This is a genomic window from Bacteroides ovatus, assembly GCF_001314995.1.
GTDB lineage: Bacteria > Bacteroidota > Bacteroidia > Bacteroidales > Bacteroidaceae > Bacteroides > Bacteroides ovatus.
This window is the reverse complement of sequence record NZ_CP012938.1, coordinates 5532885-5763570: the sequence shown is the minus strand read 5'-3', so window position 1 is coordinate 5763570 and position 230686 is coordinate 5532885. Positions and strand designations below refer to the sequence as shown.

Annotated in this window: 135 protein-coding genes (2 of these 135 only partly in view); 58 read left to right on the top strand and 77 right to left on the bottom strand. The window is 42.5% G+C overall.

Annotated elements, in window-relative coordinates; translation table 11 throughout:
* From Bovatus_RS21695 to Bovatus_RS25045, 5 genes are all read left to right on the top strand, one after another.
* A protein-coding gene (locus Bovatus_RS21695; RefSeq protein ID WP_004301593.1) for a SusC/RagA family TonB-linked outer membrane protein crosses the window boundary here: on the top strand, positions 1-129 show its 3' end. Its footprint begins 3003 nt before the window's first position; 129 of the gene's 3132 nt are visible here — the last part of the coding sequence; its start codon lies off the left edge, out of view; it ends in the stop codon at positions 127-129.
* Positions 130-148: 19 nt separating this feature from the next.
* Positions 149-1753 (top strand): RagB/SusD family nutrient uptake outer membrane protein, encoded by a 1605-nt coding sequence (locus Bovatus_RS21690; protein ID WP_004301592.1) that lies wholly within the window; start codon positions 149-151, stop codon positions 1751-1753.
* Between the two features lie 160 nt (positions 1754-1913).
* A complete protein-coding gene (locus Bovatus_RS21685; RefSeq protein WP_032848700.1) occupies positions 1914-2162 on the top strand; it encodes a DUF3791 domain-containing protein in 249 nt (82 codons plus the stop codon).
* A complete protein-coding gene (locus Bovatus_RS25580; protein ID WP_004301589.1) occupies positions 2159-2434 on the top strand; it encodes a hypothetical protein in 276 nt (91 codons plus the stop codon). Before Bovatus_RS21685 ends, Bovatus_RS25580 begins: the two co-directional genes overlap by 4 nt.
* Complete coding sequence (locus Bovatus_RS25045; RefSeq protein WP_074726648.1) at positions 2334-2540, top strand: DUF3791 domain-containing protein; 207 nt, start codon at positions 2334-2336, stop codon at positions 2538-2540. The genes Bovatus_RS25580 and Bovatus_RS25045 overlap by 101 nt, the downstream gene beginning before the upstream one ends.
* Before the next feature lie 98 nt (positions 2541-2638).
* Here Bovatus_RS25045 and Bovatus_RS21675 read toward each other — a convergent pair whose 3' ends face one another.
* From Bovatus_RS21675 to Bovatus_RS21625, 11 genes are all read right to left on the bottom strand, one after another.
* Complete coding sequence (locus tag Bovatus_RS21675) at positions 2639-3412, bottom strand: hypothetical protein (RefSeq protein WP_004301588.1); 774 nt, start codon at positions 3410-3412, stop codon at positions 2639-2641.
* An 82-nt stretch (positions 3413-3494) separates the two neighbouring features.
* Positions 3495-4775 (bottom strand): rhamnogalacturonan acetylesterase, encoded by a 1281-nt coding sequence (locus Bovatus_RS21670; protein WP_032848697.1) that lies wholly within the window; start codon positions 4773-4775, stop codon positions 3495-3497.
* 21 nt (positions 4776-4796) lie between these two features.
* Complete coding sequence (locus Bovatus_RS21665; RefSeq protein WP_004301586.1) at positions 4797-6401, bottom strand: fimbrillin family protein; 1605 nt, start codon at positions 6399-6401, stop codon at positions 4797-4799.
* Between the two features lie 21 nt (positions 6402-6422).
* The gene (locus Bovatus_RS21660) at positions 6423-7313 is read right to left on the bottom strand and encodes a fimbrillin family protein (protein ID WP_004301585.1); all 891 of its coding nucleotides are present in this window, start codon (positions 7311-7313) and stop codon (positions 6423-6425) included.
* A 31-nt stretch (positions 7314-7344) separates the two neighbouring features.
* Positions 7345-8295 carry a fimbrillin family protein gene (locus Bovatus_RS21655; protein WP_004320947.1) on the bottom strand — a complete coding sequence of 317 codons (951 nt, stop codon included), beginning with the start codon at positions 8293-8295 and terminating at the stop codon, positions 7345-7347.
* Between the two features lie 173 nt (positions 8296-8468).
* Positions 8469-9599 carry a glycoside hydrolase family 88/105 protein gene (locus Bovatus_RS21650; protein ID WP_032848694.1) on the bottom strand — a complete coding sequence of 377 codons (1131 nt, stop codon included), beginning with the start codon at positions 9597-9599 and terminating at the stop codon, positions 8469-8471.
* A 13-nt stretch (positions 9600-9612) separates the two neighbouring features.
* Positions 9613-10581 carry a polysaccharide deacetylase family protein gene (locus tag Bovatus_RS21645; RefSeq protein ID WP_004301582.1) on the bottom strand — a complete coding sequence of 323 codons (969 nt, stop codon included), beginning with the start codon at positions 10579-10581 and terminating at the stop codon, positions 9613-9615.
* A gap of 166 nt (positions 10582-10747) precedes the next feature.
* Positions 10748-15031, bottom strand: a complete 4284-nt coding sequence (locus Bovatus_RS21640) for a hybrid sensor histidine kinase/response regulator transcription factor (protein WP_004301581.1) — start codon at positions 15029-15031, stop codon at positions 10748-10750.
* A gap of 90 nt (positions 15032-15121) precedes the next feature.
* Positions 15122-15436 (bottom strand): L-rhamnose mutarotase, encoded by a 315-nt coding sequence (gene rhaM / locus Bovatus_RS21635; RefSeq protein WP_004301580.1) that lies wholly within the window; start codon positions 15434-15436, stop codon positions 15122-15124.
* Positions 15437-15454: 18 nt separating this feature from the next.
* A complete protein-coding gene (locus tag Bovatus_RS21630; RefSeq protein WP_004301579.1) occupies positions 15455-16864 on the bottom strand; it encodes a glycoside hydrolase family 88/105 protein in 1410 nt (469 codons plus the stop codon).
* 3 nt (positions 16865-16867) lie between these two features.
* Entirely contained in the window at positions 16868-18709 is a 1842-nt protein-coding gene (locus tag Bovatus_RS21625) for a rhamnogalacturonan lyase (protein ID WP_004301578.1), read from the bottom strand.
* 244 nt (positions 18710-18953) lie between these two features.
* Between Bovatus_RS21625 and Bovatus_RS21620 the strand changes: the two genes are divergently transcribed.
* From Bovatus_RS21620 to Bovatus_RS21610, 3 genes are all read left to right on the top strand, one after another.
* A complete protein-coding gene (locus tag Bovatus_RS21620) occupies positions 18954-20096 on the top strand; it encodes a glycoside hydrolase family 88/105 protein (protein ID WP_004301577.1) in 1143 nt (380 codons plus the stop codon).
* Positions 20097-20225: 129 nt separating this feature from the next.
* Positions 20226-21860 (top strand): rhamnogalacturonan acetylesterase, encoded by a 1635-nt coding sequence (locus Bovatus_RS21615; RefSeq protein WP_004301576.1) that lies wholly within the window; start codon positions 20226-20228, stop codon positions 21858-21860.
* Positions 21861-22572: 712 nt separating this feature from the next.
* Positions 22573-24333 carry an ATP-binding protein gene (locus Bovatus_RS21610; RefSeq protein WP_004301572.1) on the top strand — a complete coding sequence of 587 codons (1761 nt, stop codon included), beginning with the start codon at positions 22573-22575 and terminating at the stop codon, positions 24331-24333.
* On the opposite strand, the gene Bovatus_RS21605 is transcribed toward Bovatus_RS21610, so the two are convergent.
* The 8 genes from Bovatus_RS21605 to Bovatus_RS21570 form a co-directional block, all read right to left on the bottom strand.
* Positions 24314-27712 carry an exo-rhamnogalacturonan lyase family protein gene (locus Bovatus_RS21605; protein ID WP_004301571.1) on the bottom strand — a complete coding sequence of 1133 codons (3399 nt, stop codon included), beginning with the start codon at positions 27710-27712 and terminating at the stop codon, positions 24314-24316. The two genes, Bovatus_RS21610 and Bovatus_RS21605, sit on opposite strands and share 20 nt — an antisense overlap.
* Before the next feature lie 181 nt (positions 27713-27893).
* Positions 27894-29978, bottom strand: coding sequence for a rhamnogalacturonan lyase family protein (locus Bovatus_RS21600; protein ID WP_004301570.1), 2085 nt, complete (start codon positions 29976-29978; stop codon positions 27894-27896).
* Between the two features lie 80 nt (positions 29979-30058).
* A complete protein-coding gene (locus Bovatus_RS21595; protein ID WP_004301569.1) occupies positions 30059-31780 on the bottom strand; it encodes a RagB/SusD family nutrient uptake outer membrane protein in 1722 nt (573 codons plus the stop codon).
* A 21-nt stretch (positions 31781-31801) separates the two neighbouring features.
* A complete protein-coding gene (locus tag Bovatus_RS21590; protein WP_004301568.1) occupies positions 31802-34852 on the bottom strand; it encodes a SusC/RagA family TonB-linked outer membrane protein in 3051 nt (1016 codons plus the stop codon).
* Positions 34853-34898: 46 nt separating this feature from the next.
* Positions 34899-36911: a RagB/SusD family nutrient uptake outer membrane protein gene (locus Bovatus_RS21585; RefSeq protein ID WP_004301567.1), complete on the bottom strand. Its 2013-nt coding sequence runs from the start codon at positions 36909-36911 to the stop codon at positions 34899-34901.
* Positions 36912-36932: 21 nt separating this feature from the next.
* Entirely contained in the window at positions 36933-40112 is a 3180-nt protein-coding gene (locus Bovatus_RS21580) for a SusC/RagA family TonB-linked outer membrane protein (RefSeq protein ID WP_004301566.1), read from the bottom strand.
* Between the two features lie 59 nt (positions 40113-40171).
* Positions 40172-41788 carry a fimbrillin family protein gene (locus tag Bovatus_RS21575; protein ID WP_004308489.1) on the bottom strand — a complete coding sequence of 539 codons (1617 nt, stop codon included), beginning with the start codon at positions 41786-41788 and terminating at the stop codon, positions 40172-40174.
* A 54-nt stretch (positions 41789-41842) separates the two neighbouring features.
* Positions 41843-42856, bottom strand: coding sequence for a fimbrillin family protein (locus Bovatus_RS21570; protein ID WP_157452186.1), 1014 nt, complete (start codon positions 42854-42856; stop codon positions 41843-41845).
* A 399-nt stretch (positions 42857-43255) separates the two neighbouring features.
* Between Bovatus_RS21570 and Bovatus_RS21565 the strand changes: the two genes are divergently transcribed.
* From Bovatus_RS21565 to Bovatus_RS21555, 3 genes are all read left to right on the top strand, one after another.
* On the top strand, positions 43256-44434 hold the full coding sequence (locus Bovatus_RS21565; RefSeq protein ID WP_052588036.1) for a tyrosine-type recombinase/integrase: 1179 nt from the start codon (positions 43256-43258) through the stop codon (positions 44432-44434).
* Positions 44435-44937: 503 nt separating this feature from the next.
* Positions 44938-48069 (top strand): SusC/RagA family TonB-linked outer membrane protein, encoded by a 3132-nt coding sequence (locus Bovatus_RS21560; RefSeq protein WP_004301561.1) that lies wholly within the window; start codon positions 44938-44940, stop codon positions 48067-48069.
* A 24-nt stretch (positions 48070-48093) separates the two neighbouring features.
* Positions 48094-50175, top strand: coding sequence for a RagB/SusD family nutrient uptake outer membrane protein (locus Bovatus_RS21555; protein ID WP_004301560.1), 2082 nt, complete (start codon positions 48094-48096; stop codon positions 50173-50175).
* A 101-nt stretch (positions 50176-50276) separates the two neighbouring features.
* Here Bovatus_RS21555 and Bovatus_RS21550 read toward each other — a convergent pair whose 3' ends face one another.
* The 5 genes from Bovatus_RS21550 to Bovatus_RS21530 all read right to left on the bottom strand — a co-directional run bounded on the left by Bovatus_RS21550 (position 50277) and on the right by Bovatus_RS21530 (position 57425).
* Entirely contained in the window at positions 50277-50963 is a 687-nt protein-coding gene (locus Bovatus_RS21550; protein WP_004301559.1) for an SGNH/GDSL hydrolase family protein, read from the bottom strand.
* Between the two features lie 88 nt (positions 50964-51051).
* On the bottom strand, positions 51052-52437 hold the full coding sequence (locus Bovatus_RS21545; RefSeq protein ID WP_004301558.1) for an alpha-d-galacturonidase: 1386 nt from the start codon (positions 52435-52437) through the stop codon (positions 51052-51054).
* A gap of 44 nt (positions 52438-52481) precedes the next feature.
* Complete coding sequence (locus Bovatus_RS21540) at positions 52482-52847, bottom strand: hypothetical protein (protein ID WP_004301557.1); 366 nt, start codon at positions 52845-52847, stop codon at positions 52482-52484.
* A 38-nt stretch (positions 52848-52885) separates the two neighbouring features.
* Positions 52886-55036: a beta-galactosidase gene (locus Bovatus_RS21535; RefSeq protein WP_004301556.1), complete on the bottom strand. Its 2151-nt coding sequence runs from the start codon at positions 55034-55036 to the stop codon at positions 52886-52888.
* A gap of 31 nt (positions 55037-55067) precedes the next feature.
* Positions 55068-57425: a family 43 glycosylhydrolase gene (locus Bovatus_RS21530; RefSeq protein WP_004301555.1), complete on the bottom strand. Its 2358-nt coding sequence runs from the start codon at positions 57423-57425 to the stop codon at positions 55068-55070.
* A gap of 242 nt (positions 57426-57667) precedes the next feature.
* Here Bovatus_RS21530 and Bovatus_RS21525 point away from each other — a divergent pair, with 242 nt between their 5' ends.
* The 6 genes from Bovatus_RS21525 to Bovatus_RS21500 all read left to right on the top strand — a co-directional run bounded on the left by Bovatus_RS21525 (position 57668) and on the right by Bovatus_RS21500 (position 68211).
* Positions 57668-60544 (top strand): exo-beta-1,4-galactosidase, encoded by a 2877-nt coding sequence (locus Bovatus_RS21525; protein WP_004320954.1) that lies wholly within the window; start codon positions 57668-57670, stop codon positions 60542-60544.
* A 129-nt stretch (positions 60545-60673) separates the two neighbouring features.
* Positions 60674-61912, top strand: a complete 1239-nt coding sequence (locus tag Bovatus_RS21520; RefSeq protein ID WP_004301553.1) for a rhamnogalacturonan acetylesterase — start codon at positions 60674-60676, stop codon at positions 61910-61912.
* Between the two features lie 48 nt (positions 61913-61960).
* The gene (locus tag Bovatus_RS21515) at positions 61961-63496 is read left to right on the top strand and encodes a glycoside hydrolase family 28 protein (RefSeq protein ID WP_004301552.1); all 1536 of its coding nucleotides are present in this window, start codon (positions 61961-61963) and stop codon (positions 63494-63496) included.
* Positions 63447-64049 (top strand): DUF4450 domain-containing protein, encoded by a 603-nt coding sequence (locus tag Bovatus_RS21510; protein ID WP_004320955.1) that lies wholly within the window; start codon positions 63447-63449, stop codon positions 64047-64049. Before Bovatus_RS21515 ends, Bovatus_RS21510 begins: the two co-directional genes overlap by 50 nt.
* Positions 64046-65449: a rhamnogalacturonidase gene (locus Bovatus_RS21505; protein WP_004301550.1), complete on the top strand. Its 1404-nt coding sequence runs from the start codon at positions 64046-64048 to the stop codon at positions 65447-65449. The genes Bovatus_RS21510 and Bovatus_RS21505 overlap by 4 nt, the downstream gene beginning before the upstream one ends.
* A complete protein-coding gene (locus tag Bovatus_RS21500; protein WP_004301549.1) occupies positions 65446-68211 on the top strand; it encodes an alpha-L-rhamnosidase in 2766 nt (921 codons plus the stop codon). The genes Bovatus_RS21505 and Bovatus_RS21500 overlap by 4 nt, the downstream gene beginning before the upstream one ends.
* Before the next feature lie 346 nt (positions 68212-68557).
* On the opposite strand, the gene Bovatus_RS21495 is transcribed toward Bovatus_RS21500, so the two are convergent.
* Together Bovatus_RS21495 and Bovatus_RS21490 are read right to left on the bottom strand one after the other, a co-directional pair.
* Positions 68558-69730 (bottom strand): MalY/PatB family protein, encoded by a 1173-nt coding sequence (locus Bovatus_RS21495; protein ID WP_004301548.1) that lies wholly within the window; start codon positions 69728-69730, stop codon positions 68558-68560.
* Between the two features lie 184 nt (positions 69731-69914).
* The gene (locus tag Bovatus_RS21490; protein ID WP_004301547.1) at positions 69915-70904 is read right to left on the bottom strand and encodes a hypothetical protein; all 990 of its coding nucleotides are present in this window, start codon (positions 70902-70904) and stop codon (positions 69915-69917) included.
* A gap of 332 nt (positions 70905-71236) precedes the next feature.
* Between Bovatus_RS21490 and Bovatus_RS25565 the strand changes: the two genes are divergently transcribed.
* From Bovatus_RS25565 to Bovatus_RS21465, 6 genes are all read left to right on the top strand, one after another.
* Positions 71237-71383, top strand: coding sequence for a hypothetical protein (locus Bovatus_RS25565; RefSeq protein WP_004301546.1), 147 nt, complete (start codon positions 71237-71239; stop codon positions 71381-71383).
* 200 nt (positions 71384-71583) lie between these two features.
* Positions 71584-72369, top strand: a complete 786-nt coding sequence (locus tag Bovatus_RS21485; protein WP_004301545.1) for a Cof-type HAD-IIB family hydrolase — start codon at positions 71584-71586, stop codon at positions 72367-72369.
* Positions 72370-72371: 2 nt separating this feature from the next.
* Complete coding sequence (locus Bovatus_RS21480; protein WP_004301544.1) at positions 72372-74366, top strand: tetratricopeptide repeat protein; 1995 nt, start codon at positions 72372-72374, stop codon at positions 74364-74366.
* Between the two features lie 365 nt (positions 74367-74731).
* Entirely contained in the window at positions 74732-77260 is a 2529-nt protein-coding gene (locus Bovatus_RS21475) for an AsmA family protein (protein WP_004301543.1), read from the top strand.
* 19 nt (positions 77261-77279) lie between these two features.
* Positions 77280-77894, top strand: a complete 615-nt coding sequence (locus Bovatus_RS21470) for an L-threonylcarbamoyladenylate synthase (RefSeq protein ID WP_004301542.1) — start codon at positions 77280-77282, stop codon at positions 77892-77894.
* A 145-nt stretch (positions 77895-78039) separates the two neighbouring features.
* Complete coding sequence (locus tag Bovatus_RS21465; protein ID WP_004301541.1) at positions 78040-80166, top strand: GDSL-type esterase/lipase family protein; 2127 nt, start codon at positions 78040-78042, stop codon at positions 80164-80166.
* Between the two features lie 102 nt (positions 80167-80268).
* On the opposite strand, the gene nagB is transcribed toward Bovatus_RS21465, so the two are convergent.
* From nagB to Bovatus_RS21450, 3 genes are read right to left on the bottom strand one after another with little or no spacing between them, the layout of a single operon-like run.
* Positions 80269-81081, bottom strand: a complete 813-nt coding sequence (gene nagB / locus Bovatus_RS21460) for a glucosamine-6-phosphate deaminase (protein WP_004301540.1) — start codon at positions 81079-81081, stop codon at positions 80269-80271.
* Positions 81082-81129: 48 nt separating this feature from the next.
* The gene (locus tag Bovatus_RS21455) at positions 81130-82326 is read right to left on the bottom strand and encodes an FprA family A-type flavoprotein (RefSeq protein WP_004301539.1); all 1197 of its coding nucleotides are present in this window, start codon (positions 82324-82326) and stop codon (positions 81130-81132) included.
* 58 nt (positions 82327-82384) lie between these two features.
* Positions 82385-83362 (bottom strand): TIGR01212 family radical SAM protein, encoded by a 978-nt coding sequence (locus Bovatus_RS21450; RefSeq protein WP_004301538.1) that lies wholly within the window; start codon positions 83360-83362, stop codon positions 82385-82387.
* A gap of 476 nt (positions 83363-83838) precedes the next feature.
* On the opposite strand from Bovatus_RS21450, the gene Bovatus_RS21445 reads away from it, so the two are divergent.
* Positions 83839-88179, top strand: a complete 4341-nt coding sequence (locus Bovatus_RS21445; protein ID WP_004301535.1) for a hybrid sensor histidine kinase/response regulator transcription factor — start codon at positions 83839-83841, stop codon at positions 88177-88179.
* Positions 88180-88312: 133 nt separating this feature from the next.
* On the opposite strand, the gene Bovatus_RS21440 is transcribed toward Bovatus_RS21445, so the two are convergent.
* On the bottom strand, positions 88313-89080 hold the full coding sequence (locus tag Bovatus_RS21440) for a class I SAM-dependent methyltransferase (RefSeq protein WP_004301534.1): 768 nt from the start codon (positions 89078-89080) through the stop codon (positions 88313-88315).
* Between the two features lie 223 nt (positions 89081-89303).
* The gene (locus Bovatus_RS21435; protein WP_004320962.1) at positions 89304-91310 is read right to left on the bottom strand and encodes a family 43 glycosylhydrolase; all 2007 of its coding nucleotides are present in this window, start codon (positions 91308-91310) and stop codon (positions 89304-89306) included.
* A 338-nt stretch (positions 91311-91648) separates the two neighbouring features.
* Between Bovatus_RS21435 and xyl3A the strand changes: the two genes are divergently transcribed.
* Positions 91649-94240, top strand: a complete 2592-nt coding sequence (xyl3A, locus tag Bovatus_RS21430; protein WP_004301531.1) for a xylan 1,4-beta-xylosidase — start codon at positions 91649-91651, stop codon at positions 94238-94240.
* 723 nt (positions 94241-94963) lie between these two features.
* Here the strand turns inward: xyl3A and Bovatus_RS21425 are convergent.
* The 12 genes from Bovatus_RS21425 to Bovatus_RS21370 form a co-directional block, all read right to left on the bottom strand.
* Positions 94964-96538, bottom strand: a complete 1575-nt coding sequence (locus Bovatus_RS21425) for a glycoside hydrolase family 28 protein (protein ID WP_004320963.1) — start codon at positions 96536-96538, stop codon at positions 94964-94966.
* A 25-nt stretch (positions 96539-96563) separates the two neighbouring features.
* Positions 96564-98975: a pectinesterase family protein gene (locus Bovatus_RS21420; protein ID WP_004301529.1), complete on the bottom strand. Its 2412-nt coding sequence runs from the start codon at positions 98973-98975 to the stop codon at positions 96564-96566.
* A gap of 41 nt (positions 98976-99016) precedes the next feature.
* The gene (locus tag Bovatus_RS21415; RefSeq protein WP_004320964.1) at positions 99017-100873 is read right to left on the bottom strand and encodes a fimbrillin family protein; all 1857 of its coding nucleotides are present in this window, start codon (positions 100871-100873) and stop codon (positions 99017-99019) included.
* Positions 100874-100928: 55 nt separating this feature from the next.
* The gene (locus Bovatus_RS21410; RefSeq protein ID WP_004301527.1) at positions 100929-102581 is read right to left on the bottom strand and encodes a DUF5123 domain-containing protein; all 1653 of its coding nucleotides are present in this window, start codon (positions 102579-102581) and stop codon (positions 100929-100931) included.
* A gap of 20 nt (positions 102582-102601) precedes the next feature.
* Positions 102602-104503 carry a RagB/SusD family nutrient uptake outer membrane protein gene (locus Bovatus_RS21405; protein ID WP_004301526.1) on the bottom strand — a complete coding sequence of 634 codons (1902 nt, stop codon included), beginning with the start codon at positions 104501-104503 and terminating at the stop codon, positions 102602-102604.
* Positions 104504-104528: 25 nt separating this feature from the next.
* Positions 104529-107741: a SusC/RagA family TonB-linked outer membrane protein gene (locus Bovatus_RS21400; RefSeq protein ID WP_004320965.1), complete on the bottom strand. Its 3213-nt coding sequence runs from the start codon at positions 107739-107741 to the stop codon at positions 104529-104531.
* Positions 107742-107785: 44 nt separating this feature from the next.
* Positions 107786-110173 carry a BACON domain-containing protein gene (locus tag Bovatus_RS21395; RefSeq protein ID WP_004301524.1) on the bottom strand — a complete coding sequence of 796 codons (2388 nt, stop codon included), beginning with the start codon at positions 110171-110173 and terminating at the stop codon, positions 107786-107788.
* Between the two features lie 34 nt (positions 110174-110207).
* Complete coding sequence (locus Bovatus_RS21390) at positions 110208-112013, bottom strand: DUF5123 domain-containing protein (RefSeq protein ID WP_004301523.1); 1806 nt, start codon at positions 112011-112013, stop codon at positions 110208-110210.
* Between the two features lie 12 nt (positions 112014-112025).
* On the bottom strand, positions 112026-112910 hold the full coding sequence (locus tag Bovatus_RS21385) for a hypothetical protein (RefSeq protein WP_004320966.1): 885 nt from the start codon (positions 112908-112910) through the stop codon (positions 112026-112028).
* 395 nt (positions 112911-113305) lie between these two features.
* Positions 113306-114835 carry a pectate lyase gene (locus Bovatus_RS21380; protein ID WP_004320967.1) on the bottom strand — a complete coding sequence of 510 codons (1530 nt, stop codon included), beginning with the start codon at positions 114833-114835 and terminating at the stop codon, positions 113306-113308.
* Positions 114836-114953: 118 nt separating this feature from the next.
* Entirely contained in the window at positions 114954-115772 is an 819-nt protein-coding gene (locus Bovatus_RS21375; protein ID WP_004301518.1) for a LytTR family DNA-binding domain-containing protein, read from the bottom strand.
* A 3-nt stretch (positions 115773-115775) separates the two neighbouring features.
* Positions 115776-116570 carry a LiaF transmembrane domain-containing protein gene (locus tag Bovatus_RS21370; protein ID WP_004301517.1) on the bottom strand — a complete coding sequence of 265 codons (795 nt, stop codon included), beginning with the start codon at positions 116568-116570 and terminating at the stop codon, positions 115776-115778.
* Between the two features lie 346 nt (positions 116571-116916).
* On the opposite strand from Bovatus_RS21370, the gene Bovatus_RS21365 reads away from it, so the two are divergent.
* The 7 genes from Bovatus_RS21365 to Bovatus_RS21335 all read left to right on the top strand — a co-directional run bounded on the left by Bovatus_RS21365 (position 116917) and on the right by Bovatus_RS21335 (position 130657).
* The gene (locus Bovatus_RS21365) at positions 116917-120174 is read left to right on the top strand and encodes a SusC/RagA family TonB-linked outer membrane protein (protein ID WP_004301515.1); all 3258 of its coding nucleotides are present in this window, start codon (positions 116917-116919) and stop codon (positions 120172-120174) included.
* Positions 120175-120199: 25 nt separating this feature from the next.
* Complete coding sequence (locus Bovatus_RS21360) at positions 120200-122107, top strand: RagB/SusD family nutrient uptake outer membrane protein (RefSeq protein WP_004301514.1); 1908 nt, start codon at positions 120200-120202, stop codon at positions 122105-122107.
* A 15-nt stretch (positions 122108-122122) separates the two neighbouring features.
* A complete protein-coding gene (locus Bovatus_RS21355) occupies positions 122123-124042 on the top strand; it encodes a DUF5123 domain-containing protein (protein ID WP_004301513.1) in 1920 nt (639 codons plus the stop codon).
* 84 nt (positions 124043-124126) lie between these two features.
* A complete protein-coding gene (locus Bovatus_RS21350; protein ID WP_004301512.1) occupies positions 124127-125755 on the top strand; it encodes a pectinesterase family protein in 1629 nt (542 codons plus the stop codon).
* A 93-nt stretch (positions 125756-125848) separates the two neighbouring features.
* Positions 125849-127432, top strand: a complete 1584-nt coding sequence (locus Bovatus_RS21345; protein WP_004301511.1) for a polysaccharide lyase domain-containing protein — start codon at positions 125849-125851, stop codon at positions 127430-127432.
* A gap of 31 nt (positions 127433-127463) precedes the next feature.
* Positions 127464-129125 carry a polysaccharide lyase domain-containing protein gene (locus Bovatus_RS21340; RefSeq protein WP_004301510.1) on the top strand — a complete coding sequence of 554 codons (1662 nt, stop codon included), beginning with the start codon at positions 127464-127466 and terminating at the stop codon, positions 129123-129125.
* 35 nt (positions 129126-129160) lie between these two features.
* Positions 129161-130657: a pectate lyase gene (locus Bovatus_RS21335; RefSeq protein ID WP_004301509.1), complete on the top strand. Its 1497-nt coding sequence runs from the start codon at positions 129161-129163 to the stop codon at positions 130655-130657.
* A 144-nt stretch (positions 130658-130801) separates the two neighbouring features.
* On the opposite strand, the gene Bovatus_RS21330 is transcribed toward Bovatus_RS21335, so the two are convergent.
* From Bovatus_RS21330 to Bovatus_RS21315, 4 genes are all read right to left on the bottom strand, one after another.
* Positions 130802-135337, bottom strand: a complete 4536-nt coding sequence (locus Bovatus_RS21330; protein WP_004301508.1) for a hybrid sensor histidine kinase/response regulator transcription factor — start codon at positions 135335-135337, stop codon at positions 130802-130804.
* Positions 135338-135502: 165 nt separating this feature from the next.
* Entirely contained in the window at positions 135503-137251 is a 1749-nt protein-coding gene (locus tag Bovatus_RS21325) for a pectinesterase family protein (RefSeq protein WP_004301507.1), read from the bottom strand.
* 359 nt (positions 137252-137610) lie between these two features.
* Positions 137611-138582 carry a pectinesterase family protein gene (locus Bovatus_RS21320; RefSeq protein WP_004301505.1) on the bottom strand — a complete coding sequence of 324 codons (972 nt, stop codon included), beginning with the start codon at positions 138580-138582 and terminating at the stop codon, positions 137611-137613.
* Positions 138583-138591: 9 nt separating this feature from the next.
* Entirely contained in the window at positions 138592-139791 is a 1200-nt protein-coding gene (locus Bovatus_RS21315) for a glycoside hydrolase family 88/105 protein (RefSeq protein WP_004320969.1), read from the bottom strand.
* A gap of 301 nt (positions 139792-140092) precedes the next feature.
* Here Bovatus_RS21315 and Bovatus_RS21310 point away from each other — a divergent pair, with 301 nt between their 5' ends.
* The 3 genes from Bovatus_RS21310 to Bovatus_RS21300 all read left to right on the top strand — a co-directional run bounded on the left by Bovatus_RS21310 (position 140093) and on the right by Bovatus_RS21300 (position 144333).
* On the top strand, positions 140093-141499 hold the full coding sequence (locus Bovatus_RS21310; RefSeq protein ID WP_004301502.1) for a PTS galactitol transporter subunit IIC: 1407 nt from the start codon (positions 140093-140095) through the stop codon (positions 141497-141499).
* A 67-nt stretch (positions 141500-141566) separates the two neighbouring features.
* Entirely contained in the window at positions 141567-142487 is a 921-nt protein-coding gene (gene kduI, locus Bovatus_RS21305) for a 5-dehydro-4-deoxy-D-glucuronate isomerase (RefSeq protein ID WP_004301501.1), read from the top strand.
* A 328-nt stretch (positions 142488-142815) separates the two neighbouring features.
* Positions 142816-144333, top strand: a complete 1518-nt coding sequence (locus tag Bovatus_RS21300) for an MFS transporter (protein ID WP_004301500.1) — start codon at positions 142816-142818, stop codon at positions 144331-144333.
* A 396-nt stretch (positions 144334-144729) separates the two neighbouring features.
* On the opposite strand, the gene Bovatus_RS21295 is transcribed toward Bovatus_RS21300, so the two are convergent.
* The 5 genes from Bovatus_RS21295 to Bovatus_RS21275 form a co-directional block, all read right to left on the bottom strand.
* Entirely contained in the window at positions 144730-148251 is a 3522-nt protein-coding gene (locus Bovatus_RS21295) for an AAA domain-containing protein (protein ID WP_004301499.1), read from the bottom strand.
* Positions 148214-149050 (bottom strand): twin-arginine translocase subunit TatC, encoded by an 837-nt coding sequence (gene tatC / locus Bovatus_RS21290; protein WP_004301498.1) that lies wholly within the window; start codon positions 149048-149050, stop codon positions 148214-148216. Before tatC ends, Bovatus_RS21295 begins: the two co-directional genes overlap by 38 nt.
* Positions 149051-149067: 17 nt before the next feature.
* A complete protein-coding gene (gene tatA, locus Bovatus_RS21285) occupies positions 149068-149289 on the bottom strand; it encodes a twin-arginine translocase TatA/TatE family subunit (RefSeq protein WP_004301497.1) in 222 nt (73 codons plus the stop codon).
* 157 nt (positions 149290-149446) lie between these two features.
* Positions 149447-151987, bottom strand: coding sequence for a bifunctional UDP-N-acetylmuramoyl-tripeptide:D-alanyl-D-alanine ligase/alanine racemase (locus Bovatus_RS21280; protein ID WP_015532379.1), 2541 nt, complete (start codon positions 151985-151987; stop codon positions 149447-149449).
* A complete protein-coding gene (locus tag Bovatus_RS21275) occupies positions 151963-152982 on the bottom strand; it encodes a GSCFA domain-containing protein (RefSeq protein ID WP_004301494.1) in 1020 nt (339 codons plus the stop codon). The genes Bovatus_RS21280 and Bovatus_RS21275 overlap by 25 nt, the downstream gene beginning before the upstream one ends.
* Before the next feature lie 167 nt (positions 152983-153149).
* On the opposite strand from Bovatus_RS21275, the gene dxs reads away from it, so the two are divergent.
* From dxs to Bovatus_RS21260, 3 genes are read left to right on the top strand one after another with little or no spacing between them, the layout of a single operon-like run.
* Positions 153150-155054 carry a 1-deoxy-D-xylulose-5-phosphate synthase gene (gene dxs, locus Bovatus_RS21270; protein ID WP_004301493.1) on the top strand — a complete coding sequence of 635 codons (1905 nt, stop codon included), beginning with the start codon at positions 153150-153152 and terminating at the stop codon, positions 155052-155054.
* Position 155055: 1 nt separating this feature from the next.
* Positions 155056-156396, top strand: coding sequence for a Trk system potassium transporter TrkA (gene trkA / locus Bovatus_RS21265; RefSeq protein ID WP_004301492.1), 1341 nt, complete (start codon positions 155056-155058; stop codon positions 156394-156396).
* Positions 156397-156416: 20 nt separating this feature from the next.
* Positions 156417-157868: a TrkH family potassium uptake protein gene (locus Bovatus_RS21260; RefSeq protein ID WP_004301491.1), complete on the top strand. Its 1452-nt coding sequence runs from the start codon at positions 156417-156419 to the stop codon at positions 157866-157868.
* A 213-nt stretch (positions 157869-158081) separates the two neighbouring features.
* Here Bovatus_RS21260 and Bovatus_RS21255 read toward each other — a convergent pair whose 3' ends face one another.
* From Bovatus_RS21255 to Bovatus_RS21235, 5 genes are all read right to left on the bottom strand, one after another.
* Positions 158082-159464: an SGNH/GDSL hydrolase family protein gene (locus Bovatus_RS21255; protein WP_004301490.1), complete on the bottom strand. Its 1383-nt coding sequence runs from the start codon at positions 159462-159464 to the stop codon at positions 158082-158084.
* 49 nt (positions 159465-159513) lie between these two features.
* The gene (locus Bovatus_RS21250; protein WP_004301489.1) at positions 159514-160647 is read right to left on the bottom strand and encodes a glycoside hydrolase family 130 protein; all 1134 of its coding nucleotides are present in this window, start codon (positions 160645-160647) and stop codon (positions 159514-159516) included.
* 78 nt (positions 160648-160725) lie between these two features.
* A complete protein-coding gene (locus Bovatus_RS21245; protein ID WP_004301488.1) occupies positions 160726-162882 on the bottom strand; it encodes a GH92 family glycosyl hydrolase in 2157 nt (718 codons plus the stop codon).
* A 30-nt stretch (positions 162883-162912) separates the two neighbouring features.
* Positions 162913-165186 (bottom strand): GH92 family glycosyl hydrolase, encoded by a 2274-nt coding sequence (locus tag Bovatus_RS21240; protein WP_004320975.1) that lies wholly within the window; start codon positions 165184-165186, stop codon positions 162913-162915.
* Positions 165187-165461: 275 nt separating this feature from the next.
* Positions 165462-166766, bottom strand: a complete 1305-nt coding sequence (locus Bovatus_RS21235; protein WP_004301486.1) for a DUF5005 domain-containing protein — start codon at positions 166764-166766, stop codon at positions 165462-165464.
* A gap of 357 nt (positions 166767-167123) precedes the next feature.
* On the opposite strand from Bovatus_RS21235, the gene Bovatus_RS21230 reads away from it, so the two are divergent.
* From Bovatus_RS21230 to Bovatus_RS21205, 6 genes are read left to right on the top strand one after another with little or no spacing between them, the layout of a single operon-like run.
* Positions 167124-168968 carry a RagB/SusD family nutrient uptake outer membrane protein gene (locus Bovatus_RS21230; protein WP_004301485.1) on the top strand — a complete coding sequence of 615 codons (1845 nt, stop codon included), beginning with the start codon at positions 167124-167126 and terminating at the stop codon, positions 168966-168968.
* Positions 168969-168983: 15 nt separating this feature from the next.
* Entirely contained in the window at positions 168984-169439 is a 456-nt protein-coding gene (locus Bovatus_RS21225; protein WP_004301484.1) for a DUF5004 domain-containing protein, read from the top strand.
* 15 nt (positions 169440-169454) lie between these two features.
* Positions 169455-170522: a DUF4961 domain-containing protein gene (locus Bovatus_RS21220; RefSeq protein ID WP_004301483.1), complete on the top strand. Its 1068-nt coding sequence runs from the start codon at positions 169455-169457 to the stop codon at positions 170520-170522.
* Between the two features lie 33 nt (positions 170523-170555).
* Positions 170556-173387 (top strand): SusC/RagA family TonB-linked outer membrane protein, encoded by a 2832-nt coding sequence (locus tag Bovatus_RS21215; protein WP_004320976.1) that lies wholly within the window; start codon positions 170556-170558, stop codon positions 173385-173387.
* A gap of 14 nt (positions 173388-173401) precedes the next feature.
* On the top strand, positions 173402-175177 hold the full coding sequence (locus Bovatus_RS21210; RefSeq protein WP_004320977.1) for a RagB/SusD family nutrient uptake outer membrane protein: 1776 nt from the start codon (positions 173402-173404) through the stop codon (positions 175175-175177).
* Positions 175178-175183: 6 nt separating this feature from the next.
* The gene (locus Bovatus_RS21205) at positions 175184-178279 is read left to right on the top strand and encodes a SusC/RagA family TonB-linked outer membrane protein (RefSeq protein WP_004301480.1); all 3096 of its coding nucleotides are present in this window, start codon (positions 175184-175186) and stop codon (positions 178277-178279) included.
* Positions 178280-178534: 255 nt separating this feature from the next.
* Here the strand turns inward: Bovatus_RS21205 and Bovatus_RS21200 are convergent, their stop codons facing one another.
* The 10 genes from Bovatus_RS21200 to Bovatus_RS21155 all read right to left on the bottom strand — a co-directional run bounded on the left by Bovatus_RS21200 (position 178535) and on the right by Bovatus_RS21155 (position 197738).
* Entirely contained in the window at positions 178535-179332 is a 798-nt protein-coding gene (locus Bovatus_RS21200; RefSeq protein WP_004301479.1) for a KilA-N domain-containing protein, read from the bottom strand.
* A 384-nt stretch (positions 179333-179716) separates the two neighbouring features.
* Positions 179717-181861: a TIM-barrel domain-containing protein gene (locus Bovatus_RS21195; RefSeq protein ID WP_004301478.1), complete on the bottom strand. Its 2145-nt coding sequence runs from the start codon at positions 181859-181861 to the stop codon at positions 179717-179719.
* 1031 nt (positions 181862-182892) lie between these two features.
* Complete coding sequence (locus Bovatus_RS21190; RefSeq protein ID WP_004320978.1) at positions 182893-185574, bottom strand: family 78 glycoside hydrolase catalytic domain; 2682 nt, start codon at positions 185572-185574, stop codon at positions 182893-182895.
* A 9-nt stretch (positions 185575-185583) separates the two neighbouring features.
* The gene (locus Bovatus_RS21185; RefSeq protein ID WP_044918361.1) at positions 185584-186990 is read right to left on the bottom strand and encodes an SGNH/GDSL hydrolase family protein; all 1407 of its coding nucleotides are present in this window, start codon (positions 186988-186990) and stop codon (positions 185584-185586) included.
* Positions 186991-187035: 45 nt separating this feature from the next.
* On the bottom strand, positions 187036-190125 hold the full coding sequence (locus Bovatus_RS21180) for a discoidin domain-containing protein (protein ID WP_004301474.1): 3090 nt from the start codon (positions 190123-190125) through the stop codon (positions 187036-187038).
* Between the two features lie 48 nt (positions 190126-190173).
* Entirely contained in the window at positions 190174-192513 is a 2340-nt protein-coding gene (locus Bovatus_RS21175; RefSeq protein ID WP_004301473.1) for a GH92 family glycosyl hydrolase, read from the bottom strand.
* Between the two features lie 18 nt (positions 192514-192531).
* A complete protein-coding gene (locus Bovatus_RS21170) occupies positions 192532-195096 on the bottom strand; it encodes a glycoside hydrolase family 38 N-terminal domain-containing protein (RefSeq protein WP_004301472.1) in 2565 nt (854 codons plus the stop codon).
* 12 nt (positions 195097-195108) lie between these two features.
* On the bottom strand, positions 195109-195339 hold the full coding sequence (locus tag Bovatus_RS21165) for a hypothetical protein (RefSeq protein ID WP_004301471.1): 231 nt from the start codon (positions 195337-195339) through the stop codon (positions 195109-195111).
* A 77-nt stretch (positions 195340-195416) separates the two neighbouring features.
* On the bottom strand, positions 195417-195941 hold the full coding sequence (locus tag Bovatus_RS21160; protein WP_004301470.1) for an RNA polymerase sigma-70 factor: 525 nt from the start codon (positions 195939-195941) through the stop codon (positions 195417-195419).
* 192 nt (positions 195942-196133) lie between these two features.
* A complete protein-coding gene (locus tag Bovatus_RS21155) occupies positions 196134-197738 on the bottom strand; it encodes a DUF6377 domain-containing protein (protein ID WP_032852106.1) in 1605 nt (534 codons plus the stop codon).
* Between the two features lie 262 nt (positions 197739-198000).
* Between Bovatus_RS21155 and Bovatus_RS21150 the strand changes: the two genes are divergently transcribed.
* The 11 genes from Bovatus_RS21150 to Bovatus_RS21100 all read left to right on the top strand — a co-directional run bounded on the left by Bovatus_RS21150 (position 198001) and on the right by Bovatus_RS21100 (position 208526).
* On the top strand, positions 198001-198378 hold the full coding sequence (locus tag Bovatus_RS21150; protein ID WP_004320983.1) for a hypothetical protein: 378 nt from the start codon (positions 198001-198003) through the stop codon (positions 198376-198378).
* A gap of 118 nt (positions 198379-198496) precedes the next feature.
* Positions 198497-198847: an NADH-quinone oxidoreductase subunit A gene (locus tag Bovatus_RS21145; RefSeq protein WP_004301466.1), complete on the top strand. Its 351-nt coding sequence runs from the start codon at positions 198497-198499 to the stop codon at positions 198845-198847.
* Positions 198838-199440, top strand: coding sequence for an NADH-quinone oxidoreductase subunit B (locus Bovatus_RS21140; protein ID WP_004301465.1), 603 nt, complete (start codon positions 198838-198840; stop codon positions 199438-199440). The genes Bovatus_RS21145 and Bovatus_RS21140 overlap by 10 nt, the downstream gene beginning before the upstream one ends.
* Before the next feature lie 27 nt (positions 199441-199467).
* Positions 199468-201060, top strand: a complete 1593-nt coding sequence (locus Bovatus_RS21135; protein WP_004301464.1) for an NADH-quinone oxidoreductase subunit D — start codon at positions 199468-199470, stop codon at positions 201058-201060.
* A 112-nt stretch (positions 201061-201172) separates the two neighbouring features.
* A complete protein-coding gene (gene nuoH, locus Bovatus_RS21130; RefSeq protein ID WP_004301463.1) occupies positions 201173-202249 on the top strand; it encodes an NADH-quinone oxidoreductase subunit NuoH in 1077 nt (358 codons plus the stop codon).
* Positions 202250-202261: 12 nt separating this feature from the next.
* Positions 202262-202750 (top strand): 4Fe-4S binding protein, encoded by a 489-nt coding sequence (locus Bovatus_RS21125; protein WP_004320984.1) that lies wholly within the window; start codon positions 202262-202264, stop codon positions 202748-202750.
* A 2-nt stretch (positions 202751-202752) separates the two neighbouring features.
* Positions 202753-203265: an NADH-quinone oxidoreductase subunit J family protein gene (locus Bovatus_RS21120; RefSeq protein ID WP_004301461.1), complete on the top strand. Its 513-nt coding sequence runs from the start codon at positions 202753-202755 to the stop codon at positions 203263-203265.
* Positions 203266-203297: 32 nt separating this feature from the next.
* On the top strand, positions 203298-203606 hold the full coding sequence (gene nuoK / locus Bovatus_RS21115) for an NADH-quinone oxidoreductase subunit NuoK (protein ID WP_004301460.1): 309 nt from the start codon (positions 203298-203300) through the stop codon (positions 203604-203606).
* A gap of 55 nt (positions 203607-203661) precedes the next feature.
* The gene (nuoL, locus tag Bovatus_RS21110) at positions 203662-205551 is read left to right on the top strand and encodes an NADH-quinone oxidoreductase subunit L (protein WP_004301459.1); all 1890 of its coding nucleotides are present in this window, start codon (positions 203662-203664) and stop codon (positions 205549-205551) included.
* 13 nt (positions 205552-205564) lie between these two features.
* Positions 205565-207049 (top strand): complex I subunit 4 family protein, encoded by a 1485-nt coding sequence (locus Bovatus_RS21105; protein WP_004305342.1) that lies wholly within the window; start codon positions 205565-205567, stop codon positions 207047-207049.
* Positions 207050-207086: 37 nt separating this feature from the next.
* The gene (locus tag Bovatus_RS21100) at positions 207087-208526 is read left to right on the top strand and encodes an NADH-quinone oxidoreductase subunit N (RefSeq protein WP_004301457.1); all 1440 of its coding nucleotides are present in this window, start codon (positions 207087-207089) and stop codon (positions 208524-208526) included.
* Between the two features lie 140 nt (positions 208527-208666).
* Here the strand turns inward: Bovatus_RS21100 and Bovatus_RS21095 are convergent, their stop codons facing one another.
* Entirely contained in the window at positions 208667-211477 is a 2811-nt protein-coding gene (locus Bovatus_RS21095; protein WP_004301455.1) for a sensor histidine kinase, read from the bottom strand.
* Between the two features lie 235 nt (positions 211478-211712).
* Between Bovatus_RS21095 and Bovatus_RS21090 the strand changes: the two genes are divergently transcribed.
* Positions 211713-213374 carry an IS1182-like element ISBf3 family transposase gene (locus Bovatus_RS21090; RefSeq protein ID WP_004296258.1) on the top strand — a complete coding sequence of 554 codons (1662 nt, stop codon included), beginning with the start codon at positions 211713-211715 and terminating at the stop codon, positions 213372-213374.
* A 111-nt stretch (positions 213375-213485) separates the two neighbouring features.
* Here Bovatus_RS21090 and Bovatus_RS21085 read toward each other — a convergent pair whose 3' ends face one another.
* Both Bovatus_RS21085 and Bovatus_RS21080 read right to left on the bottom strand, forming a co-directional pair.
* Positions 213486-214694, bottom strand: a complete 1209-nt coding sequence (locus Bovatus_RS21085; RefSeq protein WP_004301448.1) for a hypothetical protein — start codon at positions 214692-214694, stop codon at positions 213486-213488.
* Positions 214695-214737: 43 nt separating this feature from the next.
* On the bottom strand, positions 214738-217452 hold the full coding sequence (locus Bovatus_RS21080; RefSeq protein WP_004301446.1) for a TonB-dependent receptor: 2715 nt from the start codon (positions 217450-217452) through the stop codon (positions 214738-214740).
* 456 nt (positions 217453-217908) lie between these two features.
* On the opposite strand from Bovatus_RS21080, the gene Bovatus_RS21075 reads away from it, so the two are divergent.
* Positions 217909-219474, top strand: coding sequence for an ATP-binding protein (locus tag Bovatus_RS21075; RefSeq protein WP_004301441.1), 1566 nt, complete (start codon positions 217909-217911; stop codon positions 219472-219474).
* Between the two features lie 26 nt (positions 219475-219500).
* Here Bovatus_RS21075 and Bovatus_RS21070 read toward each other — a convergent pair whose 3' ends face one another.
* Genes Bovatus_RS21070 through Bovatus_RS21055 form a run of 4 tightly spaced genes read right to left on the bottom strand, consistent with a single transcriptional unit; the run spans position 219501 to position 223724 of the window.
* Complete coding sequence (locus Bovatus_RS21070) at positions 219501-220397, bottom strand: AraC family transcriptional regulator (protein ID WP_004301439.1); 897 nt, start codon at positions 220395-220397, stop codon at positions 219501-219503.
* A gap of 34 nt (positions 220398-220431) precedes the next feature.
* On the bottom strand, positions 220432-221772 hold the full coding sequence (locus Bovatus_RS21065) for a mechanosensitive ion channel family protein (protein WP_004301436.1): 1341 nt from the start codon (positions 221770-221772) through the stop codon (positions 220432-220434).
* Between the two features lie 37 nt (positions 221773-221809).
* Positions 221810-222838, bottom strand: a complete 1029-nt coding sequence (locus tag Bovatus_RS21060; protein ID WP_004301434.1) for a DUF4435 domain-containing protein — start codon at positions 222836-222838, stop codon at positions 221810-221812.
* 22 nt (positions 222839-222860) lie between these two features.
* Entirely contained in the window at positions 222861-223724 is an 864-nt protein-coding gene (locus Bovatus_RS21055; protein WP_004301432.1) for an AAA family ATPase, read from the bottom strand.
* A 122-nt stretch (positions 223725-223846) separates the two neighbouring features.
* Here Bovatus_RS21055 and Bovatus_RS21050 point away from each other — a divergent pair, with 122 nt between their 5' ends.
* The gene (locus Bovatus_RS21050; protein ID WP_004301430.1) at positions 223847-224764 is read left to right on the top strand and encodes a DMT family transporter; all 918 of its coding nucleotides are present in this window, start codon (positions 223847-223849) and stop codon (positions 224762-224764) included.
* Between the two features lie 90 nt (positions 224765-224854).
* Here the strand turns inward: Bovatus_RS21050 and meaB are convergent, their stop codons facing one another.
* From meaB to Bovatus_RS21035, 3 genes are all read right to left on the bottom strand, one after another.
* A complete protein-coding gene (gene meaB, locus Bovatus_RS21045; protein WP_004320987.1) occupies positions 224855-225946 on the bottom strand; it encodes a methylmalonyl Co-A mutase-associated GTPase MeaB in 1092 nt (363 codons plus the stop codon).
* Positions 225947-225957: 11 nt separating this feature from the next.
* Entirely contained in the window at positions 225958-227025 is a 1068-nt protein-coding gene (locus tag Bovatus_RS21040) for a DUF1573 domain-containing protein (RefSeq protein WP_004301426.1), read from the bottom strand.
* Between the two features lie 236 nt (positions 227026-227261).
* Positions 227262-230686: the 3' portion of an alpha-2-macroglobulin family protein gene (locus Bovatus_RS21035; protein ID WP_004301424.1), read on the bottom strand. It continues 2311 nt past the right edge of the window; only the last 3425 of its 5736 coding nucleotides appear in the window; the start codon falls outside the window, past its right edge — the gene reads right to left on this strand; its stop codon occupies positions 227262-227264.

Sequence of the window (230686 nt, the reverse complement as noted above, 5' to 3'; positions counted from 1 at the left end):
CTGATGTGGGATAAATACGAAGGTGGTTTCTCACCTGAAGCTAACAATGGCGGTTCAACGGGAGACTATGACTACGGTTCATATCCGCAAGCCAGAGTCATTACGTTAGGAGTGAATGTTACATTCTAAATAAAAAAAGAAAGAAACTATGAAACTATATAAATATCTTATAAGTGGAGGATTAGCGCTGACATTGTCACTGTCCTCTTGTGAAAGTTGGCTGGAAGTGGAGCCTAACGACACACGTACCACGGACTATTTCTATTCAACTCCCAGTGAAATGGAACAAGCCATTATCGGTATCTACAACGGCCTGCTTCCTATTTCGGACTATTCCTGGCTTATGTCGGAAGTTCGTTCAGACAATGCGTGGGTGGATAAAACGACGGATAAACAACGTGACTATATCGATATAGGAACTTTCAATCCCAACATTTCTACCATCAGTACCCTTTCCGGAGCCTGGAATAATCTGTACGAGATTATAGCCCGTGCCAATATGTTTCTTAGCAAAACCGACGGGGTTACTTTCTCTTCAGAAGCTATCAAAAACCAGTTTATCGGCGAGGCCAAATTCCTTAGAGCATTGGCTTATTTTGACTTAGTACGCTACTTCGGACGTATTCCTATCGTATTGGAACCGGTATCTGTGAATGAAGCGATGACGATCAAACAGTCTGAACCGGTGGAGGTATATGAGACAGCAATCGTCCCGGATTTGGAGGACGCAGTAAAGAAACTGGTAGACACTCCGCTGAATTATATGGGAAACAGCGCTTCAGCCGGGCGTGCTACCCAAGTGGCTGCAAAGTCTTTATTAGGACGCGTTTATCTGACAATGGCAGGATATCCCGTACAGGATGCATCTAAAAAGGCGTTGGCCGAGGAACTATTTAGCGAGGTGATCGATTATTCTTTCGCCAACAATAAATATTGGGCGAGCACAGCCGACGAATGGATTAAAATATGGATCAGTGACAACGACAACAAATATCATATTTTCGAGATCCAGTATATTGCAGCCAAGAACTATGGTAATCCAATGGTATTCAACTCTGTACCGGCTGTCAACGATTCTTATACGAAGATACAAATGTCCGGTAACAGAATATGGTGTGAGAACCAATTGGACGGTATTTTCAAGCAAACCGACGAAACAGGTGCTTTCATTGACAAACGTTGTGCAGGAACTATCAATACAAGTGAATTTGTCGACGAAGACGGAACTCCATATACAGGAGGGGATTTCTTCCTGAAATTCTTCGAGCACAAAATGAAACGCAAACTTTTAGGATACGAAGACATCGATGACCAGATTGCCGACCGCACCTATTTCCCCATCAATTATCCACTAATTCGCCTGGAAGATGTGATGTTGATGTATGCTGAAATTGTAGGACCTACCGGCAAAGGGAAAGAAATGGTGAATAAGATTCGTACACGCGCCGGACTGGATGCTTTGGATGATGATATTACCATCGAGAATTTTGCAGACTCTGTAGATATTGAACGCCGCCGTGAACTGGCATCTGAAGGAATCCGCTGGCACGATTTGGTACGTCAGAACCGATATGTAGGTGTATTGCAGGATATGTTCAAGCGCAATGGTTCCGATGCCAACGGAGTAATCACCAAGCCGGAAACGTACGAATTATACAAACTGGTCACCAAAGACTCATACATCTACCCGATACCGGATTCACAAATGAAAGTAAAAGAAGGATTGTACGAACAGAATAAAGGATATAATTAAGCGACATAATACTATTTATAAATTTGTTTGAAGGTTAGTAGTGAAAGTCCTCCGGCGGCAGCTTGGAGGACTTTTACTTGTATATACAAAAAAGTTCCGGCAATGTTGTTTATTTGCCTGCCATCAAGTATCTTTGTTTATAAACTGAATTTTAATGCTTATGTGTAAACAACCAGATATCCTAGAAAGTGAAAAGATTCACTTTGCAGTCATGGCGATAGAAGCCGGAGCACGCGAAATGGGAATTTCTCCTATGGAAATGCGCCGACGTTTAGAGAAAATGAACCTAATCAAACGTCTTCTACTGGACAATTACGAAGTGATGCACACACAAAGCCTAAAACATGTAGGCGAGGATGTGGCTGAAGCTTTGAAAAACTGGGAAGCACAGGAGGGCGGAAAAGTATGAAAATAACACTTTATCATGGTTCCACCCTTTCTATAGAGCATCCTTTAGCCAAAGTGGGACGTGCCGATTTAGATTTCGGTAATGTTTGCTCAATCAGCAACTCATTGATACACAGCTACATTTTGATAAGAGTTTTCCACTGGATACAATGGACAGAAAAGGAGGTAATAAATGAGAGAACAAGTACTTTGGAGAAAAATAAGTCGTATCATCCTATTATTATCGGTCCGATTGGAGATAAGCCCGGAACGAGCATTAAATCTGTTTTATGAAACAAATGTATGTGCCATGTTACATGACTCCCGTTACGGTCTGCATCTAATGAGCGATACTTATATTATAAATGATGTATTACGTGAATTACAAGACAAGCAGTGATTCAAGAATATAATATAGCTTACCACAACTCAAAAAGGAGGAAAGTTGTCTACAATGCAACTCTCCCCCTCTTCTATTTAATAGATTAATATATTCTATTATTTTCCTATAGCGCCAGCCCAATCTCTGGCAAAGCGGAAATTACCGATATTTCCTTTAAAGCCACTGCGATTTCTAAACGAAATAGCTTTCAGACCAGCTTTCAATGCACCTTCTTCACCAGCCACTACAACATCGGCTTTCGGTTCATTCTGATTTAAATCAGGATCAACGAATAAAGAAACTTCATTCTTGTCATAATCAACTTTCAATACCAGCAGATGCGTTGTATTATAATCATATACCATAGGAGCTTCGTTACGTTCTTTCATCAAGCCTACAGCAAATTTGATTTTATCATTTCCTTCACGTCTGACATATACTTGACCACGATTTCCTCCGCCAACATAACTGGCACTGGCAGCCAAGATATCTGCCAAATTACTTGAACCGACTTTAGCAAAGTTCACCAGACAAGCCAGGTAATAAGTTCCTTTAGAGTAAACTTTTCCTGATTCTACCAAAGAATATACGCTGACACGGGAACCTTTCACACCTTGCGGAAAACCAAAATTGATAGATGATCCCGCCTCACTATATCCGTCATAAGTCAAAGCCTTTCCAACAGTAGGACTTACCACTCCTTCAACCGATGTCGTAGTAAATGCTCCACACCAAGTATCTACGTTAATAGGAGCCCGTTTATCATCATAAACCGTTTTCTCCAAAGTATCGCCTACCTTATAACCTTTCAACAGGTCATTCTTCAAAACTTGTGCCTGGCTTCCCAATGCAAGAACTGCCAACGCCATTGATACAAACACTTTTTTCATAATCCCTCTTCTATTTTATGTTTTTAATCTACGTTATTTATTGATATTGAACCGGAATAATCCGCTATTATATTTCCATTTATTAATTACCATCCGGTTTCTCTATCTCCGTAAACGGGCAAAGATTCCATTTAAAGTCTTCGAATCTGTCGGGATGGTCTGGATTGAATCCTTTATAATCCTTCCTCAAGAACTTCACCGCATCCAAATCAGCTTTCTTCATTCCTTCAATAATACATTTAGCCAGTTCATAAGCACCGAAAGTATTGGAGTGGGAATTATCTTTCAGTTCCTTTGTCTGTCCCGGATAAGTATTAGCCGGATAATGCACGAACGCATGTTTAGAGCCATCTTCGCCCATTGCCTCGTAAAGTGTACGACTTATTTCATTCAAATCAATCAAAGGTACGTTTTCTTTGGCTGCCAACCAACGAATCGCATCAGGATAATCAAGGTGAGTGTTTACAATCTTACCGTTCTTATCAAAACGACGACGTTGCGTCGGAGTCACTAATACAGGATACGCACCTCTGGAACGGGCTTCATCAATATAAATCTTCAGATTATACATGAAAGAATAGAAAGCTCCTTTGCCGGGTCCTTTCTGTTTCTGATCGTTGTGTCCGAACTCCATAAAGAGATAATCGCCCTTCTTCATCTGTGTCAGGGCTTTTTTCAAACGTCCGGCACCGATAAAGGTATTAGCAGATTCTCCGGATTCAGCATAATTGGCAATAGCTACCTGATCGGTGAACCACCGTGGAAACATTTGTCCCCAAGCGGCCCAAGGTTCGTTATCATAATCAACCACGGTGGAGTTGCCGCAAAGAAAAATGGTAGGCACTTTATCTGCACGTTCAATGACCAGAGAAGTGATACGGGGCGCATCACCATTAAATTCAATAGTCAGTTTTTCATCCCAGTTCAGTTTATTCTTTTCACGTGCCTTGATTTTGACTTTCTCTCTTTCGCTGATTTTCATGTTCCGCTTGTTGACAGTAAAAGATTCGGTAATCATTTCTCCCTTTTTAGTCGGAAGATTTTCAATAAACAGTCGGCGGGACTCGGCACGCACCGTAGTATTTCCGGCTGAATCCTTACTGCCAAGGGTGACGGTTACTTTATAATTGCCATCGGGAACATTGACGGAGAAGAAGAAAGGCTGATTACTTTTTCCATCCCATGCCGGTTGCAAATCATATCCGTAACCTTGTTCGTCATTGAACAAGGTTTCGGGTGTCACTTTAGTATATCCCTCTTTTACCTTTTTGTCGGAAGTAAAGTCGAATTTATAGACTTGCGCACGTACTAAAAGGCAACCGGTTACCAACAAAAGACTAATAAGAAATAGTATTCTCTTCATCATCATACAAATATCTTTAATTTAGAATCCCAGGAAAAAACGATAAGTGTAAGTATTGGTCTTGACACCACCGGTTCCTGCCGAGCCAGCTGTTTTAGAATAAGTAACAATGTACATATTCTTATTATTCCGTTCCGTACTACTCCAATAGGTAGCAGATATATCCATTGTTTTATCCGATACTTTTATCAACTTAGTATTCAGCTTACTCTCTAAAGAATTATCTTTATCCTGCAAAGCAACAAGTTCCCCACTGGAAGGCACATACCAACCGGTAGTTATAGACGGAGACGGGAAGCTACTTTCACAATCATCCTGATATTGGAAACATTCAAAATCTGTTTTGAAAGTATCGTAGTACAAATCTAATACTTCCGAGTTGTTATATCCCAAAAAGCGAAGAGGTTTGTTTTTATTATTTTCATTTGCATCATAATATCCGGTAACAGATACATAAGAAGAAGTAAACGAAGTAGTCATAAACCAGTCGTGTATACTTTGAGTAAGAGCAGGAGAGAATTTGCCCGTTTCTGTATAGAGGCTCATAACTAACCCATGAACACAATTGGGATGCGAACGGAGCAATGCATCATTAGTGGCAGTATAGGGAGTTCCCGCCACATCTTTATACAACACAGAAGGCATCGGATTTCCCACCCAACAAACGATTCCAATACAATTATCCTTTGCAGGTTCTGCTTCATTGCCACTTACCACACTTCCATCTGCATAATAATAATCGCCTACCTGCAGATGATGGGTCACCTCTTTATATCCACCATCGACAACAAAACGTTTGTATTTTCCTTCTTTCATCTTTTCAGCCGTATCAAGCGTACATTGCTTATCATTATAATGACCGATAATCTGATTTTCCGAAGACGGTTTTCTTAGCAAACGATATTCATCTTTCTTTGCGTCATAATAAGGAGAAATTTTAGTTCCTTCCTCCACATTATCAAGATAAAAAGCTACATCGACAGACATAGCAACATAAGGAGTTTCTTCCGGCATTGCCACTCCTTCGGCATCTGTAAAGATATAACGAGTGGAAGGCAACTTCACAACAACCAAGCTCATACGGTGTGTTAACTGAAAGCTCAATGAGTAGTTTCCGTTCTCACCAATCAATGCAGTTGCATTTGAGGTCATCAAATCCTGTTTCGCATATGCTTTCTGATCACTTTGTTCTGTTGTCAATTCCCAACCGGCTGCCAGAGGAGCAAAAAAATCATCACCTATCAAATCCGTTTTTCCTGTCATTTCCGATTGATAAGGATAGTAAGCATAGAAATTCACTCCCACCAGACGATCATCATACAATATCGGTTTACCCGACCAGCTCGAACCATTGAAAGTGAAAGGCATATTATTGATTTCGTCCAATATCGCACCGTCTTTCACGGCGAACAGTCCAATCTGGTCGCCTTGTGTAAAGGTCGTGACGAATCCCGTATCTTCTGTACGCGTAGACGGTTCATTGCTAATTATCCCTGTATCAGTCACGTTCAGTACAATCCCATTCCGTACATTTCCCGGAACTTCTTCCTCATTTTGAGAACAACCAGCCCAACCGAACAATAGGATTGCCAGCAAGGCCACTTGCATAAGTTTATATTGTTTCATCTTCGCTTCAAATTTTGAATATTATTCTCTATCAGTTCCTTCAACCTCTTCGTCATCACCGTCCCACGAAACAGAATCTTTTTCTATTGTCACTTTCAATCCCGGTTTACCAACTCCTACATTGTATGTATATTGGTGTCCACCTTCTAATATGCCTTCACCATTGCCCGGCGTATGACCGAAATTCCTGCCGTCTTTCAACGCAACTTTAAAGAATAATTTGCCGGACATATCCTGCGGAATCATCAGCAACTGAAAAGAATAAGCGTATCCTTCTCTGGCATTTTCCAACAAATAAGGTTTCATCACTGTCGCTTCAACTCCTGCGGCAGACTGTAATTTGCCTTCTGCCATACTGCCCTTTGTTACAGCACTTACAGTGAACACAATATCCTTCAAATCTTCTTCCGATACAGTGTCTCCGTCACCTTTCACGTTGATAATCAGCTTCACCGTTCCGTGATGGAATTTAAGCTTCCGCTCGCTACGGAATTTCATTTTCTCATAGGCATAAAGGAAATCCGAGTTTTTATATGATTCTTCAATAGTCTGATCGGAAGCTACGGTCCACTCTGTCAACAAAGTTTCCGAAGAAGGATACCAGGCAAACAAAGTCTCTTCTTCCGTCGTTGTATACCAATAAAGAGGATCGTTATTTTTAGCACTCATTTCTCCTGATTGAGAAACCTCATACAACTTTTGTGAGAAACCATCGTATAGGGAAACAAGCTCTCCTCCATCCCATTCAGTCTTCTCCCCGATGCTACGCGTGAAAGTTATAGCTGACTTTTCCGCCATTAGCTCCATCGGATATTTATTATTTTGAGACTCGTCTTCCACTACATTGGTACAAGCTCCGAAGAAACCTGCTACTGCCAATAAACAGCCGAGCCATAATTCATTTCTTTTCATATCATTCTTTTTTTGAATCCTTGTCAGTCGTTTATTCAGTAACCGAAGCAGTTACATCTTTATCATCTTCTACGATCCAGTCTTCTATTTCCGCTTTGGTGATTGTCATTGCAGGATTTTCGAAGGTCACATTATAAGGATAGGCATGTCCACTCTCCAGATTCTGAACAGGCATGTATTGCGTGTAGGTCTCATCATTCATTCTCACTTCCAGCAAAACTTTCTCCGGCATATCCTGTGGGAATAAAATAATGGATGCAGTCATTTCACCTTCTGCCGGTTTAGCAATATCCATGCTTAATTCTGAATTTGGAGTAGCACCGCTTTTGGCAACAGCCTCACCGGTAGTCACATTAAAAGAGCCTTCCAACTGCAGGCTTTTCAAATAGACTTTCATATTATTTAATGTAGCTCCGTTGGTTGCTTTAAACTTCAATATGATTTTAGTCATTTTATGTGAGAAGTCGAAGGTAACAGGAGACTCTGCACGAACTCCGGTAGCCTGGGCAAATAGAAAGTCTATTTGTGGCTGTTTGTCGGTTGTCTGGTCTGCTCCGCTGATTGTTTTTGCAATCACTCCTTCTGTACCCGGCAATGTACCATTCGCTCCCTGATACGGATAATAAGCATTCAAAGTAAACTCACCTTCTCCTTTCAAACGGATATTATTGTCTGTTGAGCCTTCGTTCACAACACGGAACGAACCTCCGGTTTCATTGCGATATTGGATATTAATATAGGTATCCACTGCATTAGCGGTCGCATTATCCTCATCCGCTTCAACAGTCACTCCAATCCGGTCGTCCGAGCCCCATGCCGCACCGACAGCACGAGTTTCCTGTACATTATTCACCACTTCATTGATATTTCCATAAATTTCGATGGGTTTATAAGCGCGATCCGCCTTTCCCGACTCTTCATCACTACAAGCAGAAAAAGCTAATGACACTACCATAGCAGCAGCTAAATACATGTTTTTCATTGATGTCTTCATTTTAAGTTATTGTTTTTTTTAGTTTTTTACTCCTGCAAATGTAGACGTACTTATTGAAGTATACAATGGACGATTGTACGCAAATACCTTGGCAATTATCCATTCAAGGGAAGTAAGGCTACCGGAGTATAATTACCCATGGAGAAGTGTATATTATTCTATTATTTCAGCTTGTACACTTCCGTTCCGGCAAGCAGGAAACAACCTACACCGTAATCTTCAAAGTCGGGTACACTCTTATAAGTAACCGGCTGACCGTCTTTGGGCTCCTTACCCGTACCTTGTACATATCCCAGGAATCCGTTCGGATGTACGGCATCTTTCACCATAGCGTTCCACGCTTTTAAAAGGATGGGAAGATATTCTTTACGGTCGAGCAGTCCGTTACGAACTCCCCAAGCCATACCGTAAACAAACAGTGCTGTGCCGGAAGTCTCTTTGCCTCCGAAGTTCGTAGGATCATGAAGGCTGACATTCCAGAAACCGTCTTCACGCTGACACTTCTTCAATGCCTTGCTCATGGTCAGGAAATCATTGACATAGTCCTGACGGTGTTTTTCGTCAGAGGGAATTTCATCCAAGACACGCACCAAAGCAGCATATACCCATCCGTTTCCACGACTCCAATAGCAATCCTCTCCATTAGGCTCCTTATAGGGAGGATTGAAATCCTGATCGCGCCACCACAGACCGTCTTTCTGATTGAACATACCGGTTTCATCGTGCTGACTGCGTGTATAATAGTACATATCCCACATCTTGTCGTAGTACTTCTGTTCCCCAGTCATCTTTCCGAATTTAGCAAAAATAGGCATTGCCATCTGTACAGCGTCAATCCACCACCAGTCGTTCACCTGCGGGGTGTTCACTACCATATCGATACTTGCTTTGATATTCCGGATCATGTTCGGGTCTGACGGACAAATATTATATAAGTCGATATACGTTTGTCCACAGCAATGGTCGTCGGCGTTACGGGTGGTATTGCCGTTTCTCATTCCCCATTTGTGAAAATCAGCCCAATCGTAGGCATACTTATAATAATCCTCACGCGGATAAATAGAATAGAGCGCCATCAGCCCCTCATAATATACGCCACGTGTCCAGATATTACTGGGACGTACACGACCATAAAAACTGGGGATAGTATAATCGGCATACTTTTTCATAAAGTAACCGTTCACTTTCTTCATGACCTCCAATGTTTCCTTTTGATCGGGCAAGTTTTGAGCATTTACACTGACAGCACCTGTCAATATGAAAAAGAGTAATAGTACTAATTTATTTTTCATGTACATTCTTAGATTATTTATTGTTGAAACTTACTTTAATTTTCCCTGCATACGGATTGAAATCGAAAAGAACTTTATCTCCGGAAATATGTGCGGAAAGCTGCTTTTTACCTTGTTTCACAGACACCTTTTCTACTGCTTCTCCCACAAGCACCATGGTTAATGGTTCTGTATATATTTTCTTGTCCAATGTCATTTCAGGAGTAATCGTCAATCCCCTCTTATGTGTGGAAACGTTTAATCGAATATCATCCCTCTCCCTTATATAAGCAGCCACTTCACGAAACGTACCTACCCAAATCTTATCTTCCAGACTTTTCACTTTATCCAAGTGTTCCCAAAACAACGAAGGTTCCTTAAAAGCATCATATCCGTAATTGATTCCATGCGTCATACCTACTCCCCACTCCTCTTTCGTCATTAAATCATCCAGCCATTTGGCAAATCGTTGAGGGCTAGATTTTCCGCCAATCGAAATCTGTTTGGTACGTGTTCCCACTCTGTTTTTAGAAGCCAGCGCAACGATCTCATCTGTCTTATAGTTATATGGATAACAATAAGTGACAGGCATCACACCTATATTGGCAAAAATCGCACTATCATTCTTCTCTATTTCAGATTTCACTTGTTCCAAGGTCAAACGCTTCGCATTCTGATGTGACCAGCTATGATTGGAGATTTCATGTCCGTTCTTTGCCATTTGCTTTAGTTCATCCCAAGTCATTCGAGGTAACTTGGATGATGCCCCTTGTTCCGTATAAAAACCGCAAACCCAGAAGGTTCCTCTAAAGCCACGCTTTTCCAATTCCGGCGCAGCCACTGTGGAATGTTCTGCCAAACCATCATCAAAAGTATAGGTGATAGCACAAGTTTTGTCCTGCTTATATTTGGCAACGTAAACTTTCCAATTGGCAGCTGATAGGGTACTTATACCCAAAATATAGAAAAAAGAAGTCAGAATAAATAAAGAAAGTGTTTTCATGATTCTATTAAATGATTAAAGATATGAATATGAAAGCCATAGTCACACACTATTTACCCTGCAAAGATAGGTGTACCTTCCCTATTGTACAATGGACTATTGTACACAAATACAAGGACTATTATTCAATATAAAGGTCCGGAAGCGAAATGGATAAAAATCTGTTCTACATGGAATCTCCTTCACTATTCACACCACGCTGATAAACCGATGGTGCTACCCCAAACTGTGCTTTAAAGCATTTACTGAAATAGAAAGGATCACTGATGCCTACCTTGTAAGAGACTTCCGCAACCGTCAGATTATCTTCTGACAGCAATAACTCCGCCGCTTTCTTCATGCGCACCACACGCAAATATTCATTAGGCGAATATCCTGTTACGCCGCGTAATTTCCGATAAAAAACAGTTCGTCCCAACTTCATAAGCTGCGCAAACTCGTCAATAGAAAATTCCGGGCGGGCAAGATTCTGTTCGAGAATGGCAGCCAAACGGTCTGCAAATTCTTTATCCCGGTCGGTAGTACACATAGCCGGACGCACAATACCCGGTTCACTGGAGAACTTCTCACGCAATTTATCGCGCTGCTCGATCAAACGGAATACACGTGCCAACAGCAGTTTAACGCTGAATGGTTTGGCGATGTATGCATCCGCACCTGCCTCAATTCCTTCCAGATGCTTTTCCGGTGAGTTCAACGCAGTCAGAAGGATAATGGGAATATGACTCGTATCAAAATCTGTTTTTAGTTTCTTGGTTACTTCAAATCCGGTCATACCCGGCATCAGAACATCACAGATAATCAGGTCGGCATCATACGTACGGGCCTTTTCAAATCCGGACGTGCCGTCGGCAGCCACTTCCACTTCAAAGTATGCGCCGATTTCTTCCCGTAGAAACTCACGGATATCATTATCATCTTCAATAATCAGCACTTTCCGTTTATTCAAAGGAGCAACCATCTTTTCCGGGTCAGGAAGCTCTTCCGAAAGCTGTAACAAATGATGTGCGTGACCATCCGCCTCTTTCAGCAATACGTTGCCCGGAACAAGGAAGTCTTTCTCCGAATACACCGTCTTATCTGTCGGAATACATACGGTAAATACAGAACCGCCACCTTCATTGTCTTTATATTCAATCGTGCCTTTATGTACCTGCACCAGTTCGTGGCTCAAATGCAGACCGACCCCAATACTGTCACCGGAGAAATTACTCTGCATAAACCGCTTGAACAATTCGTTCTGTTTCTCTTTAGGAATCCCCACTCCTGTATCCGAAACCTGAATTTGCAATGTTTGTTTCCCTTCGTCCACATTCACCGAAAGAATAATCGTTCCGTTGGAAGGAGTATATTTAAATGCATTTGAAAGCAGGTTATAAGTCACCTTATCCAAATTTCCTTTATCAATAAACATCTTATAAGATGGCACCGAAGGCAAGAAACGGAAGTTCATATTCTTCTGTTCCGCCACGTCGCCGAAACTCAAGAATATTTCATAAAGGAAAGAGATGACATCCGTTTCCTCTAAAGAGAGTGCCAGCTTATTATTCTGCATCTTTCTAAATTCCAGCAACTGATTGATAAGCCTCAACATACGCTGCGTGCTCTTATCCATTGTTTTCAGCGGATATATCAATTCACGCGGGATATCAGTCACACGTTGAATCTTCTCCAATGCTCCCTGAATCAAGGTAAGCGGAGTACGGAATTCATGAGAGATATTGGTAAAAAACACCAGTTTATATTCTGTCAACTGCTTTTCTACATTGATGCGGTTACGCAAGCCGTTAAAGTTACGAACGATACGGAAAGCAAAGTACAAGGCTATGATTAATAACAGCACATAACCCAGCATTGCCCAAGTCGTTTTCCAGAATGGAGGGACAATTACAATTTTCAGTGTAGTCTCGCTATCATTCCAAACACCTGATCCATTGCTCGACTTGACGTGAAGTATATAAGTTCCCGGATTAAGATACTTAAACGAAGCAAAATTCAGAGGAGAAGGAGCACTCCATCCCTGATCGTAATTTTCCAGCCAATACATATATTTGGTATGGCCGCTATCCGAATAATCAAAAGTAGAGAAATCTATCAAGAATGAGTTCTGAAAAAACTTTAGGGTTATTTCGTCCGAATAAGCCAACGATTGCTTTAACGGAGAGTCCTCCATCTGCGGATTCATCTGGGTTCCATTGACATATAAATCCGTGAAAACAACCGGGGAGAAAGTTTCGTTATCCTGTATCTTTTCAGGATCGATCACTATTAATCCGTAGTTTGTGCCAAAAAGCAGTTTTCCATCTTCGCGCATACAGGCACTATTCTCACTATACACATTTCCCAATGTATAGGAAGAAAAGAAATAGTTTTCAAAAGAATGGGTAGCCGGATTAAATTTGGAAATACCATATTCGGTGGCAACCCAGAGATTCCCCTTTTTATCTCCCAGAATAGACTGGATTACATCGTTAACCAATCCTTCGGAAGTTCCGTAATGTTCATATTTCAAAGAGCAATAGTTATCCTGCGGCTCACAAAGATTCAGTCCCGAACCGGACGTACCAATCCACATCCGCCCTTCCGTATCCCGATAGATACACTTGATTTCATTACTGCAAAACTTTCCGTTTGTATAACTGAAAAGATGATAATTATCAGCATCTGCAATCAATGAATCCGGATGAAAAATACAAATACCCTCACTGGTTCCTACCCACACCATCCCATTTGCGTCTTCTTCTATCACACGCACCATTCTCATCCCGAATGTTTGCTGGAAGAAATGACGGAATTTATATTTACCGTCGGGAGTAGGTTCAGCCAGTTCCAGCCCACCGCCAAATGTTCCTATCCACATGCGGTCTTTACGGTCGCGATAAATGGCAAAAACGTTATTATCGGATAAGGCTGTCAAATCAGAAGGATTATTATAATACCAGGTGTCCCCCACTTTGAGACCATTTCCACGAGTTCCCATCCACATTCGTCCCTGTTTGTCTTCGGTGAGAGCATAGATATTAGAATGGAAATATTGATTGGTCATTTTCGAATGAAGGCTCGAATCAAAGGTGTATAATCCCCCCTTACGCGTACCTACACAGATATCCCCATTAGACATTCTGGTAAGCATACGGATGGTGTTCGACCGGTCGAACAAATCACGGGATTCGGGATAGATACGGGAAGTTCCTTCATTCAATACGGAAATACGGGACAAGCCTGAATATTCCGAAGCTACCCAGATGCCACCGGCACGATCTTCCATCACATATTGCAGGAAATCCGAACTGATATGACTCTGGTCATTAATGTTCGCCACAAAATGCTCCAGTTTATCTTCGGCGGTATTATAAGCGAAAAGCCCATTTCCATAGGTCGAAATCCAAATAATTCCCCGAGAATCATGGACGATATGATAACGTTCAAAGTCGATATAACTTATCTTATCCTGGGGAATCAACTGGAAATCCTTACTCTCTCCGGTTTCGGCAAGCACGTATGTAAGCCGTCCCGTATGATTGTATATCCAATAATCTCCACGATTATCACGTATCAATTCTCCCTTTTTAATATTCAAACGAGGATCTGCGGCCATCTCTCCGGTAGCAAACTTATAAGTATATACTCCGGTAGTAGTCAGGATCACCCACTTATCTTTCAACAGGAAATTTCCGGTTGGCGATGTCGCCCCTGCCACAGTGGCAAGAGAAGCCAACTTTTGCATCTTTTGAGTAGCCTCCTGATAATAATAGATATCTCCATCTGCTGTAAGGAAATACATATCGTCCTTATAGGACAGCGAAGAAGTGAAGTGGATTAATCGGTCTTCTATCCGATATTGTCCGTTGGAGACAGAAACCAGTCCGCATTGAGTGCCGATCCAGATACGGCCACTGGCATCCTCATTCACAAATTTCACCCGGTTATCCGGCAGATTTCCACGTTCGGTCCTGAATACGGTAGATGTCATCTCACCATTTTTCTGATGTACCATCTTCCGGCAGCCATTTCCCGAATGGGAAAGCCAGACATCTCCGTTAGCAGCGACAAAAACCGTTGAATAATTCTGCCTTAACTCGCCACAACCGGTATAGTCCACAAAACGGGCACGTTGCAAATCATAGCAACTATATAATTCAGGTGTAGTAGAAATCCACAAAAAACCATCTTTATCTTCTGTCAGATCGTAAATACGGTTGTCTGCCAAAGATACCTCATCACCGATTTCCGGACGGAAAGTGAGAAAAGAGTTGCCATCATAACGACTTAACCCGTTCAAGGTAGCCAGCCACAAAAAACCTTTACTATCCTGATAAATATATCGAATAGAGTTATTGGGAAGGCCGTCACTCGTTCTCATTTGTGTAGAACGAAGCTCAATTGCACTATAAGCATTCAACACAAAACTAACAAGAAAGGTAAAGATCAAAAGGTGTCTTTGCATCATATAGATTCCAAGATTAATAATAAATGTTGGACAAAAATAGTCAAGATAGTTGAGATAATGAAAGAAACGGCTCACCTAATTACTAAAAAATCAATCCATGTGGAATACTTCCGGCAAAGGAATGGACACCGGTGAGTTGTCCGGATTCACTTCCATGATATCCGCCATATAGTCCCACCATTTCTGCACAATCTCCGTATTACCCAAGTCCTGCGAACCGGCCTCACCTTCCGTTTTCTGGAAAGCAAACAGGATATTGGTCTCCTTATCCCAATAAATCGAATAGTCCGACACTCCGTTTTTGGAAAGCAATGCTTTCAATTCAGGCCAGATGGCAGCGTGTCTTTTCTCATATTCAGCTTCACATCCGGGTTTTAAATACATTTTAAAAGCTTCTCGTTTCATGGTTCTATCTATTTAAAGTTAATCTTTCTTTTCTTCTGTATCGATGGCAAAAATAGGTGCAGTCGTCTTCTGTTTCACCTGATAATACTGAACGGCACTGTCATTCATCTGCGGGTACTGATTCTTCAATAGAGAGATCATTTCCGCACCTGCCCAAAGCACTGGTCCGTATCCATGTGCCGCATATACATTGACCGGACGATAGTAATAAAAAGCAGGATCGAAAGCCATCCCCGTACCCACACAAGTGCCTTCCACCTGACCTTCCGCATTGATCTTACCGGCCACGGCATGCCATCCCAAATGAGCGACAGGTCCATAAGCAATGGCATCAATCCAGCCTTTATTGATAGCATGCGCCAAACAGTATACGTAAATAGCCGTAGCAGACGTCTCCAGATAAGAATCATTCCGGTCGAGCAATTGATGCCAAAGCCCTTCTCCACTTTGCAAGGCAGTCACTCCGCGTACATGAGCCCGGAAATAATCCATCACTTTCGCACGTTGGGGGTAATCTTCCGGCAATACATCGAGCAATTCGCATGCTGTCAGCATAGCCCACCCATTGGCACGCGCCCAACAAAAGGCAGGATGATCGGTACTGCTTTCTACCCATCCATGACGATACAATCCTTTTTCAGGGATAAACATTCGGTCGGCAAATTGCAGGAATTGTCTCACCGCTTCTGCCAGATATTTATCTTTTTGCTCCTTGTCATAATAACTCATTTGTGCTACTGCCGGAATACCCATAAACATATCATCCAGCCAAAGTGTATTATGTTGCGGACGATTGCGGGCAAAAGTACCATCTGCCAACCGGTATTCTTTATTCTGAATAAAATCAAAATAGTTCTCAATTAATCCGTCTACAGGAAGTGAGCGGTCTTTCACACGGACTTTCACCATCGCTGCACACACAGCCCCGGCATCATCCAGGGCATGAGGAGTGAGGATTTGCAGCAGTTGAGGGTCTGTTGTACCTTTCTCTTCGTACACACGTTTAAAATGAGGCGCCACTTCCGCCAGAAAGCGGAAACGGTTCTGCACATAGTCCATGTAACGTTGATCGCCCGTGGCTTCGGCAGCTGCTATCAAGGCTGAATAGGTTACTCCCCATTCGTAACTTGCCAGACGGAAAGCACCACGTTCCAGTTGCGCTTCCTCTCCCATCGTGGTGTAGTCGGTAATCAGTTTACCTGTGTTCTTATCTACCACGCGTGCCGGAGTCTCCTTATCAATATAAGCAAATACACGATCTATATCTTTCTTGACCTGCCCGGGTGTCAGGTCACCATAAGTGCCCTGATAAGCAGGTTGCAGCAAATGCAAAGGAGTATTTGAATCATTCACTACCGTTTTCTTTTTCTGTGCACTAACCGGCAAAGTTGCCAGCAATAAAGCAATGGTTATGATACGAATATTCATAATCTATTTTTTAGGTATTTTACATCCTCTGAATACAGTGCCCTGAAGCTCCGGTCCGAAATAGAATCCGGGCTGTGTAGGCTGATTATAAGCCACATTCTGGGTAGCGATACTTATACGATAAATCGGATCTTCGAGGAAAGTATGAAAACGATAGTCGGTAGGAATAGTGGAGACGTAAAGCCGTAAAGCTGTATTATCAGCTGTACGCATCAGTATTTCTTCGCGCCAGTCACCTACGATATCTCCCTGAAGGCAAGGATTCGCTTTGGTTCCATTATTGGAAAGAGTTCCCTCAAAAATGGCTATGCGCTCACACACTCCTTTTTCCCAATTATATTTGCTGACCATATTTCTATCCAACAATTCACGCAACAAATCTCCATCCCACCAAACAGCCATATTACAGGATAAACCTCTTACCCGGTCTTTTACCACCTCTCCTTTCACATTCCTTATTCCTCCGGAAGCAACAGACCACATTTCAACGCCCGGTTGAGTCGGGTCAATATCAGCTGCCATACAACGCCCTACATCTGTATTGTCTTTAATCTGAAATAGAACTTCTCCGGTAGCTGCATCCCGATAGGTAGAACCATCACGTTTATTTTCATGACAATCCCATACTTGCAGCCCTTTACGAGAGGGGTCGAAATGAGTCAGATGAATGGCATCGCCGTGTCCCATTTTCGTGGTGTAGAGTCCTTTACCGTTATGGTCTATGGCGCATGAACCGTAGATGATCTCATCGCATCCGTCACCGTCCACGTCACCTACCCGCAGGTTATGGTTTCCTTGTCCGGCATAATCTTTACAACCGGGATTATTACTGTCGAATACCCAACGTTGTTTCAGCTCCTTTCCATCCCAGTCAAAAGCAGCCAAAACAGTACGTGTATAATATCCACGACACATCACTACGCTTGGGTGTATGCCGTCGAGATAGGCAACGCAGGCCAGAAAACGGTCGCTGCGATTACCACGACTGTCTCCCCAACCCATCAAGTCTCCTCTTACGGGCACATAATCAATTGTTTGCATCGCTTCTCCTGTCAATCCGTTAAAAACTGTCAGATATTCCGGTCCGGTCAGGATACGTCCTTGTTCATTCCGATAGTCAGCCTGCGCATCCCCAATCACTTTTCCTGTTCCATCCACCGTTCCGTCCGCGGTCTTCATCACTACTTCCGCTTTGCCGTCACCATCGAAATCGAACACCATAAACTGGGTGTAGTGTGCACCGGCACGTATGTTACGTCCCAGATTAATACGCCATAATAGTTTTCCGCTCAACTTATAGCAATCAACATATACTTCTCCCGTATAGCCGTCATGTGAATTATCATGTGCATTACTCGGGTCCCATTTCAGAATAATCTCATATTCGCCATCACCGTCCACGTCACCGATACTGGCATCATTCGGAGCATAAAAATAGTTTTGCCCTGACGGAGTCGTACCATCTTCGGGGCGGTTCAACGGAATATTCAGATAACCCAATGGGGCATTTGCCGGTAATTGATAGCTACTTTCCGTTTTACCTTCCCTTGCTTTCACGGTATAAAGTACAGATTCTGTCCCTGCATAGGCATCCTGAAAGAAAGTGGCATCCTTCAACGGGTGTTTGTTTATCTTTTCATCGTTCCTATAAATATCAAAAGATTCATTCATCGGGTCGGAAGACAAATAACGCCAGGAAACAGCCACAGTAGACGGATTCTCTCGGATAGCAATTACACCACGTCCCAGACGTTCGCGTTTCAACTTCGAAAAGTCATAGTTTGGCTGGGCTATCGAGAAGATAGCTATCAGGCAGAAACTAAAAAAAAGAGTTATGCACTTCATAGTTTTATCGATTAATCAAATTACAACACAAAAGTAAAGGACGCAGCCCATTGATAAAATAGAATATTGTACAGATATATGTAGAAATCATCATTAGACGTACTTTTAACACTATTTTCTGTCGTCTCGTGAACGAATTTAAAGACATTTGCACGGAAATCCATTGAAAAAGAAAAGAACGTCTCTTACCTTTGCCATAGAAATTAGTATAAACAGCAAATTAATAAAACAGAACTATTGTACCATGAAGAAACCACTATTCTTACTCTTTACAGGATTGCTTCTTTCTTGTCTGATACCAGTCCATACGGTCGCAGCACAAGAACTCCCGACACAAAAAGAGACTTTAGAGAATATCATAAAGGTTAATGACTACTTTATGAAAAAGTATGCCGATTACACTACTCCCAGTTTTTACGGTCGTGTACGTCCCAGCAATATATGGACGCGTGGTGTATATTATGAAGGATTGATGGCTCTCTATTCTATTTATCCGCGTGAGGATTATTATAAGTATACTTACGACTGGGCCGATTTCCACAAATGGGGAATGCGCAACGGCAATACTACCCGTAATGCGGACGACCATTGTTGCGGACAGGCGTACATTGATATCTATAAAATCTGCCCGTCAGACCCGAACATGATTCGGAATATCAAAGCAAGTATCGATATGGTGGTGAACACCCCGCAGGTGAACGACTGGTGGTGGATTGATGCTGTGCAAATGGCAATGCCTATCTTCGCTAAATTCGGAAAGATGACCGGAGAACAGAAATACTACGATAAGATGTGGGATATGTACTACTACACACGCAGCCAACACGATAAAACGGGTATGTTCAACCCCAAAGACGGCCTGTGGTGGCGCGATCAGGATTTTAATCCTCCATATAAAGAGCCGAATGGCGAAGATTGCTATTGGAGTCGTGGAAACGGATGGGTATATGCTGCCTTGGTACGTGTATTGGATGAGATTCCTTCTGATGAGAAACACCGTCAGGACTATATCAATGATTTCCTGACCATGAGCAAGGCTTTGAAGAAATGTCAGCGTGAAGATGGTTTCTGGAATGTCAGTCTTCACGACCCGACGAACTTCGGAGGAAAAGAGACTTCCGGTACAGCCTTATTTGTTTATGGTATGGCTTGGGGAGTCCGCAACGGATTGCTCGACCGTAAAGAGTATCTTCCCGTCCTTTTAAAAGCATGGAACGCTATGGTGAAAGATGCCGTACATCCGAACGGATTCCTGGGATATGTGCAGGGAACAGGCAAAGAGCCTAAAGACGGACAGCCGGTTACTTATAAGAGTGTGCCCGACTTTGAAGACTACGGAGTCGGTTGTTTCCTGCTTGCCGGAACAGAAGTTTATAAATTAAAATAACATACACAGTTTTTTCATTAGGTTTAAAGATAATCATTCATTAGGTTTAGTTAGAGGTTAGTTAGTAGCTAGTTCCCTCACTGACTGTTTAGACACCGGTCAGTGAGGGATTTCAAAGAAAACAGATTCATGAAAAACAAATTATTCCCGTATATATGTTGGCTGACAGCCATTACGTTCAGTTTGCAACTGCAAGCGCAAAATAAAGTTTCCGCTCCCATGGCAGATGTCAATCAGGTGGTTGACAACACGCTGGATAGCCTGAATAAAGCACGTACCTCGCGACCGGAAGCCGGTTCCAGCCGGAAAGGTGACAACCCTGTTCTGTTTCTGGTAGGTAATTCGACCATGCGTACCGGAACTTTAGGCAATGGCAACAACGGACAATGGGGATGGGGCTATTTTGCTGGTGAATATTTCGATTCCAACCGGATTACTGTTGAGAATCATGCGTTGGGAGGTACCAGCAGCCGTACTTTCTACAACCGTCTTTGGCCGGATGTAATCAAAGGTGTACGCCCCGGAGACTGGGTTATCATCGAATTGGGACACAATGACAATGGTCCTTATGACAGCGGACGTGCCCGCGCCTCTATTCCGGGAATCGGCAAAGATACGCTGAACGTAACCATCAAAGAGACCGGAGTGAAAGAAACCGTATATACATACGGGGAATATATGCGCCGTTTTATTCAGGATGTAAAAGCAAAAGGTGCTCATCCGATCCTATTCTCGCTTACTCCCCGCAATGCCTGGGAAGATAAAGACAGCACCATCATCACACGTGTCAACAAGACTTTCGGATTGTGGGCAAAGCAAGTAGCCGAAGAACAGGGGGTTCCTTTTATTGATTTGAATGATATCAGTGCCCGCAAATTCGAGAAGTTCGGTAAGAATAAGGTGAAATATATGTTCTACATCGACCGTATACACACAAGTGCTTTCGGTGCTAAAGTCAATGCGGAATCTGCTGCGGATGGAATACGTGCTTATGAGGGACTGGAATTGGCCAATTATCTAAAGCCCATTGAGAAAGATACTGTAACAGGTTCCAGCCGTAAAGATGGACGTCCGGTATTGTTTACCATCGGAGACAGTACGGTCCGAAATGAGGATAAAGACAAAAATGGTATGTGGGGTTGGGGAAGCGTAATCGCCGACGAGTTCAATCTGAATAAAATATCTGTAGAAAACCGTGCCATGGCAGGACGCAGTGCCCGCACTTTCCTGGACGAAGGTCGTTGGGATAAGGTATATAATGCTTTGCAACCGGGAGACTTCGTTCTGATTCAGTTCGGACATAATGATGCAGGAGATATTAATGTAGGAAAGGCCCGTGCCGAATTACGTGGTTCCGGTGACGAGAGCAAAGTATTTTTAATGGAAAAGACCAGTAAGTATCAGGTTATTTATACGTTTGGCTGGTATCTTCGGAAGTTCATCATGGACGTTCAGGAGAAAGGCGCCATTCCCATCGTTTTAAGCCATACTCCACGCAACAAATGGAAAGAGGGAAAGATAGAACGCAACACAGAGTCTTTCGGTAAATGGACACGTGAAGCAGCTGAAGCTACCGGGGCTTATTTCATTGATTTAAATAAAATTAGTGCCGATAAATTGGAAAAGGTTGGTATCAAGAAAGCGATTACCTACTATAATCATGATCATACGCACACTTCCTTGAAAGGAGCGCACATGAATGCGAAAAGCATTGCTAAAGGGTTGAAAAAGACCGATTGTCCATTAAAAGAGTATTTGAAATAATACGAAAGAGAATCCTGTAAAGATAGCAAAGGACTAAAGGGAAATATAGACTATCCGGACTGTTTAAATATTCTATCTTAAAAAAGGAATATTTAAGCAGTGCAGAATGGAGAAAACAGCATAGCAGATGAAGAAGAATAAAAAAGCTCCGACATTTGTCAACACGCAAATCCTCATTCTTATCATTTATAGAGTTTATCTAGCATTTCACACCTATTTTATCCTACAACACTTGCAAGTCGATATCGATTCAGGGATTAATCTTCCATTATGTTATTATTTTCTTATTCAAAAGTCCAGGTAAATCAGAGAAAAACTAGCTTAAAAAAGCACATTTATATCTTCCTCACCGATGAAGGACAAGTTCATCGGTGAGGAAGATAGCGTTCATCGGTGAGGATCACCCTGTTGGTTTAAACCTAACGAACTCTTTTTCCGTTAGAAAAGACGCATATTCTGTCTGATATTATTCACTTTTCGCCTATATTTCTGCATATTATTGCACTTATTTATGCAGTTTTTTCTCTGATTCATCAATTTCGCAACGGTTATTTTCTAATATAATCTTAAAAACAGAACATCTGGACAGGATATGTTCATCCCCATTCAAGGGAAAAATGAATGTTCGTATCCAACATAATACAGTCGCAAATCATTGATTTATTCCACGGAATAGATTAACTTTGCCTGTACAAATTAAAAGCCTGCCAATATGAGCCAAGTGAAAGGAATACCATACGGAATATCCGACTTCAACCGGATGCGGAACGAAAACTTCTATTTCGTCGATAAAACCATGTATCTGCCCCTTATCGAGGAAATGCCCAGTTACCTTTTCCTTATTCGTCCGAGACGTTTCGGAAAAAGCTTATTCCTAAGCATGATGCGTACTTATTACGACATAATACAGAAGGATAACTTCGACAAGTATTTCGGTGACTTATGGATAGGAAGCCGTCCAACCAAACAACATAACAGTTTCCAAGTCCTTTTCTTCGACTTCTCAAAAGCAGGCTGCTCACTGCCGGGAGCAGATTTGATGAGTAGCTTTAATGAATATTGCAGTATCATCATCAACCAGTTTGCCCATGCATACGCATCTTATTATGATGAAGATTTCAAGTCAACAGTAGAAAGCATTGAAAGCGCTAAAGCAAAATTATCATATATAGAAGTAAAGGCTAAAGAAAAAGGATATCCTCTCTATCTGATAATTGACGAATATGACAACTTTACCAACGTCATATTGAGCGAACACGGACAGAAAATGTTCCATGACCTGACTCATGCCAGCGGCTTCTACCGTGAATACTTCAAGCAGTTCAAAGGTATGTTTGACCGAATTTTCCTAATGGGAGTCAGCCCTATCACACTGGATGATTTATCTAGCGGGTATAATATTGACTGGAATATATCGACTGATTCCCGTTTTAATGCCATGATAGGATTTGATGAAACTGAAGTACGTGAAATGCTCCGTTATTACCAACAAAATGGAAAGCTGGTCGGTGATGTAGAAGCGATGATTACAGAAATGAAACCGTGGTATGACAATTATTGCTTCGCCAGAACATCTTTGGACAACGACCGTGTGTTTAATTGCGATATGACTTTATACTATTTACGTAACCAAATTGATTTTCACCGTCCACCCGAAAATATGGTAGACAAGAATATCCGTACGGATTACAGTAAACTGAAAATGCTGGCACGCATTGACCACGACAACACCCATGAGGGAAGCCGCATGAGTACTATCGAAGAAATTGCGGCAAAAGGTGAAATACTGGTAGACTTACATACTTCGTTCCCGTCAGAAAAGATAGCAGATATAGAGAACTTCCGAAGCCTGCTCTATTATTATGGTTTACTTACCATGTGCGGCACCCGTGGCGACCGTCTGAAAATGTGCATACCTAACAATTGTGTGCGCGAGCAGTACCTTGGATTCTTGCGCGACTACTATCAACAGGCCCATACCCTGAATCTTTCACATCTGAAAGACTTGATAGATGATTTCGCCTTCGATGGTCATTGGCAACCATTCTTCGAAACCATCGCCCGTGCCTATCGGGAGAACTCTTCCATACGTGATGCGATAGAAGGGGAAAGAAACCTGCAAGGTTTCCTAAAAGCCTATCTTGCCATTGCTTCTTATTATCTCGTACAGCCGGAACTGGAAATGAACTATGGCTATTGTGACTTCTTCCTATTGCCGGACAAAATGCGTTATTCCGATATAGAACACAGCTATATCCTGGAGTTGAAATACGCTACACGTACAGCTACCAATGCTGAACTTGAAGCCCAAGCAGAAGAAGGAAGACAGCAACTGTTGCGATACAGTAAGGATAAAGTTGTGCAGAAACTGGCTACTGGAACGACACTTCACCTATTATTAATTCAGTTCCAAGGTTGGGATATGGTGAAATGTGAAGAAATAAATGCTTCTGCTATTCATCCTTCGGAATAACTTCCTGCATATAAATAGCATCCAAGCTCCAAAGAGCAGCATCATTCGTGCTAATGCTCGTACATTCATCTAATGGAGACGGTACTTCCGGCGGAAGTATGGTAGTGATGCGGAAAGGCGGTGCAGGTGTATGTTCCAACCGGGTAAACAAATCTTTCCAGGCTTCTTCAGCCATTTGGGTATTGCGCAAGTGATAAGCTGCGTAAGCCATCAGACGGGAGACACGAAAACGGCTATGGCTAAGTTCCCATGCTTTCTTCTTGTAACGTGCAGCATGATCAAGCCAGGCGTCTTTCCATTCGGGTATATCAATCATACGCATCATTTCATTGGCTATCTCAAATCCGCCCATGATCGTCATTAAATGGTTGGTTGTTTCCAATTTGGGGTCACATTCGGTTGTGATGATTCCTGTTGACGGATCAAATCCTAGAGCTTTGGGGCCGGTAAAGAGGCGGTTAGGCAGGACGGCAATGCTTTTCATTCCTGCTATTATTTTATCACGATAAGCAGTGTTACCTGTGCGCTCCCATTCTGTCATCCAATTACCGGCATAAGCCAGCCAGTCGGGACCGATACGCAAACGGGCGGGAGCGGTACAAGGATATTCACTGCGAGGTTGGGCCAGGCGCATAGGGTCCAAGTCATAGAGTTTGTGGTCGGCATCCTTCACTTCAGTCATTAAATCACCGCAACGTTCGTCTGTAGTAAGGTAATAGTAGAAACGGTTCCAGGCGGCCTGGCTGATTCGCGCTTCTTTAGCTCCGCATCCCCAATGACTTACATTATGCCGACTGCCTAATCCGGCATTGGGACCGATATGATAGACATCCACTTCGCCTGTATGACGCGTCATAGCTTCTGCCATACGCCAAATATCAATACGCCCGGTACGGAGGAAATTATACCATAGCCACATATTAGAAGCCAGTTCCGTATTGTCCCAGGCAAATCCTCCGACATCGTAACGCCAGGTATGACGAACAGGGTCATAAGCGTGCATCACATCACCATAATTCCAGAAACCGTACCACTTGTTTTGTTCGATTGCTTTCTGATAGAAGTCAATGTAAGCATCCAAGCGGTCTTCTACACGAGTACGGAATGGAGTAGTACGGTCGGGGAGACTCCATATCCCGAAAGCCTGGCGGGCATGAAGATAATTCGGGGTTGGCATTAACAGACTAGGGCTAGAAAATTGTTTGGCATAATCAGCAAAAGCCTTTTTTCCGGCATAGCCACTTTGTGGGATCAGTGTCAACGTAGTTGTACGGGCAATGCCGTATGGCGTGCTCATACCTTCCTGGACATCTTCATAGCTGGCATTCAGGTCATGAGCTATACGATCATAATGCCGTAAATCCATAGGCTCGGACTCCGGACTCCACAACCAGGCGGTAAGGGTAGCTACCGGGGTTCGTGCGTCTGAAATTTCAATAGAAGAGGGATAAGACTGCCAAAAGTCATGCATACAAAGTCCTAATCCTCCGGTAATATCTCCGACAAAAATATATCCATCGCTACGTGTGCCGGAAAAGGTTCCTATCCAGGGATTATCGTTATTGGCACGTTTACGAATGGAGAAAGCATCGGCAGTGAGTTGAGACAGACGGTAGTCATTCCATGAAGCCCAGTTATCGAGCAGAGAGCGGTTCTTTTCATCGAAAGATTCATAAGGCGGAATACGTTTGCCTTCCATTTGCTGCTGTTGCAGGGAGGGTTCATCAGTCGGCATCTGTTGTGCATCTTTCTTTTCATTACTGTTTTTCTTATTATCTGTCTTATTTAAAGTGAGTATGCGACGCCCTACCAATGGTTGTACCGGCTCGCTCCACACTCCTCCATCTGCACACGAAAAAGCAATATGACGATTATACAGAGCTTCACGCATAGGAACATCGAAACGGATACCCAAACTACGAATGAAATCTTTCTTCTGATCTCCGTCATAGATGAAGCTATGTACCATTTTGATCTGTTCACTACCACCATAAAAGTAGAGACGTACCACAAAAGGAAGCCACTCACGGTTATTCCGTTTGTTCATATCAGAGTTATTCGCATAGTTCCCTTCCCCTTCAGAGTGATTCGTATCAATCTTCTTATTCCTGTTCCGATGTATCCCTTCCAACTTTACAAGTGCCCGTACAGAGCCCAGACGTTCTATGGTTACTGATTTTATTTCTCCTATGTAATGAGTAAAAGATATTTGAGATGTATTTTCTTGAATCGGCTCGTTTTGCGTATTACAAATCAGACGCGCTTTCTCTCCTACTTTAGTTCCCTTATATAATAGGCTATCAATCAGGAAATCTCCGCGTCGGGGAATAAATACGGAAATTAGCCCTGTTTCAATTTGAATATCTTCAGGCGTTTCAGTGATTGCAATAGAAGTATTAGGCTGTTTATTGATAGTTTTTGCTTTCCGGGGGGCTTTTTCTAATGTCAGTCTTTCTGTTCCGGCAGGAATGACTCCGGCAACTCCGCTCCATTTCACGGAACCATCCGGCCAGTAAGCCAATGGCCAAGTATCTACCGGAATCTCTTGATTTCTATCTGTTTTTAACCGCAATGAAGTTTCTGGAAATAGGTAGCCTTCATCAAAAGGAACTCCGAAGCTTACAGCTTTGTCTTGTTCAGGAGTATTGCCGATCCAATGTAAAGGAACAGTAGACGTTTGGGGCGGCAAACATTCATAGCGGAAGTTTGTAATGCGGGTACGGGATAAGGTGGTACGAAAGCCGAACCATCCTTCTGTCAGAGGTTCGGCATCGCGGAAGTCCACCAGTCGCTTGCCGTCTATGTAATAACTAACCCTATTATTTTCATTTGTTATCTTAATGTGATACCAGTGATTCGCTTTTAGCAAATGTTCGGTATCTGTATATTCTTTCAATATGGCAGGACGTACTTTGGGATCTGTGATTCCTGCTTCATTGCCGTCATAACGACGGAAGCGTGTAGTAGAGTTATAATTTCCACCATATCCCATGTAATAGAGTTGCAAAGAATAACAATTCAGAAAGATTCCGCTACGCCACTTCTCACGTTTCCATATATTATCAGGATGCTTGGGGTCCGAAGCCATCCAAAAGCAATTCAGGTCACTCAAACGGTCTCCTTCTTTTTCTACAACTACACACGCATCATATTCAATGGTTACCCGCCCGCTCATCTTTTCTTTCCTCCATAAGGTAAGGCCTTTAGGAGATAGTATTTCAGCGGTATCACCCTGAAATGTCACTTTATAATCCGGAGATTCCGACTCTACCTTCCAATATTTATGAAACTGGCGGGCGTTGAGGCCGGAAACTTTATTGTTTTGTGCGTTTGTTCCTAAAGTGATGAAGAGGAACAAAAGGATAAAGAGTTTTTTCATATGTATATTTGCTATCTCACCTTACAAAGGTAGGGAGAGCCGATCAATTAAGAAATAGAATATTATCCATATATATGGCGATTCGTTCAACTATGAAAAAAAGAACAACCCGACAGTTAGCCGGATTGTTCTTTTTCAACAAACTCATATCAAATAAGAGATTTCTTATTCAAAAACCTTTTTATTCTGCTTTTTTCAAAGTTTCAGCACCTACATAGTAACCTAAGTTAGTTCCCTGGTTATATCCCATATTCTGCATCGCTTGAGACATATCATAATTATGATCGGTCATCAAGTGAGGAAGACGGAATTCGGTAGGATGATTCGTGGAGAATATATAAATAGATTTCATGTCACTTGAACCCATTATTACTTCTTCACGATAGTCACCGAGAAAATCACCATAGTAACAAGGATTGTATTTGGTGCTATGGTTACCGTCATTGCTACCGTAAGTTCCAAAATATACCAAACGAGTCTTATTCGTCTTGTTTACATCAGGGTTCTCTTTATAGCTCACGACACAAGCACGGTCCAGCATTTCTCTTGTCGGCTGCCCGCTCCAATAAATGGCTACATTATACAAAACTCCACCACCAATACCTGTAGGATATGTACTGGATACCAATCCACTGCCACTACAACTGAATACCCCTTCCTGCAAAGAAGACCAGTACTCAAAATTCGGGCTATCCGGATCGATATCTGCCACAATACAACGACCGACATCAGTAGTCGAACCCGCTCCATGGCCGGTAATCAAGCCACCATCTCTTGCATCAATCACTTGACATCCATAACCGTGTCCTTGTCCATTATAATTGCCCGGTTCTTCAAATGAAGCAACAATTTGCAATCCTGAACGGTCTTTTATAAATTTGCCAACACATAAACAGTCACCATGACCGTTTCCGGTACACCACAATTCGCTTCCATCATCATCTATAGCCGCAGAACCATACAAGATTTCATCTTTTCCATCATCGTCCAAGTCCGCTACACGAAAACTATGCGAACACATGGACAACCATTTTGAAGAATGTTCGGCTGTATCAAACTTCCAACGGGTTTCCAGTTTATTCCCTTTCAAATCGAGTGCCCATACTTGCCAATTATGATAAATACCTCTACTGATGATCAGACTGGGGTTGCTTGTTCTCACTCCGGTCGCTTCGTCAGGTATACCATCCAGATAAGCCACCCCGATAAAGAAACGGTCCATGCGGTTTCCGTAATCATCTCCCCAATATTCACTCCAATATTTAGCACGCGACGCTTTTGAACCACTTCCACCACGAGGAATATTATCCACCCGGGTAATTTCACGTCCATCATATCCACGGCAAATAGAGATATATTCGGGACCTTCCATTATCAAACCGCAAATTGTATTAATACTTGCTCCCGAATACCAGCCCACAGCGTCAGTCTGACGAATTCGATAATCGTTCACATTACCATAAGCATCGGTAATGCCCTTACCATCCCCAAACTTTGTACCTTCTGAAGAGCGGAAAGCTATTTCACATAAACCATCTCCATCAAAATCGTATAAAATATATGAAGTATAATGTGAACCGGAACGAATATTGATTCCCAAATCAATTTGCCACAAAAAAGTACCATCCATCTTATAAGCTTCCAACAAGGTCGAACCATTATTCCATCCCCCCTGGTTGGCACCATCATACGGTTCTCTCTTCACCACAATCTCCAATTCACCGTCACCGTCCAAGTCACCTAGCTGAATATCATCAGGAGAATATGTAATCGACGCATCGGGTACATTCATGTTTAATCTAATCTCATGATAAAACTTTTCTGCCATTTCAGAGGTAAAGGTATAATCGCAAAGCGTTTCAGCCTGATTGGCAAGAGTGACCCGGTATACATTCGTTTTTGATACATCAATATCCGCATCCACCCAAGAAGTAGTATTCGAAATAGGTTTCTCATTCAATTTCACTTCCGTCTCGCCGTCTACCGACTTATAAATATCAAAAGCAACATTAGACGGATCGGTCTTCAGTAATCTCCAGCTAATCAATGCGGATGATATGCCGGAAGAGTTATTGGCGTCAACATTTGGTGCCGGGTCGTAACTAACCCACATTGCACGGCTACCCGTTATAACTTCAGTAGGCAGAGGCGGCAACTCCTCTTCCGTCTGATTGCCATTGTTCACTTCAACGACGGGGTCATTATCCGAGCAGGCAACTATGGCCAGCAGACAAAACAGCCCCAGTATTATATAATGTTTCTTCATTTCTTTCGTTTTTTTATTCTATAAACATCCGTTCTATGCAAGAATATCCTATCACTATTCATCAGCATTCCGGTTGTGGGTTACCACCCCGGATTCTGCTCCAAATTAGGATTCTTAGATTTTTCACTCTGCGGAATCGGGAAGAAATACATCTTATCATCCCAACTTCTTTCTTTTACCTTACGTTCATACGTATAAGTATCATCCCCATTCTTCGTAATCTTCATTTCAACAATGTTCTTGAAATGTTTGTCACCCTCCTTCCAACGACGTACATCCCAAAAACGATGTCCTTCAAAGGCCAATTCTACCATACGTTCATTCTGATATTTCTTCCAGAAAGCATCATTGGTCATCCCTTGAGGGAATCCGGGCATCTCGGCACGCGTACGAACTACTTTGATAGCATCCACAGCCGAAGTTGTAAATTCATTATCCGTTGCATACGGACTACCCAGATACTTATATACAGCTTCCGCATAATTCAAATAGAACTCTCCAAAACGGAATGTAATCCATGAATGATAGGTCTTTGAAGCTGTACCGGCACGTAAGTCTACTGCCGTCTGACAATACTTCTTCAGATAATAGCCAGTCGGAGTTCCGCCACTCAAAGGCTCCGCATTTAGTCCGCCCTGATAGGTTTGCAGAGGAACAGTATTCCAGTTAGGCCACTTTTCGTCCCCATTCTTGGCAATAGTCAGATAGAAACGAGGGTCGCGGTTGGTATAATAAGGATTAGCAGGATCATAGTTATCCAACTCGTCCGGACGCAACCCTGTATCCTTCATCTCATACGCATCCACCAGTGTCTGTGTGGGACAGTTTCCACCTTTACAATTTTCCAACCCTACCGGGAAGTTATATCCCTCAAAAGAATTAGTGGTAGTAGTGGCACGACGGAGAAAAATCAATTCATTAGTAGCGTCATTGTAATTGTCCTTGCTCCAAAGTGATGAATAATCCTCCACTAAGAGTTTTGCCTTTTCAGCAAACCCATTACTGTCATCTAAAATTTCCTTATTGGCTTTAGCTGCACGATACCACAGTTCTCTATTATCAGTCGGATTAAATAAAGGACTTGCCGCATACAATGCTGCACGAGCTTTCAAGGCCAATACCGTTTTACGGTTGGCACGTCCTGTTTCCGCCGGACTACTAGGCAATGCCATATCTCCCAGTTTACTGTAATCGACGATAATCTTATCTTTAATATCATCACATTCGGCTATGATATAATCAAAAATCTCCTGTGCCGGTCTGCGCGATAACGTATTCGATTCTTCGGCTGTTAATATATGGTCGCTAAACGGCACATCTCCATATTGCCGTACCAAGTTAAAGTAGAAATATGCACGAAGGAAACGTACCTCATACTGGTAATTGGTATAGCGGAACATCTGTTGTGCATAATCACTGTTCAAAGCCAACTCGGGAAATGTCAGTCCGGTAAACTTCTCCAGATATAAATTACAATTGGCTATCCCTTCATAACAGGACGTCCACATGCTACTTTTAGCATTCGACGGACTCCAAGAACCATTGTAAAAGTCTTCAATCTGATTTCCCGAATAAGCATATTCGGACTCATCGGTAGCAGAACCAAGAATTGCCCCGCTATAGTTTCCAAAGTCCACATCCATGGACAAATAGATATTTGTTATCAGCCCTCCTACATTACCGAAGTTGAGCTTCACAAAATCCTCATCATAATTATTGTACTCATGATATTCCATCTTATCTGAGCAGGAACCGAGTGCGGCTACACACATCATTCCGTAGATAATGTTTTTCAGTTTCATTCTTTCGCTTTGTTTTTATGATTAAAAACCAATCGTAACACCGACTACTACACTCTTATTCAGCGGAGTCGCTACACCATAACATTCCGGATCTGTCACATCAATATGATCTGAACAGAACAAGTCTGTTCCTCTGACATATAACTTGGCACTCCCCAATATCTTAGTCTTCTTCATCCATTCTTCCGGAAATCTGTAATACACCTCCGCGTTACGTAACTTCAAGAATGACCGGTCCGCCAACCAAACTGTATTAGCCTGATAGTTATTGGCATTACTCTGTGAACTCAAACGAGGATATTTGGCATTTTGATTTTCCGGTGTCCAACGATTCTCATAATAATGAGTAGAAAGTGTCGTATTATTTATCAACGGCCAAAACATACTCTTCGTATTCAAGACAGCAGAATAGTTACCTGTTCCCTGAAACATTACATCTACTCCAATCCCTTTCCATTCGGCTCCCAAATGGAAAGAATAATAAATTTCCGGAGCCGTCGTACTATAACCGATAGCTGTTTTATCATTGGCATCAATGATTCCGTCTCCATTCACATCTTTATATTTTATGTCTCCCGGCACTACCGTACTAAAGTTTTGCGGAAGGCTGTTTGCTATATCTTCTTTATCTTTGAAGAAACCTTCAGCTACCATTCCATATACTTGTCCCAACCGATTTCCTGTTTGCACAAGATTCTTATACAAACGCGGTTCTTCCAGTTGTTCCTTAATTTCATTCTTATTCCAAGCAAAATTACCGCCAAGGTTGAACACTACATCTCCTAACCGTTTCGTATAGTTAAGTCCTAGTTCCACGCCATAGCTATCAACGATTCCGGCATTCTCGAACGGAGCATCTACGCCCAACACATCGGTATATTTTCCTTCGGAAGAGACCCAAATATCTTTTCTCCGTTGGTAATAGCCTTCTGCCGTCACGTCCAGTCCATTGAACAACACGGCATCAACACCAACATTGTATTTATACGCTTTCTCATGTGTCGAATTAGCAGTTGCCAGGCGCCCGATAATAGTACTTCCGAATTCAGAGTCGTAACTACTGTTAAACTTATATTGCGTACCGGTAGTCGTATAAATCTGATCCCAATAGTCATATACGGTAGTACTTCCGTCTTTAGGCAGATAATCAACATTGATCACTCCAAACGAAGCGCGCAATTTCAGGAAGTTCACCCAAGACACATCTTTCAACCATTTTTCTTCCGAAAGCACCCAAGCAGCAGAAATGGTAGGCGAGAAAGCCCATTTATGCCCCGGTGCCAATAAACTGGAGGCCGAGCCAACCAATGCCAGATCCAAATAATAGCGATTAGAGAAACCTACATGATTATACCAGGATACATTTTGCCGATAAATAGTAGTGTTCAATCCGTATGAATCACGATACTCATAATCCCATTTGAATTGAGAATACACATCCCACTTCCGAAACGAGCGATTGTAATCGACACTACCTGCAAAGTTAAATTGGCGCGCCCAGTTGTCAATACCTGCACCCGAACCCATTTCACTGGATTCGCCACCTGAAATGGCAGTATAAAACGGACCGTTAGTTGTCCAGCTTGTTGCATAACCGGCATACGTATAAGTCTTGCTATGGTCTTCCAGAATATTGGAATAGTTGTCATAAGCTAAACGAAAGTTTGCTCCCAATCCTTTCAGCAAACCAGATAAATCTTGTGACAAGGTAAGGTTGGCAAACAAACTGCGAGAGTGTCCTTTAGAATAAGCAGCTCCCTGCGATTGTGCGACAGGATTCGATGTTCCCGCCCAAGTAGTACTTCCTCCCCAACTGTCATCTTCCGTACGAACCGGAAAAGCTGCAGAAGGAATCGAATAAATCATATCCCATAGGTTAACCGAAGCCCCCGGAATCCGAGATTCGGACAAGGTACCGAGAAGATTCAACTTCAATTTGGTAGTGGCGGTTAAATCAATATCCAGATTTGTACGCAAATTAGCACGTGAATACATATTCTGTGTAGAATATCCGTCATTTGCATTCGGGGTTTTGATAAACCCTTTGTCTGTTAATAAATTCGCCATAGTATAGTAGCGGAACTTTGCTCCTCCCCCACGGAATTCGATCGTATATTTATTAGAAACTCCTCTGTCTTTAAAGGTTTCATCAATCCAGTTCACATTAGGATAGAGATAAGGGTACATACGGGAAGCCCCTCCACTACCTACTCCATTACGGAAAGCATCGACTTCTTCCGGAGTATACCGAGCTCCCAAACCTTCATATCCACGCGCTTCATTCACTGCAGAAGCATACGTAGCTGCATCTACAAATTCCGGACGTCGAGACTGAGTGTTAATGATATGATCATACGTAAAAGTTATCTCTTTTGTTTTGTACTTACCACGCTTTGTAGTAATCAAGATCGCACCGTTCACCCCTTTGTATCCGTACAATGCCACAGCCGCGGCATCTTTCAGGATGGAAACGGATTCTACTTCTTCTGGGCTCACCAAGCTCATGTCTCGTTCCAAACCGTCAACCAGCACAAGCGGTGTACTACTTGACAAGCTCTGCAAACCACGTACATAAAAGGTAGGATCTGCCATTAACCCGGTACTGGCCGCATTCTGCAAAGTAGTAAGGCCCAATCCATATCCATATAAAGAATTGGATATATTCCGGGAAGACCGCTTATTAAACTCTTCGTTATAGGTGGTAGAAACAGCTGCTGTTGATTCATGACGACTGAATGTCCGGTTAGCTCCCACATCAATAGTCTGAGCTGCATATCCCATCACAATAGTCATCGGACCATCAGTCTTTGCCACAACTGTGGTAGAGCCTTTGTCGACAGAAACGACACTCAAACGTTGTCCTTTCTCGACCGCAATCTCGAATTTACCATCTTTATCAGTTTCAACCCGGGTCTCCACTGCGCCACCTTCCACATTAACGGACGCTCCATAGACTGGGTTTCCCGATTTATCAACAACAATACCTATAATGTTGTTGTCTGTATTCTGTGCTCTGACCGGAATGCTCAAACAAACCAGTAAAGCCAGTATCAGAATCTTATTTTTTCTCATATAAATCAATATTCAATATTGTTTTAATCTATTTCGCTGTCTCACATTACCAACCCGGATTCTGAATCAATCCATATCCTTTGTTAATTTCCGTTTGCGGGAATGGAGAAAGATACCATTTGGGATCAAATCCGTATGTCCACCACCGACGGACCGGCTTGGATAACTCAAACCTTTCATATTCAAAACGAGTAGGCTGCAATGCCCCCTTGTTCTTATCTCCTTCATTCCATTTAGCATTTCCCGTTATACGATTACCGGTATCATCCAAACGATAGGCGAGCAACCCGTGCAGGCGCTTCTCGAAACGATCGGCACGCTTGTAACGGACAAGATCAAAGTAACGGCTATCTTCAAGCCCCAATTCCCGAACACGCTCGCACAGCAATTCTTCCAATAAGGCTGCTTTGTCAGAAAGTAAATTCTTATCTGTAACACACTCCGCCAAATCTTTCTTCAATCCTACGCGGGCACGTACTATATTCATTTGGTCAATAGCACCCCGGTGATCATTCTTGGCTTGAAGCAAGGCCTCTGCATAAGTTAAATAAATGTCAGATAAACGAAGATATACCCAATGCGTATACTGACGTTGGTACTCTGTTCCCAAATAATATTTCATATTTTTATAACCAGTCGCATAGTTACCTGATTCAAGTGCAGCATTTTGTCCTTCATCGTATCCTCCGACCCACAATTCATAAGGTAAACCGGACATTGTTCCTGCACTCCAGTCTAACATCTTCGGCAATCCGTTTACCATGCAATGCTCATACAGACGAGGATCACGGGTTAATACGATTTCCGACAATAGTTGTTCTCCATTTTTGAATGTTCCGGTCAGGAACATTGCATCCAACTTACCTTCTGTTTCCGTCTTTTTCCAGTCAAACGGAGTACCGTCGGCCCATGGGAACATCTCCACATATTCCTGTGTAGGCGGATATTCGGTACGACAAAGTGACGGAACAGCCCAGGAATGCCACATATAAGAACTTGAGTTGAAAGCGTCCGACATATTCGTGCGGACAGAATGCAAGACCTCCTTGCTGTTCTGACGAATATATCCCATACGATATGCCTGCCGATACTGTTCCGGTGTTTCTTCCGAAGCCTTATTCAGGCTATATCCGCCTTGACTCTCCAGCTCTTTAAAGAATGCTTCACAAGCCTTCAAACAGTTATCCCAAAGTTCCGCATGGTAGCCGCCGTACCATACCAGATGCTGCTGTTCAGCCTCTGAGTTTCCTCCTGCATATCCGTTGACATCGTTAAACAACGGAGAAGCGGCAAATTGCCAGATTTTGCATTTCAATGCCATCGCACCGGCCTTTGTCCAGTGTCCGGCCTTGCTGGCAAGATCGGCATCAGCATAAGCCCACACCAATCCACCGGAATTGATAGCATCATCCAACATCTTTATCATGTAGTTAACAGTCTCCTCTACCGTAGCACGGGGGATTTCATAACCTGACTCCGTACCGGTGAATGAAGCATATAACAATGGAAGACCTCCATAATGACGGAACATATCAAAATAGCGTGCCGCAATCAGGCATTTAGCTTCTGCCACCAACTGAGTTTTTTCAGTGCTATCCATGCCCGGCACTCTATCTATATTTTCCATTAACAACCAGCACCAGCGCACTACTTCCCATACCATTTCCCGTGTATATGGGAAAATATTACCACGCGTGCCATAGTTGGCATTGAGAGAACCCAAATAATACTGCTGATATACAGTTGCGTCACTAAAATAAAGTGACCAGCAGTCTGTTAGCGCATCCTTCTTTCCTAAATAAGGACTGGAAGAATCAGGAATATTACCGTTACTGTCCGTATTATAAGGTAATCCGTAATACTGTCTACTGTAACAGGTATTCAAAAATTGGCGCGTATATTCCGCACTATTGAACACTGTGTCAATAGTAGCATTTCCGCCCGGTGCCTTATCCAAAAAAGAGTTTCCGAATTTAATTTCGTCCACACATGAAGTGGAAACCAAACAAACCGCCGCTCCCAACATCGCACCGATGAACCATTTATTTTGTAATTTCATTGTATCTTTCCTTTATCTATTTTAGAATCCTAATTTCAAGCTCAACGTATAAGTCTTGGACAATGGATAAGAAGGTGCATTAGTAGCTCTTGCCTCCGGATCACCCCACAAATAAGGTGTAATCGTCCACAAATTATATCCTGCAAAAGCCAACTGACATGTATTCAGTCCAAGTTTCTTCATTAATGGGAAGTGAAAATTGTATGCCACCTGAAGAGTTTTCAAACGCAAGTATTTGGCATCTTTCTCATATAAAGTGGAGGTAGCATAATTATTCTTTGCATTATCAATGGTAGCTCTCGGATACTCCGAAGATTGTGACGGATTTTCCGGTGTCCATGTATGATCCAGATGGTATGCCAACAATCCTCCCTGCTCGCTATTGGAAGATGAATAGAACGGCTGACGAAATACATCCGAAATCATACGGCTTACATTCCAGGCCCCTGTCCATTGAGTACTTATTTCCAGATTCTTCCAACTGAATCCTAAATTAATACCTAGCATATATTCAGGATCGTCTGTAAAGCCATAGTCATAACTTGCATCATTTGCATCAATCTTACGGTCACCATTCAAGTCAACATATACTGCATCTCCATTTTGAAGAATACTCTCGTGAGTGGGGAACGGACGATTAAATGTCTGCTCATATAGCGCAGGTGTATCCTCATCATAGAAGCGCCAGAAAACATATTGACTACGCGAACCGATACGGTGTCCCTTCTGATATTGATATAAATTATTCTGCGGTGCTTCCTTCTTTTCAAGAATCTCATTCTGATTATAAGAAAGGTTAATACCCGCCCAATAACGGAAATTATCGCCAATCTTATCGTTCCATTTTAAAGAAAGTTCCCAGCCCCAACTGTCTACACTTCCTAAATTTGAATAGGGAGTAATGAACCCTAACATTCCCGGAGCTGTACCGTCACGCAAAAGGATGTCATTACGACGTTCTTTATAATATTCAAAGGTTGTTTTCAGACGGTCATCAAGGAAGTTAATATCAACACCATAGTTCCGTTTCAGAGCTTTTTCCCATGTCACAGCAGGGTTATTCTTAGCTACCTCACGCGCACCCAGACTAACAGTACCATTATCTGTTCCGAATCCATATCCCCAGGCGTTAGTTGCTCCTCCACTTGCCGTTACACGATTTGCCAAGTCACCTAAACCGACATTATATGGATCAGCCATATACATAAACCGCGATCCTCCAATATTATCGTTACCTACCAAACCGACACTGGCACGTAATTTCAAGAAGCTAACCACCGACTTCAAAGGACGGAAAAACTTCTCTTCACTCATCACCCAACCTATAGAACCAGCCGGGAAATAAGAAAAGCGCAAATCGGACGCAAAGTTTTCCGAACCGTTATAACCCACATTAAACTCTGCCATATAGCGGCTCTTCCAATCATAAGTGACACGTCCGACTAATCCGACATATCCATGAGGAATGTCCGAATATAATTTCGGATAATACTCTTTCTGTTGATTATACAAAACTAAGGCTGTCACCGTATGATCACCAAAAGTACGATTATAATTAAAGCTGGCTTCCATATACCAATTACGTGCTTTGCCTGTAGTATACGAATACTTCACATCTGTATTCTCTCCAAACTTACGATAAGCAATACTACCGTCATCCATCAATACAGGAGTGTATGTAGCAATAGACCCACCAGAACCGACTTTATTAACTGTAAACGAGCTGTTATAAGATCCCTTCACTTTAAAAGAAAGTCCTTTAGTCAAGAAGTCCATTTTTTGATCCAGAATCACATCCACATTCAGCGAATTGTTGCTGGTCTGGCTGAACCCATTTCCATAATATCCCATACCTGTACCTCCTGTAAATGGTAATTTCAGTCCGTCTGAATAAGTCTCATCGCTCGAATTTACCAATTTTCCATCTATGATTCCCGGACTGGAGAAAGGAGTAGCATAATACATATTTTTAATCAATCCGGAAGATCCCTGACTCGTACGCGGTTGATCTGAATTATTCACATTACCACTAATATTGAATGACAAAGTAGTCGTTTTAGTGACATCCATATCCAAGTTTGTACGATAGTTAAACCGACGGTACTGATAGCTTAAATTATAAGGAAGATCAAACTCACTAAAAAGTCCTCCTTGCGTATAAGCACCTGCAGAGATGAAATAACGTACTTTATCTGTTCCTCCCGAGATGTTCAGATTATGCTGGCTCTGAAGCGTAGAGCTTTTCATAATATAGTCAGCCCATTGTATATTTGGGAAACGAATAGGATCGGAACCATCTGCAAATTTTTGAATCACGCCATCACTAAATAAGGCAGATTTGCCATCACCGGACATCATTTGATTATGAAAACGGGCATAGTCATAGGAACTTGCCTGTTCTACCATTTTTGTAGGCATCAATACAGAAGCAGAAGTAGTAAACGAAATTTTCGCCTTTCCTTCCTTTCCTCGTTTAGTTGTAATCAAAATGACCCCATTTGCTCCACGAATACCAAATACGGCTGTTGCCGAAGCATCTTTCAAGATAGAAATGGATTCAATTTCATTCGGGTCGATATCACTCATACTTTCACGATCCACACCGTCTACCTGAATTAACGGTGAAGAATTTTCCCAAGTAGCTTTACCACGAATAAAAATTTCAGCGGCATCCGCTCCCGGCTCACCGGAATATTGTACGGTAGTCAAACCTGTCATCTGCCCTCCTAATACATTGGAAACCGAACCTACAGATACACGGGTCAATTCTTCTCCCTTCACACTAGCGATAGCTCCTGTCATGGTCACTTTCTTCTGCGTACCATAAGCTACGATTTCCACCTCTTCAAGTGCTGTCACATCCTCTACCAGAATGACTTTCATGTCATTTTTCGCTACTACTTTTTTATCGGTATAACCTATAAAAGATACTTTCAATTTCGCACCGGGACGTACATTTATTCTAAATACACCGTCAATATCGGTAATTGTACCATTAGATGTTCCTTCCGCAAGTACACTTGCTCCAATTATCGGTTCGCCTTGGCTATCTACTACTGTTCCTTTTATAGTACTTTGCTGCTGTACAACTTCGATGGCTGCCGAAGCTGTTTGCAATCCCCATGCAGGTGCAAAAGTTGCTATAGTGAAAAACAGAGCGACAGGTAAGGTTGTCCCCTTTATAAAGTTTTTCTTATTCATATATGTATATGTTCATGATATAAGTATAATTTTAACGGACTTTATATACCGTCATTATTTTAGAATGCAAGCATCATACGGAAATAACCGGCACGCGAATCACGTTCACAAATTATGTGATATCTTCCACCAGCCATACCGTGTGTCCATTGGTTGGCTGGAGAACGCTGTGTGCTACTCCAATAGTGTCCACTGTTAGTTCCTGACTCGACAGAGGTCATCTCATCACCATTTACATTCTTGAGACAACGGTTAATAACACTCAAATTCTTAGCGACTGTATCCCAACACATTATAGAGGGCAAATACCAAGGAGTCACATTTGCCGGAATAGCTTCCGCTTCACGATAAGCCTTGATATACGCATAAGCATGGTCGCAAGTAGAAGGACTACCCATACCTTCGTAACACATAGTAAGTAACTGTGTATTATTGTATCCCATTAGTGCTGGGAAAACCAATGAAGCATCATTCTTGTTAACATCCTTCTCTGTGTTACAACCTACAAACTTGTTTGCCCAATTCTCATCTGAAGTAAACCAGTCTGAATAATAACCGGACTTACTTGAATGGAACATTTTCAAAGCAACATCATTTTGTTCACTATCTTTTACCACAGAATTCTTAATAGATAGCACTATACCGTGCGTACATGCAGGGAAATCGCGACGCAAAGCATCAACTTCTGCTGAATAGAGTTCAGTATGTGTTACACTGGGTTGTGAATTTCCTACATAACATACAATACCAATCACATTCTCCGGCACCGTTTCCGCATCTACTGAAACTATTTTTCCATCTGCACAAAAATAGTCTCCTACCTGCAAAGTATGGTTGATTTTACTTTTATCTTCGATGGTATACATTTTCGCCGTTCCTCCTTCCAGCGTACCTTTAGCTTCATATTCCATCTCACTTACTCCAGAATAAGTACCCTTAATTGAGAATTCCTTCTTCGGATTAACCAAGAAACGGTATGTATCCGTACTTTCCTGATAATAAGGAGTTGCTTGAGTATTGTTCACTGTAAACGAACCGGCTGTTAATGGTAACAAATAATCATCTATACCGCCATTTGTAAAGCTATAGGTCAAATTAGGCATCTTCACTACCGCAAGAGCCATCCGATGTTGCATAGTAAAAGCGATCTGTCCTTTCAAACGATCCCCCTGAACACTACCCGTACTCGTCATCAAATCATATTGTGTATAATTTCCTTCATTTTGTTCACTGCCTATTTTCCAATTGTTGACGTATGTTTCAAAAGGATCCACCTTCGTCGGATCAAAAGTCACATTCGCATTATACGGATAGTATGCATAAAAAGTCATCCGCTGAAATTGTGAACCTTTGTATTCAATAGGATCCCCTCCATCAGTCAATTCCCAATAGCCATCTGTCAGTGTGAATTTCCGATTCTTGATATCCTCTACCACCGTTTCTCCTCTTACCGCAAATATACCGATAGCATCTCCGTTAGAAAATCGGGTAGTATATCCATTCTCTGTAGCACGTGTCTTACCACTTTCGTCCATAAATCCTTCATCAGACACACTAATCTGAAATCCCTGCAAAGAATCCGGTGTTTCTCCGGTGAGTTCTTCATTTTGCGAGCAAGACGCAACTATGGCTGCGCCAGCCAGAAAAAGCATTGATATATAATTATATATTTTCATAAATCTCATGTTTATATTTTTAGCATTTTTATCTATATTAGATTGGTAAACAGATCACTTCACAACAGGCTGTGGAGTTACGGTTTCTTCTGTAATATTCCAACTAGGATTAGTTATCTCTGTTCCAGTTTCAGCTATACTCGGGTCGGATGTTATAGGATCGTGGTTTTCATCCTCCCATCCTATTATTTGCGTTTGTTCTGTAATTGTCAACACATAATTATTGTCCTCGTATTTATTTGTCTTGATGATGTAATTATAAGAAAATCCTGATTTCAATTCTGTCAAGTTAGCAAACTCGGCTTCATAAAGATAACCGTTCATTCTAGCTTGGATAGTTACTTTGCCTTGCACCTTCTGTGGCAGTAAAATAGCTTGTACTGTATAATTATCCTGCTCTCCTATTTTATCCCAATAAATATCATCTTTATCCGTAACAGGGTCTTCACTGACTGTTGTCTCCCCTGTTTTAGGATTAAATGTACCATTATTCTTAAGCCCAATAAGATAACAAGTTATATCTGCCAAGTCCACACCTTCGCCAGCTTGAAACTCCAATCTAATACGACTCATCACATGATTGAATGCTAATGTCACGTTCGGGGTTTGTGATGTAGCCTTCCCTTTGGCAAAAAGAAAATCTATCTTCGCACGTTCTTCTGCTGTAGCTTGATTTTCACTAGCTGTAGTCACTTCTAATGCAGGTTGTTCTTCACCTGATGTACCAGAAAATGGAGCGTATGCCACTACATCATACTCTCCGGAACCTAATACCCAAATTTCTTCTGCATTTCCTCCTTTTGCTGCAAAAAGACCATTGCCCTTGTATTTGTAATGAATATTCACTTGTTCCGTACCACAAGTGATTCCTACCGAGTCTTCTGCCTCCCAGTTTGTTTCCGTAGCTCTTGTAACAAGATTGCTAGCCTCATGATTGTTTATTACTGCACTAAAAGAAACTTTCGCTCCCGTATCACCGGTAAACTGAATATCAGTTTCTTTAATATCGTTGCTACATCCTGCTAAAAGTAGTAAGGCAACAGCAGTTGTGACATAGTTTTTTTTCATACCATGTTTTTTAAAGTTAAACATATTTTTGTTGATTAGTAAAATCGTCGTAAAGTAAAAAAGACAATGGCTGCATTCTTTTCCAACCAGCAATTGAAATAAATGAAGCCTTTTTTTTGTTGTTTTCCATATTCATTAGTTATATCTGTTAAGTTAAACAAAAGTTAGATTCTCTTTTTAAACATAACTTTTCACACTCTACCTGTGAAAAAGTGTTGCAAACATAACGACTTAATCAAGATATAGCAATGCAGAATCGTACAAATGCATGGAAAATACCGTCTTTTGCACGATATTCCATGCTGTGGGAGCGATTTTCGATTAGTTCCTAAGGACTATGAACCTTTTTGTTTCTATTTTATTGTATGGAAAATAGTAATTTATAAACCTAAAAATGATATGGCGAATTTTTCAATTGTAGTTGTTCCAACTAAAAAATTATCAAATGGCAGACATCGAATAAGGATAGCCGTAGCACATCATTCTCAAACCAGATATATATCTACCCAATTTACTTTGGATTCTGCCAGTCAACTAAAAAATGGTCGAGTAGTAAGGCATGAGAATGCAGCGAATATGAATGCTTGTCTTCGGAAACTAATCAATGAGTATGAAGAAATTATTACATCGATCAGCTATTTACCAGCAATTTCATGTACCGAGCTTATACGTATAATTACTTATGAACAAAAGAAAAAAGGTATAACCTTTCAAGCTGTTGCAAAAGAATACATGAATTTCATGAAAGGAGAAGAGCGGGAGAAATCTTATAAACTTTATAAGATAGCTTCCGAAAGATTAGTCAAATATATGAAAGGGGATTTTCCTTTAATTCAATTGACACCTATACATATCCAAGAATTTGCCAAAGTTCTTCACGAGGAGAATCTGGCAGATACAACTATCAGAATATATCTGACTTTGATAAAGGTGATATTAAATTATGCCGGTAAGATGAATTATGTATCTTACTCCATTCATCCTTTTGTCCTCTTTAAGATGCCGGCAAGTAATGTGCGGGAACTTGATTTGTCAATAGATGAACTGAAGAGAATACTTGATGTCCGGCTTTTAAAGCCTTCTTTATCCATGGTGAGAGATATTTTTATGCTTACCTATTATTTAGGCGGTATCAACCTGAGAGATTTATTAGTATATGATTTTAAAAATAAGAACGATATGCGTTATGTGCGTCACAAAACACGTAATAGCAAGAAGGGAGAAAATGAAATTGTATTTACTTTGCAGCCTGAAGCAAAAGTGCTCATAGATAAATATATGTCGAGAAATGGGCATTTGCAGTTTGGTAAATATTCATCTTATAAACAAATATATAGTTTAGTCTTCCGACATATAAATAAGGTAACAGAACTTTCGGGGGTAAAGAAAAAGGTTACTTACTATTCCGCCCGAAAGACATTTGCACAACACGGATATGATTTAGGCATTCAAATTGAAAAAATAGAATACTGTATCGGACACAGTATGAAAAATAACCGTCCTATCTTTAATTATATTAAGATTATGCAAGAACATGCCGATAAGGTGTTCCGTGCCGTACTTGACCAATTGCTATAGTATAGATAGTTTTTCACTGCTATTTTTAGTTCCTTCTTTTGCTAATCGATTCCATTCCGATCGCTATCCTTTTTTCGTTCCACTATAGTTATCCGCAAAGTACACTATAGTTACCCTTGCGGATAACTATAGTCAAACGCAAAGATAACTATAGTGGAACGAAGAAAGATTCGCATACCGGATAACTCATAATAGGTAAAAAAGATATTAATGGTACTAATTGTTCAAATCTTATCCTCAATTGATTGCTAGCTGTATGTAGTCGTTTGATGCGCAGGTAGTTATGTTTAAAAAGAGAATCTAACTTTTGTTTAACTCTATAATAAATACGCTATGTAAATATATTAATATCATACAATATATTATACTACTAAACCTCTATAAAGTACTACGTTACAGGAATATCCATATAAAAAGAAACAAAGAGTCTTCATTAGAGGATAAAAAGATAAATCAACAATAAAGGATCTATAAACCAATATTTATAACTTAATAATTAAAGTATGAAAAGCAACCAAAAAGGTAATCACCTGTATGCCTATAAGGATACTATCCGACGGCTATTTCTTCTCACTTTGTTCTCCTTTTTAATAGTAGAATCTTATGCCCAGAATAAGACAATTTCGGGCACAGTTACAGATTTTACCGGAGAACCGGTTATTGGTGCCAGTGTGTTGGTTAATGGTACTACTAATGGTACAATTACTGATTTAAATGGCAAGTTTTCTCTTTCCAATGTACCAACCAAAGGTACAATCACTATCACTTATATAGGATATAAAAAACAAGAAGTATCCGTAGCAGGAAATACCAACTTTAAAATTACTCTTCAAGAAGATACCGAGACCTTAGACGAAGTAGTAGTTGTAGGCTATGGAGTACAGAAAAAAAGTGACGTAACCGGTGCTATGGCTCGCATAGGTGAAAAAGAACTGAAAGCAATGCCTGTAAGAAATGCACTAGAAGGGATGCAAGGTAAAACAGCCGGTGTAGATATTACATCCAGTCAGCGTCCCGGAGAGGTGGGCAACATTAATATTCGTGGACAACGCTCTATTAATGCGGAACAGGGTCCACTGTATGTGGTAGACGGTATGGTAATTCAAAATGGAGGCATTGAAAATATCAATCCTTCCGACATTGAAGCTATTGACATTTTAAAAGATGCTTCAGCCACAGCTATTTATGGCTCACGTGGTGCCAACGGTGTGATTCTTGTAACTACCAAAAAAGGAAAAGAAGGTAAAGTGACCCTAAACTATTCCGGTACTGTCACTTTTGAAACGCTACACGATGTTACAGAAATGATGTCTGCCGCCGAATGGTTGGATTATGCCCGCTTAGCCAAATACAATGCAGGTTCTTATGCTTCTGCCACTCCAACTTATGAAGCCGATAAAGCTGCATTTGGTAGCGTAACTGCTTCATGGAAAAACATCGAAAAAGCATGGGTAAATGGAGTCTACGATCCATCTTTAGTAGGATCATATGACTGGGCTTCGCACGGTAAACAGACGGGGATCACTCACGAACATACCTTAAGTGCATCCGGAGGGTCTGACAAATTCCAAGGCTATGCCTCATTCGGTTATTTGGATCAGAAAGGTACACAACCAGGGCAAGCATATGAACGTTATACGTTAAAAACCTCATTTGATGTGACTCCTGTCAATTGGTTCAAAATGGGATCTTCAATTAATGCATCTTATTCCACTCAAGACTATGGATATAGTTTCTCCAAGTCTGTAACCGGTTCGGGTGATTTCTATAGCGCATTAAGAAGTATGATTCCGTGGACAGTACCTTATGACGAAAACGGTGAATATGTCCGTTATCCGAGTGGGGATGTAAATATCATCAACCCTATTCGTGAATTAGACTACAACACCAACCAACGCCGCACTTTCCGTGCTTCTGCCAGTTTGTATTCGCAAATTGATTTCGGTAAAATCTGGAAACCACTGGAAGGCTTATCTTATCGTCTTCAGTTTGGTCCTGAATTCCAATTCTACACTTTAGGAGTCGCTAATGCAGCAGATGGTATTAATGGAGATGGTAACAATGGCGCACAATACAAGAACGAACAAAAACGTGCATGGACATTGGATAACCTGATCTATTATAACAAAGCCCTGGGTCAACATAATTTAGGCATGACATTGATGCAATCCGCTTCTGCCTACCATTACGAGATGGGAGATATGAGAGCTACTAATGTAGCCTCATCAGATGAGCTCTGGTATAATATAGGATCTGCCGGTACACTAAACTCTTTTGGCACAGGTCTGACCGAGACTCAAATGGCATCTTATATGATTCGTCTAAACTATGGTTATAAAGATAAGTACTTATTGACAGCATCTATGCGTTGGGACGGCGCCTCTCAATTAGCCGAAGGGCACAAATGGGCAAGTTTCCCTTCTGCTGCTATCGCATGGAGAATGGATCAGGAAGATTTCCTGAAAGACATCAGTTGGCTGAATCAGTTGAAACTTCGTATAGGTATGGGTGTTACAGGTAATGCGGCAATCAAAGCATATGCAACTAAAGGCGCTATCACAGGCTTATACTATAACTGGGGACAGAATGAGTCATCCTTGGGCTATGTACCTTCAGATCCTTCACAGAAGGAACCCGCCAAAATGGCTAATCCAACTCTAGGCTGGGAAAGAACTACACAATACAATGTCGGTGTTGACTATGGTTTCTTTAATAACCGACTTACTGGTAGTATCGATGCATACAAAACGAAAACTGATGATTTGTTACTAGAAATGTCAATTCCTTCACTAACGGGTTATGTTTCTACTTATGCCAATGTAGGTAAAACATCCGGATATGGTATTGACCTACAAGTAAATGCAATACCTATACAAACAAAAGATTTTTCGTGGAGCACTACTTTAACATGGTCAATGGATAGAAACAGAATCGACGAATTGTCTAATGGTAGAACAGAAGATGTGAACAATAAATGGTTTGTCGGTGAGGAAATCGGTGTTTATTACGACTGGGTATATGATGGCATCTGGAAAACAGAAGAAGCCGAAGAAGCTGCCAAATACGGACGTAAACCGGGACAAATCAAAGTGAAAGATTTAAATAATGATGATACAATAGATGCCAATGACGATAAAAAAATTGTAGGTCACACACGTCCACGCTGGACAGGTGGATGGAGTAACACTTTCAGCTATAAGAATTTTGAGCTATCCTTCTTTATTTTATCACGTTGGGGATTTACTGTTCCACAGGGAGCTGTTACTCTTGACGGTCGCTATATGCAGCGTAAAATAGACTATTGGGTAGCCGGTACAAATGAGAATGCAAAATACTATTCACCCGGTTCCAACGGTGAAGGAGCCGATGCCTTTAACAGCGCAATGAACTATCAGGATGGCTCATACATCAAAGTTCGTAATATCTCATTGGGTTATAACTTTACCCCACAACAATTAAAGAACTTGGGTATCAATAATTTGAAGCTATATGTTCAAGCCATGAACCCATTCAATATCTATAAAGCATGTGACTTTTTGGATACAGACTTGGTAAATTATGACAATAATACCAAAACATTTGGTTCACCTACCACTTTGAAGAGTTTTGTAATAGGTGTCAACATCGGATTCTAATAAACAAATTAAAGTAAAGACATTATGAAATTAAATAGAATATTATTTGCTGCTTTAATAGCCAGCATAACAGGAAGCTCGATCACTTCGTGCAGTGAATCTTTCCTTGATGAGAATTTAACAACTCAATATAGTACCGACCGCTTTAAGACACAAGAAGGTCTTGATGAATTAGTGACTGGAGCCTATCAGAAACTGAAATTCAAATTCAACTATATATGGGGGATTCAGTGCTACAACATGGGAGTAGATGAATTTACTGATGCTAATAATGTTATTCCAGCATGGAATCACTATAGTCAAGATTTAAATTCATCTGAAAATGCCGCTAACCAACCTATCTGGGACAATTACTACGGACTGGTTGAACCCGCAAACATATTGATCCAAAACATACCTCAATATTATAACCAAAGTTCACCTACATACAACACACGCTTGGGAGAAGCACACTTTCTAAGAGCCTATGCTTATTTCGAATTAGTGAAGCAATTTGGTGGTGTGCCGTTGAAATTAGTTCCGTCTACAAGCGCGGAAACATATTTTACACGGAATTCTGCTGAAGAAATATACACACAGGTTATATCTGATTTTGGAGAAGCCTACAGACTACTTCCGGATAAAGGTGAATCAATCGGACGAATTAACAAATATGCTGCTGCCCATTTCCTTGCAAAAGCACATTTATTCCGTGCCTCCGAATTGTACAGCGATTGGAATAGTAATTATATAGCATCCGACCTCGATGCTGTTATTCAATATGGTTCGGAAGTTGTAGACGCACATCCGTTGTGTAATGATTATGTAGAACTTTGGGACTATGAACAGCCGAACGGAGCCAATGAAAAAGTAAGTGAAGTGATTCTAGCAGCTCAATTCTCTAATGATGAATCAACATGGGGACGTTATGGAAACCAGATGCATCTTTATTATCCGGCCGTATACCAAGGTAATGATATAGGTGGATGTAAACGTGACATCTCCGGAGGACGTGAATTCTCATACGTAAGTGCTACAGAGTATACCATGCAGGTATTTGACCGTGTCAATGACTCTCGTTTCTGGAAATCATTCATCACCTGTTATGGAGCCAACGAAACCAAAAGTGCTCCCACCTGGACAGCAGAAGATATGCCATACGCTCCGGCAGGTGTAAAAGAAGGTGACAAACGTTTCAGTGGAGGTGAACTCGGTATGAAATACATCGTGAATGACCCGGGAGACAATCGCTATGAGAAATATCCCAACGCTCCGGCATATACTGTTTTGAAAGATGGAAAAATGTGTAACACGTATACATATGTACGCTATTTCAAAGGACAGGAACACAGCTGGAATATAAATGAGAAAACAGGTAATTATTACGATATCATACCTCACAAGCGTTCAGTAGCTTTATCTAAATTCCGTGATGGTTATCGTGTTTCCATCGCATCTCAATTCGGTACTCGCGATGCTATCATCGCCCGTTCGGCAGATGATGTACTAATGGTTGCCGAAGCATATATTCGTAAAGGTGAAGCCAATTATGACAAAGCTGTCGAATGGATGAACAAACTACGTGAACGTGCCGGTTATAAAACTGGTGAAGACCGTAGTAAGAACGTAGATGGTGGACAAGCTTATAAGAATAATCCTTATTGTTCCGGGAAAGGAGGCGGTCACTCCTCCGAAGGTGCTATTTACTGGGAAGAAAACACCTATTATGAGTCAAACAATATCGAACAGGAGACTACTGCTTCTACCAAAACTACGATGAAATTAAATAGTGTGGCAGACGTTTATAACTCTACAGTCGACACTCCTATCTACAACGAACTGGGATGTACATCCAATGCTGACAAAATGATGTGCTTCCTATTAAATGAACGTACCCGTGAGCTTTGTGGCGAATTGCAACGCTGGGAAGATCTGGCACGTACCAAGACGTTAGACGCCCGCTGGCATAAATTCAACGACGGTGCCAGCAGAGGTCTTGGCGAATTCAAATCGGAGAAACATTACTATCGTCCGATCCCCCAAGCCTTCTTGGACGGTATCACCAATTCAAATGGTTCTGCACTAAGCAATGAAGAAAAGAAAGCAATGCAGAATCCGGGATATTAAGATAAACAACTAAACTTATTGCCACTTGGCACTCTTTGAAATAGTATTCCTAATCAAAGAGTAGCAAGTGGCAATATTATTTCTTATATTTCCGTTGTTTTTCACTTCGTCTTCCTCATAAACATCTTAATCTGTTCACTAATCTGCTCCATCCCCTTTATCGAAGGATGACCGCTCTTTTTGTCAATATCATGCAGTTCAATACAATCAATGTTATAGTGATTGCAGATAGCTCTGACTGATTCATTAAACTCTTCCTTTAAACCAGAGTTCAGCAGAAAGTAGATTTCAACATTAGGATAACGATCAATCATGTGGTCAAGCAGATATGCCATAGCCGGACGGAATGTATATAAATCTTCCTTGGTCCACCCTTCATACTTGTAATCCCCAAGCGGTGAGCCGGCCCAACAATCATTCGTTGCACCGAAAATAAAGATGATATCCGGACATCCCAGCTTATCCATACGGGTAATAAAAGAACGATCCGAATAATCAGCCTGATTATAACCGGTATTACAAATCGTTGCACCGGAAAAAGAGTTGTTGACACAAAGGCGGTAGTTATTCTCTTTGATGAATTTATGCCACCAGGTCTGCTTTACGGAAGTTACATCCGTTTGCTGTCGCGGAGAAACATAATACCAAATGCTATTGGTATCGGGTTGCAGGTATCCTTCAAATGTTGAATACGAATCGCCTAAAATAGATATAGATTTCAGGCTTTGAGCAAAGCTGATACTGCTATATAGAGTGATTAGCAGTAATAAATAAAAGGATTTCTTCATCTTAGCATAAAGTTTTCAATTTTGCTGCTAAGATACTACATTATACTAAAATTATAGCATGAAATTTTCTACTACTTTCAGGAAAGGGTCATTTCCCTTTCCTATCATAAGTCACATTCTTTTCCACTACATTCTCTACATTATTCACTTTCTTCACGAACTCCTTTACCTCTCCTACTTTTACATCCCTAATCATTACATTCTTAGCCGGAAGTTTGGAGTTACCTTTCAGTTCGTAAATAGCATCTGCCGATTCACAAGTCACCTTATCCATATAAATACCATCAATACGAGTAATTCGTTCTTCATAAGTAGGTACCAGATCTTTCCATTGGTATAACACTTCGGTATCTATTTCGAGTACACGTTGAGCCGTTCCTGCCTTTACATTCTTCATATAAACATTCTCTATAAATCCACCTCTGCGATGATTGGTTTTCACAAAGAAAAGGCGCATCACAGAATTCGGAGCAGTACAGTCATGCATATAAATATTCCGTATTCCTCCCGATATTTCGCTTCCGATACCAAGTAAAGTATGTCCTTTTAGAATCTGACAATTACGGATAACGATGTTTTCACAAGGAGTATTCAACCGCCAAGCATCCTGATTACGTCCGGCTTTAATCACTACTGCATCATCCCCCTGATCGAAAGAGCAATCTTCCACTAAAAAGTTACGGCTCATTTCAAAATCAATACCGTCATTATTATGTCCGTGTGCTTTTACATCGAGATTACGCACTAATCCCCCGTCACACATATAGAGATGAATGGTCCAAAACGGACTTTCACGAATCTTAAACCCATCCAATAAAACATTCTTGCAACGATTGAAATGAATCAAATGCGGACGAAGATGGTTCTCCCCTATTGCCATCTGACGTTCGATCACAGGGATATTAGTCGAAGCTTTTGTATACAACTCCTTCAATGCTTCCAAATGAGGCTGAGGACGTTTGAACCATACTTTCCAGGTATCCATCTTCGGCTGAAGAGTCCCTTTACCTGTAATCGCCACGTTCTCACATTCAAAAGCATAGAGTAATGGCGAATAATTATAACATTCCAAGCCTTCCCATGAAGTCATCACTGCCGGAAGATAATCAGAAGGATTATCCGTAAAATTCAAAACCGCATTCTCCTCCAAATAAAGATTCACATTACTTTTAAAATGAATGGGACCGGTCAGCCATGTACCTGCCGGAACAACAACACGTCCGCCACCGGATTGGTTACACGCTTCAATAGCACTAGTAATTGCTTTTGTATTATCTACTCTTCCTCCATTGACGGCACCGAAGTCTGTAATTATAAAGTCCTTATCAGGATAGATAAACACTTTAATAGGTTGCATCGGAAAAGGAGCGGTTACTTTAAGCACTTCATAGTTGCCATTTTTCGAAGTAAAAGAAGCGGCCAACAAATAAAAACAAGTACAAGTTATTAAACTTAGAAAATATCTTTTAATCATATCATTACTCTATTATCCAACATACCAAGATAAAACATTCTTAGCTATTTCACACTCTGAAAATCGGGAATTCGTTTCACATTAGCGCCTTTCATTACTCCCTTCTTTATTGCTTCATTTGTGGCAGTAATTTCTTGTTTTACTTTCTTATAATAATCTTTTGTTAACCCATTGGCTATGGCATCTGACTCTGTTGCCGCCCAGAAATATTGATAATCTGTCAATATCAGATCCGGTGCCACTTTTGCAAAAAAGACAGAATCTCCTTCAAATTTTTCACGTAAATCTCCTAAATAAATAGTATCCGCCGGATTTATTTTCTTATCATTTTGAGATTTATTACTCGAATTACCAACACAAGAAGCAATTAATATTCCTCCAATCAAAAAACAATAGTTCAACAGTCTCATAATAAATAATTTAATTGTAACATAATTCTTTTCAACACTTATTTCACTGAAAACACAAATACACCCGCTGTAGGAATCTCTGTAGTCCCGATCAATGCTTTGGCTCCCTTCGATAAGTTGAAGGTATAAGGCTGATCTGAATAGTTTAATACAATTCCCAACCCATTCCGGTATTCCATTGTCACGCCATAAGGCAAATCCATTACCGGGATATTCAGCTGTACATATAGCTTTTTCAATATATCTTTTTCCAATGCTCCATTGTGGCTGTCCACTCCTACATAGGTAATCGTACCTTTCCCCAGTTTGCGGAAAGTCACAGCCGGACTTCCTTCATAGAATTCGTTTTTATAAGTAGCCCATACTTGAGCATCTGCCGGAGGATTCAGAATCTCTCCCCATGTATTCCAAATATACTCTTTTCCGTCCATAACAACAGTACCGGGATTTTCGGGAAGCAGCAAATCATAAAAGTTCATTTCATTTCCGGTCAGCGGAGTAATCATAGAACCAAAGGGAGCTTCCGGAAGACGACCATAACGGTCTTTCTGTGCCGTACGACAAGTCAGAATGAGGTTTCCGCCGTTCTTTACATAAGTGATCCATTTGTCTACCAGTTCTTTATCAGCTAATTGATAAGTCGGTGCAATAACAACCGGATAATCGGACAAGTTCTTTGCTTCGGAAATAAAATCGACAGGTGCTCCGAATGATTTTAAGGTACGGTAATACTTTTCAATATGTGCAAAAGTATCCCATGTCCGGTTCTGTTTCTGTCGCTCAATGCTCCAGGAGTTTTCATGATTGAAAAGAATAGCTGTACGACGGGCAAGGTAATCGGCAGGTTTGGTTTCACGGGAAGAGCTATGTTTACGAAGTTCACGAATCTCCTTTATAAATGTCTCATATTCTCTTCCGCCGGGAGTAACAGTCACTCCGTCCGTGCCGACAATTCCGTAATGATATTGTTCCGTGCCGTAAAGAGGCTGGCGATAACGATAGGTGCAGATAAAATCACTTCCACCGGCAAACACACTCCACATCCACAGACGAACTGCGCCCGGAAGAGGTTGGGGATTGATACTGCCCCAGTTCACCTGTCCCGGCTGTAATTCCATCACCCCATAAGTTCCCTGTATCGGACGGAAAAAGTCATTTGCCCAAGCTATCCGCAACGGATTACCTACCCGGTAGCCCCGACGACCAATCCCCTCATTATCACCATATACCATATAACGGGTATAACTTTGAAAATCAAGCGAGGGGCTACCACCGATGTGACCTTCATCATAATTCGGTATATAATTCGTAGTCACCCATTGGTTCTTTGCATATTTCTTTATCAACAGACATTGTTCGTTCAGGAAATCATTGGTTTGTGATGCAGCAAAACGGCGGTAATCCAAAATTTGATGATGATTCATAAACATCTGTACGCGCTTGGGAAGCGTTATTTCATCAAAAGACGAATAAGCCTCACTCCAGAAAGCAGTGCCCCATGCATTATTTAAAAGTTGAATGTCATTATTGTATTTGGCACGGAGAAAATCACGGAAAGCAAGCTCCGCTTTCAGATTATAATCAAACTGTACAGCAGGTTCGTTGTCGAGTTGCCATCCGATAATACGGGAGTCATTGCCATAATGTTGCGCCAGTTTTTCAATCATCTTGTATGATAATTCCCTGTAAAGAGGCGAAGCAAATGAAGCATGCTGGCGAGCACCGTGGTCAAGTATCGTTCCATCCTCATTCTTCAATAGAATTTCGGGGTATTTCCGGCTCATCCATACAGGAGGAGTGGCAGTAGAAGTACACATGATAACTTTCAAATCATACTTGGCTGCCAAAGCTACAGCCCTGTCCAGCCATGCAAAATCATAGCGTCCCTCTTCCGGTTCCAGTTGCGCCCAGGCAAACTCGGCAAAATGGGTAAATTCAAATCCCAATTCATGCATTTTCTTGAAGTCACGTTCCCACTGGCTCTCATCCCAGTGTTCGGGATAATAATAGACACCCGTCAAAGTCAGGTCTTTATCATCAAACCAGGGAGAAGTTTCAATTACAGTCTTTTGAGCTTGCTTCTGTTGAGTTCCGGTTGCCAGTCTCTCTGCTGCCTGTATTCCGGTAGAAACGGTTAATAGACCGGCACAGAAAGTAGCCAGAATTTTACTTTTTACCATATACTTCATAAATTCGATTGATTATTAGCGTTATAAAACGTTATTCATATATTTTCCATTCCCACAAACCGGCATCTCCCCTACGAATATGAAGACGGAGATAACGTGTCTCTCCTATCTCCTTAGCAATATGTGGAGAGCATACTTGTACTTTCCCTTGTTCGGCACACATCTGCCAATGTTTTCCGTCGATAGACTTCTCCAGTCGCCAGGTATATCCTTCAGTGGGACGGGTAAAATAGAGCTGGCACTCCCCGACCTTACGGATTTCCTTTAAATCGACTGTAATAAACGGACTGCTATCCGTATCAGCCGCCATCCAACGGGTTCCATTCGATTCGTCAGCTACATGGGTAGCCTGATAAGTATGCGTGCGGGTATAGCTCTTCACCGAACCTTTTTCCGGCAACGGTTGATTGGGTTGCGTTTCGATATTGACCACGGAAGTACGGGGAGATTTCTCACTGGAAGCATAAAAATGCGACTGTAATGCCAGATTCGGCCGGGTCTCTTGGGAAGCAGCCAGATAACCTACACCACGCATATCGGGGATTAATGTCTTTATCGTTCCATCGTCATTAAATTCCATCCGGTTAGCATACACTTGACGGGTAGTTCCGCCATCTCCGTATTCCAGATAGAGAAAAATATATTCATCCGTTCCCTCGTCATAAAACATGTTGCCATGTCCCGGTCCCCACACTTGATTTTCAGGAGAAGAGAATAAAAAAATGTCGTTCCCCTCCGGCTTTACAAAACCCGTCAAAGGAGACTCGCGACTCATCATATAAGCATTGACATAATTCTGATGACCACTCAACGTATAAATATAGTAATAGATACCTTTACGCTTAAACATCACCGGACCTTCGGAATATCCCTGGCGGGCTGTTGCCAGAGTTACCGGCTCACCATCCAGATGAAGCCTGTCCGCAGAAAGCCGTCCCGCATTCCGGCGACGCCAGAAGATATATCCTGAACCATCGTCATTAATAAAAGGTTCTCCGTCAATATCATCAACGACAGCCGGGCTATCTGTTCCTTCTTCTCCGGGAGGCAAAAGCCCCTGTCCCGCAGTAAAATGGAAAGGACCATCCGGGCGATCAGCTACAAGTACATAAGTTCCCATCTTGTCATCCGGTTTCACAAACGTAACGTATAAATAAAACTTGCCGTCCTGCTCAATCACTTTTCCAGGCGCCCAATACCGGAAATAGCCCTTTTTCTTTTCACCTTTATCATTCGTGTAGTCATATCCTTTCGACCAGTCGAATCCACTGATATGGGAACCTTCGAAACTCCAGTTCACAAAATCTTTCGATTTCCATACGACAGGAGTTCCGGCACGTCCAAGTCCGTAATCCAGATCGGTAGTGCCATAAAGATAATAGGTATCACCAAATTTGGAGACAGACGGATCCGCCAGATTATCGGGAATAAGCGGATTATAGTTCCGGTCGGCAATCAGTGACTCCACAATGGAGACATCCACCGCAAACGCCGTTCCATGACGAATCCCCCTCGGAAAAAAGACCTGATCGGACACATCTTCCCATGTTTCACCATAGTCCAAAGAACGAACAGCTCCATAACGATGGTCACGGTATTTATCAAAATAGACATAAAGCGTATCACCTACAAAAAGAGGAGCCGGACCTTCCGCCCAATATTTTCCTGTAATAGGTGCCGATACTTTGGTCGGGAATCCTTTTTCTATCTTCTTTGTACGCGTCACACGCAAATTCTTTTCCGGCGGATTGGAATTTTCATTCTTGACTACCATTATCAAGTCTTCCCGCTTCGGGTCTTTCACAATAGCGGCATCAATCACACTGAAATCTGGATTGAAGAACATCTTCGTCTTTGAGAAAGTACGAAAATCCTTCGTTGTTACATAATAAATACGATGATTCAGTCCCTTCTCACTTTCACTGGTAGCCACTTCTTTGTGACGGCCGGGAATCGTAGTTGCCCAAAAGATATAATAAGTTTGTGAAGGTTCATCATAAAACAGTTCGGGAGCCCAACAGTTATGTGCATCCGGCTCGTGCATCATCACAGGGATTGCTTGTTGCTCACTCCAATGAACCAAATCGCGTGAAGAGGCATATCCGATAATCCGGTCCGTCCAACTGGAAGTCCAGACCATGTGAAAAGTGCCGTCCGGCGACTGGCAAATGCTGGGGTCACGCATTAATTTATCTTTACCAACCGCAGGGGTAAGATAAGAACGTCCGCCATGTAAAGGCAGCCAGTTCAATCCATCATAACTATATGCTAAATGCAGTCCGTCTTTACTGTCATTGATAAAATAAGAAAAGAGGTAAGCTGTCTCACCGGCAAAGACTGTCATCACCGACCAAAGACTTAGAGCTATCCAGATTACTACTTTTTTCATGGTTCCTTATTAAGATTAAAAAGTTTACCTTGCAAAGATAAGGCATCTCCGCCCCTCCTCAAAGATAAAGAGCATGGACAATATTTCAAATCCATGTAGTTTTGTACACGAACGCTTTTAGATGTCCATTTTGATACAATATTCTATGTATCTGTACATCTTTCTATTTACTAAACCCTTAAAAAGCTCTACTTTAGCGGCAGATTTTAAAAAGAATGAAAAACATATCAACTCTATATATCATGAAACGACTTTTAGTAAGTATTGCTATCGTATTTATCTCCATACTGACCGTAGCGGGACAAAATCACTCTTTCAGTTTATCCGGCAAATGGAATTTCCAGATAGACCGGGAAGATACCGGCGTCAAGGAACAATGGTTCAAAAAATCCCTCGACGATTCTATCAACCTACCCGGCTCCATGCCCGAAAAATTGAAAGGAGATGAAGTGACCGTCCGTACCCAATGGACCGGAAGCCTCTACGACAGTTCTTACTACTTCAACCCATATATGGAAAAATACAGGATAGAGGGACAAGTAAAGCTACCCTTCTTTCTGACTCCCGACAAACATTATGTAGGTGTGGCCTGGTATCAAAAGAAAGTGACAATTCCGGCTGACTGGAAAGGAGAAAGAATCACTCTTTTTCTGGAACGTCCGCACATCGAAACTACTGTATGGGTAAATCAGCAGGAGCTTGGTATGCAAAACAGTCTTTGTGTTCCCCATGTCTATGACCTGACTGCTGCAACCACCCCCGGAAAAACGTACCTGATTACCATCCGTATCGATAATAGAATCAAAGAAATCAACGTAGGTCCAGATTCTCACAGCATCACCGACCAGACACAAGGTAACTGGAACGGTATCGTCGGACGAATCGAATTACAAGCCACTCCCAAAGTTCATTTAGAAGATATTCAGGTATATCCCGATTTAAGCAATCAGAAAGCGCTGGTTCGCATGAATATACGGTCTGCTTCTTCCACCAAGGGAGAGATCACCCTTTCCGCTGCGAGCTTTAACACGGACATTCAGCACAAAGTGGCTCCCGTACATCAAAGTTTCAACATCCGTCCGGGAGATAATCCGGTGGAAATGGAACTTCCGATGGGAAAAGAGTTTCTGACGTGGGATGAATTCAGTCCGGCACTTTATAAACTGACGGCAAAATTGACCAACGGCAAGCAAACTGACACACAACAAGTACAGTTCGGTATGCGTGATTTCAAGATAGAAGGGAAATGGTTCTATGTAAATGGTCGCAAAACGATGCTTCGCGGTACGGTGGAAAACTGTGACTTCCCATTGACAGGCTATGCGCCGATGGATGTAGCTTCCTGGGAACGGGTGTTCCGCATTTGTCGTAACTATGGTCTGAATCACATGCGCTTCCACTCTTTCTGTCCGCCGGAAGCAGCTTTCATCGCTGCCGATCTGGTCGGTTTCTATCTGCAACCGGAAGGACCGAGCTGGCCGAACCACGGTCCGAGACTGGGTAACGGACAACCGATTGACAAATACCTGATGGACGAAACCATTGCACTGACCAAGGAATATGGGAATTACGCTTCTTACTGCATGCTGGCTTGCGGCAATGAACCTTCCGGTCGTTGGGTGGCATGGGTCAGCAAGTTCGTGGATTATTGGAAAGCAACCGATCCGCGTCGTGTATACACAGGAGCCTCCGTTGGAAACAGCTGGCAATGGCAACCTCACAATGAGTATCATGTGAAAGCCGGCGCACGCGGACTTAGTTGGGCAGGTGCGCAACCGGAAAGTGAATCGGATTATCGTGCAAGAATCGACACGGTGAAACAACCGTATGTATCACACGAAACAGGTCAATGGTGCGTATTCCCGAATTTCAATGAGATCCGTAAATATACCGGAGTCAACAAAGCGAAGAACTTTGAAATCTTCCGGGATATTCTGAACGATAACCACATGGGAAGCCAGAGTCACGACTTTATGATGGCTTCGGGCAAATTGCAGGCACTCTGCTACAAACATGAGATTGAAAAGACCTTGCGTACTCCGGACTATGCGGGATTCCAGTTGCTGGCTCTCAATGATTATTCCGGCCAGGGAACTGCATTAGTCGGTGTACTGGACGTGTTCTTTGAAGAAAAAGGATATATCAACGCAGAACAGTTCAGACGCTTTTGCAGTCCGACCGTACCTTTGGCACGTATTCCTAAATTTGTATATGCCAACAATGAAACATTCCATGCCGACATTGAAGTATCTCATTTCGGAGCTGCTCCCTTAGAAAGTGCAAAAACAGTATATACCATTAAGGATAAATTCGGAAAAGTATATGCTCATGGAACTGTCGGCACCCATCACATTCCCATCGGAAATCTTTATTCTCTGGGTAGTGTAGATATGACTCTGGAAGGAATCGATACACAGCAGAAACTAAATCTGGAAGTACGTATCGAAGGCTGTGATGCCGTAAACGACTGGGATTTCTGGGTATATCCGGCACAAGTGGAACTGGTACAAGGAACAGTATATACCACCGACACCTTGGACGCCAAAGCATTGGCAGTGTTGCAGGACGGAGGAAATGTGCTGATTACGGCTGCCGGAAAGATACAATACGGCAAAGAAGTCAAACAATACTTCACTCCCGTATTCTGGAATACTTCCTGGTTCAAGATGCGTCCGCCGCACACAACCGGTATTTTCCTGAATGAATATCACCCTCTTTTCCGCGAATTCCCTACCGAGTATCATAGCAACCTGCAATGGTGGGAACTGCTGAACAAAGCGCAGGTGATGCAATTCACCGACTTCCCGGCAACATTCCAACCAACGGTTCAAAGTATTGATACCTGGTTTATCAGCCGGAAAATTGGCATGTTGTTCGAAGCAAAGGTATTGAACGGTAAATTGATGATGACCAGTATGGACATTACTTCCCAACCGGAAAAACGAATCGTTGCCCGCCAGATGCACAAAGCAATCCTGAATTATATGAATTCGGATGCTTTCCGTCCGGCAGACAAGATAGCTCCGGAGCTAATACAAGCATTATTCACCAAAGTGGCGGGAGATGTGAAATCTTATACCAAAGATTCTCCTGACGAGCTCAAACCGAAAATTAACTAAATGGGAATTATCAGGCACGAATTACACGGATTACGCTGTTGCTTTATAAAAGCGTAATTCTAAAAACCGTGAAATCCGTGTAATCCGTGCCTAAATTCCATAAACAATATACATTAAATATCATTTTACATGAAAACTACGATCATAGGCTTGCTACTCTTAGCTACGGCAAGTGTCAATGCACAGGAGAAAGCCCAAACATACCAGTTGGCAGATGCTCCCCGCTACAGTGAGGAGACGGGATATGGATATGATCTCGTCGCTACTCCCGAAAAAGGCAGCAAGGCACCCTTCTTCTTTTCTGTCCGCGTGCCGGACGGTAACTATCAAGTAACCGTTCGCCTGGGAAGCAAGAAACAGGCAGGGGTGACAACAGTAAGAGGCGAATCACGCCGACTGTTCATTGATAACCTCGCTACTAAAAAGGGACAATTCGTAGATGAAACATTTATCATCAACAAACGCAACCCCCGCATTTCCGAAAAAGAATCCGTACGTATCAAACCCCGCGAAAAAGCCAAACTGAACTGGGACGATAAACTGACGCTGGAATTTAACGGCGATGCACCCGTATGCCAGAGTATCAGCATCAAGCCTGCCGATCCGTCGGTGATTACCGTTTTTCTATGTGGTAACAGTACCGTAGTCGACCAGGACAACGAGCCATGGGCAAGCTGGGGACAAATGATACCTCATTTTTTCGGTACGGACGTTTGTATCGCCAATTATGCGGAATCGGGCGAATCAGCCAATACGTTTATTGCCGCAGGACGTTTGAAAAAAGCATTGAGCCAGATAAAGAAAGGAGATTATCTTTTCATGGAATTCGGGCATAACGACCAAAAGCAAAAAGGGCCGGGCAAAGGAGCTTATTACTCTTTTATGACCAGCCTGAAAACATTTATTGATGAAGCCCGTGCACGGGGAGCATACCCCGTATTGGTCACTCCCACCCAACGCCGGAGTTTCGACGCAACCGGACATATCCGTGACACACACGAAGATTATCCGGAAGCCATGCGCTGGCTGGCAGCTAAAGAAAATGTTCCGTTGATCGACCTCAACGAAATGACCCGTACGCTTTATGAAGCTTTGGGAACAGAAACGTCGAAACGTGCTTTCGTACACTATCCGGCAGGCACTTATCCGGGACAGACCAAAGCTTTTGAGGATAACACCCACTTCAATCCATACGGAGCCTATCAAATAGCCCAATGTGTGATTGAAGGAATGAAGAAAGCCGTACCGGAACTGGCTAAACACCTGAAAATAGACCCGTCCTATAATCCGGCACAGCCGGACGATGTAAATGGTTTCCACTGGAACGAATCACCATTCACGGAAATTGAAAAACCGGACGGAAATTAAGAGATAAGTAGTAGGTATTAAGTATTAAGAATCAGGCATTAGATAAATATGAAAACCAAAAGCATCTTTCCCCTGTTCCTATTGGCAGGCACACTTTTGACAGCAGCTTGCGCCACCCCAACGGCTAAACAGGCAGGAAACAACAGCTTCGAATGGGGGCAAGTACCGCAACAACCGGATTTGTCATGGGCCGATAGTGTAGGCAGCCGGCAAATGCCCGGAAACCATGTAATTTTATCCGCTAATTCTTTTGGCGCAGTAGCAGACAGCACGGTGCTTAGCACGGAAGCTATCCAGAAAGCAATTGACAGTTGTGCCGTCATCGGTGGAGGAACGGTAGTTCTTCAGCCGGGATATTATCAGACTGGCGCACTGTTCATAAAAAGCGGTGTCAACCTGCAACTGGACAAAGGGGTGACTTTACTGGCCAGCCCATCCATTCATCATTATCCCGAATTCCGTTCGCGGATTGCAGGAATCGAGATGACATGGCCCGCGGCAGTTATCAACATTGTCAATGAAAAGAACGCTTCCGTCAGCGGAGAAGGAACGCTGGACTGCCGGGGAAAAGTATTTTGGGATAAATATTGGGAAATGCGGAAAGAATACGAAGCAAAAGGATTGCGCTGGATTGTGGATTACGACTGCAAACGGGTACGGGGCATCCTCATAGAACGTAGCTCGGACATTACATTGAAAGGATTTACCCTGATGCGTACCGGTTTTTGGGGATGTCAGATTCTTTACTCCGATTATTGCACGATAGACGGATTGACCATCAACAACAATATAGGTGGACACGGTCCGAGCACGGACGGTATCGACATTGATTCTTCCTGCAATATCTTGGTCGAAAACTGCGATGTAGACTGTAACGATGATAATATCTGTATCAAATCGGGACGGGATGCAGACGGACTGCGGGTGAACCTTCCTACGGAAAATGTGGTCATACGCAATTGCATCGCCCGCAAAGGTGCCGGACTTATCACCTGCGGAAGCGAAACTTCCGGTAGCATACGGAATGTATTGGGATATAATCTGGAAGCAATCGGCACCTCCGCCGTGCTGCGGTTGAAAAGCGCCATGAACCGTGGAGGGACAATCGAAAACATTTATATGACCGAAGTAAAAGCGGAAAACGTCCGTCACGTGCTGGCGGCGGACTTGAACTGGAACCCCAGTTACAGTTACAGCACTTTACCCAAAGAGTATGAAGGGAAAGAAATCCCGGAACACTGGAGAATCATGCTGACTCCGGTAACGCCTCCCGAAAAAGGTTATCCGCGTTTCCGCAATGTCTACGTATCAAAGGTAAAAGCGGAAAATGTGGACGAATTTATCTCCGCTTCGGGATGGAATGACTCGTTACGTCTGGAAAATTTCTATCTTTATGCCATCGAAGCGCAGACCGACAAACCGGGCAAAATCTGCTATACGAAGAATTTCAACTTGTCTGAAATTACATTAAAGACAGAAGAAAAGAATGTCATTGAACTAAAAGAGAATGAACAAAGTAATATCAACTTCAACTATGTTAAGACATCTCCTGACCATCGTACTGCTGGGAATCTTGCTCATTGATGCGCAAGCACAAGCACTGACGCCACCTGCCGGCACTTTCCGGTTGGGCATATCAAAAGGAAATGAAAGCCACTGGCTAAAACCTAAAGAAAAGATACAGGGAGTATCCTTCCAATGGAAAGCACTGCCCGATAGTCGTGGATTTATCCTGGAAGTAGAAGTCGCCTCTGCTCCGGAAGCCGATGCCCTATTTTGGAGTTTCGGCGATTGCCAACCGGATTCGGACATCAATGTATTCAGCGTGGAGGGACAAGCCTTCACTTGCTACTACGGAGAAAGTATGCAATTACGGACGCTGCAGGCTGTCACTCCTACCGATGATATCCGCTTGAGCGACGGACATAAGGATGCAACTCCCCTGATGCTTTACGAATCAGGCAAACGAACCGACCGCCCTGTACTGGCCGGACGTTGCAGTCTCTCCCCGGCTTCTTCCCGAAACGAAGGAAGCAAGCCTTCTCGGCTTTACTTCTGTTTCTACGAACAGAATGAAAAAGCGGATTACAACTACTATATGTTACCGGATATTTTTGCCAAAATCGACAAAAAATGAAAAGGATCTATTTATTATTCAGTCTGTTAATAGGTTGCATCTATCTACATGCAGCCATTTATAATGTAATGGACTTCGGAGCCAAAGCGGATGGGAAAACGATTGATTCGCCTGCCATCAATCGTGCGATTGAAGCGGCCGCACAGGCCGGAGGAGGCACAGTATATCTACCTGCAGGAGAATATGCGTGTTATTCCATCCGGTTAAAAAGTAACATTCATATCTATTTGGAACAGGGCACCCGTATCATTGCCGCCTTTCCCGGAAAAGAGGAAGGATATGATACCGCCGAACCGAATGAACATAATAAGTATCAGGATTTCGGTCACAGCCATTGGAAAAACTCTTTAATTTGGGGAATCGGACTGGAGAATATTACGATCAGTGGTCCCGGCTTAATCTACGGCAAAGGCTTGACCCGTGAAGAGAGCCGCCTACCGGGGGTAGGCAATAAGGCTATCAGCCTGAAAGATTGCAGAAATGTGACCCTGAAAGATTTATCCATGCTGCATTGCGGGCATTTCGCCCTGTTGGCTACCGGAGTGGATCATCTGACGATTCTGAATCTGAAAGTAGACACCAACCGGGACGGCTTCGATATTGATTGCTGCCGGAACGTACGTATCAGCCAATGCACGGTGAACTCCCCCTGGGATGATGCCATTGTATTGAAAGCCTCTTATGGATTAGGACGCTTCCAAGATACGGAAAATGTGACGATCAGTGATTGTTATGTCAGCGGCTTTGACAAAGGCAGTGTAATGGACGGCACTTGGCAGTTGGACGAACCGCAGGCTCCCGATCATGGTTTCCGTACGGGACGCATCAAACTCGGCACAGAAAGTAGTGGAGGTTTCCGCAATATTGCGATTACGAACTGTATCTTTGAACATTGCCGTGGATTGGCATTGGAAACGGTAGACGGAGGACATCTGGAAGATATTGTAATCAGTAATATTACAATGAGAAATATAGTCAACGCACCTATTTTCCTCCGGTTGGGCGCACGTATGCGCAGTCCTGAAGGCACTCCTGTGGGCACCATGAAACGTATTCTTATCAGCGATATCAATGTATGGAATGCCGACAGCCGGTATGCTTCTATCATCAGCGGAGTGCCGGGTGCATGTATTGAGGACGTAACTTTTCGGAATATTCACCTCTATTATAAAGGAGGATATAGCGAAGAGGATGGCAAACGTATTCCGCCCGAACAGGAGAAAGTATACCCCGAACCCTGGATGTTCGGCACTATTCCCGCCAAAGGGTTTTATATCCGCCACGCACGGAACATTACCTTCGACGGCATCCGCTTCCACTTTGAACAGCCGGACGGACGACCGCTTTTTGTAACTGATGACGCAGAAAATATAGAATACTATAACACACTGAAAGAATGATGAATAAAAGACAATGGATAGTTCTTTGCCTGCTCGCCGCAGGTGGAGTAATGCAAGCACAACAATGGCCGGACACTCCGGTGGAAGCACGTCCCGGCGCCAGATGGTGGTGGCTGGGAAGTGCCGTAGACGAAAAGAATCTGACGTATAATCTGGAAGAATACGCACGTACCGGAATGGGAGCAGTAGAAATTACTCCTATCTATGGGGTGCAAGGCAATGACGCGAATGATATTCAGTTCCTTTCTCCCCACTGGATGGAAATGCTTAAGCATACACAAGCGGAAGGAAAACGTACGGGTATTGAGATTGATATGAATACCGGAACCGGATGGCCTTTTGGCGGACCTGAAGTTAGTATAGAAGATGCGGCTACCAAGGCTATCTTCCAGACATACGAAATAGAGGGCGGCAAAGAGATTGAACAGGATATTAATGTGACCGATCCCAAGCAACAACCATTTTCTGTACTAAGCCGGGTGATGGCATATGATGAGAAAGGCAAATGTATCAACCTGACTGCTCACGTCAAAAAAGACAAACTGCAATGGAAAGCGCCTGCCGGCAAATGGAAAGTGATCGCTCTTTACATCGGAAAAACAAGGCAGAAAGTGAAACGGGCAGCTCCGGGAGGAGAAGGCTATGTGATGAATCATCTCTCAAAAAAGGCGGTAAAAAATTATCTTTCCCGCTTTGACCGTGCTTTCAAAAGTAGCAAGACAAGTTATCCACATACTTTCTTCAACGATTCATACGAAGTTTATCAAGCTGACTGGACGGATGATTTCCTGGAACAGTTCGCTCGTAGACGGGGGTATAAACTGGAAGAACATTTCCCCGAATTCCTGGATAAAAACCGTCCGGAAGTTAGCAGACGTATCGTGTCGGATTACCGGGAAACCATTTCCGACCTCTTATTGGAGAACTTCAGTCATCAATGGACAGACTGGGCACACAAAAACGGTAGTATCACCCGTAATCAGGCACATGGTTCGCCCGGTAATCTGATTGATATCTATGCTTCCGTGGATATTCCGGAATGTGAAGGTTTCGGACTGTCGCAGTTCCACATCGAAGGATTGCGTCAGGACTCATTGACCAAAAAGAATGATTCGGACCTGTCTATGCTGAAATATGCCTCCTCGGCAGCTCATATTGCAGGAAAAACGTATACTTCTTCCGAGACATTTACATGGCTGACGGAGCATTTCCGTACTTCCCTGTCGCAATGTAAACCGGATATGGATTTGATGTTTGTTTCCGGAGTCAATCACATGTTTTTCCACGGCACTCCGTATTCTCCGAAAGAAGCCGAATGGCCCGGATGGTTGTTCTACGCTTCTATCAATATGAGTCCGACAAACAGTATTTGGCGTGATGCTCCTTCGTTCTTCAACTATATCACCCGTTGCCAGAGCTTTCTGCAAATGGGACGGCCGGATAATGATTTCCTGATTTATCTTCCGGTATATGATATGTGGAATGAACAACCGGGACGATTGTTATTATTCACGATACACCACATGGATAAACTGGCTCCTAAGTTTATCGACGCTATCCATCGCATCAACAACAGCGGGTATGACGGGGATTATATTTCCGATAACTTTATTCGCAGTACACGTTTCAAAGACGGACAGTTGGTTACTTCAGGCGGAACGGGCTACAAAGCATTGGTAGTGCCTGCTGCACACCTAATGCCGAGTGATGTATTGACACATCTTTATGAACTGGCCAAACAGGGAGCTACTATCGTATTCCTCGAAAATTATCCGACAGATGTACCGGGATACGGTCAGTTGGAACAAAAACGCCAAAGTTACCAGCGTACGCTCCGGCAACTTCCGGCTGTTTCTTTCTCGGAAACAACCGTTACTCCAATCGGAAAGGGGAAGATTATCACAGGAACGGATTATGCACGCACATTGGCCAGCTGCAATATTTCTCCCGAAGAAATGAAAACCAAATTCGGACTACAAGCGATCCGAAGAGTGAATGATACGGGACACCACTATTTCATCTCTTCCTTGCAAAATAAAGGAGTGGACGGTTGGATCACATTGGGAACGAATGCAGCCGCAGCCGCTCTCTTCAATCCCATGACCGGAGAATGTGGTGAAGCTAAGGTAAGACAGGCAAACGGAAAAACACAAGTCTATCTGCAATTAAAATCCGGTGAATCGATCATTCTGCAAACATATCAACAACCTTTGCAGGCATCCAAACCGTGGAAGTATGTCAAAGAGCAACCTTTCAGTCTTCGTCTGGATCATGGTTGGAAGTTACACTTCGCCGAAAGCAAACCGGAAATTCAAGGAACATTTGATATAGATCGCCCCTGTTCATGGACCCATATCGATCATCCGGCAGCCCAAACGAACATGGGAACCGGTGTTTATTCCTTAGACATCGAATTGCCGACTTTGCAGGCCGACGACTGGATTCTTGATTTGGGAGATGTACGCGAAAGTGCCCGTGTCCGCATCAACGGACAGGAAGCGGGATGCGCATGGGCAGTGCCTTATCAACTAAAGGTGGGCCAGTTCTTAAAACCCGGAAAAAACCACATCGAGATAGAAGTCACGAATCTCCCTGCGAATCGAATTGCAGAATTAGACAGGCAGGGAGTGCAGTGGCGCAAATTCAAAGAAATCAATATTGTTGATTTGAACTATCGTCCGGCCAATTATGGACATTGGAGTCCATTACCCTCCGGCTTGAATAGTGAGGTACGGCTGATTCCGGTAAATGTGATGCCATAGTTGAGACATTGTCATATCATCATACCGCAACAAACTACTTTTTCAATCTTGTACTTAAGACTTTTCAGTGCAAAGATTAAGGGTTTTCAGTACAGAGATTAGTAGTTTTTTATGCAGTCGGTAAGTCGTCCCGTTACAATGGGACAATAGGCACATTGCAAGGTGACCAATATCACCTTATAAGATGATATTGGTCACTTTGTAATATGATTACCTGTCTTTGGGAAGATGAGAAGCACTAAAGATACAAAATTAAATAGTAAAAAGCAAGAGTGAGACAGGAAATATAGCTTCATCCCCTGAACGGATTGATTTTATTTCCGAACCGGGGAATGGACTTAAAAGACTATTTTAAATCCATTACAGCCTGCTCCAACTGTTTCAATGCTTTTTCCAGCGTAGCACGTGGACAAGCAACGTTCAACCGCATAAATCCCTCGCCTTCCTTACCGAATGTTGTTCCATCATTCAGCGCCAGATGAGCATCTTCTACAAAAAGACGGTTCAGTTCTTCCTGATTGAGTCCCAATGCGCGGCAATCCAGAAAGATCAAGTAAGAGGCTTGCGGACGGATCATCTTGATAGCAGGAATATGTTCTTTCAAATACGTTTCAGTGAAATCCACATTTCCTTTAATATATGCTACCACTTGGTCCAGCCATTCTGTACCATGACTGTAAGCAGCTGCTACACTTAAATAAGCAAAGAGATGTCCTTCGCTAAACTCGCTTGCTTCCATATATGTCTGGAAACGGTGACGAAGTTCGTCGTTCTCAATAATTGCATAAGAACTAGCCAATCCCGGCATGTTGAATGCCTTGCTGGGAGACATAAAGACAAGAGAGTTCATCCGTGCCTTCTCTGAAATCAAAGCAAAGGTAGGATGTTTGTATGGAGGTAGGGTTAAGTCAGCATGAATCTCGTCAGAGATAACCAATGTGCCGCTTTCATAGCAGATGTCGGCTATTTGAGACAGTTCCTCTTTGGTCCATACACGTCCACCCGGGTTATGGGGGTTGCTTAGAATAAGCAATTTGCATCCTTGAATATCTTGACGGAAGCGGTTGAAATCAATATAATATTGTTCATCTTTCAGGACTAACGGGCTGAATACCACTTCACGTTCATTCTTTTGAGTGACTAAAAAGAAAGGATGATAAACAGGGGGCATTACCATTATCTTATCTCCTTTTTGCGTAAAGCAGTGGATCACAAAAGCCAAGCCGCGAACAATACCGGGAGTGAAAGTCAACATCTCTTCACGGATTGCCCAACCATGGCGCTCCTTCACCCAGTTAATAATAGACTCCGACCATTCTTTGCAAGCAAATGTATATCCGAGTACTTCATGCTCCAGGCGTTTTTTCAAAGCCTCTATGACAAAAGGAGCTGTGCGGAAATCCATATCAGCTACCCACATTGGAATCAGGTCATTGCGTCCCCAACGATTCTCTACTGCATCCCATTTTACGGAATCTGTACCATGACGGTTTATTATTTCATCAAAATTATAGTTCATACTGCATAATATTGTTAGGTTATGTGTATAATAAACAGTTAGCAAAGATAGTTGTTTTCGTGGTATTACCGAAAGGCAGCCTCTAATTTTGTATGCTCTATCAAAACATAGAGGGCCGGAGCAATACAGCATCCGACCCTCATATTCATACCCTGAAAAAAAACTAAGAACCTATTTGTCTTTATTATTCATTCCAACGATGCACTATAAATCCACGCTTACCATCTTCTGTTTTTAAAGAGATGAAATAGATATGCGGATGGCTCGTCGGACCTGTACCGATACGTTTTTCCAAAATAAACTCGGTCAGTTTAACGGCAGAGGCTGCTTTGTCTGTATACGAAGTCTTAGTGTCATTGATAGTCGTTTCAAACTTCGGATTACGGTTGGCAGCATTCACACAATTTAAATTGTTTGCCCAACCACCGTTAAAGTAGACATAATATGTATCTTTCACTTCACCGTTTTGTTGATACCAGTACATATCTTTTGGCGTCGCATAAGATCCGGTACTGGAAACTCCGGCCGTGTTAATATCGGCACGATAACCATCCCAATAAATACGTGGCGTCGGGTCGTCAAGATTGAGCGGTACCCATAAATCTATGGAACGGCTTTCCTTTTCCTGGTCGGTCACAGTAATAGTTGTACCACCGTCACCTACCACAGTAACAGTTACTGTAGTGCCGGAGATTGCCACAGTAGCTACCCCTTCATTCAGAGATTTAACGGTATAACCGCCATTACCGGTCAGTATTTTCATTTCACGAAGAATAACACCGTCATTATCCAGACGCAATACTTCCACTCCCTCCGGGAGCGATTCGAGTGTCAGTTCCTGAAGTTTACGTACTTCAACCGTCATGAGAGCACGATTGTAGCTATCATCCGAAAGACGAACGATGGTGCTACCTATGTCACTGCCTGTCAACAGTATCTCGTTGCCAACCACCTCGGCAGTCACCACATCCTCATTATCACTCTCTACACGATAATTCACACCGTCCAAACCAATACCGATATGCAGGACTTCTCCCTCAACGAGCACCGGATTGTGCGTAGTAAGCGGAACATTGACATAAGGGTAATACACATCTTTGTCATTTTCACATCCCGTCATCAAGCAGAGAAGAGCTAGAAAAGGGATAAAGGATAAATATTTTATTTGTTTCATTGATTCAAGATTTTTAAAGCCCGATTAAATCTCCCCAAGGGAATATCCGGACAGACTGTTAGTTTTATCAAGTTCTGCAATATCCCGTCTTATTAAAACAGAAAGAAGCATAATTGCCATCCCATTAATAATTAGGATTCTGATTTATCGGCCTGCTGCAACGAGGCACCTTACTGCCTACTTTTGTACATTACGAATGGTTTGGCAATATCAAAATTAACCATGACGAACTTTTCATCCGGATCATCGAGAAACTGCTTCCTATCGTAGAAGCGAATAATGAACCCAGAAAGGTTATCGTATTGTCCGACGTGCTTTTCTCGTTTGACGGAATGAGCGAAACGGCATTGACTTTCAAAATAAAAGCACTCAAGAAACTTGGACAAAAAGCGTATGCACAAAGTGTTTATGACCGTTTCCAAAAGGAGTACCAGCAACTCTATGGAGAGAAGTATAAGGAGAATTCGTTAGAAGAATAAAGACTTGATGCCATGCTTGGGAAACTTTTTTAGTCAAAAGAATAAAGGAACCTATTATAATTAATCATTTTATTAGGCACTTTTAAATAATTGTGTTCCTATCGATAAGAGTAGAGACTTAAAAAAAGCATAAGAGAAATCTCCTAATTGCTATTTACATAGAAAAATAGTACTTTTGTACTCCATTCAAAAAAGAATTTATGACGAAAGCATTATTTTTTGATATAGACGGAACATTGGTCAGTTTTGAAACTCACCGCATCCCGTCGTCTACCATTGAGGCACTGGAAGCCGCCCGTGCAAAAGGACTGAAGATATTTATCGCTACGGGACGTCCGAAAGCCATTATCAACAACCTCTCCGAATTGCAAGACCGGAATCTGATTGATGGATATATCACCATGAACGGGGCTTACTGCTTTGTCGGGGAACAGGTAATCTATAAAAGTGCCATCCCCCAGGACGAAGTAAAAGCGATGGGAGATTTCTGCGAGAAAAAAGGCGTTCCCTGTATCTTTGTAGAGGAACACAACATTTCCGTTTGCCAGCCCAATGACATGGTGAAAAAGATATTCTATGATTTCCTGCACGTGAATGTGATTCCGACTGTATCTTTCGAGGAGGCAACCAGTAAGGAAGTCATCCAAATGACACCCTTTATCACGGAAGAGGAAGAAAAAGAAATCCGTCCGTCTATTCCTACCTGCGAGATAGGCCGATGGTATCCTGCATTTGCCGATGTGACCGCCAAAGGAGACACCAAGCAAAAGGGCATTGATGAAATAATCCGCTATTTTGATATTAAACTCGAAGATACCATGGCTTTCGGAGACGGAGGAAATGACATCAGCATGCTCCGCCATGCAGCCATCGGAGTAGCCATGGGACAAGCCAAAGAGGATGTGAAAGCCGCTGCCGATTATGTGACAGCTCCCATCGACGAGGATGGCATCAGCAAGGCAATGAAGCATTTTGGTATTATCTGATTATGAGCGTAGACACCAATAACGCAGCGTTTCAAGACGCCCTGAACCTGATTCAATATACGCGTCAATCGGTTTTCCTGACCGGGAAAGCGGGTACAGGGAAATCTACATTCCTGCGTTACGTCTGCGAAAATACCAAAAAGAAACACGTTGTACTCGCCCCGACAGGCATCGCTGCTATCAATGCCGGAGGAAGTACGATGCATAGTTTCTTCAAACTCCCTTTCTATCCGCTGCTGCCGGATGACCCGAACTTGAGTCTCCAGCGTGGTCGTATCCATGAATTTTTCAAATACACCAAGCCTCACCGGAAGCTGTTGGAACAAATAGAACTGGTCATCATCGACGAGATTTCAATGGTAAGGGCGGATATCATTGATGCCATCGACCGAATCCTACGTGTATACTCTCATAATCTGCGCGAACCTTTCGGAGGAAAACAACTGTTATTGGTAGGCGACGTATTCCAACTGGAGCCCGTCGTAAAAAACGACGAACGGGAAATATTGAACCGCTTCTATCCTACACCCTATTTTTTCTCTGCCAGAGTATTCGGCCAGATAGACCTGGTATCCATCGAACTTCAAAAGGTATACCGCCAAACAGACCCCGTTTTTGTCGGCGTCCTCGACCATATCCGGAACAATACAGCCGGAGCGGCTGATCTGCAACTACTGAACACCCGTTATGGAAGCCAGATAGAAGAATCGGAAGCTGATATGTATATCACTCTGGCCACCCGTAGAGACACGGTAGACTCTATCAACGAAAAGAAACTGGCGGAACTTCCCGGAGACCCAATTACTTTTGAAGGAGTCATCGAAGGAGATTTCCCCGAAAGCAGTCTACCCACCTCACAAGAGCTCGTACTGAAACCCGGTGCACAAATCATCTTTATTAAAAATGATTTCGACCGCAGGTGGGTAAACGGTACCATTGGTGTCATTGCCGGAATTGATGAGGAAGAAGAAACCATCTACGTTATCACCGACGATGGAAAAGAATGTGACGTAAAGCGTGAATCATGGCGCAATATCCGTTATCGCTACAACGAAAAGACAAAAGAAATAGAAGAAGAAGTCTTAGGTAGCTTCACACAATATCCCATTCGGTTAGCTTGGGCCATCACTGTCCATAAGAGTCAGGGACTGACTTTCAGCCGTGTAGTCATCGACTTCACAGGTGGTGTATTTGCAGGTGGACAAGCATACGTGGCACTAAGCCGCTGTACCTCACTGGACGGTATTCAGCTCAAAAAGCCTATTAACCGTGCTGACGTCTTCGTCCGCCCCGAAATCGTAAACTTTGCCGGACGTTTCAACGACCGGCAGGCTATCGACAAAGCTCTGAAACAAGCGCAGGCCGACGTGCAATACGCTGCTGCTTCACGCGCTTTCGACAAAGGAGACATGGAGGAATGTCTGGAACAGTTTTTCCGCGCCATTCATTCCCGCTATGATATTGAGAAATCTGTTCCCCGCCGTTTTATCCGACGTAAACTTGGTGTCATAAACACCTTGAAAGAGCAGAATAAGAAACTCAAAGAGCAAATGCGCGAACAGCAGGAACGCCTCCGCCAATATGCTCACGAATATCTATTAATGGGTAACGAATGTATCACCCAGGCACACGACTCACGTGCCGCCCTCGCCAACTACGACAAGGCACTTAGTCTCGACCCTAATTATGTGGATGCCTGGATACGCAAAGGAATCACTCTCTTCAACAACAAAGAGTATTTCGATGCTGAAAACTGCTTCAACACTGCAGTCACCCTCTATCCGGCAAACTTTAAAGCTGTCTATAACCGTGGAAAGCTCCGGCTAAAAACAGAAAACACAGAAGGTGCCATTGCCGACCTGAACAAGGCCACTAGCCTGAAACCGGAACATGCCGGTGCACACGAACTCTTCGGAGACGCTCTGTTGAAAGTCGGGAAAGAAGGAGAAGCCGCCTTACAATGGAGAATTGCAGAAGAACTTAGAAAGAAAAAATAGCCTATTCTTCCCGACCTCCGCACCTATCCATCTTTGTCATCTACACACTTACATAAAAATCATCCTACACACAATATCTCCATCAAACAGTGCCCCCGCATGGCCTCCCGGCCTCGTTTTTCCGACGTCAAGCGCAGGTGGTTTCTCCGGCGTTAAAAAGGGCAGACTGTTTGAGCGTAGCGAGTTTCTGCCCTTTAGCCGGAGGAAACACCGGAGTAGTCGGAAAAACGCAGCCTTGATTCTTTCTTTTTGGTTCCTTTTCTTTCGTATCAAGACGAAAGAAAAAGAACTGATTCTCCCTCTATATCAAAAACTTTTATTAGTTTTGCTCTTTGTAATATCTCAAACTCTTAAAATAGAAGCAAATGAAAAAAGGTTTGAAAATCGCAGCTATCACAGTAGGAGTCATCATCATTCTGATGTTCCTTCTTCCTTTCGCCTTCCAGGGAAAGATAGCCGACATTGTAAAAACAGAAGGCAACAAGATGCTTAATGCACAATTTGACTTTAAGAACCTTAACATTAGCCTGTTCCGTAACTTTCCACAGGCTTCTGTCACTCTCGAGGATTTCTGGTTAAAAGGTACTGGTGAATTTGCCAACGACACCCTTGTACAGGCCGGAGAAGTTACTGCCGCAGTCAACTTATTCTCTCTTTTCGGAGATAGCGGTTACGATATTTCTAAAATATTTATTGAAGATACACGTTTACATGCCATTGTATTGCCGGACGGACGTGCCAACTGGGATATTATGAAACCGGATACAACAGCAACAGCCGAAGCTCCTGTTTCAGAAGAAGAAGCATCTTCTCCTTTCAAAGTGAAGCTACAACGCTTTGTTATCAAAAACATGAACCTGATTTATGACGATCAACAAGGGAAGATGTATGCTGATATCCGCGACTTTAACGCAGTCTGCGCCGGAGACTTAGGAAGTGACCGCACTACTCTGAAGTTGGAAGCGGAAACCAAATCACTTACTTACAAGATGAATGGAATCCCTTTCCTGGCCAATGCCAATATCTCCGCAACAATGGATGTGGATGCCGACCTTGCCAATAACAAATACACATTAAAAGACAACACCATCCGCCTCAACGCCATTCAGGCAGGTATCGACGGTTGGGTAGCCTTGAAAGATCCGGCTATCGACATGGACTTGAAACTTAACACGAACGATATCGGGTTTAAGGAAATCTTGTCACTGATTCCAGCCATTTATGCAACGGAATTCTCCAGTCTGAAAACAGACGGAACCGCTACGCTTACTGCAACGGCCAAAGGTATCTTGCAAGGCGACACCGTTCCTGCATTCAACATTGATATGCAAGTCAAGAATGCCATGTTCCGCTATCCGGCTTTACTGGCAGGAGTGGATCAAATCAATATCAGTGCCAACGTCCAGAACCCGGGAGGAAATATCGACCTGACGACGGTCAATATCAATCCTTTCAGTTTCCGTCTTGCCGGAAATCCGTTTAGCCTGACGGCTAATGTAAAAACACCGATCAGCGATCCGGACTTTAAAGCTGAAGCTAAAGGGATTCTCAATTTAGGTATGATAAAACAAGTCTATCCACTTGGAGATATGGAGTTGAACGGTACCATTGACGCCGATATGCAAATGTCAGGACGCCTTTCCTATATCGAAAAAGAGGAATACGAACGTATGCAAGCTTCAGGTACTATCGGACTGACGGGTATGAAACTCAAAATGAAAGATATGCCGGACGTAGAAATCAAGAAGTCTCTCTTCACTTTCACCCCGAAATACCTCCAGTTGAGCGAGACAACCGTCAACATCGGAAAGAATGATATCACAGCCGACAGTCGGTTTGAAAACTATATCGGTTACGCATTGAAAGGTACTACATTGAAAGGAAACCTGAATATTCGTTCCAACTATTTCAATCTGAACGACTTCATGGCCGCTTCTGCGGATGAAGCGACTGCATCAGAAACTGCGTCTACCGACTCCGTAGCTACAGCTGCCACGGGTATTATGGAAGTTCCCCGCAACATCGACTTCCAAATGGACGCTAACCTGAAACAGGTGTTATTCGATAAGATGTCTTTCAATAATATGAACGGCAAGCTTGTGGTAAAAGATGGCAAAGTGGATATGAAAAACCTCTCCATGAACACCATGGGTGGCAACGTGGTCATGAACGGCTACTACTCCACTGCCAACGTAAAGAAGCCGGAAATGAAAGCCGGATTCAAACTCTCCAATATCGGTTTCGCACAAGCTTACAAAGAATTGGACATGGTGCAGAAGATGGCTCCTATCTTCGAAAACCTGAAAGGTAATTTCTCCGGAAGTATTAATATACTGACAGATTTGGATGCAACCATGAGCCCTGTACTGAATACAATGCAAGGTGATGGCAGCCTTTCCACCCGTGATCTTAGTTTGAGCGGAGTGAAAGCAATCGACGAAATAGCCGATGCCGTTAAACAGCCAAGTCTGAAAGACATGAAGGTGAAAGATATGACACTGGATTTCACCATCAAAGACGGACGCGTAGAAACCAAACCGTTCGATATCAAGATGGGAGACTACACATTGAATCTTTCCGGTAGCACAGGCCTCGATCAAACCATCGACTACTCCGGAAAAGTGAAGTTGCCGACATCTGTAGGCAATATCTCTAAACTAATGACTCTTGACTTGAAGATCGGAGGTTCATTTACCTCTCCGAAAGTCAGCGTCGATACTAAAAGCATGGCCAATCAAGCTGTCGAGGCTGTAGCCGATGAAGCTATCAGCAAACTCGGACAGAAACTGGGACTGGACTCTGCCGCTACCGCCAATAAGGATTCAATCAAACAAAAGGTGACAGAGAAAGCAGCAGAAAAGGCACTGGATTTCTTAAAAAAGAAACTCAAATAAGAGAGAAGGAGAATGAATTATGCTTCTGAAGCTATATGACAAAAATAATAACCCGCAGGATTTACAACGAATCATCGACATCCTGAATGACGGCGGACTGATTATCTATCCCACTGATACGATGTACGCCATCGGCTGTCATGGTTTGAAGGAACGTGCTATAGAACGGATATGCCGGATCAAAGAGATAGACCCTAGAAAGAACAATCTGTCTATCATCTGTTATGACTTGAGTAGCATCAGCGAATATGCGAAAGTAGACAATAATATATTCAAGCTGATGAAGCATAATCTTCCAGGGCCATTCACCTTTATTTTGAACGGAACCAACCGGTTACCCAAAATCTTCCGCAACCGGAAAGAAGTGGGTATCCGTATGCCGGATAATAATATCATCCGCGAAATCGCACGCCTGCTGGATGCTCCCATTATGACGACCACTCTGCCCTACGAAGAGCATGAGGACTTGGAATATATGACAGATCCCGAACTGATAGATGAGAAGTTCGGTGACATTGTCGATCTGGTCATTGACGGAGGTATCGGAGGTATAGAACCTTCCACTGTAGTGAAATGTACCGACGACGAACTGGAAATCATCCGGCAAGGGAAAGGCTGGCTGGAAGAGGTATAAAAGCCGAAAAATGAATCGAACTGGTATGCTATATGATAGGAACGTGAATAAATAAGTTTTATTATTAGTAGCATGCCAGTTCGTTTATACACAGCAAAACAACGATTGGTTATCCCCCCAACAAACCAAAACCATCATATTCATCATGAAAAAATTAAATCACATCGGCATCTTTCTTGTATGTCTATTCATTACTATCCAATCATTTGCAAGTGAACCCATACGGGTAGCGTGCATAGGAAACAGTATTACTTATGGAGCATTCATCCCCAACCGGGAAATGAACTGCTATCCGGCACAACTTCAAGCTTATCTGGGAGATGGGTATGAGGTCAAAAACTTCGGAGCCTCTGGTCGAACTATATTGTCTAAAGGAGATTACCCATATTCCGAAACAGATACCTACAAAGCATCTCTGGAATATCAGCCCGATATTGTATTAATCAAATTAGGTACTAACGATACCAAACCGCAAAACTGGAAATACAAAAACGAATTCAAAGACAATTACCAGACATTAATTGACACATACCGGAATCTGAAATCACATCCACGTATTATTCTCCTGACTCCTATCCGTTGTTTCCTGCCGGAGGGTTCGGAAATCAATGCACAACTGATAGAAAACGAGGTACGCCCCACGGTGGAAGAATTGGCCTGGAAAAATCAACTGGAAATTATCAATCTGTTTAATCTCTTCGGCGACCAGTGGGATTCGGTTATGCTACCGGACAAACTGCACCCCTCTTCTATCGGAGCAGGAGTCATGGCCCAAAAGATATATGAATATCTCGCTGTAAAAGCAACAGCTTCTCCAACAAAGCTGCAGACATCACTGGGAATACAAGATGCCAAACGATTCAACTTCCATGGACACCAAGGGTATGAATTTGAGAATGAGGGAGTAAAATGCCTTGTAGTAGAGCCCGCAAAAGAAGCCATAGGAAAACCTTGGATGATTCGTGCACGCTTTTGGGGGCATGAGCCACAGACTGACATAGCATTATTGGAACATGGCTTTCATATTGTTTACTGTGATGTAGCCGACTTATATGGCTCGGATAAAGCTGTTCAACGCTGGAATAGTTTTTACAAGCGAATGGTGAAAGCCGGATTCAACAAGAAAGTGGCACTTGAAGGGATGAGTCGTGGCGGGCTGATTGTCTATAACTGGGCGGCACAAAACCCGGAAAAAGTGGCATGTATTTATGCAGATGCCCCCGTAATGGACTTCAAAAGTTGGCCTATGGGACAAGGTAAATCTGCCGGTTCCGCCATGGATACGAAACAACTTCTCAATGCTTACGGTTTTAAAAACGAAGCTGAAGCGTTGAACTGGAAAAAGAATCCGATAGACTGTGCACCGACAATGGCAAAAGCCGGAATCCCCATCCTGCACGTGGTAGGTGATGCTGACCAAGTGGTGTCGGTTGCTGAAAACACAGCCATTTTCGAACAACGTATGGAGGAATTGCATGCACCAATTACTATTATTCATAAGCCTGGAGTGGATCATCACCCGCACTCCCTCAACAATCCCGAGCCTATTGTGCAGTTCATCCTCAAAGCTACGAACAGGGCGGAAAATATGTGTGTGCATCCTGTACCGGGAAATGAATTCCGTTCGGCAGCCGGATGGACCCAAAACTCGGACTGGAACAGCGTAGCAAAAGACATAACCACCACTCTCAATGGGAAACATTTAAAACTGTTGTTATTGGGAAATTCCATCACACAAGGTTGGGGAGGTAACAGAAAAGAAGTGACTTACAAGCCCGGCAAAGAGGCTATGGACAATGCCATAGGAAAGGATAATTGGGAAAGTGCCGGCATATCCGGCGACCGCACGCAAAACCTGCTTTGGCGTGTCCGTTATGATAACTACAATAGTTGCCACCCTGAAAACATAGTGATTGCCATTGGAATTAATAATCTGATAAGTGGAAAAGACAGTCCCGAAAACACGGCTGAAGGAATTATCGCAGTAGCCAATGAAGTACGGAAGCAATTCCCCGAATCACGTATCATTCTTTTAGGTCTGTTTCCATCCGGTAAGGAACAACAGAGTAAAGTGCGCACACAATGTGATAAGATTCATGACATATTACAACATCACCGATTCGAGAAAGTTGAATATATCAATCCCACCAAATGGTTCACCGAAGCGGACGGAACTATGAAAGACGGACTTTATGGAAATGATTACATTCATTTCACTGGTGAAGGATATAAAGTAGCAGCAACAGAAATAGCCAAAATACTTGCTCGTTAGACAATCATCCAAAATCTAATCTTCACATAATAGTATCAGAAATAAAAAGGGCTGCGTCACATTTTCAGTGCGCAGCCCTTATTTCTATTATTTCATTACAAATTACTTAATCAATGATTCCGGATCCAAATGAGCAGATTCGATATCTTTGAAGTAACGGTAAGTACCCACTTTCAATTCAGCTGTAGCAGCATCATCACAAACGATAATACCCTTTTCATGCATTTGCAATGCACTGATTGTCCACATCTGTGTGATAGCACCTTCTACCGCATGATACAAAGCACGAGCTTTGTTATGACCATTTACAATAATCATCACTTCTTTTGCAGAAAGCACAGTACCTACTCCCACTGTCAAAGAAGTCTTAGGAACTTTGTTGATGTCATTATCAAAGAAACGGGAGTTAGCAATGATGGTATCCATTGTTAACGTTTTCTGACGAGTGCGTGAAGTCAATGAAGATCCCGGTTCGTTGAATGCAATATGTCCGTCAGGACCAATACCACCCATGAACAGGTCGATGCCACCGTATGACTTGATCTTTTCTTCGTAACGTGCACATTCTGCATCCAGATCCGGAGCGTTACCATTCAGAATATTAGTATTCTCGGGTTTAATGTCGATATGACCGAAAAAGTTATTCCACATGAAAGAATAATAGCTTTCCGGATGTTCTTTCGGCAATCCTACATATTCGTCCATGTTGAATGTTACCACATTCTGGAAGGAAACGATTCCTTTCTTATTCAGGTCGATCAAAGCTTTATACATGCCCAGAGGAGATGATCCGGTGGGACAGCCCAATACAAATGGTTTCTCGGGGGTTGGATTGGCAGCTTTTATTTTAGCGGCAACGTAATGTGCAGCCCACAGAGATACGGACTGGTAGTCCGGCTGAATAATAAGTCTCATAAGTCGATTATTTTATAGGTTAGTTAATAAATTATCTCATTCACTGTTTTAACGATCTTTCTTCAAACGGTCCGCCATGGCACGTGCCAGATTTTCGCACTGGGTATAAGTCAGGTCTTTCATAGCCTGCTTCATCTCCACCGGATCACCGATCAATTCGAATTTACTCTTTTCAGCAAACTCCGCCAGACGTTTCACCGCAGCACCTGCCCATGCAAAAGAACCGAAGTAACCCAAATAGCGTCCCTTCACCTCACGCAGCAGAATCTTTGAAAGCAGCGCTTCCACCTCCGGAAATATCTGATTACTATACGTAGGAGAACCGATAATCAATCCCTTATAACGGAAAATATCCGCTATGATATAAGAAGGATGACTCTTTGTTACGTTATGCATAACGATATTCTTAACCCCCTGTGCAGAAAGCTCTTCAGCAATAGCTTCCGCCATCTGCTCTGTATTTCCATACATGCTTCCGTAGGCAATAACAACACCTTCATCCGCATCATAACGACTCAAACGATCATATATGCCGATCACCTTTGCAATATTCTCTGTCCATACAGGTCCGTGAGTAGAACAAATGGCAGAAATGGGAAGTCCACCTAATTTCTGCAAAGCCTTTTGCACGGAGCTTCCGTATTTACCAACGATATTAGAGTAGTAACGAACCATTTCTCCCCAGTACTTATCGACATTGATCCGGGTATCCAGGAATCCGCCATCTACAGTACCAAAACATCCGAATCCGTCACCGGAGAAAAGAACTCCATCCGTTTCATCAAAAGTCATCATCGTTTCCGGCCAATGCACCATTGGAGTCATATAAAAACGCAGTTTGTGACGTCCTAAAGCGAGGAAATCACCGTCCTTTACCAGATATTGTTCACCGGTTACCCCATAGAAACCTTCAATCATACCGAATGTTTGCTTATTACCCACGATAATAATTTCCGGATAATGTTGTTTAATCAATCGGATAGATCCCGAATGATCCGGTTCCATATGATTTATAATCAAATAATTAATGGGACGTTCTCCAATCACTTGCTTGATTTTACGCAAGTAGACTTCAAAATAACAGATATCTACCGTATCTACCAATGCCACCATTTCATCATCAATCAGATAAGAGTTATATGAAACTCCATAGGGCAATGGCCACATCGCTTCAAATCTGTGCTTGTTACGGTCATTTACTCCCACATAGTGGACATTTCCTTTAATTCTTGTTTTACTTTCCATCTTTCAAATCCATTAAATATTTCTTCCACTATTCTATACTCCGCAAAACAGCTATTTATTAAGTGGTAAGTTTATCGTTTGCAAAAATAATCCTTTTTTCCGAATCCCTATACTTCTTACCTTGATAAGCACCTCTTTCTTTCATTCTTTTTTGTAAACGAGCTACAAATTCATAATTTTTCAATCCCCAGTCCGGAGCTATTAATAAATCTTTAGGAGATTGGGAAACAAAACGTTCCACAACCATATCGGGACGGAGATGTTCTACATAATCAATCACCAGATCAATATATTCCTCAACCTCGTTAAACAAATGAAAGCCAGCAGGAGTTACGTCATACTCATGCGCCATTCGCGTACCACGGATCAACTGTAACTGATGGATTTTAAGTGTAGCTAAAGGCAGATCGGAAAGAATTTCGGCTTGTGCCACCATTGTATCATGTGTTTCTCCCGGAAGTCCGAGGATGATATGTCCACCTGTCAGGATACCACAGGCCGCTGTCTGACACACAGCTTCTACTGTATCTGCATAAGTATGCCCCCGATTGATGCGTTTTAAGGTTTCATCACAAGTGCTTTCGATCCCATATTCTACCATGAGAAACGTATGTTTGTTCAAATCTTCCAGATAACGCAACAAACTTTCCGGCATACAATCGGGACGCGTACCAATCACCAGCCCGACTACCCCATCCACCGCCAATGCTTCCTCATACTTACGCTTCAAGCCTTCCAACTCCGCATATGTATTGGTGTAGGCCTGAAAATAGGCCAAATATTTCATTTCCGGATATTTATGGGCAAAAAAGCATTTACCTTCTTCCAATTGAATAGCAATAGATTTCTCTGTCCGACAATAATCCGGATTAAAAGTCTGGTTATTGCAGTAAGTACATCCACCCCACCCTTTTGTACCATCACGATTGGGGCAAGTGAAACCTGCATTCAATGAAATCTTTTGTACTTTGTAAGGAAAATATTTCCGCAAAAAAGTAGGGAAATCATTATATAATAGCTGTGTAGACATATTCATTCACTTCATTCTTTATTTTACCTACAAACATAAGCAAAATCAACGAGTTACGGAAAGTTGGCACAAAATATCTTCAATATATTAAAAATTTCATAAATACCATAAGATAAATTAATAAATATTGCAATTCGAAAAACTATTTAATTAGCTTTGCTATGATTTTAGGTATTGGCAGGAGGATACTTGTGAAAGTCTTGTGCAATTTATTCCCCAATTATGATTTCATCTCACCATACCCCATGCAACTCTTGTCAATAAAATTATCCTCTTTATAATCTTATTCAGATTATAAAGAGGATTTTTTTAACTAATATTACTCTCTTATTTTTGTTCAAAACACAACATAGAGATCAATGCTGTATAGGATGAAGAGGAAAAAATAGGAAAAAACGAGTATTATTCGTTCAAACCACTTATCGGACTTTCCATTCTGCATTGTTTTGTTTATTTTTGCTATAAACATTAAAGTAACTACTATGAAACGGCTCCATACTTTATTTCTTCTTCTAACAATAGCGATCGATATAGCTGCTCAACCTATCTGCCAAGTTAAACATTTCTCCGTGAGTGACGGTCTCGCTCAAGGTAATGTAATGAGCATTTTACAGGATCAGAAAGGGCTTGTTTGGTTTAGTACCTGGAACGGGCTTAACAAGTTTGACGGATACACTTTTAAGACATATAAAACTTCGCAAGAGAGTAAATATGCATTCGGCAGTAATCGCATGGGAACTATTTCAGAAAGCAAATACGGAGATATATGGTGCCCCACTTACGATGGACAAGCCTGTCTTTTTGATGTGGAAACCGAGAAGTTTATTGATGTTCTCCAACCTATTGAACTTTCCACGAAACAAACTAACAATGTTACACGCATTTATTCGCTGGAGAAAGGGATTGCCTGGATTCTCTGTGAAAGCGGATATGCATTCAGAGTGGACGAACAATTATGCAAAAAAGGAGAAGGCATCACACTTTATTCAGCTTCCAACCACAACCTGAAAGGAAATCAAATATTTAACATTTATCAAGACTCTGAAGAAGATGAATGGATATTGACGGATAAAGGTGTTTCCATCATAGGAAAGAAAACACTGGATACTGACTTTCCTTTCCAGTTCATCACCCAAATAAAGGAAACGATCTATCTGATTGCAGAAAATGACAAGTTAGCCAGATATGACTTCCACACTAAAAAACTGAAATTCGTAGATATTCCTTATCCGCATCATAAAATAAACAATGTCACTACCATAGGAAAAGATATGCTGGCATTGGGAACGGATAATGGAGTGATTTTGTATTCTATCCCGAAGAACAGTTTCCAGCAAATAGACATCCGTACAGCTACCCAAACTTCCAACGATGTAGAATCTGTCTATCAAGACCACTTGGGAGATATCTGGATTTTTTCAAAAGATCCGGGCATTGTCCATCTTAACCTCGTGACCAATGAAAAAGAGCATCTGTTCACCCCAAAAGATGAGATTATCAAGCATGGGCGTAAAAGTCGCAAACTTATTTTTGAAGATAATGCGAAAAACCTATGGTTACTCCCCACGGAAGGAAACTTTTGCTACTATGACCGGAAAGAAAGAACTCTCAAACCGCTTCTTACGGATATCAATAATCCTAAGTCTATTTTCAGTCCGTTAGTCAGGTCTTATACATTGGATAATCAGGGAAACTGTTGGTTTGCAACAGCACGTGGTGTAGAGAAACTATGCTTCTTTCCACAGAGCTATCAATTTAACCTGACTGATTACGAGGCAGAAACACGTGCATTCCTGCAAGACAGCAATAAACGTCTATGGACAGCATCGAAATCTAATTATATCCAGATATTCGCACCGGATGGTAACCTGGTGGGGTACTTATCCAAACAAGGAAATATCATTAAGGAAAAACAATCGTTCTATAATGGGGTATATTCGATTCTGGAAGATAAAGATGGAAATATATGGTTGGGGACTAAAGAAATCGGACTTTTCCAACTTAAAAAGACAGGAGCAAATCATTACTCTATTCACCATTTTGAACACCAGACAAATGATCCTTATAGTTTAAGCAGTAATAGTATTTATGCTATCTTTCAGGACAGTCGTAATCATATTTGGATAGGATGTTATGGGGGTGGATTAAATCTGCTGGCACAAGCTAAAGATGGAAAAGTTTCATTTATTCATAGTAATAATGAGTTAAGAAACTATCCCATAGCTTACGGTATGAAAGTACGCAATATTGCAGAAGCTCCGGGAGGAGTGATTTTAGTGGGAACGACTAACGGACTGCTGACATTCTCGAACAACTTCGAACGCCTGGAAGAGATTAAATTCTACCGGAATATCCGTAGACCGGGAGATAAAAACAGTCTTAGTGCCAACGATATCATGCATATCTATACAGACAAGAATAAAACCACTTATATCATCAGTTTCACCGGAGGCGTAAATAAAGTGATATCTCCCAATCTGCTGAACGAGAATATCCAATTCAGAAACTACGACAAGAACAACGGGCTGGCTTCCGATTTGGCACTATCAATGATTGAAGATACACAGAATCAGCTATGGGTTGTTTCGGAGATTGCGCTCTCCAAATTCGATCCTGCCAAAGAAACTTTTGAGAACTATGAATTAAGTTCCATCTATCAGGAATTCAATTTCTCCGAAGCTCTTCCTATTATCAATGCCCGTAACCAAATTATCTTAGGAACTGATAAAGGCTTTCTGGAAGTTTCTCCGGAGAAGATGCGGAAGAGTAGCTATGTCCCTCCTATTGTGTTTACAGGACTCAAGATTCAAGGACACCTTACCGATCACTCTATTGACAATCTGGAAGAATTGGAACTGGAGCCCTCTCAAAGGAATGTAACTTTCCAGTTTGCTGCACTTGATTATGTCAATCCAAAAGGGATTTTATATGCCTATCGCCTGCAAGGACTAGAAGAAGAATGGAATGAAGCAGATAATAACCGTTCCGCTAGCTACATCAACTTACCTGCAGGCAAATATCAGTTGCAGATAAAGTCAACAAACAGTGACGGGGTCTGGGTGGACAATGTACGGACTCTATCTATACATGTACTCCCCACCTTTTGGGAAACCTACTGGGCATGGCTGCTCTATTTCATTCTATTCATACTCTTTACGGCAAGCATCGTATATGTGTTGTTTTACATCTATCGGTTACGTCACAGAGTGGATATGGAACAACAATTAGCAAATATCAAACTGCGATTCTTTACTGACATATCTCATGAGTTACGTACTCCGCTAACTTTAATCAGTAGCCCTGTGACAGAGGTATTAGAGAATGAACCGCTTTCTCCTTCCGCCCGTGAGCATTTGACTTTGGTACATCAGAACACAGAGCGCATGCTCCGACTGATGAATCAGATTCTGGATTTCCGCAAGATTCAGAATCAGAAAATGAAACTACTGATTGAAGAGACCGATTTGATTCCACTTTTGCAAAAGGTGATGAGTAGCTTCAAACTGATAGCTGAAGAAAAGAACATAAACTATCAGCTGACTTCTACCATCCAGTCGGTATATAGCTGGGTGGATAGAGACAAGTTTGAAAAGATATTCTTCAATCTGCTTTCCAATGCATTCAAATATACACCTGCCGACAAGTCGATTACAGTCAATATCACAACGAAAGAGAAGACGGTAGAGATAGAGGTTGCAGACGAAGGAATCGGAATTGCAGTAGAAAAGCAACATTCCTTGTTCCAACGCTTCGAGTCATTGGTAAAACAGAATATTCTGCAACCATCTTCCGGCATCGGGCTGTCTCTCGTGAAAGAGATGGTGGAAATGCATCATGGCACTATTACAGTAAATAGTCAACCCGGAGTAGGCAGCCGTTTTACAGTAAGCTTGCCTTTACAACGGGAAATTTTCGAGGAGGATGTACAGGTCGAATTTATCCTGAATGATAGTCAGAGTTCAGCGCCTCATCCCGTCGATAGCATGAAAGCGCCGGAAGAGGTGGAAGAAAAAGAAGACCTTGAGACTAATTCGGATGGTTTCTCCATATTGGTGGTAGAAGATAATGAAGAGTTAAAGGCTTTTCTGAAAAGTATTTTGTCGGAGAATTATACGGTAATCACAGCTTCCAATGGTGAAGAGGGATTGCAACATGCTGTTGACGACCTGCCCGATCTTATTATCAGCGATGTTATGATGCCGGTGATGGACGGTTTAGAAATGATTAGGCAAATCAAAGAGAACAACAATATTTGCCATATCCCCATCATTGTATTATCAGCCAAGGCCTCTCTGGACGACCGTATCGCCGGATTGGAACAAGGCATTGACGATTATATCACCAAACCTTTCAGTGCTACTTATCTAAAGACCCGTGTAGCCTCCTTGTTACGACAACGCAAAGCATTGCAGGAACTCTATATGAATAGGCTGATGGAAGGAAAGAATACCTCTTCTCCCGATCCTCTGACTCCTTCACAACCACAGATTACTCCATACGACGAGCAATTTATGAAAAAAGTAATGGCATACATGGAAGAACAGATGGACAATGCCGAACTAACGATTGACGAATTTGCAGAACAGTTGATGCTTAGCCGTACAATCTTCTACCGGAAATTAAAATCAATCGTCGGACTGACACCTGTTGACTTTATACGGGAAATACGTATCAAACGTGCCGTACAACTGATTGACAGCGACGAATATAACTTCTCCCAGGTAGCATATATGACGGGGTTCAACGATCCGAAATATTTCAGCAAGTGCTTCAAGAAAGTGATAGGAATTACCCCGTCAGAATACAAAGAGAGAAAAAAATAACTCTTTGATAAGAATATAAAAAGTCCCTTTATACCCGGTTGTCTCATTATTCGATCAATCGAAATTCGATAGAGTAAACTGATATAAAGGGACTTTTCATACAAGATAAAGAGATTTGCCTGTCAACAACACATCAATATCCAAACTTACATTGACAAACAAACACCTGTTTTTCCGAATCACCATTAAATACTTCTTCTTCAAATCCTCCATATTTATGAATAATACTAAAACCATTCCATTCCAAATATGAATCCAACTCTTGAGGGAAAAACATTCTCATATCCAGATTTTGAATAGAATTGAATTCACCATTGATAAAATAATGCCATTCGATCCGATTAATCTGGGTTTTATTTTCATATCGCATTGTCTGCTTTATCGAGACTTCTCTTCCATCGCCAGTTGTATACGTGGCTATTTCCTGCTGCTCTTTCTCACCTTCAACTATATACCGAATATTCGGATTAAAACAATCCAACAGAAATAAGCCTCCGTCTTTGAGGTGATTTTTAACGACATGAAGTACCTTAAATAAATCTTCATTCTCATATAAATGATGGATCGAATTAAATGGAATAAAAATAAGGTCGTACTTCTTCTGTAAATCCAGAGTCCTGATATCCGCCTGAATGAAATTGATTCTTAGTCCAGCCTCGGCAGCTTTCATCTTAGCCTGATGGAGCATTGAAGCAGTGTAATCAACCCCACTTATATCATATCCATCCTTTGCAATAGGAAGAGTAAGTCTGCCAATTCCACAGCAAAGCTCAAGTATTCGGGCATCCTTGTTTTTAGGTAACCACCGCTTATAAAATTGCAAATCATCCATGCTGGTATTCATTCCATCATAAATATTTGCATCATAAATTAAATCGCCAACTTTATAATCACTATTCATTTGCCTCCTCCAATATCCATTATTTACTATTATTTCTTATACAAACAAGAATATCCCCAACGCACAATGTACCAAAAGGATATTCTATAAATAACCGGAAGTATTACCGGTCGTTCGCAAATGTAGTAAATATCTATAAGCCAGCTATGATTATCCTCTAAAACCTTTACTTTAGTGATTTTCTATTTCGATAAAGGTTCGATATATGACCTTGCTGGATATTCTACTCAAATATGAAATTCTTAATAGATAAGCTCTTATTTGAACCTCCGAACACAAAATAGACTTTCTCTTTCTTTCGTAATTTCTTTACTTCAAAACTCTGCTTCGTCCACTCCCCGTTAGTAGATTGAATAGTGCAAGAAGCCAACAGTTCCCCTTGTAAAGAACCTCTTCTCATCTCAAGAACTCCTCCCGGATTCAAAGCCTGCAGTTCGAATGTTATCTTTCCGGGTCTTTTCTTAAATGTCAAGTTATTAAACACAAGCCAATCGCTGTCCTTTATATCCGTTAGAAATTGCATCGGACGTTTGCCGACAGGACGAACCAATGTCATCCCTTCCCGGTCGTCATAACGAAAGAAGTCTATTTCCGTAAATGCATCATAATGATTGCCGCGATGCGCACTTTCCAGTTCAAAAGAGTCAAAGTCGGCATATCCGCAAGGATTTCCTTTCATTACATTATAACAACAGAGTGCATGCCGTATCCCTAGAAATCCCCAGAAATTAGAAACACCTTCAGGACCGAAACGATGATATTGGCGATTATCCAAACTATAATGAAAACGAGTAGCCCCTTCTTTCGTTGTTTCTGTGCGCAGATAAATTCTCTGAACATCTTTCAATTCAAGACTATCCACAATCATCTCTGCCGCATTCCGGTTCCCTTTTCTCATTTCAAGCCAAAAGCGGTTGTCCTTCTTTCTGACTCCAAATTGATACATCATTCTTCCCATAATCCCATTTCCGGCAAAGTCACCTTCCTTTAAACCGGACAAGTCTAATAATACCGTGCCCGTGCTATACGGTCCTGTCACCTTTTGAGTTAACGAGTTCCTCGCCCAATAAAAACCTTTGGCATGTTGAGCATATATTCTAAAATAACCCGGCCTGTCCGTCAAGCTCCACTTCTCTTTATACGGAACATGATTAAATTCCCAGACCGGAGCCAATTCCGGTTTGTCAAAAGAATCGGAATGATGAGGATAATTCATCTTATGTTTACCTTTGACTGCCGGTTTCCGATAAGTAACCACTCCTTTCCCCGGTCTGCCTTCCGGTCCGACAACCGGCCATTCATTCTCCCATTTCATAGGATATAACATAAGACACCTCCCCATATAATCGCGATCTTGAAAAGTGTATGCCCAGGATTCTCCTTCAGCCGTTTCTATATACCCACCCTGATGAACACCTGCACCGGCATAATTAATATCATCATCTATCAGAACTTTCGTTTCATAAGGTCCATAAAGGTTTCGTGAACGGCTTATCATCTGCACCCCATCATACCCCAACGCCGGATTAAAGACATAATACCATCCGTTTCTTTTATAAGTGTGACATCCCTCAAACAAATGGCCGTAACCTTCGGGAGCTGTTATAATGAGCGTTCCTTTATCTTGAGGGTCGAGCACTCCCGTAGCATCATCTTTCAACCGCGTCAGATAGATTTTCCCTTTTCCGTGAGTGACATACTTTTTACCGTCATCATCAATAAAAAAGCCGGGATCATACAACCGCTTTTCAAACTTATGCATCGTATAAGGACCTTCCGGCCTCGTACTCTTAAACATGACGAAGCCATCATCCGCAATATTGACTCCTATATAATAAATGCCTTCATCATATCTGATGGTAGGGGCCCAGCACAAACGGCTATAAGCCGTTTTCTCATTTTCCATCCGATATTGAGGCTGGAAAGTGATACTGTCATAGGCATGACCGATAATTTGCCAATTAATCAAATCTTTCGAATGACAGACCGGAATTCCCGGCATTGCCACGAAGGACGAACTAACCATGTAATAATCCTCCCCTACACGGATAATATCCGGATCAGGATAATCGGCATTAATCACCGGATTGGTATAGGTTCCGTCACCATTATCGGAGGATAACAGGACATATCTCTGAACAGGTGCACAAGCTTGCAGGAACGTCAATATGCACCCCAGAATCAAAAGATAAGGTAAACACTTAAAAGAACAAGTCGAATGATACATCATAGTATTCGCATTTTAATCAATGAATAAACGCCCGGATGAGCTTAATTAACAATGCAATATTAAGCATTTCCTCCATCCTGCCAGAGTAATAATCAGTACAAAAGGAGGACAATCATACATACCCTTTCAAACAAACATTTCAGTATCTTTCTATTTACATTATAAAGTTCACGTTCTATTCAGCTAAAATGTTTTATCTTTGAACAGGTCTATGGATTTATCGGCTCCAAATAAGCCTTGCATAGGAAATCCTCCTTTTCTACCGGATATTCCCCACAAAAATAATGAAAAGCACGTACTATTGCAGTCTCAAATCTAAAAACCAAAAGAACTAGAAAATGAAAAAGCAATGGATCATTGCCTGTCTTATCGGAATTCAAGGGGTAAATGTACAGGCACAACAACCCAGCAAGTATCCCTATCAGGACACGAAATTAACTGCGGAACAACGGGCGGACGATTTACTTCAACGCCTCACATTAGAAGAAAAAGTGGCGTTGATGCAAAACAACTCACCGGCTATTCCCCGGCTTGGCATTAAGCCGTATGAATGGTGGAACGAAGCTCTTCATGGCGTTGCCCGCGCCGGACTGGCTACTGTCTTTCCACAAGCCATAGGTATGGCCGCTTCTTTCAACGACGAACTATTATACGAAGTCTTTGATGCCGTATCTGACGAAGCACGCGCCAAGAACCGCCAATTCAATGAAAAAGGACAATATAAACGTTATCAGGGACTGACCATGTGGACTCCCAACGTCAATATCTTCCGCGACCCCCGCTGGGGACGAGGACAGGAAACATACGGCGAAGACCCTTATTTAAGCGGACGTATGGGAATGGCGGCAGTCAGAGGTCTGCAAGGACCGGAAGATGCCGAATATGACAAACTTCATGCCTGCGCCAAACACTTTGCCGTACACTCGGGTCCCGAATGGAACCGTCACAGCTTCAACGCAGAAAACATTGCACCCAGAGACTTATGGGAAACCTACCTTCCTGCTTTCAAGGAACTGGTACAAAAAGCAGGAGTTAAAGAAGTGATGTGCGCTTACAACCGTTTCGAAGGCGATCCCTGCTGCGGCAGCAACCGTCTGTTAACCCAAATTCTCCGCAACGACTGGGGATTCAAAGGAATCGTAGTCACCGACTGCGGAGCAATCGGAGACTTTTTCCAACGCAAGAAACATGAAACGCATCCCGATGCCGCCCATGCCTCTGCCGACGCTGTTTTAAGCGGAACAGATCTCGAATGTGGCGGTAACTTCAAAAGCATCACCGATGCTGTGAAAAAAGGCCTGATTTCGGAAGAGAAAATCAATACATCAGTCAAAAGACTACTGAAAGCCCGCTTTGAACTGGGAGAAATGAATTCGACTCATCCCTGGAGTAACATTCCATTTTCTGTTATCGACTGTCCCAAACACAAAGAACTGGCACTGAAAATGGCACACGAAAGTCTGGTATTACTCCAAAACAATAACAACATCCTTCCATTAAACCGTCAGATGAAAGTCGCAGTCATCGGCCCCAACGCCAACGACTCGGTAATGCAATGGGGTAACTACAACGGCTTCCCTTCACATACCGTTACTCTACTGGAAGGAATACGCGCCAAACTACCTGACGCACAAATCATCTACGAACCTGTATGCGGATATACAAACGACACCACCCTGCACAGCCTATTCAATCAGTGCAGCATCGACGGAGAAGCCGGATTCAACGCCACCTACTGGAATAACCGCGAATATAAAGGCAAGATTGCCGCAACCGACCGTCTGACCACTCCTTTCCATTTCAGTGCAGAAGGTTCTACCGTATTTGCTCCCGGTGTAGGATTGAAAAACTTCACCGCCATCTATCGTTCCACTTTCCGCCCAACAGATTCCGGTGCCGCCACTTTCCGCGTGATGACTAACGGAGGAGTTACTTTATTCCTCAACGGCAAGCAAATAGCAGAAGCCACCAACATCAAGAATCATACCAATCTGTATTCTTTCAACTACGAAGCAGGAAAGAGTTACGACATCGAGTTGCGTTTTATTCAGGTTAAAGATAACCCTACACTGAACTTCGACTTGGCAAAACAAACTCCAATGGATGCCCGTGAAATCCTGAACAAGTTGCAAAGCGCAGATGTAGTTATCTTTGCCGGAGGTATCTCCCCCCTATTGGAAGGAGAATCCATGCGGGTATCCGACCCCGGATTCAAAGGCGGCGACCGTACAGAAATCGAATTGCCCGCCATCCAGCGCGAAGTTCTTGCTCTTCTAAAGAAGAATGGAAAGAAAACAGTATTCGTCAACTTCTCCGGTTCGGCAATGGCCATCGTGCCTGAAACGCAGAATTGCGATGCTATCCTGCAAGCATGGTATCCCGGACAGGCAGGTGGAACAGCCGTTGCCGATGTTCTTTTCGGAGATTACAATCCTGCCGGACGTCTGCCTATCACTTTCTATAAAAGCATGCAACAATTACCGGATTATGAAGATTATTCGATGAAGGGACGTACCTACCGTTTCATGACGGAAACACCTCTTTATCCATTCGGCTACGGTTTAAGTTATACCCGTTTCTCTTATGGGAAAGCGACCCTGAACCAATCGAAGCTGACCAAAGGCGAAAAAGCAATTCTTACTATCCCGGTAAGTAACGTCGGGCAGAGAGACGGTGAAGAAGTGGTTCAAGTGTACATCTGCCGTCCTGACGACAAAGAAGGTCCGCAAAAAACTCTTCGTGGTTTCCAACGGGTTAGCATTGCTAAAGGTAAGACACAGAACGTCCAGATAGAGCTTCCGTACGATTCTTTCGAATGGTTTGATGCAGCGACCAATACCATACGTCCTTTAAACGGAACATATAAGATACTTTACGGAAACAGTTCAAATGAAAAAGACTTGCAAACGTGCAGTATTCAGATTCAATAGGCAATGCTATTACATACAATTTGAGGCCGGGTTAATGAACTTAGGCTACATTGAGAATTTATAAAAAAATGGTTTTTATTGTCAGGCCAAGAGTTATGGCTTCATAAAGTGATTGTTTTCAAGCTATTACCCACTGACAATAGAAGCTGACAATAGGCTGACAATAAAGATTTTCGTCTTTTATTGTCAGCCTATTATTGTTTAAAACTGCACTATGCAGCTATTATCCCTTACTTACCAAGCCTGCATTATTCCGCAAAGACACCGTTATTGTTCAACTAAGGTGCCGTTATCGTTCTGCTAAAGTATCGATCTTGTTAGTTCTTCACGGCCGTGACGAGATCTTTCCACGGCTGTGGTAGTATCTCACCACGGCCGTGAGAAGAAGCTACCACGGCCGTGGGAAGGTAAAGATAGCGGCACCTTTGCCCAACTATACCGGCACACTAATCAAACTATACAGGTATACTTACTCAACTATACAGACATACTTACTCAACTGTACAGGCATACGAATGCAACTATATCAGAACCTTAAAACAACAATTCCAAGATGTCAGCATAACTATACAATAAAAAAACAGGCTGACAATAGAACTCTTAATTCTTATTGTCAGCCTATTGTCAGCTTCTATTGTCAACATATATTATACTGTAATTCACTTCTTTAACTTCCGTTCTGACAGATTGACAATAAAAACAGTATAAAAACGAGTAGTACAGTTAGTTCTTGGTCAGCAACCGTTTCTCTGAAATCGTTCCCAGATCTTTTCCGTTAATGGTGATATCCGTTGTATTTTCGATCTGTATCATAGATTGGTCAGGAGTGTCAATTTCAACATTCTCGATGTTGAGCTTTGCCACTTGATTCACTACAATACCCTCTTTAGCACCAGTAACCACCATATTCTTGATGGAAATATTCTCAATCGGCATTTCGGGAAGTCCGTTCAGATACGCCGCCCGTCCTGCTCCCCTGCAAAACACATCCGAGATATAGATGTTCCTAAAAGCAGGAGTCTCTTCACTCACACTCGGAATCGGTTCACCGGGAGCACTTTTGGCCGCATAATATAAATCGGCAATCAAAGCATCATTAGGAATATCAATCATATTTATATTATTGATGTAAATATTCTCCACGACGCCACCACGTCCACGGGCACTTTTAAACCGCAACCCGACATCCGTACCGATAAAAGAACATTCGGACACATATACATTCTTCACTCCTCCGGACATCTCACTACCAATTACGAATCCGCCATGACCATGCAAAACGGTATTGTTTCTCACAATCACATTCTCACAAGGTTCACCTCTGCGACGGCCATCTTCGTCTTTACCAGACTTCAGGCAGATTGCATCATCTCCCGCATCAAAGAAACAGTTGGCAATCAGCACATTCTTGCATGATTCCACATCGAGCGCGTCTCCGTTCTGCGAATACCAGGGATTGAACACCTTTACATCATTCAATATCAAAGATTCGCACGAAAGCGGATGAAGACACCAGCTCGGAGAGTTTTTGAAAGTCACGCCTTCCAGAAGCACCTTTTTACTCTTCACAATACTTAGCAGTACAGGACGCAGCCAACTTTTCATCTCCTCCCATTCTTCACTCGTGATTTCAGCCTGTTGATTCCCCTGGCCAGACATGAGAACGGATGCTTTCAATGCCCCTTCATTAGGATACCACACCTTGCCGTTCTCATCCACATTACCACCGGAGTTCACCAGATTCTTCCACTGTCTGTCCGTCATTTTATCCTTCTTCACAGGACGCCATCTGTCTCCCGCTCCATCAAAAACGCCATAACCGGTAATAGCTATGTTTTCTGCATTCATTGCCGAGATAGGCGACTGGCAGCGCCGTGTATCCAGTCCTTCAAATGAAGTCGTAATAATCGGATACAACGAGGTGTCACCGCTAAACACAATCAAAGCATTCTTTTCTGCATGCAAATTGACGTTACTTTGCAAAACAATGGGGCCTGTGAGCCACAAACCTTCCGGAATGATTACTTTACCCCCTCCTTTGTCGTGCACTACTTTGATAGCCTTATTAATAGCCTCCGTGTTCAGCGTCACCCCATCGCTTTTTGCTCCGAAATCACAGATATTTACCTGATAATCGGGAAAAACGGGACGCTCTATGGCGGGCATGGAGAAAGGAAGGTCTGCATACATTGCCTTCAAATCTGTCTCCACATCCACCTGCTTGGCAGTACCCTGACAAGCACAAAATAGTCCTATGATGACCGATACCAAGCCAGTCATTCGATTCAATCTATTCATCGTATCTTTTTACCTAAACATTTTATTATTTGAACCAAGCCACATCGGTATAGCCATCCCAACTCATGATGGTTTCACGTGTACCGAAGTATTGATCGTATTGTTCCTTACTAAGTTGCAGCACTGTATTGCGCACCGTTGCCGGAATAGATTGATAAATATCAGAACCCGATTCAGTCTTGCAGTTGTAAAGTTTGCAGCCGGTGGCAACAGTAGGTACAGCCGGTGTCAGCGGTTTATTCTCTCCTACAAAGTTAGGACCGTACACATCGGCAAACGTACAGTTTAAGAAGGTCAGATTGTCCGGCTCAAACTGATAAATCAAAGTAGAGTTAGTAACGCCTTCGCCTACCGTGAAACGGCTGTTCAAGAATACATAACCCAAGTAACCCGCACTGACACGCGCTTGCATTACAGCACGTGTACCGCTAGGTGCATGGATCTGACAATCTTCAAACAGTACCACCTTACCCGACCCCCAGATGAAATCGGTAGCTCCGGCTATGAAACAATCTTTGAACCAGTTGTAACCTCCACCGGGAAGCAAAGTATCCTGGAAACTCAAGACACGGCAATTGATAAAAGCAGCCGATTTGTTGTTAATATAAAGTGCCTCGGCCTGACCATTCTTGCCTAGTGTCCAGCCATACGCATTCTCTATCGTCACATTTTCAAAGCGGATTTTATCACTGTTACCATCGAGTATCACCACCGAACGACCTCCGGAAGAGGGCACAATAGTGCCGGTAGGGGCAAACTGATCGATATTGGTTCCGCCGCCTATACCACCGTTAATATCATTGCTGTTATCATATTGAATATTGACAGCCGTATTATCACTAGCATTTCCTTTTACTGTGATGTTGCTTTGATCGCGCAAGTAGATAATCTCCTGATAGATACCGTCATCCATCCGGAATGTCTTAGCAGCATTCAAATCGACATGTGTGGCACAGAAGTCAATAGCACCTTGCAAAGTATAGAAGTCAGCATTGGGGTCGGTGTGACTAATTTTCACCTCATAGTTCGGTCCGGTCAATGCTGGTGCCGGCTTCGTCTTGAACGTCCATGCACGGCCATATACTCCCTTGAAGTCTGTTTGTTTCACTGCTGCCTGTTCGATGGTTACATAATATTCGGTGTCGGGTTGTAAGCGCTGTTGATGAGGCTTGATAATGAAGCTCTTACCTTCCACCCGTGCCGGATAATAATTGACGATACGACGACTAACGGAAGAACCGGTAGGCGTAACGCCGATAATATCCATCCACGTATTCAGTTGGGTCTGACCGTTTACGATAGACTGTCTGCGTTCTGCCATATTGATTTCATCTACCTGTTTATGGTCGCTCATACGATAGATGCGGATACAACCACTCGTACCAAGTTCGGGTGCAGTGCCTTCAAAGGCGATTTTCAGTTCGGTATCTGCTAGTGCTTGCTGCGTGCCGTCGGCAGGTGTGAAGGCATATCCTGATACAGGAGTCTTGTCACCTTCGGCCGTTCCGTCCTCACTGCTTCCGTCTTCCCAGGGAGCTGATGAGTTTCCGCCTTCCACATTTTCAAGACGTCCCATTTCTACAAAGCCGCTGTCGTCTATGTAGAGTGCGAATGTGTAGCTATAACCTTTGTGGAATTGCGGCAAAGCAATGTCCAAATTAGTAAATATCCACTCTTTCTCTCTATCGTCCAATACGAAAGACACTTTATAGCTGTCTGTCAATGCCGATGGAAGAATGATAGCTTCGTAGAATCCTGTTGTAGCATTGTGATAAGGGTTGATTGTAGCAACAGAGCTTTCGTCAACCGTCAGTACATCTGTTTGTATATTGAATGAAGCGGCAGTTTGCATCCCCTCAATCCGTACATCACTTACTTCCAACGGTTCTTTTTCCATATTCACAAACTTCAGAATCACTTTTGCCAGACGATGGGTAAAGTTTAATGAGATATGGGGTTCGTTCTCCGGAGAGTAGGTGTATTCTTCTTTCGTGGCAGCATATAGTAAGTCGCACGCCGTACTTCCTCTTTCTTGAGCGGCCAGTTGCACGGGATAATTAAAATTACGTACATCGGCATTATACGGATAGTATGCCACAAACTTCACCGGTGTTCCATCATTTTGCACTTTCAGCGGTGTAGTGGAAGTGAAAGAAACCGACGCACCCTCTTCCGAGCAGACATAAGGTACATTCGCTGCTTCTGTGACAGGTTCAAGAGTCTTCATATCCAATACGTATGTTCCGATCTTATCTCCGTCATTCCATGACGATCCGTCTTGGGTGACACGGGTTGAGAAACCTGTGAGGTCTACACCGAAGGTAACCTCTCCCGCAGTAGTAGGTTGTTTTGTACCTGAATCTTGCTCATCATCCGAACAAGAGAGGCAAAACAAACCACCTAACAAGGGATATAATAATGAATGAAATAATTTCATAACTGTAATGTTTAATCAGTATTACAAGAGTAATTCAATGGTTATTTTACATTCTTATACCAACGCGGGTCACCTACTTGAGCATCAATTCTCAGTTTGAAGTTGCCGTTTCCTGCATCTTCAAACAGTTCGGTAACTGTTTTGGACGTATCTATCCAGGCATTAGGAAAAGTATTGGTATCAATTGCTTTTCCATGTACATTCAATACAGGCATCTGTCCGGCTTCGGTAGCTGCCGCTGCATAGTTACCGGAGAATTCCCGTACATCCATTTTATAGCCTATGTTAGGGTTACTTGTAACGAAGCAGGCCGAAATATTATTCTTATAATAGAGATTACCATTCGCATATCGGCTTTCAAATGGAGTCTTTGCCATATCTGCCAATGTGCAATTTTCGACAGTGATAACTACACTATTGGCATCTTTCACGTAAATAACGCGTTCTGTCATTTTATAAAGTGTAGAGTTAGTGATAGTGATTGCTTTAGAACCATAATAGTTGAAGACATTTTGCATATTGGCAAACAGACAATCATCGATCACTACAGCAGAAAGTAAGTTTTGTGCCCCGTTATCTCCGGTTGACCAGTCACAAACAGTCTTCATGTTACTAAAGTTACACTTCTTGAAATCTACCACAGCATCAGTAGCGAGTTGGGCAGTTTCATTGTTAGTCAGCAGAGCGGTTGAGTTATCACCTGTAATATCTAAGTTATTCAATGCTATCTTTTGAAGACTGGTATATTGTATCTGTTTCAGATTCATCTTCACTTGTTTTTCTGTATCACCAATCAGTAACAACTCTGTTACAGCTTCGGGCACTACCATTGCATCGCTAAAGGTATAACCTTCTGCATTGGCAGCAAATACTAACGCAACTTTACCGGAAGCACCGGACAATATTGTCGACAGGTTTGTTTCTGCATTAATCGCTTTTTGAGCATAATCAGCAGGAATTGCTTCATTCTCTGAAACTTTATCACCGTCGCCATCCTCGCTGCCACCATCACCCCAAGGTGTGTTGCTGCCGGAACCACCGCCTATTTCTCCGCTAGTCTCTTTTCCTACATTGATATTGAAGGTATACTCATAGCCTGCAACAAACTTATCTATCTTGCTGCCTTCAGGCACTGTGTACTGATACTTACCACCGTCTGCCATGATAGTGAGCGACATTTTATTTATCAACTCTTCAGCAGGCAACATGATACCAATAAAAGATTTATCTCCTGTTTTCTGCAGGGAAATAGACTTCTGCGTATCCATGTTAGTCAATTTCCCGTCTATCAGGCTGAAAGTAGCTGTGGTATTCATCCCCCCTACCGTTATACTTGTCACATTCGACACGTTTTCATTCGTAATCTTAACACGTAGAAGCACTAACTTATGATGGAAAGTGAATGCCAATCCACCTGCCAACAATGATTCCGTTGACTGGTTGGCAGCCTTTGCCCACATTAAATCGTGGGCAGAGATACCGTCAGACTGATCGCTTACATCTACTTTATAAAGTGCTGCTGTGGCATCAATAACATCTGCAGATGTAGTATGCGGATAATAGGCTACGAAATTCGTAGGCATATCATAGATTGCTATTCCGGGATCGGACGAGAAGTTCGCCGTAAGCCCCTCGCCAATCGTCGTATATTTCACGTTAAGGGCATCGTTCAACACATTCTTATCTTCCGTATCGAACATATATATACCAATAGCATCACCGTTCTCCCATTCACTGGTTTCGCTATTCAATCGTGTAGTGAAACGGTCGTTGCCCGAACTGATAGTGCGAAGCATTCTTTGACCATCGCCATCAGTAAGAGAATTTTCATTAACTTCACTACAAGCTACTGCCAACGTTCCGGCAACCGCTAAGAAAAATAAATGTTTCAGATTCATAATATTATATTTTAATTTATTCTTAATCATGTAAGTTCATATTCTCAATTTAAATTTAAGGCAACCAACGAGTATCACCGGCACGGTTGCTTACAATCGGAGAAGAGGTATCCTTAATCGTCAAGTCTCCATTAGCCGGATCGGCAAACAGTTCGGCTGCCGTAATTTTCAAATCGGTCGCATTCATATTCTTACCTCCCAATGTATAGTCTGCGGTGGTATAGTTATTAGAGAATGTAGTAGTAGTGTTAGCACCGATAGCAAACAAGTCACCGCAAGGGGATGCCAACAAGATACCTTCCATTACCAATTTAGAACCTACGGCAGATTCAATGTTAATCAGACGTTGATTACGGCTGTAGTTGTAAATAGTTACATTCTTATATTCCAGGTCGATAGGTTTATCCATATAAGGAGCATAGAAAAGGTTACCCCAGCCATAACCATTGGTTCCATCATTGTCGTTGCTAAATGTACAGTTGCGGAAGATTGCACGGTCTACCTGGTCATAAGAAACTCCGTTATCTTTGTCGAAAGACTGAAGATTAAATGCACCATAAGCACTTGTTTGCCATCCACAACCTTCGAAACGGCATCCTTCCATTTCCAGATTCATAATGTACTTGGCATTAGCGGACTGATGGCGCCAGAAACCTCGGCGAAGACTTATGAAGTCGCAATTTACAAAGCTGACATTCTCTATTGTGTATGCCTTGCTGGTATTCATAAAGTAGTTATTGTTTGCTTCATGACGGAATTCAATATTATCAAACTCCAGACTGGAGAGGTAAGAACCCTCTGCAATACTCCAACTACCTTCCAAAACAACAATAGGTTTAACTCCATCACGACTACCGGCCAAACGGAAGCCTTTCATCAAAGCGAACGGAGTGACGCGGTAAGAAGAACCTGCAGGCAAATAGTATTCTGTACCTTCGGGCACTTCAGGATCGACATCGTTGTTCAGCAACATCGCAGATAAATCGTCATCCAAGCCTACCGGTATGGACATAGCCGACGGGCCTGCCGTACGGAACGTTACCTGATTATAAGGTTTGTCATATTTACGCGGTTTACTGGTATCATACAGGTTGACAGCATACAGTGTATTCTTCGTTAAACCATCCACCTCGGCAAATCCCTGCATCATTTCTTCAATGGTCAGATAGCGGCTAATACCAGGCAGTGTCGTATTCATCATAGGGATAATGCTTATACTATCCACCGGATTCTGTTTATTGTCTTTCTTCCAGCGAATGATAGCCGATGATTCCGTAATTTCGGTTTTGGAAACATCTTCCACCAGTTGGGCATATTCCGGACGAGCTTCAGTAGAGGCACTGGTGTATTTCCATTGCGAGTTGTTGGTAGCGTTGGCAGCATTACTGCGTACACGAATATAGAAAGTAGTTCCGTAAGGAATATCATCGATAAACACATAAGGATCAGTGGTTTCTATCTCCATAAACAAGCTGGTATAATATTGATCCTGATGTAGTTGTACCGTATAAGAGATAGCATCGTTCACTTTATACCATACCAATGTCACAGAGTTTGCTTTCACCTCCGGTTTCTCCAATACAAACCGGGGCTGGAACAGGTCGTCCACTTTCGTATATTTATCATCTGCCTCGCAGCCTATGAACAGGGTGCCGCAAAGGAGTGCGGGCAGCATAGCCGTTGCAAGTTTTCGTAATAACTTTATCATAACGTTTGTCTTTTTACTGATTAGTATCCATAATAGTTCCGAATCAATCCGCGATGGTCTGTTATAACCTTTGCAGGATAAGGACACAGGTATCTCACAGGATCGGTAGGTTTCACTAATTGATCGTTGTTCTTGTTGATAAATCCACGGAAACTCCATGAAATAGCATCCAACGTTTCATAAAGCTGTGTTTCTTTGTTCAACACTCTCCATCCCAACGCATACTCCAATACTGTGTAACCGGCAGGGCGACCTACACCGGGACCATATTCGTCAATACCTACAATGTCTAATACCTTTCTATCAGAATGTTCAGGGTCCGTCACTTGCTTGTAATAGATATTAGACGGTACTTTCTCAATGCCTGGTACGTAAGCTCCGTTAGCTACCAATCCCCAATTAGTCATCTCGTTATAAAGATTGTAGATAACTTCACCATATTTATTCCAACGCGCAAGATCGTATTTACGAATACCTTCACCACCAAACTCCCATTTACGCTCATCCATGACTGCTTGGAAGAAATCTGCTTCATTAGTCAGGCTCTCTACATAACTTTCTACTTTATCCGTCCATTGAGCCGCATCGAAAGCACGGCGGCGAACACGCTTCAGTGCTTCTTTGGCATCGTCACGCGGTCCGTAAAGTTCATTGACTGCTTCAGCATACATCAGCAAAACATCTGCAAAACGCATACGTACACTGTTGATACCTGTATTAGAACCACTGGAAGCACCCAGCGGAGACTGCATATAGAGTTTGGACCATTTACCAACACCCATACCAGTCACTCCCATATCAATCTCCTGATTCAGGTCTTTATCATATTTATAAGGTACACAAGTCATATCACGACGCAAATCATCCTTATCAAACGAATAAACATACGTACCGCAGAAAGTTACATAGTTGCGGGCGCTGCCATAAGAGTGCTTACCTTCTGCAATAGTAACACCGATATTATAGCCATAACGACTGGTGACACTTTTCAGCATCGGAACAGCGAACATGACATCATCGTTGTTGGCAGTCTTCCAGTTACATTCATTTACCCACAAGTTTTCAAAACTTTGAGTCAAGTCGTGTTTGCTTTCTTTGATTACCTTCCCCAGATAAGTGATGGCAATCTCATAATAATGTTCAAAGTTATCACCTCGTTCCATGTAACCTACGTGAGTCACATCTTCTTTGTCGGCACGAAGAGTCCAACCACCCCGATAGAGAGCCAACTGTCCGATAAGCGACTGGCAATATTCGCGTGAAGCACGTTCTACGCCATAATCCAAATCGACTGCATATTTCATCATCGGTTCTACAGCTATCAAGTCATCAATCAGATATTCCAGAATGACATTGCGGTCGGTAGTACCCAGGCTGAAGAAGTCATCGGTCGCTTCCGTTGGTTTGATAATAAACACTACATCTCCCCATGTACGGATCAAGTCCAGATAGAGCATGGCACGAAGAGTTTTCACTTCTCCATACATCTGTTGTGTTTCGGAAGGAGTATCACCTGTTACTTTATCGGAAAACAATGGTGACTCCTGCACAGCCTGCAAAAAGTCGTTGGCATAATTGATAGCATAATAGATATTGTTCCAAGTAGCGTTCAATACCGACCAGGTGGGACGGGAATCAAAGCAGCCTATATCCGAGCCATTGGTACTGACAGTGTTGTTCTTGAACGAACTCATTTCCACATCGGTATTCGTATTCAAACCGCTGGCAAGGTTACTTCCGTACAATCCGTCTTCCGTCATGGAAGAGTAGATACGGGTCATCAACGCTTTCATCTCCGATTCGCTGGAAAATATGTACTCGGGAGTAAAGCCGGAGGCGGGCTGCACATCAAGAAAATCATCGCAAGACGTCAAAGTGAACATAGTTCCGGCAATGAGTGAGTATATTAGTTTCTTATTCATTGTTCTTTCATTTTATAGATTTCAATTAAAAAGTCAACTGTGCACCAAATGTATAGGTACGGCTACGCGGATAACGGTTATAATCAATGTTCGGTGTCAAACCGGTAGCGATGTTCACCTCCGGATCATAACCACTATATCCGGTAAGGGTAAACAGATTATTGCCCGATACATAGAAACGCACTTTACTCAAACCGACTTTCTTCGTCCACACACTTGGTAAGGTGTAACCGAGGGTAGCTGAATTAAGACGCAGGAATGAACCGTCTTCCACGGCATACGACATACAGATGGGGCGTCCGATGGAAGTGGGATTCCACATGGTAGCATTCTTATTGAATTCTGCCAGTACTTCCGGACTGTAACGGATCTCATTACCCATGTCGTCGAAGTTACGCCAGCGTTTATCTGAAGCGATGTCCATCAGGAAGTTGTTCTCTTTATTGTCCGCCCAAGTGGTCAGCATAATTTTGTTGGCATTCAGTACATCAAAATCATACATAAAGTTGAAGAACATACTCATATCAAATCCTTTATAAGTAGCATTCAGACCAAAACCTCCCGAGAATTTCGGAGTAGTGTTGCCAATAACAGTACGGTCGGCTTCTGTCAGCTGATAAGGATTGGTGCTGTTGGGATCTACCGGAGTGAGTTTCTTGAACTTGGCATTACCGGGACGCGGAGTGTCGGACAATGGGCTTGAATCTACCACTCCTTCTTTCAGTTTCCATGTTCTGGATTTGGAGTCGAAAGATTCAAAATCGGCTACGGTATAGAATCCATCATTGACATAACCGTAAATCAAACCACTGGTACCACCCACATAGGCACGATAATCATCAGAGTTCACGACGTCATTTCTCCAGGCCGAAGTGAGAATCCATTCTTTTTCACCACTTGCCAGTTTATCAATCTTGTTTTTATTATGACCGATATTGAATGTGGCGTTCAGTGAGAAGTCTTTCGTTTCTATCAGCCAGGCATTCAGTTGAAGTTCTATACCCCGATTGGATGTCTGTCCCACATTGGTCATCAGTTTAGTGTAGCCTGTGTAACCTGGAATATCCGAAGGCACCAGCAAATCTTTGACTGTATTCCAGTACACATCAATCGTACCGCTAAGGCGTTCTTTAAAGAAACCGAAGTCAATACCAATGTTACGTGTGATGGTGGTTTCCCATTTCACATCAGGATTGTACACATATTTAGAGTTATAGAAGTTATAGTAATAGTGGCTGACTTCTCCCCATCCGGCAGGACGGGAACTGCTTACCCCATACAATTTCTGATAAAGGTCGGCATCGATACGGTCGTTACCGGAAGAACCGTAGCTTAATCTCAACTTTAAGTTGGATACGACCTGATTATCTTTCAAAAAGTCTTCGTTAGAGATACGCCATGCCAACGCTCCTGCCGGGAAGAATCCCCAACGGTTACCTTTGGCAAACTTGGAAGAACCATCGGCACGCAGCGTTACCGTAGCGAGGTATTTATCATTATAGCCATAGTTGATACGGCCAAAGAATGAAGAAATACGAGAGGGAGAGGCCGCTGACGAGGAGTTCTCATAAGGAGTACCCAGCGACAAATTATCAAAGACCTTTTCTGCCGTGATATTTTCCGGAAAAAAACGAGTAGAGTAAGTTTTGGTAGTAGTCTGGTTATGCTTGATTTCCTGTCCCAACATCAGACGGATATCATGTGCTTCTTTTAGCATAAAGTTGTAGTTCCACACGTTGGTAAGCTGCCACTTGGTACCTTGTTTCATGCTCCATTCCGCCACCGGCTGGTTATTGTTGCTACGAGCTTTACTGGTCTCCATACCCCAGAAACGGCGTTGTTCTTCAGAGTTATTCTCGAAACCAAATTCACTACGGAAAGTCATACCCTTCATAATATCCCAGGTCACGGCTCCCATCGTATTGAGCGACTTGTTGATTCTCTTTTTATAATTTCTTTTCGATTCTTCTTTGGGATCAAAAAGAGTTTCCTCTTCCAGTTGATCGGGATCGAAATACGTATCGTCTTCGGGAAGTTTCATATATTCATCCAGACCCTTAGTCGGTTTTTCACGCAAAGCAGTCAACAAACTAACGCCTTCCGTACCGGATCCATCTACTTCCTTATGCAACAAACGCGTGCGGTATTCCAACGTCAGGAATTTAAAAGGTTTGAAGTTGAAAGAAGCGTTCATATTGTTTTGTTTCAGTCCGTTGCCTACCATCACACTCGGTTGGTCCTGATGGATAAAGGATAGTTTATATTTGGCTTTCTCCGTACCACCATTCACACTAAGGTCTACATATTTGGCCACCGGATTGGAACCGAACACCTCGTCCTGCCAGTCAGTTCCGGCATTTCCCTGATAGATGTAGTGTTCGTAAGCATGTCCATACTTATTATTAAAAGCTGTAGGATTAGAGCTTTTCTGACGCGCATTTTCATATTGCATCAATACAAATTCGTAAGGGTCCATCACATCCAGTTTGTTGGAAAGTTCTTTGGTCTGCACATAAGTGTTCAGGCTAATGACAACCCGTCCTTCAACAGGACGTTTGGTTGTCACCAAGATTACACCGTTGGCACCACGCGCACCATAGATAGCTGTGGAAGCCGCATCTTTCAAGACCTCGATAGATTCAATATCGGTAGGTGGAACATCGTTCAGACTGCTTACTTCAAATCCGTCCAATATGATAAGCGGACTGTTATCTTGTGTAATAGAACCGCCACCACGTACCAAAATCTTAATTTCAGCATCCGGCGAACCGTCTACAGCTGTCACCTGCACACCCGGCAGTTTACCGACGATGGCTTCAGCAGCAGAAGTGGTCTGTACTTTCTCCAATATCTTGCCGGATACGCTGGCGATAGAACCGGTAAGATTACCTCTTTTCTGCGTACCATAGCCGATTACGACTACGTCGTCCAACATTCCAACAGCTTCTTTCATGTGGATATTAATGTTCGAGGTACGTCCTTTCAACGGTTCTTTTGCTTCTTCCATACCTACATAGCGAACTATCAACACGGCCTTGGCTACATTGGGCACACTGGTCAATGTAAATTTACCATCCAAATCGGTCGTTGCACCTATTGAAGTGCCTTGCACCGTTACTGTGGCACCAATTACCGGCCCCATATCGTCGGTCACCATACCGGTCACGGTAGCAGTCTGTGCCATAGCACCCACTGCTACCCACAGCAGGATAAATATGCTTATGATTATTTTATTCATCATTCTATGCTTTTATTGTAAATAGATTTATTTGCTCCACACCTTTATTTCTTTTCCATTACTATTCCGCCTTGGTTCTGATAATAGATAATGTGCTGAACCAAGTTGTGGAAATAAACTTCGATGTTCGGATAGCGTCCGTTAGGATCAACCGACGAACTGATTTTTTGTGCATCACTCGGATCGTTAGGATTCAACCCGTAAGCTTCTTCCCAAATATCAGGAATTCCATCACCATCCGTATCAGGCCAGGGATTCAACGACTTCACCTTAATGTAACCTTCAGTATCTGATACTGTATCAATGATACCGGGTTGCTTGGCTTTGCCGTCTTCTTCAGGTTTGGAACCGATATAGGTGTAAGTACCATTCTTTACTTCACGAACGATACGCTGATCTATCACATCTCTACGCAAAGAAGCTCCGGCATATTCCAATACTTTATCGTAAGCTTGTTCAGCCGTGTGACTGGTCAGTTTGCTGAAAGGTTGGTAATCTGCCATCTTCATAGCTTGCTTTTCTGCTTCAGGAACCGTACCCAGTGAAGAATCGAATTGTCCCCAAACACCCTCTGTCCAGTTATCAGCCGTGACACCTGTGTTACCTAACACATAATTGCCATTGATATAAGCTCTGGCAGTAGGATCACTTGACAGGATACGGTAAGAACGGTTGTTTGTTCCGGTAGCTGGCCCCGGTTTATAATAGCAGTTGGTCAGGTTGAAAGCAGCATACTTTCCGCCATAACTGCCTTGTCCTCTTCCACTCCAGTTGTAGTAGACATTATTCCTCACATCGAAATATCCGGTAAAGTCATAAGATTCTTGTGTACCGGGAGCAGACAAATCGGAGATACGCGGGCAGCGGCTACCGTGGTGTGCTAACAGTATGTGGTGGAAAGAAGCATTATCTCCACTAAACATAGCACCATAACCATGAGCACCCTTGGCATGGTTAGACAGGTTCATACTTTCAGAAGCGATACACCATTGTGCCGTGAAGTTCTGTACGCCATAGAAAGTCAGTGTTTCATCCACACTCCATCCGGCTGTAATATGGTCGATAATGGCATCTTTGAAATAGCGTCCGCCAATCGCATCTTCTCCATAATCGGCAAACTGATCGCCCGGACGGCAACGCAAGAAACGAACAATAGCATTCAGACTGCCACCTGCACCAATAGCTGGATCTTTCGACAGGTTAAAGGTGAAGTTGTAATTCTTCAATGTGATACCGTCGCCCGGTGCGGTCTGACCAATGATACTCAAATTAGGATATTCATTCAGATACAGCCCTCTTTTCAGTTCGATGATACCGGATACATCAAAAATAATGGTGCGTGGTTGGTTGGATTTCTCAATTCCATAGCGTAAACTGCCCTCAATAGGGGTTTCGTTTTTGTTATAATCTGCCAGCGTGGTCACACGATAGATTTCGCCGCCACGACCACCGGTAGTAAAACGACCGCCACCTTCGGCACCCGGGAAAGCGAGTATAGAAGTAGAATGATCGTCACCGATGCTTGTATCGGGTTTACCATATTGGAAGATGGTAATTACTTTATCCAACATCTCTACCGTTGCTGTACGTGGAAAGACTGTTTCATTATTTTCGATATTCAATACGACTTCATTGGCAGTAGAGTTTTTCTTATCCTGCGTAATCCAACTCTCGGATATTACAGCATCGTAATCTACCGGGTTTTCTCCTTGCGGAGCCGAGATAACCAGTTTAGGACATTTATAAGGAATGATATACTCATCCTGTTCTATCGTCACCTCACCGCTTACACCGTCTTGTGTCACTTTCAGGACACGCTGCAATGTATAATCTCCTACGGATTTGAATATCAGGACGGCTGTTCTGGTTTTGTTTGCATTTGCATCTACGGCAAATGTTACTTCATCCGTCACAAAACTGCGGGTTCTGGGAGTTGCTTCCTTCAACTTGATCCAGTCGTACTCTGCTGCTATCTCCAGTTCCCATTCCACATTTGCCACTACTTTGCAGGTGAATGTACCTCCCCGGAATGACAAAGGGTCTGATGAATAATCAAACAAAATATCGGGATCGGCCCCCAGTTGCTCTACGCTAATCTCTTGTTCCAATGTCGAGCCTGCACCCGACATTGATACTTTTACTGTTCCGGTGCGCTTGGGACCGTCTGTATTCTCGGTAAAAAACAAACGGAGATCACCATTCCCCTCTCCGGAGCTTTTTGATATAGTCAACCAGTCGCCTGTCGAGGTCACTTCGGCAGTCCATGTAGAGGTAGCCGTTACGTTGATTGTAAACGAACCGTCTACGTTACTCAACTTCACCTCATTCTTCGACACTTCCAGTTTGGCAGCTGTTGCACCCGCATTAGATTCGTCGTCCGAACTACATGCGCTCAACAATCCTACCAATAATATGAATAGAAAATATCTCATGTTTTATATCTTTATATTGTTAATACTCTATTGATTATTTAATCCAATGCGGATCACCAATTCCATTTGTATATACTTCGGAGTTTTTATCAGTAATAGTGAAATCTCTACCAGCCACATCTTTGAAGAGTGTTTCCATAGGGAGAGCTGTTTCTACCGGTATTTCAGCAGTATCAACTCCCCAGTTAGCCACTACAAAGCCATTGGTGCGATAGTTATTCTCGAAAGTCTTGCTTGTGACGTTTCTTGTAGTGAACCAAGTTCCCTGTCCGACTTCACAAACACCACTAAAGAGATTATTACGGACAACTAAGTGGAATGAAGAGGTATTCTTCGGATTTAAGTCGAAGAAGGTCATTGCAGCAGGAGCCATACTCACAAATGTACAATTCTCTATTGTCACATTCAATTCGCCTGTCATACTGCCCAAACCGGTTATCAAAGCTCTTGTCAGATTGTTGGCATGGAACGTAGAGTTCTTGAACACAAAGTTGTGTACCGGCGCGTCCTGCTTGGTAGAAAGACCGAACAGGCCACTTCCACCGGAATTCAAACCTAAGAAACGACAATTCTCAATCACAATATGATCGGCAATCTGTTTCTGTGCAGCATCTACTTCCTGATACCACATTGTACGTACCAAATCGCTGATTTCACAGTTCTTCCAAGAGATAGTAGATACATGGAAAGCTTGGTTTTTAAACTTAAAGAAATCGGAAGTTGTCACCTTTATTTTCAGATTCTCGAAGTGGAAGGCTTCAATAATGGCATCAGGACAGTTGATACTCATGTTGCCCATTTCCATAAATGCCAATTCTTCACCATCACCCGGTGCCTGTCCCATGATGTAGAGAGCTTTCGGTATTTCGGTCTGTGTACCTAATTTATAGGTAGCACCTGCTTTCAGGAAAAGTTTCACCTCATTTACAGAAGCATCCGCCAGCATTGATTTACAGATTGATTCAAGGTTCTCTTCCGGACTTACATATCTGTATCCGTCAGGAATTCTCATCGGAGCTTCCGGATTGATATCTTCTTCGTTCCATCCTTCCGAAGCAATTGTTACAGTGTAATCTTGTATGATCGGTTCATCTACGTTGTTCAGTGCAAACGCCACTTGTACCGTATCATCAGGCAAGATGGGGAATGTGCCATCGATAGCTTTAGATTGGACTACCGTATTATTCTTATCCAGATAGTCGATACGCACAGATACTGTTCCGCCTTCGCTTTGCGTTTGAAACAATACAAAGTCATCGGTGTAGTTCACTCCACCGGTTGTTGTCTCTTTCTCGCGTTGCACATCTGTCGGAGCTTTTACAAAAGTAGCATCCGATAGTTTATATCCTGATATTGGTGAAGAAACGACTGCGCGTAATTTCGAGTAGCTTTTATCCGATTTACGATCGGTAGACTTCAGACGAAGCACACCTGTACGATTGTACATACGCACACTAAGCGGTTCGTCGAACGGGGATTTATACGCCACCGGTGCCGAAATGGCATATTTTGTTTTAGCCGTCGGATCCTGATGTATCACAATATCATTCAGATTCTTCGGACTGGGAATAGAATCGGATTGTGTGGTAGAAATAATGTTATAACTCCCATTGGGCAACTGAAAGCGATAAAGCGACGAATAGTTGGCTACATACTCACCATCGGCTGTATAGATAAACAGGGGTTTGTTAGAGGCACCTGTGTTCACCGCCCACGGTTCGTCATCCAGAAACAGTTGTATCTCTTTTACTACCGAAGTGGCATATCGTTCTTCTTCCGAACAAGCTGTTATTCCCAACAGGAGCATTATTCCCGTCAGTGAATAGAATATATTTCTCATATAACTCCTGTTTTAAAATTCTGAAACTTCTATTGTAAACGGTTGAGTGGATGTACTCTTATACATGACTGTGCGTACCGAAAGCCACGGCTCGTCCAAGTAATTCTCATCCGTAATTTTCATATGTACGGTAGAACGCTTGGAAGACTCAAAGCCTATACCGGTATCAAGAGGGCTGATGATGCGATTCACCTCCTCGCCTCCTTTCAGATATACCACATCTATAGATGTTCTGGAATCTCCATTCACTGTGGGAAATGAATAAACCGAAGCTCCAAAGCCGGTAGAAAGATTAGTGGAGATGGTCACATTTTCTGTAATACATTCTTTACTCTTTACTTTATAGCCTATTGCCACATTTGTAAAAGTGACATTCAACTGGTCAAAACGAGTGATAGCACTCAATTCCTCCTCCGTCTCTTTCGGCTGGAACACTGCTTGCCCGACTAAACGTTTCAATTCTACGTTGAGCGAACTGACCGAGTTATCTGAAGTAAAGCCTACGACATCCGAAATATAAACCGGCTTTTGAATATGAGCATCCTGATAAACTACAACTTTGGAAAGACTATCTGTATCCACCAGATGATCGGCATTTGCCACGATGAAGGTTTGCAGATTTTCTCCTAAAGGAAGGTCGACTTTTAAATCTCCATTATTTAAAGGGAGATTTTTTCCATATACCATGGAATCTTGCAGGTAGACATAAACACCGACCTCTGTAATTCCATGTTCAGCAAAAGTTTCAAGACTAGCCCTACTGAAAGAAACGCCAACCGGTTGGGTTTCGGGCACATTGGGAAGTTGTTCATTCGGTTTCCATTCATCATCCATTTGCTGTGAACAAGAACAGCAAAGCAGAAATGACAGAAGAAATAAACTTGCTAGATGTTTCATAAATATTAGTTTATATATAATTTAAAGATATACAATTATTAAAAGAATAAAAATTCTATGCCCTTTTTCTTTAAAAGGCGGATTCAAGCCTAAGGAGGATTGGCTATTATAAGTGCTGGCTTCATGTTTCTCATTTGTTTAGATTTTCATTGTACATTAATGATGTTTTTCGCTAGAGTGATTTTTTTGTTCTTTCACCAGTGCAAAATTGAGGATTAAGCAAGAGAAGATAGAGTAAGATTTAGTAGAAAAGGAGTAAAAAACGGACTGGGGTAAAAAAGTGCCCCTCTGGTATAGCCATGCACAAAAAAGATATGCCCTTCAAATGTTATCATAAAACACCTGAAGGGCATATCATCTAAATTCTCCGCATTGAACGGGGAATTGCTGATTACCTATTTGTTCTGTGCATCGACTATATGTTGCACCAAACTATTCAAATATACCTCAAGATTCGTATATTGTCCATTCGGATCTTTCGTTTTTGTATTTCCATCTACGGGATTATTCGGATCAAGTCCGTTTTTTATTTCCCACTCATCAGGTATGCCATCACCGTCCGAATCTACCGGTGCCGAAAGACCTGCTATTGATAATTCCGGCCAGGGAGAATCGCCTGTGTCTTTGGGGCTATTGATAAATCCGGGTTTATTTCCTTCTCCGGTGAAAGTTGCCGTTCCTTTCCGGGTGTCGGAAATGATACGTTTGTCTACTTCATCACGATAATTACAGCAACCTGCATAGTTCATCACCTGTTCATAAGCCTTGTCAGCCGAATAAGTAGTGATTACTCCAAAATCAAGAGGTTCTTTCAGACGGATAGATTCTTTGGCATCTTCTGTCCAGAGGAAATCTACTTTTTCATCATTCTTCAACTGGGCATAGACTCCGTCCGTCCAGTTATCGGCAGTAACTTTGTTGTTACCTTCTATCTTATTTCCATCAATATAGAAAGTTCCCCATTTCTGCAGGTAAGGTTGAAAAGCCAAGTTCTTTTTGGGTTCTCCATCAACGTAAACATAAGCTTGCGGATAAACTCCGACTTTGGCAATACGATATTGCACCTGTTTGGAAGCCTGTTTTGTTGCCGGTCCCGGTTTATAATAGTTATTGACGATATTGACATGCTGATCTTCCCCGCCATAGCAACCGTTTCCAGCCCAGTTGTAGAAAACATTATTCCGGATATCAACACATTCGCCAAGAGCTAATGTAGAAGGACGAGGGCCCAGACGAGGCACGCGACTCTCACAGTGAGCGATCAGGTTATGGTGATAAGAAGCTTTATGTCCTCCCCAATTGCCTCCATATCCATGTGCCCCTTTTACATGAGTCGCTTTTCTTAATGCTTCAGAGCCAATACACCATTGTACCGTAGAGTTTTCCATACCATAAACGGAAAGACATTCATCTACACTCCAACTGACAGAGCAATGGTCTACCATAATATCTTTCTTATCACAGCCGCCCAACCCATCGGGTTCTTTCCCACTGGCTTCTCCGGGGCGGAAACGAAGAAAACGGATAATTACATTATTAGAATTAATAGAAAAGCCATAATCAGCCAGACAGATTCCTCCGGGAGAAGTCTGTCCTGCAATGGTGAGATGATCTTTCCCTGTTCGTAATTCCGATTTCAGATGAATCGTACCTGCCACATCAAAGACAATCGTTTTAGGTCCATTTTGTTTCAAAGCCCAACGTAAAGTCCCCTGCGAACCATCGTCTTCCAAAGAAGTCACATGATACACTTTACCACCACGGCCGCCTGTCGTGTATCTACCGTGTCCTTCAGCTCCGGGAAAAGAGATCACTCGATCTTCCCGGCCGCCTGTCTCCTGTTTTTCGGGTATGTCATAGGAAAAGGACATCATTCCTCCCGCAACCATTGCCAGCAGACAAACATAAACTAATTTTCTTTTCATTTCCTTATTCACATTATTAGATGATGGAAACAAAAGTAGTGGAAGCTTTTCATTCTGACATTCATTTTTTGACCGATATAGGGGAAAAATCAGTTTTTATGATAAGATTGAACAAATTTTAGATCCCCAGCCGCTCTTTTAATAACCGGTAACCGGAAAGACTTACTTTAAGTTTCACGCCAGTCTTCAATAACAACTGATAAGTTTCTTTTCCGAAAAGCTCGACCCGCGAAATTTGTGTTACGTTGACAATCGTAGAACGATGCACACGCACAAAAGTATCAGGAGACAGATGGGTCTCAAAATATTTCATAGTTTGTTCTTTCAGATATTCTCCGGTAGGGGTTATCAACATTACATAATCTCCACAGGCTTGTATGTAGATCAGTTCGTCTGTCTTTACCAGATGAATGCGGGAACCGTCTTTCACCGTAATGCGATCTATTAATTCTGTCTGTGGTTCTCCTTGTTGTTCGGTCACAGTTAGCTGATGTGCAGCCAATTCTTTATCCAGTTCCTGATTCTGTACTTCTTCTTTAGTTACGATCAGGCGATACCATAAAGTAATGGCAATCAAGGTTGGCAGCCCGAACAATAACCGGAAAGGTATGGTCTGCACAAAAGGAATATAGGATATGCCTACAATCCTCACCATGATATCACAGATCATAAAACTACCCGCCAGCCATAATAGGCTTCCAACGATTATCATGATTATATCCGTCTGGAACAACGAAACAAGACCGACCACAAACCAGGCCAAATAGGCTATGGCTGCCAGCCAACCAATTGTTGCCACTCCATCTACCAGAGCAGGAAGATAGTCGTTTCCGGTATATCCACAGACTAAAGCCACCTGTGTCGCAACCAGAATAAACGCCAGCACCAGCATCGGAATCCAGCGGAATGGATAATCTATTATCGGATGTGGTTTCATACGCTAGTCTTTAACTTCCAAGCCTCCGAAAGAAAGCGTTCCACGAATGACCAATATATTCTCCTTGTTTACATTCCCATTTTGCCAGCGTTTGTCATCACATCCTCCAAAGAAAGCATTGCATTTGAAGACGACTGTCCAATCCGACGGGACATAAATCTCGACTCCTCCCCAACTGCAATCCAAATCAATATAGGTTTCTCCCGGTGCAATATGGGTATGGCGAAGATCAATAGTCGTCCCCCCGAAAGAGGTACGAATCATGGCTCCTTTAAACAACTCATCAAGTACTACGTGACGTGCAGCTCCCCAGACATTCTCCGAACGCAAAAAGCCATCTACTGATTCCGATTGTTGTTGCTCACTCTCAAAGTTCATGCCGGGTCTACCCTGATGCATCTTCATCCATTGCCGACGATGTTCCATTGTATGCTGACGAGCCCATTGCGCCCTCTTATTTCTGCCGGGTTTGAAGATAAATAAAACACCTGCTATTATCAGAGCGAGGGGCCACACCATTGCCTGTGAATTTTCCGGTAACCAGGAAAGTCCTCCTATCAGAAAATAAACACCCGCCAGAAAAAGGATGATTCCACCGATGAAATGGCGGCGAATCATTGCATATATACCTAATAATATAAGGAGTGAATGCCAGGATACGATCAAATCAAATACTTCTGAAGTTATCCATCCCATATTACGGGCAAACAGTAGAATCCCGGAAAGGATAAAAAGCAAAGCTATCAGTATTTTACCGGAAAAGCCTGTAGCACGGGGAAAATTTTGTTTCTCTTCCATTGTTTCTATTATTAATTGATTAATGGTTCAAAGATACATCATTTCCCTATGCTTCCACAGGCTTTTCAGTTGATTTACGGTATAAATTCCGATGAATGCCGGATAAAAACCGGTGAAAAAATCAATTTATAAATCTCTGATTCGTATATTTGCCGGCCTTTAGAACACAAATAACACCCTTCAAAGCTAATAACTACACCTCGCAACAAACTAAAAAACAAAAAATACGAGGTGAAAAACAAATATTGCACATCACTATATCTTCATTCTCATACTTTTGTAGCGATGAATGAACTCTCATCGGGATTTTTATGAAATATCAAACAACAACCATTAATTAATAAACATGCAAAGAATGTCTAACAAAGTGAAAAACATGCGCTCCTTATTGCTAATACTATTTTCAGCAATATCGCTTAGCGTATCTGCGCAAACGATTACCGTAAAAGGTAACGTGAAAGACACCAGCGGAGAGCCTGTTATTGGAGCCTCTGTTGTAGAAAAAGGTAATACTACCAATGGTACGATTACAGATTTAGATGGTAATTTTTCTATTAAAGTTGATGGCAAAAAAACATTGGTTATTTCATACATAGGTATGAAAACTCAAGAAGTAGCCGTTCAAGGTAGAAAAACAATTAATGTACAAATGGTCGACGACTCGAAAGCTTTGGACGAAGTCGTAGTAATTGGTTACGGTACGGTCAATAAAAGAGATTTAACCGGTTCTGTAGCCTCTGTTAGTGCCAAAGACTTAGCTGCTATACCAGTAGCAAGTGCATCTGAAGCCCTTACCGGTAAACTTGCCGGAGTTAGTGTTACTACTACTGAAGGTTCTCCCGATGCAGATATAAAGATCCGTGTTCGCGGTGGTGGTTCACTATCACAGGATAACTCTCCTTTATATATTGTAGACGGTTTCCCTGTTTCAAGCATTAGTGATATCGCTCCCTCGGAAATTCAAAGCATCGACGTATTGAAAGATGCTTCTTCCACAGCCATTTATGGTGCCCGTGGTGCAAATGGTGTAATCATCATTACTACCAAGAGCGGAAAAGAAGGTAAAACGCAAGTAGACTTCGGTGCTTCTTTCGGTTTTAAACAGGTAACCAAACTGACTGAAGTCTTGAGTCCTTACGATTTCGTTGCTTATCAGCGTGAAATCGGTTCTCTGGATTATGGAAACTTTGCCGATATGGATATCTGGCGTTCTATTGATGGTACCGATTACCAAGACGAGATGTTCGGACGTACTGGAAACCAGCAACAATACAACATTAATGTAAGTGGCGGAACCAAGCAAATGACTTATAGTGTCAGCTATGCCCATAATGAAGAAAAAAGTATCATGCTTAATTCCGGCTTCAAAAAAGACAATGTAAATGCAAAAATTAAATCAGAACTGAATAAATGGATGACACTGGACTTTAACGCCCGGTTAAGTTACTCTACCATTGACGGTTTAGGTGGTGGTGCTGATACCAATGAATCCAATGCTGCCAATTCAACTGTGGCTAATGCTACCGTATTCCGTCCGGTTGATTCACTTAAATACAGTGATGACGACGAAGAAAACAGTTCGGCACAACAGAAATCTCCATTGGAACGTCTGCTTGCAACGGATAAAACCCGCAATACTTTCAACCAGAACTACAATGTAGGTTTAAACTGGAAACCATTCAAGAACTGGACATTCCGTTCCGAATTCGGATATGGATGGAAGTTTGACGATACAGAACAGTATTGGGGAGTAGATGCAGTATCTAATTCTAAATATGGATATAACGGTCAGCCACAAGCCTACCTGTTGAGAGAAAAGACGATGAGCTGGCGTAATGCCAACACATTGACCTATGATAACAAAAAACTGTTCAAAGGTCGTGATAAACTCAATGTATTGATCGGACATGAAGTAAGCAGCAGCCAAAGGAAATCAATAGAAAATGTATCTGTAGCTTTCCCTGTTACTATGAATTTCGATGATATGAAAGCAAATATGGGTTCGGGCAAAGCTTTAGCCAACCAATCTACCATTGCTGCAAAAGAAAACATATTATCATTCTTTGGTCGTGTGAACTATACTATGATGGATAAATACTTGCTTGCTGTTACAGTACGTGCAGACGGTTCGAGCAAGTTCGGTTCCGGAAATCGTTGGGGTGTTTTCCCGTCAGCAGCTTTGGCATGGCGTATCTCTGACGAGGCTTTCATGAGTAACACTCAAGACTGGCTGTCAGCTTTGAAACTACGTTTAAGCTTCGGTACTGCCGGTAACAACCGTATCAATTCCGGTTTGCTTTCCACCACTTACTCTTTGGGAGGTAATGATGCACGCAATCCTTTCTTCAACGGAGAAAGCACTACCATGTTGGAACATGGAACGAACTTATACAACCCCGATTTGAAGTGGGAAACAACAGTTACCCGTAACATCGGTATTGACTATGGATTCTGGAACAATCGTATCTCCGGTGCTATCGACTTTTACTGGAATACAACCAGAGACTTATTGATGCGTACTGAAATTCCTTCTCTCTCCGGATATAACTATCAGTACAAGAACTTCGGACAGACATCCAATAAAGGTGTAGAATTGTCTGTTAGTGCTGTTTTATTTGATAAAAAGAATTTCTCTTTGAACTTCAATGCCAACATTGCTTACAACCGCAACCGCATTGATAAACTGAATACAGACTCTCCCTGGCAAAGTAGTAACTGGTCAGGTAGTACAATGGCCAAATACGAAGACTTCCGCGTAGAGAAAGGCGGACGTTTGGGTGAAGTTTGGGGATATAAGACAAACGGTTATTATACTGTATATGATCCTGTCACCAACCCTACCGGCGAACTGGTTTGGGCAGGTAGCGAATGGGGATTAAAAGACGGAATGCAAGATAACAGTCCTACTATCACCGGTGGTAAATACTATCCGGGTGGTTTGAAACTGGAATGTGATAAAGATGGTAACCCTCTCAAACAACGTTTGGGTAACACTATCGCTCCTACAACCGGTGGTTTTGGATTCGATGGTCGCGTAGGTAATTTCGACTTCAATGTATTCTTCAACTACTCTCTCGGAAATGTAATTGTCAATGGAACAAAACTGGCAGCTTCTTTCCGTTCAGGTTCAAGAACCGGTTATAACTTAAACAATGATTTCAGACTGTCTAACCGTTACACATGGATTGATCCGGAAACTGGTTTGAACCTGTCGTCCAGCTCTACAGATGTCCTTAATACCTATGGAGACATGACAACAGCAGGATTACGTCTGAATGAAATAAACGCTAACGCCAATATGTACAATCCGGCCAGCGCTACTACCATGCAGCTGACTGATTATGCAGTAGAAAAAGCCTCATTCCTGCGTTTGAATAACATTACTATCGGATACTCTCTTCCGAAAACAATTGTAAGGAGAGCGTTTATGCAGAATGTGAGAATCTATCTGACAGGATATAACCTGTTCTGTTGGACTAACTACAGCGGAGCAGACCCTGAAGTCGATACAAGCAGTAAGAAAAATGCGATGACTCCGGGTATAGATTACGCCGCTTATCCTAAGAGCCGCACATTTGTGGGTGGTATTAACGTTACATTCTAATTAAAACATTAAACAGATTGATCGTATGAAAATATATAAGACATTATTCCTGGGGCTGGGGTTAATTGCCCTGTCTTCCTGTTCGGACTTCCTGAATCAGACCTCACCGTCTGAATTGGATAATGAATCAACTTTTAATAATGCCTATTATACAGAATTGGCACTTAATAAAGTTTACGGCAGCCTGACGCAAGACCAGACTTATTCTAACTTCCTACCTATCATTGCCGGAACCAATACCGACTGTGAACTGATTGACGGTTTGGGTACGGATGCAAGCAACACGTCCAGCGAACGTGGTAATATGAACTACAACGCTAATCCGGGATGGTCACAACTTTCCAAAGTATGGGATGCCATGTACGGAGTAATCGAGAATGCGAATCTGGTAGTAGATGGTATAAACAATAGCCAACTGATACAACAAGCAGGAGCAACCCGTACCAGCATGATGAGATTCCGTGCAGAAGCGATGACATTGCGTGCGATGATTTATTTCGATCTGATCCGCTTGTTCGGTGATATTCCTTTCAAAACAGAATCTTCCAACAGCGACCTGTCTAATGTTTACATTGGAAAGGCAGATCGTGACGATATCATGGATGAATTGATAATTGAACTCGAGGAAGCTATCGGATATTTACCTTGGGCTGGTGAAGACGGTTATACAACCGAACATGTAAGCAAAGGCTATGCTCACGCTCTCTTGGCTAACATTGCAATGACACGTGCCGGATATGCTATCCGCGAACAAGCTAAAGACGGATATATCACCGGAGATAACAGTGACGCTACTTATCCTACTCAACGTTGCAGCGATACCAAACGTAGAGAACTATTCGAATTGGCCGAAAAACATCTGGCAGCTGTTGTCAGTTCAGGAAAACATAAACTGAATCCTTCTGTAGAAGAATACTGGCGTTTAATAAATATCGGACAACTAGATCAGACTTATCAAGAAAACCTGTTCGAGATTCCAATGGGACTAAACAAAAGTGGTGAGCTGGGATATACTATCGGATATCGTATAAACGGTGCCAGTTCCCTATTCGGTCCGAAAGGTAACTCATCCGGTAAGTTGAAACTGACTGCTCCTTATTATCTGTCATTTGGCGAAGGAGATATCCGCCGCGATCTGACTTGTGCTATTTCACAACTTTCTACAGACAAAAACACCAAAGTATTTAAAGAATATATGTTAGGAAATGCTCCTTTCGGTCTTTATTGTGGAAAATGGGATTATCGTAAGATGATGGAAAACTCTGAATGGTACGCAGCTGTATTGGCCAGCGATCAGAAAGTTTGTTCCGGTATCAACGTAGTGAAAATGCGTTATCCGCAAGTATTGCTGATGTATGCCGAAGTTGTGAACGAACTTTATGGTAAGGGTGCAACAGCCGAAGGTTGTACATTAACAGCCACAGCAGCCCTGAAAGAAGTACACGACCGTGCTTTCACCGATGCAACCAAACGTGATGCTGCATGGACTGCTCTAATGGGAAAAGACTTCTTCGATGCAATTGTTGACGAAAATGCATGGGAACTGGCAGGAGAAGGTGTTCGTAAGTTCGACCTAATCCGTTGGAACCTGTTGAGCGAAAAAATAGACGAGTTCAAAAACGAATATACAAATGCAGTGTATAATGGTACATATCCACAGTATGTGAACTATAAATATCGCACGGACAATCCGATGTATATCGATATGACTTCTCTCGTATTTGGAGCTAAAGTAGGTGGAGAATATGAAAACAAGAGCTTCTTCGGAGCTGAAACCAGTGACAAGGAGCAAAAGAATCTGAAAGTAAACTTGCCTAGTATTTCTGGCGGATTGAACAAGGCTGTGAAGAATCGTTATTTATTGCCGATAGCTTCTACAACCATCTCTACCTCAAACGGTAAATTACATAACTCTTATGGTTATTCGGATTAATCTTAAAATCGTAAAATGATGAAGAATATAAAAAATATATTGGGAATGGGAGCTTTCATGCTCCTGGCCTCTTTGGCTGTATCTTCGTGTACAGAGAAAAGTGATTGGGATATTGACTCTTCCTACAGCCGTCCTTTCGGAACTGATGAAAACGGAATCAGTGTAGAAACAGACAGTAAAGTAGCCAGAGCGGTAGTAACTTGGAGCTCAACATCTAATACCGACTATTACATTATCGAGATTAGTCCTAACGAGATGACTGACGAAACTCCAATGGGATCAGAAGAAAATGGAAATATCGTTTATGGAAATGATCCTGCCAACCGGATCAAGCAGTCACCTTACACAATGGATAATCTGGCTGTAAATACGACTTATTATATGCGTATCAAGTCTATTTCCGGAGAGAAAGAATCTCGCTGGGTAAATTATAAAAAGACTTTTGCTTCAGTTAAGGAAGAAGCTATCCTGAATATCCCAACTACTGAAGACTTACCTGAAGGTCAAGGAAAAGTACGCATGTCATGGGAAGCCGGATTAGCAGTCGATCATTTCGAAATCATGGAAACAGGTGCCACAGAAGCAACTTCACGTGTTATTTCGTCAACAGAAGCTGCCGCAGGTGAAGCATGGGTTGAAAATTTGAAGTCGTTCACTGAATACACAATTACTATTTATAATGAAAATAATCCGCGTGGTTCACAGACTGTTACCATTCCTGGTTTGGAAATCGAATCTACCATCAGTGATATAACAGCAAATTCAGCTGTATTCTCATGGGAAGAAACGGTGGATGTAGATGAATATGCTTGTGTTCTTTCTACCGAAGGAGTACCTGAATCAGGAACCCAATTATCACCAGCAGATATTGCTGCACATAAGGTGACAATCACAGGTTTGGCTTCCAGTACGGAATATACGGCTTATGCTTTCGCAAACGGCTCTATATGTTCCCGTATCACCTTTACAACTAAGAAAGGTAAACCGACGGGTTATACTGAAATAGAATGGGAAAATGTAGATTGGTCTACTTTGAGTGGAAAGGTACTGATTAATATAAGCAACGATGCATCAATAATTCTGCCTAATAACAGTATTCCTGCTGACATTGAGGAAATTGTATTCTGGGGAAGCGAAACAAAACCAAGTGTAGAAATTAATAACATTGATTTCTCTGGACAATGTAAAAAGATTGAATTCTATAATCTAGATATTTATTCTACAAATAAAGGTGGCAATTTTGTCATTTATTTGGATAATCAAGGTAAGACTAATTCTGGTTCTGTAGAAAAGTTAGTTATCTCATCTTGTATGATAAGAGATTTCCGTGGTGTTATTCGTGTACGTAAAACAACAAGTAATGCAAATACAACAATAGAAATTGACGATTGTATTATCAAAGGATTACAAGGTGGACATTATGGCATTCTACATGCAAGCGATATAACAGGAAGTAGTGGTGCAGGTTCTCTCGCATCTCTCAAATTAAATCTAACCAATTCTACCATTGCAAACTTCATTGGAGCCGCTTCATCAATAGTAAGAACAGCAAACACTCAACAGAATGTCACTACTAATATTGAAAATTGTACGTTCTATGGCTTAACAACATCTGGTGAGCAATTAATGAGAGATATTACTGGAGCAACATGTACATTTAATGTTTCAAATACTTTGTTCGCTGCAAGTAACACTAATTATAAAGTCTTTAATTCGGCAACAGTTGCACCGTCAAATGTTAGTTGGCAGAAAGTTTATGCTACTAGTGACTTCAAATTCACTAATACAACTAGTTCTACAACATATGACACTATGACTTTAAGTTCATCTGAATTATTCTCATGCACTGATTCTAATTCCGAATTCACATTGACTTATGGCAACAATGTTTCTGAAGAATACAAAGTCATCGGTGACCAACGTTGGAACAAATAACTAAATAAAACTACAAGGTTTTCCGTCAAGTCTGGAATTTGCATTTACTTGACGGAGAATCTTCTCTAAAAAGCAACAGATATTATGAATACAAATTCAATCAATACAATAAGTAAATACTTACTTCTGCTCTTGTTGATTCTTACAGGTGCTTCCTGTAATGACAACGATGATGCAGAAGATACAAGCATCCCTGTTCTGATTTCACAGAATATCAATGATGGTGATGTAGTAGGTCCGAGCGGATATGTAGAACTGACTTTCAGCAAAGCTATGCGTCAGGCTCCAGACACAGAAATCTATTTCAACGGAGGAGTAGTGCGTGTATCCATCAACTACGAAAAAGTACGTTATACCTTCTCTGGTATGGAAAACAAAGAATGTACTTTCGAAGTTCCTGCCGGAGCATTAACGGATATGCAGGGAAGAGCTTACGACGAAGACTTCTTTTTAAGCTTTACTGCCAAATCTGAAATTTCGGGTGGTGGAAAAGTATTCGATGCAATTGTTGATTCAAAAGGGAATGGCGATTACACTACTCTCCAGGCAGCAATCAACGCCATCACTACTCCACCGACCAGTCCTTATAAAATCTTCATAGCCAACGGAACTTATAATGAATGTGTCCGGATCAATAAGAATAAACCATTTGTTCATTTAATCGGTGAGAGCCGCGATGGTGTTAAAATCCAGTTTGCAGTAAACCGTGTAGATGATTCAAGTAATGCTACCTCATGGCCTTATTCTATTTTCAACGAAAACTCACCAGCCCGCAAAGCCGGATATAGTGAAGAGCAAAACACAGTAGTGTTGATTGAAGCCACAGATTTTTATGCTGAAAACATTTCAATCATCAATCTTTATGGTGCATTCTCAAATCGTCACACTGGTGGTTTAGGTAAAAACGGACAGGCAGAAGCCTTGATAAACCGTGAAGACCGCTTTGCTTTGAATAATTGTTTGCTTGTCTCCTATCAGGATACATGGTGGACCCGTTATTGGAACAATACAACCCCTCATCGTGCATACGTTTATAACTCATGGATTGAAGGTCATACAGATTATATCTGGGGAAGTGGCGATGTACTTATCGAAAACAGTACATTCTATAATACAGGCAATGACGGTGGTAGCGTTATAACTGCTTCGCGTACCAGTGAAAGCGATAAATACGGATATGTTATAAAAGATTGTACGGTAAACGGTGATGATACAAAATTCTCATTCGGACGTTCCCAAGCCACAACCACGAAAACTGTCTGGATCAACACCAAGTTGAAAATGGATATTATAGATTCACACTGGGGATATGGTGGACAAGTACCTACACTATATGCTGAATATAACACTATCGACAAGAATGGAAATATGATTGCGGAAAGTAAAACAATCACCTCCGGAAACGTTTCCTTCACTAGTTCAGTGCTAACAGCATCCGAAGCTGCTAAATATACATATGAGAATATAATAACTATTGACAGCTGGAACCCGAAAGAGTATATGGAAACTCCCCTTGCAGCACCTACCAATGTCAATCTGTCGGGAAACACTCTGACATGGGATGCAGTATCCGGTGCTGCCGGTTACCTCATCTTTATGAATGGCAACTATGCAGGGCAAACTACAGACACTACCGTTACACTGACCAACACTGACGAAAGCAATATTTATACAGTGAAAACTGTAAGCCAGTACGGTACAGTAAGCGAATAAAACCAATAAGATTTAATAAAGAGTTCTTTGTCACATCATCAGCAAATATAATGTATGAGACAAAGAACTCTATTTTTTTAAAAGATAATTTGTATGCTCAAATCTATTAAAATGGGATTATTGTGCTTCTGTGTAATCAACCTATCGGTTGCTTGCAGCAGCGAAGACCCAAGTATCACTGATGAAACACCGGGACAGAATACCGGTAACGGTGGTAATGAGAACGAAGGTGGTGAAGAAGAGACACCTGCCGAAACGCGTTATGCCTTTCCGGGTGCTTACGGTGCAGGTCGTTATACTACCGGCGGAGCAGGCGGAGAAGTGTATACAGTAACTTCGCTTGAAGACAACGATAACACAACACAAGGGACACTACGCTACGCATTAAATCGCACGGGAAAGCGCACGATCGTATTTGCGGTAAGCGGATTGATAGAACTGAAAAGCCCCTTGAAGATAACCAACGGAGATGTAACGATTGCCGGCCAGAGTGCACCGGGTAACGGTATTTGCCTGAAAGGACATCCCGTATCCGTACAGGCAGACAACGTAATCATCCGTTTCATGCGTTTCCGCATGGGATCGGACAACTTTACAACAGAAGCAGAAGCCGACAGTGGTGATGCACTGTGGGGAAAGCAACATAAAAATATTATCATTGACCATTGTTCGATGAGTTGGAGCACTGATGAATGTGCTTCTTTCTACGATAACACTAACTTTACCATGCAATGGTGTATCATCAGCGAAAGTTTGAATCGTTCGGTACACACCAAAGGTAATCACGGTTATGGAGGAATATGGGGAGGATCACCCGCTACATTCCACCACAATTTATTAGCCCACCACAGCAGCCGTACACCACGTTTATGCGGTAGCCGCTATACAGGGAAACCGGAAAATGAAAAAGTCGATTTACGAAATAATGTTTTCTATAACTGGGGACCGACCAATGGTGGCTATGCAGGAGAAGGAGGAAGCTATAATTTCGTGAACAACTACTACAAGCCCGGACCAGTTACCAATACCAAGAAAAATATTGTAAACCGTATCTTCCAACCTAACGGTGATGACGGTACAAATAAAAACACCAAAGGTATATGGGGTACTTTTTATCTGAAAGGAAACTATTTTGATGGCACATGTCCTGAATTGAAAGCCGAATATCAATCTCTGCTTACTTCTGTAAACAATGACAACTGGCAAGGGTTACACCCCAATGCAACAGAAGCCGTTCCTTTACCCGATGGAGGAGAAAAAGCACTTCAGTCAAGTAACGAATTTACTATTTCCGAAGATGCATCCGAATTCACTCAATCGGCAAAAGAAGCTTATGAATCAGTATTAAAGTATGCCGGTGCTTCCTTAAAATATGATGATGTCGATAAACGCATCATAGCCAACGTTCGCAACGGAGATTATACGACAGACGGCAGTAATGGCAGTGAAAAGGGACTTATTGATAAAGCCAGCGATGTAGGTGGCTGGCCGGAATATAAAAAGGAAACCGGTCCGAAAGACACCGACGGCGACGGCATCCCTGATGAATGGGAAACTGCCAACGGTTTGAACCCCAAAAGTAAGGCCGACGGTTCCAAATATACTCTAAGTAAAACGTATACCAATCTGGAGGTTTACCTCAACAGTCTGGTAGAAACGTTGTATCCCAACAAATAAATCGTCTATATCCCCAAACAGTTAAAAGATAATGAAGCAGAAAATATCTCTATTTTATGTAGCTATTGCATTCAGCATCGCAGGATTATGTACCTCATGCTCTTCCGACGATCCTGTAGATGATACAGGTGGAGGAACAAATAATCCAGGTGGAACATCTTCTGATGTCAAGCAACTGGATTATGGAGAACTTCTTGCTTTCCCATACGCCGAAGGTCACGGTCGCAATACCACCGGAGGACGTGGGGGAAAAGTTTATCATGTGACTAGCCTTGAAGACGACGCCAGTGGAAGTATCAGCGGAAGTCTGCGCTGGGCTATGAAACAAGACGGTCCTAAAACGATTGTATTTGATGTGTCGGGTACCATCTATTTGAAATCGGAATTAAAAACCCAGAAAGATGATCTGACCATTGCCGGACAAACATCACCGGGCGGTATCTGTATCGCCAATTATCCATTTACGATTAATTCCAGCAATATCATCATTCGTTTCATCCGTTTTCGCCCCGGAAACTCTAACGTAGACTGCGACGGATTAGGAGGTTGTGACAAACAAAATGTAATCATCGATCATTGTTCAGTAAGCTGGGGAAGCGATGAATGTCTTTCTGTCTATGGTATGCAAAATTCTACCGTACAATGGTGTTTAGCTTATCAAGCCTTACGTGTGACTGATGTAAAGATCAATGCTGCCACAGGTAAATTCGCTTCTCACGGATATGGCGGTAACTGGGGAGGAAACTATGCCTCTTACCACCATAACCTGATAGCCCATTGCGAAAGCCGTGTTCCACGCCTTGGTCCCCGATATACTACATTAGCACTGAACAACAACGATGGAGAGCGAGTGGATATGCGCAACAATGTTTACTACAATTGGGGAGGCGAAGGCTGCTACGGTGGTGAAGCGCAACACGTGAATATCGTTAACAACTACTACAAGCCAGGCCCCGGAACCGATGAAAGCGGTAAAGCAGACCGTGCTTACCGTATCGCCAAGCCGGATGTATATCCGGAAAATTACTCCGGCGAAGCTTACAAAAAATGGCTTCAAACTTGGGGGAAGTTTTATATCGACGGAAATAAAGTGGTAGGCAATACGACTGTTAGCAATGATAACTGGACAAAAGGCGTATTTGAACAAATGGATGAAAAAAACTGTGCAACTACGGAGCTTTGGAACCAACATACCCAGATAAAGTCAAATTCACCGGTAGTTAAGGCAGGAAATGTAAGAACTCATACGCCGGATGAGGCTTATGAACGTGTGATGAGCTATGCAGGAGCCAGCAACTATCGTGATAAAGTCGACGAGTTGATAATCAGCGACGTTAAAAACAGAAAAGCAAGTTGCACGGGAGATGCCAGCAAATGGAAAGATCTTTCCGGCTACTCACAAAACAAAAGTGGATATATCAACGACCCGAAAGATGTCTGCACAGCCTTAGGAGTAAATGATCCCTACGATGTTCTGAAATCTGTAACCAATGCAAACGTGAAAGATACGGACGGTGACGGTATTCCCGACTACTGGGAAGAAGAATATGGTTTGAATCCCAAGAAATCTGCTGATGGAAAAGAAACGACTATTGACAAAAACGGGAAGTACACTAATCTGGAAATGTATCTCAATAGTCTGGTGCACGAAATCATGGTAAATGGTGCGACAGGTGGCAGTGTTATAGAATAAATTTAGTAAATTCGAACCCAAATGATAAATTAGTAATGAAAAAGAATATATTAGCAATCTGTAGTTTGATATTGGCTTTTCCTCTAGTGGGACAAGCCATGCAACCTGCCATTTCGGTTGAAAAAACATCAAAGGACTATCCTACCCCGGATCGTTCCAAAGTTCTCGCCTTCCCCGGTGCCGACGGAGCAGGAAAATATACCACCGGTGGTGCCGGAGGTGCTGTATACACTGTTACTTCCCTGGCAGACGACGGTTCGGAAGGAACACTTCGCTGGGCTATCAGCAAGAAAGGTCCCCGCACCATTGTCTTTGCGGTTAGCGGAATTATTGAATTACAAAAAGCATTAAAACTCAGCAATGGTGATGTGACCATTGCAGGACAGACAGCTCCGGGTGATGGCATTTGCCTGAAAAACTATACATTCTCTATTCAGGCAGACAATGTAATCATCCGTTTCATCCGTTCCCGTATGGGAGTCGACATCAAACAAAAAGGTGACGACGCAATGAATGGTACAAAAGCGCACCAAAACATTATCATAGACCACTGCTCCATGAGCTGGTGTACGGACGAATGTGCCACATTCTATGATAACCGTAATTTCACTCTTCAATGGTGCATCATCAGTGAAAGTCTCGCCAATTCTATCCACGAAAAGGGAGCGCATGGTTATGGAGGTATCTGGGGTGGACAGCCTGCTACTTTTCACCATAACTTACTCGCCCATCACACTAACCGCACACCCCGTCTTTGCGGAAGCCGTTATACGGGTCGTCCGGAAGATGAAAAAGTGGAATTATTCAATAATGTGATTTATAATTATGGCAGTGACGGTGCTTATGCTGGTGAAGGAGGTTCCTACAACTTTATTAATAACTACTATAAACCGGGACCTTTCAGTGCGACAAAAGGTTCTTTCAAACGCTTGTTTACAGCGTATGCCGATGATGGCAAAAACAACAATAAAGCAGGTGTTCATGGTGTATTCTATTTCAAAGGTAACTATATGGATCCTACCTGTCCCAAACTGACTGACAAGCAGAAAGAGGCTCTTTATAAAGTGAATATGGATAACTCTTACGGACTGGTTATCAAAAAAGACTTTGCCACAGAAAAGGAAGTACTGTCTAAAAAAGCATTTGACATAGCCGAACATACTTCTTTGCAACCTGCCAAGAAAGCCTACAAAGATGTTCTCGAGTTTGCCGGTGCTTCATATCGCCGTGACGCCATAGACCAACGCATCGTAGATGAAACTCTCAAAGGCACTTATACTTACGAAGGTTCTCACGGAAGCACGAATGGAATGATTGACCAACCGTCTGATGTAGGAGGATGGCCGGAATATAAATCAGAAACAGCACTTGTTGATACAGATGGTGATGGTATTCCCGATGAATGGGAAAAGAAACACAACCTTAATCCCAATGATCCTTCAGACGGAGCCAAATATACATTAAGCCCGGAATATACAAACCTGGAAATATATATGAACAGCCTTGTGAATCATCTATACCCTAAAAAATAATTTCGGATAACCAAGATGAGGGTAAATGTATCGGAACTCTCATAAACAAAAAATCACCCTCGCCACAGATAGTTGTAGTGAGGGTGATTTCGATAAAAGGGGAGCTTTGAACATCCCCCTTTCTATTTCTTTCCTTTCCTATTATTATCTCCCCACTCTATCCCGATACTCTGTAGGCGTCATTCCAACCTGTGCTTTAAAGCATTTACTGAAATAACGCGGATCATTAATGCCGACCATATACGAAATCTGGGTCATATTAAATTCTCCGGTTTCTATTAATTGTGTAGCCCGCTTGATACGCATTTCTTTGATAAATTCAATCGGAGCCAATCCGGTAAGTGTTTTCAGCTTCTTGAAGAAGACAGAACGGCTGACAGCCAGTTCCCGAACCAAATCATCTACCACCAGTTCTCCATTATCCATGTTCTGCTCCATCAATTCAACCAATTTATCCATAAACTTACGGTCGTTGGGAGACATTTCGAGAGTTGTAGGTGGAGTTTCGGACACATCTTCTTCAGCAGACGGCATATCCGTAGCCACAGGCACTTCCTCCTGACCGGTAGAAATATTGATATGCATCAGACTATCCCGGTAGAAACTTTGCAGTTTCTTACGCTGCATCAACAGATTTTCCACACGTGCTTGCAGATAGGTAGCACTGAAAGGCTTCGTTATATAATCATCCGCACCATATTCCAATCCCTCCAGTTTGCTTTCAATCGTAGTTTTGGCAGTAAGCAAAATGATAGGTATATGGCTGGTCGTCATATCCGCACGCAGTTCACGCGTCATTTCGATACCGTCTTTTTCAGGCATCATCACGTCACTGATGATAATATCCGGCAGGTACTTCAAAGCCTTGCTTGCCCCCTCCTTACCGTCAGCAGCTTCCACCACCCGGTACATCGGAGAAAATATACTGCGCAAGAATTCACGTAACTCCTGATTATCTTCGACTAACAGCATCAATTCTTTGGAGTTCTCTTCTTTCGCAAATTCTTCCCCATACACATCATCAATCTTCTCCGAATCATCGCTTACCAACGTTTCAGACTGAATGGAAGAATTGGCAATATCCACTACCTGTCCCATTCTTGCCGGAGCATCCGCATCTTCCAGAATAAACTCGGCTTCCTTATCGTAATGTTCTTTTCCCTTGAGGAAATCGACTTTGAAGCAACTCCCTTCTCCCAAATGACTATCAACGGAAATAGTCGCTTTATGCATTTCCACCAACTCTTTCACCAATGAAAGTCCGATACCCGTACTAGCCTGATTGAAAAGATTCTTATCTACCAGATTCTCAAAACGGACAAACAGTGACTTCTTTTTGTTTTCCGCGATACCGATACCCTGATCTTGCACACCGATAGAAACCATCTTTTCATCTTCCCGGATAAACATCGTAATCATCTTGCCATTCGGCGTATATTTAAATGCATTGGAAAGCAAATTGAATACAATCTTTTCCAGCTTATCGGCATCCACCCAAAGATAAAGATGTTCCTTTTCGGTCTGGAACAGGAAATCAATCCGATGTTCCTCGGCCACAGCTTCAAAATTTTCCATCACCTTACGGACGAAAGGTACAATATCCACCCGCTGCACCTGCATCTTCATCTTCTTATTCTGAATCTTGCGGAAGTCCAGAATCTGATTGACAAGACGAAGCATCCGATTGGTGTTCCGTTCAACCACCACTAACTGTTCGCGAGCATCAGCCGGCAATTTATCATTCTTCAAGACCTGCTCCACCGGACCGGCTATCAACGTAAGCGGAGTACGCAACTCATGCGATATGTTAGTAAAGAAACGCAGTTTTATATCTGAAATCTGCTGTTCGACCGAAACTTCATGCTTCAACCGATAAATAGTAAACAGGATATAAACGGCTACGAGAATAATAATCAGAATAAAAAGAACATAAAGCACATAAGCTACCGGCGTCTCCCAGAAAGAAGGCAGAATAACAATGTTCAGTATACGTTCATTATCCACCCACACACCATCACTATTCGTTGAACGAACACGGAGCACATACTCTCCTTTCGGAAGATTCGTATAAGTCACACTACGCTGCTTGTCGGCAAAAGTCCACTGTTTCTCAAATCCGTCGAGAATATAAGCATACTGTATATTCTGCGGATTAGTATAATCGAGTGCAGCGAAGTGAACGGAGAAAATATTCTCTTTGTGTGAGAGCACCAATGGGTCGGTATCGTCAATATCCACCTTCAACAAGGAGTTATCTCCGGGCGTAATATCCTCATTAGTCACCATCAGTTTGGAGAATACGATAGGTGGGATATAGCTACTCTTACGAATAGAGTCGGGATTAAATATAAAGACTCCCCCACTGGCACCGAAAAGCATACTTCCTTTAGCCGTCAATGTGGAAGCCGCTTCACTAAAGCGCACTGGGAAAGTAATACTACGTTCGTCGTAACTTTCAAAACGTTCTTCAGACGGGATAAATTTACAAATTCCATTCTCCGTACTAATCCATAAATTCTCCTTACTATCTTCGCGGGCAGAAAGCAAGACGTCGGAAGGAAGACCGTCCAGTACGGAATATGATTTGAACTCTCCGTGGCCGTCCTTACTGATAGATATCAGTTTGTTGAGTCCCCCACCGAAAGTAGCCAGATACAGTTCCTTTTTCTTAGTGGAAATAATCCAATGGACATCATTATTACTCAGACTTTGCGTATCGTTCGGCATACGGGAGAAATGATAAAACTGCACATCCTCCGGTTTCTTAAAGTTCTCATCAAAAGCAACAGCTCCCGTAGTTGTACCTACCCACAGGCGTCCATTATTATCGGAAGTAATGAAACGCGCTTTGTAGCAAGGATCAATCGGATACCCTTTCAGATTATTCCGGTGATTGATAAACAATGTCTTTCCTGCTTCATTCTGCGTGATATAATTGATACCTCCGGCAAAAGTAGCTACCCAAATACGACCATAATGATCTTCATAGATACAATACACATTATTATCGCTCAAACTGTACATATCCTCTTCACGATGAAGATAACGGGTCAGTTTATAAGACATTCCGTTGGAAGAAGTCGGCTCGGCACGGACAAGTCCGTCTCCTTTTGTTGCAATCCAGATGATTCCTTTCGAATCCTGAATAACAAAATAAACAGTTCCCAACATGGGAGTACCGGTAGTAGAAACGATGCCGCTTTCGGTCAGGTATCCTTTATAAGCTTTATCGGCATCATACATACGAAGCATACCATCTTTCAAGCCAACCCACAGATTACCCAGTTTGTCTTCGCACAGGGCACGTACCTCATTATGCAATGATTCATGTTCATGCGGCATGGGAGTCATCATCGCAAAAGGTACATTCCGATAAGTCACCTTCTCCAATCCCTTGGAGTGGGTGCAAAGCCATAAATTACCTTGTTTGTCGGAGAAAGCCGAATGAATCTTATTGGAGAAGCGCCAGTCACGGCTACCCAGTCCGTTATAGAAAGGAACCAACCGTTTTTTTTGAGGATCGAAGTAAGAGAAACCTCCTCCGTAAGGGTGTACCCAAAGATACCCGTTTACATCTTCATGGATATGGAAGGCCGGACGGGAACGTTCGGGATTACTGTATTCAATAAGAATCTGTTCACGGGTCACCACTCCGGTCGAGGGATTAAAATGGGCTACAACACCCGGTTCTTCCTGCTCGAACCACACTTCCGAAGAACGGTCTACATAAGCAGAAAGGATTGGTTTTGCGGGTAAAGCCTTACAAGTCAGGAATGAGTAATGCACATTTGTTTTGGTCCGCAGATTGTAAGTAAAGAAACCATCCGAATCGGTAGTAATTACAGAAACGTCCGGTGCAACGGGGTGAATGGAAGTGATCTGTCCTTTTGTAGGAAGTTCGATCAACGTAAATTCTCCGCTATCTTTCTGATAAGACCAGATACGTCCATGATCCGAAGCAAAGCAGATGTCCTTATCCCGCTCCTGTACTGCATAGAAGGCTTGGTTTATGCCGCCAAACTTTCCTTTTGTCTCCGTAAAATAGGAATCCGGTTCTTTCTTTCCGGGGCGGATCATGCCGAGACCGTTATCTGTCAACAGCCAGTCATTACCTGCTTTGTCCTGATGTACTTTGAATACATGTAAAGAGGGAAACAGTTCCGTCTTACTGGAATAAATATCCCATGTCAGGCGATGATTCTCATTTGGATGAGTCAGGATGCGGATAGCTCCGTCATTTTCTGTCAGCAGCCAGACGGTTCCGTTCGGCATCACCTCAATGGTATGCACATTGAAAGCACTCCCCTCCTCTCCGGCAGCAGGTACTTGTTCGAAAGTCTCTGTCTTCGGGTCGAAACGATGGACACGATTATCATAAGTCAGTAGCCACAAAAAACCATAACGGTCTTCATAGATACGGTCTACGCGATTATTGGTCAGACTGATGTAGTTTCCCTGACGGGCCTTATATGTTTTGAAGGTATAACCGTTGAAACGGTTGATTCCATCCCAAGTGGCAAACCAAAGGTTGTCTTTGTGATCTTGCAAGATGTTCATCACCGTATTCTGGGACAATCCATCTTCAGTAGAATAGTGGGTGAAAAAACAGTGCTGCTGCGCATGTGTCAAGAACACAATAGCTAGCAAAAGAATTACTGAAATTAAGGTTTTCTTCATCATATAACTAGGTTCTGTGCCGTAAAGATAGAAAAATAGTTGTACTTTTATGCAATCTTTAGCGGCTATTTAACAGAATCGAACCATTCTATAGGACAAGTGATCTATTGTCTTTTATATATCCATTGTTTTTTGCTTAGTAATTCATTTCTTTACATATTCGTCAAGTCAACGTTTCACTGTTATCAGTTTGTTTCCGTCCGCTACCGGACTCCATCCATCTTCGCCTGCCAGTACAGTCGTAATCTCGTATCCTTGCAGGTTTTTCAGTTGTTGGGAGAAAGCGGCACGCGCTTTCGGATTGGCTCCTTCGCCCCGACTCTCATATTCGGCATAGAAGACTGTATTTCCGTTCTCTTTCTTGCCCCAGTTATTCCAACCGACAGGGAGAATGTGTTTACCTAGTTCGCAACGGATAAATACAGCTTGCGCATACGGACGCCAAGGACGGGACAGATACACTTTTGTGGCTTCCGGTTCCGCAGTCAGTCTGCAATCATAGAATACATAGCCATATTTTTTACCTTTATCAGTAGAGGGAGCGGTGACATAACCATCCCGTTTGCTATGAATGTGACAACGGTTGAAAACAGCCGTAGACCAACCGAAGATAAAATCTACCGTTCCTTCGATGTAGCAGTCTTCGTAATATTGGCGGCTTTGCTTGCTGTATGTATAAAGCGTATCCTGGAAACCTAGAAAACGACAGTTCTTAAAATAGACACGGTCGGCAGACACAAAGCAGGCAACTGCCTGTCCTACGGGACCAGCAGAGTTCTCAAATGTGATATTCTCCGCATAAAAATCGGGGGCATAGATGTAACAGCTGGACGAACCGGAAGTTCCCATGTTCTCGCCAAATACATTTTTCTTGTTTGCAAAACCGTCATAAGTCAGTATCGCACCGTCTTCTCCAATCAAAGATATATTAATCTTGGATTCAGGGATGATGAGTTTCTCTTTATAAGTTCCTTTACGAATCAGGATAGTGGTACGGACGTCTTTGCGAAAATCGGGAACAGCATTGATAGCTTCCTGCACGGTAAAGAAATCACCGCTACCGTCTTGGGCCACTACATAATCGAATTGACGGATATATTTCGCCAGTTCCGGAATTTCCTTGCCGATAGCATCCACTGCCAGTCCGGCAATTGTTCGTGCTCCGTATACGTTTAAGTGAGTATTGTCTTCACGACCTTTCGGGAAAGCCGGCACCTGATTGGGTTCGACAAACATGAATAGTTTCTTTGATTCTACTGGTCCAAGTCCCTGCACCAGGTCATGGGTGATTTTGTTCATGTCGATGAAAGTCACTCCCAGTTCTTTTGCCACATTGCGGGGAGCATCCAGATAGGCACCATGCGTATCGAATAAAACGGTTCCCTCTTTCGGTTGTTCCTTTTCCCCCGGTGTACGGCGGACATCTTTTGCGATGGCATCATCCTTCGGCTGCACAAAGTTTCGACGGACGATAGAGTTGAACAATACCGGAATTCCACCTTTGGCGCGGGTTTCATTCACATACCGACGAAGAATTTCATCAAAAGTACTACCCGGATCGGTGTGACGGGTAGAGTCTGCTTTCTCATCATTATGGCCGAACTGGATAAAGACATAATCTCCTTTCTTCACCTTAGAAATTACTTTTTCCCAGCGTCCTTCGCTGATAAAGCTCTTGGAACTTCGACCGTTGGCGGCATGATTGTCTATCCGTATGTCTTCGGAGAAGAATCCGGGAAGTATCATTCCCCAACCACGTTCGGGATTTCCTCCGTCTATTTTCTTGTTAGCCATTGTCGAATCACCTATCATAAAGATAGTGATGACCGGTTTATCTGCACGAAATGCAGAAAAAAGAATAAGAGCCGTTGCAAGTAGCCCTACCATTTTAACCCTAAGTGTTTTCATATTCTTCATCCCCTCCTACGAGTTTTATTTTTTGTTTTTATCTGCCACCTGCAACGTTTTGCTTGTATCTTACTTGCAATCAACCGATTGCAGCGTTGCAGATACTGTTGCAGATACCGTTGCAGATGTTTATCTGCAACACCTTATATAATCCTATTTTGCACGCAGACAAATTCAGTTTCCACGTATAGGAACTACAGTTTCCCCGGTAAGAAACGCTAGTTTCCACGTAGAGAAACGACAGTTCCCACATAGGGAAACTGCAGTTTCCTGCCTTGGAACGGGAGTTTCAAGCTAGGGAAAGCAAAGAGCCAAGCCCGGAAACAAGAATTTCAAGCTGCATAAACAGTCGGAAACCCTACGTATTTTTATTTATAAGGATACCAATTACTGCTTTCCTTAAAGATATTTTGCGGAGTATACTTCATTGCCTCCTTATTTGTCAACTGTTTAGCCCATGCCACACGCCCGGAAGTATCTGCGCCCGCACCCGTATTTCCGAATTCGGCATAACGGGCTGTCTTTTCGTTCTCCGGATTCCTCCAATTGTGCCATCCTTCGGGACGGATATGATTACCAAACTCACAATTGATAAAGACCGTTGCCGCATAAGGACGCCACGGACGACCCAAATATACTTTTTTCACTCCCGGAGCGGCTGTCAGCTTACAGTTTTTAAATACATAACCGAATTCTTCACTTTGAGGAGTGGAAGCGGCAGTGATATACGAATCACGTTTACTATGCAGTTCGCAATATTCGAATAGAGCGGTGGAAGGACCAAAAATAAAATCGGTAGTTCCCTCGATATAGCAATTCGTGAATAAGAGACGCGCTCCTTCGGTTCCTGTATAAATAGTATCCTGATTTCCCAGGAAACGGCAGTTGACAAACATCAGTCTGTCACCTTCGGTGTGAAGAGCTACCGCTTGCCCCAGTGGAGCCGCATTATTTTCAATCGTCAGGTCTTTGAAAGTGATGTCATTCCCTTCCACTTTTACCGTATAGGTGCGGAAAGTACCCATCTTATTGATATTGGCATGGTCATCGTAAGTGATAATCGTTTTTTCTGCGCTTTCGCCCACTAATTGCACATTCTTTACCCAGGAAGGAATGACTAGTTTTTCTTTGTATATACCATTCTTGATATAGATCGTCACCGTATAATCCATAAAAGCGCGGACGGCTTCCACGGCTTCCTGAATGTTACGATACTCCCCTGTCCCGTCGCGTGCCACGACTAATGTGTCTTTGCGTTGCTGTTGTTGTGCATAAACAGATGTTGCTCCCACACCCAGTAGAAGCAAACACATCATTCCTTTAAAAATAGTCCTTTTCATTGTCGGAAATTACTTTTGTAAACGTTCGTATTCCAAGCTAGCCATAATAAAAGGTCCTACGGCTTTAGGATCGTTATTGCGGATAGTTTCATTAATATAATAGTCATAATCGCCGGAACGATATACCTTTCCTCCCAATCCTGCCACTGCACAAGCCTTGGTGATGGTTACCAATCCGTTCTTGTCCACTTCGATAAAATTATCCAGGAATCCTTTGTAGCCTTTCAATGCCACATCCAGATAAGACTTATCAATATATCCCAAACGAACCGCCTTAAAGAGCGAATAAATGAACATAGCGGAACAAGAAGATTCTACGTAATTACCCTTATCACCACTCCGATCCATCACCTGATACCATCCTCCGGTCTTCGGGTCCTGAAGTTTCTTCACCTGCACAGCTACATTATTCAATATATCAAGCAGGGAATCTCTTCCGGCTTCATGCTGCGGAATAAATTCGAGCACATCCACCAATGCCATCGCATACCATCCCATTGCACGTCCCCATGTATGTTTCGACTGTCCGGTCACCGGGTCCGCCCAACGTTGAGTGCGGCTTACATCGCACGCATGACGATAAAGACCATTTTTAGGATCGTACGTATGACGGGCACAAGTGACAAACTGGTTGATTACATCTGCATAGTCCTGCGGAAGATTATTACGGAATGCATATTCCGCGTAGAAAGGAGCTCCCATGTAAATTCCGTCCAACCACATTTGGTGGGGATAAATCTTTTTATGCCAAAAACCACCGTCCTCATTACGCGGTTGTCCTTCAAACTGGCTATAAAGCAGGTCGAGCGCTTTCTTATATTTAGGATTCTTGGTCTGCTCATAGATACGGAAAAGGATTTTTCCGGAGTTGATACGGTCGAGACTGTAATCGGTTAATTTATAAGCGGTAATGCTTCCGTCCTCGTGCACCATTGTATCCGCATACGCGATGGCGTAATCGCGAATTTTCTTGTCGCCATAAGCGTCGTACACATCGAGCATGGCTCCCAGTTCAAGTCCGTGGCAATAATCCCACTTCAGTTTCGGCTGAAAGTCGAGCTGCCAGGATTCGGGGTAACGGATCATTTCCGATTCAGTCAGTCGCACAGACCAGGGAAGTTTGCTGTCTACCTGTTGTGCCGATACAGAAGCGGTCATTGTAACCAATAAAGCCACTATAAAAAAATTATAAAAAGGAGTTCGTCTCATGGTTTGTTATTTTAAGGATTCAACATAGTCTTTTTTCACGGTACGAAAGTAGTGTTTTTCCTCCAAACCCAGTGGGATTTTTTAGTCAAGTAGGTGCATTTTTTGTTTTTCGTGCACGGAAACGACTAATTTTGTGCACGCAAACGTCAAAAATGTCCATTTTTGATGCAATATCTCATAAATTAAGAGTTTCGTTTTGGAAGAAAGCAAAAAAGGTCTTACTTTTGGCACGGTTTACAACTAATACCCTCTGGGGAAACACAGGTAATTTATCATTAAAACAGAGAAAAAATAGAACAGAATGGAAGAAGTATTTAAGTACATTATCGGTCTTGGAGCGGCAGTAATGATGCCAATCATTTTCACGATTTTAGGAGTATGTATCGGTATTAAACTTCCCAAAGCGCTGAAGAGCGGTTTGTTGGTTGGTGTCGGTTTCGTTGGTTTATCAGTAGTGACGGCATTGCTCACCAGCAGTCTGGGTCCGGCATTAAGTAAAATGGTTGAAATCTACGGATTGGAATTGGGAATTTTCGACATGGGTTGGCCTTCTGCTGCGGCGGTAGCTTACAACACTTCAGTCGGTGCTTTCATCATCCCTGTTTGCTTGGGAGTTAACTTATTAATGTTGCTTACCAAAACAACCCGTACCGTCAATATCGACCTTTGGAACTATTGGCACTTCGCATTTATCGGTGCTATCGTTTACTTTGCTTCCGACAATATCTATTGGGGATTCTTCGCTGCTATCATCTGCTACATCATTACGCTGGTAATGGCTGATATGACTGCTCCTGCTTTCCAAAAGTTCTATGATAAAATGGACGGTATCTCTATTCCTCAACCGTTCTGCCAAAGTTTCGTTCCGTTTGCTATTGTAATCAATAAACTATTGGATAAAATTCCGGGATTCGACAAACTGAATATTGATTCTGAAGGTATGAAAAAGAAATTCGGATTGATGGGTGAACCGCTGTTCTTGGGTATCGTAATCGGTTGCGGTATAGGCGCATTGGGTTGTGCCAGCTGGAAAGAAGTATTGGATAATATTCCGGGCATTTTAGGACTGGGTATCAAGATGGGTGCGGTGATGGAATTGATTCCACGTATCACCAGCCTCTTTATCGAAGGTTTGAAACCGATCTCTGACGCTACCCGCGAACTGATCGCTAAGAAATATAAGAATAACACCGGTTTGAGCATCGGTATGAGCCCTGCACTGGTTATCGGTCACCCGACTACCCTGGTGGTATCTCTGCTGTTGATCCCTGTCACTATCTTCCTGGCTGTTATCCTTCCGGGCAACCGTTTCTTACCGCTGGCTTCTCTGGCAGGTATGTTCTACCTGTTCCCGATGATTCTGCCTATTACAAAAGGTAACGTAGTGAAATCATTTATTATCGGCCTGGTGGCATTGATTGTAGGTCTGTATTTCGTAACAGGACTGGCAGGCTTCTTCACACTGGCTGCTAAAGATGTATACGAAGCAACAGGTGACCCGACAGTAAACATCCCCGCCGGTTTTGAAGGCGGCGCACTTGACTTTGCTTCCAGTCTCTTCTGCTGGGGTATCTTCCACCTTACTTACAGTCTGAAGATTATCGGCCCTGCCATCCTCGTGGCACTGGCACTCGGAATGGCTATCTACAACCGTATCCGCATGACTAGAAACGACGCAAAGAACGCATTGAACAGTAATAAGGAATAAGTAGAAAAGCCTTTAACTGATAATAATAAGTGGTATATAATATATAACTCAATAAAAAACTCGAAAGATGAAAAAATTAGCAATTGCAATGATGTTGGGTATCGCAGCAATGTCTGCCTCCGCCCAGGTGAATTACAAGATGCAAGTGGCTTGCAGCCCGCAAGACGTGAAAACGTATGATACTAACCGCTTGCGCAGTAGCTTCCTGATGGAAAAAGTAATGGTTCCGAACGAAATCAACGTTACTTATTCTATGTACGACCGTCTGATCTTCGGTGGCGCAGTACCTGCGACAAAAGAATTGGTACTTGAAACAATCGACCCGTTGAAATCTAAATTCTTCCTCGAACGCCGCGAACTGGGTGTCATCAACATTGGTGGCGAAGGTATCGTAACCGTAGACGGTAAAGAATATACGCTGAAATTCAAAGATGCCCTGTACGTAGGTAGAGGCAAGCAGAAAGTGACTTTCAAGAGCAAAGATTCCAGCAATCCTGCCAAATTCTACATCAACTCGGCTACTGCCCACAAGGAATACAAGACTCAATTGATTACTATCGACGGACGTAAAGGTTCTCTGAAAGCAAACTCATTTGCTGCCGGAAAGCTGGAAGAAAGCAACGACCGCGTTATCAACCAGTTGATTGTTAACAACGTACTTGAAGAAGGCCCCTGCCAACTGCAAATGGGATTGACTGAACTGAAACCGGGTAGCGTATGGAACACCATGCCGGCACACACTCACTCTCGTCGTGTAGAAGCATACTTCTACTTCAATGTACCGGCAGGAAATGCTATCTGCCACTTCATGGGCGAACCTCAAGAAGAACGCGTCGTATGGATGCAGAACGAACAAGCTATCATGTCACCGGAATGGTCTATCCACGCTGCTGCCGGAACAAGCAACTACATGTTTATCTGGGGTATGGCAGGTGAAAACCTCGATTACGGAGACATGGACAAGATCAAATATACAGAAATGCGCTAACCGTTGCGTATTCCTGTATGACATATAATTTTTCAGACGCAGATAACGCGGATAGCACGGATCAAAAAATAAGAATCCGCATTATCCGCGTCATCTGCGTCTAAAAGATTAGACTCATTTGCTCTTGATTCACAAACTCGTTTATCTTCTTTCTGTATTACCCCCAACGTTGCAAATGATAATGCTATGAGACATTTTTATATCCTTTGAAACAAATAGCATATATAATGCAACGAATAATACATGATTTTGACCAATTTTTACAAATAAAATTCAGTCGAAATACCGACCTTTGTCAACGAAACAAAATCTATTTAAATCCATTATCATGAATGCATTTCAAAAAACAGGCGAAAAGATGACAAACTACAGATGGACCATCTGTGCTATGCTATTTTTTGCTACTACAGTTAACTATCTCGACCGTCAGGTTCTCTCATTGACGTGGGATGAATTTATCAAACCGGAATTCCACTGGGACGAATCTCACTACGGTACTATTACTTCTGTTTTCTCCATTGTATACGCTATATGTATGCTGTTTGCCGGTCGTTTTGTCGACTGGATGGGAACTAAAAAAGGATTTTTATGGGCTATCGGTGTCTGGTCGGCAGGTGCTTGTCTTCATGCCGTTTGTGGTATTGTCACAGAAGCACAAGTTGGACTTCATAGTGCAGCAGAACTGGCCGGTGCCACAGGAGATGTGGTAGTGACTATTGCTACGGTCAGTATGTACTGCTTCCTCGCCGCCCGCTGTATTCTCGCTTTAGGAGAAGCCGGTAACTTCCCTGCTGCTATTAAAGTAACTGCAGAGTACTTCCCTAAAAAAGACCGTGCTTATGCTACTTCTATCTTTAATGCCGGTGCATCTATCGGAGCATTGATCGCTCCTCTTACCATTCCTATTCTGGCAAAAATGTTCGGTTGGGAAATGGCATTTATCGTAATTGGTGGACTTGGCTTTATCTGGATGGGATTCTGGGTGTTTATGTATGATGCCCCGTCGAAAAGCAAACATGTCAATCAGGCAGAGCTTGACTACATCGAGCAAGATAATCGCGAAGCAGGCAGTGCTCCAATGACAGACGAGAAAGATGAAAAGAGAATGAAGTTCTGGCAATGTTTCAGCTACAAACAAACATGGGCCTTTGTCTTCGGTAAGTTCATGACTGACGGCGTATGGTGGTTCTTCCTTTTCTGGACTCCGTCTTATCTGAATACACAATTCGGTATCAAAACCTCCGACCCGCTGGGTATGGCGTTGATCTTTACGCTTTATGCAGTGACTATGTTATCTATCTATGGTGGTAAACTACCTACTATCTTCATCAACAGAACAGGTATGAATCCGTATGCAGCCCGTATGAAAGCGATGCTAATCTTCGCCTTCTTCCCGCTGGTTGTACTGTTAGCACAACCGTTAGGTACTGTTTCTCCATGGTTCCCGGTTATCTTAATCGGTATTGGTGGAGCTGCTCATCAATCCTGGTCGGCCAATATATTCTCTACCGTAGGCGATATGTTCCCAAGAACAGCTATTGCAAGTATCACCGGTATAGGTGGTATGGCAGGAGGCGTAGGCTCTATGATTCTTCAGAAAGTGGCAGGTAACTTGTTCGTATATGCTTCCGGAACAACGATGATCGACGGCAAAGAGGTGGAAATGACAAAAGAATTACTCGAACAAGGAGCACAATTCGTACACCCAGCCATGACATTCATGGGATTCGAAGGCAAACCAGCCGGATATTTCGTTATCTTCTGCGTATGTGCAGTAGCTTATCTGTTGGGTTGGGTTATCATGAAGGCATTAGTTCCGAAATACAAACCTATCGTATTAGAGTAAATCTATTCGAACAGATAGAATCATTAAAAACAAAAGAGTAACTCGTCGCCGAGTTACTCTTTTGTTTTTAATGATTCAAAAAAATGAAAAATGAAAAAATAAAAAAGCCTCTTCTCACGAAGAAGGCTTTTTAGGTTTACTTATCCTGCATCATCCTCCTGCAAAATTTTTAACCGAAACACTAGAAACAGTGTTTTTGCATTCCTATAATGAAGTATAGTAAACGTTAAGATGAAAAAAAGGGAAGTCTCACGACTTCCACAATTCTTCTAACCTTAAATCTAAATCTCTATGAAAAAAACGTGTTGCAAATATAGACGTTTGTTCAACATAGAGGTGTTAATGAATTGCATAAAGAGAGAATAAAAACTAACATCTGCAAAATGATGCAATTTTTCAGAAGCTTTCTATTAATTTTAATAAACTTTTATAGAGTGGATTGCGTTCGAGTAGTTCGGGAACTCCTGTAATGAACATCTGTTTTCTTGCACGGGTCAAGGCAACATTCAGTTTCCGGTCGATCAAAACACCCTCTTCTTCCGTCAGATTGGATAGAAATTTTAGTTGGTAAGGGTAGTTGACACAGAAGGAATAGATTATTACATCACGCTCGCTTCCCTGGAACCGTTCTACTGTGTCAACTAGAATTCGGTTCAGAGCTGGAATACCTAATGATTCTATTTCTTTTTTTATCAATGCTATCTGACTCCGGTAAGGGGTAATGATCCCTAAAGTACGGGATTCGTCAAAATCTGTCCGATGATCTTCATAAATGCGAGCAGCTAAGTCGGCAACAATACGTGCTTCCGAATAGTTGATCTTTGCAGATGTTCCGGCCTTCTCCGGCACAGAGGGATAAAAAGCCAAACGACAAATGGTATCGGATGATTCTATTTGGTGAGGTAGGCCGACAGGGATCAGACGCCCTCCATAAAAGGCACGATTAGCAAACAAAGCAACTTCCGGATGCATTCGCCCTTGACGGCACAGCATATCGTAGGAGCGATGAACCGTTGCAGTACAGTTCCGGTAGAGGCGTTCAAACAAGGAATCTTTCAAATTGGTCAACCCGATAGACAGTAAAGATTCATCATAAATGGCCGATTGCTCCGTATTTTGCTGTACCACAGCAGGCAGTTGTTTATGATCTCCGATCAAGACAAACTTATCTATTGCATCTTTTCCGTCTTCTCCACGTGCACAGAGGATACCCAACAACTGCGGTTCCAATATTTGGGTAGCCTCATCAATAATGGCTACATCAAAATGCTTCAAACGAAACAGTTCCGGTTTGCCGGAAATAGCCGCTACCGTTCCCACAATAATCCGACAATTCCGGATGCGTTCGTACACTTCCGAACGACGGTTACAAGAGGATAATTCATTTTCAATCAGATGCCCGCGGTAGGCTTCATCACATGATAATTCACTTCCCACACGTATAAAATCAACAGCCGGAGCAATGGAAGCCAGCGACTTGCATATCTCATCGACAGCCCGGTTGGTGTATGAAAGCAAAAGAATCTGCGCATCTTTATCTGCATGAAAAGTCTCTACCATTTTCTTCAGGGCACATGAAGTTTTGCCTGTTCCCGGAGGCCCGATAAGAAGGAAATAATCCTGTGCGGCTTTTGCTTTCAAGGCGATTCGCGTAAAATCGTCTTCCGAACGGGAAATCATAGGATCCAATGATTCATCAAACCGAGGAGGACGCTGTGACAGCAACAAGTCACGGCGTTCCTTCCTTGCAGAAAGATAAATATATAACCCCTGATACATCGAGCGGAATGTTGTATCCATTGTATCATGTTCTATCGCATAAAGGCTTTCGGCAGGAAGTACGGATGGATTCTGCTGGGTAGCACGTAAGCGAATACCTATTTCGTTTTCTGTCAGGTATTCAATATTACCCTTGAAAACCATTTTATTGGTAACGTTATCTGTATCGCGGTTACGTTCATAAAGGATAATGGCATCGCCTTGACGGAAATTAGGTAGAGAAGTCTCTGTTTCAAGAGCTTCACTTCTGACAGTCTTACTTGCAGAGGCTCCATTTCCAAGAATATCATTTCCAATAGCTTTATCTCCGGTAATGTCATTTCCAATAGCTTTATCTCCAGTAATGTCATTTATGGTAGCCTCATTCAACAAAGTTTCCCCAGCCTTTTCCTTTTTAAAGAAAGAAAAAGTAAGTCCGGCTTTATGTTCATCGGCCGCATGATTCTCCTTTATTTTCAAATCATAAATGATTTCTCCGGCCTCGCATTTCTCCGCTAATGTAGAAAGCCATAAAGAAGCTGCCCCGGTACGTCCTTCATAATCCACATCACCGGATTTTGAGGTATAAAGTTCCTTTGTAATAAAGTTATACACCGCATAGAAGTAATTCTTTTCCAGTGGAGAAAGAGCTTTCAGTTTCGATTGAAAGTTATCAATAGAGGGACGCAGGTATGTTTCCCAAAAACGTCCTTTCAATCCTCGTTCATTCAAGGTGGAGGCATTGATTTCTTCCAGTTTTTGTGCCGTATATTCCAGACTATTGCGTAATTGGACGCCATATTCATCGGCCACAATGCGGTTACGCAAATCAATCACCCGACGTACCATCGCCCACGAAGGACGGGAGGGATAAAGGAGCGGATAACGGGTATAAAGCAAATAGGCTTTCACTTTCCGGTGATCCATTCCCATTGAATATTGCAAGACTGCTTGATAAAGTAACATCTGTACTTTATTATTCTCCTTCGGCTCTACCTTGCCCCGGATAGCGTATTCATCCGCCTTGCCGGATTTCATTTCTATGAAAGAAGACATATCCCGCTGCATATAGTCGAGACGTCCCTGAAGTCCGAGTGCTTCACAGATATAAGACGGTTCAAGCACGGCATCTGTCTTGTCCAGTTCATAACCGGCTGCATGAAAGGTATCATTAACCGTTTCACGAATATGATCGAAGTGCAGTTTGCAGTCCTCAAAGAATTGGCGTTCTTTCTCTTTGTCGCGCAAATCGGAACAGGCAGCCAGCTCAATAGGATAACGCCGGAAGGCTTTCTGCATACAGGTACGATAATCTATGTCTTCACTCTTCGCATGAATCCATTCGTCCAGAAAAAGATTGGCTATATTTCCCAGTAACAGAGGCCGGGCATTTTCGATCGGTTGAAGACGGGAAAGAAAATAATTGGCCGGATGATGCCCGTAATCACGGAAACACTCTGCCAAAGAACTGATGTCAAGTAAATAATCCGGTTCGAGTACAATGAAAGAAGGAGTCAGGATTCCTGTCTCATCCACTGCAACATCCAATAAATTGACCTGGGCATGACGCCAAAGCAATTTGCACGTTTCTGCAAACTCTTCATTTATTTGAGGGATATTATAACGAACTAAATATGGTTTCTCCGAGACTTCGTCCAAGGGAGTCACATACAAATATTGCTCGTCAGCATACTGGAAGCAGACACGCATTCGCTGCACTCGTTCGCGGGCAGGAGACGCAACCAGGTAGGTAGCATCCGCACGCGGAAGTAGCCGGTATAGTTCCATGGGAATATCCTCTTCCAGGAGTTTACGAATAAAGAAAGCTAACGTTTTCGCATCGCGCAAGAGTTGTTCCCGGTTGGGCTCCTGCTGGCGGTTCAAGATAGCATTCGAAGTGAGCCGGAAAGTATGCAGCCGGTTCTGCTCTGCAACAGAAAGACCGACCTTAGCCGCCACGAAACTGATTCGTGCGGAAAGGTCGGTCATCTGTAAACTTTCGTTTTGCATTTGCGCGCGACAAATACGCTCCAGCAAGTCGCGCATTTGCTTATATCCTACGGCAAGATAAGCATCTTCCGCCCGGCAAACTGCTAAAAGGATTTCATAAGATTCTATCGCTTCACTCTTCGGACAGGGCAACTTCATCTCCAGCTTCATCTTCAACTTCCTCTTCTGTTTTCTTCTTGTCCTTTATCATCAAAATACTCATCTCGTACAACAGATAAAGCGGAATAGCGACAACACTCAAGGTGAACGGGTCGCCCGTCGGAGTAATAATAGCAGCAGCTATCACTATGACGACAACCGCATGACGGCGGTATTTCCGCAGGAAGGACTTGTTGACCACTCCCATTAAAGAAAGCAACCATGTAACCAATGGAAGTTCAAAAGCCAATCCCATGCAGAGAATCAGCATCATAAAATTGTCGATATAAGAATTGAGCGACAGGATATTCTCCACTTCCGAACTCAACTGATAAGTAGAAAGGAAACGGAGAGTCAACGGATAAACCATAAAGTAGCCCAACAGTACACCGATGAAGAACATCAGTGTTCCGATAGTCAATGCTTTACGCACGCCCTTTCTCTCATTCGGATAAAGGGCGGGATTGATGAAACGCCATATTTCAAAAAAGATATAAGGCATAGCCGTCACCACCGACATCCAAAATGCTGTCGACATGTGAATAAAGAAAGGAGCAGCCAAGTTGATATTGACCAGCTTCACATAAAATTGTTGCGTGAAGAAGTCATCGGTCAAATCAAATGTTTTACCGATATGCCGTAATAAATCGTAGAATATGAAATCATTGTGGCAAGGCGCAAGTATTACATGGTCGAAGAGGTAGGGCATAGCAATAAAATAGCCTATTGCCAATACAAACCAAACTCCAACTACCCGAAAAAGTACCTTACGCAGTTCGTCCAAATGATCCCAAAAGGTCATTTCTGCCATCCGTATGTTGTGCTCTTTTAGTTCTTAGAAGGATCTACAGGTTTGTCCAACTCGTCTTTAGCCTTGTTTATTTCATCTTTCGCTTCGTTTACACCGTCTTTGAAGCTCTTTACGCCTTTGCCTAATCCGCGCATCAATTCAGGAATTTTCTTTCCACCAAAAAGAAGAAGGATAACCAAAGCGATAATAATCCATTCGGAACCACTGGGCAAAAAGCCTAACAATAATAAGTTTGTCATAAGTTTATTTGATATAAGAGGTTTTTAATAGTTGCTGCAAATATAATCATTTTCACCACAGATTACACGGATTCACACAGATTTATAGCTTATCTTTCGATTTATTGCTACTATATATTCTCTTCAATCTGTGTGAATCCGTGTAATCTGTGGTGAATTAATCCTGATAATATACCCGTTTCACCCGTGTCGATATACTTGTCAACACTTCATAAGGAATCGTTTCCAGCTTATCGGACAACACCGTAATCGGCAGATCATCACCGAAGATGATAGCCTGATCGCCTTCCCGACAATCAATATCCGTCACATCGATCATGCAAACGTCCATACAGATATTCCCTACATAAGGAGCTTTCTTTCCGTTCACCAGGCAATAGGCGTTGCCGCGTCCCAAGTGGCGGTTCAGTCCATCCGCATAACCGATAGGAATAGCTGCAATGCGTGAAGGGCGTACCAAATGCCCCATCCGGCTATATCCTACCGTATCTTCTTGAGGAACATCCCGGATCTGAAGGATGGTAGTCTTGAGCGTACTTACATTATGTATTATCGAATTGTCTATCGGGCTGACTCCATAAAGTCCGATTCCCAAGCGCACCATATCGTACTGTGCTTCGGGGAAACGTTCGATTCCTGCCGTATTACAGATATGACGGAGAATCTTATGAGAGAAGGCGGCCTGCAATTCTTGCGAACCTTTCTCGAACAATTCAATCTGTCCGCGGGTGAAAGCGTCGAACTGTGACGAATCACTTCCTACAAAATGAGAGAATACCGAACGGGGAATCACCGCGCTCTGATTCTTCAGTCGACGGATAAGCAATGGAATATCCTCTACCGCAAAGCCCAAACGGTGCATACCTGTATCAAGTTTCACATGAATGGGGAAGTTGGTGATTCCTTCTTTCTCCGCAGCTTTGATAAGTGCGTCGAGCAGATGGAAATTATAGACTTCCGGTTCCAGTTTATAATCAAACATGGTTTTGAATGCGGTAAGTTCCGGGTCCATAATGATAATAGAGGCGGTAATGCCTGCCTTGCGGAGTTCGGAACCTTCGTCAGCAACGGCTACAGCCAGATAATCGACATGGTGTTCCTGCAAACTCTTGGCAATTTCATACGAACCGGCTCCGTAAGCTGATGCTTTCACCATACAGATCATCTTTGTTTCCGGATGGCGAAGCATAGAACGGTAATGGTTCAAGTTGGCTACCATCGCCCCGAGATTTACTTCAAGAATGGTTTCATGCACCTTCAATTCGAGGGCTTCGGATACCAAATCAAAGTTGAACACGCGGGAACCTTTCACCAAAATCACTTCCGAATGAAGCGATTTGAGTATATTGGATGCAAGGAGTGCTTCTGTGTTAGGAAAGAAATAGCGTTCGAGATCATCATTAAAACGGGCGGAACAAGAAGATATCTCCTGCCCTACTCCAATCAGTTTATTAATCCCTTTGCTCTGTACCAATTGTGCTACACGCCGATAAAGCGTAGCGGTACTTTGTCCGGTTTCCAGTATATCCGACAGGATAAGCGTCCGTTTCAAGCCTTTCTTTTCCGAGCGGCGTACAAGGAAATCGAGAGCAATATCCAATGATGCCAGGTCTGAATTGTAGCTATCATTAATCAGTACACAGTTATTCTTCCCTTCTTTCACCTCCAGACGCATGGCAATCGGTTCGAGACGGGCCATCCGCTCGGTTATCTGGTCGGCAGGTGTCATCAGGTAAAGACAAGCTGCCAGACAATTCAGTGCATTTTCAATGGAAGCGTCATCGATGAAAGGAATACAGAAAGTATTATCCATCTCCAGATAACGATAAGATATAACGGTATGATCTTCTTTCTTGGTCACACGGCTAATATACAACGGGCGTTCAATGTCGGTACGGCTCCAGGCAATCTCACGCGCCGTCAGCATTGATTTTGCGACACAATTACTGATTAACTCGTTATCACCGTTGTAAATCACGACATCACAGTCTTTGAAAAGCGTCAGCTTTTCCATGCATTTCTCCTGCAAGGAGAAGAAGTTTTCCTGATGGGCACCACCGATATTGGTCAGAATACCAATGGTAGGCTTAATCATTCGTTTCAAAGCTCCCATCTCCCCCATCTCGGAAATGCCGGCTTCGAAAATACCCAGTTCGGCTTCTTCAGAAAGTTGCCACACAGAAAGTGGGACTCCGATCTGCGAATTATAACTGCGTGGAGAACGAACGATGCAACGATCCGGGCTAAGTAACTGATGCAACCACTCCTTCACAATGGTTTTTCCATTACTGCCGGTGATACCAATCACAGGGATTTTAAATTTATCACGATGTGTTTCAGCAAGCTTCTGCAAAGCTTTCAGAGGATTGGGAACGATGAGGAAGTTGAGAGTTGAGAGTTGAGAATTGAGAGTGGGCTGCGCACCATCATGCTGCATAGAACTCTCAACTCTCAACTCTCCATTCTCAACTTCTTTAAAGTCTTCTTCCGTAATTACAAAATTACGTACGCCCCGGTCATATAAATCGGGGATATAACGGGCTCCGCTGTTTCGTTTGGTAGTTAAAGCAAAAAAAAGAGTTTCTTCCGGAAAACTCAAAGAGCGGCTGTCTGTTAGCAGCCAATCAATAGTCGCTTTATGTTTGCCCACACGGCGGGCACCGATACTTTTGGCTATGGATTCAATCGCATATGACATAGTTCTGTTTCTTTTTGAAAATCTAAGTACGGGTATTTTCCGATAAGTCGTTCTATTTTTAACACTATTTGTCCTAAAAAGCGTTGATACGCCTCTGATTCGGGATGAAAGGGTTTGTGCGCCAAGTCCCGGCGGATGTCTTGCACAGCTACGATAACCTGCTTTGTTTCAGGAGAAAAGAAGGTTTCGGAGAAGCGTTCCCACAGGTAACGAATCGCCAGAGGAGACGGATGCAACATGTCATCGGCATAGAAGCGATAATCACGTAATTCATCCAATATGATTTCATAAGAGGGGAAATAGAACACTCGTTCCGGAAACAGTTGTTGCAATCGGTCGATGGCGAGCAGCAGAGTCGATTTGCTTAACTGGTTGGCGTGCATCCCGTCGCGTATATGACGGATCGGGCTGACTGTAAACAACCATTTCAGATCCGGATTCCGGGCTGACATTTCGGTGATGAGTGCTGTATAATCTTCTACAATTTCTTCTACAGACAGCCGGTAACGCAAAAAGTGACTCTCCGGCAATTGATGGCAATTAGCTACCACTTGTCCACTCTCCTTTTGTTTATAAACGTAAGCAGTTCCCATTGTCACCATCAGCCAGTTCAATTCCGGCAGTTTTTTATAAGCGTGGTGAAGACGTGAATTTATGGCATGCAATGTCTCTTCGGGCGTAAAAGCAGAAAAAGAGCCATGATGCATCGGGCTATGCCATAAATCTTTGTAGGCAAACAGATCTTGTTTGTTGTATTCCTTATTTCTTATAATCTCCCTCAAAGCAGATGAGACGGACAAAGGATTATAAAGAATACCAAAAGGATTCAGGTCCAGTTGAAATCCGGCATCCATTAATTGTCGCCCGATATTTTCCGCAAAACAGGACCCCATCAGAAGAATATGATCTGCATGACTGACCGACGGCATCCCGGCAGGTAATTCTACAGATGTTTGAAAGTTCATACGATTTTCCATCATTTCATTACGTTTCATGTGCAAAAGTAATCAAAAAACTATTTCCGCCCTCTTTTTCCTCACGATTCAATAATCTTAGGAAGCATAGAAAAACAGATACGTCTTTATACCGGATAAGATTTTATAAAAAAAAGGAGGTCGAATATACTTTCTTTTCGTATTTTTGCACTAAATTTCCTAGAATCATGAATAGTGAACCAACATATAACTTGTTAAACTCCATCAATTACCCCGAAGACCTACGTAAACTAACCGTAGAGCAACTACCGGAAGTATGTGGTGAACTAAGACAAGACATTATTAAAGAACTCTGCTGCAACCCCGGACATTTCGCCGCCAGCCTGGGGACCGTGGAACTAACCGTAGCTCTGCACTACGTCTACAATACACCATACGACCGTATTGTATGGGACGTGGGGCATCAGGCATACGGCCACAAAATTCTTACAGGACGCCGTGAAGCATTTTCCACAAACAGGAAACTCGGTGGAATCCGCCCTTTCCCGTCTCCGGAAGAAAGCGAATATGATACTTTCACGTGCGGACACGCTTCCAATTCTATTTCTGCCGCTCTTGGTATGGCTGTCGCAGCCGCCCGGAAAGGAGACGCCAAACGCCATGTAGTAGCCATTATCGGCGACGGATCAATGAGTGGCGGACTGGCTTTTGAAGGACTGAACAACGCATCTGCCACGTCGAACAACCTGCTCATTATCCTGAATGACAATGATATGGCAATCGACCGCAGCGTAGGAGGCATGAAGCAGTATCTTTTCAACTTAACGACTTCCAACCGCTATAATCAGCTACGTTTCAAGCTCTCGCGCATGCTGTTCAAGCTTGGCATTTTAAACGAAGAACGCCGCAAAGCGCTCATCCGTTTCGGAAATAGCCTGAAATCAATGGCGGCACAGCAACAGAATATTTTTGAAGGGATGAATATCCGTTACTTCGGTCCGATAGACGGACACGACGTAAAGAACCTGGCAAGAGTATTACGTGATATCAAAGATATGCAAGGACCTAAAATCCTGCACCTGCATACTATCAAAGGAAAAGGATTCGGACCGGCAGAGAAACACGCTACCGAATGGCATGCTCCCGGCAAATTCGATCCCGTCACCGGCGAACGTTTCATTGCCAACACCGAAGGAATGCCCCCGCTTTTCCAGGACGTATTCGGAAATACACTGGTGGAACTTGCCGAAGCCAACCCGAAGATTGTCGGTGTCACTCCCGCCATGCCCAGCGGCTGTTCGATGAATATACTAATGGAGAAAATGCCGAAACGCGCTTTCGATGTCGGTATTGCCGAAGGACATGCGGTTACCTTCTCCGGAGGAATGGCTAAAGACGGACTGCAACCGTTCTGCAATATCTATTCTTCTTTTATGCAACGGGCGCATGATAATATCATCCACGACGTAGCGATTCAGAATCTCCCAGTTGTTTTGTGTCTCGACCGCGCCGGACTGGTTGGCGAAGACGGTCCTACTCATCACGGAGCTTTTGATATGGCATGTTTACGCCCGATCCCTAATCTGACTATCAGTTCCCCGATGGACGAACATGAATTACGTCGCCTGATGTATACGGCACAATTGCCGGACAAGGGACCGTTCGTGATCCGCTACCCCCGTGGACGCGGCGTACTGGTGGACTGGAAATGTCCGCTGGAAGAAATTCCGGTAGGAAAAGGACGGAAACTGAAAGAGGGTAGCGACCTTGCAGTGATTACTATCGGACCGATAGGAAACGTAGCCGCCCGTGCCATCACCCGGGCAGAAGCAGATTTAGGTCTGTCCATCGCCCATTACGATTTACGATTCCTGAAACCGCTGGATGAAGAATTGTTGCATGAGGCAGGACGTAAATTCCAACGTATCCTGACCATCGAAGACGGAATTATCAAAGGCGGTATGGGTAGCGCTGTCCTCGAATTTATGGCAGACAACGAATACAAACCGACCGTGAAGCGTATCGGTATCCCTAATATATTTGTAGAACATGGGGCAGTTGCCGAACTATACCAACTGTGCGGCATGGATGAAGAAGGGATTCTGACTAAAATAAAAGAATTTATCAATTGACATGAAGATTATTATTGCCGGTGCCGGCAACGTAGGCACCCATTTGGCCAAACTGTTATCGCGCGAAAAGCAAGATATTATCTTGATGGATGATGACGAAGAGAAACTAAGTGCTCTTAGCGCCAACTTTGACTTGCTGACTGTTGCCGCTTCTCCTTCTTCCATCTCCGGATTGAAAGAAGTGGGCGTCAAAGAAGCCGACCTGTTCATCGCAGTCACACCGGACGAAAGCCGCAACATGACTGCCTGTATGCTGGCTACCAACCTGGGAGCCAAAAAGACAGTGGCGCGTATCGACAACTATGAATATCTTCTACCCAAAAATAAAGAGTTTTTCCAGAAGCTAGGAGTAGATTCGCTGATTTACCCGGAAATGCTGGCTGCTAAAGAAATCGTATCTTCCATGCGCATGAGCTGGGTACGCCAATGGTGGGAATTCTGTGGAGGTTCGCTGGTTCTGATTGGTACGAAGATGCGCGAAAAGGCTGAAATCCTGAATATACCGCTGCACCAATTAGGCGGTCCCAACATTCCTTACCATGTAGTAGCCATCAAACGCGGAACGGAAACGATTATCCCTCGCGGAGACGATGTTATTAAATTGCATGATATTGTTTATTTCACCACTACCCGCAAATACATTCCTTATATACGTAAGATAGCCGGCAAAGAAGACTATGCCGACGTACGCAATGTAATGATTATGGGAGGTAGCCGTATCGCAGTCCGTACCGCACAATATGTGCCGGACTATATGCAGGTGAAAATAGTGGATAATGACCTGAACCGTTGCAACCGTCTGACAGAGCTACTGGATGACAAAACAATGATTATCAACGGAGACGGTCGCGACATGGACCTGCTTATCGAAGAAGGGCTAAAGAATACCGAAGCATTTGTAGCCCTGACCGGCAACTCGGAAACGAATATCCTGGCCTGTCTCGCCGCCAAACGCATGGGAGTGGAAAAGACGGTGGCAGAAGTGGAGAACATCGACTATATCGGTATGGCAGAGAGTCTCGACATCGGCACGGTTATCAATAAAAAAATGATTGCTGCCAGCCATATCTACCAAATGATGTTGGACGCCGACGTGTCTAATGTAAAATGCCTAACTTTTGCCAATGCGGACGTTGCAGAATTCACCGTACCGGAAGGAGCCAAAATAACCAAACACCTGATTAAAGACCTGGGACTTCCCAAAGGCACCACCATCGGAGGAATGATCCGTAACGGAGAAGGTATCCTGGTGACAGGTGATACGCAAATCCGCCCCGGCGACCATGTAGTCGTATTCTGCTTAAGCATGATGATTAAAAAGATTGAGAAGTTCTTTCACTAAGTATCAACAAATACTTGTATATGATTAACTCGAAGATGATATTCCGGATTCTGGGTTTTCTGCTTCTGATAGAAACAGTTATGCTATTATGTTGTGGGGGTGTTTCTCTTTTTTATAAGGAGAATGACTTGCAGAGTTTTCTGGTTTCATCGGCTATTACCACTAGCATCGGTATTCTGTTGCTCGCCATCGGGAAAGACGCAGTGAAATCCCTGAATCGCCGTGATGGATATGTCATAGTCAGTGTAGCATGGGTCACCTTTTCCCTTTTCGGAATGTTACCTTATTATATAGGAGGGTATATCCCAAGTGTTACGGATGCATTTTTTGAAACGATGTCCGGGTTCAGCAGTACGGGTGCCACCATCTTGAATAATATAGAGTCAATGCCTCATGGAATACTTTTTTGGCGGGCTATGACGCAATGGATAGGCGGTTTGGGTATTGTATTCTTCACCATTGCCGTTCTGCCGATTTTCGGTGTGGGTGGGATTCAGGTGTTTGCAGCAGAAGCCAGCGGTCCTACTCATGACAAAGTGCATCCCCGTATTGGTATCACTGCCAAATGGATTTGGGGTATTTATGCCGGAATGACAGGGACATTGATTGTCTTATTAGTATTTGGAGGTATGAGTGTGTTTGACAGTATATGCCATGCTTTCACGACAACCAGCACTGGCGGATTTTCTACCAAACAAGCAAGTATCGAATATTATCATTCACCCTATATAGATTATGTAATCTCTATTTTCATGTTTCTTTCGGGCATCAACTTCACGCTATTACTGTTGATGTTCAATGGAAAAATAAAGAAGTTCATTCATGATGCAGAGCTAAAGTTCTATTTCTGGTGTGTCTCTTTCTTTACTATATTTATTGCAGTCTGGCTTCATCAGACTTCTTCTATGGAGATAGAAGAGGCGTTCCGTAAATCACTTTTCCAAGTGATTTCCTTGCAAACTTCTACGGGATTTGCCACAGCCGATTATATGCTTTGGCCTTCTATTCTTTGGGGATGCCTTGTAATAGTGATGATCATCGGAGCCTGTGCCGGCAGTACAACAGGAGGTATAAAATGTATTCGTATGGTTATCCTGTTTCAGGTTGTGAAAAACGAATTCAAACATATTCTTCACCCTAATGCCGTGCTCCCGGTGCGAGTTAACAAACAGGTTATTTCTCCTTCCATCCAGTCTACAGTATTGGCCTTTACTTTTTTATATGCAGTCATCGCTATCATCAGCATACTTATCATGATGGGGCTGGGAGTCGGTTTTCTGGAATCAATCGGAACCGTAATCTCAAGTATGGGTAATATGGGACCGGGACTCGGTACATGCGGCCCGGCTTTTTCATGGAGTCAATTGCCTGATGCCGCCAAATGGCTGCTTTCTTTTTTAATGCTCTTGGGACGTTTGGAATTGTTTACAGTATTACTACTTTTCACTTCCGATTTCTGGAAAAAGAATTAAGAATTCAATAAAGGTAGTCTCTTTAATGCAAAAGCTACAATAAGACATACATTATCAAGCTATTACAAAGAGTACTTATCTATTCATATATTCTCAACGATACTCACTGTAATGAGAAAAAATACTCATCGCAATGAGAAAAAGTTCTCATTACAGTGAGAATTCTTTCTCATTACGGTGAGTATTCTATCGTATTTGTACGTTGTTATCGCATCATATCTTTCTAAGTAAAATCTTTCTTACAACAGGCTTATTTATTTCATAAATCTTATTGATAAGAACATCCATTTCCTGTTGGCGAGCATCACGGACAGCTTCAAACATCATCTTTGAATACATATCACGACGTCCCTTCAACCAAACGTTTTTATCCAAGTTTTCATCCATCACCTCGATCGCTTTTCTGTCGTCAGCATACAACAATCCCTTTTGCTGGAAAAAGCCGAATTCACACCACGCATATTCTCTGAATGTTCTTTCAATTTCCCAACGATATTCATTCAGGTGCATCACCGTCAATGCTTGTTGGTACTGGGGAGTTTTGGATTCAGCAGCAAGATTAATGCCCTTTGCCAGTTCATCTCCACTCCAAGTTCCAATTTCTTCATCGTCTATCAACAACTTATAATTGCCTTTTAGTCCTGTTACTTTCAACGTTTCACGGTTCATCTCTTCCATAAAAGGAACAACTTTCAGCACTTCTGCCTGGCTCTTTTTCTGTCCCCAACCACGAGCAATAGTATCTAAAGGATAAGGAAGAGCTTCTGCCAAATAGTCAAAACTCAAATCTTTTCCATTCTTCTTTATATTTGAAACGGTACAATTTTCCGACTTAACGGCTTGTTTTTTATTAGCATTAATCTCCATATCCGCTACTTCCTTACCTACAAATCCCTGGGCTTTCAGGAAAAGATAGGCCATTACCATGTGTCCGTCGTTATCGGGATGAATACGGTCACTGCCACAAAGGGTAAAGGTAGGATCTTTCTGCTGATATTGCTGATTAATAGCTGTCATAGGAGCATTTAAATCGGTAAATTCCCAATTATTCTTAGCTGCCGATTCTTTCTGATATTCAACAAGCCGTTTGATGGTTTCATTTTTTGTCTTGAACGGTGTATTCTCTTTGAGTTGTACGGTTTCATCATACGGAGAAGTCCCGACCATCACGATACGGGTATCAGGAAGATCTTTAAAACGTTTCTCCATCTGCTGGTAATTCTTTATACTTTCCTGATATTTCTGCTCACCGAATTCTTTGGGCTTATCACCGTTATATTCAAAATATCCGGAATCATTCATACCAAAAGTAACCATCAACACGGAAGGTTTCATCGCAAAAATATCACCATCCAGGCGTTTATTCATATCATACGCCGTATCTCCACCAATACCACCGTTGAAAACACGGATAGGCATATCCGGAAAACGAGTCATATAATATAACCAGATGTATGAATGGTAATGCCCACCATCCGTTATACTATTTCCCAGGAACACTGCTCTCTCACCCTCCTTAAAAGGTTTCACAGTTTGTGCAAACGCAGCAGTACATGTCATACAAGCCGCTGCAATCAATACAAAAAGTTTTTTCATGTCTTAATTTCTATTTTATAAACTGTTATTTTCATTATGAACGTTTTCTTTATTTTTTGAGAGGATCATATACGGCAACTGCCACGCGTGAATCGGCACAGCCATAATATAAGAACCATTTCTGATTGTGGAATACAAGCCCTTCTATAAATACGGTTCCGGCTGGATATTGTCCGCTCTTTTCAAAGTCTGATTCGGGAATATAGAAAGGTTTATCCAAGCGATCGATTAGTTTAGTAGGATCTTTGGCATCAAATAAGGCTTGTCCGGCGCAATAAGAGTTGGCTGTATACAGTGTGTCTCCTTCTGCGCCCGATTTATTTTTGCCGTTATAAAATAAAAGGATTCCTTTGTCAGTCAGGATGGCAGGAGGACCACATTCGGTCAGGTCACTGTCGAACTTACCTGCGCGGGGAGTCATCACTTTCAGGAATTCTCCATTTTCATCCAACATCGGTTCCCAGTTGACAAGGTCCGTGGAAGTGGCTACATTCACAAACTTTTCTCCCCAGTACATCCAGTATTTGCCGTCAATCTTGGCAATCACTTGTTTGCCGTCAATTAATTTGGTTACGATAGAGGCAGATTTGGAAAATTCATCCATGAATCTTCCGTTGTATGCTTTTGCGAAAGCCGGTCCATGTTTTTCCCACGTTTGAAGATCGCGCGAGGTGGCCACTGCCAAACGTGCCTGTTTGCGGTTCCATTGTGTGTAATGCATTACGTAAAGCCCGTCTTCTGTTACAGCAACACGTGGGTCTTCGCAACCGCCGGGATTTTCCAGTTCTTTCTGACTGTCGTCTGCCGGATAAAATACAGGTACGGACATTCGTTTGAAGTGTAGTCCGTCGTCAGAAGAGGCATATCCCAAACGGGAGGTACGTGATCCGATACCGATTGCCGAGTTGTCTTCAGCCCGGTAGAAGACTACTACTTTCCCATCATAAACAGTAGCAGCGGGATTAAACGTATCACTCGCTTCCCATGCTACTGACTCCTGTCGCATCGGACAATAGAAAAAGGTAGTAGTGTCAGGAGAAATAATCGGATTAATTCCTTCCGGACGCTGGAAATCTGCCCACGCCCAATCCGGGAATTCTGCTGTTTGCTTCTTCTCGCCACAGGAAGTGATTAATGCGGCAGCCATCAGTAGATAAGCTATGTTTTGTAGTTTTCTTTTCATTTTCACGTTTGATGTTATAAATAAGTGCTCTTACAAAATTATCTTATATCATAAATTTATATACCTCGTTGATTTGCTTTAAGGGAAAGAGGGAGGCGTCACTTTAGTTCCCCACTTCACGTCAGGCTTGGACGAAGTAGTGTATTCTATTGTAGCCCCATTATTCAGTTGATCCCAATCGATCCATGTACTGTCATACGGTTTACCGTTTAGCTTCATGGACTTGATATAAATATTCTTTTCCGAACCGCCTTTTATCACCATATCCCCTTTCTTTAAATGAACTTTCACGGATGAGAATATCGGAGTGTTCACCGTAAAGCCTCCCACTCCCGGTATTTCGGGATAAAGACCGATACAAGCGAACACATACCAGGCGCCCATCGTCCCTAAATCATCATTGCCCGGCAAACCATCAATTTTACTTGAATACTGTTCATTCAATACACGGTTAATAATCTCCTGTGCTTTATAGGGAGTTCCGACCCAGTTGTATATCCAGGGAATGTGAAAGCTCGGTTCATTGCCGGAAGCGAACCAGGCATCATTATAGCCGGCATCCAGACGAGTAAAGAATTCATCCAGGCGTTTTTCTGCCGCTGCTTTGCCTCCAATGATTTCTATCAGACCGGCAATGTCGTATGGCACCATCCAGAAATAATTCTTATAGGTCGATTCACGGAAATCTTCAGTCAGTGGTTTCCACGAACCATCGGGATTGCGTGATTGCAACCATCCGGTTTCCGGGTTATACAGATTCTTCCATGAACGTGCAAAATGGAAATAACGCCAGCTTGCAAACTCATCTCCTACGGCATGTAAGGCAAATTGTGCGATTGCAAAATCAGCGGAAGTATATTCCAATTGTATAGAAGCGTTGTAATATCCTTTATCCAAATACTGTTTCAGGCCCGGACGAGCCTCAACCTCCTGTGACATTGCTCCCGGTTCTTCCGCTCCTTTTCTCATGGTTTTGAAAATCGGTTTCGGGTCATAATTGCGAGCACCAAAAGCGTAAGCATTGGATATCAGGATAGGAGTCGGATCTCCTTGCATCACGCCGGTCTCTATATTAGCCATCACCCAACGCGGGAAAGCACCACCAGCTTCTTCGGCAAACAATTGGTGAGAAATAACAATATCAGAGGCTACTTCAGGATCAAGGATTGATAATAGTTGAATCTGTGTACGATAGGTATCCCAGTTGCTAAAAGAAGTATAGTGCTTGGAACGGGATTTATGCACTCTGAAGTCAGCTCCCATGTATTCTCCGTTCACATCGCTGCATACATTCGGGTGAATGAATGAACGATACAGATGAGTATAAAATTGAGTGGTACGATCCGGATTGGTTCCTTCTACTTCAATCTTACCCAAATAATGATTCCATTTGGATTCTGCCTGATTCTGAATCTGCAGGAAATCCCATCCGGTATTCTCCGCTTTCAGATTCTCGCGTGCATTTTCTACTGATACATAAGAAACCCCAATCTTATATTGGATATTTTTCTTCTTATTTACATCAAAAGTAAAATAGACTCCGGAGTATTCTCCTTCAGCAAAAGTCGTGTTCGGCTTCAGTTCATCTCTTTTCCATGTTCCCGATTCCAACGCATCCGTATCAAACTCTGCTACAAAATAGACTTTATACGGTGTACGGAGTCCACAGAAATTACCGCCTTCTGCATATCCTTCACACTTATTCGGTGCAGTAATAACGATGGCGGCCTGCTCTATCGGAGTTGCGGAAATGCCTCCACCGATAATTACCGTACCATATTGCTGATCTGCCGGATATTCATAACTCGCCATACCGGTTCTTTCGGTTACTGTCAGTTTTGCATGAATATCTTCCTGCACCTTTGCTTCATAATAACCGGCATGTCCTTTTTCTTCAGAAATATTGATACGGTAATTGAGAATATTGTCCGGAGACATCTTCAGTTTACCTTTTACCGGAAAAGTGGGAAAGTTACCCATGTGCTCGCAACCGCCACCACTCAACTGATTGATGACGAATCCGGAACGTTTGGAAAAATAAGAGGGAGTGAACTGCACCATTCCATAAGGATAGGTGGCTCCGGGATAAAGATATCCCGAAGTCAAACCCACGCCCTTCGTTCCTATCAGGGTATTTACCTGACGGGCATAATTACTCCCGGCGCTCTGCGCCGAGAGACTCCCCCACCCTCCAATCAAAACCAATAATAAACCTGTTAAAATTTTATTTTTCATACTGTATTCTTCTTATATCTTTTTAGTTTCTTATTCTTTCGACAATGAGAAGGGAGCGGCATACTTCGACGTACATCGTTCTTTATTCGGTTGACTTCCCATTTCAAAACGGATAATTCCTCCGTCTGCTATATCGTCGTATCTGATAAAATTCTTATCCAACACACGTCCATTTAAGGTAGCAGACTGGATATAGAGATTCTCTTTACTATTGTTGTTCGCTTCAATCACGAATTTATTACCGTTTTCCATCGTTATAGTAGCTTTCTTAAATAACGGACTGCCAATTACATACTCATCCGTACCCGGACAAACGGCATAAATGCCTAATGAGCTCAAGATATACCATGATGACATACCACCTTGATCTTCGTCTCCCGGATATCCTCTTTCTGTGGAATTATACAATCTTTCAACGATCTGACGCACCCAATACTGGGTTTTCCACGGTTGGCCGGCATAGCTATACAGATAAGGCATGTGCTGAATCGGCTGATTGCCGTGTGCATATTGTCCCATACCCGACAATTCCATTTCTTTCATTTCATGGATCACTCCTCCGTAAGTTCCCGGTTTAATAGTGCTGGGAAGGGTGAATACCGAATCCATTTTGGTCGTAAATCTTTGGTCGCTTCCGAACAAGTCTATTAATCCTTCTACATCATGGAATACGGACCAGGTATAATGCCAGGCATTACCTTCGCAGAAAGGTCCACCCCACTCCAATGGGTCAAACGGTTCCTGCCATTTACCATCAACGCCTTTTCCACGCATAAAACCGATAGACGGATCGAATACGTTTTTATAATTATACATCTGACGGGCAAAGACTTCCTGATAGTGTTTGTTTCCGGTCATTTTAGCCAGTTGGTAGCCACAGAAATCATCGTATGCATATTCCATTGTCTGTGCACTCGATCCCATTGATTCCGGATAAGGAACATATCCCAGTTCAAAATATTCTTTCCAGAAACCACGTCCGTTGGCACCTCCCCAAGGACCTTTATTCATGGCTTCGTGCGCGTATGCTTTTAAGGCTTTCTCCGGATCAAAAGTCCGAATCCCTTTTGCCCACGCATCTGCCAATAATGAAATGGAGTGATTACCCAACATTCCTCCTGTTTCTCCGGGAGCTGACCAGGAAGGTAACCATCCGCATTGTTCTTGTGCGGCAAGCAAGGCATTCATGTAACGTCCCTGCATGGTAGGATGAAGAATATTAGTTAATGGAAATTGAGAACGGAAAGTGTCCCAGAAGCCATTATCTGTATACATATATCCATCATATACTTTGCCGTCATAAGGACTATAATAATAAGGTTCTCCATTCGCTTTACGTTCATAGAATTTGCGTGAGAAGAGATTGGCACGGAACAGGCAGGAGTAGAAAGTCTTCATTTGTTCGTCTGTTCCACCTTCTACCTGGATTCTGTTCAATAATTCATTCCACGTTTTATGTCCACGTATTTTGGTGGCTTCCAAATTCTTATCTTTACCCAGTTCGTCGTTCAATGTAATCACAGCCTGCTCTGCGCTGATATAGGAAGAGGCAGCCTTTGCCTGTACTTTCGATCCTTTCTTAAATTTGATATAAGCACCATAGCCTTTGCCTTCTCCTTCCAACTTTTTAGGATAAATCTCATCTTTCTGATTTTCCCACATACCGTAATCCTCAAATGCTTTGTCGAACTGCACTACAAAGTAACTACGGAATGTCTTAGAGTTATTTACAAAACGTTGGTTATTCACCCAACCGGAGATTTGTCTCTTTGCCGGATCAATCTTAATTTCACTCATATCCGTATATCCGTCAATTACCAGATAGGCGTCTTCGGTAGAGGGATAAGAAAAGCGTAAATGTACACCACGAGTAGTTGGAGCCATCTCGGTTGTAATTCCATTATCCAGCATCACTTTATAATAATGCGGCTTGGCAATTTCATTATCATGGCTGAACTTCGTTGCCCGCATCTCCTGATTAACGACTAACTTCCCTACCATCGGCATAAAGGAATACACTGCATAATCACTCATCCACGGACTGCATTGGTGAGACTGGCAGAATCCTCTGATATTATCTACCGCATATTGATATTTCCAGCCTTCTCCATTTTTCCCTGTTTGGGCAGACCACGTATGCATGGCATAAGGCATACCGGTAGTAGGGTATGTATTTCCATAACTTAATCCGAAATGAGAGTCGGTACCTTGCAGTGTATTGACATATTGCACAAGGTCTTTCATTTGGGCATATATACTTGTTGATAAGAAAGAGAAAATTACTAAATAAATGAGCTTGTTCATGGTTATTTTTTTATGTGTTACATCTATTTCACTTGGCAAATCGAAACAACTATATCTATTTATTACCATAAGAATACCCTGCCAGTCATCTGTACGGAAAGGGGACGCCGGAAGGTTAACTCCATTGTATAAATTACAAATTGGATTATCTGCCCAAGCATAACGCACTGCTATTGGGAAAGCAACTTCAGGAGATGAGACGATGATGGAATTACCATCAATCACAGCATCAGCCCAATGAAACTTATGATCAACGTCAGAGATAGTAAATCCTTTTACTCAAGTGGAGCATCGTTATCGTACAATGATTCCCAATTAAATACACGGTAGAAATAAGGACGATAGAAGTCAGCACTACCCGGTGCATTGAAATTATCCCAAAAGTTGGAACAGTCTGTATTGGTAGAGATCACCAATTCACCGGTACGTGATAAAGCCGGATGAATATTTACCATATAAACATGTTGATAACGTTGTTCGCCAATCTTATCAAGAAATTCGGGCAATGTAAAGAGAGTCTTTTGGTCGACAAACGGCCCATAAGGGTGCTTACTACGGAACATCAGCACGTCTCTCCCGAACCACATGGATTGTCCGATCATGTAGTAGGTATCACCTTTTTTAAATACCCAAGGCATAGAACATGCACTTTCCAAAGGGATAATTGTAGAATTTTCAGCATCTTGGGTTGAGGGGTACTGCGTTGTCCACGAGAAATGTCCTTGCGGATCGGCCACATAATATTCCCACTGGCTGCCAAGGTCGCGTGTAGCGGTACGTGCCACAGCCACCTTATAATTGGAAGTTGTGTAAAGATAGATATGTCCGTCTTCGTCTTCCCACATAGTGTCGCCATAACCTAAAGTGTGGTCGTTAAAATTATCATTACGACTGATAAGTTTCATATAAGTAGCATCACCCGGCTTTCCTTCCAAGCTATAAGTAGCCAAGCAAGTACCAAAGCGGCGCATCAAGTTGTTCGGATCGGTATTATCAACGGCTCCCCACAACATTTGCATCTGATTGTTATATATCGTAGCATCTCCTGCCCAATAAAGATAATCCTGATCGATTTCTCCAGCTTGTATTTTTTCATCCGATAGTGTAGCTTTCGGATGACGAATGTGAGTACGTACCTGATAGTATCTATCCGCATTAGGATCGTTGGTTTGTACGTAATCAGCTAACCAAACAAGATTTTCATCCTTCTCACCAGGTGTTTGTACCATAATACTGTTACGAGGGAAACTACAATTACCTCGTGAACGATTTTCATTGATTACGCCATAGAAGCTATCATTGAACGACCAAAATATATTCCCGTCAGGCAAACCAGTGGTGAACACACCGTCTCCTCCATTCCAGCCCAACGACCGAGTGAAAAGGGCATTGTATTTCAAGTCTTTGTAGACGAACACTTTCCAATATTGTCCTGATCGATTTGGCATTAGTTCGAGATTCCATTCGGAATCAATTTGAGGCATCTTCACTTCTGAATTGCCGTAATAAGGTTCTTGCTGGTCACCACATGCTCCTCCGGCGAGGAGTGCGATACTTAGGATAAGATGAATTGGTTTCATGTTTAATAAGATATTTAAGATTATTTAATTTGTTTCTGCACCTGTAAAGCCGATAATACAAGCCATAAAGGTTGACAAAAAGATGCGTCTCATAATGTTATACTATTAGAGTTTAGGATAAAGACGATTCAGGAATGAAAAACCACTAATTCGGATAATTCTTTCTTTAGATGTATTTGATTTACTATCATTGCTCGAATAATACAATGACCTTTTCACTGAATAATAATACGTGAAAAAAAAGTATTGTGTTTAGTGGTGTATATCTTGTCAATCGTCTTAATACAAATTCAAGTCGTGAATTAGTCTCGGCTTATTGGCTTTAAATTGTTTAATTTTAATTTTATAAGTTTTACTATGAAATTGTACATGAAATCATTAACGCTACTCCTATTTTTAGGAACAGTTGCGTCCTGTAATGACAGTTTCCTCGATCAAACCCAAACTTCGGATTTAAATCGTGAGACCGTTTTTGCAGATAGTACGTATACCGCCAACTTCCTGACCGGAATTTATACCGATATCGGGTTTGATATCAACTACAACCGATGGACATACCTTTTGGCTAATGGTGGTGGGCTGCAAAGCGCTTGTGACGAAGCTGAATTTTATCCTTCGTCAACCATCTGGACAAACATGATGTTTGCTACCGGTACGGTTAATCCGGTTACGGTGAGTGATGATGCATGGTCGAAATGCTACACTAACATTCGCCGGTGTAACGTATTCCTTGCCAACATCGACCGATCACCGATGGTACAGAGCCGGAAAGCTCAATACATATCCGAAGCACTTTTCTTGCGTGCCTGGTACTACTTCATTCTGATGAAACACTACGGTGGTGTACCTATTATCGGTAATAACGTGTATGATGCTACTTCGACAATGAAAACCTCGCGCAACACATGGGCGGAATGTGTAGAGTATGTGTCCCATCAATGTGACTCTATCGTCCAACTCAATGTACTTCCCGTGCGACGAACAGGTCAAGAAAACGGTCGCGCCTCATCGGCAGCGGCATTGGGTCTTAAAGCCCGTGTCTGCCTCTATGCAGCTAGTCCATTATTCAATGGAAGTGATTTCGCTCCTACTGATACCAAAGAATTAGTAGGCTATCCCTCTTATGATAAAGAACGTTGGAAAACGGCAATGGATGCTGCCCGCGCAGTAATCAACCTAGGAACCTATAATCTCTTTATTAGAAGTAAAGATTTGAACGGCAAAGCCGAACCAGGTTTCGGATTCTACGTCGTATTCCAAGCCGGTGATACACGAAATGCCAATTTAACCGATGATGATGGTAAAAACAATAACGGAGCCTTTGCCGGCAATATCCTCGACCGTAAGTATCAACGTGAGTCCGGACATGAAGCTGCTTACTATCCACCTAGTGGAAGTCACTCCGGAACACGCCACGGCGGGTACATATACAAAGAATTGGCAGATGCCTTCCCTATGATTGACGGTAAACCCATTAACAACAGCCAATACACATTCGATCCTCTGAATCCCGCTCAAAATCGTGATCCACGTTTCAACAACACCGTGATTTATGATGGTGCTTTGGTCCCTGCTGACGATACTTACAGTGCTACCACAGTTGTTAACACATGGATTGGCGTAGGGCAAACAAGCGATGCCGTATACCAAGGCACTGCCACTGGTTTCTATGTACGCAAGGGATGTGATCGCTTATGTAAAGGTAGTACATGGAACCCAAGCCGTCACAACGATCCACTGATACGTTACGCCGACATTTTACTGATGTATGCTGAAGCAGCCAATGAATATCATGGGCCCGATTTCGAAGAAACACTAGGCGGACAACAACTTGGTTGCTATCCCATATTAAAACTCATTCGCAAGCGTGCCGGCATCGAGCCCGGTGCAGATGGTATGTATGGACTTAAAAAGAATATGACACAAAAACAGATGCGCCAAGCCATTCAGGAAGAACGCCGCCTTGAATTTGCTTTTGAAGGACATCGCTTCTTTGATGTACGCCGCTGGATGATTGCTCCGCAAACCGAAAGCAAAACCATGCATGGCATTGAAATCACTCGCGCCACTGACGGAACAAAGACTTGGAAAGAATTTGATGTACGCACGCATGTATGGCGTCCGGCTATGTACTTCTTCCCAATTCCTTACAATGAAACGGTGAAGTCGAAAGATTTGCTACAGAATCCCTACTATAATTAATAAAATACCCTAAATATGAAACATAGCATACATTTGGCGGCAATAGCCTTGCTGACTACTCTGCTTGTGACATCGTGTGATACGTTCTCTGCTCCTGCTGATCCTGACAAAAACACGGAGCAGGTCAAAGACATATCAGGCACGTGGCAACTCACCACAGTGAGCCGCAACAGTAATGATATTACCGAAACCATGGACTTCAGCCAGTTCCAAATTGACCTGAAGAAAGATGGTAAGTACACAATTGAAAACTATCTGCCTTTTGTGGTACGCCACAATGGCACGTGGAAAGTTGACGATATCTATTATCCTTTTCGCCTCTATTTCACAGAGGATGGAGCCACGGAGCAGGCCAGTACCGATATCCTATTCCCCATTACCAATGGCGAACGTAACATCGTGATTACTCATAGCCCCGGGTGTGGTTCGAATACCTACACCTATGTATTCAAGAAAATATCAGAAAACTAAAAATCATAACGCTTTATGAAAAAGAAATTAATCAGCTTGCTTCAACGCAAACGGCACATCGTAGCGTTATCAACTATACTTATGACTTTCATCGTTATGAGTTGCCTCTTTATCGATTCTGTCGATATAACCCAAATGATAGATGGAAAAGCCGTAAACTATGCAAAGGCCGGAACGACTGCTACTTTCAAAATGCATGGACACATTAAGGTTCAAGGAGACCCACGCAATGACAAACGACTTGTTTTCGGTTTTTTGGCTCCTAAGAGTTGGAATCTGGCACAAAATGCCAGAGTTTCGTACACAGAAGATACATTTGATCCGAATATAGGTGAGCAAAACATGACGCTTATCCCATTGACCGAACAACCTAGCAACAAACCAGGATTGTCATGGTCGGCTGCTCTCATGCAGGAATACGGTGTCGGTACCAATATTCTGGAAGATATGGAATGGGCAGCCTATTGGACAAGACCCTATAACGGTGTCGCAGATGAAATTCATTTTACAATCTATGTCCGTGTACCGGTAGGAAACAAAAATCTGCGTTTCAAACCATCATTCTTTATTAACAGTACTGACGATAACTTCAGTACAAGTGCAGATGCAAAGAAATGTGAGGAAGCCGGATGTTTTGAGGTAGTAGAAGGTGAAGGACTTGTCACTGACTTCTGTAGTGAACACTTCAACAAAACCACTCCATTAACAGCATTGCAAAACGACTTTGTAACCTTTAGCTTCATTGGAGGCATGGACGACGAAAATGCACTTGTCAAGGCCGATAAGATCTATTTTGAAGGAACGGCGGTAGCTAGCGACGGACACCGTTATACCGTAAATGAGAAGAGTGACAAGACCCTGATGAAACGAGAGAATCAGTATACCAAAACATACAATATCACATTCTGGCCGGAAGGGTTCTTCAATGTACCTGAAGGAACAGAGCTTGTAAGTATTGAATATGCCTTCACTAATGCCGATGGATCTATCTCCGTTACACAGTCTGATGATGACTTCGTAATGTTAAATATACCTCTTCCTCCGCAGAAGGAACCATTCATATATACGTTCTATTGCGAGTGATAACCTTATATTCTACTGATAATGAAACAGAATATGTATAAAATGATAACGACGGGACTACTATGTATAGCTGCCGTCGCACTAAAGGCACAAGATGCACCGATAGATAGTGTGGATCACACTAAAAGTAATACCCTAGGAGCATCTTCGACGGTTTATACCAACGACTTGATAAAATATCAGTCAGCCACCATCCTTACCGGATTGCAAGGACGATTGAAAGGTCTTAATGTATCACCTTTCCGTGGCATGCAACTGTTACGGACTGATGCCAATACTAAATCCGATATAGTGGGAGCTATTCCTAATGTAGGTGGAGGTATCTACGGAGATAATTCGGAGTTTCTCATTTCAGCACGCGGACAATCGCCTGTAGCCATTGTCGACGGTGTAGAACGTGACCTGTATTCCATAGATCCCGAAGCCATTGAATCGGTTACCATTCAAAAGGATGCCCTTTCCAATATGTTTTTAGGAATGCGCAGTTCACGTGGTGCATTGATTATTACTACCAAAAATCCTGATGCAAAAGGTGGTTTCCATCTCTCACTCACCGGAAAGTTTGGTATATCCAGTGCATTGAAATCTGGCCCAAATCCACTTTCGGCTTATCAATATGCTTATTTGCTCAACGAAGCATTGCTCAATGATGGCAAATCACCACTCTATACGTATGATGATTTCGAAGCCTATCGTAATGGAACTTCCCCTTATCTGCATCCCGACGTAAATTGGAAAGATGCTATTATGAACAATTCTACTACGTCGCAAGCCTATAATCTGAATGTAACAGGTGGCGGACGGGTGGCTCAATACTTTGTAAGTTTGGGATATTACAGCGAAAACGGATTGTTCAAGACGAGCGATGCTAATAGCTACAACACCAATTTCAAGTACAACCGGTATCTCATCACATCGAAGGTAAACATCAACGTGACAGATGAATTTAAGGTAAGCATGTCTTTAATGGGACGTATAGAGGAAGGAAACCAACCTGGAGGTATTTCGGGGACAGGATACAGCGACCTTTTGAGCAACGTATGGCAAACTCCCAACAATGCTTATCCCGTCTTAAATCCCAACGGTACGTATGGTGGTAACGCTTCGTATACCCAAAACCTCTATGCACAGACCACTGGTTCGGGATATATCTCAAGCAATACCCGCGACGTCGTAGGAACCATTAATTTGAAATATGACTTCGATAAATTGGTGAGAGGACTTTCTGTTGGTGCAACGGGAAACATCTCATCGCAAGTGCGTAATGCTATCGTTCGTACTAAACAGGCACAAGTATTTCAATACAGCATAACCCAACAAGGCAACGAGGCTTATGACAAGTATGGAGATGTAAGTTCACAAACCAACAGTTACCGTTCAGTATCGACGTACCAATATATGTATGGCAAAATGTATGTAGACTGGGAACGCCAATTCGGTATGCATGGTGTAAAAGCTTCACTTTGGGGCGATACACGTACTATACTCAACAACTACGACCTGCCTATGATTCCGTCGAACATCGGACAGAAAGTTGAATACAATTACGATAACAAATACTTCGCGCAAGCAGCCGTAACGGAAAGTTATTACAACCGCTATGACAATGGACGTCGCTGGGGAACATTCTGGGCAGTAGGTCTGGGTTGGGATATCAGCAAAGAGAAGTTTATGGAGGCATCGAAGATAGACCAACTCAAGTTACGTGCCACATACGGTCATACAGGAAACGGAATCGACAATGCCGGTTACTTCAGCTATTTAAAGAGATACAATGAAGATGGCGGATTCTGGTATAGCAACGGTACATCCATGAGCAACGGAGGTTCAGTGTCAGAAATATCCCCATTGGCTAATACCCTCCTGACATGGGAAAAAGGAAGGAAGGTCAATGTAGGTTTAGATTTAACCTTGTTAAAGAATCGTTTGACTCTCTCGGCCGACTATTACAATGACTACTACTATGACATATTGCAATCACGTGGTAAGAGCATCGAATTGCTGGGTATTGCTTATCCGGCAGAAAATATCGGAAAAACACGTTACTACGGATTGGAAACACAACTTAGCTGGCAAGATCACATCGGTAAGGTGAACTATTATGTATCAGCCAACTGGAGTATGGAACAGAACAAACGGTTGTTCATGGACGAGCAATACGTACCTTACGACTATCTGAAAATGACAGGTCAACCCACCGGTACCATCTACGGATTGGTAGCTACCGGATTCCTCACAGCTAAAGACATAGCCGATGGTTATCCCGTAATGAACGGCTTCAACAATATTCAAGCGGGTGACGTGAAATACAAAGACATGAACGGTGACGGCGAAATCAACGAATTCGACCGTACTGTGATTGGTGGCGACAAACCGACTTGCTATTTTGGTATTGATTTAGGCTTTGAATGGAAAGGGTTGGAAGTTACAGCACTTATCCAAGGTGCTTACAACCGCGACTTATATAATAGCGACCGCACGTTGCTCGAAGGATTCCAAGTGATCGGACAAAGCTACGGACAAGCTTACACCAATTTGCTGAATCGTTGGACACCCGAAACTGCTGAAACAGCTACGTATCCGAGACTGACTGCCGGAGGCAATATGTACAACTACGGAAACAACTGGAACTCTTCACTCTTTGTACAGAACGGAAACTACATTCGTCTCAAGAACGCCACCGTATCGTACAAACTACCCGAAAACTTCTGCCGTAATTACTTAGGCGGACTGCGCGTGAAAATATTTGTACAGGGACAAAATTTACTCACATGGTCACGTACCCGCTTGCAAGACCCTGAAGTTACCTTCACCAGCTATCCGTTACAGCGCACCATTACGACTGGAATCAATCTTAACTTCTAATAAAAATGATGGATATGAAACAAAATAAATATGGCACATGGGCAGTAGGAGCATTTATGCTGTTATTGAGTGCTGCCGCATGTACAGACAGTTATGAGAGTACGCCTGTAGATATGTTTACAGAAGATTACCTCTTCTCGAAGACCGACTCCAACGGAACTGTAGTACGTAAATACCTCAACCGCATCTACTATTACATGCGTAATGGACACAACGGCGTAAATGGTGACTACCTGGATGCCGCTTCCGACGATGCGCTCTCTGTTATTTCGTCCGAGTCCGATGTATACAAACTGGCCATCGGACGTTACAGTGCCTCCAATTTTATTAACTCGGATATGATTTGGAGCGACCCTTATTTGGTGATTCGCCGCGTGAACATTCTGTTGAGTGGCATTGACGTAGTACCTTTCAACACTACTTACACTGATGCACTCGGTAATACACGCAGGCTCAATGATTCTATGAAAGCCGAAGCCCGGTTCCTGCGTGCTTACTTCTATTTTGAATTGGTGAAGCGCTACGGTGGAGTGCCCATTATCGGTGATAAAGTGTACGAATTGAACGAAAACATCGAATTGCCACGTAGCACGTTCGAGCAATGTATCAAGTATATTGTAAGTGAGCTTGACGATATCAAAGATGACCTTCGTTCGCTGCCACTACCTGATGCCGCTGCGAGCGCACACGTAGTAAACACACAGGCAGCCCAGGCACTGAAGATTCGTGTATTGCTCTATGCAGCAAGTCCGTTATTCAACGAAAAGCCCATTGAATCTGGTAATGAGTTGATAGGATATGCCTCTTATGATCGCGAACGTTGGAAAATAGCAGCCGATGCCGCCCGCAACTTTATTAACACGTACGGAACAGGTGACGGAGCTATCATGGGACTTGACGATAATTTCAAGAATGTATTTACCAATTGGTATTCAAACGAACATAAAGAAGTTATCTTCTTCCGTGAAAACGCAATGGATAAGACGGTGGAAACAGCTAACGGTCCATTGGGACTTAGCGGTGCCAAACAAGGAAACGGCCGCACCAATCCCACACAGAATTTAGTCGATGCCTTTTTAATGAAAGACGGTCACTTTATCAATGATAAAGGTAAATATGAATACAATGAACAGCTTCCTTACGCACAACGTGATCCACGTTTGGAATATACCATTATACACAATGGTTCGTCATGGGTGAACTCTACGATGGAAACATGGCAGGGTGGAGCCAATAATCCTCTTGGTTCGTCGTACTCGCTCACGAGTTATTACATGCGCAAGTTTATGGGTGATTTCGAAGCAGCCAACGAATATCAAGACACACAACACAACTGGGTGATGTTCCGTTACGCCGAAATACTTCTGAACTTTGCCGAAGCCGAAAACGAATATTTGTCTACTCCTTCACAAGCTGTATATGATGCTATCATCGCCCTGCGCCGACGTGCAGGTATCGAACCTGGTGAAAAGAATTTGTATGGACTAACAACCAATGAGCAGACACACAATTTGACGCAAGCCGAAATGCGCAAAGTGATTCAGAATGAACGCCGCATTGAATTGGCTTTTGAAGAGCATCGCTATTGGGACATTCGTCGTTGGCGACTTGCCGAACAGGTCTATGCACAGCCTATTCAAGGAATGTACATCACTAAATCACAGACTTCCACGACCTATGTTCCGCAAGCTGTACTCAATGTACAATGGGACAATAAACGTTATTTCTATCCGATTCCTTATTCGGAAGTAATAAAAAATAAGAATATGGTTCAAAACCCTAATTGGTAATATCTTATGAAAAGAGTAATTATAACATTCTTGTGCCTCCTCTGCATTGTACAGGCATACTCCCAATCGTTTACGATAAGCGGTACCATTATTGATGGGGAAAGCAACGAACCGCTTATCGGAGCTGGTATTCTGGTAAAGGGAGCCGGAAGGGGTACCATCACCAATATAGATGGAAAATATTCGCTGGAAGTGAAACGTGGCGAAACATTGGTATTTTCGTTTGTGGGCTATCAAAATCAGGAAGTCGCAATAACAAATCAGCGCACACTGAATATCGCATTAAGGGTTTCCGAAGCCAACAACCTGAACGAAGTTGTTATCACAGGTCGCGGCAGCGCGAAACGTATCACTTTGACCGGTGCCGTGAGCGGTATTCAAGCCAACGAATTACGTAGAGTTCCTACAAGTAGCTTACAGAATACATTATCGGGTAAACTGCCCGGCTTCTTCAGTCAGCAACGTTCCGGTCAGCCGGGAAAAGATGCTTCCGACTTCTTTATCCGTGGTGTCAGTTCCTTGAATGAGGACGGTAACAAGCCGCTTATTATGGTTGATGATGTGGAATACAGTTACGAACAGCTGTCACAAATCAATGTCAATGAGATTGAAAGCATATCTATTTTGAAAGATGCATCAACGACTGCTATTTATGGTATCAAGGGTGCTAACGGTGTGTTGGTAGTCAAGACACGTCGCGGTGAAGAAGGAAAACCTGTGATCCATGTGCGTGCAGAAGCCGGCGGTCAGATACCTGTCCGTAAACCCAACTTCTTAGACTCATACAACACCGCCCTGTTAGTCAACGAGGCACGTACTAACGATGGTTTGACTAAAATGTTTACACAACATGATTTGGAACTGTTTAAAGACGGTTCCGACCCATACGGACATCCTAATGTAAACTGGTACGACGAAGTGTTCAAAAAATCGGCTATGCAGTCGAACATCAATGTCGACGTATCGGGTGGTACCAAACGTTTGAAATACTTCGTATCCGGGGGGTATTTCTCACAAGGTGGTTTGGTTCGTAACTTTGCTAAAGCGGATGACGATGTGAATACCGGCTATTTTTACCGCCGTTTTGACTACCGTACCAACTTGGACTTTACTGTTACTGATAATCTGACTATGCGTCTGGACTTCAGTTCGCGCTTCATGAACATCAACGAACCGAGTAGTCTGAATGCTACAGGCGAGATTTACAATTTCACCGCCATGCACCCCTATTCGGCACCGGTACTCAATCCGGACGGATCGTATGCTTATCTTTCAGATGTGGACGGTTACGGACCTACATTGAATGCACGTTTGGCTAACGAAGGTTACACGCGTACACGCCGTAACGATAACAACATTCTCTACGGTGTGAACTGGAAGATGGATTGGCTCACCAAAGGATTGTCAGCCAATGCTCGTATTGCTTACTCTACCATTGACGAAGTCTTCCGCAAAGTAAACCGTGGAAAAGATGCGTACCCTACCTACCACTACGATCCTACTACGGATCAGTATAACATCAACCCCAACCGTAAATATGCTTATTCACAGTATGCTCTGACGGCCGGAACCAACCAGGCTGTGAAAAATCTGGATGTTCAGGCCTCCATCAACTATGCACGCATATTCAATGGAATACATGACGTTAGTGCCACGTTGCTGTATAGCCGCCAAAGCCGTACCGTAGAAAAAAATCCAGACGATACAGGAGAAAAGATTCCCGAAAACTTTCAGGGTCTTACCGCTACCGTAGGTTACAAATATAAAGATAAATATCTGGTCGACTTCAATGTTGCATACAACGGTACCGACCGTTTTGCCGAAGGACACCGCTACGGAATATTCCCTGCTATTGGTGTGGGTTGGCGTATCTCCGAAGAATCGTTCTTCAAGGATAACATTTCTTTCATCCAACTATTGAAAATCAGAGCTTCGTATGGTATTGTAGGTTCGGACGTAGCTATGGGTAACCGCTACCTTTACAACCAGATATATACAGCAACTGATAATGCTTATAATTTCGGACAAAGCGATGTCACTTCCACTGCTATTACGGAAGGTGACCTTGGCAATAGCAGTGTGACATGGGAAGAAGCCAAGAAGTTTGATATAGGTCTCGACTTCAATGCATTCGACCGCTTCTCATTTACTTTCGACTGGTTCTATGACAAACGATACAATCAGCTTGTGAAACGCAATGACATACCGCAGATCTTAGGTGTGGGTACTTCACCTATCAACGTGGCACGCACCAGCAATATGGGTTTCGACGGACAGATTGGTTATCAAGACCGTTTCGGTGAGTTCAACTTCAATACCAACTTCGTATTCTCGTATGCTAAGAATAAGGTAGAATTTAATGCCGAAGCACAACAAAGATACGATTGGTTGTCGGCAACAGGTCGTCCTATCGGTCAACCATTCGGTTACACTTGGATAGGTTATTATACACCTGAAGAAGTGGACTTGATTCATGCAGGAGCCGCAAATGCACCGGCTGTGCCCAATACCGACGTTCCTATCCAAGCCGGCGACTTGAAATACAAAGATTTGAACGGAGACGGTGTTATCAACGACTTCGACAAGGGAGCTATTGGTAAGCCAAACTTACCCAACACCACGTTGGGATGGACAATCGGTGGTTCGTGGAAAGGATTGTCAGTGAGCGTACTCTTCCAAGGTTCGTTCAACTACAGTTTCTCGGTAAACGGCACAGGTATCGAACCTTTCAAGAGTCAATTCCAACCTCTACACCAGAAACGCTGGACATTAGAACGCTACCTGAACGGTGAAGCCATCGAATTTCCGCGCTTAACAAGCAATCCGTCGACTGTAAACAGCGCAGCAGCGTATATGTCCGACTTTTGGTTGATTGATGCTTGGTACATCCGCTTGAAAACCATCGACGTCTCCTATCAAGTGCCCACAAAAGTGTTGCCTTCATGGCTTACAAACCTCCGTGTCTATCTCAATGCTTACAACATGTTTACATGGACAAGTTTTGATAAGTATCAACAAGACCCGGAAATCAAGTCCAACTCCGCCGGTGATGCATACATGAACCAGCGCGTGTTTAACTTAGGAGTACAACTTACATTCTAATAAACTGATAAATACTCATAGTAGTATCAATGAAAAAGGGGATGCGTCTTCATAGATGCATCCCCTTTTTCATTGATAACACATTGTAAATCAAGCATTATTATTTGATAGGAAGCCGAATCCGTACATGTAGGGGTACATGGCTTGCCGTAAACGAAAACGTCCCACTCCACACACAAGTCGGTGTGCGGAGCGGGACGAAAACTATTATAGTTGTCGTGCTAAAAATCTATCGGTTCATTCTGGTAAAAGCAGCTACTTGAGGTACTTCTTGTTTACATCTTCCAGTATCTGCATCTGCTGGATAGCTATCCGGTTCAGCCGGACAAGCCTTTCGTGCTGAGGAAGTCCTTCTCCTATGAATACGGCATTCAGATTCTCCATGTTCGAGAGACAAATCAATTCGTTCACCGTGGCATAGTCGCGGACGTTTCCTTTCAGGTCGGGATGCGCATCGCGCCATTCGAGGGCAGTGAGGCCGAACATGGCAACGTTCAGCACATCGGCTTCGCTGGCGTAGATGCGGGAAGCTTGTTGTGGTGTGACTTCTGCCGGGATAAGGTTTTGTTTGATAGCATCGGTGTGGATGCGGTAATTTATTTTCGACAGTTCTCGCTTGGCACTCCAGCCCAGTTGCGCGAGTTCCTGCTCCTTAAGGCGCTGGAACTCGCGGACTAAATAGATTTTAAATTCAGCACTAATCCACATTCCAAATTCAAATGCGATGTCCTTGTGTGCATAGGTGCCTCCATATCTTCCGGCTTTCGCTTGAATACCGATAGCATGGGTCTTCTCCACGTATTCTTTCACGCTGATTTTGAAACTGTTCAACCCCGACTGATTTCTAATTGTGGCGAATTCGCCATAATTAAATCCTGGGTTATACAACCGCTCCCATATACCGAGGTATTCCAGTGTATTCCTGTTTCTCAGCCAGTCTGATATGAAGAAATCGCCATCTTTGGCTTTTAGCATGTCAGTAATGCAGATATAATCTTCGTTATTAATAGACACTACATTGATGTCTGTAGTCAATACTGTTATTTTGGTCATCTTGTCTTCTCCGGTTAAACGATGGGCAAAGGTACACTTTTCCCTTCAATCCCTAACACATTATTTATGAATAGTTTTCGTTTACAACAAGTCAAAGAACGCGTCAGGTGAATAAAACAGAGCCTCTGTTTAAGTGAAACGAAGCCTGCATTTCACTTAAACAGAGGCTCTATTAAACGAATATAGAGGCTCTAAAAAAGAGACTGAACTCATCTCTCTTTTTTGCTTTCGGTTCGCTTTCAGTCAAAAACCTTTTTTACTGATGTTTTTGACTGGAAGCTATTTTTAGTAATCACATTTGGATTATAAGGATGAAGTTTAGTTCTAAACAGTACAAAAAGAAGATGGTTAAATAAACGAACTCCTCATTTATTGTATTCTCCTTTACAATTTCACTGTAATGCCTTTAGCTATATCACCAGAAGATTTATAAGTATGGCCAGCATGCAATACTTCTACCTTTATCATTCCAAAATCAATTTGGTCTTCCCCTTTATCGTCTGTCACTTTTACAATAAGATGATGCCCGTCTACTAACTCTGCTTTAAAAGTTAGCTGTTTATAATCTCCTTTCTGAAATCCCCATCCATCTCCTTTGTCCCAATACAGAGAGCCTTCCGCTCTGCCATCCTCATCCGGGCAAACAACTAAAGTCAATGGGTCGAATGAATTTTCATTCACATTCTGAATTATTTTGCCTACTGGAATAATAGAACCACCTCTCACTTTTAATTTAGCCTGATATTTACCTTTTGTATCTCCTTTAACCAAAGATAAATTTTCCCAAATTCCTTTGGGTAGAGAAGGATTCTTTGCAAATGCAGGAATTATCAACAGGTCTGTCCCCAACATGAAAGCTTGCTCTTCAGCACGCAAACTTTCATCTTTCGGATCGGCAAAGAAAACCGGAGCCATCACAGGCTGTCCATCTTTATGAGCCACATGAAAAGCAGTGTAGAGATAAGGCAGCAAACGGTAACGACGTTCTAATGCCATGCGTGATTCCTTTTCTATATCTTTAGTAAATGCCCACGGTTCCTTGTTATTTGTATCACAGGAAGCATGTCCTCTGGAAAAAGGGAAAAATGCACCGAAGCCTAACCAGTTTCCCCACAAATCGGGAGTCGTATTCCCAGCAAATCCACCTATATCCGGACCATTGAAAGGCTGACCGGACAACCCCAATGTAATAGACATCGGTACAGAAAGTTTCATCTGTTCATAAGTAGCTTCGTTATCGCCCGTCCACATGGCTGCATAACGCTGTCCGCCAATAATATTGGAGCGGGAAAGAAGAAATGGACGTTTGCTTGGATTAGCAGCCATCATGCCATTATAAGAAGCTTCGACCATCAGACGACCATAAGCGTTATGATACATTAAATGGCTACCAATAGGTAAATTGCCTCCTCCTAAATGAATATTGTTCTCCGGCATCGTTCCCCCAGGACCATCAAATACAGACGGTTCATTCATATCATTCCAAATGCCATCTATTCCATTAGCCATAAAGTCTTTATAAAGTCCGGACCACCAAGTGCGCGTCTCCGGACGGGTAAAGTCAGGAAATGCGCAAGCACCCGGCCATACTTTCCCGTGAAACTCATTACGATAGATATCACAAACAAAAGCATTTTGCTCTTTTCCGGTTTTATATACAAAATAGTTATCATCCACTTTTACGCCTGGATCTATCATATACACGGAATGGAATCCATTATCATGCAGATACTTATTCATGCGCTTCGGATCTGGAAAATCCCTGTTATTGATCGTGAATACACGGAATTCATCCATATAGTTGATATCAAACCATATTACATCGCACGGTATCTTCTTTTCACGAAAAGTATTGGCAACTTCTTTCACTCTAGCTTCCGGCACGTAAGAAAAACGAGACTGATGATAACCGATTGCCCATCTGGGAGGCATACTTATAGTACCGGTCAATTCGGCAAGTCCTTTTAATACTGCTTGCGGAGATTCACGATCTATGATATAAGTACGAAAAGGTGCTCCTTCAGTATTAAATTCAATTTTATCTGAATTAGTAATCAATTCAGCCTTCCAAAAACTATCAAACAATACGCCAAATGCTGTCCCGTCCGGACGAACACCCAATACCCACGGATGCGTTTGATACAGACGTGAGCCACCATCAACCCGATACATACCATTATCCGTATTCCACATTTTAATCTTTTGCCCATTACGCAGCAACGGACCGGTCACTTCACCACCTCCATACAGACTTGTTCCGGCTGGAACATCCAATGAGGCATTTGCCTTGCCATCAGTCATCGTAAATTGAGGAACTAATTTCCAGTTTTCCGGTACTCCACCTTTCTTTTCCGGTTCATGGGAAAGAATTAATGAAGGCGTACGGGAAACATCATACCCTACGGGGATAAATTCTACAATTCCATTTCCTACCAGTGTTACTTTTTCTGTTTTTATATTACCTGCCCAAGCTACCTGAGCCGTAAAGAAGAAAACAGCCATTTGCAATAACGATATTCTTTTTCTCATTTAAATATTATTTTAGTTATTAGTTCCGCCAACGGATTTTAGTCTGGCAATTGCATAATCAAAAGCTTTGAAAACAGTCCTCATGATATCATATTTTCATTTTGGTCAAACAGGATTTCCAGCAACTCCTCCGGTCACTCATAAAAGAAGAATAAACAGACCGGAGGAATATTGGGAATTTCAAACACCAATCCTAACTTTTTACCTATATCTATTGAACTTTATACTATGAACGCTTGAAATTTAAGAAACCACTAAAGAGAAATTTAAAAAGAATCATATAAAAATAATAATCAAAGCGATTAACTTCAAGTCCATTTACTGGACAATTTTCCTAAAGTTAATTTTGTTTCTGCACAGACTTAAATTAAATGATAAATTAGTTTATTACGGTGCGTTTTTAAATGTATCAATAAAAAATTCAGCAGCTTCTAGAGAAGATTTTTCATTTTCCTTTCTCATATTCTCATAGGTGACTGATAAACAGCAAATAATCAAATAAATAGCTTATGAGAAAGACTTTCTAAGACGGCATTTCTCATAATACGCCTTCTATTTTAGCTTAAAATTCACCTTATTCTCATAGTATTTCAGAGTATTTCTCATAGTTAAATACTATCTTCTCCTTTTTTCTGGTTGAAGATAAACTGTAGTTCCGATTGTCCCATATATTATGGGAAAATGTTCCCTAATATTATGAGAATTTATTCCCACAAAATAAGAGAATCTTTTCCCTACTAGTAGGGAACACTTTCCCACAATATATGGGACAAGGAGAATATGTACTTCCCTGATAATGGTTGACTAGCTGTTTCTTTATTCTTGTATAGGTTGATTAGAAAAACACTATGAGAAATGCATCCAACAAGTATGAGAAATAAGGTAAAATACGGGGTATTTGACGGAAAAACTATGAGAAATACCATCTTAAAAATCATTTCTCATAGTCTATCCTATTAGTCTTCTGCCATTTATGATTAATGAATGAGAATATGAGAAATGAAAATCATAAATACACTCTAGTAGGGTATCTATTTCAAATTAAATAGAAAATCATAATGCCCTGCTTCTACATCAACAGTCTGCTCCTTAACGCTCACTTTCTTCTTATTCTTTTTACATGAGACAGCATTATTAGGGATGCAAACTGTAGCCGTTGTTCCGGCAGGAATTGTCAATTGAAGATTCAACTGATTATCATCTTTCAACTTCCAATTAACGGCAATTGTGCCATAAGGTGATTCTTTCGTTACTTTTGCCCAGGTCACACCGTTTGGAATTTGAGGATCGACATAGAAGTGACGATATCCAGGGTTAGCCTCGTCAAGACGTATTCCTCCTACAGCCTGATAAAACCAAGTACCAATTCCATTGTAACAATTGTGCACACGACTTCGTTCTCCGCTCCAATATTCCCAAGTCGCTGTCGCACCATGGTCAATCATATATAGATAACCGGGATAATCACGTTTCTTCATCATTTGATAGAAGAAATCCACTTGTTTATTCCGAACAGCCCATTCTGTCAAAATAGGCACTCCAACCAAACCTACAGCAATATGTCCTTTATATTTTTCTTCGGTCATGGCAACGACATTCTCTTTCACTTTATTGTACAAAGAATCAGGTACAACACCTACCAACATAGGATAGCACATATCCAACTGTGAACCGGTAGAATAGATCCCTTCATCCTCACGGTAGAATGTCTGATGAATCAACTTGTTGAGTTTTTCTCTACGGATAGCGAACTCTTCCGCCTCTTCTCTTTTTCCTAATGTTATGGCTGTCTTATACATAGTGCTCAAGCATTCGCTGATAAAACAGTTACTTACCAAATCCACTGAAGCCTGATTACCTGCATCTACTCCCATAGGTGCCAGCCAATCACCCAAATACCAGTCACGGTATTTGGTATCGGGCCAACGTTTCAGCAAACCATCTACTGTATATTTATCAACATACTTAAACCACTCTTTCATTTGAGAATAATATTTCTCAATCAAGCGGGGATCATTATAGTTGACATACGTTCTCCAGGGAGCCTGTACAAAGAATCCGCACCAATACGGACCGCCGCCACCGGCACCCGGATTAGGACCAACATGCGGCAAACTTCCTCCTTCACGCATGGAGTCTCCCCATGTTTGCACCCAGTTTTCAAATGTTGGAGCTACATCGTACATCGTTTGCAAAGACATCGTTGAGGAGTTTCCATCACCACCATATCCTGCACGTTCCAAATGCGGACAGTCTACCATATATCCACTAAAAGTCAGACATTTCATCGTATACTGAATCATTTGGTGAATAGCATTCAAGTCGGCATCCGAACATTCAAAAGTTGCGGTCTGTTTATAATCTCCATAAATCTGCAGAGATTTCATAGCACCTGTTTCCGGTTTTTGAGGAAGATTGGAGATGCGCACATATCGAAAAGCGTGATGATTGAATTTATTTCTGAAGTATTCTCCTTGCTTACCACCAGATATATAAATATCACTTTCACCTTGCTTGTCAAATTCACCGTCTTTCGTCAAATTATCACTATATTCCATAATAACTTCATGACCCGCCGGCAATATAGGCATTTGCATCTCAAACCATCCGGTCTGAACCTTCCCCATATCTACCAGCCAGAGACTTTCACCCAGCTTCTTTACAGACACAGCCTGCAAAATCTGATGTATCTTGTTTACCTCACACATTTGAGGGGAAGCGATATGATCGGGAACATTCACTTTCACAACAGGAGTCCATTTCATTTTGTCTAAAGCATGTGTTGAAAGATCTCGCGGAAGAATCCTTCCATCCACCCTCTCACCTCCAAACTGCAAAGCACGCCAAGTACCTGTATCCGAATAGCCACTTTCACGTCCGTACCATGATCCGTCTGTCTTCGTAACGACTTCCCATTTACCATTTCTCAACACATCCAATTCTGCTTTTACCAGCGGACCTTCATAAGCTGCTCCGAAAGTCGTCGTTTTATACCAACCTTGTCCCAGCCAGATAAGCAAATCATTTTCTCCTTCTCGTAAATAAGGAGTAATATCATAAGTAACAATTAGTGAACGTTTAGATAAATGTGATACAGCAGGGGTCAGAACGTCCTCCCCCACCTTTCTCCCATTGATATAAATTTCGTGATAACCTAACGTATTTACATGCAGGAAAGAAGTCTCGCCCTGAGTCAATTTCACTTTCTTGCGAAGAATAGGAGCACAAATCTTGCCACCTTCAACAGAAGCCCCTATATATTCTCCTTTCATCTGTGACTGATCCAAGATGCCAACTCCAAAACGGGCAACAGGACTCCATGATGAAGCTTGTTTTTTAGCATCCCAAACGCGTACCCGCCAATAACACAAAGAACGAGAAGTTAAAGCCTTTCCCTGATAAGGTACCATAACCGAAGTTTTGGATTTCAATTTTCCGGTATTCCATAAATCAGCTTTATCCTGCACCAACAGAATACTATCCGAAGCTACCTGTATTTCATAATAAGTTTGCCCGCCTTTCCAGCCGTCCCCCTTTAACTTCCAACTAAAGTGAGGAGTTACATTATCAATCCCCAAAGGATCAATAAGATTCTCACATTTTAATTCCGCCAAATAGAAAGGCGAAGTTTTCTCATTTCCATATACTATCATCGACAGACAACAGAAATAACAAATCAAACCTAAACATAGCAATCGTTTCATTCTATTCATCTTCTATTATTATTCAATCCTTGCCAGCCTCACTTTATGAGTGACAGGTTTATTGATTTTATAAATTGTTTCAACGAGACTCTTCATATAATTGCTCCAAACCTCCCGTATTTCGGGATTCATCGCTTTTATATACCAATCGTAGCTCATCCTAAGAAAACCATCTTTAGGCAAGTATTCTTTTAGCTTATCGATAGCTTTTTGATCATCTGCAAACAGTAATCCTTCCTTTTTCAGGAATGAATATTCAGTCCATAAGTATTCTCTGAAACGTTTCTCCACTTCAAACCGTTCCTCATTCAGATACATGATTTTCGCAGCTTGTTGATATTGGGGAGTATTCGGGTAATCTGCCAAATTCACTCCATTCGCCAACTTTTCGGATGAGAGATTGTCAATAAACTGATTGTCTATAGTTAACCGATACATTCCTTTCTCTAAGTTTGTTACCTGAAAACGTTCCTGATTAAACTCTTCCATAAATGGAACCAACTGCATTGCATCACGTTGTGACCTTTTATTTCCCCAGCCACTTCTAGAAATAGAATCCAGCGGATAAGGAAGAGCATACGCCAGATAATCAAAAGTCAGATCAGCTCCGCTCTTTTTTAGTTTTGAAATCTTACAGTTCTTATGGGTTATTACAGATGAATGATGTGCATCAATAGATACTGATGACACTTCATCCCCAGCCAGTCCCTGTGCTTTCAGAAACAAATAGGCCATGACCATCTGTCCGTCATTATCCGGATGAATTCTATCTATCCTGCAGAATGTAAATGTAGAATCTGCCTCCTGCTCTTTTCTGCATATCTCACGCATCGGTTGGTTAAAATCAACAAAACCCCAGCCATTCTTTTTAGCCGATGTACGTTGGGCATCTATGATTTTTAAAATGGCGTTATTCTTATTATGCAATATAAAATTATTAAACCGGGAAGTCTCATCATAAGGAGAACCACCAATCAATACTTTCTTTATTTTATTTTTAGCCAGTAAGCGTTCTTCTATTTCCTGATAGCTTTCCAATGACTTTGCAATCCGTTGTTCCGACAGTTCTTTTGCATCGCCTTTCATGTAAATATCATAACCGGTATCATTCATACCGAAAGTTAGAGTCACATAAGTTGGTTTCCTGTTGAAAACATCATAGTCCAAGCGATCCTTCATATCCCACGCACTCTCTCCACCAATTCCGGCATTCATGATAGTAATCGGTTTATCCGGAAAACGAGTCATGTAATACAACCAGATAAATGAATGATAATGTCCGCCGTGAGTAATGCTGTTTCCTACAAATACCACACGTTCCCCTTCTTCAAACCGGGGTATTGTTGTTTGTGCCTGTAAGTAATCGCAATTTATATAAACTAAAGATAACAACAAGAGTATCCTCATTTTTAGTCTATTAGCCATTTTCTTTATTCTTTTAATCAAACCATAAAGATAACCGTACAACAATCAATCTGCTATATCCAGCTTATTCTTCTCTGCTTTCCCATACTGTTTCACCAATACACTTACGCCTCCTTTCAACAGTTCGGGAGTCGCCTCCATAGTGATAACCTTTTCTTCGCCTGGCATCAACGTCACATAATTATCGGACATAATAATTGGAAGTATTCTTTTCTGCGTAGCCTTATTAACAAGCCTCACCCGATTAGCAAAAGCCACAGTCCCGGAATTGTTCTTTACAACAATCTTCATCTTTCCGTCAGACATCGATTTATCCACCAATCGGCAAGACAAATCGGCCTCTGGGAGTGTATTCAGCAATTTATAATCAAGATCATTCACACCATTCCGCCAATAGAAGTTTTCAGAGATTAGATTACCTTTGGCATCTGTCAGTTCCAACTTGATAAAATGAAGCGGAGTCAGTTCTTCTATCTCTTTTGGTTTCTCACCGTAGATTTCGAATTCGAACAATGAATATCCGAACTGTGTAGCACGGCTGATGCCTGCCAGTTTCACATAACGTGCTGTAACTGGTTCCAATTCAATCTGTTCAGTACCACCTCTTCCATCTTTGTTGGCATAAACGGTTTTCCATTCTTGCGCATCATTCGATACTTGCAGTTCGTATTTCTTAGCACAAGCTGCCTCCCATTTCAAAATAACCTTTTCTATCTTTTCTTCTCTACCAAGATCAATGTATATCCATTGAGGATCACTGTATGCACTTTCCCAACGACTTCCCGCTCCTCCGTCAGTAACCATTGAAGCACTTTTAGAGGCACCTGCTGAAGAAGAAGCTACAGCCTTCTTTCCATAAGCCAGATTGAAAGGATTAAAGTTCAAAGAAAATGCTTCTGCAATGTTGCTGGCTGCCACATCGACCTGTTTTGTCTGTCCGTATGCAGGCACTTCTTTTCCATTCAGGTTGTAAATTGTAGCTTTAGCTATTGCAGCCTTCAAGTCCTTTGCTGTAGTATTTATTACTTTTATATTATTATTAGAAGCATTCCATTGGATATGTAAAGGTTCACAAGCCTTTTTTGCTCCCCAATAAGCACCTGTAGGATCGTAATAATAGTCATAAGTCTGCCATACAAACGAGGGATAAGCCGGATGGCTCATCCAGATCAGAAGTCCGGCTGCATCATTCCACATCTTATCGTTCCAAGCCTCATACATACCTTTCATCACTTCGATATTCAGCATTTGCGCTTTCTCGCAGAATTCTTCCAGTCCGGATGATTCTCCGTACTGTGTGTTCACTGAATTCTTATAATTAACCGGGTTGGCATTAGACGCTTCCTTACCGAAGAAATGTTTGTTCCATACATTGTCATCATCATTCTTCAACTGCTCATCAGTAGGCAGAGGCCACCAGTCTTTTTCCGGGATAAACTCTTTGATGCTTTCAAATGTGGGGAAAGTGGCCGTTCCTATTTCTGTACGCATACCGTAACCGTGATCAATACCGTATGGATAAGCCGGTGTATTAAATGCCAGATTACTGCCTGAAGTTTCAAAATGGTGTCTTGGAGGTTGATTTCCCCACCAACCACTTCCGGACAATCCATCCTGATTGGAGCAAGACTTATACATACGGTCATTATTGTCCTCCTTCGCAATCATTTCACGCAGGTAATTATCCAAATCAGGTGCCGGATGCGTTTCATTTGCTCCACACCAAATAGCAATGGAAGGATGGTTTCTAAGACGTCTGACTTTATCAAGGGCATTCGCTTTAAATGCTTCCGGTTGCGCCACGTCATTGTATGCTACATATAACCAGAAATCATTCCATACCATAATCCCATATTTATCACAATAATCATAAAACTCATCATCAGTAACACACCCTGTCCATAGACGGATCATATTGTAATTCATTTCCTTATGAAGTCTGATTTTCGTTTCATACTCTTTACCCTGACATCGAAGCAGATATTCGCTCATTCCCCAGTTTCCACCTTTCAGATAGATCTTCTGTCCGTTGATAAAGAATGTAAGAACAGGATATCCCACTACATTATCGACCATTTTATACTCATACTTCTTGATACCGAATGTCATTTCTTTTACATCCGACACTTTTCCATCTACAGAACAAGTCAGCTTACAAGTATAAAGATTGGGATCACCATAGCCATTCGGCCACCAAAGCCTCGGATGATCAACAACCAATTGCGCTATATCATCTTTGTTAATAGATAGTCTGGCTGTTGTTCCTCCTTCTACCCGAATGTCTTTAGAGAAAGAAATATTCCCCGGCTGAATCACTCCGGATACAACGACTTCTTTAGGGGAAGAAGAAGCATTTCTAATATCTGTTGAGACAGAAAGCTCTGCTTTCTGCAAGGTCGGTAACTCTGAACGTACCCAAGGATCTTCCATCACTACATCTCCTGTTACCACAAGATAAGCATTGCCTGTGATACCAGCCAGACGTCCCGGAACGTATGGCATCCAGTCCCAACCGGCACCAGCCAGATAACTGGGGCTACACGCAACTCCATACGGGTCTTTAGCCTTACGCGTCTTTTTCTGATCGGCATCGGTAATCAGAACAGCTATCACATTCTTACCGGATTTCTTTATCAAATTAGTTACATCAAACTTCGAACGTAACATGTGACCGCTTACATCTTTAGTAGATGCTTTTGTTCCTGATATCTTCTCACCATTAAAATAGAAATCGGCAAAGCGGTTCGTATTGTCGAAATGAAGCCATACCCGCTTCCCCTCCGAATAAGAAGACGGGAGTTCGAATTCCGTACGATACCAGAAAGGACGGTTATAAAACGTTTCGTCTACTTTATAAATATTATCGGCATAATTAGGATCTGGAACGATTCCTGCTTCAACATAAGCAGTAAAAACAGTTCCGGGAACCACACCTTTAACGTAATCGGACATTTTAAATTCCGGAGTAGAAATCTGCTCTCCGGTTATGTTCTCTAAATCTGCCTGGGGTTTCACTTCCCAGATAATCCGAGGATTAGAGCTGTTCAAAGACATCCATGTACTCTGCTCTGCACACCCTGTCTGGATTAGAGCACATATAACCGATATAATGATAAGCCCAAGTTTATTCATCATACTATCAAGATTTTAAAGTAACAATTTGTTTTAGAGTATGTTATTCAATCAAAGTCCCCACTCAACATTAGGTTTATCACCCATAAACAGCTCCAATGTACCTCCGGCTGCAATGTCCGCAAAATCAAGATAACATTTATTGTATTCCTGACCGTTCAACAAGGCCTTTTGTATATAGACGTTATTTATGCTGTTATTATGAGCTATCACCGTGAATTTCTTACCAGTATAATAGCTGGGATCAAGATTGAACTCTACTTTATCAAAAACCGGACTTGTAATCTCCATACGTGTATTTCCCGGACAGGAAGGATGAATACCGGAAGCAGCCAACACATACCACGCTGACATCTGACCTACATCTTCATTGCCAACAATTCCTTCAACTTTGTTTGCATAAGCCTTTTCACATGTATAGCGTGTCCATTTTTGAGTATACCAGGGAACTTCAAGCTGATTGAACAAAAAAGGAACGAAGTGCACAGGTTCATTCGCATGATTATAATATTCATTCCACAGCATATTAGAAGGAGTTTTATTAAAGAAATCTGTTAAATCCGCAATAACTTTCTCCTTACCACCCATCAAATTCACCATTCCCGTAACATCGTGAGGTACAAACCAACCTTGCTGATAAGAGTTTGCTTCTATACACCCATACCATTCTTTAAGACGTGCATTCTCCGGCCATTCTACCCATGTTCCATCTGCTTTACGGGGACGGAACCACCCCTTTTCTTTATCAAAAATATGATGATATGCCTGTCCCTTTTCATAGAAACATTTGGCATCATCTTCTTTCCCCATAGCTTTCGCTAATTGAGATATACACCAATCAGTATAAGCATACTCCAAAGTGGTTGAAATACTCAATGGTTCCGGAGCATACCCCAATGAATCATTACCAAAACGACGGGATGTGTTAACGGCATAACGATATGCTTTCTCTGCATCATACGTACGAATCCCTTTGATATAAGCATCCGCCAAAACAGACAAAGCAGGATTTCCCAACATACAGCCGGAATAGGAATTCAGCAATTCCCAACGTTCATAGTATTCGCGCCCACTCTGATCTGCCATAGTAATCAATGAGTTCAGTTCATCACTTACTAAACGCGGATTAATTATAGTCTGCAAAGGAAACTGACTACGAAATACATCCCATCCACTGAATATAGTACGTTTTGTAAAAGTGCTGTCAGCCGTATGTATTTTATAATCACCACCTACATAACGTCCGTCTACATCTGTATAGATACGAGGATCAATCATCGTATGATACATGGCAGTATAGAATATCGTTTTTTCATCATCCGTACCACCGGATATCCGGACACGATTAAGTTCTTTGTTCCACAATTCAGTAGCTTCCTGCTTTACTTGTCCAAAATTTTTAGAGGCTATTTCTTGTTCAAAGTTATTTGCAGCACCCTCCATATCAACAAAAGAGATACCAACTTTCATCTCTACAGTCTCTCCCTCCTTCGTTGGAAATTCAGTAAAAAAGCCCAGATGTTTACCCGTCAGTTCTTTCTTGTCTTTTATAACCGGAGCTTGTGATACACGAGTCAAATAAGGAATACTCACTACTTCATCACGTTTCCGAACCCAATGTTCGGGAATATCTGCACTCCAAAAGCCATAATTAGTCAAAGGTTTACTAAATTGTGCATAATAATAAACGGTATAATCGGCTTTTCCTTCACCATTACCCCATCCACCACCATCAGGTGTACACTTCATCCATCCTTGAATAGTGTAATCATCTACAACTTTAATATACTGTGAAGTAGATGTTCCCCCTACTCTACGAGCTAAATCAATCTGAATACGCGATTGGTCACTAGAAGGATAAGTAAAATGTAAAATTCCACAGTGTGGTGTCGCGCTACTTTCTACTTTGATATGATAATCAGTCAATTCTACCGAATAATATCCGGCCTTAGCCGTTTCAGTGGCTTTGTTATAAGCCGAACGATATCCTTTTATACTATCATTATTCTCTTTACCTGCCACTTTATATAATTCACCAGTTGTAGGCATCACAAGAAAATTGCCCAAATCACCAAACCATCCCACACCACTCATCTGGGTAAAGGCAAATCCTTCGATTGTCTTATGTTCATCACTGTATCCGGAACCGTTATCACCTCCCGTTATTGTATTAGGACTAACCTGTACCATACCATACGGAGTCGTAGCTCCGGGAAAAGTTTTACCTAATCCGTGATAAACACCGGCAGCCCCTACACTAGTACTGGCACCAATAAACGGGTTTACATAATCGGTCGGAACCCAATCTTCCGATACGGTATTGGTTGATGAGCAACCCGTCATCCAACACAAAAAGCAAACAATTAAAAGATTAGCAGTCGCTTTATACATAACAATAATCTAATTATTTTAAGTCAAACTAAGAACGAAAGTCTTAATACCAAACCGAGGCATTGAAATCATCATTTCCGATTTACCTGCACGTGTTTTTATCTTCTTTCTTTCGATACATTGTCCATTCAAATCAACTTCCTCCACTCCGGATAATGGCATGTCAATGGTAACCTTTTGTAATTTTTCGTCCCCTTCAGAATTGAACAGGCGCAATAGTACCTTTCCATCTTTCATTTGAAGAGCACTCACTTGATAACCAGTATTCTGTAAATCAATAAATGATTTCGATTCCGGTTTTGCCACTGGATAGCAAGAATGCAGCAATGGTTCATTCCAACAATCGCTATCATCTGCGATTGATGCTTTGTCCCATTTGCCACGATGAGGTATAATTGCATACTTCATCCTCAAAGGGTGTGTTATTTTATAATCAGGTCCCCAAAGTCCTCCACCCGAATATTGAGCAGTCAGTCCTAATGGATAGTCCTCTCCATAAGAATAAGAAGTAGTATGGTCTGATAATAAAGCCAGAGCATAGTCGCCTTCCTGTTCAGCCAAGTCAACCCAATGAAGTATAATATTATGTTTGATTTGATCCCAAGAACCAAAGAAAGTATCAGTCAGTTTGCTTTCGCATACATCAAACGGTGCATTTTTATAAACACGGGGAGAATGTAAATCAGTCGGGAATAATACACTTAGTTTAAACCGATCGTCACAATAAGCCCGACGATTATCACGCCAACGTTCCTCTTTATATTCACCAATACCTACATTCTTTTTCCAGCCAACCGTCAAATCAAAATCGATTCGTCTCGTTCCTTTAGTGAGAGTGATTACCTGTGTAAACGGATGGGAAGCAATCTCACCCTCTATCTTAATTTTTTGCTCATATACATTATCCCTTACTACTGTCAGCTTGGCCGGAGTCTCTATAGAAGAACGAAATTTGCCTTCTTCATAAAAAAAGCCTCGTAACTCCCCTAAAGCATATTTCTCCGTTTTACCTGCAAAATCCTTATTCCCTTCTTTTTTAGCTATCAGGCTTTTTATGGTTCCTCCCTTTGATAAGTCAAAAACAATTTTATACATATCATTTTCAACCACGTATTCCTGTTTATTCACCTTATTACCTTCCAAAACGAATCTACTCTCCGAAGCCTCTTTCTTACCGGCTTCTTTCTTTTTTATACAATACGTGGAATAACCAAAGGGAGGAATCTCTGCCTCAAAAAATAATCTTATCTCTTTACCTTCATTTTCTACCAAACAACCTATATCTTTACCTTTCCAGTCATAAACACTTAAATCCGCATTTTCAGATTCCGTAGGCAGAAGAACACTTACGATTTCCTTTCTTCTCATTCCTAATGTATTAAAAACACGTATATATTGCTGTTGAGCATTATTTTGCGGAATAAACTTTTCATTAAAGCTCTGCATAGATGCCTCAATAATTCCATCTGCAAGATGATTGGTACTGTCTGTCCATCGCTTAATCTGATCAGCCCATGTTCCTTTTCTATTCAGTCCATTATAAGGCACAATCCACGAATCATGATGTTGTGCCAACATCAGTGTACGCCAAGCCTCATCCATATCTGCTTGTCGACAAATATATTTATTTTCCAGATAAGCCATTACAGACATTTTCTCTGCCATGACAATTCTATTTTCTGAAACGCGTACTTCTTGCGCTATTTTTTGCAAAACCTGACTTCCCCACATAAGATTCACATGTATATCTTCCTGTGAAAAATACCAGTTATCATCCGTTTTTCCGATGGAGACATTTTCAATGTAATCTCTCCATGTCATATATATAGAGTTATTTTTTGTGTTCTTTCCACTTCCCAGCCATGGGCCGTTTTTCCATCCCGCATCCTGAAAACACATACCAACGGGGTGTTTGATACCTGCGTTACGGCAATCTTTTAAATAAGCATCCGAATTTCCCCAAGCAGTTGTCTGCCAAGTTGATCCCGGCTCTAGTTTTTCACAAGCATATCTGGGAACGGTCAAGATTGCAGTCCCGTCCGGTCCCACCCAATTAACCAATTCTCCGCCATAAGCAGCAGTATACCCTCCCCAACAGGTATTGGGACATTTTAATACAGCATATTTAAAGCCGAATTGTTTAAGGATTTGTGGCAAGCAACTTGTGAAGCAAGGTTCTTCTACCGAATAGGTTACAAAATCGACCCCCGGAAAATGTGTGTTTATTTTAGCAATACCATATTGAAACTGTCTTATTATACTCTCTCCCGAGATATTATAGCAATAAGGCTGTGCATAAGTAGGATTCGTAAACTCTACCTGATTACTAGTAGCCATCTCTTTAAAACGCAAATAAGCCTCCGGAGTCTGCACTCTGACTGTATCCCATGTTTCAGGCTCTATCTCCATACAAATCCGCCAGTCCGGATGCATAGCCAGCTGATCCACAATGAATTGAGTTTTCCACTTTACCGGATAATGTCCATATATCCCGCCATGATACCCATCAACAAAATAAGCTTGTTGAGAATAAACATTTGCATAAAAGAAAACAGTCAGTAATATGATATAAATTTTACTCATAGTATCCTAAAGCTATTTATCTTTGTGTTGCTCCATTCTACGCATAAATTCATATAATTTATGTTGGACAACTTCTTTATTATTTTCATATTCCGGAGATATCCAATCAACGAGTGCCAGCAAATTCTGAATTTCTATAAATTCTTCCTTCAGCCTTTCGTTGTTTTCCACTTCTATGAGAAACTCTGTTTTTTCATCAGAAGTAAATTCATCCGCAAAATATTTATTCAGACAATTCTCCATATACACAGTCCTTTTTTATCAAAGAACGATTATCTCAATAAATACCCCTAAAAAATACCGATAAAATCATTAAAAAGTTATGCAGCCAATGTTACATTGAGTTTTGCTCTCAACTTTTTTAGTGCTATTCCCATCTGACATTCCACTGTATTTACCGAAATGCCCAAACGTTCGGATATTTCCCTATACTTCAATCCTTCCATGCGGCTTAACAAAAATATGTCACGACATCTTTTAGGCAAACTATTGATAGCATCCCGTATCAGTTTCTCCATCTGATTTCTTTCTGATATATCATATACATCAAAACGATCCAAAGATTGCAATTTCAGATTCAACTCAATCTCAAAAGAAGCCTTCACATTCTCGACATACTTTTGCTCGAATACTTTATGCTTTAAATAATCCAAACATTTGTTTCTTACAAGCCTGAAAAGATAAGCATTCATATTCTCAATATGATTCATTGACTCTCTCTTTTCCCATAAGTCTGTAAACACATCTTGTGTTATGTTCTCCGCATCCTCTTCCGACATCACAAATTCTTTTGCAAACCGAACTAGTTTGGGATAATAAATAAGATACAATTCTGAAAAACTCATAGTTGTGTGTTTCTTTAGATTAGTATTCAGTTATCAAAAATCTTGTGATGCAAATATAGAGATGAAAAAAGCCTACTTCTTAATGGAAGTAGGCGGGAAAGTAAACGTTTTACAGATCAATTATTATATATACATTTAATAATCAACAGTTTATAACAAGACCATTTTTTAGTTTTGGTAAACCGGATAGAATCATTTTTGAGACAAAGAACCAAGCATTTTTACCTCCTCCTCAAAGATATTACTATCAAGAGTGGACATTCTCTTCACTTTACTCTTATAATTATAGATTGTCTGCACAGAATAATGCAAAAATACAGCAATCTGTCCAACATCGGTAATTCCTAACCGTATCAATGCAAATATGCGTAATTCTGTATTCAGTTGATCTTTTTCCAAACGGTAGCGTTCTTCCGATTTCAACAGAGAATTAAACTCGACTACAAAATTTGGGTACAATTTAAGGAACGCTTTATCAAAGTTATGATAAAGTTCTTCAAGTTCCTTTTCAAAAGGACGGGAAGATGATTTATATAAATCATCAATTTGTCCGGTCTTGATTTTTCTATTCACATTCTTCCTGTACTCATCGAGCTTATTAATATAAACGGCACATTGATTCATAAAATACCCAACATACTTCTCCTTAATCAAATTAGCTTCGTCAAGGTTCTTATTCAACCCGACCAGTTCTTCATTCATGGCTTTAAGATGCCGCTTAGCCCGAGATACAATTTTTGTTTGTTTATATGTAAAATACAGGGTGATGGCAAGAGCTACCACAAACAAGCTAGTCAGAAATATATAGAAACGAAGATTCTGTTTTTGTTTTTCCAACCGGATTAAGTACGTGTTCTCAATAATCGGATGTATACGGGCAATGACCGTATTCTTAAAACGGGAATTATAAAAGATAGCATCATCCAACGCTACTTTTATATAATTATACGCTCTGTCTATATCTCCCTTATGATATAAATTAACTGCTAATGTCAACAAAGCCTCATTCTCTTTTACGGCTAATTTTGTATCTGTCATAGCAGCCAGCATTAGAAACTTTTCCTCCAGTATATAATTCCCTGTTAACCGATAGGCCCTTGCAAGTCCCATAGCCATCATAGCATATCCATGAGATGCCGGTTCCTGTTTATTATATATCTCTTTCAGAATCAGAAGAGCCTCTTTTGTACTCCCTTTATCTTGAAGCTTTACAGCTTTTTCTTTTCTATATTCATCCGACTGGTCAAATAAAATACTCATAACAGTATCTCGATAAGCTTCTTTTTCTGCTATATACTCATTTGAGAATCGTACATCGTCCGTGTATTTAATAAGATTCTCATAATAACGTATACGATTCCAGCAATACAAAGCTTTAAGATGATCGGGTAAATCGGCACACCTAATCGACTTAAAAATATCATTAGCTTGAATAAACAAACCTGATAAAGAATAGACAAAAGCCAACCGAAGCTGCTCTTCCAAAAGATATTCTTTATTACCAATTATTTTTGCTATATCAATATTCTCATGAATATATTGTTCCGCCGAGTCACAAACAAAAGTCTCATATTGGTGGATAATTTCTTTATTTAAATTATATATATCCTCCAATGAATTAAGACCAACCTTCTTTTTCTTCAATTCTTTTATGGTGGCTTCTTTTTTCTGGGTATATATCAAACGTTCAGAAATCACTTTGTCCAACACCTTCAACAAAGAATCATTCTCACTATCTGCATAGAGATAAAACAAGGAGTTTAGAAGGAAAAATAAAAACCAAAGTGTGCGTTTCATATTAGTATATTCTTTCTTAATCTGCAAAAAAATGTATTTTATTTGTGTAATTCGCAAAAAAGAGCATAAATCATTCTTTTTATTGCATCTTTTAACAAATAAAGATAATAGAGATTATCCTATTCTAAAACGAGATTTGTGAAACCATACTGACTAAAAAACGAATCGTAAAGAAGCGGAGTTAAAAAAAGCTTTTTTGCCACTCGGACTTTGCAAAAAGTATAAATATTAGTTCTATATTTGCAGCCGTTAAAGGAGAAAGATGAAACAAAACTTAAAATTCGGACTACTTTTAGTATTGGCTTTGCTTATCCATTGTGCAACTAACGGAGCAATGGAAGATATGTGCAAAGTTTCCTCCCCGACTTATCGGCAGGAGAAATGCTACGTGTCGCAAGATTGTCCGATACAAAATGCTTTAGAACGTCTTTACAACCTTTACGCTACCCAATCTTGTGATATGAGTCACACGGACGTCACGCATGTCCCGACAAATAAAAGCGTACTGTTGCCAGTTGCTTTTTCCGGAGAACATCACAATTCTCAAAGACCGTACCACTCTTCATCTTCTCATCCCCCAACGTGCTATTATGATCCTATCTCCTATTATATATATGGGTTAAGAAAGATAGTCATTTAGCCTACAGTACAGTAGACTCTTTTACTCGTCATTTATTACAGTTGGTTTTATTCTCCACAGGGCGAATAGACTAATTGTTTATTTCTATATAATATTCAATCTAAACAGCTATTGAATTATGAATTTTACATTTTTAGTTGTTGTTTTACTGACAGCGCTTGCTTTTGTCGGTGTAGTAGTAGCTCTTTCGCGTGCTATTTCTCCCCGTTCATACAATCTGCAAAAGTTTGAGGCTTATGAATGTGGTATACCGACACGTGGTAAATCATGGATGCAGTTTCGCGTAGGCTACTACCTGTTTGCCATCCTATTTCTTATGTTCGATGTCGAAACTGCTTTACTGTTCCCATGGGCAGTAGTTATGCACGACATGGGACCACAGGGACTTATTAGTGTTCTCTTCTTCTTTATCATTTTAGTTCTGGGTCTTGCTTATGCCTGGAGGAAAGGAGCTTTGGAATGGAAATAACCAAAAAGCCAAAAATAAAATCTATTCCGTATGATGAGTTTATCGACAATGAATCATTGGAAAAGTTGGTCAAAGAACTTAATGCAGGAGGAGCAAACGTTGCCCTCGGAGTTCTTGACGACTTTATCAACTGGGGACGCAGTAACTCACTGTGGCCGCTTACCTTTGCAACCAGTTGTTGCGGTATCGAATTTATGGCACTGGGTGCCGCGCGTTATGACATGGCCCGCTTTGGGTTTGAAGTAGCACGTGCCAGTCCGCGCCAGGCTGATATGATTATGGTATGCGGAACAATCACCAATAAAATGGCTCCGGTACTGAAACGACTCTATGACCAGATGCCCGATCCGAAGTATGTGGTTGCCGTAGGCGGATGCGCCGTCAGCGGAGGTCCTTTCAAAAAGTCTTATCACGTGGTAAACGGAGTGGACAAGATTCTTCCGGTAGATGTATATATTCCCGGATGCCCGCCACGTCCTGAAGCTTTTTATTATGGCATGATGCAATTGCAACGCAAAGTGAAAATAGAGAAGTTCTTTGGTGGAGTAAACAGAAAAGAGAAGAAACCGGATTATTTAAAAAATGAAGAATGATTCTACATTCTGTAATTTAAAGGATTTATGCAAGAAATACAATTTATAGCCCCTGCAGCGTTACACGACGAGATGCTGCGCTTGCGAAATGATAAACAGATGGACTTTCTCGAAAGCCTCACCGGTATGGACTGGGGAGTAGCCGATGAGAAAGACACTCCGGAAAAACTCCGCGGTTTAGGCGTGGTCTACCATCTGGAATCGACCATTACAGGCGAACGGATAGCACTAAAAACAGCGACAACCAACCGCGAGCTACCTGAAATTCCATCTGTCAGCGACATTTGGAAGATAGCCGACTTCTATGAACGTGAAGTTTTTGATTTTTATGGTATCACCTTCGTAGGTCATCCTGACATGCGCCGACTTTATCTGCGTAACGATTGGATAGGTTATCCAATGCGCAAAGATAATGATCCGGAAAAGGATAACCCATTGTGTATGACCAATGAAGAGACGTTTGATACGACTCAAGAAATAGAACTGAACCCCGACGGAACCATCAAAAACAAAGAGATGAAGCTGTTCGGTGAAGAAGAGTATGTAGTTAACATCGGTCCGCAACACCCTGCTACTCATGGGGTAATGCGTTTCCGTGTTTCTCTGGAAGGTGAAATCATTCGTAAGATTGATGCGAACTGCGGTTATATTCACCGGGGCATCGAGAAAATGAATGAAAGCCTTACCTACCCTCAAACATTGGCCTTGACAGACCGTCTTGACTATCTGGGTGCACACCAGAACCGCCATGCACTGTGTATGTGTATTGAAAAAGCCATGGGCGTTGAGGTTAGCGAACGTGTGAAGTATATCCGTACTATTATGGATGAATTGCAACGTATCGACTCTCACTTGCTATTCTATTCTTGTCTTGCCATGGACTTAGGAGCGTTGACGGCATTTTTCTATGGATTCCGTGACCGTGAGAAGATTCTCGACATCTTTGAAGAGACTTGTGGCGGACGTCTGATAATGAACTACAATACCATTGGCGGTGTACAGGCTGACCTTCATCCTAACTTCGTCAAACGAGTAAAAGAGTTCATTCCTTATATGAGGGGAATCATCCACGAATATCACGATATATTTACGGGTAACATCATCGCACAAAGCCGCATGAAAGGTGTCGGTGTGTTAAGCCGCGAAGATGCCATCTCTTTCGGTTGTACCGGAGGTACAGGCCGTGCTTCAGGATGGGCGTGTGACGTACGTAAACGAATGCCATACGGTGTATACGACAAAGTAGATTTCAAAGAAATTGTTTATACGGAGGGTGACTGCTTTGCCCGTTACCTAGTGCGTATGGATGAAATCATGGAAAGTCTGAACATCATCGAACAATTAATAGACAATATTCCCGAAGGACCTTATCAGGAGAAGATGAAGCCTATCATCCGTGTTCCGGAAGGCAGTTATTATGCTGCAGTAGAAGGAAGTCGTGGTGAATTTGGTGTCTTCCTTGAAAGCCAGGGTGACAAAATGCCCTACCGCCTGCACTACCGTGCTACGGGATTGCCGCTTGTTGCCGCAATCGACACCATCTGCCGGGGAACGAAGATTGCCGACTTAATTGCTATTGGCGGAACAATTGATTATGTCGTTCCGGATATTGATAGATAAAAAACAAGTATTAAGTAACAGGTATCAAGTATTAACCGACTATACAATATAAAAGGTCATTTCCTGCATGGAATTAATACTTAATACTTAAAACCTAATCATTAAAAAATATATGTTCGACTTTAGTATAGTAACAAACTGGATACATGAGCTACTACTCTCCATTATGCCGGAGGGATTAGCCATCTTTATAGAATGTGTAGCTGTCGGCGTGTGCCTCGTAGCACTATATGCCATCCTGGCTATCATATTGATCTACATGGAGCGTAAAGTTTGCGGTTTCTTCCAGTGTCGTCTTGGTCCGAACCGCGTTGGTAAATGGGGTTCTATTCAAGTGGTCTGCGACGTACTCAAGATGATGACCAAAGAAATCTTCATGCCGAAGGGTGCCGATCATTTCCTTTACAATCTCGCTCCATTCATGGTGATTATCGCCTCATTCCTGACTTTCGCTTGTATTCCTTTTAATAAAGGTGCAGCGATTCTCGACTTTAATGTGGGCGTGTTCTTCCTGCTGGCAGCTTCCAGCATTGGAGTGGTCGGTATCTTGCTGGCCGGTTGGGGTAGTAACAACAAATTCTCTTTGATCGGTGCCATGCGAAGCGGTGCACAGATTATCAGTTACGAGCTTTCGGTTGGTATGAGTATTATGACGATGGTAGTGCTGATGGGAACCATGCAATTCTCTGAAATCGTAGAAGGGCAAGCTGATGGCTGGTTCATCTTCAAGGGACATATCCCTGCGGTAATAGCTTTCATCATCTATCTGATTGCCGGAAATGCAGAATGTAACCGTGGACCGTTCGACCTTCCCGAAGCGGAAAGTGAGCTGACTGCCGGATACCACACAGAATACTCCGGTATGGGTTTCGGTTTCTTCTATCTGGCAGAATATTTGAACCTGTTTATCGTGGCCAGTGTTGCCGCCACTATCTTCCTGGGAGGCTGGATGCCGTTACACATCGTCGGGCTGGATGGATTCAACGCTGTAATGGATTATATTCCGGGCTTTATCTGGTTCTTCGCTAAAGCATTCTTCGTGGTGTTCCTTCTGATGTGGATCAAATGGACGTTCCCACGTTTACGTATCGACCAGATTCTGAATCTGGAATGGAAATATCTGGTTCCAATTTCTATGGTAAATCTATTATTAATGGCATGCTGCGTAGCTTTCGGCTTCCACTTTTGATAAATGAAAATTATGGAATATAAAGATAAAAAATATACGTACTTAGGTGGTCTGATGCATGGCATCAGTACACTGGCAACGGGTATGAAAACCAGCATCAAGGTATACTTCCGTAAGAAAGTGACCGAGCAATATCCCGAAAACCGGAAAGAGCTGAAAATGTTCGACCGTTTCCGTGGTACGCTGAATATGCCCCACAATGAGAATAATGAACATCGCTGTGTAGCTTGCGGACTGTGTCAAATGGCTTGTCCGAACGATACCATCAAAGTGACCAGCGAAACCGTCGAAACAGAAGATGGAAAGAAAAAGAAAATCCTGGCAACCTATGAATATGATTTGGGCGCCTGTATGTTCTGCCAGCTCTGTGTCAATGCTTGTCCGCACGATGCCATCACGTTCGACCAGAACTTCGAACATGCAGTCTTCGACCGGACGAAACTTGTCCTGAAATTAAATCATGACGGTAGTAAAGTAATAGAAAAGAAAAAAGAAGTTTAGATATGGGATCAACACTTGAAACAGTAGTATTCTACTTTTTGGCAGCATTTATTATTGCAATGTCCATCATGACGGTGACTACCCAACGTATCGTACGCTCGGCTACCTACCTGCTCTTCGTGCTCTTCGGCACGGCCGGTATCTATTTTTTGCTGGGTTACACCTTCCTGGGGTCTGTTCAGATAATGGTTTATGCCGGTGGTATCGTCGTTCTTTATGTATTCTCCATCCTGTTGACCAGCGGAGAAGGTGATCGCGCCGAGAAAGCAAAACGAAGTAAGCTCCTGGCCGGGCTCATTACCATGATTGCCGGTTTAGCAATTATCCTGACTATCACGTTGAAACATAATTTCATGCAGACGGCTAATCTTGCCCCGCACGAGATCAACATTCATGCTATCGGGAACGCTTTGCTTAGTAGCGACAAATACGGTTATATATTACCTTTCGAAGCTGTCAGCATCCTGTTGCTGGCTTGTATCATCGGTGGTATCATAATTGCACGTAAGAGATAAACAAGTATTAACTATCAAAATAGAGTTCGAATATGATACACATGGAATATTATCTGGTAGTTTCTACCATCATGATGTTTGCAGGAATCTATGGATTCTTTACCCGCCGGAACACACTGGCTATCCTGATTTCTGTAGAGTTAATGCTGAATGCCACGGACATCAACTTTGCCGTGTTCAACCGTTTTCTCTTTCCGGAGGGAATGGAAGGCTATTTCTTTGCACTCTTTTCCATCGCCATCTCGGCTGCGGAAACTGCAGTAGCCATCGCCATCATGATTAACATTTATCGTAATCTCCGAAGCATCCAAGTGCGCAACTTGGACGAGTTGAAGTGGTGATTTGTTTCTCACCAAGAACAAATAATAATAAATCAAGTAATAAAAATAAAACTGTATGGAACTAACAATTCTAATACTCCTTCTTCCTTTCTTCTCCTTTCTCATACTGGGAATCGGAGGTAAATGGATGTCCCACCGGACAGCGGGCACAATTGGCACGCTGATACTGGGAGCAGTAGCGGTACTATCCTACGTTACAGCTATCCAATATTTCTCGGCTCCACGACTGGAAGACGGAACATTCGCCACACTGATACCTTACAACTTCACGTGGCTTCCTTTTACAGAGACCTTACACTTTGATTTGGGCATCCTGCTCGATCCTATATCAGTAATGATGTTGATTGTTATCTCTACCGTGTCACTGATGGTACATATCTACTCTTTCAGTTACATGAAAGGTGAGGTAGGTTTTCAACGTTATTATGCTTTCCTATCCCTGTTTACCATGTCTATGCTGGGATTGGTCGTTGCGACCAACATCTTCCAGATGTACCTTTTCTGGGAACTGGTGGGGGTAAGTTCTTACCTGCTAATCGGTTTTTATTATACAAAACCGGCTGCCATCGCTGCTTCCAAGAAAGCGTTTATTGTTACTCGCTTTGCTGATTTGGGTTTCCTGATCGGTATCCTGATTTACGGATATTATGGTGGTACATTCGGATTTACCCCGGACACGGTATCCTTGATAAGCGGTGGAGCTTCTATGCTCCCGTTGGCTCTCGGATTGATGTTTGTCGGTGGTGCCGGTAAAAGTGCCATGTTCCCGTTGCATATCTGGTTGCCGGATGCAATGGAAGGTCCTACTCCGGTCAGTGCATTGATTCATGCGGCTACAATGGTCGTTGCCGGTGTATATTTGGTGGCACGTATGTTCCCGCTTTTCATTGCCTATGCACCGAATACGTTGCACATGGTTGCTTGGGTAGGTGCATTCACCGCATTCTATGCAGCAAGTGTGGCTTGCGTACAATCAGATATTAAACGCGTACTGGCTTTCTCTACCATTTCACAGATTGGTTTCATGATGGTAGCTCTGGGTGTTTGTACTTCCATGGATCCTCACGAAGGAGGTTTGGGCTACATGGCTTCCATGTTCCACCTCTTCACACATGCTATGTTTAAGGCATTGCTCTTCCTCGGTGCAGGTAGTATCATTCATGCTGTACATTCTAACGAAATGTCCGCGATGGGAGGTTTACGCAAATATATGCCGATCACTCACTGGACATTCCTGATTGCTTGTCTTGCTATTGCCGGTATTCCTCCGTTCTCGGGTTTCTTCTCGAAAGACGAAATTCTGGCTGCTTGCTTCCAATACAGCCCTGTAATGGGATGGGTAATGACAGTAATTGCTGCGATGACTGCTTTCTATATGTTCCGTCTGTACTACGGTATTTTCTGGGGCAAGGAAAACAAAGAACTCCACGCACACCACACACCACATGAAAGTCCGCTGGCTATGACTTTCCCGCTAATGTTCCTGGCAGTAGTAACTTGTGGAGCCGGATTTATTCCTTTCGGACACTTCATCAGTTCGAATGGTGAATCTTATTCTATCCATCTCGATCCGTCGGTGGCTATTACGAGCGTTGTCATTGCGATTATTTCGATTGCAATCGCTACATGGATGTACAAGAATGCCAAACAACCAGTTGCCGATTCATTGGAAAAACAGTTCAAAGGTCTGCACAAGGCTGCTTATAACCGCTTCTATATTGACGATATATACCAGTTTATCACGCATAAGATTATCTTCCGCTGCATCTCTACTCCTATCGCATGGTTCGACCGTCATGTAGTGGATGGATTCTTTGATTTCCTGGCATGGGCAACCAACACAACAAGCGACGAGATCCGTGGTTTGCAGAGCGGTCAGGTACAACAATATGCATACGTGTTCCTTTGCGGTGCACTGGCACTTATCCTACTATTAATCTTATAAAGCACAGAACGATATGAATTTCTTATCAATATTCGTACTTATCCCCTTATTGATGCTGGCCGGACTCTGGGCAGCACGAGGAATCAAAGCCATCCGGGGGGTTATGGTTACTGGCGCATCGGCACTTCTGATTGCCTCCGTCGTACTTACATTCCTGTATCTGGGAGAGCGTAGTGCCGGAAACACGGCAGAAATGCTTTTCCGTGCAGATACGCTTTGGTATGCCCCACTTCACATATCCTATTCAGTAGGTGTTGACGGAATTTCGGTAGCCATGTTGTTATTGTCCGCTGTCATTGTGTTCACCGGTACATTCGCTTCCTGGCGTCTGCAACCGCTGACAAAAGAATATTTCCTCTGGTTCACCCTATTGTCTATGGGAGTATTCGGATTCTTTATATCCGTCGATTTATTCACCATGTTCATGTTCTACGAAATCGCATTGATACCGATGTACCTGTTGATTGGTGTATGGGGATCAGGACGTAAAGAATATGCAGCCATGAAGCTGACCCTCATGTTGATGGGTGGTTCTGCCTTCCTGCTGATCGGTATTCTCGGAATCTATTTTGGTTCGGGAGCAACGACCATGAATCTTCTTGAAATCGCACAGTTGCACAACATACCTTTTGCACAGCAATGCATCTGGTTCCCGCTGACTTTCCTTGGTTTCGGTGTATTAGGTGCCCTTTTCCCGTTCCATACATGGAGCCCTGACGGTCACGCTTCTGCCCCGACTGCCGTATCTATGCTTCATGCCGGAGTATTGATGAAACTGGGAGGTTACGGATGTTTCCGTATCGCCATGTATCTGATGCCGGAAGCCGCCAACGAACTTTCCTGGATATTCCTGATATTGACAGGTATCTCTGTAGTTTACGGTGCATTCTCCGCTTGCGTACAGACCGACTTGAAATATATTAATGCTTATTCATCCGTATCTCACTGCGGACTGGTTCTTTTCGCTATTCTGATGCTGAATCAGACAGCAGCAACAGGAGCTATCCTTCAGATGCTTTCACACGGATTGATGACAGCCTTATTCTTTGCTCTTATCGGTATGATTTATGGACGTACACACACACGTGACGTTCGCGAGCTTGCCGGCTTAATGAAAGTGATGCCGTTCCTTAGTGTATGTTATGTAATTGCCGGTCTTGCCAACCTCGGTCTGCCGGGATTAAGTGGTTTTATTGCTGAAATGACTATTTTCGTCGGCTCTTTCCAGAACAACGACCAGTTCCACCGTGTACTGACTATCATCGCTTGTTCTTCGATTGTGATTACTGCAGTCTACATTCTGCGTCTGGTAGGTAAAATTCTATACGGAACCTGCACCAACAAACATCATCTCGAACTGACTGATGCGACTTGGGACGAACGTGTAGCCGTTATCTGCCTCATCGTTTGTGTAGCCGGACTAGGTATGGCTCCTTTCTGGGTTAGCCACATGATTGGTGAAAGTGTACTCCCCGTAGTCTCACAACTGATTCCATAACCTTTAATTTTTAATCTTTAATAATTAATTTGTAAATATGGATTATTCACAATTTCTATATATGCGAGAAGAGCTGTCGCTCATAGCTGTCCTACTGCTGCTATTTCTAGCTGACCTCTTCATGAGTCCGGATGCACACAAAAATGGTGGGAAAGCACGCCTGAACACAATGTTGCCCGTTATTCTGATGGCTATCCATACAGCTATCAACTTAATTCCGGGGACTGCTGCCGATGCATTCGGCGGTATGTATCATTATGTACCGATGCACACAGTGGTTAAATCCATCCTGAACGTCGGCACACTGATTGTTTTCCTGATGGCGCACGAATGGATGAAAAGAGAAGATACTTCATTCAAGCAAGGAGAATTCTATGTACTTACACTCTCTACCTTGTTTGGTATGTACCTCATGATTTCCGCCGGACATTTCCTGATGTTCTTCATCGGACTCGAAACAGCTTCTATTCCGATGGCAGCATTGATTGCCTTCGATAAATACCGTCACAACTCTGCCGAAGCAGGTGCCAAATACATTCTGACAGCTCTTTTCTCCAGTGCATTGCTGTTATTTGGTCTGTCCATGATCTATGGTTCTGCCGGGACTCTTTATTTCGATGACCTCCCTGCTCATATCGACGGAAATCCGTTACAGATCATGGCATTTGTATTCTTCTTCACAGGAATGGCATTCAAGTTATCACTGGTTCCGTTCCACTTATGGACAGCAGACGTTTACGAAGGTGCTCCGAGTGCAGTTACCGCTTATTTAAGTGTTATATCAAAAGGATCGGCAGCATTTGTATTATTGGCTGTCCTTATCAAAGTATTCGCTCCAATGATTAATGACTGGCAGGAAGTACTTTATTGGGTAACCATCGCTTCTATCACTATTGCAAATATATTTGCTGTCCGTCAGCAAAACCTGAAACGTTTGATGGCGTTCTCCAGTATTTCGCAAGCGGGATATATTATGTTAGGCGTTATCGGTGGTACGGCACAAGGCATGACGGCATTGGTATATTATGTATTAGTGTACGCTGCCGCCAACCTCGGAGTATTTGCCGTTATCACTATCGTGGCATTACGCAGTCAGAAATTCACGCTCGAAGATTACGCAGGACTTTATAAAACGAATCCCAAAATCGCTCTCTTGATGACTCTGTCTCTGTTCTCATTGGCAGGCATCCCTCCGTTTGCCGGATTCTTCTCTAAGTTCTTTATCTTCATGGCTGCTTTCGATGCAGGTTTCCACTTGCTGGTATTCATCGCATTGGTAAATACAGTGATTTCGTTGTATTACTATCTATTGATTGTAAAAGCAATGTATATCACTCCTTCCGACAACCCAATTCCTACTTTCCGCAGCGACCGCTGCACAAAATGGGGACTGGCACTTTGCACGCTGGGTATCATCGGACTGGGTATTGCAAGTATTGTATATCAATCCATCGATAAACTGTCGTTCGGAATTTAAACGGACTACACCTTTTCACCAAAGAAACGGTCTTGGTTTCATGTCAGTATCAATCGACATCAAAACCAAGACCGTCTCTTTTATATAAAACCCACTTTTATTAATGAGGAAGGAAGATATTCACCTGCCTCATTACCACTCTACCGGGCACAGCCCACCTCTTCCGTCACGATCACCCCGGGAATAGTAAACCAAAACCTTGATCCTTTTCCTTTTTCAGAATCAACACCAATCCGCCCACCTAATTGTTCAACGATGCTCTGACAGATAGAAAGTCCCAATCCTGTACCGTGTACAAAAGAATTAAGCTTCACGAAACGCTCAAAGATATGTGGCAACTGCTCTTTTTCAATACCGATGCCTGTATCTTCAACATAGAATTCCAATTCGCCATCTTTTAGTTTATATCCCACATGAATACTACCTTCAGAGGTAAATTTCATTGCATTGTTAACAAAGTTAGAGATCACCTGATGTATACGATTACGGTCACTAATGACATGACAAACCGGAAGGTGATTATCAAGTACCAGTTCCACCTCTCCTTTCGCTTTCATCCCCATAGAGCGGACAATATCCTCACATAACAGATTTACATCTACATCTCCGCTGGTAAACTCAAATGTACCCGCTTCAATCTTTGACAAATCGAGTATATCTGAAATTAATTGCAACAAAAGATCATTATTCTCACGTACAATCTTAATATACTCCTGACGTTCTGACAACTCTTCAGTTTCCACCAACAAATCGGAGAAACCGACAATGGCATTCAGCGGCGTACGGATTTCATGGCTCATATTGGCAAGGAAAGCACTTTTCAAACGATCCATCATCTCTGCTTTATCGCGTGCCTGAATCAATTCGGCTTCAGTCTCCTTCAATTCTGTAATGTCATAATTGATACCGATGATTTCTATTTCATTTTCCTCCGGTTTATAATTAGTGACCATCACATTACTACTCACCCAATTCCATTCATTCTTCGTTCCGGGACGACGAATACGCATCTCACCCTGAAAATGCCTTCTTTTTCCGTCTCTGACTTCATCATAAAAATCAAGGAAACGCTTACGGTCTTCAGGGTGCATATGGGTATAAACACCCACAACCTCATCCAAAAGCGTATCTTCCTCCTCACCTAAATTCTTATACCACTGTTTTATAGCATATCCTTTGCGATTCAAGAGATTCAACTTGGCATAACCAACTTTTGCATAATCGGATATCATCAGGAAGAAATTCTCAAAATCACGGATACGATTCATTGCATCAATCCGTTCGGTATTATCAATACTTATTAATATATATCCGCTGAAGTTGCCCTCATTATCATACAATTTACTAACCTTCGAATACAGTTCTATCGCATTAGAACGATTTGTCTCATAATATCCTTCCGCCTGTTCAAAAGAATAATTAAGCCTGAAATCTACCAAATCTTCATTCCGCACACGATCACGAATCCCCTGCGGCACATTCGGATTCTCAAAGAAATTAACCCCTATCACATCCGATTTATTCACTACACCGAATATTTCTAAATCCTTATTATTCAAATCTATCAAATAGCCGTCCTTATCGTAGATCTCTACTCCTGCCGGAATATTAGCAAAGATATTCTGAAAGAGCTTCTCGCTACGGTCCAATGCCCGATTAGCTTGTACCGATCCTGTAGAATCGAGGAACAAACCGACTATTTCATCTTTTCCGGGAGAATAAATAACCCAATGCGTATACCGTTCCGTTCTTGGGAAATATTCATCTTTCTCTCTATAAGAATTACTATCCAGTATTTCTTCCAGAAAATTAAGTTTTTGGAGATAGTCAGGATGCTTTTCAGATGCCAAAGAACCAATATACGACTCCAAAGGAAGCCCGAAAAAGGTTGAACTGACCTCATTCGCATCCGTCACCCGATAATCACAAGGTTTATTATTCTCGTCACGGATAATGGACATACGTATATATCCCATCGGCATAAAATGAAACAGATTATTTAGGAAAGTCTGTTCGCGGATTACCTTGTCCTTAGTTTTACGCAACTCGATACAGATATTTATAATATTTCCCAATGAGGAGAACCATTGAAAATCTTCATTACTCCAGTCATGGTAAGTCTCAACCAAATCAATCCCCATATATCCCCAAACGCGGTCGCCTGTCATCAAAGGAGTCACCATTAACGATTTGATTCCCTGAACTACAAGAATCTGATATTCATCAGGAGCCTCTTCTAATAATTGCTCCAGTGTATTTAAAATAATCGGCTTGCCCGATAATATCTGTTCACTCCACCATTTTGACTCACTGGCAGGCATGTCCTGCAGATTGTCTATCTCTGCCGATACTCCTTCAGAAACAACTTCGTAGATACAACTATGATGGGCATAAATTTCGTCGTATTCAAAAATATAAACACGACCTTTTCCATTATAAAGATTCAGAATATCTCTTAAAATATCTGCGATACAAGATTCTACTGCCTCATCACGTAGGAAACGAAGCAACGATTGCGAAACAAAATTCTGACGACAAAGCAAATCATTCACACGCCTTAATGCATCCCTTTGATCTTCTTCCTTGGGAGCCTCAACGCGCTGGATTATTCCGAAGGACTTATCACCTCCATCAACACCCGTACCCTTCTCACGAAAAGCCAGACGGGTATGCAGCCAAACCTCACCATATTTTGAATGAATCGGGAAAGTTTGTTCGTAAAAGTCCTTATGGATAGAAGAATTTGCCCGGAACTCCTGGGCAATCTGCTTGCGATAATCTTCACGTATCAGGTTTAGAAAATCCGAAGTAGAGATGGTGTCGCCGTCCAATCCCAAAAGATCAGAAAGATAATCGGAACATAAATAATATCCTGCCGTTAAATCTACTTCCCACCATCCGATTTGTGCAAGAGAAGCCATTTTTTTGTATCGCTCGTTGTCTGTTTGCATATTTTGTATCGTTGTAAAATAATAGGTTGACAAATATACGAAAAAGGTAATCACTGATACCATAAAGGAGCAAATAAAAAAGCTAAAAGAAGATTACGAAAACAAATAAATAGAATATGAGGTTGTGTCAAAACGCTGACACAGCCTTTTTTTATGCGCAAAGCCCAGACTTTCTCAAGCCCGGGCTTTGTTATTACCCAAAGTTTTCGTATCTTTAGGTATAAAGTTTTTCGTTATGGCAAAGTTACATTTTCGTCCTTACATTCCCAACCAAACCGTTCTTTTTCCACAAAGAATTGATGAAAACATAGCTGCGACCGACCCGGTCCGCATCGTGAATGCTGTTATTGACAATCTCAATCTTGAGAGTTTCAAGAAGCTTTATAAGGAAACGGGCCGTTGTCCTTATCATCCTAAAATGATGCTTAAGGTGATAATCTACGCCTACATGAATAATATCTATTCTTGCCGTAAAATAGAGAAGCACCTCCTTCGTGACATTCATTATATTTGGCTTGCCGGTAATGAGCATCCGGATTTTATCACGATCAACCGTTTTCGTAACCGTGTAAAGGAGGAAATAAATAATGTATTTACCCAGTTGGTTCTTGTCCTTGCCGATAAAGGTTTCATCAGCCTTGATGTGGAGTATATCGACGGCACCAAGATTGAATCCAAAGCCAACAAATATACTTTTGTCTGGCGCAAGACAGTCGAACGGAACCGTACGAGACTAATGGATAAAATCCGTATTCTCTTGGAACAGGTGGATGAAGCCATTGCACAGGAGAACTCTATAAAAGACACATCCGTGGAGTTTACTCCCTGCAGGCTCTCTGACATAGTGGATGAACTTAAAGAAGCCCTGGAACGCCAGCCTGCAACAAAGGATAAGGAAGAAAAGAAAGCCCTGCGCAAAAAGAAGAAGCAGGTCATGGAACTTGAAGGGTATCGTGACAAGCTGATAGAATACGACAATCACCTTGATACCCTTGGAGAACGTAACTCCTATTCCAAGACCGATCCTGGTGCCACATTCATGCGCATGAAAGAAGATGCCATGAAGAACGGGCAGACCAAACCCGGATATAATCTGCAAATAGGTACTGAAAACCAATTCATCACAGACTTCCGTCTGTTTCCCAACCCTACCGATACACTGACCCTCATACCTTTTTTCCACTCTTTCCAGTACCGCTATAACCGTTTACCGAATATCTGTGTGGCAGACTCCGGTTACGGTTCGGAAGAAAATTACCGGTTCATGCAGGAGAATGGGATAGAAGCCTTCATCAAGTATAATTACTTCCATAAAGAACAGCGTCCTCGTTATACTCCCAACCCATTCCATGCCGAAAGTCTCCATTACAATGCCCAAGAGGATTATTACGTTTGTCCTATGGGACAGCACATGAACCGTATAGGAACCAAACGTGACAAGACAGCGAGCGGATACATCATCGAAAGTGCCCGGTATAAAGCAAAAAGATGCGAAGGTTGCCCTTTGCGTGGCAGTTGTTTTAAAGCTCGGGGGAACCGTATTATAGAAGTCAACCACCGATTAAATCAATACAAACGGCAGGCACGGGAAAGGTTGCTCTCAGAAGAAGGTATCAAGCATAGAGGCAGGAGGTGTATAGAACCAGAGGCTGTGTTTGGACAAATGAAATACAACATGGCATACAGAAGATTCCGGCATGTGGGAGAAGACAAGGTTACAATGGACTTTGCTTTCTTTGCTATAGCCTTTAATATCAAAAAAATGTGTGCTAAACTGATAAAAGAAGGAAAGGGGCTCATTACAGTTGCCAAATATATGTTTATGGGACTATTTATAACCCGATATAATTGGAATATAGCAACTTGTTGCCAAATGCATGAGGAAAAAGCAGCATAGCCAAAAGAAAATATAGCAGAACTGTAAAATATAAAAGAGGTTGTGCCAACGTTTTGACACAACCTCATACCTCCTATTAAAAAAGATACACTTTGCTACTCTATATCTTATTTATAAGGAAGAGAAATTATATCCGCTCCAAGTGAACAGGGATGCATCTGCACCTGTATTCGTAGTTGGCTCGGTAAATGTATTCAATGTACCGTTCAGCTTATTCTTAAAGTTCAATGTATGGGTGATGCTGATGCTGGAAGCAGCATTTCCTGCACCTTTACTGTCATTCATATCAATCAAATCGATTGTACCGCCTGAACCTTTGACAAAGGCATTGGTGATCGTAGCTTTTGCTCCACGACGGATTTTAATCACATCTTGCATACGGTCTACATTATCCGTTGTATTGGCAGCATTATTTACGATTGTCATATTTTCAACCGTAAAATCCGACTGACGTAAATGATCCGAATAGTCACCATCCAAGTTACCATCTGCTTCAATGCCGCGCGGATCTGCTTCCGTACTGGTATAACCGCTTTCCCAAACGCCATAGCAGTTTTTCAATTTACCGGAATATCCTTGAGTGAAGTCGAACATGTCATCATCCGGGTTCACAGCCAACAAGTTGGTTACATTCACCGTACCGCCAAAGAATTCGACGGCATCATCCGCGCTCTCAAGAATGTAGATATTCTCAATCTTGGTACCGTTTCCAACACCGTTCAGTGTCAATCCGTTGTGCTCGATATCGGCAGTAGAGCGGGCACCGGCATAGCAGATTTTCACATAAGTCAGTGAACCGGAATTGTCATTATCGACATTACCACCGTATTTATAGTTGTTGTCGATTTCCGTCAGACCTGTATCACTCTTATTGGCGTTCGAACCGGAAATCGGAGCTTTACCATTGATAATGATTCCTCCCCAATAGCCGGATGTAGGGGTTGTTGAATTGGCAGTGAAAACAATCGGTTTATCAGCTGTACCGTCAGCATAAAGTTTACCGCCCTGTGCTACCAGCAGATAACTGCTGAAACCTTCGCGAGCCTTAATCGTTGTTCCGGCAGGGATATTCAGACGGCCTCCATTTTCAATGACTACCGTTCCGTTCAGAATATATTCCTTAGCTTCCAGTGTCTGTTCTCCGGTCAGCGTGCCGGACAGGATATTTTCGCCCACAACAATAGAGCTACCGGTCCCACCGTTGTTTCCACCATCTCCGTTACCATCACCGTCTCCGTCACTATCACTGCTACATGCAGTCAATGTAAGTGCTGTTGCCATAACGGCAAACGTCATAAAGTTCACAAACAATCTTTTCATTTTGCTTTCATTATTAGTTAATAATCTTATTTCATCACCCGGCTTAGAATGTACACGACACTCCCAGGCTTATATTTATTCCTTTCTTATAATCATTCAATATCACCTTTTCCCCGTTTTCGTTCGCTTTGCGACTTAACTTATAAGAGGAATTCAGCAGGTTGCGGGCTTTCAGGTTAAAGGAAAGATGCTTGTTCAGTTTGGCTTGGGACACAAAATCCAGGGTCAGTACTCCCTGCTCCATTATATCCTGATAGCCCTGTGTGCCAATGGTATATATTTTATCACTCACATAATTAAGTACCAATGTATTGACAAAACTGCGTTCTCCTTTCGTGAAGTTATGCGAGAGGTCGAAATTGACAATCCACGGTGCGGCTCCTTCCAGTTGCGAACCGGTGGTAACCGTTGCCAAAGGCATTTTTGCATTCGTGTAGATATAAGAGCCATTCAATCCCAAAGAGAGTTTATTCATTCCGTGCGCAGCATTACTCACCGGACGGACAAACAGATTCTTACGTATTTCTACTTCCACTCCTGCCACGGTTGCCTTATCCGCTATATTCTCATAAGAAAGATAACCTCCGGCGCTTGCCACTTCGATGCGGGATATCGGATTCTTAATCAATTTATAGAAAGCTGTGAGAGAAATCAACTCGGTCGGAGTGGGATTAAAGTCCCACTTCAGATCAAGGTTATAATGATCCGAAGGTTTCAGATTGGGGTTACCCTGACTGTTGAAGTTCACGCCGACATAACGGTAAGGAGATATTTCCTTTGCCTGCGGAAGCGTATATGTTTTACTAGCTCCCAGACGAAGCGAGTTTTTATCATTCAGATTGTATTTGAGATTCAAGCTGGGCAGGAAATAATCTTTTTGGATGGTATTGTTTCCTTTAGAGCCTCCACGATTCACATTGTAATCCACTTCAATATCTACTTTGTCGTATTTCATTCCCAGATTCACAATCCAACGGGGAGTAAACTGGTAGGTAGCCTCGGCATAAGCGGAATGGATATTCTTTTTTACGGTATATTCATCTAAGTTCTTTTGTATCTTGAACCAGTCGGAAGCAAAGTTTTCCTGATTATAATAATCGTCAAGCGAGAAGTCGTCCAAAGAAGGGAGGGTAGAAACATGTCCTACGGTCAGGTTATATTCCGTAGCTTTGAAGTTATCATCTACGAATCGGCCTGTATATCCAAAACGGACATTCGAAATTTCTTCTATATTATCTTTCAGACGATAGACCAAGCCCGCTTTTACATTCAAGTCGTCTTCATCTAAAGTTGAGAAGTAGCGCTGTTGTGAGTTGCCCCTTAGCAACGTATAGCCGTCTTCCGCTTTAGTCAGGTTATTGATACGACGATCCGGTTCATACCCTTTCACCATATTATAGGAAGCACCTGCATCAAGACTTAATGATTTGGTCAATCCCCAGTTAGTCATCAGTTGGTTAACGATCAGCATATTGTCATTCGTTTGTTGGCGACGGGTGAATCCGAGGTTTTCATAGTCGTCACTAAAAATCGAGTTCTTGCCGTTGTAATCGCCCACCGACTGGGTATTGGCATGAATCATCATCAAATTATAACTGATGTGATGACGATTCTGCATATCGAAATCCACATTGGCAAGTGCCAGCTGACTGATATTCTCCGCATACTTCTTTCCATTCATATCTTTGTAGACCGTACCGCTGGTAGTTGTATTACGTATGATTTCATCCGTATACTGATAGTCCGTCGTATGTCCGGCGGTCAGGAAGAAAGAAAGCGGATTTTTGTCTTTTCCGACATAGAATCGTTTACCTCCGGAAATACTGTAACTCCGGTTAATTTGAAAATGTTGAGCGGAAGGGTCTAACTTATTTCTGAAGTTCCATGAGTTTTCATCGGCAGGTTCGGTACGATTGGCAAAGCCCATGAAGTTCACTCCATCCTGTTTCAGAAAATCGGCTGCTACCGTTTGTGTATTCAAGCCACCGGAAATGCCGAATCCCAGATTACCGCTACCAATTAGTTCTTTGGATACAATATCAATGGTTGCCCCTCCGACATCGCTGCTGCCTCCCGCGTTGAATGCTTTATTTACGCCTACGGACTGAATAATATCCGTACCGAAGAAATCAAGAGAGATATTCTTATATTCCGGATCTTCGGAAGGAAGAGCAAATCCATTAAAAGTAGTTGCATTGTACCGGTCACCCAATCCACGGACAAAGACATTTTTCACTCCGTCTTGTTTAGACACTCCGGCAACTTTCGTCACAGCACCTTCTGCATCCGAAACACCCTTGCGGGAAAGCTCCCTGACACCAACAGATTGTACGGCAATGACTGCTTTTTGCTGTTCGAGCAACAGCATATTCTCATTTTCCCTATTCTTCTTAGCTACAACCACCACATCGGCAAGTTCCTGTGCATCGGTTTCCAACTCCAGATTCAGTATCACCAGTTTTCCATTCTCCACACGCACTTTACGGCGCACTTCCGTTTTGTAGCCTACATATTTAATCTCAATATCATACATACCTTCCAACACGCCCATGCTGTTCAATTCGAAATTACCCTCCATATCGGTCACTGCTCCGGCTTGAGTTCCGAGCAAACGTATCGTAGCTCCTATCAAAGGTTCCTTGGATAGTTTGTCTTTCACAGCTCCTTTAATCTTAATATTGGCAGCCAATGCAGGAAGTACACACAACAGGCAAAAGAAGGCCGCCACTGAAAATCGGATAAGAAATAGTTTTTTCATCTAACTTTGCTCTACGTTTTAATTACGCTGGCAAAGATAGAGGGTGGGCATTACAACTATAAGACGAAATAAATACAATCTATTGAAAGAGTCGTTGCAAGATGATGACAAGATGTTACAAACGTATTATCAATTACTTACGCTATTAGTTCAACTTGTTTATAAGCAAATTTAAGACCGGAACTTCACTCTTTTATCTCTCATTATGCATAAAATTAATCGTCTGACAGTTGTGAGAAGGTGAAAATTTTGGCTGATAGTGTATTTCCACCCGCTTGTCGTCAAAGATATGTTTCATCGCTTTTCAATGCATTACGCAAAGAAACACCGATAGCTCCTTTCCCACTAAGTATATATCCAACGTTGGACTTTCTTAAAAAAAGAACAGGCATAATTGACTTGAAACTAAATATCATTATCTTTGTGTATGTTTCACGCTAAAAACAGATATGCGTCATGGAAGAGAATTTCAGAAGATATCCGATAGGAATACAGAACTTTGAAGATTTACGCAATAATGATTGTGTCTATGTTGATAAAACGGAATTGATTTATCGTTTGACTCATACAAATAAAGTCTATTTTCTAAGTCGTCCCCGACGCTTTGGGAAAAGTTTGCTAGTTTCTACACTAGAGGCTTATTTCCTGGGAAAAAAAGAACTGTTTCAGGGCTTGGCTATGGAGACTCTGGAAAAGGATTGGACGGTTTATCCGGTATTACACTTTGATTTTAGTGTGAGTAAATATATAACCGCTGATATGCTGTCAGCCGTTATTAACCGCCAATTGCTTTTATGGGAGAAAATTTATCAACGGGAAGAAGGAGAAACGACTTTCAGTTTACGTTTTGAAGGAATTATTCGTCGTGCTTACAAACAGACGGGTAAACAGGTGGTGGTATTAATAGATGAGTATGACTCACCAATGCTGGACAGCAATCATAATGATGAAGTTCAAAAGGAAATACGTAATATCATGCGGGATTTCTTTAGTCCACTGAAAGCCCAGGGACAGTATCTTCGCTTCTTATTATTGACAGGTATCAGCAAATTCAGCCAAATGAGTATCTTCAGCGAGTTGAATAACTTGCAGAATATCAGCATGAGGGATGATTACAGTGCCATCTGTGGCATCACCGAACAAGAACTGCGCACGCAATTGCAAATTGATATTGAACAAATGGCCCAAGCCAACAAGGAAACATATGAGGAAGCCTGTGTACATTTGAAACAACAATATGACGGCTATCATTTCAGTGAGAACAGTGAAGATATTTATAATCCATTCAGTTTGTTCAATGCATTCGCACAGAAGAAGTATGCCAATTTTTGGTTTTCGACCGGTACTCCCACTTTCCTGATAGATATTCTGCAAGAAAGCGATTTTGATATCCGGGAACTGGATAACACGACCGCCACCGCCGAACAGTTTGATGCGCCCAGCAATAGAATCACCGATCCTCTTCCGGTGCTCTACCAAAGCGGTTATCTCACAATTAAGGGATATGATCCGGATTTCCAACTGTATACACTGGCTTATCCCAACAAGGAAGTAAGAAAAGGATTTATCGAATCGCTGATGCCCGCTTATGTGCATCTGCCTGCACGAGAGAATACATTTTATGTAGTGTCCTTTATTAAAGACTTGCGTATCGGTCATTTAGAGGAGTGTCTGGAAAGACTGAAATCTTTCTTTGCATCTATCCCGAATAAACTGAACAACAAGGAGGAGAAACATTACCAAACAATCTTTTATCTGTTTTTCCGGCTGATGGGACAGTATATAGATGTGGAAGTGGATACAGCCATCGGAAGAGCAGACGCGGTTGTGAAACTTCAAGATACCATCTATGTTTTTGAATTTAAAGTAGATGGTACACCCGAAGAAGCATTAGCGCAGATTAACAGCAAGGGGTATGCTATTCCGTATCAGGCGGATCACAGGAAAATAGTTAAAGTAGGTGTAAACTTTGACAGCGCCACACGAACGATTGGTGAGTGGAAGATAGAACTCGGGAGTTAATCACCGAGTTCATAAAAGAAAATGCGCTAAATCAGTTTCTTTTTCTTCCGATAGTTCTCACGAAACTCTTTGGGCGAACAACTCTTTTTCTTCTTGAAGATCCGGTTGAAATTGGAAAGGTTATTAAAACCGCACTCATAACAAATCTCGGCGATAGACATCGTAGAATCTACCAGCAACCGGGAAGCAAAGCCTAGCCGAATATCAATGATATAATCGGAAAGATTCTTGCCTGTACGCAGTTTGAAGAAGCGGCTGAATGACACATCCGTCATCCCCACCATATCGGCCAACTGCCCCAGACGTATTTCTTCCTGATAATGTGTATTGATGTACTCCTGCACTTTCTGCACACGCCGGCTGTCCGAATGAATATCTATCTTGGCAAAAGACGAACTGGACAAGGTACGCGCTTCTTCTTCAAAGAGAGAAAGTTCATACAGGATCGTCATAAACTTAATGACCGCATAAAATCCCTGTTTTTCGGAAGCAAGCGTATCCAACAACGGATATATTTTGAGTATGGCAGACATCGGGAAACAAAGCCCTTTTTGTGCTTTATCCAGCATCCGGCGGATAGAGTCGAACTGATTCTTATTGATAAAGCTCTTGAAGAAAAGATCGGAAGAAAACTGAATCGTAATCTCCCGTATCTCTTTCGAACGGCACTCGTTCTGTTCCCAGACGTGCTCCAAGTCTTTTCCTGTTATCAACACCAAATCATAATCACCTATCACTTCGGAAGAGTCTCCTACAATCCGCCTTACTCCGGCAGCCTTTTCGGTGAAGTTCAATTCAAACTCGGAGTGGTTGTGTATAGGATAAGTGAATTCCGTTTTATAACGTTCCGCAATGTAAAAGCAATCCTTATCTGACAAAGGAGTGATTTCACGGATAATCTGGTTGGATAACGGTGTAGTCATAGTAATTACAATTTATAAACGTTTTATCGTTTGATTAGTTTTCTATCTTTACCCCTATCCGATGCAGGTCTGCCCCCGACGGGTTTTGGAAGACACGCAAGTCGAATTCGGGAATAATGGCAAGCACATGATCGAAAACATCTGCCTGTATGCCTTCGTAGGCAACCCATACTTTATTGGCAGAAAAGAAATAAAGTTCCAATGGGATACCGGTTTCAGTAGGCTGAAGCTGACGTACCATACAGGTCAGGTCTTGGTTGACGGTAGGCAGATTCTTCAGATAGTTAGTCAGATAGGCACGGAAAACTCCCAGGTTTGTTTGCCGGCGTCCATTCACTAACACAGAGTTGTCGATATGATGTTCCTTATTATATTCTTCCACTACCTTTTCCGTTTCATCCACATAGTCTTTCAACAGTTGTATCTTCCGGTATTTTGCCAACATCTCCGGTGTACAGAAATGCACACTGGTCATGTCTATATTGATGGAACGTTTCACACGACGTCCGCCGGATTCCTGCATTCCCTGCCAGTTTTGGAAAGAATCACTAATCAATAGATAAGGAGGAATGGTGGTGATAGTATTGTCGAAGTTACGTACTTTTACGGTATTCAATGTTACTTCTATCACTGTACCGTCCGCACCGTATTTCGGCATCGTGATCCAATCACCCACCTTCAGCATATTATTGGCAGAAAGCTGGATGCCGGAGACAAATCCCATGATACTATCTTTGAAAACCAACATCAGAACCGCAGCAGAAGCTCCCAATCCGGTCAGCAACACCACCGGACTCTGCTTTATCAGAATACTGATAATGATGATAGCTCCTATAAAGAAGAGAATGACTTGTGCTGTCTGCAAAAGCCCCTTCAAAGGTTTGTCTTTATATTGCTCACGCGCGCTATATACCAGATACACAGCCGTGAACAAAGCACTGACGAAGCGAAGAAAGACTGCAAGGATATAAATCATGCAAAGTCTTCGAAGAAAATCAAGCAAAGCAGAGTCTGCATGTTCGGGAAAAGCAATAGGAATAGATATATAGATCAATATAGGTGCCACCATCCTGCTGATATTCACCATTACTTTATCATTAAATACAATATCATCCCAAGTGGCCTTCGTCTGTTTCACCAATTTGGATACGGTACGCAGAATAATCTTGCGGCAAATCAGATTGGCAAGTAATGCTATTCCAATAATAAACAATAAGATGATAAAGTTATCAATCTTATCAGCCATAGCTTCATCCACTCCCATCGAGAGCAAAGCATGATTCACTTCTTGCATCACCACATTACCTGCTTCTTCCGGTTGCCCGTTTGCTAATGCCACACTCACTGTATCAACCACTTCTTTTACTTCTTTCATAAGCAATCGTCTCTCTCTTTTTTAGTTTTTCTTTTATTTATGATCTCTGTTTCTTTTCTTCTTTATTCTTTCCTTCTTCCAAATATTCACTGATATCCTGCCGTAGCCAATCATAATGGAAGAGTCTTTTGTAGGCTACATTCTTCTTGAGCATGATTTCTACGTTCACCTGGCTGTTCTGATAACAAGTCAGTTCGTTTCTGAACTGTTCATTGTGTTCGGCCAACCGCTTGATTTCCTGTTCCCGTTCACGGCGCAATACGGTGCAGACCGGAATCAGTAGTTTCATTACCACATTATCCATCACATGGTGTCCCTGCATATACAAGTAAGTGTTTTCCGGCACCAAGCCCAGCTCTTTAAATTCAGTCCGCAATCCATTCACCTGATTGATGTTATGGGGGAATTTCTTTTTCAACTCTGCCAACTTCTGATTAACCCGTTGTTGAAGGGATTCCAAGCTCTTTTCCGGATGCCGGAGATTAATCTCGCGCAAAGAAGTATAAGTATGGAAATCGTACATGGGGAAAGTGTAAGTATCCCGTTGGCGATAGAACCATACGTTCCAGAGGAAAAGCGGATATACTATTTCAGAGTACTTCTTCAGGTAGAAGTTGAAATCTAAAATGGAACGGTCATTCAACGTAGCCTGCACACATACTTCGTGAAGGCTTTCGGCAAAACAATGATAGTTTTCAATAGCATAGGTATAAGTCTGAAAAATATACCTGTTCCGGTTGATTTTACGGGAAGTATTGGTAGCTCCCTGCAACAGGAAATCATAGTCACTGTCCACACAGGCAATCAGACTTCTCCCCAATTCGGCTGTATTCAGCGTGTTCATGAGTACCATCTTTTTTCCTTTTGCCAGGGAGGTGGCCGAAGGAAGCATCACTTGGAAATAGTGTTCGTCGTCTTCAAACTCTTCAAGCAATGTGCGCCAGAAAGCGATGTCGTCATAGCTTTCTACGTAAGCGATGATACGTCGGCGGGCTTTCTTCGGATAAAGCTTATGGGCGGCATTGAAATAAGAAGAAGTCAGATTATCTCGTAGTGAAGTTGCCATTTGTTCTATTACAGGTTACGAATTACAAATTACAGTTGGGAGAATCCTTGTCGAGCTTGTGCCCTACGGTGGTAGATATATCGCTTACTTCTGTCACGGCATCCAGCCAGCCTTCCATAATGACGGCAGGCGAATGGGTAGTCAGGATAATCTGCACATTCGGATTCAGTTCACGTATCATAGCAATCAGTTTCTGCTGCCATTCTATATGAAGGGAGGCTTCCGGCTCATCCATAAACAATACACAATGGCTGTTGTCCTGCACGAGTACGGTCAGCAGGATAACCAGCATTTGCTTTTCACCGGACGACAGTTTATAAGGGAATAATAGGTCGCCATCCTGATAGAAAGCGATATCGTTCCGTTTCCTGTCTATCTTTTTGCGTGTATAGCTGAACAGTTCGTCAATCATATCCTGAAAACGACGTTTGGCTACAGATAATGTAGCTGCTTTACGACGCTCTTCTTCATCAATGCTGGAAAGCATTTCAATCATCTTATTACCAATGTTGACCTGATAATCGAGGTAACGGCGTTGCAAGAGATAGAGCTGCCAGTCCAGTTCAGACTTTACATTCTTGTCGGCCATGCGGGCTGTGAAGTCACCCATAATCAGGGGACGGTCGTAGCTCCGGATGACGTCATAAGGAATATAGGTTGCCTGGGGATTGTCGAAAAAGAGACGCACTCCGTTCTTCTCGTCACTTTTCATTTCACCGGAAAGTTCTTCGAGGTATCCCACCGAACGGTTCAGAATGGTAGTCTTCCCCACTCCGTTGATGCCGGAGAGGATGTTCACATCGGGACGCAAATCCCATCCTATATTAAAGCGTTCCCATAGTCCGTGTATCTCGATACGACGGATATAATTGGCTTGTTGTTCCATAATATTCAAGTTTAATCAAGGCAAATATAAACAAATCATACGATAAAAGACTACCTTTGCAACCGTTTTCTCTATTTGATTGTTAATGATATCAGAGATATGGTAAAATAAATAGTATCAACATGGACAAAAGTAAGAACCTGTATGGTCATTTGTTTGCGCTTACAGCAAACGTTATGTGGGGATTAATGTCTCCCATCGGTAAGTCGGCTCTTCAAGAGTTTTCTCCAATTTCTGTAACTACGTTCCGCATGGTGGGGGCAGCAGCCGCTTTCTGGATCCTTTCCATGTTTTGCAAACAGGAACATGTGAATCATCAAGATATGCTGAAAATCTTCTTTGCTTCACTGTTTGCACTAGTATTCAATCAAGGAGTGTTCATCTTCGGGCTTTCTATGACTTCTCCTATTGATGCTTCTATCGTAACTACCACTCTACCGATTGTAACAATGGTTGTAGCGGCCATTTACTTGAAAGAACCTATTACCAATAAGAAAGTACTGGGGATTTTTGTAGGTGCGATGGGAGCACTTATTCTCATTATGAGCAGCCAGGCAGGAAGCAACGGAAATGGAAGCCTGATTGGTGACTTACTTTGTCTCGTTGCACAAATCAGTTTCTCCATATACCTGACTGTATTCAAGGGATTGTCTCAACGATATTCGGCAGTAACGATTAATAAATGGATGTTCATATATGCTTCAATGTGTTACATTCCGTTCTCCTATTATGATATTTCTACGATTCAATGGACTTCTGTTTCCACTGTCGCCATTCTACAGGTACTTTATGTCGTATTAGGAGGTAGTTTCCTCGCATATCTCTGCATTATGACTGCGCAGAGGCTGCTCCGTCCTACGGTAGTCAGTATGTACAATTATATGCAACCCATCGTGGCTACGATTGCAGCAATCGCGATGGGTATCGGAAGTTTCGGCTGGGAGAAAGGGATTGCTATCGCACTTGTATTCCTGGGAGTATATATTGTAACTCAAAGTAAATCGAGAGCTGATCTTGAAAAAGCAGAAAAGCCTCATTAATAGTACAAGCGGGTAGAAAGACTGACGTTTCCTACCCGCTTATGCTAAATGTATTCTTTAAGAATCAGAATCTTATTATCATTTAAAGTCTCATTTCAAATCCTCAAAATAAGTATCGAGCAAGCTTCTTGCAGCTATAAACGAAGTCAGGTTACCTTTCAATACCTGCTGTTCTTTTTCTAAGAGCATCGCTTCAATCTTCGGATTATGATAAAAGCTGTCACGAAGTTGTTCATTGATGCTTTCATACATCCAGTATTTACTTTGTTCGTTGCGGCGATATTCAAAATAGCCGTTTTCTTTCACAAAGTCAATGTATTCGTAAATCATGTCCCAGACCTCCTTCACTCCCAGGTTATAAAAACCGGAGTAAGTCAATACTTTGGGAATCCATCCGGATTCAGGTGCAGGAAACAGATGCAATGCATTACGGAATTGAGTGGCAGCCAACTTGGCACGTTCCAGATTATCTCCATCGGCCTTATTGATAACGATACCATCCGCCATCTCCATAATACCACGCTTAATCCCTTGCAGTTCATCGCCCGTACCGGACAACTGAATCAACAGGAAAAAATCAACCATCGAGTGAACAGCCGTTTCGCTTTGTCCCACTCCTACGGTCTCCACAAAAATCTTATCGAATCCGGCAGCTTCACAAAGAATAATCGTCTCACGTGTTTTGCGTGCCACTCCTCCCAAAGAACCGGCTGACGGACTAGGGCGGATAAACGATTTAGGATGCACGGAAAGCTGCTCCATACGCGTTTTATCCCCTAAGATACTGCCTTTACTACGCTCACTACTAGGGTCGATGGCCAATACCGCCAGTTTGCCCCCCTTTTCGAGTACATGCAGACCGAATACATCTATCGACGTACTCTTTCCTGCACCGGGAACGCCGCTGATACCAATCCGAATCGAATTACCGGAAAATGGCAGACACTTCTCTATGATTTCCTGTGAAACAGCCTGATGTTCAGGCTTTACGCTTTCAACCAATGTCACAGCCTGACTCAATATGGTGACATCACCTTTTACGATACCTTCTACAAACTCTGCTACTGAAAGTTGGCGTTTCTTAGGTTTCCGCTTTAAGTAGGGATTCACAGATGAGGGTTGCTCAATGCCTTTATTGACAACAAGCCCCTTATATTCTTCACTATTTTCAGGATGTTCCATAATCATAGGATTTAGCGTTTGATATTGATTTCAACTTTCGGGCGTAACGGATCATTTGTTATCATCAGGATACGTAAATGATGCTTCTTATTACCTACGTCACGCTTACGAATAGTTACTTTGAGCTTCGTCATTCCATCCGGAGGAAGGACTGTCTTCTTCAGGCTCACTCCTACCGATGAATTGAATACCTGCAACTTACTGATGACTAACGGAGTCTTTCCGGAATTGGCTATCAATATATCATGGCTTACCTTATTCTTCTTTATCAACGGGATACTAAGATCAATATCCGTTTCCGAAATGTGCATGGCAGGAGCGTTCAAAGAATCTTTTTCCGTCATACGAGAGAAGTCGGGAAGAAGAATGGCCGAAACCGGTATTTCATTATCTTCGCTCACCTTATCACCGGAGAAACGAGAAAGGTAGACAGAAGTCTGTGTCAATCCGTAATCTTTTAGCTGGCTCGCATCCAGCGTCAGTTTGATAGTTCCTTTCTTGCCTTTCAACAAGACTTTGGGTTCCGCTTCCATTTTCAGATAAGGAGGCAGATGCATCAATACCGGTTCGTAAGGACGATCCGAAAGATTGGCGATATCAAAGGTCAATGAAGGCTGCTGTCCGCGATAGACATCGGGGAAAGCAAACTCATCACGATCTAAACGAATATTTCCAATTGTATAAGGAAGTAGCTTTGTATAATCTTTTATTTCCTGCACTACTTCACCGGTAAACTTCAGATAGACCAAGCTCGGACTGGCATTGCTATATATTCCTATCGACTTTTCAAAATGTCCTAACGCTTTTGCGTCAAAAGAAGCTTTTACTACTCCTTTTCCTCCCGGGGCAATCGGTTCTTTGGTCCAGTCGGCCACGGCACAGGCACAAGAGGTTGTGACGTTGGTCAGTACCAATGGCTGGTTTCCCGTGTTAGTGATGGTATATTCCACTGTCACCGGACGTTTCCACTCAATTTGTCCGAAGTTATGTGTCTCTTTATTTGAAGAGATACGAGGTTGGGCAACGGCTGCCAAAGCGACAGTAAGTAAAGATAATATAGATAGTAAACTACGTTTCATGCGATATTTTTTATTTTGGTGCACAAATGTAGGGGTTTTAGATGAGTTTTTCACCACAGATTACACAGATTAACACAGATTGGGAAAAGACTTTACTTAATAGCAGTCCTTGTAAGCCCCTGTTTATAAGAAAAAAGTTCCTCACCGACGAAGGATGCCTTCCTCGGTGAGGAACACCCTCTTCATCGGTGAGGAACGCCTCGCTCGTCGGTGAGAATAAAAATCCCCTGCCGGAACTATTTAATAATAATTGTCATCGAAGCAGAATGCGAAGCGTATTCCGGTGCATAAGCACACTGCATAGTTGCCAAACCAGTTTCGTAAGTTCCTGCACGACTGACACGGTAACTATATTCCAACACGTATACACCCTTTCCTAAATGATCGAAGAAGAAATTAGTCGATGCATCTTTGATGTCTACGTAATAGCCAAGCCCGTTGTTCCAACGATAACCGGAGATACTGCCGATCGGTTCGAAACAAGCGCCCCGCTGATCTTTCAACTGTACAAAGTCCATCGGACGGTCTACGCGGATGCTCAAACGGGAAACGACTTTATCACCTACCTGAAGAACCGTTTTGGCAGTAATAGGCTGTAATTGAGGCACGTTATTCATCGTACGCTCCACATACAACTGTTTCTCAACATTCAGGTCGCCGCCCTGTTGTTTCACATCACTGACAGGAGATTCAAATTCTGCATACACAGCTCCCCAAGCAATACCCGGATTTCTCTTTTCCACTTCAATCTTGCGGGCATCCACCACATTCTTCTGTGTGAAAGAACGTTTGATATATCCCAATCCAGGAACAGTCGTTTTACTTGGACTAACAGTTTCCAGCACTTCATTAGCAATCACAATCCGTACATCTCCCTGATTGTCGAGTAAATTAGCGCCCTTCATCAGCAATGCAAATACCGCATCGGCAGTAGCTACCGGAGAATTCCACTGTTGTGTCTGCTTTTGCTTCAACAACCAAAGTTTCATTTCTTCCACTGTATCGGTATTGCCACCTGTCTGTTCCAGCGCTTCCATCACATCTACATGAGCCTGCATCTGCATTCCGCCCCATGTATATGGATTCTCGTTGAAAGCAAAGAACATTCCCTGTTCATCTGTCTTCGTCAGATGTTCTTTCAGAGAAGCGACAAATTCCTGCGCTTCCTTCTTGCGTCCGGCTTTATCAAGCACAATGGCGGCAATCGCTTTTGTATCCATCGAAGGAGAAGTCAGCAATTCTCCTACCTTAGAAAGATAATAGGTATAAGCCGCTTTATTGGCTGCGGGTACCTGCTCTCCCGAAATAGCGATGAGATACAAATATTGCAGAATACTGCCCGAAACGCCAGTAAACTTCACACCGTCTTTCTGTGCTTTCAGGATTTCCTTATACTCGTCCAAAGCTGATTGATGAAGGTAAGCGAAAGCCTTCTGTTGCAAGGAAAGAGCCGATCCGCTTAATTTCTCACCTGTCAGCATAGCCAGACGGGCATTCAGTTCGGCGATATAGGTAGTTACAGATCGACTCCCGTTCATTCCTTTATACCAGGACCATGCCCCATTTGAGTTCTGTAACTCCTGCAATCGAGTCAAAGCTGCGATATTATTACTACGGATGTTATTCAAATCAAACAAGGTGGCGATGCGCTCTTTCTGTTGCTCTTCCGTCTGTGCTTCGAGTACCCAGGGAGACTCGGACAAAATGATATTCTTCACTTCCTGATTCTTTTGCAGATTGCTCAAGAACGTTTCTTTCGTACCTCCTTGCAGTTTCCAACTTTCAAATACCGCTTTGATCTTCGGCTGACTGTTCATGATAAACGAAGCCAATGTATTGGCATAGTAGGCAGTAGCCCAGGAAATAGCGTTATTACTTGTCGGAAGACTCAATGAAGGCAATGCCTGAACGGCATACCAAGCCGGGTTTCCTGTAAATTCAACAGTTAGTTTACGATCTGTGGCTGTTTTACTTTGTTGATTGAACAGATGATCGAGTGAGAAAGTACGGGTTTCTTCTCCACGCACTGGCATTGGAAGTGTCTCCACCAAATGCTCTTTATTGCTAAGAACCGGAAGCAACTGTTGTTCTCCATCGCTGAAAGTACCACTGTCGGCAATCATCCGGCATCCCACTATTTCGTATTTATCACTAACGATAAACTGGAAGTCCACACCCATTGTCTTTCCGGCAGCAAGGCTGAATTTCTGTTTTTGTGTACTGATAACCTTCTCTGTCATCGGGTCAAAAAGGACCAGACTGACCGTTCCGGCTTGCGGCTTACCAGTCATATTAGAGATAGAAGCTGCCAGAGAAGTCTTATCACCCACACGCACAAAACGAGGGAGATTAGGAGTCAGCATAAATTCTTTGCTTGTGGTAGCTTCGCCATCCAATGTTCCCGTCAACATTCCCTTTGTATGAGAATATCCACGGAAGTTCCAACGCGTCAGACTTTCAGGCATCGTGAATGAGAAAGAGATCTCTCCCTGTTCATTGGTGCGAAGTTGAGGATAGAAGAATGCTGTTTCTGCTAAATTGGTACGCAAGTCAGCAGATGCTTCGGGAAGCATTTCGTTGTCAGATGCCTCATCCGCTTTTTCTCCCGTGGGTATCATTTCCGATTGAAATTCAACATTAGTCATGGCATCAGCAGCCATAGCCGATTTCATCTTTGGCGCATTACTCCTTAAAGTTGCAACGTCCAATGTCGAAACGCTACCTGTCACCGTCAACTTTCTCGTCGAGCCATATCCTCTCACTATTACTTCACCCAAATCTCTTCCATTATTATAATAGTCCGATAGCATCACAAAATGGTCATACTCCAGTGATGGCACTTTGAGACTCTTCGTATTCCACCAGTAGTTGAATGAATTATTGCCGGAATATCCACTCATCCAGTTAGAATATGGGACAATCTGGTTATAATAGATTTGGAAATTCTGTTGCCGATTCCATATTTTATCCAAGGAAGCATCATACATCGTTGCCAGCATTTCCGCGTTAGCAGCTTGTCCTTGCGGCGTTTTAATCGTCAGCTTCCATTCTTCCTTTTGTCCCGGACGCAATTTATCACGGAACACTTCCCACTTCATAGTCAGTGTCTTATCAGGAATCCGTTTGGTCAGCCGCACCTGTTCCTGATAAACCTGTCCGTCCCTCACCATACAGAGATTCACAAAGACACCATCCCCATAACTTTCCCGATATGGATACTCGAAACGTACAATCGTATCTGACAAATTCAACGTCTTGCTCTCCAGCAATTTATCACCGGAAAATACGTTCATCATCACATAAGCATCTTTTTTCGACGTACCGAAACAGAACACGGCCGGATGGGCAGCATCAAATTCCGTATTTGCACCATAGAACCACATCGTCGTTTCTACAGGCGGACGTTTGTCCTCAACAGAGAAAAGAATCGTGTTGGTGTCAGCAGTCACTTCCTTGCCCTGATTATCTTTCACTGATGCTTTCAGCACATAAGGTCCCGATGGAAGATTCTTCCAGTCGAGCGTCATGTCTTCATTAGAAGTAAAGGTTCCCGTTGCAACCGGTTTCTCTTCCAACTGCTTAAAGTCCTTGTCTTTGGCAGGGTACAAGTAATAATTCCCCTTCACCTCCACAGGTTGTCCATTCAGGTTCTGCACTTTAA

What these genes read in the sequence shown, in the direction of transcription:
- Bovatus_RS21690 (WP_004301592.1), top strand. Translation starts at nt 149, where the DNA reads ATGAAACTATATAAATATCTTATAAGTGGAGGATTAGCGCTGACATTG.
- Bovatus_RS21685 (WP_032848700.1), top strand. Translation starts at nt 1,914, where the DNA reads ATGTGTAAACAACCAGATATCCTAGAAAGTGAAAAGATTCACTTTGCA.
- Bovatus_RS25580 (WP_004301589.1), top strand. Translation starts at nt 2,159, where the DNA reads ATGAAAATAACACTTTATCATGGTTCCACCCTTTCTATAGAGCATCCT.
- Bovatus_RS25045 (WP_074726648.1), top strand. Translation starts at nt 2,334, where the DNA reads ATGAGAGAACAAGTACTTTGGAGAAAAATAAGTCGTATCATCCTATTA.
- Bovatus_RS21675 (WP_004301588.1), bottom strand. Translation starts at nt 3,412, where the DNA reads ATGAAAAAAGTGTTTGTATCAATGGCGTTGGCAGTTCTTGCATTGGGA.
- Bovatus_RS21670 (WP_032848697.1), bottom strand. Translation starts at nt 4,775, where the DNA reads ATGAAGAGAATACTATTTCTTATTAGTCTTTTGTTGGTAACCGGTTGC.
- Bovatus_RS21665 (WP_004301586.1), bottom strand. Translation starts at nt 6,401, where the DNA reads ATGAAACAATATAAACTTATGCAAGTGGCCTTGCTGGCAATCCTATTG.
- Bovatus_RS21660 (WP_004301585.1), bottom strand. Translation starts at nt 7,313, where the DNA reads ATGAAAAGAAATGAATTATGGCTCGGCTGTTTATTGGCAGTAGCAGGT.
- Bovatus_RS21655 (WP_004320947.1), bottom strand. Translation starts at nt 8,295, where the DNA reads ATGAAAAACATGTATTTAGCTGCTGCTATGGTAGTGTCATTAGCTTTT.
- Bovatus_RS21650 (WP_032848694.1), bottom strand. Translation starts at nt 9,599, where the DNA reads ATGAAAAATAAATTAGTACTATTACTCTTTTTCATATTGACAGGTGCT.
- Bovatus_RS21645 (WP_004301582.1), bottom strand. Translation starts at nt 10,581, where the DNA reads ATGAAAACACTTTCTTTATTTATTCTGACTTCTTTTTTCTATATTTTG.
- Bovatus_RS21640 (WP_004301581.1), bottom strand. Translation starts at nt 15,031, where the DNA reads ATGATGCAAAGACACCTTTTGATCTTTACCTTTCTTGTTAGTTTTGTG.
- rhaM (WP_004301580.1), bottom strand. Translation starts at nt 15,436, where the DNA reads ATGAAACGAGAAGCTTTTAAAATGTATTTAAAACCCGGATGTGAAGCT.
- Bovatus_RS21630 (WP_004301579.1), bottom strand. Translation starts at nt 16,864, where the DNA reads ATGAATATTCGTATCATAACCATTGCTTTATTGCTGGCAACTTTGCCG.
- Bovatus_RS21625 (WP_004301578.1), bottom strand. Translation starts at nt 18,709, where the DNA reads ATGAAGTGCATAACTCTTTTTTTTAGTTTCTGCCTGATAGCTATCTTC.
- Bovatus_RS21620 (WP_004301577.1), top strand. Translation starts at nt 18,954, where the DNA reads ATGAAGAAACCACTATTCTTACTCTTTACAGGATTGCTTCTTTCTTGT.
- Bovatus_RS21615 (WP_004301576.1), top strand. Translation starts at nt 20,226, where the DNA reads ATGAAAAACAAATTATTCCCGTATATATGTTGGCTGACAGCCATTACG.
- Bovatus_RS21610 (WP_004301572.1), top strand. Translation starts at nt 22,573, where the DNA reads ATGAGCCAAGTGAAAGGAATACCATACGGAATATCCGACTTCAACCGG.
- Bovatus_RS21605 (WP_004301571.1), bottom strand. Translation starts at nt 27,712, where the DNA reads ATGAAAAAACTCTTTATCCTTTTGTTCCTCTTCATCACTTTAGGAACA.
- Bovatus_RS21600 (WP_004301570.1), bottom strand. Translation starts at nt 29,978, where the DNA reads ATGAAGAAACATTATATAATACTGGGGCTGTTTTGTCTGCTGGCCATA.
- Bovatus_RS21595 (WP_004301569.1), bottom strand. Translation starts at nt 31,780, where the DNA reads ATGAAACTGAAAAACATTATCTACGGAATGATGTGTGTAGCCGCACTC.
- Bovatus_RS21590 (WP_004301568.1), bottom strand. Translation starts at nt 34,852, where the DNA reads ATGAGAAAAAATAAGATTCTGATACTGGCTTTACTGGTTTGTTTGAGC.
- Bovatus_RS21585 (WP_004301567.1), bottom strand. Translation starts at nt 36,911, where the DNA reads ATGAAATTACAAAATAAATGGTTCATCGGTGCGATGTTGGGAGCGGCG.
- Bovatus_RS21580 (WP_004301566.1), bottom strand. Translation starts at nt 40,112, where the DNA reads ATGAATAAGAAAAACTTTATAAAGGGGACAACCTTACCTGTCGCTCTG.
- Bovatus_RS21575 (WP_004308489.1), bottom strand. Translation starts at nt 41,788, where the DNA reads ATGAAAATATATAATTATATATCAATGCTTTTTCTGGCTGGCGCAGCC.
- Bovatus_RS21570 (WP_157452186.1), bottom strand. Translation starts at nt 42,856, where the DNA reads ATGAAAAAAAACTATGTCACAACTGCTGTTGCCTTACTACTTTTAGCA.
- Bovatus_RS21565 (WP_052588036.1), top strand. Translation starts at nt 43,256, where the DNA reads ATGGCGAATTTTTCAATTGTAGTTGTTCCAACTAAAAAATTATCAAAT.
- Bovatus_RS21560 (WP_004301561.1), top strand. Translation starts at nt 44,938, where the DNA reads ATGAAAAGCAACCAAAAAGGTAATCACCTGTATGCCTATAAGGATACT.
- Bovatus_RS21555 (WP_004301560.1), top strand. Translation starts at nt 48,094, where the DNA reads ATGAAATTAAATAGAATATTATTTGCTGCTTTAATAGCCAGCATAACA.
- Bovatus_RS21550 (WP_004301559.1), bottom strand. Translation starts at nt 50,963, where the DNA reads ATGAAGAAATCCTTTTATTTATTACTGCTAATCACTCTATATAGCAGT.
- Bovatus_RS21545 (WP_004301558.1), bottom strand. Translation starts at nt 52,437, where the DNA reads ATGATTAAAAGATATTTTCTAAGTTTAATAACTTGTACTTGTTTTTAT.
- Bovatus_RS21540 (WP_004301557.1), bottom strand. Translation starts at nt 52,847, where the DNA reads ATGAGACTGTTGAACTATTGTTTTTTGATTGGAGGAATATTAATTGCT.
- Bovatus_RS21535 (WP_004301556.1), bottom strand. Translation starts at nt 55,036, where the DNA reads ATGAAGTATATGGTAAAAAGTAAAATTCTGGCTACTTTCTGTGCCGGT.
- Bovatus_RS21530 (WP_004301555.1), bottom strand. Translation starts at nt 57,425, where the DNA reads ATGAAAAAAGTAGTAATCTGGATAGCTCTAAGTCTTTGGTCGGTGATG.
- Bovatus_RS21525 (WP_004320954.1), top strand. Translation starts at nt 57,668, where the DNA reads ATGAAACGACTTTTAGTAAGTATTGCTATCGTATTTATCTCCATACTG.
- Bovatus_RS21520 (WP_004301553.1), top strand. Translation starts at nt 60,674, where the DNA reads ATGAAAACTACGATCATAGGCTTGCTACTCTTAGCTACGGCAAGTGTC.
- Bovatus_RS21515 (WP_004301552.1), top strand. Translation starts at nt 61,961, where the DNA reads ATGAAAACCAAAAGCATCTTTCCCCTGTTCCTATTGGCAGGCACACTT.
- Bovatus_RS21510 (WP_004320955.1), top strand. Translation starts at nt 63,447, where the DNA reads ATGTTAAGACATCTCCTGACCATCGTACTGCTGGGAATCTTGCTCATT.
- Bovatus_RS21505 (WP_004301550.1), top strand. Translation starts at nt 64,046, where the DNA reads ATGAAAAGGATCTATTTATTATTCAGTCTGTTAATAGGTTGCATCTAT.
- Bovatus_RS21500 (WP_004301549.1), top strand. Translation starts at nt 65,446, where the DNA reads ATGATGAATAAAAGACAATGGATAGTTCTTTGCCTGCTCGCCGCAGGT.
- Bovatus_RS21495 (WP_004301548.1), bottom strand. Translation starts at nt 69,730, where the DNA reads ATGAACTATAATTTTGATGAAATAATAAACCGTCATGGTACAGATTCC.
- Bovatus_RS21490 (WP_004301547.1), bottom strand. Translation starts at nt 70,904, where the DNA reads ATGAAACAAATAAAATATTTATCCTTTATCCCTTTTCTAGCTCTTCTC.
- Bovatus_RS25565 (WP_004301546.1), top strand. Translation starts at nt 71,237, where the DNA reads ATGAGCGAAACGGCATTGACTTTCAAAATAAAAGCACTCAAGAAACTT.
- Bovatus_RS21485 (WP_004301545.1), top strand. Translation starts at nt 71,584, where the DNA reads ATGACGAAAGCATTATTTTTTGATATAGACGGAACATTGGTCAGTTTT.
- Bovatus_RS21480 (WP_004301544.1), top strand. Translation starts at nt 72,372, where the DNA reads ATGAGCGTAGACACCAATAACGCAGCGTTTCAAGACGCCCTGAACCTG.
- Bovatus_RS21475 (WP_004301543.1), top strand. Translation starts at nt 74,732, where the DNA reads ATGAAAAAAGGTTTGAAAATCGCAGCTATCACAGTAGGAGTCATCATC.
- Bovatus_RS21470 (WP_004301542.1), top strand. Translation starts at nt 77,280, where the DNA reads ATGCTTCTGAAGCTATATGACAAAAATAATAACCCGCAGGATTTACAA.
- Bovatus_RS21465 (WP_004301541.1), top strand. Translation starts at nt 78,040, where the DNA reads ATGAAAAAATTAAATCACATCGGCATCTTTCTTGTATGTCTATTCATT.
- nagB (WP_004301540.1), bottom strand. Translation starts at nt 81,081, where the DNA reads ATGAGACTTATTATTCAGCCGGACTACCAGTCCGTATCTCTGTGGGCT.
- Bovatus_RS21455 (WP_004301539.1), bottom strand. Translation starts at nt 82,326, where the DNA reads ATGGAAAGTAAAACAAGAATTAAAGGAAATGTCCACTATGTGGGAGTA.
- Bovatus_RS21450 (WP_004301538.1), bottom strand. Translation starts at nt 83,362, where the DNA reads ATGAATATGTCTACACAGCTATTATATAATGATTTCCCTACTTTTTTG.
- Bovatus_RS21445 (WP_004301535.1), top strand. Translation starts at nt 83,839, where the DNA reads ATGAAACGGCTCCATACTTTATTTCTTCTTCTAACAATAGCGATCGAT.
- Bovatus_RS21440 (WP_004301534.1), bottom strand. Translation starts at nt 89,080, where the DNA reads ATGAATAGTGATTATAAAGTTGGCGATTTAATTTATGATGCAAATATT.
- Bovatus_RS21435 (WP_004320962.1), bottom strand. Translation starts at nt 91,310, where the DNA reads ATGATGTATCATTCGACTTGTTCTTTTAAGTGTTTACCTTATCTTTTG.
- xyl3A (WP_004301531.1), top strand. Translation starts at nt 91,649, where the DNA reads ATGAAAAAGCAATGGATCATTGCCTGTCTTATCGGAATTCAAGGGGTA.
- Bovatus_RS21425 (WP_004320963.1), bottom strand. Translation starts at nt 96,538, where the DNA reads ATGAATAGATTGAATCGAATGACTGGCTTGGTATCGGTCATCATAGGA.
- Bovatus_RS21420 (WP_004301529.1), bottom strand. Translation starts at nt 98,975, where the DNA reads ATGAAATTATTTCATTCATTATTATATCCCTTGTTAGGTGGTTTGTTT.
- Bovatus_RS21415 (WP_004320964.1), bottom strand. Translation starts at nt 100,873, where the DNA reads ATGAATCTGAAACATTTATTTTTCTTAGCGGTTGCCGGAACGTTGGCA.
- Bovatus_RS21410 (WP_004301527.1), bottom strand. Translation starts at nt 102,581, where the DNA reads ATGATAAAGTTATTACGAAAACTTGCAACGGCTATGCTGCCCGCACTC.
- Bovatus_RS21405 (WP_004301526.1), bottom strand. Translation starts at nt 104,503, where the DNA reads ATGAATAAGAAACTAATATACTCACTCATTGCCGGAACTATGTTCACT.
- Bovatus_RS21400 (WP_004320965.1), bottom strand. Translation starts at nt 107,741, where the DNA reads ATGAATAAAATAATCATAAGCATATTTATCCTGCTGTGGGTAGCAGTG.
- Bovatus_RS21395 (WP_004301524.1), bottom strand. Translation starts at nt 110,173, where the DNA reads ATGAGATATTTTCTATTCATATTATTGGTAGGATTGTTGAGCGCATGT.
- Bovatus_RS21390 (WP_004301523.1), bottom strand. Translation starts at nt 112,013, where the DNA reads ATGAGAAATATATTCTATTCACTGACGGGAATAATGCTCCTGTTGGGA.
- Bovatus_RS21385 (WP_004320966.1), bottom strand. Translation starts at nt 112,910, where the DNA reads ATGAAACATCTAGCAAGTTTATTTCTTCTGTCATTTCTGCTTTGCTGT.
- Bovatus_RS21380 (WP_004320967.1), bottom strand. Translation starts at nt 114,835, where the DNA reads ATGAAAAGAAAATTAGTTTATGTTTGTCTGCTGGCAATGGTTGCGGGA.
- Bovatus_RS21375 (WP_004301518.1), bottom strand. Translation starts at nt 115,772, where the DNA reads ATGAAACCACATCCGATAATAGATTATCCATTCCGCTGGATTCCGATG.
- Bovatus_RS21370 (WP_004301517.1), bottom strand. Translation starts at nt 116,570, where the DNA reads ATGGAAGAGAAACAAAATTTTCCCCGTGCTACAGGCTTTTCCGGTAAA.
- Bovatus_RS21365 (WP_004301515.1), top strand. Translation starts at nt 116,917, where the DNA reads ATGCAAAGAATGTCTAACAAAGTGAAAAACATGCGCTCCTTATTGCTA.
- Bovatus_RS21360 (WP_004301514.1), top strand. Translation starts at nt 120,200, where the DNA reads ATGAAAATATATAAGACATTATTCCTGGGGCTGGGGTTAATTGCCCTG.
- Bovatus_RS21355 (WP_004301513.1), top strand. Translation starts at nt 122,123, where the DNA reads ATGATGAAGAATATAAAAAATATATTGGGAATGGGAGCTTTCATGCTC.
- Bovatus_RS21350 (WP_004301512.1), top strand. Translation starts at nt 124,127, where the DNA reads ATGAATACAAATTCAATCAATACAATAAGTAAATACTTACTTCTGCTC.
- Bovatus_RS21345 (WP_004301511.1), top strand. Translation starts at nt 125,849, where the DNA reads ATGCTCAAATCTATTAAAATGGGATTATTGTGCTTCTGTGTAATCAAC.
- Bovatus_RS21340 (WP_004301510.1), top strand. Translation starts at nt 127,464, where the DNA reads ATGAAGCAGAAAATATCTCTATTTTATGTAGCTATTGCATTCAGCATC.
- Bovatus_RS21335 (WP_004301509.1), top strand. Translation starts at nt 129,161, where the DNA reads ATGAAAAAGAATATATTAGCAATCTGTAGTTTGATATTGGCTTTTCCT.
- Bovatus_RS21330 (WP_004301508.1), bottom strand. Translation starts at nt 135,337, where the DNA reads ATGATGAAGAAAACCTTAATTTCAGTAATTCTTTTGCTAGCTATTGTG.
- Bovatus_RS21325 (WP_004301507.1), bottom strand. Translation starts at nt 137,251, where the DNA reads ATGAAGAATATGAAAACACTTAGGGTTAAAATGGTAGGGCTACTTGCA.
- Bovatus_RS21320 (WP_004301505.1), bottom strand. Translation starts at nt 138,582, where the DNA reads ATGAAAAGGACTATTTTTAAAGGAATGATGTGTTTGCTTCTACTGGGT.
- Bovatus_RS21315 (WP_004320969.1), bottom strand. Translation starts at nt 139,791, where the DNA reads ATGAGACGAACTCCTTTTTATAATTTTTTTATAGTGGCTTTATTGGTT.
- Bovatus_RS21310 (WP_004301502.1), top strand. Translation starts at nt 140,093, where the DNA reads ATGGAAGAAGTATTTAAGTACATTATCGGTCTTGGAGCGGCAGTAATG.
- kduI (WP_004301501.1), top strand. Translation starts at nt 141,567, where the DNA reads ATGAAAAAATTAGCAATTGCAATGATGTTGGGTATCGCAGCAATGTCT.
- Bovatus_RS21300 (WP_004301500.1), top strand. Translation starts at nt 142,816, where the DNA reads ATGAATGCATTTCAAAAAACAGGCGAAAAGATGACAAACTACAGATGG.
- Bovatus_RS21295 (WP_004301499.1), bottom strand. Translation starts at nt 148,251, where the DNA reads ATGAAGCTGGAGATGAAGTTGCCCTGTCCGAAGAGTGAAGCGATAGAA.
- tatC (WP_004301498.1), bottom strand. Translation starts at nt 149,050, where the DNA reads ATGGCAGAAATGACCTTTTGGGATCATTTGGACGAACTGCGTAAGGTA.
- tatA (WP_004301497.1), bottom strand. Translation starts at nt 149,289, where the DNA reads ATGACAAACTTATTATTGTTAGGCTTTTTGCCCAGTGGTTCCGAATGG.
- Bovatus_RS21280 (WP_015532379.1), bottom strand. Translation starts at nt 151,987, where the DNA reads ATGTCATATGCGATTGAATCCATAGCCAAAAGTATCGGTGCCCGCCGT.
- Bovatus_RS21275 (WP_004301494.1), bottom strand. Translation starts at nt 152,982, where the DNA reads ATGAAACGTAATGAAATGATGGAAAATCGTATGAACTTTCAAACATCT.
- dxs (WP_004301493.1), top strand. Translation starts at nt 153,150, where the DNA reads ATGAATAGTGAACCAACATATAACTTGTTAAACTCCATCAATTACCCC.
- trkA (WP_004301492.1), top strand. Translation starts at nt 155,056, where the DNA reads ATGAAGATTATTATTGCCGGTGCCGGCAACGTAGGCACCCATTTGGCC.
- Bovatus_RS21260 (WP_004301491.1), top strand. Translation starts at nt 156,417, where the DNA reads ATGATTAACTCGAAGATGATATTCCGGATTCTGGGTTTTCTGCTTCTG.
- Bovatus_RS21255 (WP_004301490.1), bottom strand. Translation starts at nt 159,464, where the DNA reads ATGAAAAAACTTTTTGTATTGATTGCAGCGGCTTGTATGACATGTACT.
- Bovatus_RS21250 (WP_004301489.1), bottom strand. Translation starts at nt 160,647, where the DNA reads ATGAAAAGAAAACTACAAAACATAGCTTATCTACTGATGGCTGCCGCA.
- Bovatus_RS21245 (WP_004301488.1), bottom strand. Translation starts at nt 162,882, where the DNA reads ATGAAAAATAAAATTTTAACAGGTTTATTATTGGTTTTGATTGGAGGG.
- Bovatus_RS21240 (WP_004320975.1), bottom strand. Translation starts at nt 165,186, where the DNA reads ATGAACAAGCTCATTTATTTAGTAATTTTCTCTTTCTTATCAACAAGT.
- Bovatus_RS21235 (WP_004301486.1), bottom strand. Translation starts at nt 166,766, where the DNA reads ATGAAACCAATTCATCTTATCCTAAGTATCGCACTCCTCGCCGGAGGA.
- Bovatus_RS21230 (WP_004301485.1), top strand. Translation starts at nt 167,124, where the DNA reads ATGAAATTGTACATGAAATCATTAACGCTACTCCTATTTTTAGGAACA.
- Bovatus_RS21225 (WP_004301484.1), top strand. Translation starts at nt 168,984, where the DNA reads ATGAAACATAGCATACATTTGGCGGCAATAGCCTTGCTGACTACTCTG.
- Bovatus_RS21220 (WP_004301483.1), top strand. Translation starts at nt 169,455, where the DNA reads ATGAAAAAGAAATTAATCAGCTTGCTTCAACGCAAACGGCACATCGTA.
- Bovatus_RS21215 (WP_004320976.1), top strand. Translation starts at nt 170,556, where the DNA reads ATGTATAAAATGATAACGACGGGACTACTATGTATAGCTGCCGTCGCA.
- Bovatus_RS21210 (WP_004320977.1), top strand. Translation starts at nt 173,402, where the DNA reads ATGAAACAAAATAAATATGGCACATGGGCAGTAGGAGCATTTATGCTG.
- Bovatus_RS21205 (WP_004301480.1), top strand. Translation starts at nt 175,184, where the DNA reads ATGAAAAGAGTAATTATAACATTCTTGTGCCTCCTCTGCATTGTACAG.
- Bovatus_RS21200 (WP_004301479.1), bottom strand. Translation starts at nt 179,332, where the DNA reads ATGACCAAAATAACAGTATTGACTACAGACATCAATGTAGTGTCTATT.
- Bovatus_RS21195 (WP_004301478.1), bottom strand. Translation starts at nt 181,861, where the DNA reads ATGAGAAAAAGAATATCGTTATTGCAAATGGCTGTTTTCTTCTTTACG.
- Bovatus_RS21190 (WP_004320978.1), bottom strand. Translation starts at nt 185,574, where the DNA reads ATGAATAGAATGAAACGATTGCTATGTTTAGGTTTGATTTGTTATTTC.
- Bovatus_RS21185 (WP_044918361.1), bottom strand. Translation starts at nt 186,990, where the DNA reads ATGGCTAATAGACTAAAAATGAGGATACTCTTGTTGTTATCTTTAGTT.
- Bovatus_RS21180 (WP_004301474.1), bottom strand. Translation starts at nt 190,125, where the DNA reads ATGATGAATAAACTTGGGCTTATCATTATATCGGTTATATGTGCTCTA.
- Bovatus_RS21175 (WP_004301473.1), bottom strand. Translation starts at nt 192,513, where the DNA reads ATGTATAAAGCGACTGCTAATCTTTTAATTGTTTGCTTTTTGTGTTGG.
- Bovatus_RS21170 (WP_004301472.1), bottom strand. Translation starts at nt 195,096, where the DNA reads ATGAGTAAAATTTATATCATATTACTGACTGTTTTCTTTTATGCAAAT.
- Bovatus_RS21165 (WP_004301471.1), bottom strand. Translation starts at nt 195,339, where the DNA reads ATGGAGAATTGTCTGAATAAATATTTTGCGGATGAATTTACTTCTGAT.
- Bovatus_RS21160 (WP_004301470.1), bottom strand. Translation starts at nt 195,941, where the DNA reads ATGAGTTTTTCAGAATTGTATCTTATTTATTATCCCAAACTAGTTCGG.
- Bovatus_RS21155 (WP_032852106.1), bottom strand. Translation starts at nt 197,738, where the DNA reads ATGAAACGCACACTTTGGTTTTTATTTTTCCTTCTAAACTCCTTGTTT.
- Bovatus_RS21150 (WP_004320983.1), top strand. Translation starts at nt 198,001, where the DNA reads ATGAAACAAAACTTAAAATTCGGACTACTTTTAGTATTGGCTTTGCTT.
- Bovatus_RS21145 (WP_004301466.1), top strand. Translation starts at nt 198,497, where the DNA reads ATGAATTTTACATTTTTAGTTGTTGTTTTACTGACAGCGCTTGCTTTT.
- Bovatus_RS21140 (WP_004301465.1), top strand. Translation starts at nt 198,838, where the DNA reads ATGGAAATAACCAAAAAGCCAAAAATAAAATCTATTCCGTATGATGAG.
- Bovatus_RS21135 (WP_004301464.1), top strand. Translation starts at nt 199,468, where the DNA reads ATGCAAGAAATACAATTTATAGCCCCTGCAGCGTTACACGACGAGATG.
- nuoH (WP_004301463.1), top strand. Translation starts at nt 201,173, where the DNA reads ATGTTCGACTTTAGTATAGTAACAAACTGGATACATGAGCTACTACTC.
- Bovatus_RS21125 (WP_004320984.1), top strand. Translation starts at nt 202,262, where the DNA reads ATGGAATATAAAGATAAAAAATATACGTACTTAGGTGGTCTGATGCAT.
- Bovatus_RS21120 (WP_004301461.1), top strand. Translation starts at nt 202,753, where the DNA reads ATGGGATCAACACTTGAAACAGTAGTATTCTACTTTTTGGCAGCATTT.
- nuoK (WP_004301460.1), top strand. Translation starts at nt 203,298, where the DNA reads ATGATACACATGGAATATTATCTGGTAGTTTCTACCATCATGATGTTT.
- nuoL (WP_004301459.1), top strand. Translation starts at nt 203,662, where the DNA reads ATGGAACTAACAATTCTAATACTCCTTCTTCCTTTCTTCTCCTTTCTC.
- Bovatus_RS21105 (WP_004305342.1), top strand. Translation starts at nt 205,565, where the DNA reads ATGAATTTCTTATCAATATTCGTACTTATCCCCTTATTGATGCTGGCC.
- Bovatus_RS21100 (WP_004301457.1), top strand. Translation starts at nt 207,087, where the DNA reads ATGGATTATTCACAATTTCTATATATGCGAGAAGAGCTGTCGCTCATA.
- Bovatus_RS21095 (WP_004301455.1), bottom strand. Translation starts at nt 211,477, where the DNA reads ATGCAAACAGACAACGAGCGATACAAAAAAATGGCTTCTCTTGCACAA.
- Bovatus_RS21090 (WP_004296258.1), top strand. Translation starts at nt 211,713, where the DNA reads ATGGCAAAGTTACATTTTCGTCCTTACATTCCCAACCAAACCGTTCTT.
- Bovatus_RS21085 (WP_004301448.1), bottom strand. Translation starts at nt 214,694, where the DNA reads ATGAAAAGATTGTTTGTGAACTTTATGACGTTTGCCGTTATGGCAACA.
- Bovatus_RS21080 (WP_004301446.1), bottom strand. Translation starts at nt 217,452, where the DNA reads ATGAAAAAACTATTTCTTATCCGATTTTCAGTGGCGGCCTTCTTTTGC.
- Bovatus_RS21075 (WP_004301441.1), top strand. Translation starts at nt 217,909, where the DNA reads ATGGAAGAGAATTTCAGAAGATATCCGATAGGAATACAGAACTTTGAA.
- Bovatus_RS21070 (WP_004301439.1), bottom strand. Translation starts at nt 220,397, where the DNA reads ATGACTACACCGTTATCCAACCAGATTATCCGTGAAATCACTCCTTTG.
- Bovatus_RS21065 (WP_004301436.1), bottom strand. Translation starts at nt 221,772, where the DNA reads ATGAAAGAAGTAAAAGAAGTGGTTGATACAGTGAGTGTGGCATTAGCA.
- Bovatus_RS21060 (WP_004301434.1), bottom strand. Translation starts at nt 222,838, where the DNA reads ATGGCAACTTCACTACGAGATAATCTGACTTCTTCTTATTTCAATGCC.
- Bovatus_RS21055 (WP_004301432.1), bottom strand. Translation starts at nt 223,724, where the DNA reads ATGGAACAACAAGCCAATTATATCCGTCGTATCGAGATACACGGACTA.
- Bovatus_RS21050 (WP_004301430.1), top strand. Translation starts at nt 223,847, where the DNA reads ATGGACAAAAGTAAGAACCTGTATGGTCATTTGTTTGCGCTTACAGCA.
- meaB (WP_004320987.1), bottom strand. Translation starts at nt 225,946, where the DNA reads ATGGAACATCCTGAAAATAGTGAAGAATATAAGGGGCTTGTTGTCAAT.
- Bovatus_RS21040 (WP_004301426.1), bottom strand. Translation starts at nt 227,025, where the DNA reads ATGAAACGTAGTTTACTATCTATATTATCTTTACTTACTGTCGCTTTG.